This window comes from Polaribacter sp. OB-PA-B3, from assembly GCF_054589375.1.
In genome coordinates this window covers 115,344-346,029 of record NZ_BAAIIX010000002.1, presented here as the reverse complement: position 1 = coordinate 346,029, position 230,686 = coordinate 115,344, and the positions used below count along the sequence as shown (strand labels likewise).

The 230,686-nt window shown below is 29.0% G+C and carries 228 protein-coding genes and 3 tRNA genes (2 of these 231 only partly in view); 127 read left to right on the top strand and 104 right to left on the bottom strand.

What is annotated here, in order from left to right; genetic code table 11:
- Window positions 1-1,653, top strand: the 3' portion of a protein-coding gene (locus ACYPV9_RS05290; protein ID WP_459742120.1) for a RecQ family ATP-dependent DNA helicase. Its footprint begins 531 nt before the window's first position; only the last 1,653 of its 2,184 coding nucleotides appear in the window; its start codon lies off the left edge, out of view; its stop codon occupies window positions 1,651-1,653.
- Between the two features lie 64 nt (window positions 1,654-1,717).
- Here ACYPV9_RS05290 and ACYPV9_RS05285 read toward each other — a convergent pair whose 3' ends face one another.
- Both ACYPV9_RS05285 and ACYPV9_RS05280 read right to left on the bottom strand, forming a co-directional pair.
- Window positions 1,718-2,395, bottom strand: a complete 678-nt coding sequence (locus tag ACYPV9_RS05285) for a ZIP family metal transporter (protein ID WP_459742118.1) — start codon at window positions 2,393-2,395, stop codon at window positions 1,718-1,720.
- Window positions 2,392-3,117 carry a class I SAM-dependent DNA methyltransferase gene (locus ACYPV9_RS05280; RefSeq protein ID WP_299060236.1) on the bottom strand — a complete coding sequence of 242 codons (726 nt, stop codon included), beginning with the start codon at window positions 3,115-3,117 and terminating at the stop codon, window positions 2,392-2,394. Before ACYPV9_RS05280 ends, ACYPV9_RS05285 begins: the two co-directional genes overlap by 4 nt.
- A 186-nt stretch (window positions 3,118-3,303) precedes the next feature.
- Between ACYPV9_RS05280 and ACYPV9_RS05275 the strand changes: the two genes are divergently transcribed.
- From ACYPV9_RS05275 to ACYPV9_RS05180, 20 genes are all read left to right on the top strand, one after another.
- Entirely contained in the window at window positions 3,304-4,485 is a 1,182-nt protein-coding gene (locus tag ACYPV9_RS05275) for a THUMP domain-containing class I SAM-dependent RNA methyltransferase (protein WP_459742115.1), read from the top strand.
- A gap of 209 nt (window positions 4,486-4,694) precedes the next feature.
- Window positions 4,695-7,136 carry a replication restart helicase PriA gene (gene priA, locus ACYPV9_RS05270; protein ID WP_459742113.1) on the top strand — a complete coding sequence of 814 codons (2,442 nt, stop codon included), beginning with the start codon at window positions 4,695-4,697 and terminating at the stop codon, window positions 7,134-7,136.
- A gap of 36 nt (window positions 7,137-7,172) precedes the next feature.
- A complete protein-coding gene (mqo, locus tag ACYPV9_RS05265) occupies window positions 7,173-8,648 on the top strand; it encodes a malate dehydrogenase (quinone) (protein WP_459742111.1) in 1,476 nt (491 codons plus the stop codon).
- Window positions 8,649-8,774: 126 nt separating this feature from the next.
- A complete protein-coding gene (locus tag ACYPV9_RS05260; RefSeq protein WP_459742109.1) occupies window positions 8,775-9,335 on the top strand; it encodes an RNA polymerase sigma factor in 561 nt (186 codons plus the stop codon).
- Complete coding sequence (locus tag ACYPV9_RS05255; RefSeq protein WP_459742107.1) at window positions 9,322-10,125, top strand: hypothetical protein; 804 nt, start codon at window positions 9,322-9,324, stop codon at window positions 10,123-10,125. The genes ACYPV9_RS05260 and ACYPV9_RS05255 overlap by 14 nt, the downstream gene beginning before the upstream one ends.
- Window positions 10,126-10,159: 34 nt before the next feature.
- Window positions 10,160-11,281 carry a hypothetical protein gene (locus tag ACYPV9_RS05250; RefSeq protein WP_459742106.1) on the top strand — a complete coding sequence of 374 codons (1,122 nt, stop codon included), beginning with the start codon at window positions 10,160-10,162 and terminating at the stop codon, window positions 11,279-11,281.
- A 217-nt stretch (window positions 11,282-11,498) separates the two neighbouring features.
- Window positions 11,499-12,590, top strand: coding sequence for an alanine dehydrogenase (gene ald, locus ACYPV9_RS05245; RefSeq protein ID WP_459742104.1), 1,092 nt, complete (start codon window positions 11,499-11,501; stop codon window positions 12,588-12,590).
- A gap of 101 nt (window positions 12,591-12,691) precedes the next feature.
- Window positions 12,692-13,033 carry a 30S ribosomal protein S6 gene (rpsF, locus tag ACYPV9_RS05240; protein ID WP_077809346.1) on the top strand — a complete coding sequence of 114 codons (342 nt, stop codon included), beginning with the start codon at window positions 12,692-12,694 and terminating at the stop codon, window positions 13,031-13,033.
- Between the two features lie 3 nt (window positions 13,034-13,036).
- Window positions 13,037-13,333 (top strand): 30S ribosomal protein S18, encoded by a 297-nt coding sequence (gene rpsR / locus ACYPV9_RS05235; RefSeq protein ID WP_077809345.1) that lies wholly within the window; start codon window positions 13,037-13,039, stop codon window positions 13,331-13,333.
- Between the two features lie 15 nt (window positions 13,334-13,348).
- On the top strand, window positions 13,349-13,795 hold the full coding sequence (gene rplI / locus ACYPV9_RS05230) for a 50S ribosomal protein L9 (RefSeq protein WP_299060274.1): 447 nt from the start codon (window positions 13,349-13,351) through the stop codon (window positions 13,793-13,795).
- A gap of 97 nt (window positions 13,796-13,892) precedes the next feature.
- Window positions 13,893-17,018: a TonB-dependent receptor gene (locus ACYPV9_RS05225; RefSeq protein WP_459742101.1), complete on the top strand. Its 3,126-nt coding sequence runs from the start codon at window positions 13,893-13,895 to the stop codon at window positions 17,016-17,018.
- Between the two features lie 63 nt (window positions 17,019-17,081).
- Window positions 17,082-17,549 (top strand): DUF6495 family protein, encoded by a 468-nt coding sequence (locus tag ACYPV9_RS05220; RefSeq protein ID WP_459742099.1) that lies wholly within the window; start codon window positions 17,082-17,084, stop codon window positions 17,547-17,549.
- A gap of 125 nt (window positions 17,550-17,674) precedes the next feature.
- Window positions 17,675-18,088 carry a response regulator gene (locus ACYPV9_RS05215; RefSeq protein ID WP_077809342.1) on the top strand — a complete coding sequence of 138 codons (414 nt, stop codon included), beginning with the start codon at window positions 17,675-17,677 and terminating at the stop codon, window positions 18,086-18,088.
- A gap of 2 nt (window positions 18,089-18,090) precedes the next feature.
- Window positions 18,091-18,630 (top strand): heme NO-binding domain-containing protein, encoded by a 540-nt coding sequence (locus tag ACYPV9_RS05210; protein ID WP_299060283.1) that lies wholly within the window; start codon window positions 18,091-18,093, stop codon window positions 18,628-18,630.
- Entirely contained in the window at window positions 18,630-20,615 is a 1,986-nt protein-coding gene (locus tag ACYPV9_RS05205; RefSeq protein WP_459742097.1) for a PAS domain-containing sensor histidine kinase, read from the top strand. Before ACYPV9_RS05210 ends, ACYPV9_RS05205 begins: the two co-directional genes overlap by 1 nt.
- Window position 20,616: 1 nt before the next feature.
- Entirely contained in the window at window positions 20,617-21,762 is a 1,146-nt protein-coding gene (locus ACYPV9_RS05200; protein WP_299060286.1) for an FIST signal transduction protein, read from the top strand.
- Window positions 21,762-22,805 carry a sensor histidine kinase gene (locus tag ACYPV9_RS05195; RefSeq protein WP_459742094.1) on the top strand — a complete coding sequence of 348 codons (1,044 nt, stop codon included), beginning with the start codon at window positions 21,762-21,764 and terminating at the stop codon, window positions 22,803-22,805. The genes ACYPV9_RS05200 and ACYPV9_RS05195 overlap by 1 nt, the downstream gene beginning before the upstream one ends.
- A 2-nt stretch (window positions 22,806-22,807) precedes the next feature.
- A complete protein-coding gene (locus ACYPV9_RS05190; protein WP_299060291.1) occupies window positions 22,808-23,125 on the top strand; it encodes an Hpt domain-containing protein in 318 nt (105 codons plus the stop codon).
- 5 nt (window positions 23,126-23,130) lie between these two features.
- The gene (locus tag ACYPV9_RS05185) at window positions 23,131-23,850 is read left to right on the top strand and encodes a LytR/AlgR family response regulator transcription factor (RefSeq protein ID WP_459742091.1); all 720 of its coding nucleotides are present in this window, start codon (window positions 23,131-23,133) and stop codon (window positions 23,848-23,850) included.
- A gap of 110 nt (window positions 23,851-23,960) precedes the next feature.
- Entirely contained in the window at window positions 23,961-25,604 is a 1,644-nt protein-coding gene (locus ACYPV9_RS05180; RefSeq protein WP_459742089.1) for a T9SS type A sorting domain-containing protein, read from the top strand.
- Window positions 25,605-25,658: 54 nt separating this feature from the next.
- Here the strand turns inward: ACYPV9_RS05180 and ACYPV9_RS05175 are convergent, their stop codons facing one another.
- Complete coding sequence (locus ACYPV9_RS05175) at window positions 25,659-27,665, bottom strand: tetratricopeptide repeat protein (protein ID WP_459742087.1); 2,007 nt, start codon at window positions 27,663-27,665, stop codon at window positions 25,659-25,661.
- Between the two features lie 205 nt (window positions 27,666-27,870).
- On the opposite strand from ACYPV9_RS05175, the gene ACYPV9_RS05170 reads away from it, so the two are divergent.
- The 3 genes from ACYPV9_RS05170 (at window position 27,871) to ACYPV9_RS05160 (ending at window position 30,716) form a co-directional block, all read left to right on the top strand.
- Window positions 27,871-28,143, top strand: a complete 273-nt coding sequence (locus ACYPV9_RS05170; protein WP_299060300.1) for a hypothetical protein — start codon at window positions 27,871-27,873, stop codon at window positions 28,141-28,143.
- Window positions 28,144-28,157: 14 nt separating this feature from the next.
- Window positions 28,158-29,426 (top strand): oligosaccharide flippase family protein, encoded by a 1,269-nt coding sequence (locus ACYPV9_RS05165; protein ID WP_459742085.1) that lies wholly within the window; start codon window positions 28,158-28,160, stop codon window positions 29,424-29,426.
- 108 nt (window positions 29,427-29,534) lie between these two features.
- Window positions 29,535-30,716: a glycosyltransferase gene (locus ACYPV9_RS05160; RefSeq protein ID WP_459742083.1), complete on the top strand. Its 1,182-nt coding sequence runs from the start codon at window positions 29,535-29,537 to the stop codon at window positions 30,714-30,716.
- A 2-nt stretch (window positions 30,717-30,718) separates the two neighbouring features.
- Here the strand turns inward: ACYPV9_RS05160 and ACYPV9_RS05155 are convergent, their stop codons facing one another.
- From ACYPV9_RS05155 to ACYPV9_RS05145, 3 genes are read right to left on the bottom strand one after another with little or no spacing between them, the layout of a single operon-like run.
- On the bottom strand, window positions 30,719-32,233 hold the full coding sequence (locus ACYPV9_RS05155) for a glycoside hydrolase 5 family protein (RefSeq protein ID WP_299060306.1): 1,515 nt from the start codon (window positions 32,231-32,233) through the stop codon (window positions 30,719-30,721).
- Window positions 32,227-33,441: a hypothetical protein gene (locus ACYPV9_RS05150; RefSeq protein ID WP_459742080.1), complete on the bottom strand. Its 1,215-nt coding sequence runs from the start codon at window positions 33,439-33,441 to the stop codon at window positions 32,227-32,229. Before ACYPV9_RS05150 ends, ACYPV9_RS05155 begins: the two co-directional genes overlap by 7 nt.
- The gene (locus ACYPV9_RS05145; RefSeq protein WP_459742078.1) at window positions 33,441-36,530 is read right to left on the bottom strand and encodes a hypothetical protein; all 3,090 of its coding nucleotides are present in this window, start codon (window positions 36,528-36,530) and stop codon (window positions 33,441-33,443) included. Before ACYPV9_RS05145 ends, ACYPV9_RS05150 begins: the two co-directional genes overlap by 1 nt.
- Window positions 36,531-36,703: 173 nt before the next feature.
- Here ACYPV9_RS05145 and ACYPV9_RS05140 point away from each other — a divergent pair, with 173 nt between their 5' ends.
- The 3 genes from ACYPV9_RS05140 to manA all read left to right on the top strand — a co-directional run bounded on the left by ACYPV9_RS05140 (window position 36,704) and on the right by manA (window position 39,555).
- Window positions 36,704-37,843, top strand: coding sequence for a response regulator (locus ACYPV9_RS05140; RefSeq protein ID WP_299060315.1), 1,140 nt, complete (start codon window positions 36,704-36,706; stop codon window positions 37,841-37,843).
- 64 nt (window positions 37,844-37,907) lie between these two features.
- On the top strand, window positions 37,908-38,318 hold the full coding sequence (locus ACYPV9_RS05135; RefSeq protein ID WP_299060318.1) for a hypothetical protein: 411 nt from the start codon (window positions 37,908-37,910) through the stop codon (window positions 38,316-38,318).
- Window positions 38,319-38,343: 25 nt separating this feature from the next.
- A complete protein-coding gene (gene manA / locus ACYPV9_RS05130; protein WP_459742075.1) occupies window positions 38,344-39,555 on the top strand; it encodes a mannose-6-phosphate isomerase, class I in 1,212 nt (403 codons plus the stop codon).
- 1 nt (window position 39,556) lies between these two features.
- Here manA and ACYPV9_RS05125 read toward each other — a convergent pair whose 3' ends face one another.
- Window positions 39,557-40,237, bottom strand: coding sequence for an SIR2 family NAD-dependent protein deacylase (locus tag ACYPV9_RS05125; RefSeq protein ID WP_459742071.1), 681 nt, complete (start codon window positions 40,235-40,237; stop codon window positions 39,557-39,559).
- A 70-nt stretch (window positions 40,238-40,307) separates the two neighbouring features.
- On the opposite strand from ACYPV9_RS05125, the gene ACYPV9_RS05120 reads away from it, so the two are divergent.
- The gene (locus ACYPV9_RS05120) at window positions 40,308-40,979 is read left to right on the top strand and encodes a TrmH family RNA methyltransferase (protein WP_299060327.1); all 672 of its coding nucleotides are present in this window, start codon (window positions 40,308-40,310) and stop codon (window positions 40,977-40,979) included.
- Window positions 40,979-41,569: a YdeI/OmpD-associated family protein gene (locus tag ACYPV9_RS05115; RefSeq protein WP_459742069.1), complete on the top strand. Its 591-nt coding sequence runs from the start codon at window positions 40,979-40,981 to the stop codon at window positions 41,567-41,569. The genes ACYPV9_RS05120 and ACYPV9_RS05115 overlap by 1 nt, the downstream gene beginning before the upstream one ends.
- Before the next feature lie 3 nt (window positions 41,570-41,572).
- Here ACYPV9_RS05115 and ACYPV9_RS05110 read toward each other — a convergent pair whose 3' ends face one another.
- From ACYPV9_RS05110 to porX, 4 genes are all read right to left on the bottom strand, one after another.
- Window positions 41,573-41,941, bottom strand: coding sequence for a DUF4258 domain-containing protein (locus ACYPV9_RS05110; protein WP_459742067.1), 369 nt, complete (start codon window positions 41,939-41,941; stop codon window positions 41,573-41,575).
- Between the two features lie 94 nt (window positions 41,942-42,035).
- Window positions 42,036-43,232 carry an alanine dehydrogenase gene (locus ACYPV9_RS05105; protein ID WP_459742065.1) on the bottom strand — a complete coding sequence of 399 codons (1,197 nt, stop codon included), beginning with the start codon at window positions 43,230-43,232 and terminating at the stop codon, window positions 42,036-42,038.
- A 6-nt stretch (window positions 43,233-43,238) separates the two neighbouring features.
- Entirely contained in the window at window positions 43,239-43,646 is a 408-nt protein-coding gene (gene tsaE / locus ACYPV9_RS05100) for a tRNA (adenosine(37)-N6)-threonylcarbamoyltransferase complex ATPase subunit type 1 TsaE (RefSeq protein WP_459742063.1), read from the bottom strand.
- A gap of 73 nt (window positions 43,647-43,719) precedes the next feature.
- The gene (gene porX, locus ACYPV9_RS05095; protein WP_299060340.1) at window positions 43,720-45,264 is read right to left on the bottom strand and encodes a T9SS response regulator signal transducer PorX; all 1,545 of its coding nucleotides are present in this window, start codon (window positions 45,262-45,264) and stop codon (window positions 43,720-43,722) included.
- Between the two features lie 194 nt (window positions 45,265-45,458).
- Between porX and ACYPV9_RS05090 the strand changes: the two genes are divergently transcribed.
- From ACYPV9_RS05090 to ACYPV9_RS05045, 10 genes are all read left to right on the top strand, one after another.
- The gene (locus ACYPV9_RS05090; RefSeq protein ID WP_299060345.1) at window positions 45,459-46,682 is read left to right on the top strand and encodes an HD domain-containing protein; all 1,224 of its coding nucleotides are present in this window, start codon (window positions 45,459-45,461) and stop codon (window positions 46,680-46,682) included.
- 45 nt (window positions 46,683-46,727) lie between these two features.
- Window positions 46,728-47,762 carry a UDP-3-O-(3-hydroxymyristoyl)glucosamine N-acyltransferase gene (gene lpxD, locus ACYPV9_RS05085; RefSeq protein WP_299060348.1) on the top strand — a complete coding sequence of 345 codons (1,035 nt, stop codon included), beginning with the start codon at window positions 46,728-46,730 and terminating at the stop codon, window positions 47,760-47,762.
- Window positions 47,762-49,153 carry a bifunctional UDP-3-O-[3-hydroxymyristoyl] N-acetylglucosamine deacetylase/3-hydroxyacyl-ACP dehydratase gene (locus ACYPV9_RS05080; RefSeq protein WP_299060352.1) on the top strand — a complete coding sequence of 464 codons (1,392 nt, stop codon included), beginning with the start codon at window positions 47,762-47,764 and terminating at the stop codon, window positions 49,151-49,153. The genes lpxD and ACYPV9_RS05080 overlap by 1 nt, the downstream gene beginning before the upstream one ends.
- Before the next feature lies 1 nt (window position 49,154).
- The gene (gene lpxA, locus ACYPV9_RS05075; protein WP_077809315.1) at window positions 49,155-49,940 is read left to right on the top strand and encodes an acyl-ACP--UDP-N-acetylglucosamine O-acyltransferase; all 786 of its coding nucleotides are present in this window, start codon (window positions 49,155-49,157) and stop codon (window positions 49,938-49,940) included.
- Between the two features lie 51 nt (window positions 49,941-49,991).
- Entirely contained in the window at window positions 49,992-50,558 is a 567-nt protein-coding gene (gene efp / locus ACYPV9_RS05070; RefSeq protein ID WP_299060360.1) for an elongation factor P, read from the top strand.
- 2 nt (window positions 50,559-50,560) lie between these two features.
- Entirely contained in the window at window positions 50,561-51,487 is a 927-nt protein-coding gene (locus tag ACYPV9_RS05065) for a UDP-3-O-(3-hydroxymyristoyl)glucosamine N-acyltransferase (RefSeq protein ID WP_459742058.1), read from the top strand.
- A gap of 62 nt (window positions 51,488-51,549) precedes the next feature.
- Window positions 51,550-52,422: a succinate--CoA ligase subunit alpha gene (sucD, locus tag ACYPV9_RS05060; RefSeq protein WP_299060366.1), complete on the top strand. Its 873-nt coding sequence runs from the start codon at window positions 51,550-51,552 to the stop codon at window positions 52,420-52,422.
- Window positions 52,423-52,525: 103 nt separating this feature from the next.
- Window positions 52,526-53,272 (top strand): 3-oxoacyl-[acyl-carrier-protein] reductase, encoded by a 747-nt coding sequence (gene fabG / locus ACYPV9_RS05055; RefSeq protein ID WP_299060369.1) that lies wholly within the window; start codon window positions 52,526-52,528, stop codon window positions 53,270-53,272.
- Window positions 53,273-53,635: 363 nt separating this feature from the next.
- A complete protein-coding gene (locus ACYPV9_RS05050) occupies window positions 53,636-55,399 on the top strand; it encodes a VWA domain-containing protein (RefSeq protein WP_459742055.1) in 1,764 nt (587 codons plus the stop codon).
- Window positions 55,400-55,469: 70 nt separating this feature from the next.
- Complete coding sequence (locus ACYPV9_RS05045) at window positions 55,470-56,300, top strand: prohibitin family protein (RefSeq protein WP_077809310.1); 831 nt, start codon at window positions 55,470-55,472, stop codon at window positions 56,298-56,300.
- Between the two features lie 289 nt (window positions 56,301-56,589).
- Here the strand turns inward: ACYPV9_RS05045 and ACYPV9_RS05040 are convergent, their stop codons facing one another.
- From ACYPV9_RS05040 to ACYPV9_RS05030, 3 genes are all read right to left on the bottom strand, one after another.
- Window positions 56,590-57,396, bottom strand: a complete 807-nt coding sequence (locus ACYPV9_RS05040) for a carboxypeptidase-like regulatory domain-containing protein (protein ID WP_299060374.1) — start codon at window positions 57,394-57,396, stop codon at window positions 56,590-56,592.
- A gap of 73 nt (window positions 57,397-57,469) precedes the next feature.
- A tRNA-Leu gene (locus tag ACYPV9_RS05035) sits at window positions 57,470-57,553 on the bottom strand.
- Window positions 57,554-57,600: 47 nt separating this feature from the next.
- Window positions 57,601-57,673: transfer RNA gene (locus tag ACYPV9_RS05030), tRNA-Lys, on the bottom strand.
- Between the two features lie 96 nt (window positions 57,674-57,769).
- Between ACYPV9_RS05030 and ACYPV9_RS05025 the strand changes: the two genes are divergently transcribed.
- Window positions 57,770-58,285 carry a shikimate kinase gene (locus ACYPV9_RS05025; protein ID WP_299060376.1) on the top strand — a complete coding sequence of 172 codons (516 nt, stop codon included), beginning with the start codon at window positions 57,770-57,772 and terminating at the stop codon, window positions 58,283-58,285.
- On the opposite strand, the gene ACYPV9_RS05020 is transcribed toward ACYPV9_RS05025, so the two are convergent.
- Together ACYPV9_RS05020 and ACYPV9_RS05015 are read right to left on the bottom strand one after the other, a co-directional pair.
- Complete coding sequence (locus ACYPV9_RS05020) at window positions 58,277-58,780, bottom strand: phosphoribosyltransferase domain-containing protein (RefSeq protein WP_299060378.1); 504 nt, start codon at window positions 58,778-58,780, stop codon at window positions 58,277-58,279. The genes ACYPV9_RS05025 and ACYPV9_RS05020 overlap by 9 nt on opposite strands.
- Entirely contained in the window at window positions 58,780-59,157 is a 378-nt protein-coding gene (locus tag ACYPV9_RS05015) for an RNA-binding S4 domain-containing protein (RefSeq protein WP_299060380.1), read from the bottom strand. Before ACYPV9_RS05015 ends, ACYPV9_RS05020 begins: the two co-directional genes overlap by 1 nt.
- 79 nt (window positions 59,158-59,236) lie before the next feature.
- On the opposite strand from ACYPV9_RS05015, the gene ACYPV9_RS05010 reads away from it, so the two are divergent.
- A complete protein-coding gene (locus ACYPV9_RS05010) occupies window positions 59,237-60,043 on the top strand; it encodes an FKBP-type peptidyl-prolyl cis-trans isomerase (protein WP_459742051.1) in 807 nt (268 codons plus the stop codon).
- A gap of 232 nt (window positions 60,044-60,275) precedes the next feature.
- On the opposite strand, the gene ACYPV9_RS05005 is transcribed toward ACYPV9_RS05010, so the two are convergent.
- The 3 genes from ACYPV9_RS05005 to ACYPV9_RS04995 form a co-directional block, all read right to left on the bottom strand.
- Complete coding sequence (locus ACYPV9_RS05005; RefSeq protein ID WP_077809304.1) at window positions 60,276-60,869, bottom strand: porin family protein; 594 nt, start codon at window positions 60,867-60,869, stop codon at window positions 60,276-60,278.
- 37 nt (window positions 60,870-60,906) lie between these two features.
- Window positions 60,907-61,860, bottom strand: a complete 954-nt coding sequence (locus ACYPV9_RS05000; RefSeq protein WP_459742048.1) for a transketolase family protein — start codon at window positions 61,858-61,860, stop codon at window positions 60,907-60,909.
- 145 nt (window positions 61,861-62,005) lie between these two features.
- Window positions 62,006-62,584 carry a Maf-like protein gene (locus ACYPV9_RS04995; protein ID WP_459742046.1) on the bottom strand — a complete coding sequence of 193 codons (579 nt, stop codon included), beginning with the start codon at window positions 62,582-62,584 and terminating at the stop codon, window positions 62,006-62,008.
- Between the two features lie 165 nt (window positions 62,585-62,749).
- On the opposite strand from ACYPV9_RS04995, the gene hpf reads away from it, so the two are divergent.
- The 7 genes from hpf to ACYPV9_RS04960 all read left to right on the top strand — a co-directional run bounded on the left by hpf (window position 62,750) and on the right by ACYPV9_RS04960 (window position 70,069).
- On the top strand, window positions 62,750-63,052 hold the full coding sequence (gene hpf / locus ACYPV9_RS04990; protein WP_299060390.1) for a ribosome hibernation-promoting factor, HPF/YfiA family: 303 nt from the start codon (window positions 62,750-62,752) through the stop codon (window positions 63,050-63,052).
- A 34-nt stretch (window positions 63,053-63,086) separates the two neighbouring features.
- The gene (locus tag ACYPV9_RS04985) at window positions 63,087-64,208 is read left to right on the top strand and encodes an alkene reductase (protein WP_459742044.1); all 1,122 of its coding nucleotides are present in this window, start codon (window positions 63,087-63,089) and stop codon (window positions 64,206-64,208) included.
- A gap of 11 nt (window positions 64,209-64,219) precedes the next feature.
- A complete protein-coding gene (locus ACYPV9_RS04980; protein WP_459742042.1) occupies window positions 64,220-64,729 on the top strand; it encodes a redoxin domain-containing protein in 510 nt (169 codons plus the stop codon).
- Window positions 64,730-64,799: 70 nt separating this feature from the next.
- Window positions 64,800-65,660, top strand: a complete 861-nt coding sequence (locus ACYPV9_RS04975) for a YihY/virulence factor BrkB family protein (protein WP_299060397.1) — start codon at window positions 64,800-64,802, stop codon at window positions 65,658-65,660.
- Window positions 65,661-65,758: 98 nt separating this feature from the next.
- Window positions 65,759-67,069 carry a DEAD/DEAH box helicase gene (locus tag ACYPV9_RS04970; protein WP_459742039.1) on the top strand — a complete coding sequence of 437 codons (1,311 nt, stop codon included), beginning with the start codon at window positions 65,759-65,761 and terminating at the stop codon, window positions 67,067-67,069.
- A gap of 114 nt (window positions 67,070-67,183) precedes the next feature.
- Window positions 67,184-68,515: a DEAD/DEAH box helicase gene (locus ACYPV9_RS04965; RefSeq protein ID WP_459742037.1), complete on the top strand. Its 1,332-nt coding sequence runs from the start codon at window positions 67,184-67,186 to the stop codon at window positions 68,513-68,515.
- A 15-nt stretch (window positions 68,516-68,530) separates the two neighbouring features.
- Complete coding sequence (locus tag ACYPV9_RS04960; protein ID WP_299060403.1) at window positions 68,531-70,069, top strand: SDR family NAD(P)-dependent oxidoreductase; 1,539 nt, start codon at window positions 68,531-68,533, stop codon at window positions 70,067-70,069.
- A 70-nt stretch (window positions 70,070-70,139) separates the two neighbouring features.
- Here the strand turns inward: ACYPV9_RS04960 and ACYPV9_RS04955 are convergent, their stop codons facing one another.
- The 9 genes from ACYPV9_RS04955 to ACYPV9_RS04915 all read right to left on the bottom strand — a co-directional run bounded on the left by ACYPV9_RS04955 (window position 70,140) and on the right by ACYPV9_RS04915 (window position 79,419).
- On the bottom strand, window positions 70,140-71,882 hold the full coding sequence (locus ACYPV9_RS04955) for a M14 family metallopeptidase (RefSeq protein WP_299060405.1): 1,743 nt from the start codon (window positions 71,880-71,882) through the stop codon (window positions 70,140-70,142).
- A gap of 16 nt (window positions 71,883-71,898) precedes the next feature.
- Window positions 71,899-73,524, bottom strand: a complete 1,626-nt coding sequence (locus ACYPV9_RS04950) for a M14 family metallopeptidase (RefSeq protein ID WP_459742035.1) — start codon at window positions 73,522-73,524, stop codon at window positions 71,899-71,901.
- Window positions 73,525-73,707: 183 nt separating this feature from the next.
- Window positions 73,708-74,448, bottom strand: a complete 741-nt coding sequence (locus tag ACYPV9_RS04945; protein ID WP_299060409.1) for an acyl-CoA desaturase — start codon at window positions 74,446-74,448, stop codon at window positions 73,708-73,710.
- Window positions 74,449-74,514: 66 nt separating this feature from the next.
- Window positions 74,515-75,084, bottom strand: a complete 570-nt coding sequence (locus ACYPV9_RS04940) for a Crp/Fnr family transcriptional regulator (protein WP_459742033.1) — start codon at window positions 75,082-75,084, stop codon at window positions 74,515-74,517.
- Between the two features lie 75 nt (window positions 75,085-75,159).
- Complete coding sequence (locus tag ACYPV9_RS04935; RefSeq protein ID WP_459742030.1) at window positions 75,160-76,068, bottom strand: EamA family transporter; 909 nt, start codon at window positions 76,066-76,068, stop codon at window positions 75,160-75,162.
- Window positions 76,069-76,165: 97 nt separating this feature from the next.
- Entirely contained in the window at window positions 76,166-76,969 is an 804-nt protein-coding gene (locus ACYPV9_RS04930; RefSeq protein WP_299060414.1) for a type 1 glutamine amidotransferase domain-containing protein, read from the bottom strand.
- A 7-nt stretch (window positions 76,970-76,976) separates the two neighbouring features.
- Window positions 76,977-78,134: an iron-containing alcohol dehydrogenase gene (locus ACYPV9_RS04925; RefSeq protein WP_459742028.1), complete on the bottom strand. Its 1,158-nt coding sequence runs from the start codon at window positions 78,132-78,134 to the stop codon at window positions 76,977-76,979.
- Window positions 78,135-78,176: 42 nt separating this feature from the next.
- Complete coding sequence (locus ACYPV9_RS04920) at window positions 78,177-78,809, bottom strand: nitroreductase family protein (protein WP_459742026.1); 633 nt, start codon at window positions 78,807-78,809, stop codon at window positions 78,177-78,179.
- Between the two features lie 25 nt (window positions 78,810-78,834).
- The gene (locus ACYPV9_RS04915; RefSeq protein WP_299060422.1) at window positions 78,835-79,419 is read right to left on the bottom strand and encodes a TetR/AcrR family transcriptional regulator; all 585 of its coding nucleotides are present in this window, start codon (window positions 79,417-79,419) and stop codon (window positions 78,835-78,837) included.
- Window positions 79,420-79,609: 190 nt separating this feature from the next.
- Here ACYPV9_RS04915 and ACYPV9_RS04910 point away from each other — a divergent pair, with 190 nt between their 5' ends.
- On the top strand, window positions 79,610-81,697 hold the full coding sequence (locus ACYPV9_RS04910; protein ID WP_459742023.1) for a flavin monoamine oxidase family protein: 2,088 nt from the start codon (window positions 79,610-79,612) through the stop codon (window positions 81,695-81,697).
- Here ACYPV9_RS04910 and ACYPV9_RS04905 read toward each other — a convergent pair.
- From ACYPV9_RS04905 to ACYPV9_RS04895, 3 genes are all read right to left on the bottom strand, one after another.
- Window positions 81,694-82,311, bottom strand: a complete 618-nt coding sequence (locus ACYPV9_RS04905; protein WP_299060428.1) for a DEAD/DEAH box helicase — start codon at window positions 82,309-82,311, stop codon at window positions 81,694-81,696. The two genes, ACYPV9_RS04910 and ACYPV9_RS04905, sit on opposite strands and share 4 nt — an antisense overlap.
- 103 nt (window positions 82,312-82,414) lie before the next feature.
- Entirely contained in the window at window positions 82,415-84,400 is a 1,986-nt protein-coding gene (locus tag ACYPV9_RS04900; protein ID WP_459742020.1) for a sensor histidine kinase, read from the bottom strand.
- Window positions 84,401-84,476: 76 nt separating this feature from the next.
- Window positions 84,477-84,857: a Fur family transcriptional regulator gene (locus tag ACYPV9_RS04895; protein ID WP_299060432.1), complete on the bottom strand. Its 381-nt coding sequence runs from the start codon at window positions 84,855-84,857 to the stop codon at window positions 84,477-84,479.
- An 82-nt stretch (window positions 84,858-84,939) separates the two neighbouring features.
- Between ACYPV9_RS04895 and ACYPV9_RS04890 the strand changes: the two genes are divergently transcribed.
- The 8 genes from ACYPV9_RS04890 (at window position 84,940) to ACYPV9_RS04855 (ending at window position 90,454) form a co-directional block, all read left to right on the top strand.
- Window positions 84,940-85,341 (top strand): MerC domain-containing protein, encoded by a 402-nt coding sequence (locus ACYPV9_RS04890; protein WP_299060434.1) that lies wholly within the window; start codon window positions 84,940-84,942, stop codon window positions 85,339-85,341.
- A complete protein-coding gene (gene folE, locus ACYPV9_RS04885) occupies window positions 85,334-85,999 on the top strand; it encodes a GTP cyclohydrolase I FolE (RefSeq protein WP_459742018.1) in 666 nt (221 codons plus the stop codon). Before ACYPV9_RS04890 ends, folE begins: the two co-directional genes overlap by 8 nt.
- Window positions 85,999-86,277 (top strand): hypothetical protein, encoded by a 279-nt coding sequence (locus ACYPV9_RS04880; protein ID WP_459742016.1) that lies wholly within the window; start codon window positions 85,999-86,001, stop codon window positions 86,275-86,277. The genes folE and ACYPV9_RS04880 overlap by 1 nt, the downstream gene beginning before the upstream one ends.
- Window positions 86,278-86,334: 57 nt before the next feature.
- Window positions 86,335-86,475, top strand: coding sequence for a hypothetical protein (locus ACYPV9_RS04875; protein ID WP_459742014.1), 141 nt, complete (start codon window positions 86,335-86,337; stop codon window positions 86,473-86,475).
- Complete coding sequence (locus tag ACYPV9_RS04870) at window positions 86,475-86,972, top strand: hypothetical protein (RefSeq protein ID WP_459742012.1); 498 nt, start codon at window positions 86,475-86,477, stop codon at window positions 86,970-86,972. Before ACYPV9_RS04875 ends, ACYPV9_RS04870 begins: the two co-directional genes overlap by 1 nt.
- 32 nt (window positions 86,973-87,004) lie before the next feature.
- Window positions 87,005-88,681 carry a PhoX family protein gene (locus tag ACYPV9_RS04865; protein WP_459742011.1) on the top strand — a complete coding sequence of 559 codons (1,677 nt, stop codon included), beginning with the start codon at window positions 87,005-87,007 and terminating at the stop codon, window positions 88,679-88,681.
- A gap of 112 nt (window positions 88,682-88,793) precedes the next feature.
- Window positions 88,794-89,537: a 5'-nucleotidase C-terminal domain-containing protein gene (locus ACYPV9_RS04860; RefSeq protein WP_459742009.1), complete on the top strand. Its 744-nt coding sequence runs from the start codon at window positions 88,794-88,796 to the stop codon at window positions 89,535-89,537.
- A gap of 2 nt (window positions 89,538-89,539) precedes the next feature.
- On the top strand, window positions 89,540-90,454 hold the full coding sequence (locus tag ACYPV9_RS04855) for a bifunctional metallophosphatase/5'-nucleotidase (RefSeq protein ID WP_299060451.1): 915 nt from the start codon (window positions 89,540-89,542) through the stop codon (window positions 90,452-90,454).
- Between the two features lie 48 nt (window positions 90,455-90,502).
- Here the strand turns inward: ACYPV9_RS04855 and ACYPV9_RS04850 are convergent, their stop codons facing one another.
- The gene (locus ACYPV9_RS04850) at window positions 90,503-91,348 is read right to left on the bottom strand and encodes an AraC family transcriptional regulator (RefSeq protein ID WP_459742006.1); all 846 of its coding nucleotides are present in this window, start codon (window positions 91,346-91,348) and stop codon (window positions 90,503-90,505) included.
- 145 nt (window positions 91,349-91,493) lie between these two features.
- Here ACYPV9_RS04850 and ACYPV9_RS04845 point away from each other — a divergent pair, with 145 nt between their 5' ends.
- The 7 genes from ACYPV9_RS04845 to ACYPV9_RS04815 all read left to right on the top strand — a co-directional run bounded on the left by ACYPV9_RS04845 (window position 91,494) and on the right by ACYPV9_RS04815 (window position 98,937).
- Complete coding sequence (locus ACYPV9_RS04845; RefSeq protein ID WP_459742004.1) at window positions 91,494-92,459, top strand: dihydrodipicolinate synthase family protein; 966 nt, start codon at window positions 91,494-91,496, stop codon at window positions 92,457-92,459.
- A gap of 192 nt (window positions 92,460-92,651) precedes the next feature.
- On the top strand, window positions 92,652-94,229 hold the full coding sequence (locus ACYPV9_RS04840) for an aldehyde dehydrogenase (NADP(+)) (protein WP_299060461.1): 1,578 nt from the start codon (window positions 92,652-92,654) through the stop codon (window positions 94,227-94,229).
- A gap of 3 nt (window positions 94,230-94,232) precedes the next feature.
- Window positions 94,233-95,243, top strand: a complete 1,011-nt coding sequence (locus ACYPV9_RS04835) for a 4-hydroxyproline epimerase (RefSeq protein WP_459742002.1) — start codon at window positions 94,233-94,235, stop codon at window positions 95,241-95,243.
- 95 nt (window positions 95,244-95,338) lie between these two features.
- Window positions 95,339-96,586 (top strand): NAD(P)/FAD-dependent oxidoreductase, encoded by a 1,248-nt coding sequence (locus tag ACYPV9_RS04830; protein ID WP_299060466.1) that lies wholly within the window; start codon window positions 95,339-95,341, stop codon window positions 96,584-96,586.
- A 303-nt stretch (window positions 96,587-96,889) separates the two neighbouring features.
- A tRNA-Tyr gene (locus ACYPV9_RS04825) sits at window positions 96,890-96,971 on the top strand.
- Window positions 96,972-97,378: 407 nt separating this feature from the next.
- Window positions 97,379-98,248, top strand: coding sequence for a glycerophosphodiester phosphodiesterase family protein (locus ACYPV9_RS04820; protein WP_459742000.1), 870 nt, complete (start codon window positions 97,379-97,381; stop codon window positions 98,246-98,248).
- A gap of 434 nt (window positions 98,249-98,682) precedes the next feature.
- A complete protein-coding gene (locus ACYPV9_RS04815) occupies window positions 98,683-98,937 on the top strand; it encodes a helix-turn-helix domain-containing protein (RefSeq protein WP_299060470.1) in 255 nt (84 codons plus the stop codon).
- Between the two features lie 142 nt (window positions 98,938-99,079).
- On the opposite strand, the gene ACYPV9_RS04810 is transcribed toward ACYPV9_RS04815, so the two are convergent.
- From ACYPV9_RS04810 to ACYPV9_RS04720, 19 genes are all read right to left on the bottom strand, one after another.
- Window positions 99,080-99,721, bottom strand: coding sequence for a DUF6266 family protein (locus tag ACYPV9_RS04810; RefSeq protein WP_299060472.1), 642 nt, complete (start codon window positions 99,719-99,721; stop codon window positions 99,080-99,082).
- A gap of 664 nt (window positions 99,722-100,385) precedes the next feature.
- Window positions 100,386-101,033, bottom strand: coding sequence for a hypothetical protein (locus ACYPV9_RS04805; protein WP_299060475.1), 648 nt, complete (start codon window positions 101,031-101,033; stop codon window positions 100,386-100,388).
- Between the two features lie 147 nt (window positions 101,034-101,180).
- Window positions 101,181-101,684 (bottom strand): hypothetical protein, encoded by a 504-nt coding sequence (locus ACYPV9_RS04800; RefSeq protein ID WP_459741997.1) that lies wholly within the window; start codon window positions 101,682-101,684, stop codon window positions 101,181-101,183.
- A 374-nt stretch (window positions 101,685-102,058) separates the two neighbouring features.
- Window positions 102,059-102,919: an HAEPLYID family protein gene (locus tag ACYPV9_RS04795; RefSeq protein ID WP_105072293.1), complete on the bottom strand. Its 861-nt coding sequence runs from the start codon at window positions 102,917-102,919 to the stop codon at window positions 102,059-102,061.
- A 78-nt stretch (window positions 102,920-102,997) separates the two neighbouring features.
- A complete protein-coding gene (locus ACYPV9_RS04790) occupies window positions 102,998-103,333 on the bottom strand; it encodes a hypothetical protein (protein ID WP_459741994.1) in 336 nt (111 codons plus the stop codon).
- 338 nt (window positions 103,334-103,671) lie between these two features.
- Window positions 103,672-104,214 (bottom strand): hypothetical protein, encoded by a 543-nt coding sequence (locus ACYPV9_RS04785; protein ID WP_459741992.1) that lies wholly within the window; start codon window positions 104,212-104,214, stop codon window positions 103,672-103,674.
- Window positions 104,215-104,406: 192 nt separating this feature from the next.
- A complete protein-coding gene (locus ACYPV9_RS04780; protein WP_459741990.1) occupies window positions 104,407-105,090 on the bottom strand; it encodes a hypothetical protein in 684 nt (227 codons plus the stop codon).
- Window positions 105,091-105,248: 158 nt separating this feature from the next.
- Window positions 105,249-105,707 carry a hypothetical protein gene (locus ACYPV9_RS04775; protein WP_459741988.1) on the bottom strand — a complete coding sequence of 153 codons (459 nt, stop codon included), beginning with the start codon at window positions 105,705-105,707 and terminating at the stop codon, window positions 105,249-105,251.
- A 146-nt stretch (window positions 105,708-105,853) separates the two neighbouring features.
- Entirely contained in the window at window positions 105,854-106,567 is a 714-nt protein-coding gene (locus tag ACYPV9_RS04770; protein ID WP_459741986.1) for a carboxypeptidase-like regulatory domain-containing protein, read from the bottom strand.
- 46 nt (window positions 106,568-106,613) lie between these two features.
- Entirely contained in the window at window positions 106,614-107,465 is an 852-nt protein-coding gene (locus ACYPV9_RS04765; protein WP_459742633.1) for an IS3 family transposase, read from the bottom strand.
- On the bottom strand, window positions 107,465-107,836 hold the full coding sequence (locus ACYPV9_RS04760) for a transposase (protein ID WP_459741984.1): 372 nt from the start codon (window positions 107,834-107,836) through the stop codon (window positions 107,465-107,467). The genes ACYPV9_RS04765 and ACYPV9_RS04760 overlap by 1 nt, the downstream gene beginning before the upstream one ends.
- Window positions 107,837-108,047: 211 nt before the next feature.
- A complete protein-coding gene (locus ACYPV9_RS04755; protein ID WP_459741982.1) occupies window positions 108,048-108,446 on the bottom strand; it encodes a hypothetical protein in 399 nt (132 codons plus the stop codon).
- A gap of 201 nt (window positions 108,447-108,647) precedes the next feature.
- On the bottom strand, window positions 108,648-109,205 hold the full coding sequence (locus ACYPV9_RS04750; RefSeq protein WP_459741980.1) for a hypothetical protein: 558 nt from the start codon (window positions 109,203-109,205) through the stop codon (window positions 108,648-108,650).
- Window positions 109,206-109,608: 403 nt separating this feature from the next.
- On the bottom strand, window positions 109,609-110,073 hold the full coding sequence (locus ACYPV9_RS04745) for a PEGA domain-containing protein (RefSeq protein ID WP_299060541.1): 465 nt from the start codon (window positions 110,071-110,073) through the stop codon (window positions 109,609-109,611).
- 357 nt (window positions 110,074-110,430) lie between these two features.
- Window positions 110,431-110,949, bottom strand: a complete 519-nt coding sequence (locus ACYPV9_RS04740; protein ID WP_459741977.1) for a hypothetical protein — start codon at window positions 110,947-110,949, stop codon at window positions 110,431-110,433.
- Between the two features lie 4 nt (window positions 110,950-110,953).
- Window positions 110,954-111,865, bottom strand: a complete 912-nt coding sequence (locus tag ACYPV9_RS04735) for a helix-turn-helix domain-containing protein (protein WP_459741974.1) — start codon at window positions 111,863-111,865, stop codon at window positions 110,954-110,956.
- Window positions 111,866-111,874: 9 nt separating this feature from the next.
- The gene (locus tag ACYPV9_RS04730; RefSeq protein ID WP_459741972.1) at window positions 111,875-112,825 is read right to left on the bottom strand and encodes an SDR family NAD(P)-dependent oxidoreductase; all 951 of its coding nucleotides are present in this window, start codon (window positions 112,823-112,825) and stop codon (window positions 111,875-111,877) included.
- A gap of 242 nt (window positions 112,826-113,067) precedes the next feature.
- On the bottom strand, window positions 113,068-114,537 hold the full coding sequence (locus tag ACYPV9_RS04725) for a serine hydrolase domain-containing protein (protein WP_459741970.1): 1,470 nt from the start codon (window positions 114,535-114,537) through the stop codon (window positions 113,068-113,070).
- A gap of 224 nt (window positions 114,538-114,761) precedes the next feature.
- Window positions 114,762-115,574, bottom strand: coding sequence for an RDD family protein (locus tag ACYPV9_RS04720; RefSeq protein WP_299060552.1), 813 nt, complete (start codon window positions 115,572-115,574; stop codon window positions 114,762-114,764).
- Between the two features lie 22 nt (window positions 115,575-115,596).
- Here ACYPV9_RS04720 and ACYPV9_RS04715 point away from each other — a divergent pair, with 22 nt between their 5' ends.
- The 9 genes from ACYPV9_RS04715 to ACYPV9_RS04675 all read left to right on the top strand — a co-directional run bounded on the left by ACYPV9_RS04715 (window position 115,597) and on the right by ACYPV9_RS04675 (window position 123,432).
- Window positions 115,597-116,562, top strand: coding sequence for a stage II sporulation protein M (locus ACYPV9_RS04715; RefSeq protein WP_459741967.1), 966 nt, complete (start codon window positions 115,597-115,599; stop codon window positions 116,560-116,562).
- Entirely contained in the window at window positions 116,562-117,263 is a 702-nt protein-coding gene (locus ACYPV9_RS04710; protein WP_459741966.1) for a hypothetical protein, read from the top strand. Before ACYPV9_RS04715 ends, ACYPV9_RS04710 begins: the two co-directional genes overlap by 1 nt.
- Window positions 117,264-118,475: a hypothetical protein gene (locus ACYPV9_RS04705; RefSeq protein ID WP_459741963.1), complete on the top strand. Its 1,212-nt coding sequence runs from the start codon at window positions 117,264-117,266 to the stop codon at window positions 118,473-118,475.
- Between the two features lie 2 nt (window positions 118,476-118,477).
- The gene (locus tag ACYPV9_RS04700) at window positions 118,478-119,497 is read left to right on the top strand and encodes an AAA family ATPase (RefSeq protein ID WP_459741962.1); all 1,020 of its coding nucleotides are present in this window, start codon (window positions 118,478-118,480) and stop codon (window positions 119,495-119,497) included.
- Window positions 119,498-119,517: 20 nt separating this feature from the next.
- Complete coding sequence (locus tag ACYPV9_RS04695) at window positions 119,518-120,852, top strand: DUF58 domain-containing protein (protein WP_459741960.1); 1,335 nt, start codon at window positions 119,518-119,520, stop codon at window positions 120,850-120,852.
- A gap of 28 nt (window positions 120,853-120,880) precedes the next feature.
- Window positions 120,881-121,279 carry a DUF805 domain-containing protein gene (locus tag ACYPV9_RS04690; protein ID WP_299060570.1) on the top strand — a complete coding sequence of 133 codons (399 nt, stop codon included), beginning with the start codon at window positions 120,881-120,883 and terminating at the stop codon, window positions 121,277-121,279.
- 13 nt (window positions 121,280-121,292) lie between these two features.
- Window positions 121,293-121,727: a DUF805 domain-containing protein gene (locus ACYPV9_RS04685; protein ID WP_459741957.1), complete on the top strand. Its 435-nt coding sequence runs from the start codon at window positions 121,293-121,295 to the stop codon at window positions 121,725-121,727.
- Window positions 121,728-121,748: 21 nt separating this feature from the next.
- Window positions 121,749-122,120, top strand: coding sequence for a DUF805 domain-containing protein (locus ACYPV9_RS04680; protein WP_299060575.1), 372 nt, complete (start codon window positions 121,749-121,751; stop codon window positions 122,118-122,120).
- Window positions 122,121-122,229: 109 nt separating this feature from the next.
- Window positions 122,230-123,432, top strand: coding sequence for a multidrug effflux MFS transporter (locus ACYPV9_RS04675; RefSeq protein WP_459741955.1), 1,203 nt, complete (start codon window positions 122,230-122,232; stop codon window positions 123,430-123,432).
- A 3-nt stretch (window positions 123,433-123,435) separates the two neighbouring features.
- Here ACYPV9_RS04675 and ACYPV9_RS04670 read toward each other — a convergent pair whose 3' ends face one another.
- On the bottom strand, window positions 123,436-123,981 hold the full coding sequence (locus ACYPV9_RS04670; RefSeq protein ID WP_459741954.1) for a DUF4251 domain-containing protein: 546 nt from the start codon (window positions 123,979-123,981) through the stop codon (window positions 123,436-123,438).
- A 109-nt stretch (window positions 123,982-124,090) separates the two neighbouring features.
- On the opposite strand from ACYPV9_RS04670, the gene ACYPV9_RS04665 reads away from it, so the two are divergent.
- Entirely contained in the window at window positions 124,091-124,798 is a 708-nt protein-coding gene (locus ACYPV9_RS04665) for an RluA family pseudouridine synthase (protein WP_299060584.1), read from the top strand.
- Window positions 124,799-124,963: 165 nt separating this feature from the next.
- On the opposite strand, the gene ACYPV9_RS04660 is transcribed toward ACYPV9_RS04665, so the two are convergent.
- From ACYPV9_RS04660 to ACYPV9_RS04640, 5 genes are all read right to left on the bottom strand, one after another.
- Complete coding sequence (locus tag ACYPV9_RS04660; protein WP_459741951.1) at window positions 124,964-125,149, bottom strand: CPXCG motif-containing cysteine-rich protein; 186 nt, start codon at window positions 125,147-125,149, stop codon at window positions 124,964-124,966.
- Complete coding sequence (locus ACYPV9_RS04655; RefSeq protein ID WP_459741949.1) at window positions 125,149-126,153, bottom strand: NADP-dependent oxidoreductase; 1,005 nt, start codon at window positions 126,151-126,153, stop codon at window positions 125,149-125,151. Before ACYPV9_RS04655 ends, ACYPV9_RS04660 begins: the two co-directional genes overlap by 1 nt.
- A 34-nt stretch (window positions 126,154-126,187) precedes the next feature.
- Window positions 126,188-128,176 carry an alpha-ketoacid dehydrogenase subunit alpha/beta gene (locus ACYPV9_RS04650; protein WP_459741947.1) on the bottom strand — a complete coding sequence of 663 codons (1,989 nt, stop codon included), beginning with the start codon at window positions 128,174-128,176 and terminating at the stop codon, window positions 126,188-126,190.
- Between the two features lie 113 nt (window positions 128,177-128,289).
- Window positions 128,290-128,769 carry an Lrp/AsnC family transcriptional regulator gene (locus ACYPV9_RS04645; RefSeq protein WP_077809232.1) on the bottom strand — a complete coding sequence of 160 codons (480 nt, stop codon included), beginning with the start codon at window positions 128,767-128,769 and terminating at the stop codon, window positions 128,290-128,292.
- A gap of 85 nt (window positions 128,770-128,854) precedes the next feature.
- Window positions 128,855-129,904: a M14 family zinc carboxypeptidase gene (locus ACYPV9_RS04640; RefSeq protein WP_299060600.1), complete on the bottom strand. Its 1,050-nt coding sequence runs from the start codon at window positions 129,902-129,904 to the stop codon at window positions 128,855-128,857.
- A 347-nt stretch (window positions 129,905-130,251) separates the two neighbouring features.
- On the opposite strand from ACYPV9_RS04640, the gene ACYPV9_RS04635 reads away from it, so the two are divergent.
- From ACYPV9_RS04635 to ACYPV9_RS04625, 3 genes are all read left to right on the top strand, one after another.
- The gene (locus ACYPV9_RS04635) at window positions 130,252-130,650 is read left to right on the top strand and encodes a helix-turn-helix domain-containing protein (protein WP_459741944.1); all 399 of its coding nucleotides are present in this window, start codon (window positions 130,252-130,254) and stop codon (window positions 130,648-130,650) included.
- A 77-nt stretch (window positions 130,651-130,727) separates the two neighbouring features.
- Window positions 130,728-131,507 carry a HipA family kinase gene (locus ACYPV9_RS04630; protein WP_459741942.1) on the top strand — a complete coding sequence of 260 codons (780 nt, stop codon included), beginning with the start codon at window positions 130,728-130,730 and terminating at the stop codon, window positions 131,505-131,507.
- Window positions 131,497-131,880: a DUF3037 domain-containing protein gene (locus ACYPV9_RS04625; RefSeq protein ID WP_459741940.1), complete on the top strand. Its 384-nt coding sequence runs from the start codon at window positions 131,497-131,499 to the stop codon at window positions 131,878-131,880. The genes ACYPV9_RS04630 and ACYPV9_RS04625 overlap by 11 nt, the downstream gene beginning before the upstream one ends.
- A 343-nt stretch (window positions 131,881-132,223) precedes the next feature.
- On the opposite strand, the gene ACYPV9_RS04620 is transcribed toward ACYPV9_RS04625, so the two are convergent.
- Window positions 132,224-134,077 (bottom strand): B12-binding domain-containing radical SAM protein, encoded by a 1,854-nt coding sequence (locus ACYPV9_RS04620; protein ID WP_459741938.1) that lies wholly within the window; start codon window positions 134,075-134,077, stop codon window positions 132,224-132,226.
- Window positions 134,078-134,190: 113 nt separating this feature from the next.
- On the opposite strand from ACYPV9_RS04620, the gene ACYPV9_RS04615 reads away from it, so the two are divergent.
- Window positions 134,191-134,313 carry a hypothetical protein gene (locus tag ACYPV9_RS04615; RefSeq protein ID WP_459741936.1) on the top strand — a complete coding sequence of 41 codons (123 nt, stop codon included), beginning with the start codon at window positions 134,191-134,193 and terminating at the stop codon, window positions 134,311-134,313.
- 201 nt (window positions 134,314-134,514) lie between these two features.
- On the top strand, window positions 134,515-135,240 hold the full coding sequence (locus ACYPV9_RS04610) for a tRNA-uridine aminocarboxypropyltransferase (protein ID WP_459741934.1): 726 nt from the start codon (window positions 134,515-134,517) through the stop codon (window positions 135,238-135,240).
- 32 nt (window positions 135,241-135,272) lie between these two features.
- Here the strand turns inward: ACYPV9_RS04610 and ACYPV9_RS04605 are convergent, their stop codons facing one another.
- The 6 genes from ACYPV9_RS04605 to ACYPV9_RS04580 form a co-directional block, all read right to left on the bottom strand.
- Window positions 135,273-136,052, bottom strand: coding sequence for a M90 family metallopeptidase (locus ACYPV9_RS04605; protein ID WP_459741933.1), 780 nt, complete (start codon window positions 136,050-136,052; stop codon window positions 135,273-135,275).
- 23 nt (window positions 136,053-136,075) lie between these two features.
- Complete coding sequence (locus tag ACYPV9_RS04600) at window positions 136,076-138,517, bottom strand: M1 family aminopeptidase (RefSeq protein ID WP_459741931.1); 2,442 nt, start codon at window positions 138,515-138,517, stop codon at window positions 136,076-136,078.
- Between the two features lie 151 nt (window positions 138,518-138,668).
- Window positions 138,669-139,211 carry a DUF4252 domain-containing protein gene (locus ACYPV9_RS04595; protein ID WP_459741929.1) on the bottom strand — a complete coding sequence of 181 codons (543 nt, stop codon included), beginning with the start codon at window positions 139,209-139,211 and terminating at the stop codon, window positions 138,669-138,671.
- A gap of 61 nt (window positions 139,212-139,272) precedes the next feature.
- Window positions 139,273-139,782 carry a DUF4252 domain-containing protein gene (locus ACYPV9_RS04590; protein WP_459741927.1) on the bottom strand — a complete coding sequence of 170 codons (510 nt, stop codon included), beginning with the start codon at window positions 139,780-139,782 and terminating at the stop codon, window positions 139,273-139,275.
- 37 nt (window positions 139,783-139,819) lie between these two features.
- Window positions 139,820-140,254: a hypothetical protein gene (locus tag ACYPV9_RS04585; RefSeq protein WP_077809220.1), complete on the bottom strand. Its 435-nt coding sequence runs from the start codon at window positions 140,252-140,254 to the stop codon at window positions 139,820-139,822.
- On the bottom strand, window positions 140,241-140,750 hold the full coding sequence (locus ACYPV9_RS04580; RefSeq protein ID WP_299060626.1) for an RNA polymerase sigma factor: 510 nt from the start codon (window positions 140,748-140,750) through the stop codon (window positions 140,241-140,243). Before ACYPV9_RS04580 ends, ACYPV9_RS04585 begins: the two co-directional genes overlap by 14 nt.
- A gap of 167 nt (window positions 140,751-140,917) precedes the next feature.
- Between ACYPV9_RS04580 and ACYPV9_RS04575 the strand changes: the two genes are divergently transcribed.
- Both ACYPV9_RS04575 and ACYPV9_RS04570 read left to right on the top strand, forming a co-directional pair.
- Window positions 140,918-142,375 carry a S41 family peptidase gene (locus ACYPV9_RS04575; protein WP_459741923.1) on the top strand — a complete coding sequence of 486 codons (1,458 nt, stop codon included), beginning with the start codon at window positions 140,918-140,920 and terminating at the stop codon, window positions 142,373-142,375.
- Between the two features lies 1 nt (window position 142,376).
- A complete protein-coding gene (locus ACYPV9_RS04570) occupies window positions 142,377-143,870 on the top strand; it encodes a S41 family peptidase (RefSeq protein WP_459741920.1) in 1,494 nt (497 codons plus the stop codon).
- Between the two features lie 38 nt (window positions 143,871-143,908).
- Here the strand turns inward: ACYPV9_RS04570 and ACYPV9_RS04565 are convergent, their stop codons facing one another.
- Window positions 143,909-144,877, bottom strand: a complete 969-nt coding sequence (locus ACYPV9_RS04565; protein WP_077809216.1) for a patatin-like phospholipase family protein — start codon at window positions 144,875-144,877, stop codon at window positions 143,909-143,911.
- 45 nt (window positions 144,878-144,922) lie between these two features.
- On the opposite strand from ACYPV9_RS04565, the gene ACYPV9_RS04560 reads away from it, so the two are divergent.
- The 3 genes from ACYPV9_RS04560 to pepT are packed head-to-tail and all read left to right on the top strand — an operon-like array spanning window position 144,923 to window position 147,767.
- Window positions 144,923-145,963 carry a WD40/YVTN/BNR-like repeat-containing protein gene (locus tag ACYPV9_RS04560; protein ID WP_459741918.1) on the top strand — a complete coding sequence of 347 codons (1,041 nt, stop codon included), beginning with the start codon at window positions 144,923-144,925 and terminating at the stop codon, window positions 145,961-145,963.
- The gene (locus tag ACYPV9_RS04555; RefSeq protein ID WP_459741916.1) at window positions 145,953-146,525 is read left to right on the top strand and encodes a hypothetical protein; all 573 of its coding nucleotides are present in this window, start codon (window positions 145,953-145,955) and stop codon (window positions 146,523-146,525) included. The genes ACYPV9_RS04560 and ACYPV9_RS04555 overlap by 11 nt, the downstream gene beginning before the upstream one ends.
- Window positions 146,526-147,767 (top strand): peptidase T, encoded by a 1,242-nt coding sequence (pepT, locus tag ACYPV9_RS04550; protein ID WP_459741914.1) that lies wholly within the window; start codon window positions 146,526-146,528, stop codon window positions 147,765-147,767.
- A gap of 140 nt (window positions 147,768-147,907) precedes the next feature.
- Here pepT and ACYPV9_RS04545 read toward each other — a convergent pair whose 3' ends face one another.
- Window positions 147,908-148,447 (bottom strand): 1-acyl-sn-glycerol-3-phosphate acyltransferase, encoded by a 540-nt coding sequence (locus ACYPV9_RS04545; RefSeq protein ID WP_459741913.1) that lies wholly within the window; start codon window positions 148,445-148,447, stop codon window positions 147,908-147,910.
- A 93-nt stretch (window positions 148,448-148,540) separates the two neighbouring features.
- Between ACYPV9_RS04545 and ACYPV9_RS04540 the strand changes: the two genes are divergently transcribed.
- The 3 genes from ACYPV9_RS04540 to ACYPV9_RS04530 all read left to right on the top strand — a co-directional run bounded on the left by ACYPV9_RS04540 (window position 148,541) and on the right by ACYPV9_RS04530 (window position 150,515).
- Window positions 148,541-149,881 carry a DNA recombination protein RmuC gene (locus tag ACYPV9_RS04540; RefSeq protein ID WP_459742631.1) on the top strand — a complete coding sequence of 447 codons (1,341 nt, stop codon included), beginning with the start codon at window positions 148,541-148,543 and terminating at the stop codon, window positions 149,879-149,881.
- 97 nt (window positions 149,882-149,978) lie between these two features.
- Complete coding sequence (locus tag ACYPV9_RS04535) at window positions 149,979-150,218, top strand: hypothetical protein (protein ID WP_459741912.1); 240 nt, start codon at window positions 149,979-149,981, stop codon at window positions 150,216-150,218.
- A 111-nt stretch (window positions 150,219-150,329) separates the two neighbouring features.
- Window positions 150,330-150,515 (top strand): CsbD family protein, encoded by a 186-nt coding sequence (locus tag ACYPV9_RS04530; protein ID WP_459741910.1) that lies wholly within the window; start codon window positions 150,330-150,332, stop codon window positions 150,513-150,515.
- A gap of 80 nt (window positions 150,516-150,595) precedes the next feature.
- Here ACYPV9_RS04530 and glyA read toward each other — a convergent pair whose 3' ends face one another.
- Window positions 150,596-151,870, bottom strand: a complete 1,275-nt coding sequence (gene glyA, locus ACYPV9_RS04525; protein ID WP_459741908.1) for a serine hydroxymethyltransferase — start codon at window positions 151,868-151,870, stop codon at window positions 150,596-150,598.
- A gap of 198 nt (window positions 151,871-152,068) precedes the next feature.
- Here glyA and fahA point away from each other — a divergent pair, with 198 nt between their 5' ends.
- From fahA to ACYPV9_RS04510, 3 genes are all read left to right on the top strand, one after another.
- Complete coding sequence (gene fahA / locus ACYPV9_RS04520; RefSeq protein ID WP_459741906.1) at window positions 152,069-153,346, top strand: fumarylacetoacetase; 1,278 nt, start codon at window positions 152,069-152,071, stop codon at window positions 153,344-153,346.
- 129 nt (window positions 153,347-153,475) lie between these two features.
- The gene (locus ACYPV9_RS04515; RefSeq protein ID WP_459741905.1) at window positions 153,476-155,728 is read left to right on the top strand and encodes an FUSC family protein; all 2,253 of its coding nucleotides are present in this window, start codon (window positions 153,476-153,478) and stop codon (window positions 155,726-155,728) included.
- A 114-nt stretch (window positions 155,729-155,842) separates the two neighbouring features.
- A complete protein-coding gene (locus ACYPV9_RS04510) occupies window positions 155,843-157,366 on the top strand; it encodes a carbon-nitrogen hydrolase family protein (protein ID WP_299060662.1) in 1,524 nt (507 codons plus the stop codon).
- Between the two features lie 54 nt (window positions 157,367-157,420).
- On the opposite strand, the gene ACYPV9_RS04505 is transcribed toward ACYPV9_RS04510, so the two are convergent.
- From ACYPV9_RS04505 to ytxJ, 6 genes are all read right to left on the bottom strand, one after another.
- Window positions 157,421-157,699, bottom strand: a complete 279-nt coding sequence (locus ACYPV9_RS04505; RefSeq protein ID WP_459741902.1) for a hypothetical protein — start codon at window positions 157,697-157,699, stop codon at window positions 157,421-157,423.
- Window positions 157,700-157,704: 5 nt separating this feature from the next.
- The gene (locus ACYPV9_RS04500) at window positions 157,705-158,682 is read right to left on the bottom strand and encodes a deoxyhypusine synthase family protein (protein WP_299060668.1); all 978 of its coding nucleotides are present in this window, start codon (window positions 158,680-158,682) and stop codon (window positions 157,705-157,707) included.
- The gene (gene speB, locus ACYPV9_RS04495) at window positions 158,672-159,616 is read right to left on the bottom strand and encodes an agmatinase (RefSeq protein ID WP_299060671.1); all 945 of its coding nucleotides are present in this window, start codon (window positions 159,614-159,616) and stop codon (window positions 158,672-158,674) included. The genes ACYPV9_RS04500 and speB overlap by 11 nt, the downstream gene beginning before the upstream one ends.
- Before the next feature lie 47 nt (window positions 159,617-159,663).
- A complete protein-coding gene (locus ACYPV9_RS04490) occupies window positions 159,664-161,055 on the bottom strand; it encodes an arginine decarboxylase (protein WP_299060674.1) in 1,392 nt (463 codons plus the stop codon).
- 483 nt (window positions 161,056-161,538) lie between these two features.
- Window positions 161,539-163,089, bottom strand: coding sequence for a DEAD/DEAH box helicase (locus ACYPV9_RS04485; protein ID WP_299060677.1), 1,551 nt, complete (start codon window positions 163,087-163,089; stop codon window positions 161,539-161,541).
- Between the two features lie 60 nt (window positions 163,090-163,149).
- Window positions 163,150-163,551, bottom strand: a complete 402-nt coding sequence (gene ytxJ, locus ACYPV9_RS04480; protein WP_299060680.1) for a bacillithiol system redox-active protein YtxJ — start codon at window positions 163,549-163,551, stop codon at window positions 163,150-163,152.
- A 163-nt stretch (window positions 163,552-163,714) separates the two neighbouring features.
- Here ytxJ and clpB point away from each other — a divergent pair, with 163 nt between their 5' ends.
- On the top strand, window positions 163,715-166,324 hold the full coding sequence (gene clpB / locus ACYPV9_RS04475) for an ATP-dependent chaperone ClpB (protein ID WP_459741897.1): 2,610 nt from the start codon (window positions 163,715-163,717) through the stop codon (window positions 166,322-166,324).
- Between the two features lie 92 nt (window positions 166,325-166,416).
- Window positions 166,417-166,914, top strand: coding sequence for a SixA phosphatase family protein (locus tag ACYPV9_RS04470; protein ID WP_299060686.1), 498 nt, complete (start codon window positions 166,417-166,419; stop codon window positions 166,912-166,914).
- A gap of 80 nt (window positions 166,915-166,994) precedes the next feature.
- Here the strand turns inward: ACYPV9_RS04470 and ACYPV9_RS04465 are convergent, their stop codons facing one another.
- Window positions 166,995-167,738: a DUF6503 family protein gene (locus ACYPV9_RS04465; RefSeq protein ID WP_459741895.1), complete on the bottom strand. Its 744-nt coding sequence runs from the start codon at window positions 167,736-167,738 to the stop codon at window positions 166,995-166,997.
- A 101-nt stretch (window positions 167,739-167,839) separates the two neighbouring features.
- On the opposite strand from ACYPV9_RS04465, the gene smpB reads away from it, so the two are divergent.
- Window positions 167,840-168,304, top strand: coding sequence for an SsrA-binding protein SmpB (gene smpB, locus ACYPV9_RS04460; protein ID WP_077809196.1), 465 nt, complete (start codon window positions 167,840-167,842; stop codon window positions 168,302-168,304).
- Window positions 168,305-168,348: 44 nt separating this feature from the next.
- Window positions 168,349-169,203, top strand: coding sequence for a geranylgeranylglycerol-phosphate geranylgeranyltransferase (locus tag ACYPV9_RS04455; protein WP_459741893.1), 855 nt, complete (start codon window positions 168,349-168,351; stop codon window positions 169,201-169,203).
- On the opposite strand, the gene ACYPV9_RS04450 is transcribed toward ACYPV9_RS04455, so the two are convergent.
- Window positions 169,193-170,116, bottom strand: a complete 924-nt coding sequence (locus tag ACYPV9_RS04450) for an EamA family transporter (RefSeq protein WP_459741891.1) — start codon at window positions 170,114-170,116, stop codon at window positions 169,193-169,195. The two genes, ACYPV9_RS04455 and ACYPV9_RS04450, sit on opposite strands and share 11 nt — an antisense overlap.
- Before the next feature lie 180 nt (window positions 170,117-170,296).
- Between ACYPV9_RS04450 and ACYPV9_RS04445 the strand changes: the two genes are divergently transcribed.
- The 3 genes from ACYPV9_RS04445 (at window position 170,297) to ACYPV9_RS04435 (ending at window position 172,760) form a co-directional block, all read left to right on the top strand.
- Window positions 170,297-170,926 (top strand): TMEM175 family protein, encoded by a 630-nt coding sequence (locus ACYPV9_RS04445; RefSeq protein WP_459741889.1) that lies wholly within the window; start codon window positions 170,297-170,299, stop codon window positions 170,924-170,926.
- Window positions 170,907-171,716, top strand: coding sequence for a LytTR family DNA-binding domain-containing protein (locus ACYPV9_RS04440; protein WP_299060702.1), 810 nt, complete (start codon window positions 170,907-170,909; stop codon window positions 171,714-171,716). Before ACYPV9_RS04445 ends, ACYPV9_RS04440 begins: the two co-directional genes overlap by 20 nt.
- A 93-nt stretch (window positions 171,717-171,809) precedes the next feature.
- Window positions 171,810-172,760: a DUF5694 domain-containing protein gene (locus tag ACYPV9_RS04435; RefSeq protein WP_459741885.1), complete on the top strand. Its 951-nt coding sequence runs from the start codon at window positions 171,810-171,812 to the stop codon at window positions 172,758-172,760.
- A 114-nt stretch (window positions 172,761-172,874) separates the two neighbouring features.
- Here ACYPV9_RS04435 and yiaA read toward each other — a convergent pair whose 3' ends face one another.
- On the bottom strand, window positions 172,875-173,363 hold the full coding sequence (yiaA, locus tag ACYPV9_RS04430; protein WP_299060709.1) for an inner membrane protein YiaA: 489 nt from the start codon (window positions 173,361-173,363) through the stop codon (window positions 172,875-172,877).
- Between the two features lie 151 nt (window positions 173,364-173,514).
- On the opposite strand from yiaA, the gene ACYPV9_RS04425 reads away from it, so the two are divergent.
- Both ACYPV9_RS04425 and ACYPV9_RS04420 read left to right on the top strand, forming a co-directional pair.
- Entirely contained in the window at window positions 173,515-175,011 is a 1,497-nt protein-coding gene (locus ACYPV9_RS04425) for a hypothetical protein (protein WP_459741883.1), read from the top strand.
- Between the two features lie 75 nt (window positions 175,012-175,086).
- The gene (locus ACYPV9_RS04420; RefSeq protein WP_459741881.1) at window positions 175,087-175,584 is read left to right on the top strand and encodes a hypothetical protein; all 498 of its coding nucleotides are present in this window, start codon (window positions 175,087-175,089) and stop codon (window positions 175,582-175,584) included.
- A gap of 3 nt (window positions 175,585-175,587) precedes the next feature.
- Here ACYPV9_RS04420 and hisIE read toward each other — a convergent pair whose 3' ends face one another.
- The 11 genes from hisIE to ACYPV9_RS04365 all read right to left on the bottom strand — a co-directional run bounded on the left by hisIE (window position 175,588) and on the right by ACYPV9_RS04365 (window position 187,841).
- A complete protein-coding gene (gene hisIE / locus ACYPV9_RS04415) occupies window positions 175,588-176,187 on the bottom strand; it encodes a bifunctional phosphoribosyl-AMP cyclohydrolase/phosphoribosyl-ATP diphosphatase HisIE (RefSeq protein ID WP_459741879.1) in 600 nt (199 codons plus the stop codon).
- A 2-nt stretch (window positions 176,188-176,189) separates the two neighbouring features.
- Entirely contained in the window at window positions 176,190-176,945 is a 756-nt protein-coding gene (gene hisF, locus ACYPV9_RS04410) for an imidazole glycerol phosphate synthase subunit HisF (protein WP_299060720.1), read from the bottom strand.
- Window position 176,946: 1 nt separating this feature from the next.
- Entirely contained in the window at window positions 176,947-177,684 is a 738-nt protein-coding gene (hisA, locus tag ACYPV9_RS04405; RefSeq protein ID WP_299060723.1) for a 1-(5-phosphoribosyl)-5-[(5-phosphoribosylamino)methylideneamino]imidazole-4-carboxamide isomerase, read from the bottom strand.
- A gap of 71 nt (window positions 177,685-177,755) precedes the next feature.
- Window positions 177,756-178,337, bottom strand: coding sequence for an imidazole glycerol phosphate synthase subunit HisH (gene hisH / locus ACYPV9_RS04400; protein WP_459741876.1), 582 nt, complete (start codon window positions 178,335-178,337; stop codon window positions 177,756-177,758).
- Window positions 178,338-178,391: 54 nt separating this feature from the next.
- The gene (gene hisB, locus ACYPV9_RS04395) at window positions 178,392-179,531 is read right to left on the bottom strand and encodes a bifunctional histidinol-phosphatase/imidazoleglycerol-phosphate dehydratase HisB (RefSeq protein WP_459741874.1); all 1,140 of its coding nucleotides are present in this window, start codon (window positions 179,529-179,531) and stop codon (window positions 178,392-178,394) included.
- A 39-nt stretch (window positions 179,532-179,570) separates the two neighbouring features.
- The gene (gene hisC / locus ACYPV9_RS04390; RefSeq protein WP_459741872.1) at window positions 179,571-180,626 is read right to left on the bottom strand and encodes a histidinol-phosphate transaminase; all 1,056 of its coding nucleotides are present in this window, start codon (window positions 180,624-180,626) and stop codon (window positions 179,571-179,573) included.
- A 37-nt stretch (window positions 180,627-180,663) separates the two neighbouring features.
- Window positions 180,664-181,944, bottom strand: coding sequence for a histidinol dehydrogenase (gene hisD, locus ACYPV9_RS04385; protein WP_459741870.1), 1,281 nt, complete (start codon window positions 181,942-181,944; stop codon window positions 180,664-180,666).
- A gap of 152 nt (window positions 181,945-182,096) precedes the next feature.
- Window positions 182,097-182,954 carry an ATP phosphoribosyltransferase gene (gene hisG / locus ACYPV9_RS04380; RefSeq protein WP_459741868.1) on the bottom strand — a complete coding sequence of 286 codons (858 nt, stop codon included), beginning with the start codon at window positions 182,952-182,954 and terminating at the stop codon, window positions 182,097-182,099.
- A 336-nt stretch (window positions 182,955-183,290) separates the two neighbouring features.
- On the bottom strand, window positions 183,291-184,538 hold the full coding sequence (locus tag ACYPV9_RS04375; RefSeq protein ID WP_299060735.1) for an aminotransferase class I/II-fold pyridoxal phosphate-dependent enzyme: 1,248 nt from the start codon (window positions 184,536-184,538) through the stop codon (window positions 183,291-183,293).
- 87 nt (window positions 184,539-184,625) lie between these two features.
- Entirely contained in the window at window positions 184,626-185,624 is a 999-nt protein-coding gene (locus ACYPV9_RS04370; RefSeq protein ID WP_299060738.1) for a PLP-dependent cysteine synthase family protein, read from the bottom strand.
- Window positions 185,625-185,738: 114 nt separating this feature from the next.
- Window positions 185,739-187,841 (bottom strand): S9 family peptidase, encoded by a 2,103-nt coding sequence (locus tag ACYPV9_RS04365; protein ID WP_459741865.1) that lies wholly within the window; start codon window positions 187,839-187,841, stop codon window positions 185,739-185,741.
- 134 nt (window positions 187,842-187,975) lie between these two features.
- Between ACYPV9_RS04365 and ACYPV9_RS04360 the strand changes: the two genes are divergently transcribed.
- Both ACYPV9_RS04360 and ACYPV9_RS04355 read left to right on the top strand, forming a co-directional pair.
- Window positions 187,976-188,299 (top strand): YbaB/EbfC family nucleoid-associated protein, encoded by a 324-nt coding sequence (locus ACYPV9_RS04360; RefSeq protein WP_079738743.1) that lies wholly within the window; start codon window positions 187,976-187,978, stop codon window positions 188,297-188,299.
- Between the two features lie 119 nt (window positions 188,300-188,418).
- A complete protein-coding gene (locus ACYPV9_RS04355; protein ID WP_459741863.1) occupies window positions 188,419-191,016 on the top strand; it encodes an AsmA family protein in 2,598 nt (865 codons plus the stop codon).
- Window positions 191,017-191,056: 40 nt separating this feature from the next.
- Here the strand turns inward: ACYPV9_RS04355 and ACYPV9_RS04350 are convergent, their stop codons facing one another.
- Window positions 191,057-191,500 (bottom strand): hypothetical protein, encoded by a 444-nt coding sequence (locus ACYPV9_RS04350; RefSeq protein ID WP_299060753.1) that lies wholly within the window; start codon window positions 191,498-191,500, stop codon window positions 191,057-191,059.
- A 114-nt stretch (window positions 191,501-191,614) separates the two neighbouring features.
- On the bottom strand, window positions 191,615-192,889 hold the full coding sequence (gene rocD, locus ACYPV9_RS04345) for an ornithine--oxo-acid transaminase (protein ID WP_299060756.1): 1,275 nt from the start codon (window positions 192,887-192,889) through the stop codon (window positions 191,615-191,617).
- 335 nt (window positions 192,890-193,224) lie between these two features.
- Between rocD and rlmD the strand changes: the two genes are divergently transcribed.
- The 10 genes from rlmD (at window position 193,225) to ACYPV9_RS04295 (ending at window position 200,534) form a co-directional block, all read left to right on the top strand.
- Entirely contained in the window at window positions 193,225-194,676 is a 1,452-nt protein-coding gene (gene rlmD / locus ACYPV9_RS04340) for a 23S rRNA (uracil(1939)-C(5))-methyltransferase RlmD (RefSeq protein WP_459741861.1), read from the top strand.
- 81 nt (window positions 194,677-194,757) lie between these two features.
- Window positions 194,758-195,054, top strand: a complete 297-nt coding sequence (locus ACYPV9_RS04335) for a 4a-hydroxytetrahydrobiopterin dehydratase (protein WP_299060761.1) — start codon at window positions 194,758-194,760, stop codon at window positions 195,052-195,054.
- Between the two features lie 31 nt (window positions 195,055-195,085).
- On the top strand, window positions 195,086-195,577 hold the full coding sequence (locus ACYPV9_RS04330) for a DUF6452 family protein (RefSeq protein ID WP_459741858.1): 492 nt from the start codon (window positions 195,086-195,088) through the stop codon (window positions 195,575-195,577).
- A complete protein-coding gene (locus ACYPV9_RS04325) occupies window positions 195,558-196,277 on the top strand; it encodes a DUF6048 family protein (RefSeq protein ID WP_299060767.1) in 720 nt (239 codons plus the stop codon). Before ACYPV9_RS04330 ends, ACYPV9_RS04325 begins: the two co-directional genes overlap by 20 nt.
- A gap of 65 nt (window positions 196,278-196,342) precedes the next feature.
- On the top strand, window positions 196,343-197,290 hold the full coding sequence (locus ACYPV9_RS04320; protein WP_299060770.1) for an isopenicillin N synthase family dioxygenase: 948 nt from the start codon (window positions 196,343-196,345) through the stop codon (window positions 197,288-197,290).
- Window positions 197,291-197,364: 74 nt separating this feature from the next.
- Window positions 197,365-197,688, top strand: coding sequence for a translation initiation factor (locus tag ACYPV9_RS04315; RefSeq protein ID WP_299060772.1), 324 nt, complete (start codon window positions 197,365-197,367; stop codon window positions 197,686-197,688).
- Between the two features lie 11 nt (window positions 197,689-197,699).
- On the top strand, window positions 197,700-198,644 hold the full coding sequence (locus tag ACYPV9_RS04310; protein ID WP_459741855.1) for a DUF1835 domain-containing protein: 945 nt from the start codon (window positions 197,700-197,702) through the stop codon (window positions 198,642-198,644).
- Window position 198,645: 1 nt separating this feature from the next.
- On the top strand, window positions 198,646-199,515 hold the full coding sequence (locus tag ACYPV9_RS04305; RefSeq protein ID WP_299060778.1) for a nucleoside phosphorylase: 870 nt from the start codon (window positions 198,646-198,648) through the stop codon (window positions 199,513-199,515).
- On the top strand, window positions 199,515-200,375 hold the full coding sequence (locus tag ACYPV9_RS04300) for a substrate-binding domain-containing protein (RefSeq protein ID WP_459741853.1): 861 nt from the start codon (window positions 199,515-199,517) through the stop codon (window positions 200,373-200,375). The genes ACYPV9_RS04305 and ACYPV9_RS04300 overlap by 1 nt, the downstream gene beginning before the upstream one ends.
- A gap of 18 nt (window positions 200,376-200,393) precedes the next feature.
- Window positions 200,394-200,534, top strand: a complete 141-nt coding sequence (locus tag ACYPV9_RS04295) for a hypothetical protein (RefSeq protein WP_299060784.1) — start codon at window positions 200,394-200,396, stop codon at window positions 200,532-200,534.
- 90 nt (window positions 200,535-200,624) lie between these two features.
- Here ACYPV9_RS04295 and ACYPV9_RS04290 read toward each other — a convergent pair whose 3' ends face one another.
- Window positions 200,625-201,221, bottom strand: coding sequence for an NAD(P)H-dependent oxidoreductase (locus ACYPV9_RS04290; RefSeq protein ID WP_459741850.1), 597 nt, complete (start codon window positions 201,219-201,221; stop codon window positions 200,625-200,627).
- A 194-nt stretch (window positions 201,222-201,415) separates the two neighbouring features.
- On the opposite strand from ACYPV9_RS04290, the gene ACYPV9_RS04285 reads away from it, so the two are divergent.
- The 4 genes from ACYPV9_RS04285 (at window position 201,416) to ACYPV9_RS04270 (ending at window position 204,352) form a co-directional block, all read left to right on the top strand.
- The gene (locus ACYPV9_RS04285; RefSeq protein ID WP_459741847.1) at window positions 201,416-201,556 is read left to right on the top strand and encodes a LysR family transcriptional regulator; all 141 of its coding nucleotides are present in this window, start codon (window positions 201,416-201,418) and stop codon (window positions 201,554-201,556) included.
- 69 nt (window positions 201,557-201,625) lie between these two features.
- Window positions 201,626-202,024 (top strand): hypothetical protein, encoded by a 399-nt coding sequence (locus ACYPV9_RS04280; protein ID WP_459741845.1) that lies wholly within the window; start codon window positions 201,626-201,628, stop codon window positions 202,022-202,024.
- Between the two features lie 432 nt (window positions 202,025-202,456).
- On the top strand, window positions 202,457-203,335 hold the full coding sequence (locus ACYPV9_RS04275) for a UDP-2,3-diacylglucosamine diphosphatase (RefSeq protein ID WP_299060793.1): 879 nt from the start codon (window positions 202,457-202,459) through the stop codon (window positions 203,333-203,335).
- A 3-nt stretch (window positions 203,336-203,338) separates the two neighbouring features.
- Complete coding sequence (locus ACYPV9_RS04270; protein ID WP_459741844.1) at window positions 203,339-204,352, top strand: glycosyltransferase family protein; 1,014 nt, start codon at window positions 203,339-203,341, stop codon at window positions 204,350-204,352.
- Here the strand turns inward: ACYPV9_RS04270 and ung are convergent.
- The gene (gene ung, locus ACYPV9_RS04265) at window positions 204,336-204,998 is read right to left on the bottom strand and encodes a uracil-DNA glycosylase (RefSeq protein ID WP_459741841.1); all 663 of its coding nucleotides are present in this window, start codon (window positions 204,996-204,998) and stop codon (window positions 204,336-204,338) included. The genes ACYPV9_RS04270 and ung overlap by 17 nt on opposite strands.
- Window positions 204,999-205,034: 36 nt before the next feature.
- On the opposite strand from ung, the gene ACYPV9_RS04260 reads away from it, so the two are divergent.
- From ACYPV9_RS04260 to ACYPV9_RS04240, 5 genes are all read left to right on the top strand, one after another.
- On the top strand, window positions 205,035-207,242 hold the full coding sequence (locus ACYPV9_RS04260) for an endonuclease MutS2 (protein ID WP_459741839.1): 2,208 nt from the start codon (window positions 205,035-205,037) through the stop codon (window positions 207,240-207,242).
- Between the two features lie 180 nt (window positions 207,243-207,422).
- The gene (locus tag ACYPV9_RS04255; RefSeq protein WP_459741837.1) at window positions 207,423-210,320 is read left to right on the top strand and encodes an FAD-binding and (Fe-S)-binding domain-containing protein; all 2,898 of its coding nucleotides are present in this window, start codon (window positions 207,423-207,425) and stop codon (window positions 210,318-210,320) included.
- A gap of 31 nt (window positions 210,321-210,351) precedes the next feature.
- Window positions 210,352-211,575 (top strand): MFS transporter, encoded by a 1,224-nt coding sequence (locus tag ACYPV9_RS04250; protein ID WP_459741835.1) that lies wholly within the window; start codon window positions 210,352-210,354, stop codon window positions 211,573-211,575.
- Window positions 211,568-212,572, top strand: coding sequence for an aldo/keto reductase (locus ACYPV9_RS04245; RefSeq protein ID WP_459741833.1), 1,005 nt, complete (start codon window positions 211,568-211,570; stop codon window positions 212,570-212,572). The genes ACYPV9_RS04250 and ACYPV9_RS04245 overlap by 8 nt, the downstream gene beginning before the upstream one ends.
- Window positions 212,573-212,734: 162 nt before the next feature.
- Complete coding sequence (locus tag ACYPV9_RS04240; protein WP_299060806.1) at window positions 212,735-213,184, top strand: hypothetical protein; 450 nt, start codon at window positions 212,735-212,737, stop codon at window positions 213,182-213,184.
- A 3-nt stretch (window positions 213,185-213,187) separates the two neighbouring features.
- On the opposite strand, the gene ACYPV9_RS04235 is transcribed toward ACYPV9_RS04240, so the two are convergent.
- Window positions 213,188-214,003 (bottom strand): lysophospholipid acyltransferase family protein, encoded by an 816-nt coding sequence (locus ACYPV9_RS04235; RefSeq protein ID WP_299060809.1) that lies wholly within the window; start codon window positions 214,001-214,003, stop codon window positions 213,188-213,190.
- Window positions 214,004-214,060: 57 nt separating this feature from the next.
- The gene (locus ACYPV9_RS04230) at window positions 214,061-214,690 is read right to left on the bottom strand and encodes an NUDIX hydrolase (protein ID WP_459741830.1); all 630 of its coding nucleotides are present in this window, start codon (window positions 214,688-214,690) and stop codon (window positions 214,061-214,063) included.
- Window positions 214,691-214,773: 83 nt separating this feature from the next.
- On the opposite strand from ACYPV9_RS04230, the gene ACYPV9_RS04225 reads away from it, so the two are divergent.
- The gene (locus ACYPV9_RS04225) at window positions 214,774-215,040 is read left to right on the top strand and encodes a hypothetical protein (RefSeq protein WP_459741828.1); all 267 of its coding nucleotides are present in this window, start codon (window positions 214,774-214,776) and stop codon (window positions 215,038-215,040) included.
- On the opposite strand, the gene ACYPV9_RS04220 is transcribed toward ACYPV9_RS04225, so the two are convergent.
- The 7 genes from ACYPV9_RS04220 to ACYPV9_RS04190 all read right to left on the bottom strand — a co-directional run bounded on the left by ACYPV9_RS04220 (window position 215,037) and on the right by ACYPV9_RS04190 (window position 220,496).
- Window positions 215,037-215,348 carry a DUF6787 family protein gene (locus tag ACYPV9_RS04220; RefSeq protein WP_459741826.1) on the bottom strand — a complete coding sequence of 104 codons (312 nt, stop codon included), beginning with the start codon at window positions 215,346-215,348 and terminating at the stop codon, window positions 215,037-215,039. The two genes, ACYPV9_RS04225 and ACYPV9_RS04220, sit on opposite strands and share 4 nt — an antisense overlap.
- An 8-nt stretch (window positions 215,349-215,356) precedes the next feature.
- On the bottom strand, window positions 215,357-216,190 hold the full coding sequence (lgt, locus tag ACYPV9_RS04215) for a prolipoprotein diacylglyceryl transferase (RefSeq protein WP_299060819.1): 834 nt from the start codon (window positions 216,188-216,190) through the stop codon (window positions 215,357-215,359).
- A gap of 61 nt (window positions 216,191-216,251) precedes the next feature.
- Window positions 216,252-216,485: a membrane protein insertion efficiency factor YidD gene (gene yidD, locus ACYPV9_RS04210; protein WP_299060821.1), complete on the bottom strand. Its 234-nt coding sequence runs from the start codon at window positions 216,483-216,485 to the stop codon at window positions 216,252-216,254.
- A gap of 42 nt (window positions 216,486-216,527) precedes the next feature.
- Complete coding sequence (cysS, locus tag ACYPV9_RS04205) at window positions 216,528-218,006, bottom strand: cysteine--tRNA ligase (protein ID WP_299060824.1); 1,479 nt, start codon at window positions 218,004-218,006, stop codon at window positions 216,528-216,530.
- Window positions 218,007-218,106: 100 nt separating this feature from the next.
- Window positions 218,107-219,486, bottom strand: coding sequence for a hypothetical protein (locus tag ACYPV9_RS04200; RefSeq protein WP_459741824.1), 1,380 nt, complete (start codon window positions 219,484-219,486; stop codon window positions 218,107-218,109).
- Window positions 219,467-220,024, bottom strand: a complete 558-nt coding sequence (locus tag ACYPV9_RS04195; RefSeq protein ID WP_299060829.1) for a hypothetical protein — start codon at window positions 220,022-220,024, stop codon at window positions 219,467-219,469. Before ACYPV9_RS04195 ends, ACYPV9_RS04200 begins: the two co-directional genes overlap by 20 nt.
- Window positions 220,008-220,496, bottom strand: a complete 489-nt coding sequence (locus tag ACYPV9_RS04190; RefSeq protein ID WP_459741823.1) for an RNA polymerase sigma factor — start codon at window positions 220,494-220,496, stop codon at window positions 220,008-220,010. The genes ACYPV9_RS04195 and ACYPV9_RS04190 overlap by 17 nt, the downstream gene beginning before the upstream one ends.
- Window positions 220,497-220,656: 160 nt before the next feature.
- On the opposite strand from ACYPV9_RS04190, the gene meaB reads away from it, so the two are divergent.
- Together meaB and ACYPV9_RS04180 are read left to right on the top strand one after the other, a co-directional pair.
- A complete protein-coding gene (meaB, locus tag ACYPV9_RS04185) occupies window positions 220,657-221,724 on the top strand; it encodes a methylmalonyl Co-A mutase-associated GTPase MeaB (RefSeq protein ID WP_459741821.1) in 1,068 nt (355 codons plus the stop codon).
- 11 nt (window positions 221,725-221,735) lie between these two features.
- The gene (locus tag ACYPV9_RS04180; protein ID WP_459741819.1) at window positions 221,736-222,245 is read left to right on the top strand and encodes a DUF3124 domain-containing protein; all 510 of its coding nucleotides are present in this window, start codon (window positions 221,736-221,738) and stop codon (window positions 222,243-222,245) included.
- Window positions 222,246-222,344: 99 nt separating this feature from the next.
- Here the strand turns inward: ACYPV9_RS04180 and ACYPV9_RS04175 are convergent, their stop codons facing one another.
- The 4 genes from ACYPV9_RS04175 to ACYPV9_RS04160 all read right to left on the bottom strand — a co-directional run bounded on the left by ACYPV9_RS04175 (window position 222,345) and on the right by ACYPV9_RS04160 (window position 227,260).
- Window positions 222,345-224,570 carry a TonB-dependent receptor gene (locus ACYPV9_RS04175; protein WP_459741817.1) on the bottom strand — a complete coding sequence of 742 codons (2,226 nt, stop codon included), beginning with the start codon at window positions 224,568-224,570 and terminating at the stop codon, window positions 222,345-222,347.
- Window positions 224,571-224,590: 20 nt separating this feature from the next.
- Window positions 224,591-225,886 carry a cell surface protein gene (locus ACYPV9_RS04170; protein WP_459741815.1) on the bottom strand — a complete coding sequence of 432 codons (1,296 nt, stop codon included), beginning with the start codon at window positions 225,884-225,886 and terminating at the stop codon, window positions 224,591-224,593.
- A gap of 130 nt (window positions 225,887-226,016) precedes the next feature.
- Entirely contained in the window at window positions 226,017-226,577 is a 561-nt protein-coding gene (locus ACYPV9_RS04165) for a DUF4331 family protein (RefSeq protein WP_299060842.1), read from the bottom strand.
- Between the two features lie 26 nt (window positions 226,578-226,603).
- Window positions 226,604-227,260 (bottom strand): DUF4331 family protein, encoded by a 657-nt coding sequence (locus ACYPV9_RS04160; RefSeq protein ID WP_459741811.1) that lies wholly within the window; start codon window positions 227,258-227,260, stop codon window positions 226,604-226,606.
- Between the two features lie 189 nt (window positions 227,261-227,449).
- On the opposite strand from ACYPV9_RS04160, the gene ACYPV9_RS04155 reads away from it, so the two are divergent.
- The 4 genes from ACYPV9_RS04155 to ACYPV9_RS04140 all read left to right on the top strand — a co-directional run.
- Window positions 227,450-228,274: an ion transporter gene (locus ACYPV9_RS04155; RefSeq protein ID WP_459741809.1), complete on the top strand. Its 825-nt coding sequence runs from the start codon at window positions 227,450-227,452 to the stop codon at window positions 228,272-228,274.
- Window positions 228,275-229,186 carry a tRNA (adenosine(37)-N6)-dimethylallyltransferase MiaA gene (miaA, locus tag ACYPV9_RS04150; RefSeq protein WP_459741807.1) on the top strand — a complete coding sequence of 304 codons (912 nt, stop codon included), beginning with the start codon at window positions 228,275-228,277 and terminating at the stop codon, window positions 229,184-229,186.
- Window positions 229,187-230,455 carry a DUF2254 domain-containing protein gene (locus tag ACYPV9_RS04145; protein WP_459741805.1) on the top strand — a complete coding sequence of 423 codons (1,269 nt, stop codon included), beginning with the start codon at window positions 229,187-229,189 and terminating at the stop codon, window positions 230,453-230,455.
- 75 nt (window positions 230,456-230,530) lie between these two features.
- On the top strand, window positions 230,531-230,686 hold the beginning of the coding sequence (locus tag ACYPV9_RS04140) for an OmpH/Skp family outer membrane protein (RefSeq protein WP_299060857.1). The gene runs 363 nt beyond the window's last position; 156 of the gene's 519 nt are visible here — the first part of the coding sequence; it begins with the start codon at window positions 230,531-230,533; its stop codon lies beyond the right edge, outside the window.

The following is a 230,686-nucleotide window of genomic DNA, read 5'->3' as shown; positions in this document are numbered from 1 at the left end:
ACAGAAAAAGTACAAGAAGACATTTTAAAAACATTAGGTATAACAGATGCTAATAGATTTAAAGCATCTTTTAATAGACCTAATTTATTTTACGAGGTTAGACCTAAAACTAAAGAAGTAGAAAAAGATATTATCCGTTTTGTAAAACAAAGAATTGGTAAATCTGGTATTATATATTGTTTAAGTAGAAAAAAGGTTGAAGAAGTTGCCCAAATACTGCAAGTTAATGGTTTAAATGCTGTTCCTTACCATGCCGGCTTAGATGCAAAAACAAGAGCAAAACATCAAGATATGTTTTTGATGGAAGATTGTGATATTGTAGTTGCTACCATAGCTTTTGGTATGGGAATTGACAAACCAGATGTTAGATTTGTAATACATCACGACATTCCTAAAAGTTTAGAAAGTTATTATCAAGAAACTGGTAGAGCAGGTAGAGATGATGGCGAAGGTTATTGTTTGGCTTTTTACTCTTACAAAGACATAGAAAAGTTAGAAAAATTTATGTCTAGTAAACCAGTAGCAGAACAAGAAATTGGTCATGCTTTATTACAAGAGGTTGTAGGTTATGCAGAAACTTCTATGAATAGGCGTAAATATTTATTACATTATTTTGGTGAAGATTTTGATGAAATAAACGGCGAAGGAGCCGACATGGATGATAATTCTCGAAATCCGAAGAAAAAACACGAAGCAAAAGAAGATGTAATTAAACTGTTATCTGTTGTTAAAAATACAATGCAAAAATATAAATCTAAAGAAGTTGTAAATACTTTAATAGGTAAAGAAAATGCATTATTAACTTCTCATAAAACACATTTACAACCATTTTTCGGAATAGGAAAAGAGAAAAATGCGGCTTATTGGATGGCTTTGGTTAGACAAGTTTTAGTTGTAAATTTTATAAAAAAAGAAATAGAACAGTACGGAGTCGTAAAATTAACTAAAGAAGGAGAAAGATTTTTAAAGAAACCTGTTTCTTTTATGATGACAGAAGATCATTCTTATTCTGAAGAAAATGACAATACTATAATTACCAATGCTAAATCTGCAGGAGCTGCAACAGATGCTACTTTGGTTAAACTCTTAAAAGATTTACGTAAAAAGGTAGCAAACAAACAAGGTGTTCCTCCATTTGCTGTTTTTCAAGACCCATCTTTAGATGATATGGCTCTAAAATATCCTATTAATTTAGAAGAACTTTCTACGGTTCATGGTGTAGGAGAAGGTAAGGCTAGGAAATTTGGTAAAGAATTTGTTGCATTAATTTCTAATTATGTTACCGAAAACGAAATTTTAAGACCAGACGATTTAATTGTAAAAAGTACAGGTACAAATTCTGGAATAAAATTATATATTATTCAGAATACAGACAGAAAACTGCCTTTAGAAGACATTTCGAAATCAAAAGGTTTAGAAATGACAGAACTAATCAAAGAAATGGAAGCTATTATTTTTTCTGGGACAAAACTAGATATTAATTATGCTTTAGATGATGTTTTAGATGAAGATCAACAAGAAGAAATTTATGATTACTTCATGGAAGCAGAAACTGATAAAATTCAAGAAGCTTTAGATGAGTTTGATGGTGATTATGATGAAGATGAATTACGTTTAATGCGCATCAAATTTATAAATGAAGTAGGAAATTAATCAATTTTAAGATTATATACTTAAAGTCTATTTTAAAGAATTATTTTTTTAAAATAGACTTTTTTTATAAAGTAAAAATAGTGAGTAAAATACCTAAAAGTATAGCTGTAAACTTTTGGATGTTAAACTTATGATTTTCTGAACTTTCAAATAAAATTATAGTTGAAATATGTAAAAATATTCCGATTATTAAAGCGATAATTTCCGCATAATAGTCTGTAAAAAAATCTATTTTATTTCCTATTAAAACTCCTAACGGACTCATCAATCCAAAGAAAAACAGAAAACCGAAAATTGTTTTTTTATTGTATTTTGTATTTACTAAAAAAGTGGTAAGTACAATAGCAATTGGTATTTTGTGCACTACAATAGCCCATAACAAATTATCATCTGAATGATTTATTGGTAAACCTTCAGAAAATGCATGCAAACATAAACTTAGAAATAATAAGGTTGGAAACTTTTTTCCGTCTGTATGAATGTGAATATGACCATGTTCTGCACCTTTAGAAAAAGATTCTAAAATCGATTGTAAAATGATTCCGAAAAGGATGATAATTCCTATTTTTTTAGGATTTGTAGTGGTTTCGTAAACCTCTGGTAATAAATGTAATATTGTGACAGACAATAAATAAGAACCGCTAAAAGCTAGTAGTAAACGAACTAGTTTATTACTTGGTTTTATTACAAAAACTAATAAAGAGCCAATTAATACAGAAGATATTAATAAGATATTAATCATTTTGCAACAATAATTAATCTATTAGAATTGTTTTCATTAAAACTATTTAAGTTATAATCTCCAAAGGTTTCTGCAATTTTAAAACCAACGGCATCAAGATAAGAAGTCATTTTTTCTAAATCTAAAAATTTTACTCTTTCTGTATAAGCGTGATTTTTACCATCAGCAACAAAAGAAATATGCTTTAAAATAAATCCATCTACAATTTCTCTTTTAATATCAAAAGTAATGCCTTCTATGGTTTTAGTTTCTTGTGTAACTAAATTGGCTTTCACTTTATTTGCATTTAAAAAATCAAAGACAAAAAGTCCGTTTTTAGTTAGTGCATTTTTAATGTTTTTAAGAATTAAAATATCTTGTTTATCGTCATCAAAATAACCAAAACTTGTAAAAAGATTAAAAATGGCATTGTACTTATTTTCTAAAGCAATACGCATATCATGAACTTTAAAGTTTAAAGTGTCGTTTTCAAACTTTTTAGCGTAATTAATACTGTTTTTAGATAAATCTGCTCCGGTTACATTGTAACCTAAAGAATTTAAATACACAGCATGTCTACCTTTACCGCACGGCATATCTAAAACATTACTTTTTTTATCTATGTTTAAATAAGTAGTAATATTTTTAATAAATAGTTGTGCTTCAGAATTATTTCTATCCTTGTAAAGAATGTGGTAATACTTTGTATTAAACCAATCTGTAAACCAGTCTTTTGTTTTCATAAGTGCTTTGAGTCTGTAAAAGTAACTAAAACTTACATTCTGTAAAATGAAATTTTAACAAACTATTTTAATTCACTAATAAAAGCCTGTTAGTCGATTCTGTAATTTAATTATAATTTAAAACTTCCGTAATCTAATAACATCATTCTAACAATTAAATGTATTTTTGCATACAATTTTACAAGTATGAATAAAGATTTTAAAATGACAGCAACAACACTTTTTGGTTTAGAAGGTGTGTTGGCAGACGAACTTAAAAAATTAGGAGCGCAAGATGTTAAAGAAGCAGTAAGAAGTGTTTCTTTTAGAGGAGATAAAGGTTTTATGTACAAAGCAAATATTGCTTTAAGAACAGCTGTTAGAATTTTAAAGCCTATAAAAACTTGTAAAATCTATGATGAAGAAGATTTATATGAAGCAATTCAGAAAATAAAATGGGAAAACTATTTAGACGCCGATGGTACGTTTGCTATTGGTGCAGTTGTAAATTCTAAAAATTTTACATCGAACTCTCATTATATATCTTTAAAATCTAAAGATGCAATTGCAGATTATTTTCGTCATAAATATCATAAAAGACCAAATGTAGATTTAAAATATCCAGATGTTAAAGTTCACGTTCACATTCAGAAAGATTGGTTAACAGTTTCTTTAGATTCTTCTGGAGATTCTTTACATAAAAGAGGATACAGAACAGCTACAAATATTGCACCAATTAATGAAGTTTTAGCTGCCGGAATGGTATTGTTATCTGGTTATACAGGCGATGAAAACTTTATAGACCCAATGTGTGGTTCTGGTACAATTTTAATAGAAGCAGCCATGATTGCCAATAACATTCCTGCAAATATTAATAGAAAGTTATTTGCTTTTGAACATTGGAAAGATTACGATGAAGATTTGTATTTTACCATTCAAGATTCTTTATTAAAGAAAATTAGATCTTCTCACTTTAAAATAATGGGGTTTGATAAAGCGCCATCTGCAGTGCAAAAAGCAAAAGCAAATATAGAAAGTGCTAATTTAGATGAGTTTATTGGTGTACACCACGTAAACTTTTTTAACTCAACAAAAGAAGTTTTTGGTAACACAACAATTCTATTCAATCCGCCATATGGCGAAAGATTAAACATCGATACAGAAGAGTTTTATAAAAAAATTGGCGATACTTTAAAACACAATTATCCTGGTTCTACGGCTTGGTTAATTACTTCTGATACAGATGCTTTAAAATGTGTAGGATTAAGAACTTCTAAAAGAATCGCGCTTAAAAACGGAGATTTAGATTGTAAATTTGTGAAATACGAATTGTATGAAGGAACGCGTAAATTTAAAGAACGCAAACAAGAAGACACTTCTGAAGATTAATTTTTAGAAGCTATTTCCTGCTTTTCGCACTCGCTTTTTTTTCGTTTCTCAAAAAAGAGCTCAAACAAATGCTACAATCAGGGCTAAACATATTAAACAGTAAAATTTAGAATTAAAAAAAGGAATTGCTTTCTTATTTTAGTTCTATTTTTTATTAGTTTTGATTCTGTTGTACAAATTAAACTTTTAATTAGCGAACTCTAGATTCTATGCATTTTATAGACGTTATTTTACCAATTCCTATTCAGAAAACATTTACCTACTTTGTAACAAAAGAAGAAGCAGCGTTTTTAAAAAAAGGAATGCGAGTTGCGGTATCGTTTGGTAAAACAAAAATGTATACAGGTTTGGTATTTAATATTCATAACAACGCACCAACGTTGTATGAAGCCAAAGAAATTCATCAAATATTAGACGATACGCCTATTGTAAATGAATTACAATTGCGACATTGGCAATGGATTGCTAATTATTATATGTGTTCTTTAGGAGATGTCTATAGAGCATCTTTACCATCTGCTTTTCTATTAGAAAGTGAAACAATACTTTTTAAAAATGAAACATTTACAGATGAATCTATTTTAACAGATGATGAATTTTTAATTTTCGAAGCGCTACAACATCAATCTCAATTAACAATACATCAAGTAGTTGCTATTCTTGGTAAAAAGAAAGTAATGCCCATTGTAAATTCTTTAATAAAAAAATCTGCAATTTATGTTAAAGAAGAAATTTACGAGCAATACAAACCTAAATTAGTAAAATATGTACGATTAAATGCTGCATACAATTCAGATTTAGCTTTAAATAATTTGTTAGAAGAATTGTCTAGAGCAAAAAAACAGCGAGAAGCTGTTTTAACTTTCTTTCAATTATCAACATCTAAAAAACCTATAAAAGCAAAAGATTTGGAAGAATCTGCAAATGCTTCTTCATCAATATTAAAATCTTTGGTTGATAAAAACATCTTCGAGTTTTACCATATTCAAACAGATAGAGTTCAGTTTAAAGGAGACACAAACGATTTAAAAGTTTTAAATGAATTTCAAGAAACAGCACTTTCTGAAATTAAAGAAACCTTTAAAGAAAAAGACGTTACACTTTTGCATGGTGTTACAAGTTCTGGTAAAACTGAAGTTTATACAAAATTGATTCAAGAAGTTTTAGATCAAGGTAAACAGGTTTTATTTTTGTTACCTGAAATTGCACTAACAACTCAAATTATTACACGTTTACAATTTTATTTTGGTGAACAAATTTCTGTATTTCATTCTAAATATTCTATAAACGAAAGGGTAGAAGTTTGGAATAATGTTTTAGAAAACAAACCAAAAGCTAGAATTGTATTAGGCGCTAGATCTTCTGTGTTTTTACCTTTTTCTAATTTAGGATTAATTGTAGTAGATGAAGAACACGAAACTTCTTACAAACAATTCGAACCTTCACCAAGATACAATGCTAGAGATGCTGCTATTGTTTTAGCTAAAATACATAAAGCAAAAATATTATTAGGCTCTGCAACACCATCTTTAGAATCTTATTTTAATGCTACTGAAAAAAAGTATGGCTTTGTTTCTTTAAATAGACGTCATGGTAATGTACAGTTACCAAAAATCGAACTTATTGATGTTAAAACAAAGCATAAGAAAAAGGAAATGACAGGTCATTTTTCTGATAGAATGCTTTTATTGATTAAAGAGGCACTAAAAGAAAAAGAACAAGTTATTTTATTTCAAAATAGAAGAGGCTATTCACCAGTTGTAGAATGTAAAACTTGTGGAGTATCACCAGAATGCCCAAATTGCGATGTTACTTTAACATATCATAAATTTAAACACGAATTACGTTGCCATTACTGTAATTATCAGAGAGCAATGCCAAATAGTTGTGGTGCTTGTGGTAGCAATACTTTAGACACAAAAGGTTTTGGTACAGAACAAATAGAATTAGAGTTAAAAGAACTTTTTCCAGACTATAAAATCGGTAGAATGGATTTAGATACAACACGAGGTAAATACGGTTATCAAAAAATTATTGGAGCATTTGAAGCCAAAGAAATAGACATATTAGTTGGTACTCAAATGCTTTCTAAAGGTTTAGATTTTGAAAATGTATCTTTAGTAGGAATATTAAATGCAGATACCATGCTAAACTTTCCTGATTTTAGAGCACACGAGCGCGCATACGATATGATGGTACAAGTTTCTGGTAGAGCAGGAAGAAGTAAAAAACAAGGAAATGTAGCCATTCAAACCTATAATCCTTATCATCAAATATTACAACAAGTTTCTACTACAAGTTATTCAGAAATGTATAAAGAACAATTGCAAGAACGTTGGCAGTATAAATATCCACCATATTACAGACTTATAAAAATAACCCTAAAACATAAAGATTATACTAAAGTAGATTTGGGTGTTAACTGGCTGTTTAAAGCATTGCATACTTCTTTTGGCGAAAATGTTTTAGGACCAACTGCTCCCGCAGTTTCAAGAATTAGAAATCAATACATTAAAAATATTGTAATAAAGATTCCACCAAAACAAAACTTAACAAATACTAAAAATCAGATTACTAAAATTAGAAATACTTTTGAAGCTGTAAAAGACTTTAGACCAATCCGTTTTATTATTGATGTGGATGCTTACTAGAAAATAAAAAGTTTATAAATTCTTAAAAAATACTTTATGAAATTGAAAAAAGATTACGATTTAATCTGTGTTGGTGGTGGAATTATGAGTGCTACTTTAGCATTAATTACTAAACTTTTAGATCCTAAGAAAGAAATTTTAATTTTAGAAAGATTAGACAAAGTTGCTCAAGAAAGTTCTGCTGCTTGGAATAATGCAGGAACAGGTCATTCTGCTTTGTGTGAATTAAATTATTGTCCGGAAAATGAAGATGGATCAATTTCAATTAAAAAGGCCGTCGATATTTGTACGCAATACGAAACTTCCAAACAATTTTGGTCGTATTTAATTAAGGAAGGATACTTAAAAAACCCTGAAGACTTTATTGCATCAGTTAAACATCATAGTTGGGTTTTAGGAAAAGAAAATGCCAATTATTTAGAAAAAAGATTCAAGGCTTTTAAAGAACATTTTATGTTCAATTCTATTGAATTTACAAGAGAAAAAGTAAAAATGGAGGAATGGTTTCCTTTAATTGCTAAAAGTAGAAATAAAAATGAAATAATGGCAGCCTCTAGAATTGACAGAGGTACAGAAATGAATTACGGAGTTTTAACTGAAAAACTATTTTCGATTTTAGAAAAAGAATTTGATACACCAGTTCATTGTAATATGGAAGTATTAGATATTGACCCTGATACAGATTTAGATTGGACTGTTGAAATAAAAAATTTAAAGACAAAAAAAGTACATCAATTAGAAGCTGAACATGTTTTTATTGGAGCAGGAGGAGGAAGTTTATTATTATTACAAAAAGTAGAAATTGACGAAAAAGAAGGTTATGGTGGTTTTCCTGTAAGTGGTGAATGGTTGGTTTGTAATAATGAAGAAATCATTAAACAGCATAACGCAAAAGTTTATAGTAAAGCTGGTATCGGAGACCCGCCAATGTCTACACCACATTTAGATACACGTTATATTGATGGAAAACGTCAATTAATGTTTGGTCCTTTTGCTGGTTTTAGTCCTAAATTTTTAAAAGAAGGTTCTAATTTAGATTTATTTAAATCTATTCAGTTTGATAATATACCTTCTATGTTTGGTGCTTTTTGGCATAATTTACCATTAACTCAATATTTAATAGAGCAAGTGTTAATGAGTAAAGAGGATAGAATGGATTCTTTACGAAAGTTTGTAAAAGATGCAAAAGATGAAGATTGGGAAGTTGTAAAAGCAGGCCAAAGAGTTCAAATTATTAAAAAAGATGAATTTAAAGGTGGTAAATTACAATTTGGTACAGAAGTGATTTCTAGTAAAGATGGAAGTATTACATGTTTATTAGGCGCTTCTCCTGGAGCTTCAACGGCAACATCAATTATGTTAGAAGTTATTAAAAAAGCTTTTCCTGAATTAATAGAATCCGAAGAAAGTAAAGAAAAATTAAAAAATATTGTTCCATTTTATAATTCAGAAATTACTGAAGAATTATTTTTTAAAGAACTTAAAAATAGTAAATTATCTTTAAATCTTTAAAGGGTTTTTTACTATCAAACAAAGTCTTCATAATTTTTTTGAAGACTTTTTTTAATTTAGAGACAACCTTTTTAAAACATCTGTAGTCTATATATTTGTAAGGCAGTTAAAAACACAAAGAGAGGCTTGAAAATTATAACATTGCATAACAAACAAAAATCGTTAATTAAAAAAGCGATTGATAACAACAGAGAAGCGCAACAAAAATTGTTTGAGCAGCATTCGCCTAAAATGTTGGGAGTTTGTAGGCAATATGTAAAAGATTTGCATCATGCAGAGGATTTAATGTTACAAGGTTTTTTAAAGGTTTTTACAAACTTAGAAAAGTTTAAGCATGAAGGTAGTTTTGAAGGTTGGATTCGGAGAATAATGGTGAATACGTGCATCTCTTATCTCAGAAAAAAGAACCTGGTAGATTTATCTGATGAAGATTTTGTGTTTAACGATGCAGCCACAGAAAGTTTAGAAAACACTTCTGTAGAAGATATTCAAAAATTAATAGACAAATTACCAGACGGTTATAAAATGGTATTTAATCTATTTGCTATAGAAGGTTACAAACATTCTGAAATTGCTAAAAAATTAGATATATCAGAAAATACATCAAAATCGCAATTGTTTAAAGCACGTAAATTATTGCAAGAAAATTATTATAAAATGAATAAAACAATTCATGAAAACAAATAAGTTAGACAACAACATAAAAGAGAAGTTCGCAAATAGAACTCTTGAGCCATCGGTTTCTGCTTGGGAACGTTTGTCTATAAAATTAGATGAACAACCAAAGCAAAAAAAGAAAGGTTGGTTTTTTTATATAGGCTATGCTGCAAGTATTTTAGTAATTATTTCTATGGGATTTTTCATTTTTTCTAAAGATGAAATCATCATTAAAAACGAATCAATTATAGTAGAAGAAGTGTTAGATACTGTAAATATTATTAAAAATATTGAAAATCATTTTAATGAAGTTCCGGTAGAAAAAGCAATCGTAAAAAACGAACAGTCAATAGAAGAAAAAATAAAAAAGGGTGATAATAACATTCCTATCAAAAAAAATAATAGTACTAAAATTGTTCAGTCAACTATTAAAAATAATAAAAAGACAGAACCATCATTAGTAAATAAAACAACAAGAACAGTACCAAATGTAATTGCTAAAAATGAAGTAAACCCTGGTTCTAACTTTAATAAAGAAAAATTTAGTATTACAGTAAATGCAGATGACTTGTTAAATTCAGTAACCAATAAAAGCAGTAAAGTAGAATCGTATTACGCAAATAATAATATTAGTGAAGAAGAACTTTTAAAAGCGATTAAATCTGAGCTCATAAAATCTGATTTAAAAGTGAATCCAGAAACTATATTGGCAGAAGTAGAACGTAGTATTAATAATGATGTTTTTGAAAATAATTTCTTAAAATCTTTAAAGAAAAAAATATCTAACATTGCTACTGCGATTGCTAGTCGAAACAATTAAATAAAAAAAGACAAACCTGATAAAACAATTTATAATGAAAAAAATTACAATCATATTACTCTTAATGTTGTCGATAACAACATTTGGTCAAGAAAAAAGAACTTTTGAAAAAGAAGTAAGAAAAATCTCAAAAAAAATAGAACAAATTACAAAAAATCAAAAAGATTCTTTAAAAGCAAAAGTTCTTGTTATTGATAAAAAGTTAGAAAAAGGAGAAATTACAAAGGAGATAGCTGATAATTTAAAGAAAGAAGCAGCTAAGTATCATGCTAAACAAATTGAAGAGCAGGTTAGTAAGCAAGAACAATTATTACAGGTACTTGTTCAAGAAAAAACGAATGGAAAAATTATTAGTACAGATGATAAAGATTTTAGAGATGATGATGTAAATACTTTTAAAGTAGGTAACAAAACTTTTCGTTTTACAGTTAATAGCAAAGACGTTAATGACGAAAATGATTTAGACCGAGAAAGAAAAGAGAAGAGATGGAGAAGAGACGGAAAGAATAATAGAAGAACAACAAGTCAATTTGTATTTGCTTTAGGTGTAAATAATGTTTTAGAAGATCATAAATTTGGTTCTTTAAGCGATTCTGAATACAAGTTTTGGCAATCTCACTTTTATGAAATAGGTTTTACATGGAAAACTAGATTAACAAAAGAAGCTTCGCAAGTTTACTTTAAATATGGTCTTTCTTTTCTTTGGAATAATTTAAGGTTAGACAACAATCAATCTCACGTTAAAAACGGAGATAGAACAGATATCGAAGTATTTTCTAATAATTTAATTGAAAGTAGATTACGCCATGTTCAAATGAATATTCCTATGCATTTTGAATGGGATTTTTCTAAGAACAAAAAATACAAAGATGGTTTTGTTTATGATAGAACAAATAGAGGTTTAAGAGCAGGTTTAGGTGGTTTTGTAGGTGTTAAATTAGGTACAAGACAATACTTAGAATATGAAGATGATAGAAATGTTAAAGTGCAAGAAATTCAGTTTAACAATTATAACATGAACACAATAAACTATGGTTTAAGTGCTTTTATTGGATATAGATCTACAAGTTTATATGTAAAATATGATTTAAATCCTTTATTTAAAAATACTGAGACAAGAAATATTTCGATGGGTCTTCGTTTAGATTTAAACTAAGCAATACTAAAATTAGAATTAAAAATTAAAAAGTCAACACACTTGTGTTGGCTTTTTTTATCAATTTACTGATTAATTAATCATATATTATTAAAAATAATTAAAAAAAGCGATTAAAATATTAATATTACAAAAATTATGTAATGTTAATTTTTAGTTTAAATCATAAAAAAAATCAAACTAAATTTACTCGCTTAAAATATCTAAATTAAGCAAAATGATAGTTGGAATTCCTAAAGAAATTAAGAACAACGAAAGTAGAGTAGGTATGACACCTGCTGGTGTTTTTGAACTTACAAAAAGAAATCATTCAGTTTTTGTGCAATCTACAGCAGGAGAAGGAAGTGGTTTTTTTGATAAAGATTATCTAGAAGTTGGTGCTACAGTTCTAGAAACTATAGAAGAAGTTTACAGTAAAAGTGAAATGATTGTAAAGGTTAAAGAACCTATTCCATCAGAATATCCTTTAATTAAAGAGAACCAAATTGTCTTTACTTATTTTCATTTTGCCTCTAGCGAACCTTTAACGTTGGCTATGATTAAAAGCAAAGCTATTTGTATTGCTTATGAAACAGTAGAAGATAATGATGGTACATTACCACTTTTAACACCAATGTCTGAAGTTGCCGGAAGAATGGCAATACAACAAGGTGCTAAATATTTAGAAAAGCCAATTAAAGGACGTGGTATTTTATTAGGCGGAGTTCCGGGAGTTAAACCTGGTAAGGTTTTAATTTTAGGTGCAGGCGTTGTTGGTGTGCAAGCTGCAAAAATGGCAGCAGGTTTAGGAGCACATGTTACTATTATGGATATTAACATGAAAAGATTACGTTATGTAAATGATGTTTTACCAAATCATGTAACCACCGCTTTTTCTAGCGAATATAGCATTAGACAATTAATTAAAACTCATGATCTAATAGTTGGTGGTGTCTTAGTTAAAGGAGGAAAAGCACCTAAATTAATTACAAAAGACATGTTAAAAGAAATGAGACCAGGTACAGTTATTGTAGATGTTGCTGTAGATCAAGGCGGTTGTTTTGAAACTACAAAAGCCACAACGCATGAAGATCCTACATATATTATTGATGATGTTGTACATTATTGTGTAGCAAATATGCCAGGTGCTGTGCCATATACATCTACAATGGCATTAACAAATGTAACTTTACCATTTGTTTTAAACCTAGCCAATAAAGGTTGGGAAAAAGCTTGCGCAGAAGACAAAAACTTATCTAAAGGTTTAAATATTATTAAGGGTGAAGTCGTTTACAAAGAAATAAACGAAGCATTTAACCTTAAAATTTAAACTAAAAAAGCTTGCTAATAAACATTTTAATTTTATTACTGTTAATAATTAAAAAGTTACTATATTTGCACCCTTAAAAATAAACAATAAATATTTAATTTATGAATCATTACGAAACTGTTTTCATTTTGAATCCCGTTTTATCTGATACTCAGATAAAGGAAACAGTACAAAAGTTTAATGACTATTTGGTTTCTAGAGGTGCCGAAATGATTTCTAAAGAAGATTGGGGCTTAAAAAAATTAGCGTATCCAATCCAAAAAAAGAAAAGTGGTTTTTATCACTTATTCGAGTACAAAGTAGCTGGAGAAGAAATTGCTGCATTTGAGTTAGAATTTAGAAGAGATGATAGCGTTATGCGTTACCTTTCTGTTAAATTAGACAAACATGCTGCGGCTTGGGCTAAAGTTAGAACTGAACGTGTTAAATCTAGTAAAAAATAAGAAATGGCATCAATAGAACAACAAGCAAAAGGTGGTAAATCTGCTGACGTTAGATATTTAACGCCATTAGATATAGATACTAAAAAAGAAGCAAAATACTGTAGATTTAAAAAGAAAGGTATCAAGTATATCGATTATAAAGATGCAGATTTCTTAATGTATTTAGTAAACGAACAAGGTAAAATTTTACCAAGACGTTTAACAGGAACTTCATTAAAGTATCAACGTAAAGTTGCACAAGCAATTAAAAGAGCGCGTCATTTAGCGTTAATGCCTTACGTTGGAGATTTGTTAAAATAATAAAGAAGTAGAGACATGGAATTGATATTAAGACAAGACGTAGAAAATTTAGGATTTAAAGACGATATTGTATCTGTAAAGAACGGTTACGGTAGAAACTTTTTAATCCCTACAGGACAAGCAGTTTTAGCTACTTCATCTGCAAAGAAAGTTTTAGCAGAGAATTTAAAACAAAGAGCTTTTAAAGAAGCTAAATTAGTTGAAGATGCAAATGCAATTGCAGAAACAATTAAAGGATATGAAATTAAAATTGCATCTAAAGTTGGTTCTGGAGACAAGTTATTTGGATCTGTAAACAACATAGATTTAGCTGCAGCTATAGCAAAAGCTGGTACAGATATTGATAAGAAATTTATCAAAGTTACTGGTGGTAATGTTAAAAGATTAGGGAAATACGAAGCTGCTGTAAGATTACATAGAGCAGTTGTTGCTGATATTACTTTTGAAGTAGTAGCAGAGTAACTTAAATGTTAACACATTGTTAAAAAAAAGCATCTACTTTTTAAGTAGATGCTTTTTATTTGTTTTATTTTTGAGAGGTAAACTCAAATTATACAAAATGAAGCAAAAATTTATTTTAGTGCTTTCTTTATTTTTATTTGCTGTAATTAGCGTAAACGCTCAAGTTACTTCATCAAAAATTAAGGGAATTGTAACAGATGTTACAGGAGAACCATTATTTGGCGCATCCATATCGGTATTACACGTGCCAACAGGAACTTTAACTGGCACAACAGCTCAAGACAATGGTAGGTATACCGTATTAAACTTAAGAGTAGGTGGTCCTTACAAAATAACATTTAGTTATTTAGGATTTAAATCTCAAGAAGTTAATGACGTTTATTTACTATTAGGAAAAACTACTAACATTGATGGTAAGTTAGCAGAAGAAGGGCAATCATTAGATGAAATAGTTATTTCTTCATCAAAAAACAAAACTTTTAATAGCGATAGAACAGGTGCACAAACAAGTGTTTCTGCAATGCAATTAAAAACATTACCAACAATTTCTAGATCTACAGCAGATTTTACACGTTTAGAGCCTTCGGCTAGTGGAAATTCTTTTGGAGGTAGAAATGATCAATTTAATAACTTCTCTTTAGACGGAGCAATTTTTAACAATCCATTCGGTTTAGATGCACCAACCCCAGGAGGACAAACAGGTGCACAACCAATTTCTTTAGATGCAATAGATCAGGTTTCTGTATCTACAGCGCCTTATGATGTAACTTTATCTGGTTTTACAGGAGCTTCTGTAAATGCAGTAACAAAAAGTGGTACTAATGAATTTACAGGTACTGTGTATGGTTTTTATAGAAATGAAGATTTAACAGGTAGTAAAGTTAATGGTCAAGATATTTTTGTGCCAGAATTAACTCAGAATCAATATGGTGTTAGTATTGGTGGACCAATAGTGAAAAATAAATTATTCTTTTTTGCAAATTTTGAAAAAGATGAACGTGTTGATTTAGGCCAGAACTGGTTGCCAAACAGAGGTTCTGGTTTAATAAATGAATCTAGAGTTTTAGAACAAGATTTAATCAATGTTAAAAATGCTCTTGCTGGTATTGGTTACGATACTGGTAGTTATGAAGGTTTTACACACGACACAGAGTCTACTAAAGGAATTTTTAAATTAGATTGGAACGTAAATGAAAACAATAGAGTTGCTTTTATTTATAATTTCTTAAATGCCTCTAAAGATAAACCTGCGCATCCAACTGCAATTAATAGACGTGGACCAGATTTTAACACTTTACAGTTTCAAAACTCAGGTTATAGAATCAATAATAAATTAAATTCTTTTCAATTTGAATTGAATTCTAATTTAGCAGAAAATACTACAAATAAGTTACAATTAGGATATTCTCATTTTGAAGATTCAAGAGATCCTTTTTCTGCTCCGGCACCAGTAATCAATATTTATAAAAATGGTTCGCCATATATTATAGCTGGTCATGAACCTTTTTCTATTAACAATAGATTAGATCAAAAAGTATTTCAATTAACTAATAACATGAACTTTTTTCAAGGAGACCATACCTATACAGTTGGTTTTTCTTTTGAAAAATTTATGTTTAAAAACTCGTTTAACTTAAAAGGTTATGGTTTTGATGTATTTGGAAATGTTGATATTGATAATTTTGATGCAAATAATTATGCCAACGCATTAGCAAATGCTCAAACTACTTTTAATACTAAAAATAATTTAGGAGAAGGAGTAGATGGTGGATGGAATTTAGCTGAAATGAACTTTGGTCAATTAGCTTTTTATGTTCAAGATGAATGGGAAGTGAATAACAATTTTAAACTTACATACGGTATAAGATTCGATAAACCATTATTTTTTAACACATCAGAATTAGCTCAAAAATTTATTGATACAGAAAATTCTGAATGGTTTGTACCAGGAATTGAATATACAGATCCAGAGACAGGAAATCCTTATGTATTTGATTCTACAGAAATGCCGTCTAACCAATGGTTAATTTCGCCAAGAGTTGGTTTTAATTGGGATGCTAAAGGAGATTCTAGTTTACAAATTAGAGGAGGAACTGGTTTATTTACTGGCCGTTTACCATTTGTGTGGATCGGAAACCAGGTAAGTGGTTCTGATGTATTCTTTTATCAGGTTGTAGACCCAGATTTTAAATTTCCGCAAGTTTGGAGAACAAATATTGGTATTGATAAACGTTTAGAAAACGGAGTTGTGTTAACTACGGATATTTCTTACACGAAAGATATTAACGGGGTTCATGTACAGAACTGGGGATTAAAAACACCTTCAGGCACTTTAAGTGGTGTAGATAATAGACCTGTTTATTTAGCAGGAGATCATGCAACTTCTTTCTTAGGAAATGCAAACGCATACACGTTAACTAACTCAAACAAAGGTAGAATTTGGAATGCTTCTTTTAAAGCTCAAAAAACTTTTGATAACGGTTTATATACAACAATTGCGTATAATTATTTAAATGCAAAAGATGTAAACTCTATTGAAGCAGAAATTACAGGTGATGCATTTGCATTTAATCCAGCATTAAATAATGTAAATGACGAACAATTAAGTTATTCTAAATACGGTGATACGCATCGTATTGTTGGTGTAGCTAGTAAAAAATGGACGTACGGAAATGACAAATGGTCTACTACTTTATCTGCATTTTTCGAATATGCTCAAGGTGGAAGATTTAACTATACTTATGGTGGAGATATTAACGGAGATGGTGCAGCCGGAAACGATTTAATTTATATTCCTACAACTAATGAAGTTGCACAAATGCAATTCTCTGGAGCAGGACAAGCTACTGCTTTTGAAAACTATATTCAACAAGATGATTATTTAAACGGTAGAAGAGGAGCATATGCAGAAAGATACGGAGCATTGGCACCATGGAGAGGAAAATGGGATATCAAATTATTGCAAGATTTAAATATAAATGTTGGTAACGGTAAAACAAATACTGTTCAATTTAGTGTAGATATTTTAAACTTTGGTAATTTACTAAACTCTAAATGGGGTTTAATTCAGCAACCAAACAGTGTACAGCCAATTGGTGTTAGTTTTGATAACGCTGGTAACCCAGTTTACACTTTTGATGAAAACCAACAAACTACTTTTGGTTACTCGTCTTCATTATTATCAAGATGGCAGGCTCAAATTGGTTTGCGTTATATTTTCTAAATCAATTTAGAATTAAGATATTTGAACCGCCCAATTATGGGCGGTTTTTTTATATATAATGTTATGAAATATAGACAACTTACAAAAGAACAGTTTGAAAGTTTACATGAAGAATTTGCTCGATTTTTAGCTTCGCAAAGTATAGATGTTAAAGAATGGAATCAAATTAAAAAAGAAAAACCAAAAGTTGCAGAAGAAGAAATGAACATTTTTTCTGATATTGTATGGGATGATGTTTTAACAAAAACAAAATTTGTAGAGCACTGTTCTAAAACTTCTGTAAACCTTTTTAAATGTAATGAAAAAGAAATAAAAAGAATTGCAATAAAAATAAATTGGGATATTAATTTATTAGAGCAAGAAGGATTTGAGTGGTTAATGAAAAACCCTTTAGACAATTCTATAGATATTTTTACGGGAAATAAAGCATATAACTCTGAGAGAAATACAGAAATATTTGACCTTATTGAAAAAGGAGCAACCATATCTAAAGGAGAGATTTTTAATTATTTTGAGCAAATTATCGCATAGAAAATTTTTATTACCATTCATCTATACTTTTTTGTATCTTGTCTACAGTTAAATTTGTTTAACCTACAATATAAGTTAACAACTCTTTATTAAACTATTTTTGTTTAAAACAAGGTAAATTAATCATGGGTAAACAAATTAATATACTGTTAATAGAGGATAATTTAATCGAAATAATGAAAATGAAAAGAACCATTTCATTATTAGAATTAACTCACAATATTACAGTTGCAAAAAACGGAGAAGAGGCATTAGAAATTTTAGAAGATAAAAGTAAATTTCCTGATTTAATTTTATTAGATTTAAACATGCCAAAATTAAGTGGGATAGAATTTCTTACAATATTGAAAGGTAATGATGAAATTAAACATATTCCGACAGTAATTTTAACTACTTCAGATAATCAAAAAGATTTAGAAGAATGTTATAGTATAGGTGTTTCTGGATACATGCTAAAACCTTTAAAATATGACGATTATGTTAAAAAAATTGAAACTGTACTAAATTATTGGAGCATTAATGAATTAAAAAAATATTAGTTATGAAAGGTATTGTTTTTACTGAATTCTTAGATTTAGTTGAAGAAAAGTTTGGTATTGAAATGGTTGATAAAATTATTTCGCAATCAACATTAGAATCAGAAGGTATTTATACGTCTATTGGTACGTATAGTTTTTCTGAGATGTTACAACTACTAAAACACTTGAGTGAAAACACTAATATATCTATTGATAATTTATTATTAGTTTACGCAGAACACTTTTTTAGTGTTATAGAAAATAGTTACCCAGGTTTATTGGCAACCTATAAAGATCCCATAGAAATGATTTCTTCAATAGAAGATCATATTCATATAGAAGTTAGAAAAATTTACCCAGATGCAGAGCTCCCTACTTTTATTGTAGAAGAGAAAACTGAAGATTCTTTAGTTTTAATTTATAAATCTAGTAGAGCTATGCATCATTTTGGTCTTGGTTTAATGAATAAGACATTCGAACACTTTAATTCTACAGCAACTATTGTTTTAGAAAAAATAAAGGAAGATGGCACGGTGGTTAAATTTCTTATTAATAAAAATTAATGAGCCAAGAAAAAATTGACATATTAGAAAGAGCTCTCAAAAGAGAGAAATCTGCAAGAAAAGCTGCAGAAAAAATCCTGGAAGATAAATCTAGAGATTTATATTTTGTATCTGAAAAGTTAAAGGATACCAACACAAAATTAGAAACATTATTAGATGAAAAATCTACACAATTAGAAGGTGTTTTCGAAAATATTGTAGATGCATTTGTTGTAATGGATCTCAGTGGAAAAGTCGTTAAGTTTAATGAACCTGCAATACATCTTTTTGGTTATGACATTAATAATGAAACCTTAAACGTTAAAGATTTAGTTTATAAAGAAGATATGGAATATGCAATATCTTCTTTTTTTGATTTATTAACCAAAGGTTTTTTTAAAAATTACCAATCTAGAATTTATACAAAGTCTAAGGAAATAAAATGGGTGCAGATTAATGCTAGTATCATTTATAATAAAGAAAAACAGCCTATTGGTGCCCAAGGTATTGTAAGAGATATTACAGAAAAAAGAGCTGCAGATGAGAAGTTGTTAGAGTCTAAAAATAGACTGTCTGCTTTGGTATTAAATTTAAACAGTGGTATAATTTTAGAAGATGAAAACAGAAAAATCTCTCTAACAAATAATAAATTTTGCCAACTTTTTAAGCTAGAAGAGAGTCCAGAAGATTTATATGGTAGAAATAGTGATTGGGCTTTAGAAGAAATAAAAACACTATTTAAAAAACCCGATGAATTTGAAAGTCGAATCATTGAAATAGTTACTAACAAAACTGCTGTTTTTGGAGACCATTTAGAATTGAAAGATGGAACTGTTTTAGAAAGAAATTATATGCCAATTATAGTTTCTGGAAATCTAAATGGGTTTTTATGGACATTTAGAGATATAACTTTAGAGAAAAACTATAGTTTAAGTCTAGAAGCTCAAAAAGCAAAGTATAGCAATATTATTGCTAACATGAATCTTGGCTTAATAGAAATAAATACTAAAAATGAGATTTTGATGGTAAATCAAAGTTTTATTGAAATGTCTGGTTATTCTAAAGAAGAATTAATTGGAAAAAAAGGAAATGAATATTTTCCATTAACAGATTTAGACGCAGAAAGATTAAAGATTCAAAGAAATAAAAGACTTAAAGGAGAGTCTGATTCTTATGAATTAAAGGTTAAAACTAAATCTGGTGAAATTAGACATTGGTTAGTAAGTGGCGCGCCAAATTACAATCTTTCTGGTGAAATTGTAGGTTCTATAGGAATCAATTTAGACATTACAGAATTTAAAAAATTAGAACTTCAAAAAGAAAAAATATTAAAAGAGTTAGAAAAAAGAAATGAAGAGTTGCATGAATATGCACATATTGTTTCCCATGATTTAAAATCTCCGCTAAGAAGTATAGACGCTTTGGTTTCTTGGATTAAAGCAGATAATGAAGGGAAATTTGATGAAATGACTCTCGAAAATTTTAATCTAATTAATACTACACTAGAAACAATGGAAAAATTAATTTCTAATGTTTTAGAGTATTCTAGTGCAGGATCTAATACAACTTCTCTTGATGATGTAGATTTAAATACTACTATTTCTGATTTAAAGAGCTTTTTATATGTTCCAGAAAACATATCTATTAACGTTCTTAATACTTTACCAATTATAAAAGGAGATAAAACTAAATTTCAACAATTATTCCAAAATTTTATTAGTAATGCTATTAAATTCTGTGATAAAGAAGTTGGTTTGATTGAGATTGAATATCAAGATAAAAATACTTTTCACCAGTTTTCTATTAAAGATAATGGTATTGGTATTGAGAAGAAATATCATGAGAAAATTTTTCAAGTATTTCATTCATTAAACAAAAGAAAAGATTCTACAGGAATAGGTTTATCAATTGTAAAGAAAATAATCGATTTACATGAAGGTGACATTTGGTTAGAGAGTGAACCAAATGTGGGTACAACTTTTTTCTTCACACTAAAAAAGAACTAAAATGAAAACGGTACAATTAAAAAAAAGAAAAAATTCTGATTGGAAATACTTATCAGAAAAGATTATTTTAAAAGAACCATTAGTACTTGTTTTCGGTAATCGTTTTTTATTAGAAGATGATAATATTTACGAAGAAATTAAAGGTATTTTTAATGACGGACATATTGTTTTCGGCTCTTCTTGTGGTGATATTTCTTCTGATTCTATAGATGAGGATAGTATAACAATTACAGCAATTGAGTTTGAAAAAAGCTCTTTTGTTATAAAAACTTCAAATACATCACAAAATAGAGTTGGTAAACAATATGATAGTTTTACCGCTGGAAAAGAACTTATTAGTAAATTTAATACAAACGGTTTAAAACATGTATTTGTGGTTTCTGAAGGTAGTTTTACTAACGGAAGTCAATTTGCAACTGGTATGAACGCCGCTACAGACGATAATCTTTTAATTACAGGTGCTTTGTGTGGTGATGACGCAAGATTTCAAAAAACAATAGCTTCTTACAACGAAAATCCTAAAGTAGGTGAATTTGTAGCCATTGGTTTATACGGAGAATCTTTAGAAGTAACTTTTTCTATTAATGGTGGTTGGACACCTTTTGGACCAGAAAGAACTGTAACAAAATCTAAAGGAAATATATTATATGAGTTAGATAACTTGCCAGCATTGGATTTATATAAAAAATATTTAGGTGAAAAATCTAAAGAATTACCAAGTGCGGCATTGTTATATCCTTTAAATGTAAAATCAGAAAAAGAGAAAAATTCTATTGTTAGAACAATTTTAAATATTAATGAAGAAGACAATTCGATGATTTTAGCTGGCGATATTTTTGAAAATTCAAAAGTACAGCTAATGATGACAAATGTTGATAATATTGTGAACGCAGCAGAAAAAGCTGCCATAAATGCATCCGAATTTAGAAAAAACAAAGCAGAGTTAGCTATATTGGTAAGCTGTATTGGTAGAAAGTTAGTTTTAGACCAAAGAGTAGAAGAGGAAGTAGAAGAAGTTATAGAAGTTGTGGGAGATGGTACAACTGTTACAGGTTTATATTCTTACGGAGAAATTGCTCCCTTTGTAGGTGAGAATAGTTGCCAGTTACATAATCAAACAATGACGGTAACTTTAATAAGCGAATAATGAATTCTCTTTTAAAAAGACAAATAAGAAAATATCTACCTAAAGAATTTCAATCTAATGAAAGTTTGGATTTATTTTTAGACGCTATAAATAAATCATACAATACATCCGAAGAACAATTTGGTATGTTACAAAGAGCAACAACTATAAGTTCTGAAGAGTTGTTTGATGTTAATAGTAGATTAAAAGAAGAAACAAATTCTCAAAAAAAGGTAATTGAAAAATTAGAAGGTGTAATAGATCAATTACAATCGTATAATTTATTAGGTGATAGGCCAGAAGAAAATACAGACTCTTTAACGCTTGTAGATTTTATTGATAATCAAACAAAAGAAATTATTAAGATAAATAATCAAAGAGAAGCTCTTTTAAAAGATTTAGAATTACAAAATCAAGAGCTAAACGATTATGCACAAATGGTTTCACACGATTTAAAATCTCCATTACAAAGTATAGAAACTCTTGCAACTTGGCTGCAAGAAGATTATAAAACAGCTTTAGAACCTTACGGAATTGAAAATTTACAACTAATTAGAAATAATGTCCTTAAAATGGATAACTTAGTTAGTGGTATTTTAGAATATTCTACTATTAGAAGAATTGAAGAAGAATTTTACCTTGTAAATCTAAATGATATTGTAGATAAATTAAAAAACAATTTTTCATCAACAGAAAATATTAAAATTTCTATTAAAAACACTTTGCCTACTATTAATGGTGATAAGTTTAGATTAGAAAAATTATTTTATCATTTATTAGATAATGCTATAAAATACAATAATAAGGAAGTAAAAATAATAGAAATAGGTTTTAAGGAAGATGAAAACCACTGGAATTTCTTTATAACAGATAACGGAATAGGAATAAAAGAACGTTATTTTGAAAAGGTTTTTGAAACTTTTCAAAAATTAGACAATGAAAATAATTCTACTGGATTAGGATTACCAATTGTTAAAAAAATTATTGATATTTACAACGGAAAAATATGGATAGAATCCATAGAAAATAAAGAAACTACATTTTATTTTACAATAAAAAAATAAATATGGAAAAACCAAATTTAGATTATATAAATCAATTAGCTAGAGGAGACGAATCTATAAAAAAAGAACTAATAGATGTAATTAAGTCTGAGTTTCCTGATGAGCTAAAAGACTACCATGATAGTTTAAAAATTGGAGAATTTAAAAAAATAGAAGAAAACGTACATCGTATTAAACATAAAATTAGTATTTTGGGACTTGAGAAAAGTTACGAAACTGCTAATAAATTCGAACACAATCTTCGAGAATTAAACAATAATGGTCAAGAAGACTTCGAAAAAATACTTAAAGCAATTTCAGAATATATAGAAACTCTGTAAGTTTTATGAATTGTATTATTATTGATGATGAAAAAATGGCTAGAACCATTTTAAAAACTTTATGTAATGAAGTTAAAGAAATAAATGTTCTAGAAGATTTTCCGAGTGCTATACATGCTATTAAATATTTAAATGAAAATTCTGTTGATTTAATTTTCTTAGATATTCATATGCCAGATTTTAATGGTTTAGATTTCATTAAAAGTATTAAAAATCCGCCTAAAATAATACTTACAACTTCAGATCCTCAGTTTGCTATAGAGGCTTTTGAATATGATTTTATTGTCGATTATTTGCTAAAACCTCTAGAGTTAGAACGATTTAAAAAATCGATAGATAAAGCAAGAATAAAGGCTTTAACAACTTCAGTAATCACTTCAAATAATCAACCAGAATCTTCTAACAAAGATACTGTAAATGATTTTTATGTAAACATTGATAGAAGATTGATAAAAATAGACTTACCTAGTGTTTATTTAATTGAGGCTAAAGGAGATTATATTAAAATTAAAACAGAAAATAAAGATTATACTGTACATTCTACCTTAAAAAAGATAGAAGAGAAGCTACCCGATTCTTTATTTCTTAAAATTCATAGATCTTATATTATTAATATTAAAAAAATTATTGATATAGAAGATAACAGTGTTCTAATTAAGAAAGATGTGGTTCCTGTTAGTAGATCTAAAAGACCAGAATTAATGAAAAGGTTAGATTTACTATAATCTTTTAACTAAATTAACTTCACATTTCGTCTATAGTTAAGATGTAAATATCGAATAATTTCTGTCGAAATTCTTCTTATACTTATTTTTATGATGTAAAATTCTATGTCATGAAAAAAATAGCGCTAATTTTAATTTCTACAGCAATAACATCTTTTAGTGCACAAAATAATAAGAGTATAGTAAATATTACATCTAAAGAAGCACAATTACTTTCACAAACAATTTCGTTAGTAGATTTTTTGCCAAAAACAGGTGCTCTTAAAACAGAAACCGTAAAAGTTTCTAATCTTAAAGATACATTAATAATCAAAAATGCAAGTGAAATATTTGCAGCAGAATACTATCAAAATAACAAGAAAGTTTCTGCAGTTTTAGCAACAAAAACAGAAGGAAGTATATACGATCATTCGAAAGTTATTATTGATAGATTAAATAATACAACTTTAGAAAATATTAGATTTATAGAAATTGGAAATCATAAAATTATTAGTTCTAAAATAAAGAGAGCTAACGGTGAACTTAAATATAATTTGAGTTTTTCTATAAAAGAAAATACTCTTGAAAACGAATTATTTAGTTTTTGGAGTATAGACCAATACCCGAAAGGTAATTATCAAAATTTTCAAATATGGGGAAATTCTTATTTACAAGTAGTATCTATTGCCAATTTTATAATAGATAAACACACTATGTTAAAAGGGTTGAAATGTGTAAAAAAAGAAAATACATTACCTAATGTATTTGTTAAATCTGGTTCTTATGAAAACGGATTATTAAAATTAAATATTATAAACAAGACCAAAGAATCATCTGTAATTTTTGATGGTAATCTTGCTGCAACAGAAGTTTCTAAGCATAAAAACATGTCTTACAAATTTGCTTTATCTGGTAATTATAATGAAGTAATATATATAGAAACAGGTGCTATATTTGATATTGGTTTTTCTTTAAAAACTAATAATTCTATACAAAAAGATGTTTTATACTTAGCTGACGGACCTTGGGGTTTGGATTATTTAAATGAATATGCAACTATTAATAGCTTCAAAATTAATGCTGTAGAAAAAGGAAATTCTGATGAAGCTTATGAAGTTGAAAGAAATACATCAGCCATCGGAGAAGTTAAAGGAAATGTAAATCTATTTAGGCATCTTTTACCCGGAAATAAAACTCTAGACGCAAAAAATTATAATATTTTAAATTTCAAATCAAAAAATAATAAACCTATAGAACTTGTAATAATGCAGGCAGATGAAAGGTCTTGGGAAAACAGGTTACGTTATACAATACCAGCAACATCAGAATTAAGAACTTTTAATATACCATTTTATAAATTTAAAGACGCTTATGGTAATTCTGCTGAAATATCTAATATTAAAACCATTGTATTTTCTATAATAGGAGATTACACAAACTTTGTGCCTTTTAATTTAGAAGTCAATAACTTGTCTTTTACTTCAGAAACAGTTTTAAATACAAAAAATTATGTTTCTAATTTAGATGTTAAAATATATAATTACCCAAATCCGTTTTCTAGTAGTACAACCATAAAATTAGCTTCTAGCTCTTCTTTTATAAATTTACAAGTTTATGATTCTTTAGGTAGAGTAGTAGATGCTAAAAAAATAGATACAGATTATACACATTTAAAAGCAACATATAGAGCGCCAAATTTAAGAAATGGTGTTTATAAATATTTATTAAAGGATGAAAAAGGTAAAACCTTTTCTGGTAATTTTTTAATAAATTGAAATTAAAAGCACATCGTGGGGAAATAGTAAAGGTAAAAGTTAATTCTTTTGCCTTTACTTTTTATAAATCGGTTTTTTTAGAAAAATCCATTTAAATCTTAAGCCAAATTCTGTATAAGTAAAACCTGTTGAACCTGCTGTTGCTACAGCAGAAGCAATATTACTTTGTAAACCATAGATATTTATCAAAGCACGGTCAGAAAACTTGTATCCTAATTTCGTGTCGATTCTATAGGTACTTAAACTATCATCATCTTCAATATATTGCAAACCAGTTGCTGCTGTTAAACCATAAAACCATTCTTTCTTCTTAGCTGCAGTTTCATCTTTTATCAAGTTTATAAATAATTCTACAGCATTAAATTTACTTGGACTAAAATAGTTGCCTCTTTTTTCTTTGAAAGAAATATTTTGATAATTAACACCAGCTTTTACAGAAGGTTTTGAAAAAATATTATAATACAAAGATGTAAATAACAAATTTCTCGAATTTTCGTCGCTTTGCCAAGTGTAATAATATTGAGTAAACCAACCTAAGTTAAAATTGGTGTTTAAACTATAATTTACAATAATATTATTCTGTACAATTTGATCATTTAATAAAGCTGCATTAAAATTCTGAATGTCTCTTTTATAACCTACCTCTAAATTTTGTAGTTTAAAAGGTTTTATATTTAAAGAAATATCAGTTAGTAATTGCGTGTAACTTTCTTGTTCTGATTCTGATTTTGTAGCACCAAAATTAGCTTTTAAAGTTAAGTTATTTAAAATTTGATAAGAAGCTCCAAATAATAAATTATTAGTAGTTGCTTCTATAGCTGTTATTTTATTTTTTGTTGTTCTGTAATTATAGTTTGCTAATAACTTAAATTTAGTAGAAAAAGGGATTTCAGTTTTAAAATCAAATGCATTCGCATTATTATTTCCATTATCGTAAGAGTAGGAATATTTAGTTTCTAAATGTGGTGTAAAACTCAAATCTAATTGCTTTATAAAGTTTTTAGCATCTTTTTGATTGTCATAAAAACTTAGCGTATTTTCTGCACTTTTATATGCTTTTTTATAGTAGCCAGAAGCTTTTAAGGCATTAGCCTTACCTAGATTTCCATCAAAAGAAGCGCTATCTTTTTGTAAAATTGAATTATAATCGGCTATACTTTTCTTAAAATCACTTTTGTAAATATTTAAAGTTGCTCTAAGTGATAAAATCCAATTCTCTGGAGTAGGATTGTTTTCTAATAATTTTTGAATTTCATTTTCTGCAGCAGCATATTTTTTATTCCAAATTAATGCCTGAATATATCTTTCTATTGTTTGATTTTTTAATGTTTTTGATGTATTATCTTTGATACTTTTTAACGATTTCTGACTAATTTTTAACGCAGTTTTATCATCTTCTGCTAAATGATATGATAATGCAATACCATTTAAAGAAGTTAATTCATCTGCCGGATTTTCTCCAATAATTTTATAAGTTTCTTTAGCTTTATCAGTTTGGTTAGAAATCAAATATAAGTTCGCAAGATTTAACAAAGTTTCTTTGTCATTTTTAAAAGCAATTAGGTTTTCTTTTAATAAAGCTTCTGCTTTTTTATATTCTTGTGTTTTTACTTTAGAACTAGATAAACCTAATCTCATATATTTTTTTGAAACCAACGCATTATTATTACCCGGAGAAACAGTTAAAGCTTTATCAACATTAATTAATGCGTTCTCATATTCTTTTAAGTTAGATAACGTGTTTGCATAGCCCAATAAAGCAGCAAAACTCTTATCGTTTTCTTGTAATAATTTTTGATAATACACCTTTGCATCGTTGTAATTTTTGCTCCATAATAAAGATTCTGCATAATTTAATTTAACTTCAAAATCTGTAGGATAATTTTTTAATAAATCAGTAAAAATACTAACTGCTTTAGCTGAATTTCCATTTAAACCAACAGCGCGTCCATAACACAATCTTGCTGTTTTATTTGTTGGGTAATCTTTTAAAACTTCTTTAAAAAACACTTCTGCTTCTTTATATTTCCCGGTTTCTAAATAGGTGAAACCTTCTTTCATATTTTGGCCAAAGCTACCAAAGCTAAAAAATAATAGACAAAAAAGCGTAGTAAAAATGTATTTCATATTAATCTTATTTCATTTGTAATTTAAAGAATAAGAATATTCTTTTTAACGGTATAAAGTTGTAATTCAACGATTAAATCTACTCAATTTAATAGAACTAAAGGATATTTACATCATTATTAACATAAAAATAAAGATTATGCCATTAGAAATTTCAAAAAAAGACAATAAATTTTATTTAAACGGAAAAATTAATTCTGAAACTGTTCCTTTTTTGATTTCGTATTTTAATGCTGTAACTTCTAGCGAAGTTGTTATTAATATTAATGATATTAAAGAAATTGATAAAGTAGGTTTAACTACAATTTATAACTTTATAGATAAGTCTCATATAAACAATATGTTATTTTCGGTTGAAGGTTATGGTTGTAAAGAAATTTATGACTATTTTCAGGAAATGAAAATCGCTTAAAAGAAAACCAAACTATGCAAGCATTAATTCGATTTGTAAAAAAAGGTATAAAACCAGAACAGATATTTATGTTAAGTGTTTTACTGGTAAACGGTGGCAATTACTTATACAATTTGGTGTTAGGTAGGGTTTTAGGACCAGAAAAATTTGCAGATGCAGCAATCTTAATTACCTTTCTTCTTGTATTGTCTTTTGTTGCCATGACCTTTCAATTAGTAACAGCAAAGTTTTCGGTATTATTTAAAGATTCAGTTTTTAGTGGTTTTATCTCTAAAATTTATAAAAATGCACTATTTACAGGTGTTTTTCTAGCAATTTTAATAGTTGTATTATCTATACAATTACAAGGTTTTTTTAGAACTACATCTTCTACAATGTTTGTTATTTTTGGTATCGGCGTTCCGTTTTATTTTTTGATGAGTGTAAATAGAGGTGTTTTTCAAGGAAAACAAGAATTAAAATCTTTGTCTATTACATATCAATCTGAAATGATAAGTAGACTGTTATTAACATTTACGTTATTGTATTTGTTAGATATTGATTCTTCTCTAATAATTGCTATTGGTATATTTTTCTCTTTCATTTTCGGACTTTTACCTTTTAGAACAAGTAATTTTTCTTTATCTAAAAAGTTTGTTTTAGATACTGCCAATAAAAAATTAGTTAAAAACTTTTTTATCATAACTGCATTTTATGAGCTTACGCAGATTATTATAAATAATAGTGACATATTATTAGTAAAACATTATTTTGAGTCTTATGAAGCTGGTTTATACGCTTCTTTGGCTTTAATTGGTAGAGTAGTATACTTTATTGCGTGGATGTTTGTAATGTTGCTTTTACCAACTGTTGTACAATTAAAGAAAGAAGGTAAAGATACTTTGCCAATTCTTTTAAAATACGTTGTATACATTGCTGTAATCGCTTCAACAATTGTTGTAAGTTGCTTTTTCTTTCCCGAAGAAATTATAAAAATATTATTTGGTAGCGAATATCTTTCAATTTCGAATCTATTATGGAAATATGCATCTGCCACAGGTATTTTTGCAATTTCTAACATCTTTGCATATTATTATTTATCTTTAGACAAGTATGTTCCGGTAGTGTTGTCTGGTATTTTCGGAATGTTACAAATTGTTTTAGTTATACTTTTTCATGAATCTTTAGAGCAAGTTGTGCATGTTCAAATCATAGCAATGGTCTTATTACTATTTGTTCAATTAAGCTTTTTCTTTTTTAAAGATTCGGTTAAGTCTAACAAAAACAAAGAAATAACAAAATAATAATATCTAAGTTAATTTTACAATTATCTACAGATAACTGTATTTCAACGTAGTTATTAAAAAATTACAAGAAAAAGAAAGAAATTTGTACTATTAAAAAGAAAGAATATGAAATTAGCAATTGTAACCGCTTATCCGCCAAGTAAAGTAACTTTAAACGAGTATGCATATCATTTAGTTAAAAGTTTTAGACTTAAAGAAGAAATTACAGAATTAATTCTTTTAACAGATGTTACTCATGATGAAAAGGATTTAGATTTTGATGAAGAAGGTTGTAAAATAACAGTAAAAGAATGTTGGAAATTTAATAGTTATACTAATGTAATAAATGTAACAAAAGCAATTAACCAAACAAAACCAGATGCTATTTTATATAATTTACAATTTATGAAGTTTGGTGATAAAAAAGTTGCAGCTGCGCTTGGGTTAACTTTACCTTGGGTTTGTAAAATAAAAAAAATACCAACTATTGTTCTACTTCATAATATTCTAGAGCAAGTAGATTTAGAAAGTGCAGGATTCACTTCAAATAAAATTGCGCAAAAAGTTTATAATTTTATTGGAACTTCTTTAACAAAATTAATCTTAAAAGCAGATTTAGTAGCTGTAACTATGGATAAATATGTAGTTACTCTTAAAAATAAATACAAGAAAGATTCTGTTAAAATGATTCCTCATGGAACTTTTGAAATTCCAGAAAACCCTTCACAAGAATTACCCGAAGGACCAATGAAAATAATGACTTTTGGTAAGTTTGGAACTTATAAAAAAGTAGAATCTATGATTGAGGCAGTAGAAATTGTAAGAAGTCAAACAGGTTTAGATTTAGAAATTGTTATTGCAGGAACAGACAACCCTAACGTACCAGGTTACTTAGATAGCGTAAAAAAGAAATATCAAAATGTGCCACAACTTACTTTTACAGGCTATGTAGAAGAAGTAGAAGTAGCTCCTTTATTTTTAGAAAGTGCAGTAGTTGTTTTTCCGTATACATCTACAACGGGTAGCTCTGGTGTTTTACACCAAGCCGGAAGTTACGGTAGAGCAGTGGTAATGCCTAATTTAGGTGATTTAGCAACCCTAATTATAGATGAAGGTTACAGAGGCGAGTTTTTTGAACCAGATAGTGTACCAAGTTTAGTAAAAGCTATCAAAGCAATTGTTACTAACGATGAGCATAGAAAAGAATTAGGTGAAACAAATTATGAAGCAGCAACCGCTTTTCCGATGGAAAGAATTACGGATATTTATTTAGAAGAATTTAAAAAAATTATTGATGCAAAAAAATAGTTTTAATTAGCAATATGTTTGTACGAAAGTTTCTTTTCGCCTAAACTATTTATAAAACCAAATTTTTTCTGCGGATTCGTTCGCCAAGGTAATCTACCTAAAACCTCTTTAGGTACATTGTCAAAATCATATAAAGTCCATGACATAAAAGAAATATTATTCTTTGTCAGGACTTTTTGCATTTCTGCGTAATAATTTGCCTGTTTTTCTTCAGAACTAGCAAAAGGTCTCCAAATTCCACTATAAGAAGATAATCCAAATTCTTGCAAGACGATAGGTTTGTTTGGTATTTTATGCTTTAAATCGATAAAATCACTTTCAAATTTCTCCTTATCTTCATAATAATGAAATGAAATAATATCTAATTTATCCTTTAATATTGTAGCACTTTCTGTGTTAGACCAACCAACTGTTACAGGATGAGCTTTATCGATATCTTTAATTAAATCTATCATAAAATTTAACCAACCAATTACATTATCTTTTCCTCTAGAATCAAAATCTAAATTTGGTTCATTTTTTATATCCCAAGCTAATAGCGCTTCATGATCTTTTATTGCTGATACAATTTTTTCTGCATGCCTATGATTTAAAGTCCAATCTAAAACGTCATAATTACCGTAAAAATCAAACAAAGTAACAACTGCTTTTAAATTATTTTTTTTAGCAGTATCTAATACCTCTTTTAATTTTAGAATTTTATTATAATCTACATTTGCTTTCCCAAAATCTTCATACTGAACAAATATCCTTATCGTATTTAAACCAGCATTATTAATAATCTTAAAATCATTATCAATAATAGAAATATCATAATCTTCACCAAACATATCCCAAGGTGTTGCTTGAGGATAATAGTTGATTCCTTTTATATTATTGTAAGCTAATGTTGCTTTTAATGTTTGTGGTTTATATGGTTTAGAATTTTCCTTAACCATATGTCTAATTCGCCAAAAACCGTCTTCTAATAATAAAATATATCTATAAGTATTAACTTCTGTAGTTTCTAAAATTAACAGATTGTCTTTAAAAACTTTTTTATATTCTAATGCATCTGTATCTGTTAAAACTAATAACTGCCCATCTTCACTAAAAAATTCGATATCTAAATTGTGCTTTAATGTTGTAGACTCTACTGTAATATTATTTTTCTTATTGTAATCTAAAATACTATATATATTTGTTCTTGCACTTTCTGTAAAATAATCTTCTATACCAACTCTTGTATTTGTTTTGTATGCAATATGTTTTACGTACCAAGCATCTAAATAGTCGTTTTCTACAGATTTTACTTTTTGATCACTTATTTTTCTACCTTCGTTTCCATCATCCTTCCAAGTAACTTTTGGTAAATATTGATCTATTTTTTTTACCTCTGTATGTAACATTTTACTTCTATCGGCACCAGTATTTAAGAAGCTATATAAAGAACTTACTAGAAATAATAGTACACCAATTATAATTACGTATGTAAGCATTAAAACGCCTCTAATAATTTTTCTATTAGTTTTTACCATACTTTTAAGCTGTTAAATTCTTTTTCTATACCAGCAGTTTTTATCATAAAATCATAAACTCCATCCTCAAAAATATTGGGGTTTAAATTATATTCTACAAAACCAGCTTTAGATTCTTTAAATATAGTTTCTATCAATTTTTTATCTTTATAAATAAACAGTTTTACAATTAAACCGTCTGGTATAATTTGCCCCATAAAACTCTCTAAAGGACCTATTTTTATAGTTCTATTGTTATCATTAAAGTCTACAGTATAATCATCTATTACTTTCTTAAATTTAAGATTTAAAACGTTGCTTTCAGAAATTCCGATAGCATATGCTTTCACGCTCCAATTTTCTTCAAAATCTGGATGAATAATTTTTGCATGCGCAACACCATTTATAGTGGTACCTGTAGTTTTTAAAATGTTTCCTTTTTTATTTGTAATGTAAAATTCTATAAAACTACCATCTATAATTACATTATTAAGACGATCTTTTATAACTGATGTATAAAATGTTGTTATTTGATTTCCGTCAGCATAATCATGATTCCTTTTTACATAAATTTTAAAATTTGTAGCAATTGCAGGCATAATATTTACATCAAATTCCTTTGAATTTAAACCGTAAGATTCCGATGAAATAATCATTCTACCACTTTTTAAAGGAGAATAAATATTTTTGTACCCTATTAATTTATCTGTAAAAACAGGAGTACTTCTTTCTGATTTTAAGAACTGACTTTTTACGTCAACTTTACTATTATCTTTTATAGGATTGTCTAAAATATCTGTTGGTATTACAACTAACATTGTGTAATCTATTGCGCCTGCGTCTATACTTGGCGGGCCTAAATACGTTTCTATGGTTTTGGGCTGTTGCAAAGGATTTACAAATAAACTACCAGAAATATTTGTTTTTAAACCAGTAGTTTTCCATGTTAAAAGACCTCTTTTTTTTGATAAAAATTTAGGAATTTTAAAAGTTACTTTATCTTCATTTATCTCTGGATAAATTATTGAAGAACCATAACTATTAGAACAATAAATATTAAAACGAACATCTGATTTTACAATAAACTCTAACCGAATATCTTCAGAAACACTAAATTCTTTCTGTGTTGTTAACAAAGAAATATTGCCAACGAAATTAGTTTCTTGTGCTTGTGTGCAAAGAATTAAAAAATAAATAATTAGTAATGTTATCTGTTGTTTTTTCTGCATTATTTAGGATTACCGATATACATATTTAATTCTATTCTAACATAACTAAACAAAGAATGTTCTACTTTTTGTAGTTTTTCAAATGTATGATTTTCAATTCTTTTAGGTATTATTTTAAAAGCAATATCTTCATTTGGTAAACCATTTACAAAACAAAAACTCATATTATCACTTATCGTTTTTATGGTTGGATTTTCGGGTATTTGATAATTAAATGGCAATTTTCTTTCTTGTCTTATTCCTTCTTTTAAAAATAAATTATCAACCCAAATCATTTCTTTATCTTCATTATAAAATGTAATTATTAACTGCGGAATTGTAATTTCTTGAATTCCGCTATTAAATAAGGTTCCGCTAATATTATTTCTAGTTATTTCTACATCACTCAATACAATATCTTTAAACAAATCAGAATTTGAAGTGTTTCCAGCCGCTTGTAAATTAAATTTTGTTGGTTGTTCACTTAATTCAATTGGTGTAAATTCATCAGGATTAAATGTTTTAGGTATAGAATCTTTTGTTTTAGACCACGCAATTCCTTCAAAATTTATTCTGAAAGCACTTATTTCTTTTGGCATTAATTTATGCTTTAAAATGTGTTTAGCGTTATAGGTTGCAAGCTCTTTATTATCGTCGTTATATAAAGTTCCTTTTAAAACTACATCTGCAGGCACATTATCTATATTTTGTACCTCGCCAATTATAGAATATCGTTTATTAAACTTAATTAATTTTGCAGAAACAATTTCTAAAACAGGTTGTTTTAAAACATCTTCATGATGTGTTTGTTCTGTAGTTATTCTTCTTCGCCCTTGATTAAAATAACCCGTTACATTTTTAGAATACAATTGATCTGGAGGTAAATCTATCGACTTTTTAGTTGCTTTTATATACCATTTTCCTTTTCTCTTGACAGCTGTTCTGTATTCTAATTTTGATAATTTTTCTAATGGCGTAATCCATTTGGTTTCAACTTTTAATGTGGCTAAACTGTCAGTTTCTTTTATAACATCAGCAGTAATTGCATCTAATTTTGCATACGAACTTAACAAACCATCTGTTACAGAAATTTCTAGAAGATATTGCGCTCTAGACATATCTCCCTTAGGATCTATATACCCATAACTTTTATTTAATTCTTTAAAGTCAATTGCATCATAATATGCTTTTACAACATTTTCTGGAGATCTTTGTGTATCATTTTTAATGTAAAACATGTAACATGCATATGAAATAACAATAATTAAAATTATAGCCCAAATATGCAACGATTTTAAAACCAAACTAGAGAATTTGGTATAATTATTCTGAAATTTAAAATAAGCTGGTTTTGGTTTTATCCTTGTTTTTAAACTATTTACAAATAAAGATTGTACATTAAACATAAATGCAATGAGCACAGTTAAAAAAGGTATTGTACCCCAAATAATTTTTACCCAAGCGGGTACATCTTCTTTTGGCAAAATTGATGAAACTGGCGGTACATTTAACTTTTCCCAAACCATAATTCCGTTTTCTAACTGAGATAAACGTTGCCATCCGCAGAAAAATAAAACCGGATCATAAAATTTATCATTAGAAAAAATATACTTTAAATTGTATTTTTCTGGGGTTGTTAAAAATTGTTGCAAAGAACCAATACCGGCAACACCTTTAAATTTCGAATTTTCTAAACGCTCTATTGGTCTTGTTGTTAGCTCTGGTAAACGTCTTGCAGAATGATAGTTTCCGTCTACACTCATTGCATTTGTTTGCGCTGCTAACCAAGCCATTTGATCGCCAAACCCTAAAGTTAAATAACGCCAATGATCATGAGAATCTTGACTCAAAAAATTTACAATAGGCAGCATTTTAATTTTCTGTGGTTGAGAAGGCCTAAAATATCCTAAACTCATTGTAAAAATTACAATAGCAACATACATAGATGCTAAAATACCACCAATTAAACGATGGTAAACAGCGCCAAACTTTCGCTGTATTAATTCTTTTAAATCGCCTTCTACAAAGCGATATATAAACTCTCCAAAAATAGGAATTGACATTATAGAACCCCAAAGTGTAAACCTATCTAATGTTAAAATATTAAAGGCTGTCTCGCCTAAAATCATTTTAGGTATAGGAGTAGTACCACCAGTTCCTAGTATAACTAACATTGTAAAAGACAAACCAAAAAACAAATACCTTTTACTATAATATCTGTAAAAAATGTAAGGTAAAATAAATAGTAATAATCCCCACGGAATTGTAAAAAACACCAAACCAGAAGAAGTAACATCTATAAAACTATCTCTAGAACCATGCGGAATAGGCACTTGAGTAATTGGATTTTTCTTAGAGTTTAACCAATAAGGAAAAATACAGAAAACAATTAAAAATAATGCAGACAACCCAAAAGCCATATTTTTTTTTAACTGCTTAAAAAAGGTTTTAATAAACAAGGAAAACTTAACCTCTTTGTAAGAATCTACTTCCTCTCGGGCTACATCCATAATTACAGTTCCAATTAAAGGAAAAATAAAAAACAACATTCCGAAAATTGGAGTAACGTGATGTGAGGTTACTGTTACAGAAATTAAAGAAAGTGATGTAAAAAAGAATTTATATTTACCTGTTTTTAACCACAAATAAATTTCTGGTAACGCATGCATTAATATAGAAACCCCAACTATACTTGGTAATTGGCCAAAAATATGCAATGTCTCTACAAATGATGATGAGAATACAGCTAAAATAGAAGCATACCCTGCAACAGTTCTATTAGATGTTATTAATAAAGAATACCTGTAAGAACCAGTTACAAATAAAATAATTGCAATTATTGCTACAGTAAATAAACCAAACTTTAAGCCACCAATTAAAGACAAAGCGCCAATGGTTTGATGTACTAATGGCGGATAACTTTGCACCGTAAAACCAGTATACCATTTATAATTCCATGGTTCGAACCAACCATTTGCATAATGGTCAGCAAAAAACAAGTGAATTAAAGCATCATAAGTGGTCTCTAGAGTAAAGAAAATAGAAGAGCCATGAAAAACAATGGCAAGTAATATTGCGGTAATTAAATATTTATTCGATTTCTCTTTCATTAACTATTTATAATCTATAACAATGTAAATATAAAAATTTTTAAGGTTAGTTTTTTTTTATTTAACTTTACTAACAAACCATTCATCTAAAGTAATTTACCTTTAGTGTCAAATTAAAAAAAATAAAAGATATCAAAAGTACATTTGTGTAACCGATTTAAAAAAACTTAACTATGAAAATACTTGCTATTGATGATCAGAAATTAGTTCTAATTCCTTTAGAAAATAGATTAAAAGAAATAGGATATGAAGTAATTACAGAAACTGATGGTCATAAAGGAATTGAGATATTTAATTCTTTTCAGCCAGACTTGGTTATTGTAGATATTAACATGCCAACAATTTCTGGTTTAGAAATAGTAAAACATATTAGAAATTCTAATAAACCTAAAACAGCAATCATGATTCTTTCTGGTAATACAGATGATGAAATGATTACAGAAGGTTTTGAGCTTGGTGTTAATGATTATATGAAAAAGCCGCTAAGTTTAACAGAAGTTTGTTTAAGAGCTAAGAATTTAATAGGAGTACCAGAAAACAACAATCCTAAGAAAACGTTTAAAAATACAATTATTCAAGAAAGATGCGTTGGAGTTGTAATTCCTTGCTATAATGAAGAAAAAAGACTTTTTAGTACCGAATTTACAGATTATATTAAAAAGCATTCTGGGTATCATTTATGTTTTGTAAATGATGGTAGTACAGACAAAACTTTAGAAGTTTTAAATGAACTTAGAAAAGGTAGAGAAGACTTTATAACCGTTTATGACTGTGAAAAAAACGGAGGTAAAGCAGAGGCTGTAAGACAAGGTATGTTATATATGGCCAAACAAGAAGATTTAGATTATATTGGTTTTTTAGATGCTGATTTATCAACAGATTTATCTGATTTTGATGATTTAGTGAAAACTATAGAAAACTCGAATTACAAAATAGTTAGCGGATCTAGAATTAGTAGAATGGGGGCAAACATTACGAAAGAATCTGCAAGAAAAATTATTAGTTTAACTATTAACTACATAATTAGAAATATTCTAAAAATGGATTTTAAAGACACACAATGTGGTGCCAAAATATTTCATAAAGATGTTATAGACATTTCTTTTGGCGAAAAGTTTGTGACTCAATGGATTTTTGATGTAGAAATTTTTAGAAGAATAACATTACACTTTGGATTAGATAAAGCGAAAGAAATTCTTTGTGAACAACCTTTAAAAAGATGGATTCATGCTGATGGGTCTAAACTTTCTATGAAAGATTCTGTTAAAATAGTTGGGCAATTAGCGCAAATAAAATGGCATTATAGAAAATAAATAGTACAAATTAAGTAGAGAAAGAGTAGGGACTTTCTCATAAAAAATTAAATTTTAATTAATTATGAGAAATGGTTTAGTTATCGTTTTTGATGAAAAATCAAAAATTGATAAAGAGGTTCTACAAAAACCTTGTTTTAATAAAAAAATAAAAATTTGCCTTGTTAAGAATGGAAATGTGCAAAATATATTAGATTTGCTTTATAATTTTAAAGAACAATCTGATTGTGATATTTCTATATTAGATTTAAAAAAGCAAAAAAAAGAAATACTTGCTATAAAAGCTGGTGCTAGGTATTTATCCAATGATGAAGAGTTAGGTTTAATTTTATATTCTAAAAATATTTCTTTTTTAAAACAAAAAATCTTTAAAAAGATTTCAAAATTGAAGATTAAAGATTTTCTAAAAAATGAAACAGACAAAAGGGTTTTGTTTAGAAAAATTTATGATTTACAACAAGTTGTAAACTGTTAATAACAGTAAATATTTGATATTAAAAATGAGAAAAATTTTCAAATTAAAAGGTAAAATTCAAAACTATGATTGGGGAGGTAAAAGTTATATTCCTAATTTAGTTTCAGAAGATATCAAAGAAAATAATACTTATGCAGAATACTGGATGGGAGCTCATGTAAAGGCTCCATCAGAAGTTATAAGAGAGAAAGAAAATATCTTATTAGATAAATTTATTGAAAAAAATTTAATTGATACTTTAGGTGCGAATGTAACCTCTAAATTCGGAAAATTACCATTTCTTTTTAAAGTATTAGATGTAAACAATATGCTTTCAATTCAGGTTCATCCTTCAGTAGAAGCCGCTATTAAAGGTTTTAATTTAGAAGAAAGTAAAGGAATTCCATTAACTGCCAAAAATAGAAATTACAAAGACAAAAACCATAAACCAGAAATAATGGTTGCTCTAAGTGATTTTTGGTTATTACACGGTTTTCTAGAAAGAAAAAAACTTATAAAAAATTTAGAACAAACTAAAGAACTAAAATTCTTAAAAGAAATATTCTTAGATAAAGGTTACGTTGGTTTATATAAAGAAGTAATGAATTACTCTCAAAAAGAGGTAAATAATATTTTACAACCTTTAGTTGATAGAATTCTACCAAAATATGCAAATAATGAATTAGAAAAAGCTTCTCCTGCTTATTGGGCAGCAAAATCTATTGATGGTAAAACTAATAAAGATATAGATAAAGGTATTTTTTCTATCTACTTTTTTAATATTTTAAATGTTTCTAAAGGTGAAGCAGTTTTTCAAGATGCAGGTGTGCCACACGCATATTTAGAAGGAAAGAATATTGAGCTAATGGCGAATTCAGATAATGTATTAAGAGCAGGTTTAACATCTAAACATATCGATGTTAATGAACTTATTAAGAATACAAAATTTGAAGAAACCATTCCAGAAATACTAAAAGGAAATTTAAATTTAGAAAACGGCGAAACAGTATTTAAAACAAAGGCTATAGATTTCGAATTAAGTAAAATTTCTTTAAACGATACTATTACTTATAATAAAACTTCAACTTCAATAGAAATTTTAATTGCTTTAGAAGGAAGTGCTACAATAAAAGATAATTCTTTTAGCTTAGCATTAAATAAAGGAGAGTGCGTTTTAATAAATGCAAACACAAATTATAAAATTGAAACAAATAGTAATATTGAGATTTATAAAGCAAGTGTTCCAGAGGTTAACTAAACTATTTTAATAAACTCAATAATTTATCGGTTCCAGAACTGGCAACATCTTCAATAATTTCTAAATTTTTAAAGTTTTTGTTTGATACAGTTGGTTTAGGATCTATAAAATAGATTGGTGTATCTAATCTTACAAAATCTATCAAACTAGCAGCTGGATAAACTTGCATAGAAGTGCCGATAATTACTAAAATATCTGCTTTTTCTACAATTTTAATAGCAGTTTCTAACAATGGTACCATTTCTCCGAACCAAACAATATGAGGCCTTAATTGACTTTTTTTAGAACATAAATCACCAAGATTTAAATCTTTTTTCCATTTAATAACATCATTTTCGTTTAAAGAACTTCTTACTTTTAACAATTCGCCATGAAGATGTAAAACATCAGAACTACCAGCTCTTTCATGTAAATCATCTACGTTTTGTGTTACAATATTTACATTAAAATATTGTTCTAATTTCACTAAATTAAGGTGTGCTTTGTTGGGTAAAACTTCTAATAATTGTCTTCTTCTTTTATTATAGAAATCTAAAACTAATTCAGGGTTTTCATTAAATCCTTTAGGTGAGGCAACCTCCATTATGTTATGACCTTCCCATAAACCATTAGCATCTCTAAATGTTTTAATACCACTTTCTGCAGAAATACCAGCACCCGTTAATACAACCAAATTTTTCAATAGTATAGAATTTTATAATTTTTAACAATAGTTATTGAAACCTAAAAATAATAATTTTAAGTTTGTAATTATGATTGACGATAAATTATTACAATATTTCGAAACTTTTTTAACTGAAAAAAGAAAGTTATTATTTAAAAAAGTTTTGGAAGAAAGAACTCGCCATTTTACCGTTGTTTTAGAAGATATTTATCAGCCTCATAATGCCAGTGCAGTTGTGAGAACTTGTGATATTTTTGGAATTCAAGATATTCATACTATAGAAAATAAATATAACAATAGTGTTTCTAGGCATGTTGCTAAAGGTTCTCAAAAATGGTTAAATCAGTATAGATATAGAAACGATGGAGATAACACAAAAACTTGTCTAAACAACTTAAAAGAAGAAGGATATCAAATTATTGCTACAACTCCACACAACGATTCTTGTTTATTGCATGATTTTGACATTACAAAAAAATCTGCATTTGTTTTTGGAGTAGAGGCTGAAGGTGTTTCTGATTATGTTATGGATACTGCTGATGGTTTTTTAAAAATACCCATGGTTGGTTTTACAGAAAGTTTAAATATATCTGTAGCCGCGGCAATTATTTTACAAGATGTTACTACCAAACTTAGAAATTCTAATTTAGATTGGAAGTTGAGTGAAGAAGAGAAACATAAAATTTATTTCGATTGGGTAAAGAAAACCATTAAAAATGTAGATAAAATAGAAGAACATTATAACTTAAATGTTAAATAATGAACGCAAATGTTACTTCTTATATAAACGATAAAACAAATTGGAAAAAAGAATTAGAAATAATAAGAATAATTCTTTTAAAACTACCTTTAAATGAAGAGATAAAGTGGGGTATTCCGGCTTACATTTATAAAGGTAAAAACATCTTAGGGTTTGCTGCTTTTAAAAACTATTGCGGAATTTGGTTTCATAATGGTGTGTTTTTAAAAGATGAAAAAAAATTACTGATAAATGCTCAGGAAAACAAAACAAAAGCAATGCGACAAATGAGGTTTTACAATTTAGAGGAAATTCAACCAAAAATAATAGAAAATTATGTTTTAGAAGCAATAGCAAATTCAGAAGCTGGTAAAGAAATTAAGCCTAAAAGAAATGCAAAGCCTTTAATAGTGCCAGAAATATTAATTTCGGTATTATCTGAAGATAAAGAATTAAAAGAAAAATTCAATAATTTTACTATCGCTAAGAGAAGAGAATTTTGCGAACATATTTCATCAGCAAAAAAAGAGGCCACTAAACAAAGTAGATTAGACAAAATTATTCCGTTAATTTTAACCGGAAAAGGTTTACACGAAAAATATAAAAAATAAGATTTAGTTAATTACAACCTTTTGTATAGTTGAAGTAGAATCACATCTTTTAACTAATAAGCTAACTTTTTCTAATTCATTTTTACCAGTAACATAGTATTCAGCACATGGTTTTTGTCTTGGTTTACCTTTACCAAAATCTACATCGCCATTTTCTAAAATTGTAGAAATTTTAAGTGTATCAATATCAAATTTTAGCATCGCATTTTTAGCTTCATCAGAAAAAAGACGCTTTTTAATTCTGATTGTTTTTAATGTTCTAGCATCCATACCATAATCGAAACTAGCATTTTTCTTTTGCCAGAAAAAATATACACCAATAGAACCTAAAGTTAATCCAACTAAATAATAAAAAATTCTTTTTGCTAACATGCTAAAATTTTTGAAATGCAAATTTAGTTTTTTTGTATGTATTTATTCAAATTGATGCACTTTATTTTAAGAGAATAAAATGTCATTAAAAAGATTACATTATTAAAAGGTTGATGTCTCTAAAAGGTAAATCAAACCAATCTGCAACTGTTTTGTTAGTTAAAATTCCGTGATAAAAATACATGCCATTTCTTAAGCTTTTATCAAACCTAGCTGTATTTTCAAAACCTCCTTCTTCTGCAATATTTAATAAATAAGGCGTAAAGATATTACTGATAGACACAGAAGCTGTTCTTGCATATCTTGCAGGAATATTTGGTACACAATAGTGTATAACGCCATGTCTTACAAATGTTGGTGTTTGATGCGTTGTAACATTAGAAGTTTCAAAACAACCACCTCTATCAATACTTACGTCTACAATCACGGAGCCTTCTTTCATTTTTTCTACCATATCTTCTGTGGCACAAATTGGTGATCTGCTTTTGCCTCGAATTGCACCAATTGCAACATCGCATCGCATTAAAGCTTTAGAAACAGATTTTGGTTGTAGCGTTGATGTATAAATAGGAGAATTTAAACAATCTTGTAACTTTCTTAATTTACTAATAGAGTTATCAAAAACTTTAACTCTAGCACCCAAACCAATTGCAGTTCTTGCAGCGTATTCTCCTACAGTTCCTGCACCAAAAATAACAACACTTGTTGGTGGTACACCACCAATATTACCAAATAACAAACCGTTACCTTTATTAACACCACTCATTAATTCACCAGCAATTAAAATTGAAGCTGTACCTGCAATTTCACTTAACGATTTTACAATAGGATAAGAATCATGCTCATCCTTTATATAATCGAAAGCAATGGCTGTAATTTTCTTTTTTGCTAAACATTCAAAATATTTTTTTGACTGTGTTTTTAATTGAAGTGAAGAAATTAAAATAGCTTGTGGATTGATGTATGCGATTTCATTTTCTGTTGGTGGTGCAACTTTTAAAATAATATTACATTTAAATGCTTCTTCTACGTTGTAAGAAATTTTAGCACCAGCATCAGAATATTCTTTGTCTGTAAAATTTGCGCCGTCGCCAGCACCGGTTTCAATAACAATTCTATGTCCGTTTGCTGTTAAAGCGCCAACAGCGTCTGGCGTTAAACAAACTCGTTTTTCGCTTAAATAGGCTTCTTTTGGCAAACCTATAAAAAGTTCTCCTTTTTGTTTTTTAATTTCTAATTTTTCTTCTTGAGGAATTAATTCTTCTTTACTAAACGGAGAAAATGAACTCATAGTTGGTTATTTTAGTTGAATGTTGCGTTGCCCATTTTCTAAAATTGATAAATGAATTTCAACGGCATCTAAAGGTAATAAATTTTCGACATTCTGTGGCCATTCTATAAGACACCAAGTATTGTTGTATAAGTAATCTTCAATACCCATATCTAGTGCCTCTTCTTCATCTGTAATTCTATAAAAATCAAAGTGAAAAACTTTTTCTCCTTTTGACGTTTGATATTCATTAACCAACGAAAAAGTAGGAGAGGAGATATTATCTTCTACAGATAATACTTTACAAATTTGTTTGATAAGTGTTGTTTTTCCTGCGCCCATTTCCCCGTAAAACAACAAGGTTTTATGAGCTGCAACTTTTATCAATTCGGTTGCAATTTCAGATAAATTATCTAAGGAATAATCTTTATTCATTTCACAAAAATAATAAAACTGATAGGTTTTTAAAGTCTATCAGTTTATTTTAATTCTATTATTTAAATTTATATTATTTAGGGCTATAAACTGCACATGGAATAATAACTTCTTCTAAAGAAACACCACCGTGTTGGTATGTGTTTTTAAAGTATTTTACAAAGTGATTAAAGTTGTTTGGGTAAGCAAAAAATAAATCTTCTTTAGCAAATATAAAAGGAGCATTCATAGCTACAGTGGGTAAAAAGATATCTTTAGGGTTTCTTACTGCATACACGTCTTTATCCTCGTAAGTAAGACTTCTACCAGTTTTGTACCTTAAGTTAGAACTTATATTTTTATCGCCAACAACTTTTGTTGGATGTTTACAATTTATTGTACCATGATCTGTAGTAATTATTAATTTTTGTCCTAAGGCTTGTGCTTTTTGTATAATTTCGAATAACGGAGAATTTTTAAACCAACTTAAGGTTAATGATCTGTAAGCTTTATCATCACCAGCCAATTCTTTAATAACTTCCATTTCTGTTTTAGAATGCGATAGAATATCAACAAAATTATAAACCACTGCAGTTAAGTCGTTTTGCTTTGTACCATTATAATTGTCGGCTAACTCTTTACCACTTTTTAAGGTAGAAATTTTATAATATTCATGCTTAATATTTAAACTCAAACGCTTAATTTGTGCTGATAAAAACTCATTTTCAAATAAATTCATTCCACCTTCATCTGTATCGTTTTTCCAAAATTCTGGATGCCTTTTCTCCATTTCTGAAGGCATTAAACCAGAAAAAATTGCATTTCTAGCGTATTGAGTAGCTGTAGGTAAAATAGAAAAGTAACTATATTCTTCGTCTTTTTTATAATGATTGTTAATTAAAGGCTCTAGAATTCTGTATTGATCGTAACGCAAATTATCAATTACAACCCAAAGTACGCTTTGTTCTTTTTTAAGTTCTGGCACTACATAATCTTTAAACAACGTGTGCGAAAAAGTTGGCTTATCATTTCCTGTTAAAAAATCTTCATAATTTTTTTTAATAAATTTAAAAAACTGTGAATTAGCTTCTTGTTTCTGGCTTTCTAAAATACCAAGCATTCCTGGGTCGCTTATATTTTCTAGCTCTAACTCCCAATGAATTAATTTTTTATACAATTCAATCCATTCCTCGTAAGAGTTTACCATGGCCAAATCCATAGATATTTTTCTAAACTCTTGTTGATAGTTAGATGTAGTTTTCTCGCTAATTAATCTAGAATGATCTAAGTTTTTCTTTAAACTTAATAATATCTGATTCGGATTTACGGGTTTAATTAAATAATCGGCAATTTTAGATCCAATGGCTTCTTCCATTATATATTCCTCTTCACTCTTGGTAATCATAACCACAGGTAAATTTGCCTTTTTTTGTTTAATTTCTGCAAGCGTTTCTAAACCTGTTAAACCTGGCATATTTTCATCTAAAAAAACAATATCAAAATTCTCTTCATCAACTAAATTGATAGCATCTGCACCATTTGTGCAAGTAGAAACTTTATATTCTTTACGTTCTAAAAATAAAATATGTGGTTTTAATAATTCAATTTCATCATCTACCCATAGAATTTGTATGCTCATATATTTCTTTTTATTCTTTAACGATAAATTTAAGTAAATGTTACTTCTATAATGCATGTTAAATGATAAAATATTGCCAATTTTAAAATAAATAGACAAATTGTAATTTCAACTAAAAGAAATATAGTTTTTTTCGTAATTATCTCATCAGAAATATTGTATTTTGCATTAATTGATAGAAAATTTTAGTCCTTTTGAAGAAAAAAAAACCAAATAAACTTAAAATATTAAACGATCCTATTTACGGATTTATACAAATTCCTAATTCTTTAATTTTTGATATTATAGAACATCCTTATTTTCAAAGATTAAGAAGAATTACCCAAATGGGATTTTCTAACTTGGTATATCCTGGTGCAAATCACACACGTTTTCACCATGCTGTGGGTTGTATGCATTTAATGCAAAAAGCTATTAGAGTTCTTCGTTTTAAACAAGTAGAAATTTCTAAGGATGAAGAAACGGCACTTTGTATTGCTATTTTATTGCATGATATTGGTCACGGAGCATTTTCTCATGCTTTAGAACACAGTATAGTAAGTGGCATTAGTCACGAAGAAATTTCTTTAAAATTCATGAAGAAATTAAACGAAGAGTTTAAAGGGAAATTATCTTTAGCAATTGAAATTTTTGAAGGTAAAAATTCACGTAAATTTTTATGCCAACTAATTTCTAGTCAGTTAGATATAGATCGATTAGATTATTTAAAAAGAGATAGTTTTTACACAGGAGTTACAGAAGGTAATATATCTTCAGACAGACTAATTGCCATGATGAATGTTAAAAATGATGAATTAGTTATAGAACATAAAGGTATTTATTCTGTAGAAAAATTTTTAATTGCCAGAAGATTAATGTATTGGCAAGTTTATTTACATAAAACAGGTTTAGTTGCCGAAAATATTTTGGTTAATATTTTAAAAAGAGCTAAAGAACTGGCAGAAAAAGGAGTAGAATTATATGCAAGTTCTTCTTTAAAATACTTTTTATACAACCCAATATCATCAGACAACTTTACTTTAGAAACCTTAGAGATGTTTTCTAAATTAGATGATTACGATGTATTGTCTGCTATTAAAGAATGGGTAAACCATGATGATAAAGTTTTATCTCTCTTAGCTAAAATGATTGTAAATAGAAAGTTATTGCGAGTAGAAATTCAACAAGGAATTTTTAATGAATCGTACCTAAAAAAGAAAAAGGAAAAGGCTATTAAAAAATTAGGTATTACAGAAGATGAAGTTAATTATTTCGTATTTCATCAAGAAATAAGTAATCAAGCATACAATCTTAAAACACCAATTTATATTTTAAATAAAAAAGGAAAACTAAAAGATATTGCAAAAGCATCAGATCAATTAAACCTACAAGCTTTAACATTACCGGTAGTAAAACATTTTATTTGTTATCCAAAATAAACATAGATTAGAGTAAACGGTATAATTTTTATATTTTTGCGTTTGATGAAATTTAAAGCACAACAAATAGCAGATATATTAGAAGGTGATGTCGTAGGTAATCCTGATGAAGAAGTTTCTAAATTATCTAAGATTGAAGAAGGTGAAAAAGGTTCTTTAACTTTTTTATCAAATCCTAAATATAATTCATTTATATATACTACTAATGCTTCTGTAGCTATAGTTAATAAAAGTTTTATACCAGAAAAAGAAATTACTACTACCTTAATAAAGGTGGATGATGCATACAAATCGTTTTCTAAATTATTAGAATTTTACAATGAAGTAAAAAATAATAAATTAGGGAGAGAACAACCTCACTTTATTTCAGAATCTTCTTCAATAGGAGAAAATGAATATATCGGAGCTTTTGCATACATTGGTGAAAATGTAAAAATTGGTAACAATGTTAAGATTTATCCGAATTCTTATATAGGAGACAATACAGTTATCGGAAATAATTCAACAATATTTGCAGGAGTTAAAATTTACTCTGATACAGTTATTGGTAATAATTGTAAAATTCATTCTGGAGCAATAATAGCTGCAGATGGTTTTGGTTTTGCTCCTGATGAAAAAGGAGAATATAATGCTATACCACAAATAGGTAACGTAATTATTGAAGATAATGTAGACATTGGTGCTGCTACAACAATAGATAGAGCAACATTAGGTTCTACAATTATTAGAAAAGGAGTTAAATTAGACAATCAAATACAAGTTGCACACAACGTAGAAATTGGTAAAAACACAGTGATTGCCTCGCAAACAGGTATTGCAGGCTCAACCAAAATAGGTGAATCTTGTATGATTGGAGGACAAGTGGGTGTTGCTGGTCATATTAAAATTGGTAATAATGTAAAGGTGTTAGCACAAGCCGGGGTAACCAAAAGTTTAAAAGACAATGCATTTGTAAATGGAACACCAGCATTTAAATTTAATGATTATAATAAAAGTTATGTTCATTTTAAAAATTTACCAAAAATAGTAGCAAACATCAATCAATTAGAAGAAGAATTGAAGACTCAAACAAAAAAATAATGAGTAAGAAACAAAAAACAATACAAAAAGAAATTAGTTTATCTGGTGTAGGTTTACACACAGGTAATACGGTTACAATGACAATGAAACCTGCACCAACTAATCATGGTTTTGCTTTTAAGAGAGTAGATTTAGAGGGTGAGCCTATTATTGCGGCAAAAGCAGAATATGTTATAAACACGCAAAGAGGTACTAATTTAGAAAAAAATGGTGTTCAAATTCAAACATCAGAACACGTTTTAGCTGCAGCAGTTGGTTTAGATATTGATAACTTATTAATAGAAATAGATGCTTCTGAGCCTCCTATTATGGATGGTTCTTCAAAATTCTTTATAGAAGCTTTAGAAAAAGCTGGTATACAAGAACAAGATGCAGACATAGAAGAGTATGTTGTTAAAGAGATCATTTCTTACAAAGATGAAGCTACTGGAAGTGAAATTATTTTAATGCCTTCGGATGAGTACCAAGTAACTACAATGGTAGATTTTGGAACTAAAATTTTAGGAACTCAAAATGCTACTTTAGATAAAATTGCAGACTTTAAAGAAGAAATTGCAGATGCAAGAACCTTTAGTTTCTTACACGAAATTGAAATGTTACTTGAAAATGATTTAATTAAAGGTGGCGATCTTAATAATGCTATTGTATATGTTGATAAAGAATTATCAGAAAGTACAATGCAAAAATTAAAAAAGGCATTTAATAAAGAAGACATTGCTGTTAAATCTAACGGAATTTTAGATAATTTAACGCTTCACTGGGCAAATGAAGCCGCTAGACATAAATTATTAGATGTTATTGGAGATTTAGCTTTAGTTGGTACAAGAATTAAAGGTAAAGTTATAGCAAATAAGCCTGGTCATTTAATCAATACTTTGTTTGCCAAAAAATTAGCTAAAATTATTAAAGCAGAAAAAAGAAACAATGTTCCTTCTTTTGATTTAAACTTACCACCGTTATTAGATATTCATCAAATAATGGATATTTTACCTCATAGACCACCATTTTTGTTAATTGATAGAATTTTAGAATTAACAGATACGCATGTTGTTGGTATGAAAAATGTTACAATGAATGAAAACTTCTTTGTTGGGCATTTTCCAGGAGCACCAGTAATGCCAGGAGTTTTACAAGTAGAAGCAATGGCACAATGTGGTGGGGTTTTAGTTTTAAATACAGTACCAGATCCAGAAAATTACTTAACCTATTTTATGAAGATGGATAAGGTAAAGTTCAAACAAAAAGTATTACCTGGAGATACAGTAATCTTTAAATGCGAATTAATTACGCCTATTAGAAGAGGAATTTGCCATATGCAAGCGTACGCTTATGCAAACGGAAAATTAGTTGCTGAAGCAGAATTGATGGCGCAAATTTCAAAAATTAAGTAATATGAATCAACCATTAGCATACGTTCATCCACAGGCAAAAATTGCTAGAAATGTGGTAATAGAACCATTTACAACAATACATAATAACGTTACAATAGGTTCTGGTACATGGATTGGTTCTAACGTAACTATTATGGAAGGTGCTATTATCGGTAAAAACTGTAGAATTTTTCCTGGCGCAGTAATTTCTGCAATTCCTCAAGATCTTAAATTTGATGACGAAGAAACTACTGTAGAAATAGGTGATAATGTAACAATTAGAGAATGCGTTACTATTAACAGAGGAACATCCGATAGAATGAAAACTAAAATTGGAGATAATTGTTTAATTATGGCTTATTGTCATATTGCTCATGATTCTTTTGTTGGTAATAACTGTATTTTTTCTAATAATTCTACACTTGCAGGTCATGTAACCATCGGTGATAATGTAGTTTTAGCAGGTATGGTTGCAGTACATCAATTTGCATCTGTGGGTAATCATGCGTTTGTAACTGGTGGATCTTTAGTTAGAAAAGATGTACCTCCTTATGTAAAAGCGGCAAGAGAGCCTCTATCATATGTAGGAATAAATTCAGTTGGTTTAAGAAGACGAGGATATACAACTGAAAAAATTAGAGAAATTCAGAATATTTATAGAATCTTATTTCAAAAAAATTATAATTATACACAAGCTATAGATATAATTGAAGCAGAAATGGAAGCTACTCCAGAAAGAGATGAAATAATTCAATTTATAAAAGATTCTCACAGAGGAATTATGAAAGGATACTTCAATTCTAACTAAAAAGTTAAGAATTGATATTAATGATAAAAAATATAAAATAAAAACGAAATAATGGCAACAACATCAGATATTAGAAACGGTTTATGCATTAAGTATAACAACGACATTTATAAAATTATAGAATTTTTACATGTAAAACCAGGGAAAGGTCCTGCTTTTGTAAGAACTAAATTAAAAAGTGTTACTAACGGTAAAGTTGTAGATAATACATTCCCTGCAGGAAGAAAGATTGATGATGTACGTGTAGAAACGCACAAATTTCAGTATTTATATAATGAAGGTGAAACATATCACTTTATGAATGAACAAGATTATTCTCAAATTCAACTTCAAAAATCTGCATTAGACAGTCCCGATTTAATGAAAGAGGGAGAGATTGTTACAATTATTATCAATTCTGAAGATGATATGCCATTATCTGTAGATATGCCTGCAAGTGTTATTTTAGAAGTTACTCATACAGAGCCAGGTGTTAAAGGAAATACAGCTACAAATGCAACGAAACCTGCAACTGTAGAAAGTGGTGCTACAGTAAATGTACCTTTGTTTATAAATGAAGGAGACAAAATTAAAGTAGAAACTACTAAAGGAACTTACCAAGAACGAATTAAAGAATAGCCTTGAAATTCAAAAAATCTCAAACACTCCAACAAATTGCATCTTTAATAGATGCAAAATTTGTTGGAGATAAAAATTTTGAAATACTAGGTATCAATGAAATTCATGTTGTAGAACAAGGAGATATCGTTTTTGTAGATCATCCAAAGTATTACGATAAAGCATTAAATTCTGCAGCTACTACCATTTTAATTAATAAAGAAGTAGCGTGTCCTGAAGGTAAAGCCTTACTTATTTCTGACGATCCTTTTAGAGATTTTAATAAAATAACTAAAAAATTTAATCCATTTATAGCTTCTAAAGTTAGTATTTCTGAAACTGCAACAATAGGATCTGACACTATTATTCAACCAAATGTATTTATTGGAAATCTTGTTAAAATAGGTAAGAATTGTGTAATTCATCCAAATGTTACCATTTACGATAATACGGTTATTGGAAATAATGTTACTATTCACGCTAATACAGTTTTAGGTGCAGATGCTTTTTATTATAAGAATAGACCAGAAGGATTTGATAAATTGATTTCTGGTGGAAAAGTTGTAATTAAAGATAATGTAGATCTCGGTGCTTCTTGTACCATAGATAAAGGAGTTACTGGTAATACAACGATTGGTGAAGGAACAAAAATAGACAATCAAGTTCATGTTGGCCATGATACTTTAATTGGCAAAAAGTGTTTAATAGCATCACAAACTGGTATTGCAGGTTGTGTTATTATTGAAGATGAAGTAACTATTTGGGGACAAGTTGGAACAAATAGTGGTATCACTATAGGTAAAGGTGCAGTAATACTAGGACAAACTGGAGTAACAAAATCTGTCCCAGGTGGAAAAAGTTATTTTGGTACACCAATATCTGAGTCAAGAGAAAAACTAAAAGAATTAGCAGAAATTAAACGATTTTTAAAAGATAGAAAGAATTCTTAATTTTCTTTTTTTTAAAGTTTCAAAAAGTTATTTTTGCGTAACAAAAATTAAATAGCAAACCAATGAGTGTTTTAGTAAATAAAAATTCAAAAATTATTGTTCAAGGTTTTACAGGTAGTGAAGGTACTTTTCACGCTGGTCAAATGATTGATTATGGAACCAATGTTGTTGGAGGTGTAACTCCAGGTAAAGGAGGTCAAGAACACTTAGGAAAACCCGTATTTAATACAGTTGTAGAATCTGTAGAAAAAGTAGGAGCTGATACATCTATTATTTTTGTACCACCAGCTTTTGCTGCTGATGCAATTATGGAATCTGCTGACGCAGGAATTAAAGTAATAATTTGTATTACAGAAGGAATTCCTACAGCAGACATGGTAAAAGTTAAAGCTTATATAGACAATAAAGACTGTACATTAGTTGGTCCTAATTGTCCTGGTGTAATTACGCCAGATGAAGCTAAAGTTGGTATTATGCCAGGTTTTATCTTTAAAAAAGGTAGAGTAGGTATTGTATCTAAATCAGGTACTTTAACCTATGAAGCTGCTGACCAAGTTGTAAAGCAAGGATTTGGTATTACTACTGCAATTGGTATTGGTGGAGATCCAATTATTGGAACGACAACAAAAGAAGCTGTTGAGTTATTAATGAACGATGATGAAACAGAAGCAATTGTAATGATTGGAGAAATTGGTGGTAATTTAGAAGCAGAAGCTGCGCAATGGATTAAAGCTGATGGTAACAGAAAGCCAGTTGTTGGATTTATTGCAGGACAAACTGCACCAGCAGGAAGAACAATGGGGCACGCAGGTGCTATAGTTGGTGGTGCTGATGATACTGCACAAGCAAAAATGAAAATTTTAGCAGAAAATGGAGTTCACGTTGTGAGTTCACCTGCTAAAATAGGAGAAATGGTTGCAAAAGTTTTAAACTAGTTTTAAAATTAATCAATATAAAAATTCCCGTTTTTACGGGAATTTCTTTTTTATAGTTCAAAAACTTTGATAATGATAAGTTTAAAAAGATAAATTGAAAATCATGAAATTATTAGAAAATAAATCAGCAATAATTACTGGCGCAACGAGAGGAATTGGTCGTGGTATTGCAATAGAATTCGCAAAACAAGGCGCAAATGTAGCTTTTACTTATAGCTCTTCTATAGATGCAGCAAATGCATTAGAAGAAGAACTAAAATCTTATGGCGTATCTGCAAAAGGATACCAATCGAATGCCGCAAATTTTGATGCAGCACAAGAATTAGCCAAAGAAGTTCATAAAGAATTTGGTGCTATTGATATTTTGGTAAACAACGCGGGGATAACAAAAGATAATTTGTTGATGCGAATTTCTGAAGATGATTTTGACAAAGTAATTGAAGTTAATTTAAAATCTGTTTTTAATTTAACTAAGGCAGTTATTAGACCAATGATGAAACAAAGATCTGGTTCTATTATAAATATGAGTTCTGTTGTTGGTTTAAAAGGAAATGCTGGTCAAGCTAATTATGCAGCTTCTAAAGCTGGTATAGTAGGTTTCTCTAAGTCTGTAGCCTTAGAATTAGGTTCTAGAAACATTAGAAGTAATGTAATTGCACCTGGTTTTATAGAAACAGAAATGACCGCTAAATTAGATGAAGCAACGGTTCAATCTTGGCGAGACGGAATTCCTTTAAAAAGAGGAGGTCAACCAATAGATATCGCAAATGCATGTGTATTTTTAGCTTCTGATATGAGTACTTATATTACAGGACAAACATTATCTGTAGATGGCGGAATGCTAACATAATTTATATTATATAAAATAAATTAAACCTGTAACAATTTTAACGTTACAGGTTTTCTTTTTTAAAATAGTTATTTATATCTTTCACTAAAATAGTTTTAATTGCAAACAACAACCATAATTTACATCATTTTAGCTCTATTAGTAAGTATTGTTATTTCATATTTTCAATATTTTTACAATAATAAAAGCAAGCCCAAAGTAAATATTCTTCTTTTTTCATTAAAAAGTATTTCAATTTTTATTTTATTACTACTATTAATAAATCCTAAGATAAATACTAAAACATATAAAAATGAAAATCCAAAACTTTCAATTTTAGTCGATAACTCTAAATCAATACTTTATTTTAAGGATAATAACAATTTGAAAAGTATTTTAAGTAAGTTGAAATCTGATGAAAAACTACAAAGTAAATTTAAAATTGAAACCTTTCTATTTGATAAAAGACTAAAAGTATCTGATTCTTTAAATTTTAAAGGTAATGAAACAAATATTTACCAGTCTTTAAAATCAATAAACCAATTAACTAAAAAAGAAAATGCACCAATAATTGTATTATCAGACGGAAACCAAACAATTGGTAATGATTATGAGTTTATCAACTCTAAACAAAAAATTTATCCGGTAGTATTTGGGGATACAACTAAGTATAGAGATTTAAAAATTAGTCAGGTTAATGTAAATAAATATAGTTATATAAAAAACAAATTTCCTGTAGAAGTAATTTTAAATTATGATGGGCAAGAAAATGTCAACTCAATATTTAAAATTTATAGCAATGGTAAAATTCTATTCTCAAAGAAAATAAAATTCACCAAAAACAATAATTCAAAAATTATTACTACAAATTTAACTTCTATAAAAGAAGGAATCAATTATTATACTGCATCTCTAGATAAAATTGAAAACGAAAAAAACATTAGAAATAATAGAAAAAACTTTTCGGTTGAAGTTATAGACGAACAATCTAAAGTACTTATTTTATCCTCTATAAAACATCCAGATATTGGTGTATTAAAAAAAGCCATTGAAAGTAATAAACAAAGAAGTGTAACGCTAGAATATAATATTAATAAAAAAATTCAATTTAATGACTTTCAATTAATTATATTATACAACTTAAATAATCAGTTTAAAAACACTATTTCTAAGATAAAAGCTAATAATTTCAATTTTTTATTGATTAATGGTTTAAATTCTGATTGGAATTTTATCAACAATCAACAATTTGGGTTTTCTAAAAAAGCAATTAATCAAACTGAAAATTACGCACCAGTTTTAAATAATTCTTTTTTAACTTTTCTGCAAAAAGATATTGGTTTTAATGAAATGCCACCTCTAGTTGATAAGTTTGGCGAAATTACTTTTTCTAAAGATTATCAAAGTTTATTATTTCAAAATATTAACGGATTAAATACAGAACAACCACTAATTTCATTTTTGGAAGAGAATAATCAAAAAATTGGAGTAATTTTTGGAGAAGGTTTATGGAAATGGAGAGCATCTAATTATCTACTAAATAATTCGTTTACAGAATTCGATCAATTTATAGGAAACATTGTACAATACTTATCATCTCAAAAGAAAAGAGCGCGTTTAGCTGTAAATTCAGAGAACTTATACCCATCAAATTCATTAGTTAATATAACAGCATTTTATACAGATAAAAATTATAAATTTGATGCTAGAGCAGCTTTAGAAATTATAATAACTAATAAAAATACCAAGAAAACAACAAAATTACCTTTCTCTTTAATCAATAACTCATATCAAGTTTCTTTTGAAGATCTTGAATCTGGTGATTATACTTACGTAGTTTCTGTGTTAGGACAAAAGGTTACCAAATATGGTAGTTTTAAAATAACTGATTTTGAGGTTGAAGAACAATTTACTCGTGCAAACGTAGAAAAATTACAAAAGCTAGCTAATAAAACAGGAGGGAAGCTATATCATAAAAATAACCATCAACAGTTAATAAATGACTTGTTAAATGACTCTTCTTACTTCACAACTCAAAAATCTATTGTAAAAGAACAAAATTTAATCAATTGGAAATGGATTCTTTTCTTAGTTGCAATTTTATTTACATCAGAATGGTTTATTAGAAAATATTTCGGTAAAATTTAATTCTATCTTATAGATTGTGTTTCCTAAAGTTATATTGTAAATTTGACTTTAAATTTAATCAATAAAACAAATGGCAAATAATCAAATGGACATAAAGTTTCCAAAAGGTGGAGTATTTTTCGTAATTCTTGCAGTTGCTGCATTAATTTTATTTTCAAAATCTACAGTTACAATTGGTCCTGGTGAAGGAGGTGTAATTTTTGAAACTTTAGGAGACGGTATTAATACTGAAAAAACTTACGGTGAAGGATTTCATATTGTGGCGCCTTGGAACAAAATGATTGTTAGAAAAGTGCGTCAGCAATCTATTTCTGATGAAATGAATGTACTTTCTGTAAACGGACTAGAAGTTAAAGTAAACGGAACTATTTGGTATGAGCCAGAATTTTCTAATTTAGGTAATCTAATTAAAACAAAAGGAGAAGATTACGAAAGAGAATTATTAGACCCAGCAATTAATGCTGCTGCGAGAAGTGTTGTAGGAAGATATACGCCAGAGCAATTATATTCTAGTAAAAGAGACGTAATAGAACAAGAAATTTTAGATGAAGTTAAAAACGTTTTAAAAGACCAATATTTAATTGTAAAAAGAGTTTTAGTTGAAGATGTAAAATTACCTACAACGATTAGAACTGCAATTGAAACAAAATTAAAACAAGAACAAGAATCTTTAGAATACGAATTTAGATTAGCAAAAGCTAAAAAAGAGGCAGAAAGACAAAAAATTGATGCAGAGGGTAAAGCAGTTGCTAATAAAATTTTAAGTGCTTCTTTAACAGATAAAATTCTTCAAGAAAAAGGAATTGAAGCAACTTTAGAATTATCTAAATCTAGCAATAGTAAAGTTGTATTGATTGGTGCAGGAAAATCTGGAATGCCAATTATATTAGGTAATCAATAATAATATTTCAAAAAAAGTGAAAAAAAATCCAGCTAAATGCTGGATTTTTTTTGCTTATATATTTCTTGTTACTATTAAAATACTGTTAAAGGAAATTAAAAATGTAACAAATATTAAAATACGGCGTCTTAATAATATAGATTAGGTTTAAAGTTTTCGGGTAACTATAAATTTAATCGTAATAATAGATTTTAAAAAATAACTAAGCCATAAAAGCTTAGTTTGTAATTAGTTTTTAATAGTTGATTAAGGTCAGAAATCATTGGTTTCTGGCCTTTTTCATTTAAAACTAATTCTTTTTATCAGGGATTTTATTACGCTCTATTTTTCCCTTTTTTAAAGCCTTATAGTTTTCATAACAATCTAAAACGGCTTCAATCATTTGCAAATCGGATGCTTTTTTAATAAAATACTCAGAATAATTACAATCGGTTAATAATTCGGATAATTCTTGTCTATCCATATCTAAATATTCCATCATAACTTCTCTATCAAACTTACCAGCCAACATTTTACGTAAATCGTCTTCTTTTTTCAATTTCTGAAGCTTTCGAAGCTGTTTTGGTTTTTTTCCGAATAAATTATATAGAAAATCTACTGGTTGAAACAATGCCGCAACAGGAGATGAGAAATTTTTAGCTTGTGGTTTACCTACTTCATAGGTTTGCTGTAAACCATTAATATGTATTCTTGTAAATCTATCTTTTGGCACTTGCTTTACATCAATTTCTAAAACGCCAATTAATTTTGTTGAACGAATTACAACTTCTTTTACATTTTCTGCTTTTTCATAAAGTGCAATTTCTAACTCGTTTCCTTTTAGTAAATCGTTTGTAACTTTTAATTTTATAGATGTATACCCCAAATAAGAAACTAAAATAGTATCATTAACCTTTGTTGGTAATTCGAAAAAACCTTTATCATTTGTAATGGTACCATTAACGGTATTAAGATTTAAAACATGGGCGGCACTTAAAACCTTTTTATTTTCGGCATGTATAATTTGCCCTTTTAAAACTTTAGTACGTAAAGTATCTGCTTGAGAGAATGTGCTTAAAGAGGCTAAAAAGCACAAGATTATAATCAGTTTTTGCATAAGAACAAAATTAATGATAATCCGTTATACTTTGGTTAATTATTTGTGAAAGAAGTTAATTTATATCAAATTGTGCGCACGAGAAGATTCGAACTTCCACTTTCTTACGAAAACAACCCCCTCAAGGTTGCGCGTCTACCAATTTCGCCACGTGCGCAAATTAATATAAAATAAAAAAGTTAAGCTTGCGCTTAACTTTTTTTGTGACCGGGCTGGGGCTCGAACCCAGGACCCTCTCCTTAAAAGGGAGATGCTCTACCAACTGAGCTACCAGGTCTTTTTCTTAAATCGGTTGCAAATATACTATCAATCATTGGAATTATTAGCATAAAAATGATTTTTTTTTATCGATATTTGTAAAAAAATAAAAATAATGAAAATTATACTGTTAGGATACATGGCTTCTGGAAAATCAACTATTGGTAAAGAGGCTTCTAAAAAGCTGAATACTAATTTTATAGATTTGGATGATTATATATCTAACAGAGAAAAAATGACGATTTCAGAAATCTTTAAAAATAAAGGAGAAATCTATTTTAGATTAAAAGAAAACAAATATTTAAAAGAAATTTTAAATTCTGATGAAGATTTTATACTTTCTTTAGGAGGAGGAACACCTTGTTATGCCGGTAATATGGATTTAATAAAAGCAAGTACTGCAAAATCTATTTACATAAAAGCAAGTATTAAAACTTTGGTAGAGCGTCTTAAAAATGAAAAAAACACAAGACCTCTTGTAGCGGAATTAAATGATGATAAATTATCTGAATACGTAGCAAAACATCTATTTGAAAGACGTTATTTTTATGAGCAAGCTAGTAAAACTATTAACACTGATAACTTAACAAGCAAAGAAGTTGTTACAGAAATTGAAAAATTTTTAGACTAAATAAGCTACAGCACCATTATCATTAAACTCTACCTGTACATGCTCTTTAATAGAGGTTGATAAAGAAATTCCTTTGAAATCTGCTTTTACTGGATATTTTTTATGGTTTCTGTTAACTAATACAGCTGTTTTAAACCTTTTTAGTGGAACTTCTAAAAAATGTTTAATACCATAAATTAAAGTAGTACCAGAGTTTAAAACATCATCAACTAAAACCAAGGGTTTGTTTTTGTATTCTTCTATAGAAATAGATGTTGTTACCGGTAATAAGGGTTTCTTTTTATTTATATTTACTTCGCAAAGAATCACTTTTAATGAAGAAATTTCTTCTAAAATAGAGGCTATTTTTTTTGAAAAAACAAATCCGTTTCCTATTATTCCGGCAATAATAACTTCATTTTCAGAACTATTGCTTTCATAAATCTGATAAGCAATTCTTCTAATTTTTTGATTAATCTGAGTGTTGTCTAAAATAATACTGTTTTCTGCAATCATTAATCTTCTATTGTATAATCTTGATAATTATCTAAATCTCTTCTGTCTTTTTTGGTTGGTCTACCAATACCTTTTTTTCTGTAATAGTCTTTGGCAAATTTTAAAAGTTCTGTTTTTTCAAATTCCTCTTTTGGTGTAACATCCTTTCTATATTGATCTACCAATTTTGCGCCAACTCTACTTTCTGGTAAATTTAAAACTTTTATTTGATAATTTATCTGATTTTTACGAACTACAATTAATTCATTACCAAAAACTTCTTTAGAAGGTTTTATACTTTTACCATCTATCTTAACTTGCCCTTTTTTACATGCTGTTGTAGCAATACTTCTTGTTTTAAAAACTCGAATACACCACAAATATTTATCAATTCTCATAAAATAAGTTAAAATATAATTTTTGTCTTTTTACAAAGGTATAAAAATGGTAAATTGCAGGCTTAAATTTTTAAGTTAAATGAATAAAATAAAAAATATTTTCTTAATTCTTTTATTAGGAGTAGTTGTAATGTATTCTTGTGATGATGATAATAATGGATTTTTTAATCCGTTTGCAGACATTAATTACGAAGAATTAGCAATAAAAGATAACGATTCTATAGTGAAATTTTTAAAGAATAATTATTATGACAATGATTTAGATTCTGTAAAAACACTAGTAAGTGGTAAAACTTCTTTATTTGAAGATACAGATAAATTAAAGTCTTTTAAGATTACAGAAAATGATATCGAACATACTTTATATGTTTATACAATAGAACAAGGTCAACCTTCACCAGTAAAAAGTAATCCTACTGTAATGGATTCTGTTTATGTAAAATATTCTGGTCAGGCTTTTGCAAATACAGAATTATTAACTTCTAATTTTGATAGAAATGACTCTGGAGCATGGTTAACTTTAAATGCTGTTATTGATGGTTGGAAATATGGTTTCACTAATTTTTTAGGAGGTGAGCTAAAAAAAGATACTAATGGCGGTACATTTAACGGGCCAATTACATATTTAAATACAGGTAAAGGAATTTTATTTATTCCTTCTGGATTAGCTTATTCTTCAATTGACACTAATAATTATACAAGTAGTTTAGTAGACACAAATTTGATGTTTTACATTGAGTTATTAGATATCGTAGAAGATACAGATCATGACAATGATGGTATACCTTCTATTGATGAAGATGCAGATGGTGATGGAGATCCTACAAACGATTTTAGCGATAATAGCAATCCTGCTTTACCAGATTATTTAAATCCTAATGTATAGTTAGATTTTTTACAATATTTAAAAAAGCTCTTGATTTCTCAAGAGCTTTTTTTGTACAATTTAAACTGAATTTTAATAGTTATAAATTAGTTTAGAGTAAAGATAGAGTAATCTTAATTTTGAATTTATAAAGCTCTATAAAAACACAATACAACCAACTATTTTCAAAATAGTTCTAACCAAAAAAAAGTCCTTGTAAATACAAGGACTTTTTAATATTGATTGAAATATATTATAGTTTTAAAGATAAACCAAAAATAATTTGATCTGTTCTATTATCTACAGTTACGTTAGCAAAATTAGCTTCTGTTTTAGATAAACCTCTTTCCCAACGCACATCAATACCAATTCTACCTAACTCTATACCAGCTCCCATTTGCAAACCAACAGAAAACTTATCAAACTCATCTGTAGTTAATCCAGAAAAGCTAAAATCATCTTCTATTATATATTGAAAAGAAGGACCAATAAAAACATTGGCAACACCTAAAAATTTCTTTCCTAATAAAACAGGAACGTCTAATTTCTTGTATTCATATTCTGAAGTAGCGTCATTAGTATCTGTGTATTCGTTTTTTACTTGTGTAAACACTAGTTCTGGTCTTATGTATAAACCAATTAAAGGTAATTTACCACGAAACCATAAACCTGCATGATAACCAGATCTAGATTCGCCACCTCTAATAACATCGTTTCCTGTTGATGAGAAAGTTGCATCACCGTTATTATTATAGTTTATACCTCCTTTTAAACCGAAATCGATTTGTGCATTTGAAGTTTGACTAAAAGCAAAAGCCAAACACATCATTAAAATTACTTTTTTCATGTTTTTTAGATTTATAGTTTGTTAATGTTAAACGAAATTATTTTCTAGAAATTACTTTTTTAACAGCTTTTACAACTGCAGTAGCATCTAAACCATATTTTGCCATTAATTGTTCTGGTGTTCCAGATTCTCCGAATGTATCATCCGTAGCAACAAATTCTTGCGGAGTAGGAGCATTTAAGGCTAAAGTTCTAGAAACACTTTCACCTAAACCACCTAATTTATTATGTTCTTCTGCAGTAACAATACAACCAGTTTTAGCAACAGATTTTAAAATAATATCTTCATCTAAAGGCTTAATTGTATGAATATTTATAACTTCTGCAGAGATACCTTGTGCTTCTAATTGTTCTGCTGCTTGCAAAGATTCCCAAACTAAATGCCCAGTTGCAACAATTGTTACATCTGTACCTTCAGTTAATTGAACTCCTTTACCAATTTCAAATTTTTGATCTGTTGGCATAAACACAGGTACTTTTGGTCTACCAAAACGTAAATAAACTGGCCCGTCCAAATCTGCAATTGCAATTGTTGCAGCTTTTGTTTGATTATAGTCACAAGTATTTATAACTGTCATGCCTGGTAACATTTTCATCAAACCAATATCTTCTAAAATTTGGTGTGTAGCACCATCTTCACCTAAAGTAACACCTGCATGAGATGCACAAATTTTTACATTTTTACCAGAATATGCAACAGACTGACGAATTTGATCATAAACTCTACCTGTAGAAAAGTTTGCAAATGTACCTGTAAAAGGTATTTTACCTCCAATAGTTAAACCAGCAGCAATTCCAATCATATTTGCTTCTGCTATACCTATTTGAAAAAACCTTTCTGGGTTTTCTTTTATAAATTGATCCATTTTTAAAGAACCAATTAAATCTGCACATAAAGCAACCACATTTGGGTTTGTTCTTCCTAACTCTGTTAATCCGTCACCAAAACCTGAACGTGTATCTTTTTTTTCTGTGTACGTGTATTTTTTCATTATTAAGTTGTAAAAATTGTTGTGTTGTAAATTTTGGTAAAAATAAACTTTTATTTGTCTTTAAGAAAAGAAAACGAAGATTAGAATTCGTTCTTTTTAACATAATTCACTTAAAACTCTAAATTGTGTAAATTCAGCATAAAAATTAAAGCTTCATTAACTCACTATATAGTTTTTGTACTGGCAAACCAACCACATTAAAATAGCTACCTTCAATTTTTTCAATACCTATAAAACCAATCCATTCTTGTATGCCATAACTACCAGCTTTGTCAAACGGTTTGTAATTTTTGATGTAATAATTTATTTCATCAGAAGTTAAATTCTTAAAAGTAACTTTAGTAATATCATTAAAAATCTTTTGAAAACTATTTGTTTTTAAAGAAACCGACGTTATGACTTTATGTTCTTTCCCAGACAAATTACTTAACATTTTAAATGCGTCATCTTTATCCTTTGGCTTACCTAACGCTGTATTTTCTAACCAAACAATGGTATCTGAGGTAACTAATAAATCGTTATTATTTAAATTATGAAAAGCTTTAGACTTTAAGTCTGCTAAATAGTCGGTTATTTCTTCTGCTACTAATTCCTTCGGATAAATCTCTTCAACAGACTTTAATTTCACAGAAAAATCTATTTCTAAGTCTTTAAAGAACTGTTGTCTTCTAGGTGAACCAGAAGCAAGTATAACATTGTATTTTGATAATTTTTGTTGAATCATGTGCTTAATTTAAAACAAATTTAATACTATTTATACATTTTGATAATATGTAAACAGTTTTTTGATATGAGTTCAAATTAGAATCTTAAAGACAACTTTTGCGTTTTGAGTATTGTTAATTTTACATCAGAAAATTTAATTAATAATTAAAAAATGTAAGAGATTATGACTATAAATTTTGAATACCACGATGTAGAAGCAAGTGAAAGACTAGAAGAATTTACTACGGAAAAGTTAGCACACTTATACAAAAAATTTAATATGATTGTTAGAGCAGATGTGTTCTTTAAAACAGAAAACACTAGTTCTGATGAAACTGGTATGATATGCAACATTCGTTTAAGTGTACCTGGTCCAAGGTTATTTGCAGAAGCCACTAACAGTAATTTTATGAATTCTATATCAGAGTCTATTAAAGAACTAGACAAACAATTAACTAAAAAGAAAGGTAAAATGGCTACTTATTAAAAGACCCATTAAAAATTTCAAAAATATTAGAATTATGAAAAAATCATATTTATTACAAAACTTTAATAATATTACAGATTTACCTTTAAACAACAGAGTTGTAATGGCGCCTATGACCAGAAGTAGAGCAGATAACGACCAAAATGTTGCAACTAAAGATTTACAAGGTTTGTACTATAAACAAAGAGCATCCGCAGGTTTAATAATTACAGAAGGATCACAAGTTTCTAAGCAAGCTGTAGGTTATATAAATACTCCTGGAATGTATAGTGAAGCACAGACAGAAGGTTGGAAAAAAGTAACAGAAGAAGTGCACAAAGAAGGCGGTAAAATATTTATTCAGTTATGGCATGTTGGTAGAATTTCTCATCCAGATTTTCATAACGGAGCATTACCATTGGCACCTTCTGCAGTAAACGCAAACGTGCAAGTTTTTACTCCGGAAGGAGAAAAAGACACCGTAACACCTAAAGAAATGTCTTTAGAAGATATCAATCAAACTATTTTAGACTTTAAAAATGCAGCTAAAAATGCAATGTCTGCTGGTTTTGATGGTGTAGAAATACATTCTTCTAACGGTTATTTATTTCATCAGTTTTTTAATGAGGAATCTAATATTAGAACAGATGAATACGGTGGAAACGTTGAAAACAGAACTCGGTTTTTCTTTGAAGTTTTAGATGCAGTTAAAGAAGTTGTACCTGAGAGTAGGATTGGAGTACGATTTAATCCGTCTTTACACGGAATTTTCGGAATGAAAGTTACAGAGAACTCGATTCCTACTTTCGAATACCTTTTATCAGAATTAAACGATTATAATTTGGCATATGTTCATTTATCAGAACCTTTTACAGATGTTTCTGATGTACCACATGCAGTTACAAACATAGCAAAACATTTTAGACCAATTTATAATGGAACTTTAATGATTAATGCCGGTTTTGATGAAAAATCAGGAAATAAAATAATAGAAGATGGTTATGCCGATTTAGTAGCTTTTGGTAAACTATTTATTTCTAATCCAGATTTGGTTGAACGTTTTGAACAAGATGTAGATTTAGCAGATTGGGACAAAGATACTTTTTACACAACTGGTAAAGAGGGATATATAGATTATGAAAAAGCTACTGTAGATGTAAGTGGAATTAAAAAATAAATTTTAAAAAGATGATTAAACCAAGAGAAGTAGTACCAAATTTAACTATCAATTTAGTTAACGATACAAAATGGAATTTACAAGATCAGAAACCAGAAAACTTTACTTTAATATTTGTGTATAGAGGAAAACATTGTCCTGTATGTAAAAAACAATTAGAACAAGTAGAGAAAAAAATAGACGACTTTAAAGAACGAGGCGTTAATTTAATTGCAATTAGTGCGAATACAGAAGAAGTTGCAAAAGAGACGTATAAAGAATGGGAAATAGAAAATTTACCGATTGGATATGATTTTTCTATTGAAGAAGCTAGAAAATGGGGATTATTTATTTCTAACGGAATTAGCGATAAAGAACCGAGGCAGTTTATAGAACCAGGTTTATTTTTAATTGATAAAGAACATAAAATGTATTGGCAATCTATACAATCGATGCCGTTTGGAAGACCTAATTTAAAAGATGTTTTAGGCGGAATTGATTATATTCTAAAAGAAGGATATCCTGCTAGAGGAGAAGATTAATTATATTTAAAACTTCCAATATCTATAAAATGATATTGGAAGTTTTTATATTGCAGTAAATAAGATTAATGTGCATTTAAAAAGACTTCTTAAAGATTTACCGAGTCTGTTAAAAAAAACAGGCAATAATTGGCTTGAAAGTGAACCCTTTGAGCTAAGTGCCATAGTTGCTTATTATGCAATATTATCATTACCTGCTTTATTAGTGATAATTTTAAATTTAGTTGGTAATGTTTGGGGTAAAGAAATTGTACAAGGAGAATTATTAGATGAAATCACCAAAGCTGTTGGAGTACAAACTGCAGAATCTATAAGGTTAATGATGCTTGATAGAGGAGACGAAAGTGTTTCTATTTTTACAACCATTATTGGTTTTGGAACATTATTTTATGGTGCAACTGGTGTTTTTTATCAATTGCAATCTGCATTCGATAAAATCTGGAAAACTCCTGAAAACAAAAAAGAAAACGGTTTTATAAAAATGATTTTTAGCCGAATTAAAAGTTTTGGTTTCATATTAATCATTGGTTTTTTATTACTGATAAGTTTTGTGCTGACGGCTTTAATTAGCACTTTTAATAAAAGAATTGAAAAATTTTTACCAGAAAGTTTATTCGAACATGTCTACATAATAGATTTTATAATCTCGGTTATTTTTATCTACGCACTTTTTGCAGCAATGTTTAAATATTTACCAACTATTAATGTAAAATGGCGAGCTGTTAAAGTTGGTGCTGCAGCAACGGCAATACTTTTTGTAATTGGTAAATTCTTAATGGCTTGGTATTTTAATGAAATGGAACCTGGTTCAACCTACGGTGCTGCTGGTTCTGTTATTTTAATTATGCTTTGGGTATCATATTCTAGTTTAATTCTTTTTTTTGGTGCGCATTTCACCAAAGTTTACTCAGATACTTATTTTATAAAATAAACTTCATATTTGTAAATAAGATTATTTGCAGAATTATACATTTTACGTAAGAAGTCTAACTATCTTTGTTGCCTATTTAAATTAAGAAAACAGCAGTAATGGCAAATCATATTAAAGATCAAGAGGAAATTTTACAAAAACTGAACATCAATCAGTTAAATCCGATGCAAGAGGAAGCTATTGCTACAATCAAAAAAAATACAAATACCATCTTATTATCTCCTACAGGAACCGGTAAAACCTTAGCGTTTGCATTACCACTACTAAATTTATTAGATCCAGAAATAGAAGAAATTCAAGCATTAGTATTAGTTCCTTCAAGAGAATTGGCAATACAAATAGAACAAGTTATTCGTTCTATGGGATCTGGATATAAAGTAAATGCAGTTTATGGCGGAAGACCAATGTCTAAAGATAAAATTGAATTAAAGCATTTACCATCAATCTTAATAGGAACTCCAGGTAGAATTTCCGACCATTTTGCAAACGAACGTTTTTCAAAATCATATATTAAAACTTTAGTTTTAGATGAATTTGATAAGTCTTTAGAAGTAGGTTTCGAATATGAAATGAGAGGCGTTATTAATCAATTAACAGCTTTAAATAAAAGAATCTTAACTTCTGCAACACAAGGTGTTGAAATTCCTGATTTTGTAAGAATGGATAAACCAAATACGGTAAATTATCTTAAGGCCACAACTTCTAAACTTCAAATTAAAACAGTAGTTTCTCCTGCAAAAAATAAGCAAAATACTCTTTTGCACTTATTAAATCATTTAGGCAATCAGCAAGGAATAATTTTCTGTAATCTAAAAGACAGCATTAATAGTGTTAGTAATTTTCTAGAAAGCAAAAATATTAAACATGGTTGTTTTAGCGGTGGTATGGAACAAAAAGATAGAGAAAGATCTTTAATAAAATTTAGAAATGGTACCAATCAATTACTAATTGCTACAGATTTGGCGGCTAGAGGAATTGATGTACCTGAAATGAAATTTATCATTCATTACGAATTACCAAATGCTGTTGAAGAATTTACACACAGAAATGGTAGAACAGCTAGGGTTTCTGCAAAAGGTACCGCTTACGTTTTAAAATGGAAAGAAGAAAGAGTACCAGATTTTATTAAAAATATTGAAATAGCAAACATATCTAAACAAGCAGAAAGAAAAGCTGTGTTTTGGGAAACTCTATTTATTTCTGGAGGAAGAAAGGATAAAATTTCTAAAGGTGATATTGCTGGTTTATTTATTAAACAAGGTAAATTATCTAAAGACCAACTTGGTGTTATAGAACTAAAACAAGATTGTGCTTTTGTAGCTGTACCAGCTAGTTTAGCTACTAGTTTAGTAGAAAAATTAAACAATTCTCGTTTAAAAAAGAAGAAAGTTAGAATTTACGAAGTATAATCTTATCTAATTTCTAAATTGATATTAATTGTATCAAAATTAAAAGTAAAGAAACCTAACAACAGCAATTATATAAACTAAAAACAGTAGTACATTTGCATAAAATATTTTTTTATGTTAAAACAGTTTTCCGATTTAGGAATTAATAGTGAATTACAAAAAGGTTTAATAGATTTAGAAATCTCTAAGCCTACAGAAATTCAAGAAAAAGTGATTCCTATTGCTTTAAATAATAATGAAGACATTGTTGCTTTAGCAAAAACAGGAACTGGTAAAACAGCTGCTTTTGGTTTGCCTTTATTACAATTAATAGATACTGATAACTCAAACATACAAGCAGTAATATTAGCACCTACAAGAGAATTAGGCCAGCAAATTGCTTCTAATTTAGAATCTTACGCAAAATTTTGTCCAGAAATTTCTATAGCTACTATTTGTGGAGGAATACCCATAAAACCACAGATAGAACGTTTAAAAAAAACAACTCAAATTGTAGTTGCAACTCCTGGTAGACTTGCAGATCTTGTTAAAAGAGAAGCTATTAACATAAAAAACATTTCGTACTTCATTTTAGATGAAGCAGATGAAATGGTTAGTGCTTTAAAAGAAGGTTTAGACCATATTATTAAAGAAATTCCTAAAAAAAGGAGAACTTTTCTTTTTACAGCTACAATGCCAGGTTCTATAAGACAAATGGTAAATAATTACATGTCTAAAAATGTTGTACAAATTGAAGCGAATATGGCTACAATTGGGCATCAAGGAATTAATCATAAGTATGTAGTTGTAGAACCGATTGAAAAATTAGAAGTTTTACTTCATTTTTTAAATTCTAAATCAGGTAAAAGAGGTATAATTTTTTGTAAAACGAAAGCAGCAGTAAACAAATTAGCTAAAAAATTAGCAATAAATAAATTTTCTTCTGGTGCATTACACGGTAGTTTAACGCAAGGGATTAGAGATCGAATAATGGATCAATTTAGAGAAGGCTATATTGATACATTAATTGCTACAGATTTAGCTGCCCGTGGTATAGATGTTAAAGATTTAGCATATGTTGTAAATTATCATTTACCAGATACTTATGATGCTTATGTACACAGAAGTGGTAGAACGGCTAGGGCAGGAGCAAGCGGATTATCGTTATCGATCATTCAAAAAGAAGAAGAAGAAGATATTACAGATTTTGAAAGAGAATTAGATATTAGATTCGAAACTTTGAAAAAAGCAGATGCTAAAAGTATCGAAGAAAATAATGCTTTAGTTTGGGCTAATAAAATTTTTAAAACAAAACCTAATCGTTCTGTAGATGAAGATTTTAAAGCTCAAATTAAAACCATCTTTCACCACTTAACTAAAGATGAATTGGTTGATAAAATTTTAGCAAACTATTTAGCCAATACAAAAAACAGTGCATCAGAAACCGTAAAAAATAAGAGAAAATAATAGTTTTAGTATTTTATGAGCAAAGAAATTAAAGAGAATAAAGAAGTTGCTGTTTGTATAGAAACTATTCAGAATTTATTAAAAGACACAAATCAACTTTTCGAATTACCAGAAGCACAAAGAATTGCTCTTTTTAAGGTTGCTGGTGAATTGTCTAGACCAAATAGAGACGAATTTCAGCGTAGAAGAAAAGATGCCAAAAAAGCTGCAAAACGTAAAAAAATAGAAAGTGATAAACATGCTAGAAAATCTACCGGAATAAGATCTGCTAGAGAAGCAGCATTATTTGTTGCACCTAAACTATTGGGTGCAGCTCAAATAGAAAAAGACACACCAGAATTAGAGTCACCAAGAAACTGTTATGTATGTAAAACAGTGTATACCAAATTGCACCATTTTTACGACACAATGTGCACCGAATGTGGCGATTTAAATTATGCTAAACGTTTTCAAACTACAGATTTAAAAGGGCAAGTTGCCGTTATTACAGGTTCTCGTTTAAAAATTGGATATCATATTACTTTAATGTGTTTACGTTCTGGTGCAACAGTTGTGGCTACAACACGTTTTCCTGCAGATTCTGCAATTCGTTTTTCTAAAGAAGAAGATTATAAAGATTGGAGCCATCGTTTACATATTCATGGCTTAGATTTGAGACACATACCGAGTGTAGAAATTTTTTGCAACTACATAGAACAGAAATACGATCGTTTAGATATTTTAATTAATAATGCGGCTCAAACCGTAAGAAGACCTTCTGGTTTTTATTTTCATTTAATGGAAAATGAAAAAAAGCCTGTAAATCAATTACCAAAATTAGCACAAACATTGCTAAAAGACCATGAGGCTTGTTTAGCAGAATTGTCTAGTTTAAGTGTTTCAACTTCTAAAACAAGTAAAAATAATGTATTACCAGTTACTTGGCATGGTCCAGAACCAGGAATTGGTTTAAGAAATTCTGCCGAATTATCTCAAATTCCGTATAGTTTTGATAATTCTTTACAAGCAGCAGAAGTTTTTCCTGAAGGTAAATTAGATGCAGATTTACAACAAGTAGATTTAAGAAAAACCAATAGTTGGCGTTTAAGATTGGGTGAGATTGAAACAACCGAAATGGTAGAAGTACAGTTGGTAAATGCTGTAGCTCCTTTTGTTTTATGTAACCGTTTATCATCTTTAATGATGAAAGAAAATACGGGTAAAAAACATATTATTAATGTTACGGCAATGGAAGGGAAGTTCCATCGATTTAAAAAAGAAGATAGACATCCGCATACAAATATGGCTAAAGCCGCATTAAACATGCTAACACACACTTCTGCATCTACATTTGCAAAATCCGGTATTTACATGAACGCGGTAGATACAGGTTGGGTTACAGATGAAGATCCGGCAGAATTATCAAAAAAGAAAACAGAAATTCACGATTTTCAACCACCTTTAGACATTGTAGATGGTGCTGCAAGAGTTATGGATCCCTTAATTGACGGAATAAATACCGGTAAACATTGGTGTGGTAAATTTTTAAAAGATTATTTCCCAATCGATTGGTAATAATTTAAACTCCAAACATAAAAAAAGCCCATCTTAAAAGATGGGCTTTTTAAATTTATAAAAATAAACTTTACTTATTTGATTTACTTAGTAAACCTCCTTTTGCACTGTCTACCGTAATTGTAAATTTAGAATTGCCTTTAACTATCCATCGAACTTTAACAACACCGTTACCAGGAATATTTCTTACCCTTAATTTAGCCGGATTTACTTTTTGCTCTTCGGTTACATTAAAATCTTCATTAGTAACCAACATACCTGCAATAACATTAACACCAGAAATAGATATATAATCTGGTCTAGTGATATTGTATTTTAAATCTTGACTAGCATGCGTTGGCATCAATCTATCATTTTTAATTGTAGCGGTTATTTCTTTTAAACCACCACTCATTTTCTTTTCAGAAATATTAGAAATAGATAAATTAGGCATATGTTGTGCATGGTAAAACGTAAATGCCATATTTCTGTGTGCTTCTTCTTCTAACATAAAACCTGGTGTTGCTCTTCCAAAATTCTTTTTAAAACCACCTACTTCTATTTTTCCGTATGTTGGATGATCAAACTCTTTCCATGGCGTAAAAGCGTCTCCCATTAATAACTCTTTATCAAAATCATAAGTTTGATTTCTGTCTCTTCCTTGTTTTTTATAATAGGCAAAAGAGGTGAAAATTTCATTTGTAAATGTGTAAATTCCTCTACTACCATAAAACCAATCTAATTCGCCACCAAATACAGAATAAAGATCTTTATATACAGTTAAATATCGATAACCAGGTAACATTTTTTCTCCTTTTTTTCCAATAGCATCATAAATTCTGATGTCTTGTCTATTATATGTTGCCAAATCTTCTTGTGCACCAGGACCTCTTAAAATCATTCCGCCAGAATTATGAAAACTTTGCGCGCCTGCTATATTAGGATGCGCTAAAACAAAATCTGCAACAGCTCTAGTTTCTGGTAACGAAAAAGGATGTTTGTATGCACCACGCTGAATATAATCTGGTTGCCATTTCCAACCCCAATCTCTGTTTGGATCGTAATAACCATGTGTATCTTCATTTATTCTTCCGTCACCATCATTATCAATACCTTCGTTACCTAAATATTCGTAACGTTGTGTTGTTACAACATCATCTGGTCCAATTGCAATCATTTTTCTTGGGTCTAAAGGATCTACAATATAATTGCCATCATCACTTTTTCTTCTCATTCTGGTAATAGATCCATCACCATCAATATCATCATATCCATCTTCATCAAACTTACCGTCTCTATCATCATCTAAAGGAATCATACCAGATCTTGGACTACTTCCGGTATTTGCTTCTTTCATAAAATCGTTTCTTGCATCAGGATTTATAGTTGGTACTATGTAAAAAATACGATCATTTAGCATATTGGTTATATACTCGTTTTCGTTAAAATTTTCTGTTAGGTACCAAGCAGTGTATATACTTATTTCTCCTCCTTGAATTTCATTTGAATGAATGTTTCCGTCTAAATAAAAACCAGGTTTTCTATCTGCTTTTCCTTGTTTATAGTTTGTAATTGCTAACATCCAAATATCTTTGCCCAAAGCAGACTTACCAATTGATTGTCTTTTTACTAAATTAGGATGTGCATCAGCAATTTTTTTACTTAAAGCAGCTAAACCTTCTGATGTATAATATCTATTAAAAGAAATTTGAACTTTTGGATTATGAGGCGATCCTGCTGCTCTAAAAACTTCTGAACTATTTTGTGCACCAATTGCTAATGGAAATAAAAATAATAGCAACAATGATTTTAATATATTTCTATTGAATTTCATCTTTTCTAATTTTTATTTATTTCAATTTTATTGTTGCAGAATCTACACCTGTATGCGACGTTCCTGCTTCTAATGTTACGCTACCATTTCCTTTTATTAACCAAGAAAATTTTACAGAACTGTCACCATCAATACTATTTAATAATGTAATTTCTTTTCCGCTAATAATTTCTTGATTCTTGTTTAAACCTATGGCAACTTTAATTTTTCTTAACCATCTAGATCTTTTTCCCATTTCTGTATGTGTTGGTAACAAACCGGTATTGTGTACGTCTACAGAAATTCTTGTAATACCGTTTCCTACAGCTTCTGATGTTAAATTTTGAAGTCTAATATTAGGTTGCATTTTTGCCAATTCTATAATAAAATCTGTGTGCTTTTTACTAATATCTGCCACCATTTTGTATGGCGGATTTAACATTTTATAAGGAGCAATGCCACCAACTTCTACTTTTTTATTAGGAAAATCTGGGTGAGAAACCATTGTCCAATCTACAAAGGCATTTTTAATATTTTCTTTTTCTGCCCATCTTAAATAATTAACAACTTTATTTTTTGATGCTTTTTTAGCAGAATCTTTTACTTGAGGTACCCACCAACCAGGTGTTGATAATGCTAGTTTACCAAAATGAAAGTAAGACCACTGAAAAAAATCGCCACCTTTTCCTTTAGAGATTGGTGCATCTTTAGCTTTAATAATTTTGTTATACTTATCAGACAAGAATTTATTTAACGCTGCATCTTGTTTTAAAACACTAGTTACAACTCGTTTTTTTGCACCAGATGCATTATATTTTAAAGGCGTTGATAAATTGTTTTCTGGGCCTAAGGTAACAATGGCAAAAATATTCCATCGATCGTAAAGAAAAGAAAGTAAATCTCTATTTTCTTTTTCAGAAACTGGATGTTCTCCAGCACCAGGCGTAAAGTATTGGTAATTGTAGCTAAAATTTTTGTTAAATAAAATTCCGCCTTTACCATCTTCATTAAAAAGACCATCTTTATCATTGTCAATTCCCTCACTAAACAATTTATAAGTTCCCTTTTCGCCTTTATTAATATCTGCTTTTACTAGAATTCTCTCATCATCTTTTAATTTTGTGTAATCACCAGTAATATCTTCTACACGCATCATGGTTATCAAACCATCATTATTTAAATCATCAAAAGAATCTTCATTAACAGCACCATCTCTATCATCATCTGTCTTTTTAGCATTACCATTTTTATAATGTTTTAAAGAAGAAAAATAGTTTTCTGTAGCATTAGGGCTCATGTTAGGAAAAATGTAAAAAGTAGTTTTCTCTAAAATATTTGCATGATTTTTTAGAATATTATCAGCAATATTTATAGCCATTTCTGGGCCTAAAATATGAGAACCATCTACACCACTTACAATTGCAATTGCAGGTTTATTTTCTGCTTTTCCTTTAGATAAAGTTAATGCCCAAATCTTATGACCACCAATTGTAGTTGTTAGTTCTTCTAATTTAGCATTAGTAGCATTCGATTTTTGAAGTGATTTGATTTTTTGAGTAAGTTTACTGTAATTACTATAATCGGATTGTGCCGAAATTTGTAACGTAGTAAAACAAATTGTCATCCCTATAAAAAAGAGAGATGCTCGTTTTTTATTAAACATAATTGTTAAGTTTGGTTAATTTAAATAATTATGTTTAAATATATTGTTTTCTATATATAATGCATTCTTTAATGTCCTTTAGACCAAAATATTAAGGATTGTTTAACAGATTTTAACATTTCTAAGCTAAAAAGTGGTAATTCTACTAAAAAACAGAAATTCTGTTATTATGTTGAAGAAGGTTTATTTTTTTATTGAAACAGGTTTTAGCTTTATAAAACCAAAAAAGTCTAAAACTTTAATAATTTGATAGGTTACATCAATTTCGTGCCATTTTACCCCAAAATTTGCACTACTTGCGTGTTTATGATGATTGTTGTGATATCCTTCTCCCATCATTAAAAAATCAAAAGGAAATAGATTTTTACTCGTATTAGTCATTTTGTAATTTACATACCCATAAATATGACCAAACCAGTTGATAATAACTCCGTGAATTGGTGCCATTAAAAGTGCAATTGGTAATAAAAACCATTGCCATAAAGCAGTTGTAAAATAAGCAAAAAATAAAATGTAAAAAGCAATCCAAAGTAATCTAGAAAAACGAGAACTTGCAAAGCTATCAAAGCTTTTCCATTGTGGTACGTTCTTAGTAAACTTACTATCTACTGGTATTTTTTGTTGATTTATTTGCTGATAAATTGTTTTTGTTTTCCACATCATTGCAAATAAATTAGAATCGTAAGAAGGCGAGTGTGGATCTTTTTCTGTATCTGTATACGCATGATGCATACGATGCATAATACCATACCCATACGCACTTAAATAACTAGAACCTTGAAAAAACCAAGTTAAAATAAACGTAACACGCTCCATGGTTTTAGACATTGTAAAAACCTGATGTGCAGCATAACGATGTAAAAAGAAAGATTGAAAAAATAAGCCTCCGTACCAAAGAATTATTACAAATAAAACTATAATCATTTATGTTTTTTTGCAAAGATAAATTGATATCAAAAGCAAAACAATGAACCCAAATCAATAAAAATTTTATACTCTTTTTCTTATTCTACTTAGTGCTTGCGCAGTAACACCAATATAAGAACTAATATACTTTAATGGTATAACTTTTAACAATTCTGGTCTTTCTTTAAATAGTTGTAAATAACGTTCTTCTGCTGTTAAGTTTAGCAAATTTTGTTCTCTTTTAGATTTTATTAAAAAAAGTCTTTCCGCTGTTAATCGTCCTATTAAATTACCAATTTGTGTAGTTTTATAAACTTCTTGCAAATCTTTATACGTAATGCTTAAAATTGTAGTTTTTGTAAGCGTTTGTAATTGATATAACGAAGGTCTTTGTGTTAAAAAAGAATCATAAGCGCTTATAAACTGGTTTTCGAAACTAAAACCAAATGTAATTTCTTTCTCTGGATTTTCTTTAGGAATAAATAATCTGACAACACCAGATTCTATAAAAGAAATATGATTTTCTATTTCGTTGATTTTTAAAAAAGTGGTTTTTTTCGGAATTACTCTTCGCTGTAATTTAGATGTAAAGAAGTTCCAATCCTTCTCAGAAATGTCTGCGATTTGATTGATATATTCTTTTATTTGATCCACTTTTAAAAACCCTTAAAATTCTTTACAAATATAGGGTTCTTCCTCTTAAAAAGAGTAGAGTAGGTGTTATAAATTTTAAAATCCGGTAGTATACAATATCAAGAAAACACCAATCATAATACCTGCTAAAGGCACTAATTTTTTACGTTTATTTTTTTCTTTAAATATAATACCTCCAATAACTACCGCAATAATTAACTGACTTCTTTTAATTGCAGATAAAAGCATAATTAAAGCTTCTGGATCTTGCAATGCTTTAAAATAAAAATAATCTGCGGCTTGTAGTAAAATACCAACACCAATAATTGTATATCTAAATTTAAACGCTTTTCTTTTTTCTGAATATGGAAACCAAGTTATTGTTAAAATTAATAATAAGATAAGTACCGTATAAAAACAAAACCAGAATTGTAATGTCTGCGGATTTAACATCAAACTCTGAATTAAAAACTTATCATACAAACCACTCGAAGCGCCTAAGAAAGTAGCACCAATAATAGCAAATATCCATTTGTTCTTTTTAAAAATAATTCCTTCTTTTTTACCAACTCTAGAATAAAGAATTACAGAAAATATGATTAAGAAAAAGCCAATCCACTGTAAAAAAGTAGGTTGTTCATTGTAAATTAAAATGGCGCCTATAAACGTAAAAAAAGGTCCAGCAGATCTAATAGGTGCAACAATTGTTATTGGTAAAAATTTTAATGCTTGATATGCCAATACCCATGAAGCGGCCATAATCATTGATTTTATAAAAATAAAACCATGAGTTTTTAAAGGAATTGAAGTGATATAAAAACCAATTTCTTTTGTGTAATCTGGATAAAAGATTGACATAATATAAAATGGTAAAAGCACTAAAAAACCAGAAGCTATTGTACCAAATAGAACCGGAAAAACCTCATTACCTTGTACTGCATGTTTTTTACATAAATTATGTAATCCTAAAAAAAGTGCAGCCAATAAACCTAAATACATCCACATGGCGCGAAGATAGTTTTTTGAACTATTTTATTGAAAATAATTGCATAAAAAAAGGTTGCCGATAAACGACAACCTTCATTTTTTATTTTAGTTTAAATTATTTTAAACTTTCTAATAATTTTTCTGCTACTAACTCAGAAGAAGCAGGATTTTGACCCGTAATTAAATTACCGTCTTGAATTGCATAAGCAGCCCAATCTTCTTTCTTAGAGTAGATACCGCCATTTGCACTTAACATATCTTCAACTAAAAATGGTACAACTGCAGTTAACCCAACAGCATCTTCTTCTGTATTTGTAAAACCAGTTACTTTTTTACCTTTTACTAGTGGCTCTCCATCAGTTCCTTTTACGCTTTTTAAAGCAGCAGGAGCGTGACATACAAAAGCTACTGGTTTATTTTGTACATTAAACTTTTCAATTAAAGCAATTGAAGTTGTATCATTTGCTAAATCCCACAATGGTCCGTGACCACCAGGATAAAATACAGCATCAAAATCATCTGCATTCATATCAGACAACTTTTTAGTGTTTGCTATTTTAGCTTTTGCTTCTTCATCTTTGTTAAATCTATCTGTATCTTCTGTTGCTGCATCTGGTGCATCACTACTTGGATCTATAGGTGCAGCGCCTCCATTTGGTGTTGCAATTGTAATTGTAGCTCCTTTATCTAATAATGTGTAATATGGGTTTGCAAATTCCTCTACCCAAAATCCTGTTTTTTTTCCTGTATCTCCTAATTTATCATGAGATGTTAATACAAATAATACGTTCATATTTTTATTTATTTTAGTTTCTATTTTTGCCTCAGAATTTTCTTCTAAAGACTTCTTTTTATCATTTTTACAACCTAAAGTTGTAACAATTGTTAGCGTTAAAGCAATCGTTTTTATAAATTTCATTATCTATTTAATAAGCCATTCTTACAATTTTCTTCGCGTCTTCTGGCAATAAAGCTTGACGTTCTCCTAATTTCCAACCACGCTCTGTAAAACGTTTTTCTACTTCTTCGGCAGTTCCTTCAAAATTATCTGTATAATCAGATAGTTTTGTATCGATTCCTAATTCTTGAAAAAAGGCTTCTGTTTTTGCTATTGCTTCATATGCTTTATCATCAATACTTCCTTCAGTAATATTCCAAACACGTTCACCATATTGCGCTAATTTTTCTTTTTTAGCTTCAAAATTATATTTGTAATGACTTGGTGTTATTACTGCTAAAGTTCTTGCGTGATCAATACCAAATAATGCTGTTAATTCATGGCCCATCATATGAATTGCCCAATCTCCAGGAACTCCTTTTTGTATCAAACCGTTTAGTGCCATTGTACAACTCCACATAAAATTAGATGCAGCTTGGTAGTCTGTAGGATCTTTTAAAACCTTTGGTGCAACTTCAACTAATGTTTGTAAGATACTTTCTGCGAATCTATCTTGTAACAATGCTCCAACAGAATATGTCATATACTGCTCTAAAACGTGTGTAAAAGCATCGGTTAAACCATTAGCTAATTGACGTTGAGGAATCGATGTGATTACTTGAGGATCTAATATTGAAAAAACAGGAAATAAGCCAGGACCACCCATAGCTAATTTTTCTTTTGTTTCTTCTCTCGTAATTACGGCTCCAGAATTCATTTCAGAACCCGTTGCCGGTAGTGTTAAAACAGTACCAAAAGGCATTCCCTTTTCTGTTCTAATATTTTTAGTTAAAATATCCCAAGGTGTATCGCCATCATAAACCGCTGCTGCAGATAAAAATTTAGTACCATCTATTACAGAACCGCCACCAACAGCTAATAAATAGGTGATTTTCTCGTCTTTAATAACTTTTAAAGCATCCATTAATGTTGCATATTCTGGATTTGCAGGAATTCCCCCAAATTCGATTACATCAACATTAGCTAAAGCAGTTTTTACTTGCTCATAGATTCCGTTTTTCTTAATACTTCCGCCACCATAAAGTAATAATACTTTAGCGTCTGCAGGAATTTCTTCTTTAATATTCTTTATTGTATCCTTTCCAAAAATAATTTTAGTAGGATTTTTAAAATCAAAATTGTTCATTGTTTTCTTTTATAGTGTTAATAATTAGTACTGATGACAGAATTACTCTATCACAGTTACTAAATCTTCCATAGGTTTTCTAACTTTAACTAAGTTCACCAACCAATCTTCATCTTCTTTTCTATAACCTAAAGGCAATAAAACGGCACTTTTTAAACCTTTTTCTTTTAAGTTTAAAATTTCATCTACTGCAGCAGGGTCAAATCCTTCTAATGGTGTTGCATCTACACCTTCATAAGCAGCAGCAATAATTGCGTGTGCAAAAGCAATGTACGCCTGTTTTGCAGCATGATTAAAGTTTTCGTCTGCATCTTTTTGCGGATAAGAACTTAATAACATTTGTCTGTAATTTTCCCAACCTTCGTTTTTAAAACCACGAATCTCGTTGGTTAAATCGAACATATAGTTAATTCTTTCTTCTGTGTAAGTATCCCATGCAGCAAAAATTAAAAGGTGAGAACAGTCTGTAATTACAGATTGATTCCAAGCAATAGGTCTAATTTTTTCTTTAATTTCTTGATTTTTTACAACAATAATTTCAAAAGGTTGTAAACCACTTGATGTTGCAGCTAATCTAGAAGCTTCTAAAATTCGTTCTATTTTATCTTCTGATACTTTTTCACCGTTCATTGCTTTAGCAGCGTATCTCCAATTTAATTTATCTAATAATTCCATTTTATTCTAATTTATATGTATTTATTTATTTGATCACTTTTATACTGTTCCATGCAGATTCGTAGGCTTCATCTAAATGCGTTTCATTTAAAGTAAATGAACCTCTTTTTTGAGAAATCATTAAAAATGACAACGGATTAATAGCATACGCATACAACAAATAATCTGACATTGGTTTTATGATATTTTGTTTTTTTCCTTTTTCCCATAAGTCGAGTAGAGGTTGTAAGTGTTTAATACCTTCAATTCTACTTGGTTCATCAATCATTGGTGTATTATCACATTGCGCTAAGAACATTGCATTCTCACATTCTTTTAATTTAAATTCTGCGATTTTGTGCCATATCAGTTTAAATCCTTCTTCCACAGACATATCTGCATTATAATTTTCGAAAGCATAAGCCGTGTATTTTGCTTTTACTTCTATATAAGTTTTGTTAACCAAATCTTGTTTATTCTCAAAATATAAGTAGATCGTTGCAGGAGAAACTTTAGCCATTTTAGCTATTTTACTCATAGGTGTTGCATGAAAACCATTATTATTAACCAACTCTATAGTTGCTTTAATTAAGGCATTTCTTTTGTCTATGCTTTTTTGAAGTTTTACCATTGTTTTCTAATTATGATGCAAATATAATAAAAAAATGAATGTTCATTCTTTTTTTTAACAAAACTTAACAAAATTTTTTAATCAACTGAATACTAAACCTTAACAACCAATTTAATAATCAGGTATTTATACGCTTAAAGTAAATTTGGATAATAAATAAGTTTGTACAACTAAACTTTAATATACAATTATGAGTTATTTACCTTTTAGACCAAATGCAAACCCAGTAGAAATAGATAATACTAAAGAAACTTCTGTTAGAAATGCTTTTTCAGAGTTTTTAATAGAAAATTATGGAGATGATTATCTAAACACTATCCAAAAACACAGAGATAGAGAAAGAGCAGATTATTTTAAAGAACATATAAATTCAGATAAGGAAGATACACCTATTGTTGGCATTATTGGTGGCGGTTTTGCAGGTTTATACTCCGGATTAATTCTTCAATCTTTAAATATCGAATTCGAAATATTTGAAAGTTCTGAAAGAGTTGGCGGTAGAATAGATACTTGGTATTCTACAAAATATAATGCAAAAGACAAAAACCAAGCTGGTTTGTATGGTGAAGTAGGAGGTATGAGAATTCCGCAGTTTTCTAACGACATGTTACCAGTACAGCAACTTGCTTTATCTGTAAATGCAGTTCTAAAAAGAAACAACTTAGAAGACAGCATTTTAATTTGGAGAAAATTCTATTACAATTCACCAGTACAAAGATTGCGTTACAACAACATGCAGAAACCTATTTTAGCAGAAGACTCAAATTTAAATGCTTTAAATTTTGGTGTAGATAAAGGTGGAGATATTCCAATGGTTTGGGTAACAGAAACAACTCTAGATTCCGAAACTTTTTTACCAATTAATAAAATTTTAGATAAAGTGAATGAGCCCTTTATTACTGCTATAAACCAATCTTTTTCGAAAGGGTTTAAAAAGTTAATGAAATTTGATAACTTTTCTATGTGGGCTTATCTTACTAATGTATTTACACTTGGCGATTTAGGAGAATATTACAACCCAGAAATGGGTGCAAAAACAGAGCATTTACCTTATAATATTGCCAGCTATTTAGAAACCTTAAATGTTGGTACAGGTATGTATTCGGTATCTTTTGTAGAAATTATATTGGCTAGTTACGATTGGGATGGTAGTAAAAATTCGTACGATGCAACCGACCAAAATATTTATATGATTACCATGGATAAAGGGATGCAACATTTTCCTGACGCCTGTAAAACAGTGTTAAATTTAGATAAAGGTATTTTACCAGAAGACGGAAGTAGAGCACAAGAACTAATTGGTATGAAACCTGGTTTAAATGGTAAGAAAGGGTATTCTCCAGAAAATTTAACAAAAGCTGCAAAACCACCAAAAACTGTTCCGGCTGCAAATGCCTCTAAACCAACAAAAGGATCAACATCTAAAAAGAAAGAAAGAGTTCATTTAGAACATAGAGTTACACATATAAATTATGATGAAAATTTATATGAAGGTCATGGCGGAATTAAAATGACAGTTCGCAATCAAGGTAAAAATATCGAAAAAAAGTATCCGTATGTAATTACAACTTTACCAAACGGAGCCTATTTAAACGGAGATTTGAAAGAAAATTTCTTTGATAATTTATCTTTTTCTAAAGCAAGAGCTATTAGAGAATGTAATTATATGCCGTCTTTTAAAGCTTTTATTACTTTTAAAAAACAATTTTGGGCAACTTTAGGTGAAAGGCAAGATAAAGGTTTAGGTGTTGCAGTGTCAGACAAATCTAACAGACAAATTGTATATCCTTCTTATGGATATGATGCAGAAGGTGGTGTTTTACAAATTTATTGTTGGGCGCAAGATGCCGAAAGAATAGGCGCTCTTTCTGATGAAGAAAGAGTAAACGAATGTTTAAAAGGAATACAGTACTTGTATCCAGAAGTAGATATTTACGAACATTTTGCAGGTTATAAACCAGAGGAAACTACAAAAACTTGGTTTTGGGATAATCATGCCAACGGAGGCGCTTTTGCCCTTTTTAAACCTGGCCAATTTAAAAGCTTATATCCAACCTTATTAACACCAGAATTTAAGGGTTCATTGCATTTTGCAGGAGAATGTTGTTCTGTGCATCATGGTTGGATTGTTGGTGCTTTAGATTCTGCTTACAACGCAGTTTTAAACATTTTGAAACAAGCTGGCGCACATGATAAAATTAAGCAAATGGAAACTACCTGGGGACAATTATCATCACCAGATATTGCATTAACTAAAAAGAAACAACAATTGGTTTAAACAGCAATTGTTCTAGAATACTCCATAAAATTAGCTTCAAAACGTTTTAACGTAGCATCTAATTTTTCTGCATAAATAACAAATTGGCATTTATGAATGCTTTGCGTAATAGAAATTACATCTGTGTATGGTGATTTTTGAGACAAAAAAGAAGCATCATCAATACTTAAAATTTTTACTTGTGTTGTATTTAATCCTTCTAGTAACAATAATTTATTTACAATTTTAGGTGTTGAAATAAGAATGTCTATTCCTTCAAAAATTTCAGATTTTAAAAGGTCTATATGTTCTTTTTCATCACCAAAATAAACTCTTAAAGTTGTATGTCTTGTGTATAATAAAAAGGCATTGTATAATTCTAATGCTTTTTCGTTGTTTTCTACTAAAACGATTGCCCTTGGTGCATCCCCATCTTCTTCACACTTTAATTTATGTAAAGTTGTAAGTATTAAAGTTGTTGTTTTACCACTATTTTCTGAAGCTGTACAATATAAATTTGCACCACTTTTAATTGCAGGAATTGCCACTTTTTGAAACTCTGTTGGAACCGAAATTTCGAAAGAAGTTAATTTCTCTTTTAAGTGATTGTGTAATTTTTTAAAAGGCTTTTCCATTTAAAATACTATTTAAATACAGTTATATAAAGTAAGGGCAAATATACAATTTAATTAATGTCGCTTAACAATTAAATGTGTTAGTTAGCTATAATTTCATTTGTTAAACTTTCCAAGTAAAACCGATTGTTAAACCTTTTCCTTTATTAGAGTTTAAAGTTATTTCTCCGTTATTTTGGTTGATAATTTTTTTAACAATTGCCAAACCAATACCTGTACTTTCTACATCTTCATTAATTTTTAATTGACTAAAGATTTTAAAAATTTTATCGTGGTATTTTTCTTCAATACCGGGTCCATTATCTGTAATGCTAAACAAATATCCTTCAGTAATCTTTTCGACATTAATTTTTATAATGGCTTTTTCTTTATCGTTATGTTTAATTGCATTACTAATTAAATTTTGAAAAACATGACTTAATTCGGTTTCATTTGCATAGATTTCTAAATCTTTATCAGGAAAAAGAATACTACTTTTATTTTGATAATCTACAACGCTAGAAACCTTTGCTAATAATTTATGTAAACTAAAAGAAGCTTTAACCTTATTACCTTTAGCAGCTTTAGAATACGCTAATAAACCATTAATTAATGATTCCATTTTGCTAACAACATCCTTTAACAGTTTTAAATGATACTTGGTATTATCATCTAAATTGTCTTTTAAATCTTCTTCGATAAAAGAAGCCAAAGAATAAACAGAAACTAATGGCGATTTTAAATCATGGGAAACAATATGATTAAAATCATCTAACTCTGTATTGTAATTTTCTAACAACTTTAAATTTTCTTCTAATTGTAAATTTGCTTCAGATAATTTTTCTGATTGTAAAGAAATTTCTTTTTTCTGACTTACAGCCAACTCTTTAGCTACTTCTAATTGTTTAAATGAAATCGAAAAACGATTCATTAAAAGCATAGATAATAGTAAAAACGCTACGATATAACCAAAATTTACAAAAATAATGGCAAATTCATTTTCATCAATAAAGAAAAATATATGAATTATAAAAATAACAGACCCTAATAACATACTAATTAACAACAAAATAGACTCTGACTTTCTAATAAATATTACATTTATAATTACAAATGCTACATAGATTAAATTTAAAATCATTAAAACTAAAAATGGCATCAACAGATTTGTAAAATAGGGTGCAGGTAAAATAATTGCTAAACTTGTAAGCGTCCAAAAACTAATTTTTATAACTTTTGCATAAATTGAATGTCTAAATTTTTTAAAAATATCATTAAAAAATAAACTTGCTGCCGAACCACCAATAAATAAAGAAATATATTCTATTCTTGTTAAAAGCAACCAATTAACCGTTTTAAAAAGATGTGTAAATGGTGCATAACGATCACTTAATGCCATATATGACAACGCAATACACATAATTGCAAAATGTAGAACAGCTTGATCTTTGTTCCAATACCATATGTAAAAAAACAAGAAAAATATTCCAATAAACCCAAGGCAACCAATAAAAATCATATCGGCAACTACCCGTTTTATTTTTTTGTCTATTAATTGTTTACTTGGTGCAATAATTAAAGGTTCTGTAATACCGCCTTTACTATGATAAAAATTTGCTACTTGTATAATTATTTCAAATGTAGTTTCGTTTGTATTTAAAGGTACTATTTGCGAAAATCTTCGATGTAACGTTTTATCTCTAGAAACACCAACAATTCCAATTTCTGAAATTAATTCTCCATTAATCCAAAGTTTAGAAGCAGCGTAAATTTTAGGAATGTATAAAGATAAAGTAGTTTTATTATTAGCAATTGTAACCGTTTTCTTATAAGTTGCAAAACCTAAAGAAGGTAAGTTTTCTTGATTATTTAGAGAAAAACTTGTCCAATTCTGTAAAGATATTTGCTTGTAAGCATCAGCAGATTTTATACTTTCTGGTGTTAAAAGTTGATTCCAATAAAAGTTCCAATCCGTTTCTAAAACAATTTTATCATTTGATTTTAAAATACTAGAATCTTTAACAAATTCAATGTTATTATTTACTTTTTGAAAACCATAAAGATTTATAAACGTACTTAAAAATATAAAAATAAAGCTTACTAACTTCAAATGTAAAATGTTTGTTAAGCTTGCAAAATACAACAAACATTTTGTTTACATTTTAAATATTTAAAATTTCTAAAATCTAAGCACAGCAAACCTCACATTTACCTTGAATTAATAATTGAGAAAATTCAATTTGTCTATTCGGTATGTTTGGTAAAACAACATTTGTAGAAATACAATCTACTTTTCCGCAACTTAAACATTGAAAATGAGGATGCATGTCTGTATGTTTAGATGAAGAACAACCATTACATTTTGCATACCATTTTAAACCATCTTTCCCTAAAAAAGAATGTAAAACTCCGTCATCTTCTAACTTATCTAACACTCTGTAAATAGTTGTTTTATTTATAGTATTACCTAAACCATCTATTAGCTTTTTTGCAGAAATTGCCACTTCATTTTTATTAAATTCATTTAATAAAATTTCTACAGTTTTAGTTTTTCTAATTATTCCCATAAAACAAATATAACGCAACTTAGTTGCAATAACAAATAATATTTCTACATTTGCAACTGAGTTGTATTAACAAAGAAATGAAATGATATTATTAAAAAAACAATCTGACCTATTAGGCACATATGCTAGTTCATTATGCCTAGTTCACTGTATCGCAACACCGTTGCTTTTTATCGGTCAAACTAAAATATTTAAATATCCTGATAATTTTTCTTCACTTTGGAAATCTTTAGATTATCTATTTTTAACTATTTCTTTTTTAGCTGTTTATTGGACAGCTAAATCAACAGATTTGCAGAAAATTAAGCCATTGTTATGGATGAGTTGGTTGGGTTTATTTACTGTAATAATTAATGAAAAATTAGAATTAATGCCAATACCAGAATTTGTAATTTATTTTCCAACTTTGGTTTTGGTATTTCTACACCTTTATAATAGAAAACATTGTAAATGTAAAACAGATAAATGCTGTATTAATGAATAATAAAAATCAAATTGAGATTATAGGAAATAACCATTTCTCTTCAAACATAAAAACACCATTACGCGAAGATGCTTTTGTAAAAACCGATGAAGAAAAGATAGAAAACATTTCATATCATTTTAAAAAAATAATGGAAGAAATTGGTTTAGATTTAATGGATGATAGTTTATCTGGAACTCCTTATCGTGTTGCAAAAATGTACGTTAAAGAACTCTTTTACGGATTAAATCCTGCCAACAAACCTAAAATATCAACCTTCGATAATAAATACGCGTATAAAAAAATGCTTGTAGAGCAAAACATTACTATAGATTCTGCATGCGAGCATCATTTTTTACCAATTATAGGTTATGCTAATGTTGCTTACATACCAAAAAGCAAAGTAATTGGTTTATCTAAAATAAATCGATTGGTAGATTATTACGCAAGAAGGCCACAAGTTCAAGAAAGGTTAGTATTACAAATTCTAAACGATTTACAAGAAATTTTAGACACAGAAGATGTAATTGTGTCTGTAACAGCCAAACATTTATGTGTATCATCTAGAGGCATAAAAGATCAAAATAGTTATACAACTACTTTAGAATATGGCGGAAAATTTGCCAATTCTGAAACGCGAAATGAATTTTTAAAAATAATTACTCAACAAAAATTATAATGATGATATCAAAAAAAGAAGTATTAAAAGCTCAAGATAATTGGGGTAGTGGAGTTGTAAAAATTGGATCTTTAAAAAATGATAGAACAGAATGTGAAGCCTTTACTAATAGTTTTTTAAACGATTTATATTCTTTTAAAAACGGACCCGTTTTATTTAAACCTACAAAATGCAAAATAGAACAATTTAGACCAACAAAAGAAAAAGCTCTTTCTTATTTTATTGCTGGCGAAAACCGTGCTTGTGAAGAAGATAATGGTTTTGCAATACAACCATGAACAAATGTTCGTTTTGAAAATACAAACTTAATTTTAGAAGAAAAGCGTGCCATTGCAATGGGTAATTATTTTTTTACTGATTTAAATGGTGATGAAGCTAAAGTAGAATATACTTTTGGTTACAAGTTAATTGATGGTAAATTAAAAATTGATGTACATCATTCTTCTTTTCCTTATAAAATGAATGCAGTAACATAATGCAAAAATGTCTTTTTCTTGTATGTCCTACAGATTGTCTAGAGCGTGTAATTAATAAAACGTATAACAACAACCATTATTTTTATACATCTTTAGGCAACTCTGTTCGATTTAATAAAGAAAACCTAGAAGCTATTAAAAAGTTAGTACTAAAAAATAAATTGAAAAAAATATTTTTTGTTTTATCTAATGAAAACAATATTATTTCTGATGCTATAGAAAAGCAAAACTTTATTACTACAAGAGGTTTAAACACATTATATTCAGAAATAAAAAAACAAAAGAACAATTCTAAAATGTGTTCTTTTAGAGGTATAAATCAAAGTTTGCTTTTATCTTATTATTTAAATTTAAAAATAAAAGAATTAAAAACAAAACTAGAAAAAATTGGCGTTAAATCAGTAAAAATTAATGGTAAAATTTATCATAATTTAGAACATAAATTTAAAAATATTTATCCGGATTTAATCTGCTTAAAAAAATATAATTTTAATTAAAACATTGGTTAAAAAGTTTTATACATAATAATATGCATTATAACAGAAGAAAATTTATTTCATTTGTAGGAAAACTAAGTATAGGTGCTGTTATAGCACCACAATTCTTAACTAGTTGCGGTAATCTTACAACACCTACAAAAAATTTTAAAGACATTTCTAAAAAACGATTAAAAGAATTAAGTAAATTAACTTTAAAAGGAATTAACCCTTCTAAAAAAGACGATTTATTATTAGCCAAAGGACTAAATTATCATTCTGTAATAAAATGGGGAGACAAAATTAATGCTAAAGATACCTTCGGATTTAATAATGACTTTACTTGTTTTATACCTCTAGACGACAACAATCCTAAAGATGGCTTGCTGTGGGTAAATCACGAATATGTAAACCCTTTATTTGTATCAAATTATAATAAATATAACACTATTGCTAAAACCAAAGCGCAAGTTGACAAAGAAATGTACAACGTTGGCGGTACTATTGTTAGAATTAAAGAAGAAAACGGCATCTGGAATGTAGTACAAAATGATGCATATAATAGACGTATTACCGCAAAAACACCTATAGCATTAAATTGGGATTTTCCCATTAAAGGAAAAACAAGCGTAATAGGAACCAATAGTAATTGTTCTGGCGGAATAACTCCGTGGAAAACCTTTATAACTTGCGAAGAAAATTATGATGGTTTCTGGGGGGAAACCAAATATGATGAGTTTAATAAACCATCTCACGTACCAAGTTATAACCAATGGGAAAACCATTATGATTATCCGCCAGAACATTATGGTTGGGTTGTAGAAGTAAATCCAAAAGATGGTTCAGCTCAAAAACATATAGCACTTGGTAGATTTGCCCATGAATGTTGTACTTTATTTGAATTAGAAGACAAACGTGTGGTAGCATATACTGCAGATGATAGAAATGATGAGCATTTGTATAAATTTATATCTTCGAAACCCGGTTCTTTAAAAGAAGGTACTTTATATGTAGCCAATACTATAAAAGGAGAATGGTTAGCATTAGATTGGGATAATCAACCTTTGTTAAAAAGTAAATTTAAAGATCAAACAGAAGTATTAATTAGAGCAAGAGAAGCTTCAAAAATTTTAGGAGCTACCCCTTTAAATAGACCAGAAGATATAGAAATAGACCCTATTTCTGGTAATATTTTTATTACGTTAACCAATAATAAACCTAAAGGTGATTACCATGGTTCCATATTAAAAATAGAAGAAAAAAACAATGCTTTTGATGCCTTAAACTTCAAAGCATCTACGTATTTGGTAGGAGGAGAAGAAAACGGTTTTTCTTGCCCAGACAATTTAGCTTTTGATATGTCTGGTAATTTATGGATTACCTCTGATATGTCTGGTAGTTCAATGAACAAAGCGGGTAAACCATATCTTTCTTTTAAAAATAATAGTCTTTTTGTAATACCAAGACTTGGTAAAGATGCAGGCAAAGTAATTAGAGTAGCATCGGCACCAACAGATGCAGAACTAACAGGACCTTGGTTTTCTCCCGACGGAAAAACCTTGTTTTTAAGTGTTCAACATCCCGGAGAACAAACAAAAGACTTAAAAAATCCAACTAGTAAATGGCCTTTTGACAAAGACAATATACCAAAACCAACCGTTGTTGCTATAAAAGGAGATCTAATTGAAAAAATGAATCGACTTCATCAAATAGAGAATTTCAATAAGTGATTTAAGTGTTTATTATTTCTATTTTTTTTAACATAAACATTTTGATAATTGTATTTTAAATATTAATTAAATAGTATAATTTTAGATTTTTAAAATAACCAACACTACTCAAATGAAATTTATCAATTTAATATGTTTATTTCTGTTGCTTACAGCTTGTAAAAAGACAGAAAATAACCTTACAAAAATTACTGCTAAAAATATTGCGATTGATAGTACCATAGCATCATCAGCAAAAATTGATAGTATTATAGCACCATATTCTAGAAAAATGATTGGTGAAATGGAAAAAGTATTGAGTTATGCTCCTTATAATTTTACTAAAAAAAGCGAAAACAGACAAAGCAATCTAGGTAATTTAATGGCAGATATGTGCTATGAGATGGCAAACGCTATTTTTAAAGATAAAACAGGCTCAGAAATTGATTTTTCAATGTTTAACAACGGCGGTTTACGTGCTATAATTTCTAAAGGAAATGTAACACAAGAAGATGCTTTTAATTTAATGCCTTTCGAAAACGAATTGGTTGTAGTACAACTATCTGGTGCTAAAATTGAAGAATTAGTAACGTATTTTATAGATTCTAAAAGTGCACATCCTTTATCTAAAGAAGTTGCATTACACATCAAAAAAGATGCTTATAGCTTACAAATTAAAGGGCAAAATTTTGATAAAAATAAAACCTATAATGTTTTAACATCAGATTATTTACAAGGTGGTGGAGATCGTATGAACTTCTTTAAAAACCCTATTCAACTTACTAAAATTGATTATAAGGTTAGAGATGCAATTATCCATTATTTTCAACAAACAGATACCATAAAAGCCACTATAGATAACCGTGTAACTTTATAATTATGAAAAGAAGAAACTTTATAAAACAATTAGGCGGTGCAGCTGCATTATCCATGGTAGATAGTTTGGCGATTCCTTTAATATCTGGTAATACACAAAGACAAATAACTATTTTACACACCAACGATACACATAGCCATATAGAGCCTTTTGATGCTGATCACAGCAGAAACCCAAATAGAGGAGGAGTGGCAAGAAGAGCAACCATTATAGAAAAAATTAGACAAGAAAATAAAAACACGTTGCTTTTAGATGCAGGTGATATTTTTCAAGGTACACCCTATTTTAATTATTTTGGTGGCGAGCTAGAGTTTAAGCTTATGAGTATGTTAAAATATGATGTGGCAACCATTGGAAATCATGATTTTGACAATTCTATAGAAGGTTTATACAAACAATTGCCCAATGCTAAATTCGATTTTGTGTCTGCAAATTACGATTTTAAAAATACCGTTTTAGATACGCATGTAAAACCTTATAAAGTTATTGTAAAAGATGATATTAAAATAGGAATCTTTGGTTTAGGTATTGAGCTTGAAGGATTGGTAGGCAAAAAAATGTACAAAGAAACTGGCTATTTAGATCCTATAGAAATTACACAAGACATTACTAAAAGGCTTAAAAACGAAGAAAACTGCGATTTGATTATCTGTTTATCTCATTTAGGATACTATTATAAAAATAATCCGAATAAAATTTCTGATTTAAACTTAGCAAAAGCAACCAAAGACATCGATTTAATTATTGGCGGACATACACATACCTTTTTACCAAAACCAACAATAGTTAAAAATTTAGATGATAAAAACATATTAGTAAATCAGGTTGGTGCTTATGGTATTAATCTTGGCCGAATAGATTTCTATTTTGACGAAAACAAAAATAAATCTGCTAACGGCACCACAATTTTGGTATAGTACCTAAAAAATTGCTTTTAGTATTTGTAACTTTTATATCTTTAATATTTATAGTGTTGTCTTTCTAAATGTATTGGGAGACATATGCTTTAACATTTTAAATTGCCTGTTAAAATTAGAGATATTATTAAACCCAGATTTAAAAGCAATTTCGTTAATAGATAAATCTTTATCCGTATTTAATAATTTACAAGCATTTTCTATCCGTAACTCTATCAAAAAACTACCAAAAGTTTTATTGGTTCGTTTTTTAAAATATTTACAAAAAGCATTTTTTGTCATGTTAGCAACACTTGCAACATCGTCTAAAGTTATTTTTTGATAAGCATTTTCTAATGTAAAATCAAATACATCCCGCATCCTTTTCCCTTCAATATCAGAATATTTTTTATGATAAACAAACGTTGAAAGAGGTGTTGATTTTGCTTTAGAAAAAACCTTTAGTATTTTTAAAAACAAAATAAATCGTTCTAATTTAGAGGCATCTTTTAGTTTTAGAAAGTTTTTTATAATATTTTTTTTATTGGTTTTAATCTCTAAACCTGGTAAAGTTTTAGATAAAAAATGTTTTATTTCTGTTAATTCATTCAATTTAAAAAAAGCATCTCCAAAAGATGCTTCTGTAAAAAATAAACTCAACATTTTAGAGGTCTCATTTGTATTTTTATCACTTTTAAATGCATGTGGTAAATTACTTCCAATAATAAAAATATCATTTTCAGAATAGCTAGAAACTTTATCTCCAACTAATAAAGTGCCTTTCCCTTTTTTAATATAACTAATTTGAATTTCGTCATGTTGATGTAATTTGTCATAAAATACAACCTCTATATCCTCTTGGTAAATTAGCGCATTGTTTTCTGGTTTCGGAATTTTAAAGGGTAAAACTTTCATTTTCAATAGTTGTATTCTAATCTAAAATTATTCAATAATACAAAATTATACCTTATTAAGGATAATATAGTATCTAAAGTGAGTAATTTAATCTTATTTAAGTGTTTGTGAACTCTTTAATTTTACATACAATAAAAATAAAATTATGAGTATACAATGGAATGGAGTAATGCCAGCTGTGTTTACATGGTTGAAAGAAACAAAGTCTGGTGCTTTTGAAATAGACTTTGATGCCACACAAAAACGGGCTGCAAGTATTTTAAAAGCGCAAGGAAAAAACGGAAGCAGAATGAGCGGACTTGTTGGTTCTGGTACCTTAGGTGAAAACAGCTACTTAAGTACAAAGCAACGTTTTTCTTTACTTAAATCCCTTTCTATGGTTGCTAAAGAATTCAATGTTCCGTTGATTAGTGGAGCCGCAGCAGCAACTAAAGAAGAACTTGCTAAAATTGTAGAAGGACTTGCTATAGTGGGCGTTGATACCGTTATGGTTATGCCACCAACAACAAAGGCGGTTCCTTCTGAAAAAGAAATGTATGAGTATTATGCCCTTTCTGAAACAACAGCAAAAGAGGTAGGCGTAACAATTATGCCGTACAACAATCCTGATGCAGCAGGTTATCATGCGCTCTCAACAGATCTCTTAAGAAGACTATCTGTGCTTCCTAAAGTTGCTGCTCTTAAAATATCAACAATAGATGTTTCAATCATTGAAACGTTGTTGTTAGAAAACAAAGACTTAAAAATATTGGCGGGTGTAGACACCGTTACTGTATACGCAGGACTTGCAGGAGCCAGTGGTGGTATTACTGGTGTGGGTACTATTTTTCCAAAAGCAAGTATTACGATGCAAGAATATGTTGTAAACGGAGAGTGGGCAGAGGCAATTAAAATTTCGCAGGCTTTAAATTCTTTATCCTATCTAGATGCTCAGCCACTGCTTATGGAATATCTTAAGCTTGCCATGGGAATTCATCATAATGATGTAGATGGAGGACTTCGAACTTATGGTAAGAAATTAACCCAACAGCAAATTAATGATGTGCGTGCAAGATATTTATTAGCAAAAGAAAGACTAGATGTTTTAGGTTTATTAGGTGATTCCTTTTAAAATTAAAAAAAAGAGAGAGCTTCATCTTTATAGTAAACAACATGCAAACCTTATAAAACGTACATGATAATTATAGAGTTTTAATGAGAAAAGGTTGTTCATCTTAAGGTAGTATTTTAATCAAAGCTAGTGCAAAAATAAGGGAACCAGAGAGTTATAAAAATGACAAAAAAATTCAAAAAATAAGTAAAAATGATATCAGGAAAAAACTATATAGGCAACCAATTATCTGCCAACGGAACCAAAACATACAAAACCTTTAATCCGGAATTAAACGCAGAAAATAGCACTGTTTTTACAGAAGCCACAACAAAAGAAATTGATGACGCAGTAAATTTAGCCACAAAAGCCTTTAAAGAATATAGAACCGTTTCTGGAATTAAAAAAGCGGAGTTTTTAAATGCAATTGCAGACGAAATTTTAGCCTTAGATGATCAATTGATAAAAACGTATTGCCTAGAAACAGGTTTGCCAGAAGCCAGAGCAAAAGGAGAAAGAGGCAGAACAATAGGGCAATTGCAAAGTTTTGCTAATTTAGTTGCAGAAGGTTCTTGGGTTGAAGCAACTATAGATACTGCACAACCTAATAGAGCGCCTATGCCAAAATCTGATATCAGAAAAATGTTAATTCCTTTAGGGCCTGTTGTTGTTTTTGGTGCCAGTAATTTTCCTTTGGCTTTTTCTACTGCCGGTGGAGACACGGCTGCAGCTTTAGCTTCTGGTTGTCCGGTTATTGTAAAAGCGCACCCAATGCACACAGGTACAGGAACATTAGTAGCATCTGCAATTATTAAAGCTGCTGAAAAAACAGGAATGCCAAATGGTGTGTTTTCTAATTTAAATGCTAGCGGCATAGAAGTTGGGCAACAATTAGTGGCACACCCCAAAGTAAAAGCTGTTGCTTTTACAGGAAGTATTAAAGGAGGTAGAGCCTTATTAGATTTGGCTTCTAAAAGAGCAGAACCTATTCCTGTTTTTGCTGAAATGGGTAGTATAAATCCGGTTATAATTTTACCAAATGCATTAGAAAATAGACAAGCAGACATTGCTAAAACTTATGCAGGTTCTATTACTTTAGGTACGGGCCAGTTTTGTACAAATCCTGGGTTATTATTAGGTATTAAAAGTGATGCTTTTACAAGTTTTATAAAGAATGTATCAGAAGAGGTATTAAAAATATCTCCGTCTTGTATGCTTCATCCAAATATTAAAAAAGGCTACAATACCAGCAAAGAAAAAGTAGTATCACAAGACAACGTTACTATTACTGCAAACTATACATTAGATGTTCAAAATAATTATGCAGCACAAGCTATTGCTACAGTAACTGGAAAAACATTTTTAGAAAACCCAACCTTACATTTAGAAGTTTTTGGGCCTTTTTCTATGATTGTACAATGTGACAATGCAAAAGAACTAGAAACAGTTATCAGTAGTTTAGAAGGGCAATTAACAGGAACTGTAATTTCTGATGAAAAGGAAGTGGCCAACTACCCAGCAGTAATAGCAGCACTGCAAAACAGAGTAGGTCGTATTATTTTTAACGGTGTCCCAACAGGGGTAGAGGTTTGCGAATCTATGGTTCATGGTGGTCCTTATCCTGCATCTACTGATAGTAGATTTACTGCTGTGGGTATTGGCTCTATTAAACGTTGGGTTCGTCCATTTAGTTATCAAGATTGGCCAAATAATATGTTGCCAAATGAATTAAAAAATGAGAATCCTTCTAATATTTTTAGAGTGGTGGATGGGGTAAGAACTAAAAATTAAAAAATGAGTAAGCATACGTTTGTTTGTATAGATGCGCATACTTGCGGCAACCCTGTTCGAGTTATAAAAAGCGGGGGTCCGGAATTAGTTGGAAAGACCATGAGCGAAAAAAGACTTCATTTCTTAAAAGAATATGATTGGATTAGAAAAGGCTTGATGTTTGAGCCCCGTGGACATGACATGATGAGTGGTAGTATTTTATACCCTCCTCACGATCCAGAAAATGACTTTGCTATTTTATTTATAGAAACCTCTGGTTGCCTACCCATGTGTGGACATGGTACAATTGGTACCATTACAATTGCTATAGAAGAAGGTTTGATACAACCTAAAATTCCAGGAAAAATTAAAATGGAGGCTCCTGCTGGCTTGGTAGAAATTGAATACAAGCAAACCAATAATAAAGTAGCATGGGTAAAACTAACCAATGTAAAAAGCTATTTAGCGGCAGAAGATTTAACCATTGATTGTCCAGAATTAGGAGTGCTTACTTTTGATGTTGCTTATGGCGGAAATTATTATGCCATTATAGATCCGCAAAAAAACTTTTCTGGGGTCCATAATTTTACCGCAAATAAGATTATTCAATATTCTCAAATAATGCGTGATCGCATTCACAAAAAATATGCAAATTTATTTGTGCATCCAGAAAATGAAAATATAAAAAATGTATCGCATTTGTTATGGACTGGTACGCCTTTAGATAGTACCTCTAACGGAAGAAATGCAGTGTTTTATGGTGACAAAGCCATTGACAGAAGTCCTTGCGGAACCGGTACTTCTGCACGTTTAGCACAATTGTATGCCAAAGGAAAATTAAACATAGGAGAAGCATTTGTACACGAAAGTTTTATTGGTAGCAAGTTTATAGGTCGTGTAGAAAAAGAAACACTTTTAGATGGTAAAATGGCTATAATACCAAGCATACAAGGGTGGGCAAAAGTTTTTGGTAAAAATACCATTACCATAGATGATCAAGATGATCCTTATGCACATGGTTTTCAGGTTATTTAATTTGAAAAAGCCCCCTTTTTTCTTTAGAATAGAACGTTTACTTAAAAAAAAACAAACAATATTAAAGTCTTAAAAATAAATTTAAGAGCACAAGAATGAATAAAAATGTATTAATAATTGGCGGAGGCATAATAGGCTTAAGTACGGCTTATTATCTTTTAGAAGAAGGTCATCATGTAACTATTATAGATAAATCTAACTTTTCTAGTGGTGCCTCTTATGTAAATGCTGGCTATATAACCCCTAGCCATTTTATTCCGTTAGCTGCACCGGGTATGATTCAAAAAGGGGTAAAGTGGATGCTGAATCCAACTAGTCCTTTTTACATAAAACCTCGATTAGATGCTGCTTTTTTAAAATGGACTTGGGCATTTAAAAAATCTGCTACGAAAGCTAAAGTAGAAAAAGCAATTCCGGTACTTAAAGACATTAATATTTTAAGTAGAGATTTGTACGAAAGTATAAAAGCATCTAATGCTTTTAACTTTCATTATGAACGTAAAGGATTGTTAATGTGCTATCAATCAGACAAAGTAGGTGAAGCAGAATGGGAGGTAGGCAAACGCGGTATTGAAGAGGGCTTGCATGTAAAAAATTTAACTAAAAAAGAAGTAGCTGTATTAGAACCCAATGCAAATTTAGATATTAAAGGTGCTGTTTATTTTGATTCGGATGCACACATGACACCTACAGATTTTATGCCAGAAATGATTGCCTATTTAAAAACCAAGGGCGTAATATTTTATGCCAATGAAACGGTAAAAGATATTGAAGTTAGCAACGGTACGATTTCTAAAATAAAAACAGACAAACAAGTATTAAAAGCAGATGAGGTGGTGTTAGCTGCCGGAAGTTGGAGCCCTTTATTAACAAAAAAAATAGGGTTAAAAATACCCATTCAAGCTGGTAAAGGATACAGAATTAATGTAAGCAGAGAAACGGGTATTACCATACCTGCCATATTATGCGAAGCCAAAGTAGCAGTAACTCCCATGCAAGGGTTTACGCGCTTTGCGGGTACTATGGAAATTGCAGGAATCAATCATCAAATAAACCCTCTTAGAGTGCAAACCATTGCCAATGCCGCAGCAAAGTATTATGGCAACTTAAAGATTACAGATGCTGAACAAAAAGCAGCAGATTGTGGTTTAAGACCTTGCTCTCCAGACGGTTTACCCTACATAGGTAAATCTTCTAAATGTACCAATTTAACAATTGCAACTGGGCATGCAATGATGGGGTGGAGCTTAGGACCCGTAACAGGAAAATTGGTTTCTGAAATAATTTCACATAAAAAAACTTCTTTAAATTTAAATCCTTTTCATCCCGATAGATTGTTTTAATTTTGTGGTGTGTTGATTTAAAAAGACACTTTTTTTACAGTATCGTAATTATAAATCAATAACAACCAGCCATAAAAAAAGCGTTTAGTATAATGCACAATTATAGACATCACAATATTGGTGTAATACATCTTAAACTGTTGTACTTATTTATAAATGAAAAATTAACTTGAAAAAATTATAAAAATTTTAGGTCGTTTATAAAAACTTTGTATATTCGCACACCTTAACAAAACAAGGTTCTTTTTTTACCATAATGGCTACTATTAAAATAGCCTTACTGGGTCATAAAATTGAACAAAAGGGGAGATACTCAAGCGGCCAACGAGGACGGACTGTAACTCCGTTGACTATGTCTTCGCAGGTTCGAATCCTGCTCTCCCCACAACTTGTTTTTTCTTCTAAACACTTTAAAATCAATACAACTTTTAACTAATATTTTACGATTACCAAACGCTCTTTGCTTTGATAGTAATCTAAGATTTTAGCATTTTTTATAAGATTTTTTACCCACTGTAAAGTCTATAAAATAGTACCTTTTAGACATATAAGGCTATTTTTTAAATTTTAGATTCACAAATAAAAAATAGATATCTTAGGTAAAAAATGAACACCAATTTCATCCTAATTTAACCTATAAGAATTAATTTAAATTTAATAAACAGTTCAATTAAGATAAAATCAAAACAGTATATTTGACTTGTAACAATACAAAAACGCATACATATTATACGTTGCTTTAAATAAAGACTTAAGGTTATTATTTTGTAAGCCGCTGCAAATTATTATAAGATGAAAAAACTAATAATTCCTATTTTACTAATCACATTTCTTTTTATTGGTTGTAAAGAAAAAATTAACCTAGAAAATACTTTACAAACACATTTTAAATATGCAAAAGATAGTGAGATATTAATTAGTGCACATCGCGGAGGAAAAGGATATGCTGGTTATCCTGAAAATTGCTTAGAAACTATGCAATATATTAAAAAACATATTCCTAATGCCTTATTTGAAATTGATGTAGCTAAAAGTAAAGATGGGGTATTACTATTAATGCATGATAATTCGCTAGAACGAACATCAACGGGTTTTGGTAGGGTAGATCAAAACAATTGGGAGGCAATGGCACCATTGCAACTTAAAGATGATTCTAATACCATTGTTGATTTTAAAATTCCTTTGTTTAAGGAAGTATTGGATTGGGCAAAAAGAGAAAATGCGATACTTACTGTAGATATTAAGCGAAGTGTAGACCCAGTAGAGGTGCTACATTTTATAGAAAAAAACAACGCTTTAAACCAATCGGTTATCATTACCTATTCTTTAAAAACGGCTCAAAAGCTCTATAAATTAAATCCGAATGTGATGCTATCTGTAAGCATTAGAAATATGGAGGAATTTAATAGAGCAGCCAATTCTGGTATCACTTGGGCTAATATGGTTGCTTTTACAGGCACAAGACTTTCAGATACTAAATTGTATAACAAATTGCATTCTAAAGGAGTGCAATGCATGCTGGGTACTTTGGGGAACTTAGATAAGAGCGCCGCGGCAAAAGGCGATCATCTATATAGAGAATGGGCAACCCTAGGAATTGATATTTTTGCAACTGACAGACCACTTGAAACTAAAAAAGCACTTAAATCTTATAAAAATTAAGCTCTTTGTTTGAAGTCATATTACTTTATACAAATCAATTCGTTTTATACAAACCAGTTGAAATGTTAAACAATATAATTGTATCATCATATTCTGCATTATCTAACTTTAGTTTTTGATTAAAAGCAAACATAGTTTCAACAGTTTCTTAAAAAAAATTATACTACAATTTTAATACAACATTTTTTTTGCAATAACCTAGAAGGGAAGCATAATACGTGGTATAATAGCATTGTCCTAAAAATTATTTCTTTTAAAATCAGTATTTTATATGGTCTTGTACTTGGGTATCGTTTACAAGCAATTTAACTAACTTTTAATAACCATACGCAACCCCGTATTTATACCTGAAAAACAATACTTATCAAAAAATTAATTATATTTAGGCTAACTTACTCAATTCCAAAAGAGTATGTAATTAAGAAAAAGTAATTATGAAAAAAGAAAAAAAGCAAAAACCTACTGCATTAAACAAGCATTTACAGTACGATGCACAGTTACTAGAAAATGAAGTATGGTTAACTACAGAGCAAGCCATGGCGCATTTAAATGTAAGCCGAAGCACCATGTATCGTTTACGCAAACAGCACAACATACCTAGTTTTAAATTAGGCCATAGTCCCATGTATCCGAAACATTTATTAAATAAATTGTTTATTACCAAGGCATTGGGCAATGTAAAAATATAAATTGATTTTATAGATTTTAAATCGGTTGTTAAAAAAAAACCTGACTTTTAGCCACATAAAACAGGTGTTTACACAAAACTAATAGCTAGTTGCATGCAAACACCTTGTAAACATGTTTTAAATATTACCTCATATAATGTTGTTAGAGTACCGTAACTGATCCCATGTAAGTACTTATAGCCGCATAGTTGGTTGCAGGTTTGCTAAAAGAAGCCCAAATTTCTACATTAAAAGTTGCCATAAAATTGGGTAGTGTTACAATGGCTGTGGTAGCGCTTCTATCAGCTACAGTTGTATTGGTATAAAACAAATTTAAATCGGGTGCATATACCACAACCATTAAGGTATCGGTTGCAGTAGCTTTACCTTGTCCGCTATTGTCTTGCCAACTAAAGTTTAAGGTTTGGTCTGCTGCTGCTGCCACTGCACCACCATCTATCCCTCTTAAATCTCCTTTGCTTATCAATACTTTTGGATAATCCATTACGGCACCTCGTGGTGTATTTATCACTGCGTTTTTAAGATGGTAAGAGGTTGCCAAATTAGCGCGCGATCTATCACCTTGGGCACTGCCAAAATAACTATTCAAAATTTCTACAATCGGACTTAAAAACCCAATTACAGTTTTAAACTTTTGGCGTTGTTCTACTTGTTTTTCTGTTGCTGTATAATTACCACGTTGTGGTAAACTACGCATTACGTTTTTACCCCTCCATCTAGAGCCTACTACGTTACCTACTTTTCCAGAAAATCCGCCTAAGATGCCTTTTTCAAATGTTGCCATAATACTTTTTTTTTATGATTAATAGATGCCAAACATACAGGCTAAAACACATAACTACAAGCACTTGACCACTACTGACACGTATTGACACAAACTGACCGTTTGTAAACGCTTTTGATTCTTAATGACCCCATTTAACTTGCATAGACACCCTATGATACAGTTTGACACCTACTGACACATATATGCTATTTTTATAGTGTTTTATTCGAGTTTGCTTCGGGGTTTGTTCGGGAGCGGGTAGTGGCTATTTTTAAAAAATGGACTTTTTAAAGAGAAAACTGCTTGCAGAGTGGGGTAATGGTGCCAACATTTTGTTTACATATACTAAGTGCACCTATTATATTAAGATGCTAGACGCTTGGTAAGGCACTTTTATGAAATCGAATTTACTAGCATCTTTAGCAACTTACTTGTAGTATTTTATACAGCCGAATGGTGTATGTGGTTTGAAAAAATAAATATATAAAGTCAACAAAAAGTAAATCTGTAGAATGTTGTTTTATATTGCTAAACGGTCTCGGCTATGAGTAGTTGCGTGGTTTAGCGATTAACTTTACAGGTACACTCCAAGTTGGAAATTACATAGGAATTTCCATAGTAGGCGAGAACAAGCAATTACTCATAACCATTGTTGGCAGTAGTGTTTTTAATTGAATTAAGTTCATTTTTCGATATTCAGCTTCTTCTTATAAAATTTGGTTGAAAAAAATATCAATATAGTTCCAATTATTGTAGGCATAATAAAATTTAGAGTTGTATTTCCAAATAAATCTTGGATAGATACAAAAGCTGTTGTAGCTGCTATAAACGAAATAAACATTCTTGTAAAATGTTCAAAATACCAGTCTAATTGTCCGTAAATCTGTTTTTTTAATGGTTTGAGCAAAACATACTTAAAAATATCTTGAACTGTGACAAAAGTAAATATACCTCCAAATACTGAGAAAATAATCCAATACGATTCGGACCCTTTTATAAATAGATTAATTGCATAACCAAGCATTACTATCGCTAAAAGTCCTCCGAATATAAATGTAGATTTTTCAAAAATTGTAATTCCGCTGTTTTTCAGTTTTCCTATTCTTGAACCGGTCAATGCAAAATAAAACCCAAAGATTCCGACAATTGTAATTAAAACCCCACCTAGATAAGCCCCAGATATAAGAACAACTAACCAAGAATATAAATATACATTCCCTAGAATTTTATGAATTTTTCCACCTTTCTTTAGAAATATTTGTAATAGCCCAGAGATAAAAATTATTATTCCTGTAATTGTGTGTGTCAGTAAAATCGATTCTCTATCCATTTCTATGTACTTATAAATTCAGGTGTTTTTACACATTACTGCCATCGGTTTTGTATATGATACGTTGCGTGGTTTAGCGTAAATTTAGCAAATAAAAACTGAATAAAAAATCCGCAAGGATTTTCGTAAATAGGCTAGAACTAGCCATTAATTATATGTGCTGTTGGGTTTAGTACTATATTCAATTCCGATTAATTCATATAATTCAGCCATTCCAGAAAGTTTTTCTTCTGATATTTTTATTTCCATAGGAAAAGTGTTTTGTAGAAGTTTGGTCAAATTAATTACAGAATGGATAGGTAATTCAATTCGGTCAGTCACATACATTTTATAAATAGTATTACCTAAATCGCTTTCTGTGTCTTTTTTAATCAGAGTCAATTTGTAACACTCGAATCCTTTTATTTCTTTTCTATCTTTTCTATTTTTAATTATTTCGTATTCGTGGTTATTATCAAATAAGTCATATTTTTTGTAATTCACAGATTTTGATTTGTCGTAATAACTTAAAATTCCACTATTTTTTTGAATCATAAAGTAATCGCCAATTATTTTACCTTTTTGTTTGGTATAACGCCAAATAGAGTCATTTTGAATTTCCACATAAATTTCCGTTTCAGATGTTTGAGGTAGAAAATCAGTCATTTTCATTTCTTTGAGTTTTTATTCATCAAAGAATCTTCTCCATTAGGTTTGTAAGTTGCATCATTTAGAGAATTCGTTTTTGATTCCAAATTCGATATTCCACTTTGGGAAGAAACCATAGATTTTTTGAAAACAAACTTTGTAGGTTTAGAATTGTTTTCTTTCAGTTTTTTTGTTGATGAGCAACCAACTAAAAATAGAAATATTAAAATGTAGTTAGTCTGTTTCATTTGTATTAAACCCAACGGTTAGTATATGAAAAGTAGCGGGTTTTAAACACTAGCTTTTCGGAAAAGCAATATACTTAAATTAAAGGTAATAGCGGTTCAGGTTTGTACCTAAACCGCTATTTTTTATATACATTGTTGGTATCCGTATTTTTATTTATGCTTATGTTTCGGCTCCCAAATGAGTCTTACGAAAGAACTAAACCTTTCATTTTCTCTACTTACAGGAATTCCTGCTACAATTCCAACCAATAAGTTGTCGGCTATTCCTAAACGCATTTGTGGTCGTATTGTCATATCAAAGTCGCTATTGTCAATAGTTTTGTTAAATTCAATACCTATAAAATTTCTTGTGCCTGTAATCATATAATGAAAACTTGTGTTGATATCATAAGTCGTATGAAATTCATTGGTAATGAAATTCTGTTCAATCATTGGACCTGTATATATCAATGAATGAAAATTGTTACCCCAACGTTTTGCAACAACAAAAAACGGATTATAGATATTTCCTTTAATGAAAGGACTTCCAAAGTTTCTGAAATCCGACAATTCAAACTCGTTGATATATCCAATTGCCATTGATGTTGCCATTGGCTCACTAACAAAAAAAGACCATTGAGTAGCTATTTTAATGCTATTTAATCTATTTGAAGGTATTGAATCTCGACTTACACCACTTTGTGGGGAATAAAAAGTGAATGGTAGTTCAACTTCAAATCCTAATCTGTTGATAGGTGCCCATTCATATTCAATTAGAGCTTCATAAGCATCAAATTTTAAGTTATCTGTTAAGCCTAAACCAACGTTCCACTCTTTTTCTCCTTTTCTTGCCCCTAAATCTCGAATTAAGTCAATATAGAGTGGTTCAGCGTGTAGAACTTTGTCAGGTTCTTTATGGTCTTCTACTTGTTGGATATAAATACTGTCCTTTTCAGTCTTTGTAATTTGTGCAATTGAATATGTTGAAGATGCCAATAGTATTATTAGCACTAATAATTTTTTTAAATTCATTTTGATTTGTTTTTTAAGCATTAAGAAATATTCCCACTACTATTAAATAGGTGAGAATTAGTAAAATTGTAAAACAAATCAAATCTTGGGTGGTGGACTGTCTATTTTATTGAAGCCTTTTGATAATCGAGCTGCAAAATCAGGATAAAGTTTTTTTCTTTCGTCAATTAGGCTTTGTTCGAATTTATCTGCCTGAATAACGTGCACTAAAAAGTCTATTTTAATATTTTTCTGCTTGTTGTGGTCTTCGGTGTCGTGGTCATCGTATTCTTTAATAGCATCTTCATAACCCAGTACTTTTTCAAGAATTAATTCAATAATACTTTCTTGGTCATTGAATGATAAATCTTCAGGAATATGTTCAGGGTTTGGGTCTGCAGAATCAACACTTATGTTGAGAAGATATAAACCCATTAGTCCACAAAGGATTTTCGTAAATACGCTATTTCTTATTCGACTTAACACAGTTCAAAAGTAATGTTTTTTAGTCGGTTTTCATATATGGCTACCCACTAGTTATATGAAATCAAATATATTGTATTTTGATTTTATTTACTGGTATAACAGCACTTTTTTATTATTTAATAATTAACATAATAGTAGAGCTTATAAATAGAAACAGCCATCTACTTTGGTACTATAGTCTAAAAATAATTAAAGTCTTTGCCAAGTATTTCTCTTATCGTTTAATTACGTTTGGCTTGTATTCGGTTTTTCTTTCAAATTATAGCCAACGAGTTAACATTTCGATTTTATGATGGACTTATTACTAATTTAATTTGTAAAACAGGTGTTGCTTGTGTGATGTCAATAAATCTGATAGCGCCTTGATCCCAAATGCTTTCAATGATATACTTTTTATCTGCAGTTAACACCCAATTTTCTGGACTAGATAAGAATATAGATGGTTTAGAGAGAAAGGTGTTTTTTGAAATTTCATATTCAGGATTGCCCGTTAGGGAGCATACAATAAGCATTTTATCATCCGAAATGTTATCAAAAAATTCTTTTATGGATGTTATCTTTAAAAAATCATCTTTTTTTCCTTTTTCTGTACAAATAGCTTCTATATCATTTACATCAATTTGAAAATCACCGTGACTTCCGTGATAGCCATCTTTGTTTCGAACTTGTATGTTTTCATGTATCCAATTGCTATACCTATAATCATAAAATACGTTGAATTGAAAATTATGCTTTTGAAGATAATTCAGTTCAGAGTTGATTCTATCACGTACCTTTTTTAAACGGATTTCTTTTTGAAGTAAAATACGCTTTTGCTTTAAGGACTCCACTTTATTATGATCCATATTAAATTTTAATTAAAATTCACCATCTTAAGTTATTAAATTCAAGCAAACGAGTTTAAATATTAGTTGCATGGTTAAGCAACTAATTTAGCAAATACAAACCAAATAGAGAATCTACAAGGATTTATGTAAGTAGGCGAGTACTAGCAATGAAATATACACGGTATTGTGCACTGTTTATTTATTATTCTCAGTTTTTAGGATTTGAATTATTTTTTCAAACATAATATTTTTAATTTCTGTATCTGATAAGTTTAAACCAATTTCATTTGTAATCTCTTGCAGTTGTTTTCTAGTCAAATAATCTCCTAAACTCCCAATATTTCTATTCGCATTTTTTTGTCTAATATTTTCTGTATCTATAAACAAAATCTTTTTCTTCTCCCCATTTTCATCCTTCCAATTTTTGTTCCATTTACTAGATTCTCCTATTAAAACTCCAGCTAAACCTCCACCATAGTTATTGCTTGATGATTTTAAAATGTTAGGAGAGTTTTTGTCAATAATTATAGCACAATATTTCCCTTCGATGTCAAGTTTTCCAAAATAGTTCCAATGATTGACATCTCCAGAGTATCCTAAATTGAAATATTTATTTCCATTATATTCTATTATCCAAGCTGACATTCCTCTCTTTATTTTTATACCAGTATTTAAATCAAATACACCTTTAATTTTAATATGCTGGTTACTTCTTTCTTTAATTAAAATACCAGCTTCAACACTTTTGTTTGAGATATAATCTTCAGTTGTTTCATACAGTTTTGCTGGTTCTAATGTATGTAGTTCAGTTGAAGGGATTTTTTGGATTCCGCAAGAAGTTGTAATTAGTATTGTTAATAGTATAATAGTTTTTTTCATAGTACAAGGTTTTAATAGTGCACAACGTGTTTGCTTATGATTACGTTGCGTGTTTAAACTACTAATTTAGCAAATACAAACCGAATAGAGAATCCGTAAGGATTTATGCAAGTAGGTGAGTACTAGCCATTAATTATACAGGGTGCTGCAGGTAGTTTTTAATCCCAATTTTCTTTCAAGCGATATACTTTTCCAGATTCCTCTAATTCATCATCTAAATTATCGTCATATTGGAAATTTTGAACTTGCCATTTATCTTTTGGCTTGTAAAACACAAATGTAAATCTAACAGGTTGTCTGTCATATTTAATCATATAACTCACTAGTTTATAACTTTCTCCAACGCTTTTTTCTATAATCTTTTCGTAGCCATAATAATCCCCAACTAATCCAAGAAAACTGGTTAATTGAGTTTTCAGATTTTCAATTCCGTCTTTATTTCGGTCCAACATCCATTTGTTAGTTCTGAAAGCAAAATCTACAGCTTTTAGAGGTGACTTTTCATATGTTTTAAAAAATTCCGTTGTGATTTCTTCTGGCGTTGTTTGTGCTTTCAAAATATTTGTCGACAAAACAGTCAAAATTATAAAGGCATAAAGTTTAATTTTTCTATTCATTTAGTTTGTTTTTACATTACACGCAACGTTGTTGTATATGGTTTGTTGCGAGTTTTAAGCAGTGAATTTAGTAAATAAAACACAAACGGTGAAAATCCGAAGGATTTTCCAAGTGAGCTAAGAACAGTAATTAATTGTACCCAGTGTTAGTGGTAGTTTTTCTTTTCCTTTTTTCTAAATAAGTTGCCAATTCGTCTAAAAATATTTTGTTTTTTGATGATTACTACTTCTCCAAGTAAAACTTCATCTTCTATCATTTTCACTTTAATAAATTCTGTTTTTTCATTTATTTTAATTTCTTCTCTTTCAAATCCAAGATAGGACGCTAGCATTATTGGTTCTTTTTTAAAATCTTTCTTGTGAATATTAATCGAAAAATTCCCATCATAATCAGTTTCTGTTTTATATAGAAGTTTTTTAAAATGAATAGATACACCAGGTAAACCTTCATTTTTATCAGATATATTTCCTTTTATTTGTATTGAATCTGTTTGTTTCTCGTTTTTTTTAAGTTCCTTATTTTTCAATATAGAACTTTCAAACTTATTAATTTCGGATATTTTATTTTGACTAAATGTAGGTGTAGATAATGACAAAAAAGTCGAAACTCCTAAAAGAATTCCTGCTTTTGAATATTTAGTGTTTTGCAATGATAAAATATCTTGATCTAATTGTTCTGGCTTAAATTTTCCACAAAGCTTTTTATTACTATCTAAAATTTTTGCAAGATTATAATTAGACGTGTTTGTAAAATCAAAAATTTCCTTTTTGCAGTTTGAACAAAATGCACCTTTTTCTGTTGGAGTCATTTCACTCCATTTTTCATTACAAGGTTTTGGTATTTTAATTTCGTATCTCATTTTTTCAATGTCTAGTCCTGAAATATGGCTACAGGTTAAAATTGAATTAAGCTGATAATTTATATACCATATTTGGTGTTTTATAGTCTAAAGATAAGTGTAATCTTATTTCGTTGTATAAATTAATTGCATTTTTTGCGGCTCTCTTAGCGTGAGCCACGTTATTAAAGGTTTGGTCGAGATAAAATTCATCTTTTAAGATCCCATTTACACGTTCAGCCATTGCGTTTTCGTAACAATGATTTTCTTCGGTCATACTAATATCTATTTTCTTTCTTTTTAATATTTGAGTATATACATTACTGCAATATTGTATTCCTCTGTCTGAATGATGAATAAGTTGTTTAATTTTTTTAGCTTGATAAATTGCCTTATTAAGTGCTCTGACACATCCTTTTAGTTCTAAGCTGTCACTAAGATCATACCCAACTATTTTTCTAGAATGCATATCAGTTATTAAAGCCAGGTAACAGAAGCCTTTTACGGTTCTAATATAAGTTATGTCACTAACCCATACTTGGTTAGTTCTATTCACTTCTAAGTCTTTAATAATGTTCTTATATTTATAAAAACGATGATATGAGTTAGTTGTTCTCGCACTAGTTTTCTTTCTAAGTGTTAGCATTTGGTGTTTTCTAAGAATATTAAAAAGAGTATCTCTACCAACTTTAATATTGGCTTTAGTAAAATCTATATCTAAGGATTTAATAAGTTTACGGACGCCTTCTCTAGGAAGGGATTTGCGTCTTTTTCTAACGATATTTATAATTTGTTGTTCTAGTTTTAAACGTTTATCAGCTCTAGATTTGTATTTGTAATACGCATTACGCTTAAGTCCAAAACAATGAGTTATAGTCGTTAAAGAAGCAAATCCCTTAGCTTTTTCTTTAGCTTTTATTAAGGCTTTATACTTAGCTTTTTTTTTAGCTCATTAACTGACTTGTAGCCTAGATCTTCTGCAGCTACTTCTAGATAAGAATCTTGTACCATAGCATCTAAATCCTTTTTAAGCAGTAGTTTTTTAAGCTGTTCAATCTCTTTTTGAAGTGCTTTAATTCTCGATATTTCGTCTTTTGTTTCCACTTTTACTCTGGTGTTCATTAAGTCTTTACGATTATACTTTTTAATCCACACATTTACTGTTGTAGGTGCAATTGAGTAGAGTTTACAAAGTTCGCTCTTTGTGTGTTTCCCGATTGTAAGTTCGGCTAAAATTTTTAATTTAAAAGGTTCACTGTAACGTCTAATTACTTTGTCATTTCTATACATAATGTTTAAAATTATGTAGCCTTATTTCAGGACGGGTCACAATTGCGACTAACGTTAGAGTATATGGTTTGTTGCTTGGTTTCAACAACTAATTTAGTAAATAATTACCTACCGAGAAAGTACGCGAGGATTTATGTAAGTAGGCGAGTACTAGCAATAAAATATACACGCTGTTGTATGTAGTTTTTAATTTTCTTTTTAGAACAAATAATCAACAACCACATAGTCCATAAACTTTATAAATCTGTTTATTTCCTTTTTTATCAACTAGAACTAATTCCGCATTATATGTTGTACTCTCATAACCTTCATCAATCTGAATTTTATTTTGAATGTAAGCAGTATAGTTCTCATTCTTGTATTTGTCTTCTTCTGGTTTGAGAAAAACAATTTTGCTATCAATTGAAATTAAACAGTTGTCTTCAAAGTCATCAAAGTATATATATTTTTCCGAATCATATTCCTTTTTAGAGTTAGAGAAAAGACAAGAACATCCATATAATGACTCTGGTATTTCAGATAAATCAAATGTAGTAATGTCAATTTTATCTTTTTGATTATTACAACTCAAAGCAATTAAAAAAGTGAGGATTAGAGAAAAGTATTTCATTATTTTTATAATTAAGTTTGCGGCGTTGTTAGATTACGCACAACGTGTTTGTATAAGCTTAGTTGCGTGTTTTAAGCACTGAATTTACTAAATTAATCACGAACGGCGAAATTCCGAAGGAATTTCCCAAGTGAGCCAAAACCAGCAATTAAGTTTATACGGTGTTGTGGTGTCGTTTTTTTATTTCCTAAATATTATTCGTTAACAATTAATTTTATAAGTTGTTGTAGTTCGCTTTTTTCTCCAATTTTTAAATTCCATTTTCACGATAACTTCTTGAATTCCGTGTATTTTTTCTTTAAAATTGAATTCTGTTTTATAAACAATTCCATATTTTTCATAGAATTCATCTATTTCATTTTTCTCATATTCTGAATTATATAATTCCGTTCTGAATTTATTAAGTTTATTATAACCTACTGCTAAAAATGTAACTCCTGTACTTATAATTCCATATGAATAGTATAGAGTATAAACACTATGAAAGTTTTCTCGAACAAAGAAATTTCCTCCAATTATTAAAAAAAAACCAATTATTATAATAAAGTAAAAACTCAAATGAACTGATTTTTTCTTTTTTCTTATTCTCTCTAATTCAAGATTGGTTCTTTCTAATTTTTCCTGAAACTTGTTATTCAAGTTAATTTTTGGACAAATATTCTTAAATTCAGGTTTTTTACTTGTTAATCTACAAGTCAATCCATTTTCAAGATTTGTGATTTCATTCTCACATAAATTACAATGTTTTGAATAATTCATCTTTTATTTTTCAGGTCGATTGTGTTTTTTTTGATTTCGGCTCTTAAATGCACCACAACTAGTTATATACAATCAAATATATTGTATTTTGATTTTATTTACTGGTATAACAAAACTTTTTTATTATTTAATAATTAACATAATAGTAGAGCTCTCAAATAGAAACAGCCATCTACTTTAGTACTAGCGTCTAAAAATAACTAAATTCTCAAGCCAAGTATTTCTCTTATCGTTTATTTACGTTTGGCTTGTATTCTGTTCTTATTTCAAACTACACTCAACGTATTAACCTACAGCTTATTAAATAGTTTAAACTTCTTGTTTAGTAAATAAAAAGTCCTCACAAATCTTCGAAATAGGTGAGGACTTAGCAATAAATTATATAAGATGTTATGGTTAGTTTTTATTCTTTTAAAACGATTATTGTCTCAATAACCTTATTTTTTTCGTCAACGTTAACTTTTGTAATATTTCCATTTTTCATATAATTCATAAAAGCCGTTTTTTTAGAGTTTTCTAAAGTAACTTTCACATATTTTGTATCAACTCTTTTTAAAGAACCTGTTAATGCATCAACTCCCCAGCCAATAATACTAAAACCATTTAGAATACTAACAAGATTAAATTTACTGTCCATAACAACTACTTTTTCTTTATAATTGTCTAATTTAAAATCAATTCTATCTTCCGCTTTAACTTTCAATTGAATTGGTGTTTGTCCCTTTTCAAATCCATTAACAAAAATTTTTGCTCCTGGAGGATCAGTTTCAAACATTACTTTTCTTTTTGAACCAGTAAAAATTGATGCGCAACTTGTAGTTAGCATTATTGTCATTGCCATTGCAATAATTGATAATTTTTTTTTCATTATTTTAATATCTAATTAAATTTACCTACTTCTATTTATAGTCTTTGTTCAGTTTAATTCCGACTTTTTAGTATAATTTATTACTATACAAATGAGATAATTTTTAATTAGATAGTATTACGGGTTTCCTCATTCTAACTTAAATATTATATAAGTTACTTGTTATCAAAAAGGTAAAATTAAAATTTATTGAGTCAACCAATTTCAAGAATATTCATTCTTTCAAATTTTTGTCAACCTGTTAACATAAGGTTTGTTAAGTAGTTTAAACTTCTTATTTAGAAAATAAAAAGTCCTCACAAATTTTCGAAAATAGGTGAGGACTTAGCAATAAATTATAAACGGTGTTGTGTGTAGTTATTTTTTAACTTCATTTTCAATATTCACTAATTTCAACTCTTTATGGTAGGCATCAATTCTTGCATAGGCAGTTCCGTCAACTAATAAAATAACTATTAGCATAGCCATCGTTGTGATGCTAATTGCACGCCAAGTGGGTGTATTTATAAACATAATAGACAAAGCAGCTACAATGATTATAATAGGAATAGCCTTAAATACGATTGTTTTATATTCTTTTAAAGTGCTTTCAGCTCTTAAAATCTCTGATTCTACAAATACCTTAGCATCTTTATTATAAGCAGTTTCAAATTGTGTAATCCTTGTTTTATTGGTAAAAAACAATCCAAGTCCTATGGTTAACAGAAGAACACCTGCTACCAAAGTAGGAATTATGTACGCTCGCGCCATTTCCGTTTTTCCTAACTGCCAAAAACCTAAACTTGCTGCCATAAACACAAGGCCAAAAAGAATGAAAAATGGGGTAGAAAATAGTTCGGCTTTTGCCCAATCTGTTGCTGTTTTTAATATATCCATAATTTTAATTCAATTTATATTTATCTCTGTATTCCGTTGGACTTATACCTTCTTTCTTTTTAAATAATCTTGAAAAATATTGTGGGTATTCGAACCCCAACTCATAAGCTACTTCCGAAATACTCTTGTTCGGTTTTAATAAAGTATTCTTTGCTTCATCGATTAAACGCAAGTGCAAATGCTCGGTAGTTGTTTTTCCTGTTTCTTTTTTAAGTGTATCACTTAAATAGCGTTGAGAAACAGACATTTTATTAGCTATTTCTTCTATGTTTGGAATCCCTTTTTCTTGTAGTAGGCCTAATTCAAAATATTCAGACAATTGTAGATTAAATCGCTCTAATAAGTTATTTGATATTTCTTTTCTATTCAAAAACTGTCTTTCATAAAATCGATTGGCATACTTAAGAAGCGTACTTAATTGAGAAATGATAATTTCTTTGCTAAATTCATCTTGGTTGTTCTGGTATTCTATTTCAATATTTTCTACTATCGATTCTATTTGCTTTTCTTCTTTTGGCGAAAGATGTAATGCTTCATTTACTGAATAGGAAAAGAAACCATATTTTTTTATTTGTTGTGCTAGTTCTGTTCCTTTTAAAAAATCTTCGTGAAAGTTTATAGAAAAGCCTTTTCGTTCAAAAACCACGCTACTATCCCATTGTAAAATTTGCCTTGGTGCAATAAAAATTAAAGCGCCATTGGTAAAATCATATTTTGTTCGTCCGTAGTTTAAGTCGCCTTTTACAAATTTCTTTAAGCTAATAGAATAGCAATCGTTTGTAATTGGTGGCGAACTTTCTCTTGGACAAGGTAAATGGCCATCGCCTTTTGAGTTAAAAACACTCAACATAGGGTGTTCAGGTCTTGGTAGTTCTAAATAATCGAGATAAGTCGATAATGTTTTAAAGTGCTCCATCATACAAATTTATATATTCCATTGTACACCTGTTTCTTTTTCTGAAAGTTCCCATAATTTTTTAGCTACAACTTTATTTTTGGCGTGTGATTCTAATGGGTGTGCTCCAACAGGACCAATCCAATTATTTCTTCCTGTTGGACCATAAAAACTACTTTGATCTAAATTAAGTTCTGTGGCACACATCAATTGCGGGTAAGCGCCTTTTTCAGCTGATTGTGTTAATGGTGATAATTTCATGAGATTAAAGATAAATTTCATCATAAAACTACCACTTGAATTTATTAAGTTGGTTCTTGAAGAACCAGGATGACAAGCGTAAGCTTTAACAGCTGTTTTCCCAGCTTCTTTTAATCGATCTTGTAATTCGTAAATAGACATGATCTGCGCTAGTTTACTTTGGCTGTATGCATTGTTAGGTGTGTAATCTTTGTCCCAATTCAAATCATCAAATTTGATGGTTTTAATTCCCATATCATATCCCATACTACCTACAGTTACAATTCGACCTTTAGATTTTTCAATAAGCGGGAACAATAGTGCTTGAAGTGTAAAATTCCCATAATAATTTGTTCCCATTTGACTTTCCCAACCATCTGTTGTTAGTGTCTGTTTAGGAACTTGAGCAATTGCGGCATTGCAAATAAGTGCATCGATTTGAGAAACTGCTTTGATAACCTTTTCAGTAGCTTTTTTTACAGAGTTTTGTTTGGATAAGTCCATTTGAATGTTAATTACATCAATATCGTTACCCAATTCTTGTTTCAATAAACCAATGGTGTCTTCTGCTTTTTTAAGATTCCTATTAAGAATTACAACTTTTGCTTCTTTTGATAGCAATATTTTTGCTGCTTCAAATCCTGTTCCGCTTGTAGTTCCTGTTATAACGTATGTTTTACCATTTAAGTTTTCAATTCTGTCTGGTGTCCAACCTTTTTTACCAAATTGATTTGTATTCATTTTTTCTATTTTTAAGAATGAAATTATAAGACAAAGGTCGGGTAGTGCTAGTCTTAATTTCTTATACAAATTTTCAAATGTTGGATACTTTTTGGTTTGTGTGCTAATTACAAACAGCGTTGTAGTACATTTTGTTAATTTAAACACCTAATTTAATAAAAAATTACTGACTAATAAAGTCTGCAATAATTTTTAAAAGTAGAGTAGAAGCGAGTAATTAACTTTGTACCATGTTGACATTGCTATTGATTGTTATTGTTTATCTGAATCTCTACATTCATATTGTCTCTAGTTAAAATTACAGCGTTTGGTTTATCATTTTTTATGTTGAATGTTAAGAAATTTGGATAATCTATGATTTTAAACATGCCATTTTTTAAGTAAATCATTTCACTATCTTTTTGTCCTTTAAAATATTCAAATAAACGAGATTCTACATAAAGTCGGTTATTCCTTTCTACAATTTTGGTAGGCACACCTAATCCGTAAAGAAAGTCTTCGTAATTTCCTTTCAGATTTTCTTTTAATTCTTTTGGAATTTCTTGCGTTTCTACATTTGGTAATACCTTCTTCCAGTTTAAAAGAGTTAAGAGATTTTTTCGAGTTTCGTCAATAACCGGAAAACGATTTGGTTTTTCTCCATTTGCAAGATAAACAAAACCATTACCATCTGTTGTTGTTGCAAAAATATCACCACCAACTCCGGTATTAGAACCATTGCACATAAACCAATCGTAGTTATCAAAACCACAAGACCTTTGCCATCCATAACTCCAACCTCCAACGGCATTTTTTAAGGCTGTAACTTCAATTACATTTTTGGCCACCTTATGCGAAATTACTTTGTTATCTCTATTTCGTAAGGCATTTTGTATTTCTATGGTTAGTTTAGCTAAATCTGTTGGTGTTGACCAACATCCTGAGGGTGCAACTTGAGGTGTTATTGGCAAACCTGTTTTTATAACCTTATTGTTCTTATCGTGAACAAGAGCTACATTGGTTAAAAATCCTTTTTGGTTGGGCTGAATCATTGTTGTGTTTTTTAAGTTGAGAGGTGAGAAGATGTATTCATCTGCAAGTTCTGCAATAGACTTTTTTAAAGTGTCTTCTAATGCCATTTGAACAATAACATAACCGCCACCGCTATAAGACCAACTTGTTCCTGGTGTAAATAAAAACTCGATTTCTTTGTCATATCGTGGTAATTCACCCAAAAGACTTTGTTTTATTGTTGGAATTGTATCACCTTCGTAAAAGTCTGCAAAACCGTGTTGGCTTGTTCCAGCTGTGTGATTTAACAATTGTTTCCAAGTCGGATTTTTGATTTTAGTAAATTCACTTTTAGGTAAATGCCAACGTTTAAGATAGTTGTCTATGGGTTCATCTAAATCAATTAACCCTTTTTCATCTAAAATAAAACATAAAAGCGCTGTTATTGGTTTTGAAATAGATGCCGTAGAAAACGCTGTATTTCGGTCTATTTTTTCATCAGAATTTGTTGATTTAAGTCCGAATTGGTTCGAATAAACGATCTCATAATTTTCAAATACAACAAGACTAAATCCTGCAAGTTTATGGCTTTCTAATTGTTTATCAATATTTAGACTATCTGTAAGAAAGCTATAATCTTTTTGTTTCGTAAATTTATTTTTATTTGATTGACAACTTAAAATGATTGTTGTAAAAAGTAGGAAATAAATAATATTTTTCATCGGTTGTTTATTTTGAGACGATTCAGCTAAGGTTGTGTTACATAAAGCGGATCAAAATTATTGCCAATAAACATTGTAAAAGCATAAAAACAATATATAGATATTTATACGTAAATAGCCTAAATAATGGATATTCATGAATTACTATATATATGTTATATAATTTATATTATGTTAAATAGAATATTTTGAACCATACTTCTATTGTAATTATAAAAGCTGTTTTACATATTTTGTGTGTAGAAATTGTAATCTTTTAAAACAACGGATATAAATTCACTATCACTTTTGTGTATAGATTTAATCTGAGTAACTTCAATAATTTTACTTCGAAGTTTTATCAACGTTTTATAGTCATTAAATTTTATGGCAGTTCTAAAAGTATTTTTAATGATTCGAGCATCATTATCAGACAATTTAATAACGTTCGGATATGTTGGCACATATGTATCAGCTAATTCTTCTAAAATGGTTTCAGAAAATTTAACTTCATCCTTTAAATAAATTACAACGGTATTTGCAATAATATCTCCAAATCGTTGATTTTTAGGCGTAAATAGTATCAATAACAATCCAACTAATTTACCCACTAAAAATGTCAATCCTAAAAGATAATCAGCATCATCTATAGTAATAGATTGTATGTATACGGCTAAAAGTATAAACAAATTAAAATCAATAATTCGTAAAAACCAACGCATTATATAATCGGAAACCGAAGGTTTAAAACCATCTACATTTATTACTTTAACATGTAATAGCTTCTTACCTAGTGTTTGTCCGTCCATTAAAATTTCTGAATATAATGTGTAAAAAGTTACCGGAATTAGCACTAAAATTCCGACAGCTTGCACCGTCCAAGTATCACCAGAAAAAGTTTCTTCTACAGCTTGAAAATCAAATACATAATACACAAAATAGATGTATGCAAACTTAAGTATATTGTCAAATAAAAATGCCAATAAACGTTGCCCAACGTTGGCTACCGTAAAATCTATATTTATATTTTGTGCGGTTTTTATTTGGAGTGTTTTCATGCAATGGTTAAATTCGCTCTTAATGAGAGAGGTCGCTTTTATAAAGCAAAATAAAGAAAAATGGCTCGAATTTGAACAAGTTATTTCAAATAAAACGAAAAAAAGTCCAGATGACATTGCCAACTTGCATATAAAAATCATGAATGATTTGGTATATGCGCAAACGTATTACCCAAAAAGCAAGGTTACCACTTATCTTAATAAATTAGCAAAAAGTAGCTTCGACAAAGTTTACCATTCTAAAAGGAGAGATCAGAATATATTTTTATATTTCTTTTTTGATAAAGTACCACTTCTCTCCTATCAATACAGAAAATTCATTTATTTATCATTTGCTTTTTTCTTTATCTGCTTTTTTATCGGTTTACTTTCAACTTTTAATGATGATAGTTTTGCTAGACAAGTATTAAGTGATGAATATATAGATCAAACGCTAGAAAATATAGAAAGTGGCGATGCCATGGCTATTTATAAAGGAGGTAGCAATTGGGGTACATTTATAGGTATTTATAATAATAACCAAAGAGTTGGCCTAAATATGTTTCTTTCTGGATTATTTCTTGGAATTGGAACCGGTTATTATGTTGTGATGAACGGAATTATGGTTGCTGTATTTCAGGCATTCTTTTACCAACAAAATAGTTTTTTTGATAGTATTAAAGGAATCTGGATTCATGGAACTTATGAAATCTTCGGTATGATTATCGAAGCCGCAACAGGTTACATTATTGGCGCAAGTATCTTGTTTCCGGGAACTTTAAAAAGGTTCGAATCTTTTAAAATAGGCGTAAGAAATGCTTTTTACATCTTTTTAAGTACCATACCATTTACAGTTATGGCGGCTTTTTTAGAAGGATACGTTACAAGGTATTCTAATATAATGCCAACATTATTCTGCTTTGCAATTATTCTATTTTGTTTAGCGACAATTAGTTACTACTATTTAATTTTGCCTTTTAAAGTGGCTAGAAAACATCAATTAAGATAATGAAAAAAGTTATTTTATTAGTGATGATTTTTACAAGCTTTATTGTAAAAGCCCAACAAGAAAAGCTTGATAGTATTGTAAAATACAAAGACACAACTAAATATAGTAAAAGTATTGAATACAGTACTTTAAGGACTTTTTCTGATAGTTTAAACACAAAATATAATGGTAAAGATTTTACGTATACAGAAGAAAAGGAAAAGAAAAAATCAAATGCAGATTTAAGTTTTTTAACTAGTATTGCCTCTTTTTTAAAAGTAATTTTTCCTTTTTTGTTGGGCGGAATTGTAATTTTTATCATCTTAAAAGTGGCTCTTGGTTCTAAAATTGGTTTTTTCAATTTTAAGAAAGCCCCGAAAAAAACTGCTGAGAAACTAATTTATGAAGAAGAAGATATTAATGAGCTAGATTTAAATACCCTATTAGAAGAAGCCATACAATCTGAAAATTACAAATTGGCTATTCGTTTCTATTTTTTGAAAACCTTAAAAGTACTTTCTACCAAAAAGCTAATTAATTATCATAAAGACAAAACAAATTCAGAATACAAATTTGAACTTAAAAAAGGTGCAGTTAGAAATCAATTTTCTTATTTAACCTATGTTTATAGCTACGTTTGGTATGGCGATTTTGCTGTATCAAAAGAAGAGTTTTATACATTGCAAACTAAGTATGAATCATTTATAAATAACATTTCTTAAATGATAAACCTTAAAAACATATTTAGAATTTTCTTACTTGTTACCTTAATTATAATTACAGGTTGTACAAAAACCAATTGGGATGAAAATTATAGAGAAAAAGAAAAAAGTCCGTTTGGAAATTATATAATTTCAAAAGAAGCACCTAATTTATTTCCAGATACGGATGTGACGATTCTTAAAGAAAATTTTTACGACGCATCAATTTTTTCTTTTGATGGAGATACAATCAATAAAAAAAATTATGTTTTAATAAAAAATGCCGCTTTTAAACAAACCAAAGAAGGCACAAAATCTTTGTTAGAGTTTGTTTCTAAGGGAAATTCTGCATTTATTTCTTTACATTATTTTAATGCTGATTTTAAAGAAGCCTTAGAATTTAGCATTAATAATTTAGACAAAAATACTTTTGGAAATGAAAACTTAAAAAAATTAAAAGGAGAATTTTACCTAAAACACCCAGATTTTGGTAAAAAACCATATCTGTATTCTAGAAATATTAAAAGAAATTATTTTTTACAATACAACGAAGGTAAAACAATGGTTTTAGGCACAACAAAGATAGATGGCGAAGAAGTACCAAATTTTATTAAAATCTATCATGGTAAAGGTGCTTTTTACTTACACACAAATCCAATTGTATTTACAAATTATTACTTATTAAAAGGCAAAACAACTTATGTTGCCAACCTTCTCTCCTATTTACCAAATAATCCGGTTTTATGGGACGAACATATTAAATCGAGCGAATATTCTCAAAATCCAGACGATAAACCATCCATTTTTAATTATTTTTTAAAACATCCAACGCTTACCTGGTTTTTATATATATCAATAATTGGTTTGCTCCTTTTTATGCTATTCAATGCACGAAGAAAACAAAGAGCAGTACCCGTAATAAAACCTATAAAAAATACAACTGTAGCTTTTACACAAACAATTTCTAATTTGTATTTAAGTGAGGAAGATCATAAGAATTTAGTTGATAAAAAAATTACTTTTTTCTTAGAAAAAGTCCGTTCTAAATACTTAATAGATACCGCAAATTTAAATGCTGATTTTATTAAGAAATTAGCAGCAAAATCGGGTAACGAACATCAAAAAACAAAATATTTAATACATACAATTATCACTTTAAATAAAAAGACAGAATGTTCTAAAGAACAATTAATTGTATTGCATAAAATGATAGAAAATTTCTTAAAAAAATAACTATGAATTCTTTAAATACAGAGCCAAATAACATCCCTGAAGAAACGAATAAAATCGAGTTTAAAAACAGGTTAGATGTAAGCGAATTACAAGAAAACGTTTTCAAAATTAAAGAGCAATTACAAAAAGTAATTGTGGGTCAAAAAGACATGTTAGAATTGTTAATTGTTGCATTATTATCCGACGGACACGTATTAATTGAAGGCGTTCCTGGTGTTGCAAAAACCATAACTGCCAAACTTTTATCTAAAACTATTGCTGCAGATTTTAGTAGAATTCAGTTTACGCCAGATTTAATGCCTTCGGATATTTTAGGAACATCAGTATACAATCTTCAAACTTCGGAATTTGAATTTAAAAAAGGACCTATTTTTTCGAACATGATTCTTATTGATGAAATTAATAGAGCGCCTGCAAAAACACAAGCTGCTTTATTTGAAGTTATGGAAGAAAAACAAGTAACTATTGATGGTACAACCTATAAAATGGAAGAACCTTTTATGGTTTTAGCAACGCAAAACCCTATAGAACAAGAAGGTACGTATAGATTACCCGAAGCTCAATTAGACCGTTTTTTATTCAAAATAAATGTAGCATATCCAAATGCTGAAGAAGAATTTGAGATCATATTAAAAGAACAAGCTTTAAATAATACCACAAAATCTAGTAAAATAGAAACTGTTATTTCTGCTTCTAAAATTAAAGAATTTAGAAATTTGGTAAACCAAATTGCAATAGAAGAAAATTTATTAAAATACATTGCTAATATTGTTGTAAACACCAGATCTAATTCTTTTTTATATTTAGGCGCTTCGCCAAGAGCAAGTATTGCAATTTTAAACGCGTCTAAAGCCTTTGCAGCTATTGATGGTAGAGATTTTGTTACCCCAGAAGACATTAAAAAAGCTACAATACCAGTATTACAGCACAGAGTTATTGTAACACCAGAAAGAGAAATGGAAGGTTTAGGCAGCAAGCAAATTATTGCGCAAATTATAGAAGCAGTAGAAATACCAAGATAATTTAAAGAGAAAATCAAACCTTGAAAAACTTTTACAATTCACTCTTTTTAAACAATAGATTATTCTATTTATTAGGTATAATTGCAGCACTTTTTGTTGTTGGTTTTTTTGTACCAATATTTTTCGAAATTTCTAAAGTACTTTTATTTATACTTTTTATGGTTTCTTTAATCGATATAATACTTTTGTATAAGTTAAAAAAGGGTATCGAATTTTCAAGAAATTTACCAGAAAGGTTATCTAACGGAGATGTAAATACAATTCGTTTGAACTTTACCAATACTTATGGTTTTAAAGTAATTCTGAATATTATAGAAGAATTACCATATCAGTTTCAAAAAAGAGATGCCAATTTTAATTTAAAGATTGATTCAGATAAGGATAAAGTTCTTCTTTATGATTTAAAACCAAATCAAAGAGGAGTTTATAACTTCGGAAAAACAAATGTTTATACAAATACTCCGTTACAATTAGTAACCAGAAAATATGTTTTAGGAGAAGAAAAAATACTAAAATGTTATCCTTCTTTCTTGAAATTGAAAGAATTTGATTTTAAAGCTTTCACAAACAATAGTTTATCCTACGGCACAAAAAAAGTGAGAAGAATTGGTCATTCTTTAGAATTTGAACAAATTAAAGAATACGTTTCTGGAGACGACATAAGAACTTTAAATTGGAAAGCTACAGCAAAAAGCAACCAATTGATGGTCAATCAGTATGTAGAAGAAAAATCGCAACCCGTATATGCAATAATCGATAAAGGTCGTGCAATGCAAATGCAATTCAATCAGCTTTCCTTATTAGATTACGCTATAAACGCTACACTTGCAATTAGCAATATCGTTTTAAGAAAACAAGACAAAGCCGGAATGTTATCTTTTTCTAAGAAACTAGAAGATTGGATTGTTGCTGAAAAGAGAAATTCTCAAATGAATTTGATTTCTGAGTCTCTATACAATCTTAAAACTGATTTTTCTGAATCTGATTTCAGTACATTATACGCAGTTATAAAAAGAAAAATTACGCACAGAAGTTTATTAATTATCTATACAAATTTCGAAACTATGGATGGTTTAAACAGACAACTTCCCTATTTGCGTGCTTTAGCTAAAAATCATTTGGTATTAATTATATTCTTTAAAAACACCGAATTACAATCTTTAATCAATACAGACACAGATAATATACAAGATGTTTACGACAGTATTATTGCAGAAAAGTTTATGTACGAAAAGATTAGAATTGTAAATGAGTTAAAGAAATACGGAATTCAATCTGTCTTAACATCACCCGAAAACTTAACCGGAGATGTTATTAATAAATATCTTGAATTAAAATCTAGAGGATTGTTTTAAAAAAACTATTTTCGCAAAAAAAAAAGCAATGAATTACTATACCTACTGCATAAGAAATTATGCGAATTTTTCTGGTCGTGCTAGAAGAAAAGAATATTGGATTTTTCTTCTTTGCAACCTTATTATATTTACAATACTTGGGTTTATTGCAGAACTTATTAATACATACACTTTAACTAACGAAGGTTTTTTATTAATAGGTATTTATGGCTTATTTATTATAACGCCACATTTAGCTTGTGCGGTTAGAAGATTACATGATATAAACAAATCTGGCACTTATTGGTTTGTTCGATTTATTCCGTTAATAGGACCTATTTGGCTCTTAATCTTATTCTTAGAAAATAGTTGGGAAGGACAAAATAAATACGGAATGAATCCGAAGAAAATGGATACATCTGAATTAGAAAATATAGGAAAAGAATAAAAATAAATAAACTATGGATTGGTATTTAAAAGTATTAAAAGATTATTTTAAATTTTCTGGCAGAGCAAGAAGAAAAGAATATTGGATGTTCTTTTTATTTCATTATTTGTTTTTAGGACTTTTACTGTTTCTATTTATATATTCTAATAATAGTTTGTCTATAATTGACGAACAGTACTCAGATAAAGAAACAAACTTTATTTTTCTTCAAATATTGGTGGTTTATGCAATAGCCACTTTTATTCCTTCACTAGCTGTAAGTTCAAGAAGAATGCACGATTTAGGTAAAAGTGGTGCATGGTTTTTTATCAATTTAATACCATACATTGGTGGTTTTTGGTTTTTGATATTAACTTGTATGGAAGGCGAAAATAAAGTGAACAAATACGGAGAAAACCCGAAAGGAATAAATAATAACAGAGAAATAGATTTTATAGGAAGAGAATAAGTTTAATTAAAAATAAAAAAAATGAATTGGTATTTAAAAGTTTTAAAGCAGTATGCAGATTTTAAAGGAAGAGCAAGAAGAAAAGAGTATTGGATGTTTGTATTAATAAATGCAATAATATCATTTACAATTAAATTTATAATGCAAGGCACATTAGTTTCACCTGAAACATCGCTTATTGAAACCATATATTCTGTTGCAGTATTTTTACCTTCTTTAGCTGTTGGTGTTAGAAGGATGCACGATGCTGGTAAAAGTGGTTGGTTTTTATTGATTCCTTTTTACAACTTGTATTTAGCTTGTACTGATAGTGAAAATGGTGAAAATAAATGGGGACCAAACCCAAAAGGTTTAGGAAATAGTAATGAAATAGATTTTATTGGAAATGAATAATTTCTTTTAATTTTAAATAAAAAAAGGACTGCTATTCTGCAGTCCTTTTTTTTTATTTATAAAACGAATATTTACAAAAATATAAAAGTGAATAAACTACTTTTGCCCAATGGAAATTAGACAAAAATCTGAAATAGAATTTATTATTGTAATGGCTTCTTTAATGTCTTTGGTGGCATTAGCTATAGACGCATTATTACCTGCAATAACAGATATTGGTTTATCTATTAATGTGACAGATTCTCAAAACAATCAGTTATTAATTACCATGATTTTTTTAGGTTTAGGTTTTGGACAGTTAATTTCGGGCCCGTTATCGGATAGTTTTGGTAGAAAACCTGTAATTTATGTAGGTTTTATTGTGTTTGCTTTTGCAAGCTTGGTGTGTATTTTTTCTGAAAATTTAGAAATGATGATCTTAGGAAGAATTCTACAAGGTATTGGTCTTTCTGCTCCTAGAACTATAAGTATAGCAATGGTTAGAGATCGTTTTAGCGGTAATTATATGGCTAAAGTAATGTCTTTTGTTGTGGTTATATTTATTTTAGTTCCGGTGGTTGCGCCTGCTATTGGTAAAATAATGCTAGATTCTTACGGATGGAAATCTATTTTCTACAGCCAATTATTTTTTGGTTTATTTGTGATGCTATGGCTTTGGAAAAGGCAACCGGAAACTTTAAAGGTAGCAAACAGAAAAAAATTTAAATTATCTTTATTTGTTTCGGGTACAAAAGAATTTATAAAACATAAAAACGCTGTAATTTTTACCTTATTCTCTGGTTTTATTACTGGCTCTTTTATGGTTTATTTAAGTGCAAGTCAGCAAATATTCGAAAAACAATACCATTTAAAAGAAGAGTTTCCTTTTATTTTTGCAGGTTTGGCAATTAGTATTGGTATTGCAACATTCTTAAACGGAACTTTAGTTGTAAGGTTAGGTATGTTTAAATTGGTTAAAATTTTTACAGTATTATTTACAATTATACCAATTATCTACATGTTGCTATTTTATGGTGAAAGCAACCCAAGTATTTATGTATTGATAACGTTTTTTGCGATACAATTTTTTGCAATTGGCTTTTTATTCGGAAACACGCGTGCTTTAGCTATGGAACCTATTGGTCATATTGCTGGTATTGGTGCAGCAATCAACGGTTTTTTCTCTACCATAATGGCAGTTCCTATTGCCACATATATTGGTGGCTTTTTAGATAAAACTGCTTTACCTTTATTTATAGGTTTTTTTATCTGCGGATTAATTGCTCTTTGCTTAATACAGTACTTAAATGTTGCTAATAAAAAAGTAGATTAAACATTACTCATTATTGTTTTCGGTAAGTACTTTCCAATTACCATTGTAATAAATTGTAGATCTATGACTGCTATTTACATTTAAACTGCAATTACCATTTGGGTATAAAGTTAGTGTAGCATTGTAACCTTCATCTTTTGCATTTAAAGTGTATTTTAAAATATAAGCACCTTTCTTATTATCGAAATATTTTTTTTCTGCCTGTGGCTTGCCATCAAATTTAATTCCAGCATCTGCATTATAACCTCTAGACAATTGTTGCTGACCGTAAAAAGGCAAATCTACATGAACACCATCATTTTTAATTCTGAAAAAATTAGCATTTCCAGATAAATTAATATTATTGGTAGAACTTCCAGGTGGTAATAAATTTTCTAATCCTCTTACATTATTATTTAATCCCATTGGTTGCGCCCAATCAAAAATTGCTTCTATATTTTTACTAGCTATTATTTCTTTTAAATTATTAATTTCTGCTTGTGTAGCTGTACTTTTCAAACCAGAACAACCAAAGCAAAAAACCAATAAACTTACCAATACTACTCTCATAATTAAATATTTTATTGATTATTAGGTATCTAAATTTACAAAAAAGGAATTTAAATTCGTTTAAAGATATCACAAATTAAGTGGTATTTTTGAAATTTAAATAAGAGAAATGAGTGTACATATTATTTTTGAAGATGCATACATCTTATGCGTTAGTAAACCTAACAATGTTGTAGTTCATCATGCGCATCATTCTAGAAATGTTGCAGATGAAGATTCTCTATTGCAATTAATTGAAGCGTTAAAAGGAATAAAAACGTACCCTATACATCGTTTAGACAGAAAAACATCTGGTATTATTTTATTAGCAAAAGAAAAGCAATACGTTTCTAAGTTTCAAGAATTGTTTACTAATAATCAAATTGAAAAAACATATTACGGTTTGGTTAGAGGTTTTGCACCCGAAGAAAAAATAATAGATTCGCCAGTAAAAGGGCGTGATGCCAATGTACACAAAGATGCATTAACAATTTTAAAAACCTTAGAAAAGGTAACACTAGAAATTCCTGTAAAACCTTACGATTCTTCTCGTTATAGTTTAATTGAAATGAAACCTAAAACAGGTAGAATGCATCAATTAAGAATTCATACCAATAAAATTAGCAATCCGTTAATTGGCGACCCAAAATATGGCGATAAAAACCACAATATAATGTTTGAAAACAACTTTGGTTGGTGCAAAATGTTTTTACACGCTGGTAAATTAGAATTTAAGCATCCTTTTTCTGAAGAATTTTTAAGTTTGAAAGCAGTATTTCCTGAAGATTGGACAAGTGCTTTTGAAAAGTTTTCATGGAAAAATCCGTTAACAAATTAGGCACTTCATAAGCTATAGAAATATTGTTTCTAAAATTTCTTAGCCCTGATAGAGCGGTTTGTTTGAGCTCTTTTTAGATTGTTTTCATAAAAGGATATTTTTATGAAAACAATCTAGCGAAGCGAAAAAAAGCGAGTAGCGAAAGCAGGAAATAGCTTCTAAAAATTATTGTTCTATATTTTGTGCATTAAATGCTATTAATTCTCCTGCCTCAAAAATTGGTGTAACTTCTATAGGATTACAACAAACCTCACAATCTTCTATGTAGGTTTGCTGATGTACACTTGCATCTAAAATCATCGATACTTCTTCCCAACAATATGGGCATTGAAAAAAATGCTCTTGCTCCACTACTCTTTAACTTTTAAAACTAATTTTCCGTTTTTATTACCTGTAAAAAGTCGATTATAGGTTTCTTGAAAGTTTTCGATTCCGTTGTAAATATCTTCTTTAGATTTTAATTTTCCTTCTTGCAACCAGCCACTCATTTCTTTTACAGCTTTACCAAAATCTTTGGTATAATCCATTACCATAAGGCCTTGCATTGTAGAACGTGTTACTAATAATGATAGATAATTACTAGGACCTTGTACTTTACTTTTGTTGTTGTACTGAGAAATAGCCCCACAAATAACAACTTTTGCGTGCATTCTTAATTTACTTAAAGCTGCATCTAAAATTACGCCACCAACGTTATCGAAAAAGACATCGATACCTTTAGGACATTTCTTTTTTAAAGCAGAGTAAATATTCTCGTTTTTGTAATCTATAGCATCATCAAAACCCAACTCGTTAACAATATAGTCGCATTTTTCTTTTCCACCGGCAATACCAATTACTGTACAACCTTTTATTTTAGCTATTTGCCCAACAATGGCACCAACTGCTCCTGCAGCACCAGATACCAAAACGATATCTCCTTGTTTTACTTTTCCTACTTCTAAAATACCAAAGTATGCTGTCATTCCGGGCATACCTAAAGTACCCAAATACATTGGCATAGAAGCCAAACTTTCGTCTAATTTAAACCAACCATCTCCGTTTGTAATAGAATATTGTTGCACGCCACCCCAACTTGTTACACAATCTCCAACCTCAAATTTTGCGTTGTTATTTGTTTTAATAACTTTACCAATAGCACCTGCACGCATAACGTGATCTAGAGCTACGGGCGGAATGTATGATTTAGAATCATTCATCCAACCACGCATTGCTGGGTCTAATGATATATAATGATGTTCTATTAAAATTTCTCCGTCTTGTAATTCCGGAATTTCATTCTTTTCTAATTGCCAAGTATTTTCATCTGGATAACCTTTTGGTCTATTTTTAAGTATAACTTGTTTGTTAATCATGAATACTAATTTTTAACTTTAAAAATACTAATTTTTAATAATTTAAAAGCACTTCGATGGCTTTATCTAATCTACTTTTTCCTAAATACTGATTTTCTAATTCGGCTTGAAATGGTATTGGAGTTTCTAAACTTGCAATTCTAGCAACCGGTGCGTCTAAATATTCGAAACAGTTTTCGCTTATTAATGCAGAAATATCACTTGCCAAACCACCAAACATAGAATCTTCTTGTACAATAATTGCTTTACCTGTTTTTTTTACAGAACTATAAATTGTGTCAACATCTAAAGGCTGTAAGGTTCTTAAATCGATTACATCTATATTTTCTATTTGTTGCTTTTCTAAAGACTCTAAAACCCAATGTATTGCAGCACCATAGCTAATAATTGTTAATGCTTCACCTTGTTTAATTAAAGCTGCTTTACCAATTTCTGTGGTATAACTATTTGTTGATACTTCTTGATAAACAGATCTATACAAAGCTTTGTGCTCGAAAAACATTACAGGATTTGGATTCTCTATTGCCGAGGCCAATAACCCTTTTGCATCTGAAGGAAAAGCCGGATAAACAACTATTAAACCAGGTGTTTTGGTAAACCAAGCCTCGTTTGTTTGGCTATGAAATGGTCCTGCATTAACACCTGCACCACAAGGCATTCTAACTACAATATCTGCTTTTTGTTGCCATCGATAATGTGATTTTGCTAATAAATTTACTATAGGATTAAATCCTGATGATACAAAATCTGCAAATTGCATTTCCATAACAGCTTTAAATCCGTTAACAGATAAACCGTAAGCAGCAGAAACAATTGCAGACTCGCAAATAGGTGTATTTCTTACACGTTCTTTACCAAATTTCTCTAAAAATCCATCGGTAATTTTAAAAACACCGCCATAATCTGCAACATCTTGTCCCATGATAATCAAATTATCATTTTTTTCCATAGACTGCTCCAGTCCTTCAGAGATTGCATCAATAAATCTTATTTTTTTCTTATCGATAGACGGTACTATTTCCTTATAACTATAGTCTTTATATACATCTTTTAACTCGTCTTCTAAATTTGGTACAATTTCTTTCTCATTAAACGCTTTATCTAAGTTTGTTTTTATTTCTGATGTAATTTCCGCACGAAAAGATGCATCTAACACTTCTGTAAGAACACCTTCAGCTAATAAAAACTCTTTATAGTTTTCTAACGGATCTTTATTTGCCCATGTATCTAATAAATTTTGTGGCACATATTTGGTTCCGCTAGCTTCTTCGTGCCCACGCATTCTAAAGGTTTTAAACTCTAACAATACTGGTCTTGGTTTTTTTCGAATGCTTTCTGCTATTTCAGATACTTTTGCATACACCTCTAATATGTTATTGCCATCGATAATATAACTTTCTATACCATAACCAATGCCTTTATCGGCAATATGAGTACATTTAAATTGTTCTGATGTTGGCGTAGATAAACCATACCCATTATTTTCTACACAAAATAAAACCGGTAAATCCCATACAGAAGCAACATTTAAGGCCTCGTGAAAATCTCCTTCACTTGTACCGCCTTCTCCTGTAAAAACTGCACAGACTTTGCCGTTTTGCTTTATTTTATTTGCCAGCGCAATACCATCTGCAACACCTAATTGTGGCCCAAGATGAGATATCATACCAACAATATTAAATTCTTGTGTCCCAAAATGAAAACTTCTATCTCTACCTTTAGTAAAACCATTTAATTTACCTTGCCATTGCGAAAAAAGTCTGTATAACGGAATTTTACGTGTTGTAAACACTCCTAAATTTCTGTGCATTGGTAAAATGTATTCGTCATCATACAATGCAGTAGCTACACCAACTGCAATGGCCTCTTGCCCAATGCCAGAAAACCATTTAGATATTTTACCCTGACGCAAAAGAATTAGCATTTTTTCTTCTATCAATCTAGGTAACAACATTCCTTTATATAAATGTAAAAGTTGTTCTTTCGCTATAGAATTTGCGATAAATTTAATTTTACTTGCCATACGTTGTATATTTCATAACATTAACAAACATAAACAATCAAAAGTAAAATCCACAAAAAAATCCTTATCATTTTAATGATAAGGATTTTTAAATATTGTTAAGTAAAATACTACTACAATTCTTTAAAAATTGCGTGCATCATTCTCTTTTTATCGTTTATACTTTCTTCTAAAGCAATCATAGTTTCTGTTCTATTAACTCCAGGAACATCGTCTATTTGATATATAATGTCTTTCGCATCATTTGTTCCTTTTGCTCTAACTTTACAGAAAATATTATATTTACCTGCTGTAACGTAAGCAACAGTAACATTAGGTATGTTTCTTAAATTTTCTATAACGCTTTGTGTCATAGATGTTTTCTCTAAATATACACCAACATGCGCTATAAAAGAATAGCCCATTTTTTCGTAGTTAAGTGTTAAAGTAGAACCTTGAATAATACCTTCATCCTCCATCTTTTTTACACGAACGTGAATGGTTCCTGCAGACACTAATAATTGTTTTGCAATATCTGTAAATGGTGTTCTAGCATTTTCTATTAAAATGTCTAAGATTTGATGATCTATTTCGTCTAAAATAAATTTTTTCATAATTTGTATATTATTCAATTATAATCGCAAATTTATAAATTTAATTTAAGAGAACAATGAAAAAAATGAGAAATATCTAATATTTTTAGCTTTCGAAAACGATTTCGTGGTGTCCAATTTTGCCTTTTAAGCTTTTTTCTTCAATTTTTACCAATGTTGAAACTAACTCATCATCAACAATTTGATCTTTATATTGATAGGCAATATCCTTCTTTTTATCAGAAAATCTATGAATTACATCATAAAAGTCTTTTGCATTGTTTGGAATATTAAAGTAGTCTTTATATTCACTAAAATCGGTGGTAACGGCGATATGATACAATCCTTGTAAAATAGCATAAAAAGTATATTCTCTAGAAACTTCTCTTACATAATCATCTGGATAATGCCCAGATTCTATCAATATAGTATTGTAACCTAACTTTTGAAAGTTATCTCCGGTAGCTGTTGGATAAAACTCATCTGTATATCTACCAATATAATCAGGAATCATTTTTTGTAAAACGGCATTCATAGCCACAATTACATTCATGGTTTCTTTTCTACCATCTGTTAACGCCCTTGTTACTTCTTCTGAAGGTGCTAAAAATGATATTGTTGCAGGATTCTTTGTATCTTCTACATTAAAAATAGTTCTTTGGTCGTGTAGATTAAAGCAAAACTGCGGATTAAAATCTTCTAAAACCGCTCTTAAGAGCTTACTTTCTTTTGCAATTCGATCTACTGCGTCTCTATTAAGGTCTATATTATTACCATTTACTCTTGTATATACTTCTGCACCGTCTGGATTTAACATAGGTATAAAAACCAATGTACATGCTTCTAAAATCGTTTGTAATTGCGTGTTGTTAGTATTTAAGAAGCAATTAAATAAATCAAATAAAGCTTTGGTACCTGTACTTTCATTTCCGTGCATTTGAGACCATAGCAATATTTTCTTATTTCCAGTACCAATTTTTAATTGATAAATGGACGTTCCTTTTTCTGATGTCCCTATTTCTTGCACAAGAAATTTTGATTCATATTTCTGAAACAAATTTTCTATGTCTTTAAAACGAATCCATTTTCCAGAAATAGAAGTTTCTTTTTGTTCTTTAAAAATGGTTTTCAAAAAATCTATTGCTAACAAGCTCATAATTATTGGTTGTAAAATCTTTGTAAAAATAAAGCAATCACATTTGTAATCAAACTAAAATGTTACAATTGTAAATCACCCAAATGTTACAATTGTAAACCTGATGATTTGTTTACAAAGTTACTTTTGTAAACAATCTTTTTCTTTTTTAACTTAGAAAGCTACTCGATTAAATATCAATATAATAATTTCTTATATTAAAAAAATAAACAATTGAATTTGAGTTAATTACAAGACTCAATTAAAGTTAAACTTCACATATAAAAACACATAATACAACTAGAAATAAATTTACCTTTGTGGTTACAATAATATACTTTACATTTGTAAAACAACAAGTTGTTACAATGATAAACACTGCCAATTTTACAAGTAAACTAAAAAAAGTAATGGAACATCATCAACTTTCGGCATCTACGTTTGCGGATAAAGTTGGTGTGCAACGCTCTAGCATCTCTCACATATTATCGGGTAGGAATAAACCTAGTTTAGATTTTATATTAAAAGTAACATCAGAATTTAACGACGTAGATATTAATTGGCTCTTAAAAGATGAAGGTGTTTTTCCTAAAAATGCAGTTCATAAAATTAAACAGCATACGCCTTCTTCTTCTTCTTCTTCTTCTTCTTCTTCTTCTTCTTCTGCTCCTACTTTATTTTCTTCAGAAAAAAATAACAACGGAAAAAATATTCAACGAATTGTTGTTTTTTATGATGATGGTACTTTTGAAGAATATCAAAAATAATTTTACGTTTACTTTTCGTTTTAAACAAAAAACTAATTTTTACAGCAAAATTATATAAATAGTATATTTTAGTACTTATGAATAAAATTGATATAAGAACAGTAAATGTTGTTCAGTATTTACAACCTTTAAGAGAAGGTGGTTCTTTACCTGCAATTGTAAAAGCAGATGATGGTTTTTTATACGTTTTAAAATTTAGAGGAGCTGGACAAGGTACCAAAGCTTTAATTTCTGAATTTATTGGTGGTGAGCTTGCTAGAGCTTTAAACTTGAAAGTGCCAGAACTAGTATTTATGAATTTGGATGATTCTTTTGCTAAAACAGAACCCGATGAAGAAATACAAGATTTATTAAAATTTAGTGTGGGTTTAAATTTAGGACTTCATTTTTTGTCTAGCGCAATTACCTATGATCCTTTGGTTTCTACAGTTGATGCTTTTACGGCATCTAAAGTTGTATTATTAGATAGTTTGATAAGTAATATCGATAGAACAACAAAAAACACAAACTTACTACATTGGAATAATGAACTTTGGGTAATTGACAATGGTGCTAGTTTTTACTTTCATCATAATTGGAGCACTTGGCAAAATCATTTATCAAGAACGTTTCCGTTAATTAAAGACCATGTACTTTTAGCAAAAGCAACAAAATTAAAAGAAGCTGCTCTAGAAATTAAAAAAGAAATAAACGAATCTATAATAATGGAAATAGTTTCTACAATTCCGGAAGATTGGCTAAAAAATGAAGGTGAAGTTTTAAAACCTAACGAAATAAGAAATGCATATATTACTTTTTTAAACGCAAAATTAAATATGTTAGATTCATTAGTAAAAGAAGCAGAAGATGCAAGATAGATTTACATTTGAATACGCAATCATACGAGTTGTACCTAAAGTAGAACGCGAAGAGTTTTTTAACGTGGGTGTAATTCTATTTTCTAAAAGAAAAAAGTTTTTAGGAATTAAATACCACATCAATCCAAACAAATTAAAAGCACTTGCCCCTGAAATTGATATTGATTTTTTAAACAAATATTTAGCAGCTTGGGTGCAAATTTGTGAAGGCAATAAAGCAGGAGGGAAAATTGGTGAATTTGAAATTGCAGATAGATTTAGATGGCTTGCAGCTTGTAGAAGTACCATTATACAAAGCTCTAAAACGCATCCTGGTTTATGTGAAAATCCAGAAGATTCTTTAAATGATATTTTTAAGAAATTTGTAATGTAAGTTATAACAGCTTAAAACCCTGCTTAAATAATTATTGATTTAACGATGCCTCAATTTCAAAAGCAACTTGCATCAGGATTAAGCTTCACAATTATCTAATATTTTTGATAAAAAAATCTAGAATATATTTTTGTCTTAACCGCATCAAAAATAACCTACTACCGTACAAAACTTTTACTAAAACCTGTTAGCGCATTTACTTTTACAATTAAGAACTATTTTTTGATTCTTAACCTAACTAACAAACAAGTCTAGCCCTGATTGTAGCGTTTGTTTGAGCTCTTTTTTCTTTTTCAGAAAAAAAGCGAGTGCGAAAAGCAGGAAATAGCTTCTAAAAAAATGTTTATAAATGGCCAGCTATTAAATTATTTTTGACTGTAACTTCTGGGACTTTAAAATTGAAATATTTTGACAACGGAATTTCGAAACCTTTGTGATTTAAATAATTATTTAATGCAATATTTAATCCTTCGCTATAAAGATGATGCTCTGCTCCTGTTGGGTCTTCGTGAAATAAATCGTTTTCTGCAAAGCCTTCAAACTTTGGTCCTGTAATTTTAATTTTAAATTCTTCAGGATTTTTACCTACCGGACTATGACTGGTACATGCAAATTGATGCCAAAAAGCAGATTGGATACAATTGTTATAAAATAATTGTCTTACAACTTCTAAAGAATCGATGGTTTCTTGTGCTGTTTCTGTAGGAAAACCAAACATCAAATAAGCATGAACCATTATATTTTGATCGGAAAACGCTTTAGTTACTCTGGCTACTTGGCCAATGTCTACTCCTTTTTTCATTTTTGCTAACAACCTATCAGATGCAACTTCTAAACCACCAGTTACTGCAATACAACCAGATTTTGATAAAAGAGCACACAGTTCTGGCGTAAAAGTTTTTTCGAATCTAATATTTGTCCACCAAGTTATAAATACTTTTCGTTCTAATAACTTATTAGCCAGTGCTCTTAACATTTTTGGTGGTGCTGCTTCGTCTACAAAATGAAAACCTGTAATACCTGTTTCTGTAATTATCTTTTCAATTTTGTTTACCAAATCGTCTGCAGTTGTATTTTGATAATTACCGATATAATCTAAAGTAACATCACAAAATGAGCATTGTTTCCAATAACAACCATGCGAAATAGTTAACTTATTCCATTTACCATCAGACCACATTCTATGCATCGGAATCATAACATCTAAAAAAGACAGATATTTTGCTGTTGGTAACCCAACATAACTTGGTGCTGGTAAATTTTTATGATGAAAAATTGTATTCGGAATTTTATCTGCATAAATCACTTTATTATCTCTACAAATAAAGGTTCTTTCTAAAGACTCCTCTCCTATTTTATTTTCTAAATACTCTGTAATTCTTAATAACGGCCCTTCACCATCATCTAAAGTTATGAAATCTACGTAATTAAAAATACGTGTGTCTGTTAATCGCCTAAGCTCTGTATTGCAATATCCGCCACCAAAAGCAACCTTAATTGTTGGGTAGTTTTCTTTGATAAATTGCGCACATCTTAGTGCCGAAAATAAGTTACCCGGAAACGGAATGGTAAAACAAACCAAATTATAAGCATCTTGCTGCAATTGTTCTTCTAACAAATACAACATTTCGTCTTCTATTAAAGTGGTTTCATATTGCAAACATTCTTCTAGCGTATTAAAACTAGATGCTGCTCTACCAATTTGTTCTGCATAACGGGTAAATGAAAAAAACTCGTCTACGTTAGTATTTATAAAATCGCCCAATTCTTCTACAAATAAGGTGGCAATGTGTTTTGCTTTGTCTAAAATACCTAGTTTACCAAATTCTACAGATAAATCTTTATTTAGTTTGATACGCCTGTGCCCATGTGGTAAAAAATCTTTGTGTACAATTTGATAAGCTGCAGTAACTTCTTGTAAACGTAAATAATTCATTACAGTATCTACTTTATCTATATATGCTTCTCTTTGTTGCCAAACTAAAGGCAATGACATATTACCAAGCATTTCTGCTTGTTTAAAAATTGCATCTATAAATTCTTTTGTAAAAACACTTGTAAATAACTCGATACTTAAATCTAGTTGCTTTGTTTTAACACCTTTAGAATCTAAAAAACCTTTAATATATGCCGTAGCAGGATAAGCAGTATTTAACTGTGTAAATGGCGGAGTAATTAAAAGCGCGTTCGTAGACATCTAATTTATTAAAGTGCAAAGATACTACCTCGATTATAATTACTGTTTAAATTTTTAATGCTTTTTCTTAAGGTTGGTTTTCTAGCAAAAACAGATATTTATACTAGAATTCTGTGCAAAATAAAAACAACTTAATTTTAAAGAGAAACCCTAACCTTCAAGAAATTAAAAATGAAACCCTAAAACTATCAGATCCTGAAGTTACCAAGAAAAAAGCCGTTTTTGCATATCATTAAGCTCTGACATAGAAATGAAACTAACTTGTTTCATAATAAATAATTCTTAATGTATCGTTATATTTTAAAATTGAAAAGAGAAATTTTCTATGGATGATAGCCTCCTTTTTTCTCTGATATATTTCTGAATTAAAAAGTAGTAGTTTTGCAAACTAAATTTTTAGAACTCACATATCAAAAGCATTTAATCAAAAATTTATTTTGCACGAAGAAAGTCATAATTATAGAATACAATGTTACAAATGCATGAGACCAAACAGCACTTGTATTTGTAAACACATCCGCTCTTTTAAGACAAAAACTCGTTTTGTCATTTTAATGCATCCAAAAGAATATAAAAAAGAAAAAAACGGAACGGGAATTATGACAAAACTTCAATTAAATAATGCAGAAATAGTTGTTGGTGTAGACTTTACCAACAATAAGCGAATTAATAACATAATTGCCAATAAAGAAAATTCTTCTTTCCTGTTATACCCCGGTAAAGAGAGTTTTAATTTATCTACCAGAAAAAAAACAGAAATAGAAAGTCTTTTACTTAAAAATCCTCATATTTTTATTCTGGATGGTACTTGGCCTTGTGCAAGAAAAATGCTTAAACTTAGTAAAAACTTACAGAAATTAAGTAGAATAAGTTTTGATAACAAAATAAAGTCTAAATTTATTATCAAACAACAGCCAGAATCACTTTGTCTTAGCACTATAGAGTCTGTTTTTACAGTTTTAAATTTACTTAAAAAAGCAGAAATTGAGGATTGTGACACTTCTAATTTTCTAGTTCCTTTTGAAAAAATGATTGCACATCAACTTGATTATTTATTAAACCCAAAAAGTAAAAATTATCTTCCGGAAGCTAGTAAGATTATAACTCCTAAAAATAGTTACAAAAAAGAAACACAAAGAAGTATTATTTACGAGCAAGAGTAATTTATTTTACTAAATATATTTTTTAGCTCTTTTTAAACTTTAAAAAAACAAGACGCTAACATCTTATATAAATCTGGGTGTTTTCTTTGCATTAGCTTAGGTCTTTCAAAAAAATACTCTCCGGCAACGGCTAAAAATTCAATTTCAGAGGTACCTCCATAATTCCTAATATCAGAATCATCATTATTAATTTCTTCGATTTTTTTATGAATTAGCTGTAAATAAGGTATTGTATATTGCTTATCTAGCAAAACTTCTGGAATACCATCAATAACACCATCCGATTTATCGATAAGATGAATAAACTCATGAATTGCTGTATTTCCTTTATCCGTTTTATTATGAAAACCATGATGTAGTGCTTTTCTTGATAAAATCATTTGATTTTCAAACCTACCTGTACCAACTAAACCACCTATATTTCTGTGTGTTACCTTAGCGTCAAACTGTAAATTATCATCAAAATAATCTGGATAAATTAATACCGTTGTTAAATTTGTATAATGCCAAGAAGAAAATCTAAATACCGGAATTACAGCACTGGCAGCAACTAACAATGTATCTAATTCTTCTATTTTAAACTTGATAGCTCTAATATGAACGGTTGCTAAAAAGCGTGACATTTTTTCTCGAAAAAGTTGTTGTTCTTTTTCTGTTAGCTTTTGATAAAATAAAACGTTATCTCTTAAAATATTGTGCCAATGATTGGGCACAAATACTTTTTCTTCGGATTTAATAACTCTTTTTTTATTACTTATTATAGTAAAAATTAAAAGTATGAGTAATAAAGAGATTGCAATAATATAAAGCATTCAACTATTTTTTATAAAAAATATTATAAGAGTCCAGTCATTGCCTCTTTTACAATAGCAATATTTCTATCTTTATTTGTATTTGTAGATTTTTCTTGCTCTTGTATTATTGATCTCATTAAGTTGATTACCACTTTATCGAAACTAAACTTTTTATATTGATTCCCTTTGGCTACCATGTCTTCTACTAAATTTTGAATTGCCAACATATTGTTACTTTTAGAAATCATTTTAAAAGCTTTTTCATACATAACTTTTGTTGGGCCTTGGCCAGATAAAAACATACCAGAGACAACACTTTTTGCAATAAATGGCAATTCTGTTTCATCTTTAGACTCAATAAATATTTGGGTTAACGGTGTTGCCAATATTTTACGAACATCGTCTGGTAATTCTTTCGATTTTTTTAAAGCCAAATCTTTATCTATGTAATACATCGCAACTAAAGATTTCCCCAAAACTGCATACGATTCACTTTGCAAACCTTTAGTAAAAATAGATTTTAATTCTGGGTCTGTTAATTTCCCTAAAGTTTCTATAGCTGCGGCTTTAACCAATGTTTTTGAATCATTATTTGCTAATTGCATAATTTTTCGAATGGCATCTTTCTTAGAGAATTTATTAATTAAATCGATATTCTCTAAAGCCAATACTCTAATTTTATATGATGAATCATCTAATGCCGCAACAACAGCGTTAAACGCAACCTTGTCATCTTGTTTTTTAGCAACTTCTAAAAGTGCTTCTCTTCGATGCATAAAATGTGTCGCATTTTTTAACTGAAAAATATAATCACTTAAAACTTTATTTTCATTAAATTCTGCTAGTAAAACACCATCAGAATTTATCTGAATTAAATCTGGCATTGTGTTAAAAGGAAATGTAAATGATGCTTCATTTTTTTCTACAAAAACAGTTTCTCTTCTGCGTTTAGAACCTTCAAAAATATCTAATGTTAAAGGAAACTGAAAGCTTTCTGACTGCAATTGTAAAACGTTTACTGTTACAGTTTTTCTTAACTTATTATAATCATAAGAAACATCTATTTTTGGATGATTTGCACCAAAATACCATTGATTAAAAAACCAGTTTAAATCTTTACCCGTTACTTTCTCGAATACTAAACGCAATTGATGTGCCTCTGCTGCCTTATATTTATAGTCATTTAAATACGTTTTTAAGCTTTCGAAAAACGCTTTGTCTCCAACATAATTTCTAAGCATGTGCAAAATAGCGCCACCTTTGTTATAGCTTACCAAATCGAACATATCTTCTTTGTCTAAATAATTAAAACGTACCAAATCTTTATCAGACTCCTGACCTTCTAAATATAAACTAACATTAGAATGCATGTACATTTCTGCTGCTTCTTGTCCGTATTTGTATTCTTGCCACAAGTACTCACTGTAATTAGCAAAAGACTCGTTAAGCGTTAAATTAGCCCAACTTTCTGTTGTTACTAAATCGCCAAACCAGTGATGAAAAAGTTCATGAGCTATGGTGTTTTCGTGTGTGTTTTCGTCGATTAATTGCCCAGGAGTTTGATATGCTTGTTCGCCATGTACTACTGCTGTTGTGTTTTCCATTGCACCAGAAACATAATCTCTTACAACCATTTGACTATATTTATTCCAAGGATAAGCAACGCCTAATTTTCCTGAAAAGAATTGCATCATTTCTGGTGTATTACCAAAGATGTCTTTGGCGTATTTTGCATATTCTTTTTCTACATAATAATTTACCGGAATATTGTTATAAGAATCTTTTACTATTTCGAACTCACCAACACCCATAAAAAACAAATAAGGCGCGTGCTTTTGATCCATTTTCCAATAATCTGTTCTTAAATTGCCATTATTTGTTTGACTTACAAGTGCTCCGTTAGATAAAGTAACATATTTATTAGGAACTGTAATGTAAATTTCTTGAGTAGTTTTTTGATTAGGAGCATCAATTGTTGGAAACCAACAACTGCTTCCTTCTGTTTCACCTTGTGTCCAAATTTGGGTTGGCTTATTTTTATCAGCACCATCAGCATTTATAAAATACAAACCTTTTGCACTAGTAATTGCCGCACTACCTTTTTCTTTAACTTTTTCTGGTCTTGCGATATATTTTAAATAAATCGTAAATTTTTCTTCTTTCGTATATTTTTTTGGAAGTTTAATTACAATTTGAGCATCATCATAATCGTAATTTAATTGCGTTCCGTTAAGAGAAATTTCGTCAAACAACATTGCTTTTGCATCAAGTGTAAAAACATTTGTGGCATAAAAATGAGGTTTTGCAGTAACCCAAGCTTCTCCGTTTAATTCTTTTTTATCAAAATTAAAATTAACTTTTAGTTTTGTATGAATTAAATTGTGTGTTTTTTCTCTTTCTGCCCTATAAATGGCAGTATTTTGCGAGAAACTTATGGTGCTTATTGAAAGAAATGCAAATAAAATCCAAATTTTAATCTTCATAAATAATATATTCTTCTAAACTTCAAAAATACTAAATATGAAGATAGAACGTGTTAATGAGCAGTTAAATTCAAAAAACGTACCAAAGGCTGCATAAAAAAACCTCAATTTCTTTCGAAATTGAGGTTTTTTTATAAGTTTAAAATGCTATTTATTTGTTAAACATCTTAGAAAACTGTTTTAAAGAAGCGCTGTCTCCGTCTACATTTACGCTATTTAGCATATCAATTATCTTTGAAGGGTTCATATTTTCTCCTAATAATCTTGCTACACCTACTCCGGCTTCTTTACCGTATCCAAAAGCGATAACTTCGTCTATAGAATTTGTATCACCAGAATAGTATACTTTTACATTCATTCCTTTTGCCTTCATAGACATTAGGCTTTTGTAAGTATCGTTATTAGTAAATATCTTTTTTAATTTTCCTTTTTCAGTTTCATAAGCAACAGAATTATCTGCAGTTTTAGGTAAAAAAGCTATGTTAATTTTTTTGATACTTTTCATGGTTTCTTTTACATCATCAGAAACATCAGAATTTGCAGTTAATAAAGAACTTACTGGTAAATCGCCCGTATAAAAATCTTCTTTACCGCTGGTATCTACTAAATAACTTTGTAATGATTTATCGTTTTTACATGAACTTGTAAAAACTAGCACAAAAAGTAAGGAAAGTATGGTTGTTAATTTTTTCATTGATTTTAGTTTTAAAAGGTACAATCTAATTTTTAGCAAACTAGATTGTACATATTTTATATTATTTGTTTGCAAAAGTATCTGCTAGATCAGACATTTTATTAATATCTATGTTACCTGTTAAAGAAACAATAACTGCTTCTGACATGCCATTCGTCTTTTTATCGATACCTTTAATAAACATTAAAACTTCATTTACAAAATCTTTGTTTTTAGATGCTTTTACATAAATCTTAACTCTAGAATCGTCTTCTTTTATTCGCATTAACTGTGTTAAGTTTTGTTTTTTAATAGAAGCATTTACCATACTTTCCATTTTATTTGCAATAGCCTTGTCTTCTGTAGAAAACATTTTAAATTCTTTTAATTCTTGTATCATTTGAAACACTTTCATCTCATCGCTATCTTTAAATTTTTCTGAATTAAATTTAGACAGTATTTCAAATGCGTCTTTGGTAACAACTACCATATCTACTTCTTTTATATCTTCTAAAGAATCATATAAAGACTGCGCATTGCTTAACATAGGTGTTACTACAAATGCTATTAATAATAATATTTTTTTCATCATTTCTTGTTTTACTTGGTTTTACTAATATTTACTTGGTTTATCTTAAAATCTTTTTTACTGAATTATCATAAGTATGTAAAGTTGCAACTGCTTGTTCTCCTTTTTTTAAGTTTTTAGACAATAATTTTAGTCCTTTACTTACTTCTGCATAAATTTTTTCGGCTTCTTTTCTTTCTTGATATTCACTGTATTGCTGTTTACCAACAAATACACTAAATAATAAGACTACAGATGCTGCAACAGACAACCATTTAAAGTTTTTCTTTTTAGATTTTTTAGTTTCTAACTTAATGGTTTTTGTATACGTTTCATCTTTCGACACAGAAAAGTAGGTAAACATATAAGCATACTCTTGCAAATGTTGTGCTACATCACCTTCTTTAAAATAGTTTCTTAAGGTTGCCTCTTCTTGCAAAGTAGTTTCTGCGTTTTCGTACTTTTCTATTAATTTTTCTATGTTAGCTAACTCCATAGTTGTGTTTTTTAATTAATTGTTCTCTAATTGTTTTTCTTGCTCTAGATAATGCCACTCTTACAGCGGTTGGTTTCATATCTACCATTTTACAAATCTCATCAAAATCATATTGTTCTATATCTCTTAACTGAATAATAATTTTTTGTTGTTCTGGCAACCTTTCTATCAATTGGTGCACTTGGTTTACACTGTCTTGATGTTCTAGTTTTTTATCTAAAGACGTTTCTTTCTCTTTATAATTACTATGTACTAATGTTAAATTACTTGCTTGTTTAGATTTTAGTCTATCATAACAATAATTTTTTGTCATTGTCATTGCAAATGCTTCTACATTTTTATAACCAGCTATTTTATCCTTACTACGCCACAACTTAAAAATAAGCTCTTGTGTAGCATCTTCGGCTTCTTCTGTAGATACCAATAATCTTTTGGCTAATCTAAAGACCTTATCCTTAAAGGGTAAAACAACTTTTAAAAAGTCTGATTGGTTCATTTTAATTTGGTTGATTAGTAGTAAACCACTTAATTAAACTTATTTTATTATTGGGTTTACAATACTACGACGAGCAACAATATATTTTGTTACACAAGAATTTAAAAATAATACTATTTCTATTTATATTGCGTTAGATTATTAAAACAATTCTTATTTTTTTATAAATGAAAAACCTCTTAAAACTCTTTTATTTTAGCACAATTACTTTATTATTTATCAATTGTTCTAAAGAATATCAATTACCCGAAAATTTAGTTGTACACGATTTTGTTTGGAAAGGTTTAAATGCATATTACTTACATCAAGATCAAATTGCTGATTTATCTGACAGACGCTTTAACTCAGACCAACAATTAAATGCTTATTTAAGTGGTTTTACAGATTACAACACACTTTTTTCTAGTTTACTATTAAATACAGATACAAAATCTAAACTTGTTGAAGATTTAACAAATTTAGATATGGATATACCTAGGTCTGCATTTGTAAACGGAATGGAATTTGGTATCATTGCACAACCAAACACTACTACAAATACTGTTATTGGTTATATAACGCATATTTTGCCAAATTCAAACGCAGCAACAAAAAACTTAAAAAGAGGTGAGTTTTTTAACGCTGTAAACAACATTATATTAACAGAAGATAATTATTTCGATTTATTAATAAATGGAGATACATCTTATACTTTAAATATGGTAGAATTTGATGGAACTACTGTTACACCAAATGCCAAAACCGTTGCTTTAGAAAAAGAGAATTACGATTACGATACCACATTTTTAGAGAAAACTTTTAGTATAGGTTCAAACAATATTGGTTATTTAATGTATAACAACAACCTATCTAAATTATCAATTAACAATTTAAATAACACTTTCTTAAGTTTTAAAAATCAAAATATTAACGAATTAGTTTTAGATTTAAGATATAATATTTCTGGTGGTAGTTTTGCTAAGAATATTACAAATTTGGCAACCATAATTACCGGACAATTTACAGATGAAATTTTTATAAAAGAAGAATGGAATTCGAAAGCACAACCTTGGTTTTTAGAAAATCAACCAGATTCTTTAATTACTAAATTCCCTGCTAAGCTTAATACTACAACAGATTTTAATAGTTTAAACCTAACAGATATTTATATAATTTTAAATGGAAACAACTTTTCTGGCTCTTCTGCAATAGAATTATTAATAAACAGCCTAAACCCATATATAAATGTTCATATTATAGGCACAAATACAAGTGGTAACAATACAGGTTCTATAACTTTATACAATTCTCAAGACTATGATATCGAACTAAAAAACGAAACCCATACAGTAGCTTTACAACCAGTGGTGTTAAGTTTTTACAATAAAGACGACCAAACCTATAACGAGGGGTTTACACCAACAATTGCAACTTGTCCAAATGAAGATATTTTAAATCTAGGTGTTATAGGTGAAAGATCAGAACCTATTTTAGATAAAGTATTAGAATATATTTCAACAGGAAATCTTGGTACAAATGTTACCTGTAATCCTAATAATTTTATGTATTTATTTAACTCATTAGATTTGCAAAGAGAATTTGATAATGGTGTATTTATTAAACAAGATTTACCTAACACATATTAATATGAAAAAATATTTTTTAACAAGTTTACTATCCTTATTAGTTTTAACTGCATCGTGTAGCAAAGAAGAAGTCAACAATCAAATTCCAGAAGAAGTTGAACAATTTATTGTTACCACAGATGATGAAATAAATTATTTTATTTGGAAAGGATTAAACTTGTATTATTTATGGCAAGAAGATGTGCCTGATTTAGCTGATAACAGATTCAATAATTTTGAAGGTTTATACACTCATTTTAGACAATATGACTCTCCAGAAGCTACTTTTAATAGTTTATTAAGTGATCCAGGAGTTGTAGATCGTTTTTCTTGGATTGTTGATGATTATGTTGCTTTAGAAAACTCTTTTCAGGGAATTAATTTAAGTACTGGTCTAGATTTTGGTTTAGTAAGAGATGTAAACAGTGCCACAAAAATATTTGGCTACGTAAGATATGTAATTCCAAACTCTAGTGCTGCAACAGCTGGTATAACAAGAGGTTCTTATTTTAGTACTGTAAACGGAATTCAATTAACAGATTCCAATTTTAGAGATTTGTTATTTAATGATGATGCATCGATAACATTAGGTTTTGCAGATTATAATGAAGGTAGCCCTGTAGCTAATAACAGTACTGCTGTTCTTGAAAAAACAGAAGTGCAAGAAAACCCAATAGCAGTTTCTAAAGTAATTACAGATGGAAATCAAAAAATTGGTTACTTAATGTACAATCAATTTGCTAGCAGTTACGACCAAGATTTAAATGCAGTGTTTGCAAATTTTAAAGCAGAAGCTATTAATGACTTAATTATAGATTTAAGATATAATGGTGGTGGATCTACTAACACTGCAGGGTATTTAGGTAGCATGGTAACTGGTCAATTTATAGGAGAAGTATATTCTAAAGAAGTATGGAATAACAAAGTTCTAAGCGCATTTTCTTCAGATAATTTTACGAATAATTTCCCTACAAAAATTACAAAAACAGATGCAAATGATAATATTGTTGTTGATGAGGCTATAAATAGTTTAAACCTATCTAGAGTATATTTTATAGTTTCTGGTAGTTCTGCATCTGCATCAGAATTAGTTATAAATGCTTTAGATGCATACATAGATGTAAAAATTGTTGGTACAACAACTGTTGGTAAACAAGTAGGTTCTATTACTTTATATGATTCTGATAATTTATTTAGAAGTGGAGACAATTTAAATACAGATCACACATATGCAATGCAGCCATTAGTTTTAGAAATTACCAATAAAGATGGTAAAAACTATCCTAACGGAATTATACCTGGAACAAATTTTACAGGTATTAATTTAAGTGAAAATATTGGCAACTTAGGTGTTTTAGGTGAAAGATCAGACCCTTTATTAGATAGAACTTTAGAATATATTTCTACAGGCGCTAAATCATCAGCAAAAACAAAAGATTTTATTAAAACCGAAGAAATATTTAATTCTAAATTGGCTACACCAGCAAAGAATAATATGTATTCCGAATTAAAATAATAAATTAAAAATCCAGCTTAATTGCTGGATTTTTTTTGCTAAATATTTAAATTTTCTGCTTCTTCAGCAGAATCTTCCATTTCTTGGTCTGTAAGAATATCTGGTCTAAATTCACTCATCTTCTCTTCTTCTTTAGATTTAGCATAATTAAATCCAGATTTCCACCATTTTTTCATTAACTTTTTATCAAAAACCAAAGAGTTCGTAGTTAAAACCGTTGGGGTATAATATAAGTTAAGTTTAATATCTTTATTTGAAGCAGCTAATTTACCAATGGTAATATTATGCCTTTCTACGTGTACCAGCATAAAATCCATAACATCAAATAATAAAGAAAACGGGTTTTTTGCAGGCAATCTATTAATTTGAGTAACCTCTGTTTCTAAAATAATAGCATCAATTTCTGTGGCTCCTCTTAAAATTGCTTCTCTGATTGGTATTAAAGAACCAAAGCCACCATCTGCGTACTGACAATGATTTTTTTCTAATAAACTCATAAAAGGAACATAATTGCAAGAACCCCAAATCCAATCGCAAAAATCTTCATAACTACAATCGTTAATCGATTTATATTCTATTTGGTTCGCGGTTAAATTAGAAACAGTCACAACAACTTCTTTATTTGCAGCTCTAATTTTAACGTACATTTCTTTAGTAACATTTTTCTTAATTAAAGACCTTAAATTTTTACTTTCTCCAAAGGTTTTTCTACCATTTAAAAAATTCCAAAATGTATTTAAGTGATTGATGCTAATTACTTTTTCACCTGCAACTTTTCTAATTTTAAAAGGATTGTTACTAAAAATAGTTTCTTGATTAACATTGGTATACAACTCTTTAAGTTCATCTAACATATCCATAGCTAAATGAGATACCATTAAACTTCCTGTAGAGGTACCTAAAAACAAATCGTATTTTTTGTTCTCATGTTTCATTAAGTACTGCGCAACACCTCCTGCAAATGCTCCTTTACTTCCTCCACCAGAAATTACCAATGCTTTTTTCATTATCAATTATGATTTGATTACTTTAGTCGTATAAAAATATCAAAAATGAGAAGAATATTCGGTATTATTTTAATTTTACTTTTTTTAATCTCTTGTAAGCAAGAGTATCAGCCAAGAAATCTAAGCTCTATTTCTATAGAAGAATATAAAATTGATGATACTAGTATAAGAGCAATTCAAGTTATAGACTCTACAACAGTTGTTTATGCTGGCTCTAACGGAACCATAGGAACCACTATAGATAACGGAGAAAATTGGTCTATTCTAAATATAAAATATCAAGATTCTATAATTCCAAATTTTAGAAGTTTAGCTTTTAATGGTTCTGATTATTTTGCATTATCTATTGCCAATCCTGCATTGCTATATAAAATTTCTGATATGGAAGCAACTTTACAATACGTAGAAGAAGATACTAAAGTTTTTTATGATGCGATTGCTTTTTTTGATGATAATAAACACGGTATCGCGGTTGGTGATCCTACAGAAAATTGTGCTTCCATTTTAATTACTGATGATGGCGGAGAAACTTGGCATAAAATTCCGTGTGAAAATTTACCTGAAATAGAAGAAGGCGAAGCTTTTTTTGCGGCAAGTAACACCAATATTAAAACGGTTGGTAGCACTGTTTATATTGCTTCTGGTGGTAAAAAATCTAGAATTTTAAAGTCTAATAACTTCGGAAAAACATGGCAAATATTTGAAACACCGATAATACAAGGTAACGGACCACAAGGAATGTATTCTATTGATTTTTATGATAATAATAACGGAATTGCAATTGGAGGAGATTATTCAAAACCATTAGAAAATAAGGCAAACAAGGCAATTACTTCAGATGGTGGTAAAACTTGGACTTTAATTGCAGATTCTAAAAACCCTAATTATAAAAGTTGCATTCAATTTGTGCCAAATACTAACGGAAAAGAAGTTTTTGCTGTTGGTAAAACCGGAATTTCTTACTCTAAAGATGGCGGATTGACTTGGAAAAAAGTGTCTGATGAGAATTATTATACCATTCAATTTATAAATAAAAATACTGCTTGGTTAGGTGGTGCTAATAAAATTGGAAAACTTGAATTATAAATTAATTTTAAGAAGCATATTTATCTTAGGAACTTCGCTCCTATTATTCAATTGTAATAATACATCAGACTTAAAACAAAACCTTAGTTGTAATGAGATTTATTTTAACAATTTAAAAGAATTTTCGGATGCTAAAAATAACTTTAAAATAAGTTTACCTAACAACTGGAAAACAAGCACTTTTACAGACAATTATCAATCTTCTATTTATACAGCAGACACAACAAAACAGCTTACAAAGAGCTTGCTTTTAGATGTAAATTTTATCAATAATTCCATACAAATAGATGATATTTTTAAACTAAAAATAGAGCACGAAAACCTTACAAATAAACTAATTCAAAAAAAACAAAAAGAAATTATTTTTTTAAATAGAAAAAGTTATTACGTAATTTCTATTGGTAAAAAACAAAAATTTAAATACAAATCTTTACAAGTATTTGTACCTTTAAATAAAAGTAGTTCTTTGGCTATTAAAGCAGAAATTTATGGCGATTCTTTGGTAGAAAAAAGAATATGTAAAGCTTTAACTTTAATAGACAAAATTAAAATTGAACAGTAAATGATTGATAAAAAACATATTACAGATAGATTTATAAAGTATGTAACTATAGATACAGAATCTGACCCAAATAACCCAGCTTTTCCGAGTACAGAAAAACAATGGGATTTAGCTAAGGTTTTGGTAGAAGATTTAAAAAAAATAGGAATGCAAGATGTAGATTTAGATGAAAATTGCTACATCATGGCAACTTTACCAAGTAATATAGAACATAGAGTACCTACAATTGGTTTTGTAGCTCATATTGATACAAGTCCAGATTTTACAGGTAAAAACGTAAAACCACAAATAGTAGAAAATTACCAAGGAAATGATATTCTTTTAAATGAAGAAAAAAAAATCGTTTTATCTCCAGATTATTTTGAAGATTTACTACAATATAAAGGTCAAACCATAATTACTACAGACGGTACAACTTTATTGGGTGCCGACGATAAAGCAGGTGTAACAGAAATTGTTACTGCCATGGAATATCTAATTAAACATCCAGAAATTAAGCACGGTAAAATTAGAATTTGCTTTACCCCAGATGAAGAAGTTGGTAAAGGAGCACACAAATTTGATGTAAATAAATTTGACGCAGAATGGGCTTACACCATGGATGGAAGTCAAATTGGAGAACTAGAATTTGAAAATTTTAATGCTGCAAGTGCAAAAGTTACTATTACTGGTAAAATTGTTCATCCCGGTTATGCAAAGGGAAAAATGATAAATTCGCTAAAAATTGCGAATGATTTTATGGCTGCTATTCCGCAAGAAGAAGTACCAGAAAAAACAACCGATTATGAAGGTTTTTTTCATTTACATGACATGTCTGGTAATGTTGAAAAAACAGTTTTAGAATATATTATTAGAGATCATGATTTAGATTTATTTGAAAAAAGGAAATATTTAATGCAAAAAATTGCTTTTGATTTTAATGAAAGATTGGGACAAGATTTAATTGAAGTTTCTATAGAAAATCAATATTTTAATATGCGAGAAAAAATTGTACCCGTAATGCATATTGTAGATTTGGTTGAAGAGGTAATGAAAGATCTAAAAATTACACCCATTATAAAACCGATAAGAGGTGGTACAGATGGCTCTCAATTATCATACAAAGGATTACCATGCCCAAATATTTTTGCTGGCGGTCATAATTTTCACGGAAGATACGAATATATTCCTGTAGAATCTATGGTAAAAGCTACTGAAGTAATTATTGGAATAGCAGAAAAAGTTGTAGAAAAAAATACATAAAAAAAAGTCTCTAGTTACCTAGAGACTTATATCATAGCATATGCTATAAAGTAAATTTTTAATAATAAAGCCCCTAATCTCTATTAAAAACTATTTACTAATACAAACTTAGTGAATTTTATTTACTAAAACTACATTCTTTAAAATAATTCAGGGTTTTTCCCCTTAATATTCTTAAAAAAACTCTTAAAATTATCAAAATCCTTCTCTAAATGGTCCGTTGGGTAATAAGGTTCAGAAATTTTAACTGTCTTATTTTCAAAATCTAACGTTGCCATAACTATCGGTACATTTGCTCCTTTTGCAATATAATAGAATCCTGTTTTCCATTTTTCTACTTTTTTACGAGTTCCTTCAGGTGAAATTCCTAATCTAAATTCTTCTTTAGAATCAAAAATTTTAATGACTGCATCAACCATATTATTACTTTTAGATCTATCTACCGGAGTACCACCTAGAATTCTAAAAAAATAACCAAACGGCCATTTAAAAAGTGAGCTTTTCCCTATAAAATGAATCATCATTCCTTGACTCATTCTTGTTAAAATTGCTATAGGAAAATCTACCCAGCTAGTATGTGGTGCTGCAATTACAATATATTTTTTTGGCTCTTTCGGAAAACCATTTTCAATTTTCCAACCCAAAATAGTATGTAAAATAAATTTAGATAATGTTTTCAAATAGCTCTAATAAGTTAATTGTTTACAAAAACCTAAAGTAAAGGTTTTTTGTTCTTTTTATAAATGATAAATTTAAGGACTTAATTCGACATGATGACAGAAATAATCATATACTTAATAATTGCAGTGTTTTTTTTAATTATTGGCTTTTTTATTGGAAAATTAATTTCAAAAATTAATTTTGAGAAAGAAAAATCTATATTAGAAAAAGAAAATGCTATGTTAGAAGAAAGATCTATTAGGTTATCTCAATCTAAAGAAACTTTAGAAAATAACTTTATAGAAAATCAGCAAGAATTAAAAAATAATCAACAAGAAAAAGAAAGACTTATCACTATAACGTCAAAACAAGAATCTGAAATTGATAATTTGCAACAAAAATTAGCAGAAAACAAAGGAGAAATTGAGAATTTACAGCAGAAATTTACAAAAGAATTTGAAAATTTAGCGAATAAAATTTTAGATGAAAAATCGAATAAATTTACGGTTCAGAATAAAGAGAATATTCAAAATATATTAAATCCTCTACAAGAAAAAATTAAAGGATTTGAAGATAAGGTTGAAAAAACTCATAAAGAAAGCATTGATTATCATGCAGCTTTACGTCAGCAAATTCTAGGCTTAAAAGAGCTAAACCTTCAAATGAGTAAAGAAACCATCAACCTAACAAAAGCCTTAAAAGGAGATAATAAAGTTCAAGGTAATTGGGGGGAGCTTGTTTTAGAACGAGTTTTAGAAAAATCTGGCTTAGAAAAAGATCGAGAATATTTTGTTCAGCAAAGCTTTACCAATGATGATGGAAAAAGGGTTTTACCCGATGTTGTTATACATTTACCTAATAATAAAAAAATGATTATTGACTCTAAAGTTTCTTTAGTAGCTTATGAACAACACGTAAATGAAGAAGACGAAAATTTAAAACAAACTTTCTTAAACGAACATGTAAACTCTTTAAAAAGACACATTTCGCAATTAAGTGATAAAAAATACGAAGACTTGTATAAAATCGAATCTCCAGATTTTGTATTGCTTTTTATTCCTATAGAACCCGCTTTTGCAATAGCTTTAAATGAAGACACACATTTATATAATAAAGCTTTCGACAAAAATATTGTTATTGTTACACCTTCTACCCTTTTAGCTACTTTACGTACAATAGATACTATGTGGAATAATGAAAAACAACAACGAAATGCACTTGAAATAGCGAGACAAGCCGGAGCTTTATATGATAAATTTGAAGGTCTATTAAATGATTTAATTGGCATTGGTAAAAAAATTGATGACAGTAAAAAGGAATATTCTAATGCCATGAACAAATTAGTAGATGGTAGAGGAAACCTTATTAAAAGTGTACAGAAATTAAAAGAAATGGGCGCTAAAGCCAAAAAATCTATTCCAAAGAATTTATTAGAACGCTCTAAAGAAATCTAATTTTATTTCTTTTGAGTTACTATTTAATCTTTATTAGTTAATGTATCTGTTCTAATAAAATTAATTTTGAGGTACTATAACTTAAAACAAAAATAGTATGTCAAATAAAGAAAGACCAAGTGCCGAAAATGTAACAAAAGGAAACTCTGGAGATGTTCATGAAAGAGGTTTACATCCTTTAAAAGGAACTGTAAAAAAAGGATATAAAGATACTGATAGCAATAAAGATAGATTGAAAGGAGAAGATAAAGATAAACTAAAAGATCAAGTTCATAGTGCTACTGATGACAATGATAAGGTAGCTGATAAAATTCAAAATTCTGAAAAAGACAACTAACATTTCATATGAGTTATTCTTTTAATTGATACCGGCAATAAACTGTATATAAACTCTTTAAGTTTGTACTAATATTAACCAATACTAGAAATAGTATATAAAACAGATATTATGAATACAGATACAAATGAAGGTAAGTTGAAACAAATAAAAGGTGAATTTAAAGAAGAATTTGGTAATATTACCAATGATAAATCTACCGAAACAGAAGGTAAATTTGATAAACTGGTTGGTCAAATTCAAGAAAAATACGGTGAAACTCGTGAAAAAATAGAAAAAGAAGTTAAAAGTTGGTAAAACCTCCTTTTAAATAGAAAACATAAAAAAAGCATCAAGAAGTTATTCTTGATGCTTTTTTTATAAATATTAAAAGAAAATTACATTACAAATAATCTTCTTGCGCTCATCATATCAGAAACACGTTCACCTATATCATGCAAAGCCTCTTCATTATCTGCATTATTTATAGCTTCATCTATAAAATCTACAACAGCTTTCATGTCTTCTACTTTTAAACCTCTTGTTGTAATTGCTGGTGTACCAACTCTAATACCAGAAGTTACAAAAGGAGATTTATCATCAAAAGGAACCATGTTCTTATTAACTGTTATATCTGCTTTACCTAAAGCTATTTCTGCATCTTTACCAGAAATATTTTTATTACGTAAATCTATTAACATACAATGGTTATCTGTACCACCAGAAATAATATTATACCCTTTAGCTACAAATTCTTTAGCCATTGCTGCAGCATTTTCTTTAACTTGAATTTGATATTCTAAAAACTCATCTGTTAATGCCTCGCCAAAAGCAACCGCTTTTGCAGCAATAACATGCTCTAAAGGCCCACCTTGATTACCTGGAAAAACAGCAGAGTTTAATAAAGTAGACATTTTTTTAGGTTTTCCACTTTTTAAAGTTTCACCAAAAGGATTGTCAAAATCTTTACCAATCATTATCATTCCACCTCGTGGTCCACGTAAAGTTTTATGAGTTGTTGTAGTAACAATATGACAATGTGGTAATGGATCGTTTAAAATTCCTTTAGCAATTAAACCTGCCGGATGAGAAATATCTGCCATTAAAATTGCCCCAACACTATCTGCAATTTCTCTAAAACGTTTAAAATCGATATCTCTAGAATATGCAGAAGCACCAGCAATTATAAGTTTTGGTTGTTCTTTAGTAGCTACTTCTTGAATTTTATCATAATTTAAAACTCCCGTTTCTTCATCTACCCCGTAAAATGTTGGGTTGTATAATTTACCAGAGAAATTTACAGAAGAACCATGAGTTAAATGTCCACCGTGCGATAAATCGAAACCTAAAATAGTATCACCAGGTTTTAAACAAGCAGCAAAAACTGCTGTGTTTGCTTGAGAACCAGAATGCGGCTGCACATTTACATATTCTGCACCAAATAATTCTTTTGCTCTATCAATTGCTATTTGCTCTACAATATCAACTATTTCACAACCGCCATAATATCTCTTTCCAGGATATCCTTCAGCATATTTATTCGTTAAAATAGAACCTTGAGCTTGCATAACTTGATCGCTTACAAAGTTTTCTGAAGCGATTAATTCCAAACCATTTAATTGTCTTTCTTTTTCTTCCTGAATAAGGTCAAAAATTTGATTGTCTAATTGCATTGTAATTGTTTTGAATAAGTATCAAATGTAACAAAAAACATAATCCTATTAAATAACTTTTTCGTATATTTTTAAAGAACTTATCAAGATTTATACAATTCAAAAAAAAGCATTGTTAAAAATAAGTTATTCGTTAAATTTCATTTTAAAGATGAGAAAAAATTGCATAAATTTGAACAAAATAAAGATTTTTATAAGATGATCATAACAGCAAATAATCCGAATAGAAAATCATGGTTAAAGGTAGAAGAAGATTCAGATTTTCCGATACAAAATATACCATTTGGGGTTTTTATTACAAGAGATGATATTATTACAATAGGTAGTAGAATTGGCGATTTTGCTATTGATCTAGGCGCTTTACACCAATTAGGATATTTTGAAGGAATACCATTAACCGATGATATCTTTTTACAAGATAATTTAAATGATTTTATTGCAGATGGTAGAAAAACTTGGCGTTTGGTAAGAAATAAAATTGCAGAAATTTTTGATGTAACCAATGGAAATTTAAGAGATAATGCAAACCATAAAGATAAAATTATCTTTAGGATGGATGAAGTTGAAATGCTTTTACCTGTTTCTGTAGGAGATTATACAGATTTTTACGCAAGTAAAGAGCACGCAACAAACGTTGGTTCTTTATTTAGAGATCCAGAAAATGCATTATTACCAAACTGGCTTCACATTCCTATTGGTTACCATGGTAGAAGTTCTTCTATAGTACCTTCTGGTACACCAATTAGAAGGCCTTTGGGGCAAACAAGACCTGCAGAAGGCAGTAAAACTCCTGGTTTTGGGCCATCTAAGTTATTAGATTTTGAATTAGAAATGGCATTTATTACTACGGATGCAAATGTGCTTGGAGATAGAATTCCTATCGAAGAAGCAGAAGAATATATTTTTGGTTTAGTTCAATTTAATGATTGGTCTGCAAGAGATATTCAAGCTTGGGAATATGTACCGTTAGGACCTTTCTTAGGAAAGAATTTTGCGTCTACAATTTCTCCTTGGATTGTAACATTAGATGCCTTAGAGCCTTTTAGAACAGATAATCCAAAACAAGTTCACGAGCCTTTACCTTATTTAAAACAAGAAGGAAAAGGAAGTTATGATATTAATTTGCAAGTTGCTATTCTGCCAGAAAATGGTGAAGAAACAATTGTGGCAAATTCTAATTTTAAATATATGTACTGGACAATGGCACAGCAATTAGCACATCACACTGTTAATGGTTGTCCTGTAGAAGCTGGCGACATGATGGGATCTGGTACAATTTCTGGACCAACAAAAGATAGTTTTGGTTCTATGTTAGAATTAACATGGCGCGGACAAAACCCAATTACTTTAAAAGATGGTACTACACGTAAATTTATAAACGATCACGATACAGTTATTATGCGTGCACATTGTAAAAATGACACCATAAGAATTGGTTTTGGAGAATGTATTGGTAAGGTTTTACCCGCCAAATAAATAACATTTATATTTAGAAACAAAACCTCATTTTTAAGTTAAAAAATGAGGTTTGTTTTTCAATATTAAATACAAGCGCTTAGTTAGAAGATTTTACTATCTTATAAACATAACAATCAATCATAAATCTTGAAAGAGAAATTAAAACAATTAGAGTTATTTTTAAAAAGTTCTGATTTTAATAGAGGAATTAGAATTGGTGTTGCAATCGCAATACCATTTGCTCTACTCTACTTTTTAGGTTATTTCAAATACGCTCCTGCAATTGCGGTTGGTACATTTTTAAATTCACCTAGTGATATTCCTGGAAGTATTAAAAGAAAAGTTAATGCCATTTTAATAAGTATTGTATTATCAATGTTAATAACGGCAGCAATATTATTTGCTAAACCGTTTTTAGTTGTTTTAATTTTAGTTATTACAATTATTTCATTTACAATTTCATTACTATCTGTTTATGGTTTTAGAGCTTCATTAGTTTCTTTTTCTGGTTTGTTAGCTATGGTTATTGCATTCGCAATTCAAAAGGAAACCGCACAAGAAATAATGATGCATCTTGGTTTAATGTCTTTTGGCGGATTATGGTATTTAGTGGTTTCTTATGTTTTTCAAAAATTAGTTCCTAAAAAAGATCAAAATCAATTATTATCTGATTCTTTATTACTAATTGGAAAATATTTAAAATTAAGAGCAAAACTTCTCACAAAGAAAACAAAAAGAGACGAGTTACTTAAAAAAACATTTGTTCTTCAGAATCAAATTAACGAAAAACACGAAACTTTAAGAGAAGCACTACTAACAGCAAGAAAACGCTCTGGGAGATCTAGATATGAAGAGAAACAACTTCTTATTTTTGTTTCATCTATTAAGATTTTTGAATTAATAGAAGCAAAACATTTAGATTATAAAATGATTGATTCGATTTTTGGCGAACATAAATCATTTTTAAAAGCATCTAAAAAACTAAACAAAATTATGGGTAACCATCTGATAGTTTTATCAGAATTACTAATTCAGAACGAAAAAATACCTAATAAAGATGTTTTATTAAAAGCACTTTCAAAAACAAATGAAACAATAACAGCATATATAGAAACCATAAAGTTACCAGAAGCCAGAGAAGGCGCTTTAGTTTTAAAGAATTTATACGATTACCAAGAACAACTTTTAGAAGAAATTCGAATAATTAGACGTGTAATGGCTAATGTACACGATGCTTCAAAAATTTCATTAAAAAGAGAAAGTTCTAGTCAATTTTTAACATTACAAGAATACCGTTTTAATGTATTATTGCAGAATTTAAGCTTAAAATCAACAATTTTTAGACATTCTGTAAGATTAACATTTGCCTTGGTATTTGGTTATCTATTCGGTTATTTTTTAGAAATACAAAACACTTATTGGATTTTACTAACAATTATTGTGATTATGCGACCAAGCTACGGCTTAACTCGTTTAAGAACAAAGGATAGAATTATAGGAACCTTAATTGGTGCCGCAATTGCTTTAAGTATTGTTTCTTTAACTCAAAACATTGTAGTCTATAGTATTTTAGCATTCTCTTCATTAATTTTTGCTGTTTCATTATTGCAACAGAACTATAAATCGGCTGCCGCTTTAGTAACTATAAGTATTGTATTTGTGTATTCGTTAATGAATCCGAATGCATATGAAGTAATACAATACAGAGTTTTAGACACCATTATCGGTGCAATAATTGCGATTGTTTCTAATTATTTAATACTTCCAACTTGGGAAATCAATAATCAGAAACAAATTTTAATAAATGCGCTTAAAATGAATAAAAACTATCTTTTAGCAACCCAAGAATTATATAAAGACCCAAATATTAACAAATTGTCTTATAATTTGGCAAGAAAAGAGGCATTTTTAGCAATTAGTAATTTAAACGCTTCGTTTCAAAGATTAACTCAAGACCCTAAATCGAAACAAAAAGAATTTGAATTGGTTTATGAAATAGTAACTATTAACCAAACTATGGTTTCTGCAATTGCTTCTATTGGTAACTTTATAATTAACCATAAAACTACACCAGCCTCTAAAGAATTTGATATTTTAATTGATAAAATTAACAGCTCTTTACAAATAGCTTGTACCAATTTACAAGCTAAAACCAGTAAATCTAAAATAGCAGAAGAAATTGTAGAAAAAGCAGAAAATAAACTTTTAAATGCCTATCAAAAATTATCTAATTTAAGAGACGAAAGTATTGAGAAAGGAAATAAAGAAATAGATGAAAAAACTTTACATGCTTTACAAGAAGCCTATCTAATTTCTAACCATATGGTGTGGTTAAAATCTCTTTCTGATAGTTTAAAAAAAGCTACAGACAAATACAAAAAAACAATTTTAGACACTTAATTAACCTACTAAAAAACAGTTAAATAAATTCTTATTATTTATTAAAACAAATTCTTTTTTTATCTAATTTTGTTTTCAGAAAATGGTCTATTTTAAAAAACCATTATATTAAAAATGATACAAAATATAGAGAATATTGAGCTTCATTATTTAACATTAAATGACTACAAACAGTTAAAAGAAGCAATGATAGAAGCATATGCAAGTATGCCAGATTCTTATTGGAAAGAAGATCAAATTAAAGCCTTAATTGATAAATTTCCTGAAGGACAAGTAGTAATTAAAATTAACGGAGAACTTGCCGGTTGTGCATTATCTATAATTTTAGATTACGATAGTTTTGATGACCAACACACTTATAAAGAAATTACAGGTGCATTTACATTTAATACGCACAACAAAAACGGAGATGTTTTATACGGTATCGACGTATTTATTAAATCTGAATATAGAGGTTTGCGTTTGGGCAGAAGATTGTATGATTATAGAAAAGAATTAACCGAAAAATTAAACTTAAGAGGTATTGCTTTTGGAGGAAGAATTCCTAATTATCACAAGTTTTCAAACAAATTGTCGCCCAAAGAATATATAGAGAAAGTAAAACGTAAAGAAATTCATGACCCAGTATTAAACTTTCAAATTTCTAATGATTTTCATCCTTCTAAAATTTTAAAAGGATATTTAGAAGGTGATGAAAATTCTGGTGAATTTGCAGTACTCTTAGAATGGGACAATATTTATTACGAGAAAAAATCAAAAAAAGCAGCAAGTAACAAAAAAGTTGTTCGTTTGGGTTTAATACAATGGCAAATGCGTTTGTATAAAGATTTAGAAGAATTAATGCAACAAGCAGAATATTTTGTTGATGCCGTTTCTGCCTACCGATCTGACTTTGCGCTGTTTCCAGAATTTTTTAATGCACCGTTAATGGCGGCTAATAATCACTTACCAGAATCGCAAGCCATTAGAGAATTAGCAAAATTCACGCCTCAAATTGTTCAGAAATTTTCTGAATTAGCAATTAGCTACAACATTAATATTATTACTGGTAGTATGCCAGAAATTAAAGATGGCTTGTTGTATAATGTTGGTTATATCTGTAAAAGAGATGGCTCATCAGACCGCTATGAAAAATTACATGTTACGCCAGATGAAGCAAAAGTTTGGGGAATGCAAGGCGGAAATGAGTTAAAAACTTTTGATACAGATTGTGGTAAAATTGGTATTTTAATTTGTTACGATTCTGAGTTTCCAGAATTAAGTAGATTATTGGCAGATGAAGGAATGGATATTTTATTTATTCCGTTTTTAACAGATACACAAAATGGATATTCTAGAGTACGTCATTGTGCACAAGCAAGAGCTATAGAAAATGAATGTTATGTTGCTATTGCTGGGAGTGTTGGTAATTTACCAAAAGTAAATAATATGGATATTCAATACGCTCAATCTATGGTTTTTACACCTTGTGATTTTTCTTTTCCTGCAAACGGAATAAAAGCAGAAGCAACAACAAATACAGAAATGATTTTAATTGCTGATGTTGATTTAGATTTATTAAAAGATTTGAATAAGTTTGGTTCTGTTAGAAACTTAAAAGACAGAAGAAAAGATATTTTTGAGTTGCGCAAGAAATAACAAAAGGTATATAAATTAAAAGAGCTCCTAACTAAGGAGCTCTTTTTGTTTTAATTATATTCCACCTTCTAAATCTTCTAGATTTAGATCTTCATCTTCATCAAAAGAATCCTCATCTTCTGCATAGTCTTCCATAGTTTGCTCTAATTTAGAACTTATTTTTACTAAATAAATAGTAGTTTCTGTTCTAACTTCTACAGCTTTTATATTTTCTCCTTTTGCATTTTTGAAGGAAATAATATCTGAATAATCATATCCATCAGGATATTTTTCTACCAACATATCTAAAATGTCTGTAGTAAGTTTTGCATAGTCTACAATTACTCTGTTCATAATAATTACATTTCTAATAAATAAGCAAATATTAAAGGCGCAACAATTGTTGCGTCACTTTCTATGATAAACTTTGGTGTATTTATATCTAATTTACCCCAAGTAATTTTTTCATTTGGTACAGCACCAGAATAAGAACCATAACTTGTTGTAGAGTCAGAAATCTGACAGAAATAACTCCAAAACGGTGTATCAGTTCTTTCCATATCTTGGTATAACATTGGCACAACACAAATTGGAAAATCTCCTGCGATCCCTCCTCCTATTTGAAAGAAACCAATTCCGTTATTAGAATTTTCTGTATACCAATCAGCAAGAAATGTCATATATTCTATTCCAGATTTTACTGTAGACGCTTTCAACTCTCCTTTCATTACATAAGATGCAAAAATGTTTCCCATAGTAGAATCTTCCCAACCAGGACAAATAATTGGCAAGTTTTTTTCCGCAGCTGCATACATCCAAGAGTCTTTAATATCAATTTCATAATACTGTTCTAATACACCAGAAAGTAATAATTTATACATAAATTCATGTGGTAAAAAACGTTCTCCATTCGCTTCGGCATCTTTCCAAATTTTTACAATATGTTCTTGTATCCTTCTAAAAGCTTCTTCTTCTGGTATACAAGTATCTGTAACTCTGTTTAAACCTTTTTCTAATAAATCCCACTCGTCTTGTGGTGTTAAATCTCTGTAATTAGGAACTCTTTTATAATGCGAATGCGCAACTAAATTCATTACATCTTCTTCTAAATTGGCTCCGGTACAAGAAATAATATGTACTTTATCTTGACGAATCATTTCTGCAAAAATCTTACCCAATTCTGCTGTACTCATTGCTCCAGCTAAAGAAACTAACATCTTATTTCCTTTATTTAACTGATCTTCATACCCTTTTGCAGCATCTACTAAAGAAGCTGCATTAAAATGTAAAAAATATTTTTCTATAAATTCTGAAATTGGTTTTTGATTAGTATTCATCTTCATCATTTTTAAATTTAGCTAATTTACTAAAAGAGTTTTCTTTTCTATCTTCTTCACCATTATCGTAAGTATCTTCATTAGATGCAAACTTGTAACTTAACATTTTGTAGAATAATTTTGCCGCTAAAAAGTCTGATGATTTTTCATCTTTATTAGGACATAATTCTACCATATCAAAACCAACAACATTTTTTTGTTCAAATACAGATTTTAAAAACTCTAAGGTTTCATAGTAAAACAAACCACCAGGTTCTGGCGTACCAGTAGATGGCATAATTGAAGGATCTAAGGCATCTAAATCGAATGTAATAAACACATTTGTACTTAATTGATCTATAACATCGTCCATCCAATCTTCATTTACAGCCATATCATGTGCAAAGAAAACCTTATCTAAATTCATATTTCTTTTTTCAGAAATATCCATACTTCTAATACCAACTTGTACCAAATTTGTATTTTGATTTGCTTCATAAACTGCACAAGCGTGGTTGCAAGTAGAACCTTCATATTCTTTACGCAAATCTGCATGCGCATCGATATGTAATACTGTTAAATCGTTAAAACATTCGTTAAAAGCTCTAATTGTACCGATAGATATAGAATGCTCACCTCCAAAAACAGTAACAAACTTATTTCTATTAATGTATTTTTTAGTTATTTGATGTACTTCTTCTACCATTGCTTCTGGCGAAGAATTTTCTGTTACAGCCTCTGCAAGAAAAACACCTTCTTTATAAACTTCAGAATCTGTTTCAATATCATACAACTCCATGTTTTCAGAAGCATCTAAAAAGGCTTGTGGGCCCTTATCTGCTCCTTTTTGCCATGTACTTGTTCCGTCATAAGGAACAGGAATAATTACAATTTTTGATGTTGATAGGTTTCCAAATTCTTGTGGAATTCCTGCATAAGTTTTATTTGTATTCATTTTATAAGTTGTGTTTAATAACACTATATTTTATTTAATTTTTTGTTTTAATATCCTAAAATTGAAAGTAGTTCACTACTTTTCTGTTGTTCTTTAAAAATTTCGAAAGTTAAATTACCTTCTTCATCTCTATCGATTAACAGATGTTTTGGATGCGGAATTAAGCAGTGTTGCAAACCACCAAAACCACCTATAGATTCTTGATATGCACCTGTGTTAAAAAAACCAATGTATAACGGATTATTCTTCTCGTAAACTGGTAAATAAATTCCGTTTATATGTTGTTCAGAATTGTAATAATCATCGCTATCACAAGTTAAACCACCTAATAAAACACGTTCATATTGCTTATTCCATTTGTTAATTGGTAGCATAATAAATCTTTTATTAATAGCCCAAGAATCTGGTAAAGTTGTTATAAAAGAAGAGTTTATCATGTTCCAACGCTCTCTATCATTTTGTTTCTTCTGATATAAAATTTCATAAATAGCAGCACCAGATTCACCCACAGTAAAACTTCCAAACTCTGTAAAAATGTTTGGTACATCTACACCAGCTTCTTCACAAGCCAATTTAATTTGATTAATAATTTCATCTATCATATACTCGTAATCATAATCAAATGCCAAAGAGTTTTTTATGGGAAAACCACCACCAATATTTAAACTATCTAAAGAAGGACATACTTTTTTTAGGTTGATATAAACGTTTAAACATTTCATCAACTCATTCCAATAATACGCATTATCTTTTATACCTGTATTGATAAAAAAATGTAACATTTTTAAATCTACTTGTGTATTATTGGCTATTTCTCTTTCATAAAATGAAACTATATTTTTATAGCCAATACCTAATCTAGATGTGTAAAATTCAAATTTTGGTTCTTCTTCTGATGCGATTCTAATACCAACTTTAAAAGGTTTCTCTGTCTCTTTTTGTAACAATGGTAATTCTTCAAAATTATCTATAATAGGGATCACATTTTTATGTCCAGAATTAATTAAGTCAGCAATATTCTTAATGTATTGATCTCTTTTAAATCCATTACAAATAACAAACGTATTGTCTTTTATTTTACCCTCTTTTTTTAAATTGTTTACAATATCAATATCGAATGCAGAAGATGTTTCAATATGAATATCATTTTTTAAAGCCTCGTTTAAAATATGTTTAAAATGAGAGCTTTTTGTACAATAACTATAAAAATATTTACCTTTATAATTATGTTTTTCAATGCTATTTTTAAACCAATCTTTCGCTTTATTTATGTTTTCAGAAATTTTTGGTAAATATGTAAATTTTAACGGAGCCCCGTATTTAGCAGTTAATTCCATTAAATTTATTCCGTGCCAGAATAATTTATTGTTTTCAGTTTTAAATTCTTCTTGTGGAAAATCGAACGTTTGCTCGATTAAATCTTTATATTTTGTGTTCACTTTTGTTTTTAAATTAATTATACGATAAACCTCTCTGAACTAAAACCTTTTTAAGTTTTAGAATAGATATTATAACCTTTTAAAAAAGGGTTTATCACTGTAATATTTGCAAGTAAACTACATGCAACTTAGAAAAAAGTTGCAATTCTTGAAGAATCGAAAATGGAGATACCTTAATTTTTTCGTTGCATTTCCAAAATGCGATATAATTTTCATTCTCCGTTAGAAAATTATTTCCGAAATAAGAAAAACTAAACATTTTACTTAAATAAGTTAATCAAAAGTATATTTTTTTTTAATACAAAAAACAAAATTGAAAAAAAAAATATTTTTTTTTAAAACACTGTTTTTCTTCTTATAAATGAAGGATTTTTTAATTTCTATATTAATAAAAAAAGCTATTTACAATTAAAAAATTTATATTTTAATCTCTAAAAAAAGTCTAAGGCAAAAAAAAACTCTGAATTAACAGAGTTTTTAAATTTATTCTTCAATTGGCGGATGGCCATGTATTTTTTCGTAATCTTCGTCAAAATTAGCACGTAAATATGCATTTAGTTTCTTTCTATAATCATCTTTTAGCCAGGTTACAAAATTGTGTGTACTTTTAGATATACACTTAGCATATCTATTTATTCTATCATCAATTTCTTCACCAATCATTTTAGCTAAAATTAAAGCATCAAAAACATCCTCACTATTTTCTATACACATTTTAGCATGGTGTACTATAGATTTTTCTAAAACTCTTTTAGATGATTCGCCGGCTTTTATAGTATCTATGTATACTTTTTTCATATCGAAATAAGTATCTGTAGATTTAGCAAATTCCTTTTTAATATCTGCCGGAAGTTCGTATTTAAAAGTACTTTCAATCTCTTCATCAGAAAGTATAGAGTCTAGATAGTAGTCTGGTGCTCTAAACATTTTTTGCCAATCTAAATCTGCACCCCAAGGGCCAAATCTATGAAAATTATTACCTAAGTCTATAACATCAAATGTTTTTTTATCTCCTAATATACGAGATCCACGACCTATCATTTGGTAATATAAAGTAAGAGATTTTGTTGCTCTATTTAAAATAATAGCTTCTATACTCGGCTCATCAAAACCTGTAGTTAAAATACTTACAGAGGTTATAATAGCATTAGGTGTTTTATGAAACCATTTTAAAATTAGTTCTCTTTCTTTTTTTGTATTGGTATTATCTAAATGTGCAATAGGATAACCCGCTTTTTTAAATGCATGAAATACTTGTATCGAAGTATTAATACCATTATTAAAAATAAGCGTTTTTTTACCTTTTGCTGTTTCTTCGTAAGCACTTACTAATTTAGTTAGCATATCTGTATTCATATACAAATCTTCAGAAGATTTTACAGTATAATCTCCGTTAGCACCAACTTCTAATGAAGTTAAACCAACATTATAAGAATACATATTTGCTTGTGCTAAATAACCGCTTTCTATTAAATGATGAATTGGTTCTCCGACAAATAATTCTTGATAATTCTCATACATCGGTAATTTTGTATTAGAACTTAAAGGTGTAGCTGTAACACCCAATATAAAAGAATCATTAAAAAATTTAAAGATTTTTGTAAATGAATTATAGTGAGCCTCATCTACAATTACCAAACCAATATCCGATATATCTAATTTATCATCTGTAAGTCTATTTTTAAGAGTTTCGACCATAGCAACGAAACAATTAAAATCATTTTGATCATCTAATTTGGCTGTAGAATTAATAATTTTATTGTCCACACCAAACTCGTTAAGCATTTTAGATGTTTGTTTACTTAATTCTATTCTGTGTGTTAAAACTAATACCTTCTTCTCAAATTTCTCTATGTAACGTCTAACAATTTCAGAAAAAATTACAGTTTTACCACCTCCCGTAGGCAATTGATATAACAAATGATAATCTTTAGGTGCTGTTTCAAATCGATTAAAAATCTCTTTTAAAGCATCTTTTTGATAACCGTATAATTCTTTACCTACCTTTACTTGTGAAGTGTTTATTTCTGCCAAAAGTTTAAAAATTTTAAGCTACAAAAGTAAGACTTAAAATAGGTTTTTCCCAAATTTAAGCTATATAAATCTCGATAAGTTTGTTTGAGTGATGTCATAATGTGATGCATTATGCACAGAAACGCCATTTCTTACAACTATTAATTGTGGAGATTGGTGCATAATTTGAAACTTATACCCTACTTCATCAGATATATTTCTATAACTTAATAAATCTAAATAGTATACTTTTAAATTCTGATGTTCTTCAGAAAAAAGATTTTCAAATTGTTTAATTACCATGCTGCTAATACCGCACCTTGTAGAGTGTTTAAAAATTAAAACAGCCTCTGTATTAGATTCTTTCTCTATGGTTTCTAATTGATCTAAAGTGTTTAAAGGAATCCAATTTAAATATGACTTTTTTTCTTTTTTTGATTTTTTATCACTATTTCCTCCAAATACGTTGTTAAATATACCCATTTACTTGTTTTTTTACTTTGTCGAGACAAATATAAGAAACTTTCACCAGTCAAAAAGTCAGTTGAAACAAGTGATTTACAGACATTTTGACTTGTTTACAGTTAAAAAATCTAATGGTATTAAAATTGCTTTAGTCTAATCAAAAAAAACAAAAAAATAGAAAATGAATTTTAATAACTATACAACAAAATCGCAAGAGACCATTCAAATGGCGCAGCAAATTGCGCAAGGTTTTGGTCATAACCAAATAGAAAACGAACATATTTTTAAAGCATTAACACAAGTAGATGAAAATGTTTTACCTTTTCTATTAAAAAAATTAAATATAAATACAGCAATTTTAGAGCAAGTAATAGATAAACAGTTAGAAAGCTTACCTAAAGTTTCTGGTGCAGAATTAATGCTTTCTAGAGAAGCTAGTAAAAGTTTAAACGAAGCGTCTATTATTGCTAAAAACATGAAAGATGATTACGTTTCTATTGAACATTTAATTTTAGCAATCTTTAAATCGAAAAGTAATATTGCACAAGTTTTAAAAGACCAAGGTGTAAGCGAAAAAGATTTAAAAGCTGCAATAGACGAGTTAAGAAAAGGAGAAAGAGTAACATCTCAATCTCAAGAAGAAACGTATAATTCTTTGAATAAATTTGCTAAAAATTTAAATCAATTAGCCCAAGATGGTAAATTAGATCCGGTAATTGGTAGAGATGAAGAAATTAGACGTTTACTACAAATTTTATCTCGTAGAACTAAAAACAACCCTATACTAGTCGGAGAACCAGGAACCGGTAAAACGGCTATTGCAGAAGGGTTAGCACATAGAATTGTAGATGGAGATGTACCAGAAAATCTTAAAGATAAATTAATTTTTTCTTTAGATATGGGCGCATTGATTGCTGGTGCAAAATATAAAGGTGAATTTGAAGAACGCCTAAAAGCCGTTATCAAAGAAGTTACAACTTCTGATGGAGATATTGTTTTATTTATTGATGAAATTCATACGCTAGTTGGCGCAGGTGGCGGACAAGGTGCTATGGATGCAGCTAACATTTTAAAACCTGCTTTGGCTCGTGGCGAACTGCGTGCAATTGGTGCAACTACGTTAGATGAATACCAAAAATACTTTGAAAAGGATAAAGCACTAGAAAGACGTTTTCAAAAAGTTCAAGTAAACGAGCCAGATACAGAAAGTGCAATTTCTATTTTACGAGGAATTAAAGAAAAGTATGAAACACACCATAAAGTTCGCATTAAAGACGAAGCTATTATTGGGGCTGTAGAATTATCTCAAAGATACATTACCAATAGATTTTTACCAGACAAAGCAATCGATTTGATGGATGAAGCTGCGTCTAAATTACGTATGGAAATCAATTCTAAACCAGAAGAATTAGATGTTTTAGATAGAAAAGTAATGCAGTTAGAAATTGAAATTGAAGCCATTAAAAGAGAAAAAGATGAAGTTAAGTTAAAATCTTTACGTTCTGATTTAGCAAACCTAAAAGAAGAACGTAATGAAATTAATGCAAAATGGAAATCAGAAAAAGAGGTTGTAGATAATATTCAAAACGCAAAATTAGAAATAGAAAACTTTAAATTAGAGGCAGAAAAAGCAGAACGAGAAGGTAATTATGGTTTAGTTGCAGAGTTACGCTATGGTAAAATTAAACAAGCTCAAGAAAATTTAGAGGTTTTACAAAAAACATTGCAAGAAAATCAAACTGAAAACTCTTTAATAAAAGAAGAAGTTACTTTAGATGATATTGCAGAAGTTGTAGCAAAATGGACAGGTGTTCCGGTTACAAAAATGATTCAATCAGAAAGAGAAAAATTATTAAAACTAGAACAGCAATTACACAAAAGAGTTGTGGGTCAAGAAGAAGCTATTATTGCCGTTTCTGATGCTGTTAGAAGATCTAGAGCAGGTTTGCAAAACCCTAATAAACCAATTGGAAGCTTCTTATTTTTAGGAACAACAGGTGTTGGTAAAACAGAATTGGCAAAAGCATTAGCAGAGTATCTTTTTGACGATGAAAATGCAATGACTCGTATAGATATGAGTGAGTATCAAGAAAAACATTCTGTAAGTAGATTGGTTGGTGCACCTCCTGGTTATGTAGGTTATGATGAAGGTGGGCAATTAACAGAAGCGGTTAGAAGAAGACCTTATTCTGTTGTACTTTTAGATGAAATCGAAAAAGCGCATCCAGATACTTTTAATATTTTATTACAAGTTTTAGATGAAGGTAGATTAACGGATAATAAAGGACGTGTTGCAGATTTTAAAAACACAATAATTATAATGACCTCTAATATGGGTAGTCATATAATTCAAGAGAAATTTAGTGACCCAAAAGCAGATTTAGAAGCTGTTACAGAATTGGCCAAAATTGAAGTTTTAGGTCTTCTAAAACAATCTGTTAGACCAGAGTTTCTTAACAGAATTGACGATGTAATAATGTTTACACCACTTAAACAATCGGATATTTTTGAGATTGTTAAGCTTCAAATTGAAAGTTTAAAGAAAATGATTGGAAAACAAGAAATAACTTTAGATGCTACAGATGAAGCTATCAATTATTTGGCTAAAAAAGGATATCAGCCAGAATTTGGTGCAAGACCTGTGAAAAGAGTAATTCAGAAAGAAGTTTTAAATCAACTTTCTAAAGAAATCTTATCAGGAAAAATTACAACAGACAGTATTATACTTTTAGATTCTTTTGATGAAAAATTAGTTTTTAGAAATCAATCTGATTTGGTTGAAGAACTATAGTTTTGTTAGGTTAATTAGTTGAATAGTAGAAAGCGGTACTTTATTTAGTATCGCTTTTTTTTTATTTATATTCGTGCAATAAATCTACTATCATGAAAAAATATATTTTAGCATTTGGCTTAATTTTTAGTTTATTAACTTCTTGCAGCTCTAAAGAAACTACAACGTATTATTTAATTCGTCATGCAGAAAAAGACAGAACAGAAAGTACTAATAAAAATCCAGATTTAAATGAAAATGGTTTAAAAAGAGCTGAAAAATGGGCTGAATATTTTGAAAATATCGATTTAGATGCCGTGTATTCTACAAATTATAATAGAACACAACAAACAGCAAAACCAACTGCTAAGAGTAAAAATTTAAATATTATAAGTTACAATCCTGGTAAAATGTACGACTCTATATTTAAAGCCAATACCATAGGTAAATCAGTTTTAATTGTTGGTCATAGCAACACAACACCTGTATTTGCAAACAAAATTTTAGGTGAAAAAAAATATGAAAGTATGAATGATAATGACAATGCCAGTTTATTTATTGTTACCATTGCAGGAAGTAACAAAACAAGTAAAGTTATAAAAGTAAATTAGAAAAGTATATTTTCTAACATCATGAGAAAGATTTATAATTAGATAGCTACCTAACCATAAATCTTTTTCTATTTTAAAAACTATTTAAGTAGTTTAACTTCAATGTTTTCTAAAATAATTTCTGATACTTTTATAAGCTCATTTTTTTCGAAAGCTCTATCAATATTTATAAGAGCAATTTCTTTATTTAGCGGTTTGTAGTTTTCAAAATCTACAAAACGGATACCATTTTTATTACATTGTTCTTTTAAGGCTCTAAAACGTTTACCGCCACCATTTGTATGGTAAGCATATGCTAAGTAATAAATTAAAAAATCTTCTTTACCAACCCAATAAATAAATACATCTTCGAAATCTTCTCCTCCTCCATCTTTAGAAAATGTAATCTCAACTTTATAATACTCTTTTCCCTTAATAGTAACAGATGATAATAGTTTTTTATTAACTGCTTTGTCATTTAAACCAAATGGTAAAACAGAAAAATAATGTACCGAGTTTACTGCATTAGAAATAACATTTGCTATAGAATCGTTTGTTTTAACTAATTTACCGTTAACAAAACGCTTAAATCCATTATTAGAAAGTACATCTTCTATAGTCTCATTCTCAGAATTATTGCTGAATCTAAATAATTTAAAATCTCCATTTTGGCGAACTGCAGCATATTCCTTATCTCTAAATTTAAAGCCAATTTTAGAGTTTTTAACTTTATCTGCGCCAGAAAAAGCAATTGTTTTATCTATAATATCTTGCACACTTAACTCTTTTTTAGCAGGTTTACAAGAAATTACAATTAGTAAAAAAAGCAATACTATTTTTTTCATTTTATGATGATATTAGTTCTAGAATAGAATTCAAAATTACGTTTCTTTCCCGAATGTAAAAATGTATCTTTGTTAAAAATTTATAAACAAAAAATCAGTCTATGGCTGTACAGAAAAAAATAAACATACAGAATAAAAAAGCGAGATTCGAATTTGAAATTTTAGATAAATTTGTGGCCGGAATTCAATTAACGGGTACAGAAATTAAATCTATACGACTAAGTCAAGCAAGAATTACAGAGAGTTTTTGCGAGTTTAATGATCGTGGAGAATTGTTTATTGTAAATATGTACATACAAGAATATATGTTTGGACATCATTTTAACCATAAACCAAAAAGTGAACGTAGATTATTATTAAATAAACGAGAACTAAGAAGTTTAAAAAAAGATGTTGAAGCAAAAGGAAATACAATTGTGCCTTTAAGATTGTTTATTAATGATAGAGGCTTTGCAAAACTAGAAATTGCTCTGGCAAAAGGAAAACAAATTCACGATAAGAGAAATACGCTTAAAGACAGAGATAATAAAAGAGACTTAGCCAGAATTAAAAAGAATTTTAATTAAAAATGCCTGTTTTCTTAAAACTAATTCGTTACAAAAACCTCTTAATGGTTTTACTAACAATGGTTTTAACTAAATATGCATTATTAGAATCTTATTTTACAAATACTTTATTAACTCATTTTAATTTTATCATTTTAACAACTGCTGTTCTATTAATTACCGCAAGCGGATATATTATTAATGATATTTTTGATATTGAAACTGACAAAATAAATAAACCAAATAAATCATTTTTAAACAAAGAATTTTCAATTAAAAAAGCTTGGTCTCTATACATTCTACTAAGTATTTTTGGTTTAATACTTGGTATTTTTGTTTCCTTCGTAATGGAAATACCTTTAAATTCGATATATTTTATAGCAACTTCAATAATCTTGTTTTTCTATTCTAAATATTTTAAAAAAATCGCTTTAATCGGCAATCTTATTGTAAGTTGCTTATGTGCTTTAGTGATTTTTTTAGTTTATGAATTCGAATTTATAGGCACAAATTTAGAAAGTAATTCAAAAATTTCTTCTGATTTTATAATTGCTATGTATTTAGTTTTTTCCTTAACCATAACATTTATAAGAGAGATTATAAAGGATATTGAAGATGTAAACGGAGATTTAAAGATAAAAGCAAGTACATTGCCTATTCTTATAGGAAGAAAAAGAACTGCAAGAATTGCTTTTTTTATCAGCTCTATAATGTTATTTTATACGTTAATCATCTTACAATCAACAAAAAACACCCCCTTTTTCTTTTGGTATGTTTTATTATTTATTTGCTTACCACTGCTCTATTTATTATACAAAATTTGGTTTGCAAGAACTAAAAAAAACTACGGTAGCATAAGTAAAATACTAAAATTTATTATGTTTTTCGGAATTTTATCGATGCTTTTGTTTAGGTTTTAGATGTATCTGTAACATTTTTTACTTTTCTTTTTCTTGATGTAATAAAATAAACTCCAGATAATAAAACTACAGATGCAATTATAGATTGTATAGTAAGTTCTTCGTCTAAAAAATACCACCCTAAAACTAAAGCTACAATAGGATTTACATAAGCAGAAGTTGCTACTTTTTCTGTAGAAACTACTTTTAATAAATAATTAAAAGCTGTAAAAGCAATAATACTACCAAAAACAATCAACATTAATACAGAAAACTGAACTTCTATTGCCCAATTTAAAGGTGAAGACATTGTTTCATTAAATGAAAAACTCATTAATAACAATAATAAACCGGCAAATAGCATTTGGTATCCTGTTGTTACAAAAAAGTTTTTGGGTAAATCTGCTTTAGAAACAAAAACACCACCATAAGCCCAACTTAACACACAAGTAAGAATCATAAAAATTCCCAGTAAACTTCCTTCTGAAGTTGTAATAGATTTCTGACTAACTAGCAAATACATACCTATAATACCTAAACCAACACCAATTACAGATTGTCTCTGCATAGGTTTTCTATCAATCAATCTTAATAAAATTAATACAAATAAGGGTTGTGTTGCTGCTAATAAAGCTGCAAAACCACTATCAACATAGTTTAAAGCCCAAACAAACACCCCGTTACCATACACCAAAAAAAAGAAGCCAGAAACAGCACAGTTAATTAATTGTTTTTTAGATATTTTTAAGTTTAACTTTAAAATTTTAGAAATTATAAGTATTAAAATTGCAGAAATCAAAAACCTTACAGAAGCCATATAAAAAGCAGGTATAGCTGTTACCGCAATTTTATTGAATAAATAAGTAGAGCCCCAAACAATATAAATTGTAAAAAAAGAGAGAACTATTAATAATTTAGAATTTTTTAAAAACATCTATTTAAATTTGATAACGAAAATACTATTATTAAAAATAAACTTTATGTAATTTTTAGTGAGTTTTTACAAACAGTCTAAAACATATCAGTTTTTATTTTATAAAACCTTAATTCTAAAAATATTTTTAACAAAGTTTTAGAAACAGTATATTTGAAATTACATTTTTATTTAAAGTAAATGAAAGGGGAAAATTTTGATAAACAACGTGTAATAAGCTTTAGTGATGCTGTTTTCTCTATTGCAATCACCCTTCTAGTGCTAGACATTGTAGCACCAACTTATAAAGAGTTAAAAGCAGGTGACACTTTACAAATTCTAGAAAATAGAATTCCAAGTTTTATTGGTCTAATAGTTAGTTTTATTGTAATATCTTTATATTGGGTAGCACATATGAGAATTATGCAATATGTTTCCACAATAAACAAAAGGATATTAAGATACAATACTTTCCTTTTATTTTTTATTGTGCTTCTTCCTTTTTCGACAGCCTTTTATGTTAGGGGCTTTATGTTAAAAGGCCCATTTGCTTTTTACTGTTTTAACTTATCTGCAATTGGCTTTTTTAATTATTTGCTTAACATTTACATCCCTAAAAAAGAAAATGGTTTAACTGGCATAACCCCAATTTTAGCTAAATACTTTAAATACAGGTCTTTAATTGCATTTATTGTTTGGGTTTTGGCAGGATTATTTGCTTTTTTACTTCCAATGTTTGCTAGATTTTTATTCTTATTTATTTTTATATTAGAAGCTATCTTGGTTAAGATTTACAAAAAAAAACTAATTAGTGAAAAAACTATTTTATAGAAAATATCCTTTTGATCCATCAATAAAAAACCATTGTATAGTTGCTTTTGGTTTGGCTGTTTGGGTGTTTATATTCTTGTTTTACACAGAACCTTTTGATGTTAATCAATTTAAAGATGATGAAATGCCAATTTACATGTCTTTATATGGAATTTTGACAGGAACTTGTTATTTGGTATTTATACCAATACAAAAGATTCTTTTAAAAAAATATAAAGAAAATTGGTATGTTATATCTGAAATATTATTTCTATTAATTTATGTTATAGTAAGTATTATAGCTGCAAGGTTATTTTATTTATATGCAGTTGTACCCGGAGAACCATACCCTTATACATTTGATTATCATTTAAGAGCAATTTTAATACCTGCTTTTTTAACAATTTTACCAATTGTTATTTTTGGAAGATTTGCGTTTGGAAAATATAGAAATAAAAAAACGGAAGCAAAAAAAATTGAAATCAAAGGCGAAGGGAATTACGAAGGCTTGCGTTTACTTTTTAATGATGTAATTTGTATACAATCATCAGACAACTATATAGAGGTTTTTTATTTAAACGGTTCTATTTTAAAGAAGACTTTAATTAGAAATAAACTATCTGCGATTGCAAATGAGTTTCCCGAATTATTAAGAACTCATCGTTCTTTTTTAATAAATCCTTATCACTTTTTACAATGGAAAACAGAAAAAAGTAAACTATTTATTCTATTATTTCACCACATAAAAGTTCCCGTTTCTAAAACGTATCAAAATAGTGTAAAAAGCACTTTAAATTCTACCACAGAATAGCTACATTTCGCCCCAAACACTTGTTATTATTGAGTTTTTTATTAATTAGTTTCTAGTTTTGTATCAGAAAGTTTAATCAATTAAAACATCATTATGAAAACTAGAATTACAATAATAATCGTATTTATTTTATCAATTTTTAATTTATCTAGTCAAGAATATCAACAAGAAATTTTAATTGTTGGCACAATGCACACGGTACCTAAAATTGTAAAAAATAGCTACAAACCTATGCTACGATTTGCAAAAAAATACAAACCAGAAGCAATTTTTGTAGAATCGCCAATGGCCAATGATTCTATTTCTTGGAAATATTTAAAAAATGGTTGGTCTAAAGGATATCAAAAATTTTATAAATTATCAGATTCATTACAAAAGACTTTTAATTATAACGACAAAAAATTTAACGCTACCATTCGAAAAGATTTTTCTAGTATGAATGATCGTGATTTAGATTACCTTATTAAATCATTTATTTACAAAAGAGATAATGGAAACTACGAATTATACACCTATTTAAAAAAATATGGTGTAAATGGATCTAAAAAACCAACAAGACATGAAGATGGAGATTTGACGTATAAATTAGCAATAGCTATGAACCATAAAAAAGTGATTAATATGGATGATCAACAAACCAATAAAGAATACCATTTAGCTTGGAATAAATGTAGTAAAGAAGGTGTTAAAAATGGAAATAACACAGCAAATTCTAAATTGTATAAAAAGAGCTATAATAGCGCCATTTTACCTGCTATTTTTAGAAAATTAGGAAAACATACAAATAAAAGAAAATCATTGCAACAATTGCATGATATGGCTTCATTTTCTTATGTTATTAAAGACACTGAAGGCTGTAAAGAAGGAAGAAAGTATTTTGACGAAAGAAATATGAGAATGGCTAAAAACATTGCAGAACAAATTTTAGCTTCTAAAAAAACAAAAAATATTATTATTGTTGGTGCAGCACATGTAATAGGTCTAGAAAAAGAATTTATAAAAAACTATCCTAACCTTAAAGTAATTCTAATGAATGAGTATTAAACTTTCTATTTTTACTTTTAATTGAAAAACGCTCACAATATTTTCGTGAGCGTTTATTTTTTAAACCTCATAAGCTTAAACTTATGAGGTTGTGGTTTAAGAATCATTATCAAACTAACTATTATCTTCTTCAGTTATAGTTTTGATAAAATCAAGATCTCGGGTGTTTTTTTGAACAGTAATTGCACCAAATAAACTTAATAAGTACGATATAGCATAAAATCCTTTTTCACTTAAAAGTAAATCAGCATTTCTCAATCCAATTATTAGTAACAATAAAGATGCAATTACAACAACCCAACTAATAGCATAATACATTTCGCTTACTTTTATATCTTCTGCTTTATCTCTTACAGCTTTTTGTAAAGAAATTACAGCATAAATTCCCATTAAAAGAATGGCAAAATAAAATCCTTTTTCATTTAACTGCATGGTCGCATTCCATAAACCAATACAATATGAAAGTAACCCAATAATTACAATACCCCAAGTTGCACCAACATAAGCAGATGTTGGTTTCTGGTTTAAATCATTTCTTAATTTGTTCTTTGGTCTTTTTTTCTTATTTTCTTCTTTTGATGAAACTGTTGTTTGATAATTCATACTTTTTAGTTTAATTATTATAAATCCAAATTTGCAACAGTTCTAACCCTCCAAGAATTCATTTTTAAAATATTACTGACGATTAAAAATTAAAAAAAAGACAAAATAATTATAAAATAATTAAATTTACATATATTTAACTGACGATATAATGATAAATTTAAAAGAAATATTAGAAACTTTTACGAAAGAAAATCGGAAAGAATTTATTTTATATTTAGAGAAAAAGAACAAAAGGAAAGGTGTAAAAAACATTCAGTTAGTTCGTCTTTTATTGTCAGATAACTTTTCTTCTACAGAGATTTCTTTGAAACTATATGGTAAACAAAATAAAGTAGCATTACATGCTTTAAGAAAAAGATTATTTAAGTCTTTGATTGATTTTACAGCAAATCTAAGTATGAGAGAAGAAAATTCAATAGATATACAATTGATTAAATACATTCTTTCTGCAAGAAATTTCCTTAAAAAAGGGCAAATTAAAGTTGGATACCAAATTTTAGACAAAACTGAAAATATTGCTAACGAACATCAACTTTTTACAATTTTAAACGAAATCTATCACACTAAAATTGAATATGCTCATTTAAATAAAACTTTAAATTTTGATAATCTTATTTCAACTTTTAATGACAATCAAAAGCAGTTATTTATAGAAGACAATATTAATATTGCCTGTGGTAAAATTAGAATTTCATTAGCCAAATATCAACAGCAAAAATCAAAAGAAGATATCAAAGCACTGATTGAAAATATTTTGAAAGAACAAAATATTATAATTTCAGATTCCTTATCATTCAAGTCTTTATATCAAATAATTCAAATTACTAGCATTTCTACAGCGCAAAAATTTGATTACTGGAACATTGAAAAATTTCTGGTAGATACTTATTCTATCATTAAGCATCACAAATCTAAAGACAAACAACTTTACTATCATATAGAAGTGTTATATCTTATTGCAAATGTTCTTTTTAGAAGCAAAAAGTTTACAGAATCTAAGAAGTATTTAAAGTTAATGTATTTTTATATGAATGAAAAAAAGCAAAAATATTATTCCGATTTTGCTCCAAATTATCATTTATTATTGAGTTTAAATTATAACTATAATAATCAACAAGAAAAAGCTATAGAGCTTTTAGAACCATATATTACTAAGAAAAATATAAGTCTTGTTTCTCAATTAGACATTTTACTTTCTCTTATAGTTTATTATTATCAAAGCGACTCTTTACAAAAAGCTAAAAATTTGCTGGCTAGTTTATATCATACAGATAATTGGTATATAGATCAAGCAGGAATTGTCTGGACAATTAAAAAAAATCTTATAGAAATTTTGCTTCATATTGATTTAGGAAATATTGATTTGGTAGATTCTAGACTTATAAGTTTTAAAAGAAATTATTCTAAGCACTTATCGGCAATAAACCAAGAAAGAGTAATTTCTTATTTAAAGTTAATTGAAATCTATTATAAAAACCCAGAAATAGCTACAACTATAGAATTTTACAATAGAGTAGAAAAATCATTTAATTGGATAGATAGAAAAAATGAAGATATTTTCTTAATGAGTTTTTACGCTTGGTTAAAAGCAAAAATGACTACACAAAATATTTATTTTGTTACTTTAAACTTGATAAATAATTAACTTATTTCCTTATAAAATGTTACATATGTACTCTTGGCATAATAGTTGGTTAAAATCACTTTAAAATCAACAATTATGAAAAACATTTATGTATTCCTTTCTATTTTTACCTCATTATTATTGTTTAATTGCAGTAAAGAGAACGAAGAAATAGATTTTAAATATACTACATCAGATTTAAAAAAAATTAATAATGATGATTCGAAAACCTGGATAGTAGATAAGTTTTATTTAAACTTTGAAAATGAAATACTAAGTGAATTTAATGATTGTTATTTAGATGATTCGTTTACTTTTTATCATAATAAAGAACAGGCTGAAACCAATTTAGGTAGCAAATCTTGCTTTTTCAAAAAACCTACAGAACAATATGCCACTTTATCTTTAAAGTTTTATCAAGAAACGGGTAAAATATTCCTAAACGTTTCTAGAGGAGAAAGTTTAGACAATAATTTTAAAACCCGTTTATTTATATTAGAATTAAAAGAATTATCAGAAACAAGAATGCTTTTTGCATCAGGTGATGATCCTAGTAATTATGGTAAAACAATTATTTTTACTGTTAATAAGTAAAGTTTATTTCTGTCTTTTTATTAACTCTGCTTCAATATCTTTTAAAGTAAAACCTTTAGCTTGTAATAACATTAAGTAATGAAACATTAAATCTGCAGATTCATATAAAAACAACTCATCATTGTTGTCCATTGCCTCGATAACGGTTTCTACTGCCTCCTCACCTACTTTTTGTGCAACTTTGTTAATTCCTTTAGAAAACAAACTTGCAACGTAAGATTTTTTGGTGTCTTTATTTTCAACTCTTTCTGTAATCACATTTTCTAAAGTAGAAAAGAAACCATAATTAGAGTTATTTTCTTCTTTCCAACAAGTATCTGTTCCTGTATGACAAGTTGGTCCGTTTGGGTTTACTTGAATAAGAAGTGTATCATTATCACAATCTAGCTTTATATCAACTAGATTTAAAGTATTTCCACTCTCTTCTCCTTTAGTCCACAAACGATTTTTAGTTCTAGAAAAAAAAGTGACTAACTTAGTTTCTTGTGTTTTATTAAAAGCCTCTTCATTCATGTAACCCAACATCAACACATTTTTTGTTGTTGCATCCTGAATGATAGCAGGTACTAATCCGTCATTATTTTTATTGAAATCTATATTCATACTTAAAGTCTTACCGAAATATTTTGTTTTTTTAACTCTTCTTTTAACTCTATAATTGGTATTTCACCAAAATGAAAAACACTAGCTGCTAAAGCCGCATCTGATTTTCCTTTAGTAAAAGTATCTGCAAAATGCTGAATAGAACCAGCACCACCAGATGCAATAATTGGTATATTTAATGTTTCTGATAAATATGCCAAAGCTTCGTTTGCAAAACCGGCTTTTGTACCATCATGGTCCATAGAAGTAAATAATATTTCACCAGCACCACGTTTTTCTACTTCTTTTGCCCAATCAAAAAGTTTGATATCGGTAGGAATTGTTCCGCCTGCCAAATGCACAAACCATTCGCCATCTATTTGTTTTGCATCAATAGCCACAACTACACATTGACTACCAAATTTATCTGCTAATTCGTTGATTAAATCTGGTCTTTTTACTGCAGAAGAGTTTATAGAAACTTTATCTGCACCACATTTTAATAATTTATCTACATGCTCTACAGAAGAAATTCCGCCACCAACTGTAAACGGTATATTTACTTGTTCAGCTACTTTTAAAACCATATCTAATGTGGTTCCTCTATTCTCTAAAGTAGCTGCAATATCTAAAAACACCAATTCATCTGCTCCTAATTCTGCATATTGTTTTGCTAAAACTACAGGATCTCCTGCATCTATTAAATTTACAAAATTAACACCTTTTACAGTTCTTCCGTTTTTAATATCTAAACAAGGCACTATTCTTTTTGTTAGCATTTTATTGACTGATTATAAAATTCTCTAATTGTTTTAAACTTATTTTATTCTCGTAAATCGCTTTTCCTATGATTACACCCTCACAACCATTTTCTGCCAACTTTGGCAATTCATCAAAAGATGAAATTCCGCCAGATGCAATTAATTTTAAAGGGTTTATATCATGTAATATTTGCTCATACATTTCAAAACTTGGTCCTTGTAGCATTCCATCTTTAGAAATATCTGTACAAATTACATACTGAATTCCTTTTTGCTGATAATCAGAAATAAACGGAATTAATTCTAAAGAACTTTCTTCTTGCCAACCATTTGTAGCTATTTTTCCTCCTGAATTATCAGGATAAAAATCGGCACCTAAAATTATTTTTTCTGATCCATATTTGGCAATCCAGCTTTCAAAAATTTCTTTATTTTTAACAGCAATACTTCCTCCTGTAATTTGATTTGCGCCAGAATTAAAAGCAATTTCTAAATCTTTGTCAGATTTTAAACCACCACCGAAATCAATTTTTAAATTCGTTTTAGAAGCAATATGTTCTAATACTTTATAATTGATAATTTCACTCGCTTTTGCTCCATCTAAATCTACAACATGTAAATATTCGATTCCTGCAGCTTCAAATTCTTTAGCAACTTCTAAAGGATTTTCATTATAAATTTTCTTTGTATCGTAATCTCCTTTTGTTAAACGAACACATTTTCCGTCTATAATATCTATGGCTGGTATTATTCTCATTATTTTAACTTTTGGCTTTTGGCTTTTGGCTTTTAGCGAACTGCTAAATGCAAATAGCAAAAGGCATAATTTTATAAATTTAGAAAGTTTTTTAAAATTTGTTCACCTGCTTTTGATGACTTCTCTGGATGAAACTGTACTCCGTAAAAATTATCTTTTTGTAAAGCTGATGCGTATTCTAATTCGTAATCTGTAGTTGCTATTGCTTCTTTACAGTTTTCTGCATAAAAACTATGTACCAAATACATAAACTCTTTTTCTTTAATCCCTGTAAATAAATCTGAATTTAGATTATAAATTACATTCCATCCCATCTGTGGGACTTTTACAACATTAGAAAACTTTTTAACATCGACATCAAAAATTCCTAAACCTTGCGTATTTCCTTCTTCAGATGAATTACACATTAATTGCATACCTAAACAAATTCCTAATACAGGTTGTTTTAAAGTAGGAATCACTTTATCTAAACCACTTTCTTTTAACATTTTCATTGCAGAACTTGCTTCTCCTACTCCCGGGAAAATAACTTTATCAGCAGCTTTTATTTCATCAATATTATTAGATAAAATAGCATCTACACCTAAACGCTTAAAAGCAAACTGAATACTTTTAATATTTCCTGCTCCGTAATTTATAATTACTACTTTCATTTTTTAACTTTTAGCTTTTGGCTATTAGCAAAATACTAACAGCTATAAGCAATTTTACAACACTCCTTTTGTTGATGGTAAAAACATTTTGTTCGCATCTCTTTTTACAGCCATTTTCATTGCTTTTGCAAAAGCTTTAAAAATTCCTTCTATTTTATGATGCTCATTATCTCCTTCTGCCTTTATATTTAAGTTACATTTTGCGCCATCTGTAAACGATTTAAACAAATGTAAAAACATTTCTGTTGGCATGTCACCAATCATTTCTCGTTTAAAATCGGCTTCCCAAACTAACCAAGGTCTTCCTCCAAAATCTACAGCTGCTTGCGCTAAACAATCATCCATTGGTAAACAGAATCCGTAACGTTCTATGCCTAATTTATTTCCAAGGGCTTTATGAAATAATTCACCTAAAGCAATCATTGTATCTTCTATGGTATGATGCTCATCTACTTCTAAATCGCCATCTACTTTCACCGTTAAATCCATAGCACCGTGACGCCCAATCTGATCTAACATATGATCAAAAAACTTAACACCAGTATCAATATTATTCTTACCAGAACCGTCTAAATTTAGTTTGATATAAATCTTAGTTTCGTTGGTATTTCTAGTAATTTCTGATACTCGATCTTCTAATTTTAAGAACTCATAAATCTCTTTCCAGTCTGTAGAAGTTAACGCAATACAATCTAAAATTTCTTGTTTTGAAGTTTCAATTTCATCGGCACCTAATTCTGGATTTTCAGATAAAAAGATTCCTTTTGCCCCAAGATTTTTTGCTAATTCCATATCTGTGATTCTATCACCTAAAACAAAAGAATTTTCTAAGTCATAATCTTCAGAAAAATATTTAGTTAGCAAACCTGTTCTTGGTTTTCTTGTTTCTGCATTTTCATGCGGAAAGGTTTTGTCTATACAAACTTCAGAGAAAACAACGCCTTCTTTTTCGAAAGCAGAAATCACCTTGTTTTGTGCGGGCCAAAAGGTATCTTCAGGAAAAGATTCTGTACCCAAACCATCTTGATTGGTTACCATAACCAACTCAAAATCTAATTCTTCGGCAATTCTTGCCATGTATCTAAAAACCTTAGGATAATATTCTAACTTTTCTAAACTATCTAATTGATAATCTACTGGCGGTTCTAAAACTAACGTTCCGTCTCGGTCTATAAATAGTACTTTTTTACTCATTTTAATATATTTTATCGAATTCTAAAACTCAGAATTACTTTACACAAGAGATTTTAAAGCTCTTAATAATTTTTGATTTTCTTCGCAAACACCAACACTAATTCTTAAACAGTTTTGGCATAGTGGCTGTGTTGTTCTATTTCTAATAACTACCCCTAATTCTATTAATTGATTGTATCTTTTTGTGGCATTATCTACTTTTATCAATAAAAAATTACCATCAGAAGGATACACTTTTTCAATAAAATCTACACAACATTCTAATTCTTTCTTTAAACGATCTCGCTCACTTTTTAATTGGGATATTTCATTATTAATTTCATCCATTTTTTGCAAACGACTTATGGCTCTTTGTTGTGTTAATTCGTTTACGTTATAGGGAGGTTTAATAGTGTTTAAAATGTTAATGATTTCTGTTGATGCATAACAAATACCTAAACGAATTCCGGCTAAACCATATGCTTTAGAAAGTGTTTGAGTTACTATTAAATTAGGATACTTTTGTAAACTTTGCAACCAGCTTTCATCTTCAGAGAAATCTATATAAGCTTCATCTAAAACAACTAAACCTTTAAATTTTAGTAATAATTCTTTAACCGCAGGCACTGTAAAACTGTTACCTGTTGGATTATTTGGTGAACATAAAAATAAAATTTTACTATTCTTATCTGCCGTTTTTAATATTTGTGAAACTTTTGGTTGAAAATTATCATCTAATAAAACTTCTCTATTTTCTATAGCGTTGATATTAGCTAACACATTATACATACCATATGTTGGTGGTAATGTTATGATATTGTCTTTATTAGGTTCGCAAAATGCTCTAAAAATTAAATCTAAAACCTCATCACTTCCATTTCCTAACAAGATATTTTCTTTTGAGACATCTTTAATAGTAGCCAATAAATCTTTTACTGAATTTTGTTGAGGATCTGGATATCTATTTACACCATTTTCGAAAGGATTTTCATTTGCATCTAAAAAAATCATTTCTGTTGTAGCAACATCTTTATACTCATCTCTTGCAGAAGAGTATGGTTTAATTCCTTTGATGTTATCTCTAACTAAATCACTAATAATTTTACTTGTTTTCATACCAAAATAACTCTAAAAAAGAGCAACATTATTTATTTTACAAATCTTTTAAACGAATAGAAACTGCATTTTTATGCGCTTGTAAACCTTCTGCTTCTGCCATTAATTCTATTGCATTACCAATAGTTTTTATTCCTTCTTTAGAAATTTTCTGAAAAGTAATACTTTTTGTAAAACTATCTAAATTTACACCAGAATACGATTTAGAAAAGCCATTTGTTGGCAATGTATGATTTGTACCTGATGCATAATCGCCAGCACTTTCTGGTGTATAATTTCCTATAAAAACAGAACCTGCATTTTCTATGTTATCAACATAAAAGTCATTATCGTTAGTACAAACAATAAAATGCTCTGGTCCGTATTCATTAATTAATTCTAATGCAATTTTATCGTTTTCAACATAAATTGATTTCGAATTTGCAATGGCTTTCGATGCAATTTCTTTTCTTGGTAATTGCTCTAATTGACTTGCTACTTCTTTAGAAACCTCTGCTATTAATTTTTCTGATGTGGAAACTAAAATAACCTGACTATCTACACCATGTTCTGCCTGACTTAATAAATCTGAAGCCACATAACTTGCATTAGCTGTATCATCTGCTACTACTAACAATTCACTTGGTCCTGCTGGCATATCTATGGCAACACCAAACTTTGTAGAAAGTTGTTTTGCAACTGTAACAAATTGATTTCCTGGTCCGAAAATTTTATAAACTTGCGGTATTGTTGCTGTACCAAAAGTTAAGCCCGCAATTGCTTGAATTCCGCCAACTTTTATAATTTTAGTTACTCCACATAAATTTGCTGCAAATAAAATTGCCGGATTTATTTTACCTTCTTTATTTGGCGGAGAACATAAAACTATTTCTTTACAACCGGCAATTTGTGCCGGAATAGCTAACATTAACACTGTAGAAAATAATGGTGCTGTGCCTCCAGGAATGTATAAACCTACTTTTTGAATGGCTCTTTTTTCTTGCCAACAAGAAACTCCGTTTGCTGTTTCTACTGTAACTTTATCTGTTTTTTGAGCTTTATGAAAATTTGTAATATTTGTCTTAGCTAATTGTATTGCTTCTTTTAAGTCTGAAGAAACTAATGTAATTGCTTCTTCTATTTCACTCGAAGAAACCAATGTTTTATCTAAAGAAACACCATCAAACTTAGTTGTGTATTTATTAACAGCTGTATCTCCGTTTTTTTGTACATCTAAAAAAACTTCATTTACAATGCCTTCAATATCATCAACGGTTTTTGTTGGTCTTTCTAAAATTTTATTCCAATCTTTTTTTGATGGATTATTAATGATTTTCATAATTTATTGTCTCTTATAAATTTGCTATCGCGTTAGGGATTGCAGCAATTGTTTGAGCTCTTTTTTCTTTTTCTGAAAAAAAGCGAGTGCGAAAAGCCCGTTAAAACGCCCAAAAAAACATTTTTATTTATTTTTTAAATACTGAAACGAGTTTAAAGCACCATTTTTTCGATCGGACAAACTAAAATTCCTTCTGCACCGTTGGCCTTAAGTTCGTCTATAATTTCCCAAAACTCATTTTTATTGATAACTGTGTGTACAGAACTCCAACCTTTTTCTGCTAAAGGTAATACTGTAGGACTTCTCATACCTGGTAATAAACTTAAAATATTTTCTAATTTATCATTAGGTGCGTTTAACAATACATATTTAGAATTTCTACCTTTTAATACAGATTGAATTCTAAACTGAATTTTATTTAAAATTGCCTTTCTTTCTTCTGAAATTTTTGGTGAAACTGCTAAAACTGCTTCAGATTTTAAAAGTACTTCAATTTCTTTTAAACCGTTTTTAAACAATGTACTTCCACTAGATACGATATCACAAATTCCGTCTGCTAAACCAATGTTTGGTGCAATTTCTACAGAACCATTAATTTGGTGTAATTGAGCATCGATATTTTGCGCTTTTAAAAACTTTTTTACTGTTTCTGGATATGATGTTGCTATTCTTTTACCTGCTAAATCTTTTAAAGAGTTTGCATTAGAATCTTTTGGTACAGCAATAGAAACTTTACATTTAGAAAAACCTAAACGCTCTACAAATTCTATATCACTTCCTTTTTCTATTAATACGTTTTCGCCAATAATAGCTGCATCTACAACACCATCTTTTAGGTATTGAGGAATATCGCCATTTCTTAAATAAAACACTTCTACTGGAAAATCTCTAGCTGCTGCTTTTAATTGATCTTTACCATTATCGATAGAAATACCGATGTCTTTTAAGATTCTCATTGAATCTTCGTTTAATCTTCCTGATTTTTGTACTGCTATTCTTAAATTACTCATTTTGTTTTATTTGATGTTTGAACAAATACGGTTTTAAAATGAAAAAACCCGCTTGATTTGCTCAAACGGGTTTATAAATATCTTGATTTTATTCAATACACTTTTAGATCGCTTGATTGCAATTGTAAAAATGATGATGATGTGATTGAATAAAATTCATGTTCTTTTTTTATATATGCAAATATTCTAAATTTATTTTTAATTAAACAAACTATATCTGTAAAATTTTAATTAAAGTTGAATATTTATCAAAATTTAGATTTTTGTTGAAATTTTAAGCAAAAAAAAAATGCAACACTAAAATATGCTGCATTTTTAAAATATTTCTAAAAAATATTATGCCATTTGGGCTGCTATTTTTTTGTAAGTACCGTTTTCTAATTTTTCTCTAATTGCAGAAAAAGCAGTAATTGTTTCGTCGATATCTTCTTGTGTATGAGTTGCAGTTGGTATTAACCTTAAAATAATTAAACCTTTTGGTATAACAGGATATACAACAATAGAACAGAAAATTCCGTGATTTTCTCTTAAATCGTTTACCATTGCCATCGCCTCAGGAATATCTCCTTTTAAGAATACAGGCGTAATACACGTTTGTGTTGTTCCTAAATCGAAACCAGCATTTCTTAGACCAGATTGTAACGCATTTGTGTTTTCCCACAATTTAGTTTTTAATTCTGGCATTGTTCTAATCATATCTAAACGTTTTAAAGCACCTTTAACCATAGCCATTGGTAAAGATTTTGCAAACATTTGAGATCGTAAATTGTACTGTAAATATTGTATTACATCTGCATCACCAGCTAAGAATGCGCCAATACCTGCCATAGATTTTGCAAAAGTTGCAAAGTAAACATCAATATCATCTTGTACACCTTGTTCAAAACCAGTACCTCTACCGTCTTTACCTAAGGTACCAAAACCATGAGCATCATCAACTAAAAGCCTAAAGTTATATTCTTTTTTAAATGCAACTATTTCTTTTAAACGACCTTGCTCTCCTCTCATTCCGAAAACACCTTCAGAAATTACAAGAATTCCTCCTCCGGTTTTTTCTGCCATTTTAGCGGCACGTTTAATGTTTTTCTCGAAACTTACCATATCGTTATGACGATACACAAAACGTTTACCAGAATGCAAACGTACACCATCGATAATACAAGCGTGCGTATCCATATCATAAACAATAATATCGTTTTTAGTAACCAATGCGTCTATTGCAGACATAATACCTTGGTAACCAAAATTTAATAAATATGCTTTTTCTTTATCAACAAACTCTGCACATTCTCTTTCTAATTGCTCATGTAAAGGCGTGTGACCAGACATCATTCTAGCACCCATTGGGTAAGCCATACCATGTTCTAATGCAGCTTCTCCATCAACTTTTAATATTTCTGGGTGATTTGCTAAACCTAAATAATCATTAATACTCCAAGTAACTACTTTTTTTCCGTTGAAAGACATTCTATTAGAAATTGGTCCTTCTAGCTTTGGAAAAACATAATATCCTTCTGCTTTATCTGCCCATTTACCTAGCGGGCCTTTATCTTTTACAATTCTATCAAATAAATCTGTCGTCATTTTGTCTTCTGTTTTTTGAAGTTTGCAAAGTTAACAATTTTTAACAGTTTATACAATTAAGCTAAAAAGAGAAGAAAAAGAAAGTTTTTAGTCTAAAAATCCTTGATTTTGCATCCAAGAATCATTATAAATTTTATTTAAATATCTAGAGCCGTGATCTGGAAAAATTACTACAACAAAGCTATCTTTGTCAAAAAAATTCATAGCATTATATTGCTTGGTAGCCTGCATTACAGCACCACTTGTATAACCACAAAACAAACCCTCTTGTTTTACAATATCTCTTGCTGCAAATGCAGCTTCTTTGTCTGAAACCTTTTCGTAGACATCTATAACATCAAAATCTGTAGCTGTAGGAATTAACGTTTTTCCTAATCCTTCTATTTTATATGGTTTGATCTCATTTGCATCAAATTCACCTGTTTCATGAAACTTTTTTAAAACAGAACCTATTGCATCTACTCCAAGAATTTTTATATTCGGATTTTGTTCTTTTAAATATTTACCTGTTCCAGAAATAGTTCCACCCGTTCCGCTTGCGGCTACAAGATGCGTAATTCTACCTTCTGTTTGTTTCCAAATTTCTGGTCCTGTAGATCTATAATGTGCTTCAATATTTAACTCGTTAAAATATTGATTAATGTATACAGAATTTTTAGTTTTTTTATGAATTGTTTTGGCTACTTCGTAATAAGATCTAGGATCATCTGCAGCAACATTTGCCGGACAAACATGTACCTCTGCTCCCATTGTTTTTAACAAATCAATCTTATCTTGTGAAGACTTATCACTAACTGCCAAAATACATTTGTATCCTTTTACAATACTAATCATTGCTAAACTAAACCCAGTATTACCCGAAGTTGTTTCTACAATTGTAGCTCCTTTTTTAAGAATACCTTTCTTTTCCGCATCATTAATAATATGTAATGCAATTCTGTCTTTTGAAGAATGACCAGGATTAAAAGCTTCTACCTTAGCAAAAAAATTACCTTTAAAATTCTTTGTGATGTTACGAAGTTTAATTAATGGTGTTTCTCCTACTAATTCTAAAATACTATTATTAATTGCGCTGTTCTTTGCCATTCTACATACATAAATAAAACATCATTATTATTTTAATAATGATGTTTGATAGTCCTTTTACCGTTTGCAAAAGTACATTTTCGATTTGAAATATAAAATTGAATTAAAATTAAATTATTCGATGTTAATTTTATCTTCTAACGCCAACAAAAACGAGTAATCTTTTGCTGTTTCCTTTAAAGAATCAAAACGACCAGATGCACCTCCATGGCCTGCTTCCATATTTGTTCTTAGCAACAATATATTATTATCAGTTTTTAATTCTCTTAATTTTGCAACCCATTTTGCAGGTTCCCAGTATTGAACTTGAGAATCATGAAAACCAGTAGTTACTAAAATATTTGGATAATCTTGTGCTTTGACTTGATCGTATGGTGAATACGATTTTATATAATCGTAATATTTTTTGTCGTTAGGATTTCCCCACTCGTCATATTCACCTGTTGTTAAAGGTATAGATTCATCCATCATTGTAGAAATAACATCTACAAAAGGAACTGCTGCTATGATTCCGTTGTATAATTCTGGATTCATATTTACAATTGCACCCATTAATAATCCGCCAGCAGAACCACCCATTGCATATAAATGTGCTGCAGAAGTGTAATTATTTTCTATTAAAAATTTAGAACAATCTATAAAATCTGTAAACGTATTTTTTTTATTTAACATTTTACCATCTTCATACCAGTTTCTACCCAAATATTCACTACCACGAATATGTGCCAATGCATACACAAAACCTCTATCTAACAGGCTTAATCTAGTCGAAGAAAATCCGTCTGAAACTGTATAACCATAAGACCCGTAAGCATATTGTAACAATGGTGTGTTTTTATTTAAAACAGTGTCTTTATGATATACTAAGGAAACTGCTACTTTTTTACCATCTCTAGCAGTAACCCAAACACGTTCACTTTTATAATTTTCTTTTTTGAATTTCCCTCCTAATATTTCTTGTTCCTTTTTTATTTCTTTCGATTTATTTTTCATGTTAAAATCGATAATAGATGCAGGTGTTGTCATCGAAGTATAAGAATATCGTATCACATCTGTATCAAAATCTGGATTTGCATAAACACCTACCGAATAAGTTTCTTCTGTAAATGGTAAAAAGTAATCTTCTACATTATCCCAACGCTTAATTCTGATTCTATTTAAACCATTTGTGCGTTCTTCTAAAACTAAATACTCTTTAAAAATAGAGAAATCTTCTAACAGGGTATCTTCTCTATGCGGAATTACATCTACCCAATTTTTTTTTTCTGTTTTAGTTACAGGCGTTTTCATCAACTTAAAATTAGTTGCATCATCCTTATTTGTTAATAAATAAAAATGATCTTCAAAATGAGAAACGCTGTATTCTAAATCTCGTTCTCTAGCCTGTAGCATTGTAAATTTACCTGTAGGATTATCTGCGTCTAAAAATTGTGCTTCTGTAGAAACTGTGCTGCTAGAACCAATTATAATATATTTGTCTGATTTAGATTTTGTAACGTACGCATTAAAAGTTTCGTCTTTTTCATGGTAAACTTCTACATCTTCAGAAGTTGGTGTACCTAATACGTGTCTGTAAATTTTTTCACTTCTTAATGTATGCGGATTCTTTTTGGTATAAAAAATTGTCTTATTATCATTTGCCCAAACAGAAGCTCCTGTGGTGTTTTCTATAATATCTTTATAAATTTCACCCGTTTCTAAGTTTTTTATCCTCAAAAAATACTGTCTTCTACTAACGGTATCTGTAGCAAAAATTACCAATTTATTATCCAAAGAAACATTTAAACCACCTAATTGAAAATAGTCAAAATCTTTAGCTAATTCATTTACATTAAATAATATTTGCTCTTCTGCGTCTAAATTACCTTTTTTTCTACTAAAAATAGGATATTGCATTCCTTTTTCAAAACGGGTTATATAAAAATAACCATTACTTTTATAAGGCACAGAAGAATCATCTTCTTTAATTCTGCCTTTCATTTCTTCAAACAAGTTCTCTTCGAAATTTCTTGAAGAAGCTGTAACTTTATCGTGATAAATATTTTCTTCCTCTAGGTAATTTATAACTTTGGTAGTATGCTTATCTCTAACTTCAGATAGTTTTTGAGCATCAGACAAACGCATCCAAAAATAATTATCTATTCTAACATCGCCATGCTTTTCTAAGGTTGTTATTTCTTTATCTGCAACGGGTGCTTTTATATCTATATTTTTCATTACTTCATTTTTTTAAAGCAGTTGCAAAAATAAGATTATTAAAGCGAGTTTACCGTAAATATTTTCTCAATTTTAGACTCTATTTTTCTATTATGAATTCGTAAATTTGTAACCTAATTTTAAATTAAAAAAAGATGTTTGGAGATATTTCTGGAATGATGAATAAGCTAAAAGAAGCGCAACAAGAAGTAGAAAAAACAAAAACAAGATTAAATTCTGTTTTAATTGATGAAGTAACGGCAGACAAAAAAATTCAAGTAACACTTACAGCTAATAGAGAAATTAAAGCAATTACAATAGATCCTTCTTTACTCTCTGATGCCGAAGAATTAGAAGATTATTTAATCTTAACTTTAAATAAAGCGATTGCAAAGGCTTCTAAAATTAACGAAGACGAAATGGCTGCTGCAGCAAAAACTAATATGCCAAATATACCAGGTATGGATATGTTTAAATAACAACATACGTTCATTAATAAAAAATTAACTCAATTGAGTTACTTTTAACAGTATATAAAGTAAAATACCTCTTTTAAAAGAGGTATTTTTGTATGTATTAATTTATAATAATACTTATTATGATGAAAAATAAAAACCAAACTTCTCTTGGTAAAAAAATATTAAAATGGGTTGCAGTTACAATGCTAGTTGTATTAATTGCTTTAATATCTGTTCCGTTTTTATTTAAAGATAAAATTGTACAAATGGTTTCTAACACCATTAACAATAACGTAAATGCAACTGTAAGTTTTCAAGATACAAATTTAAGTCTTTTAAGAAATTTTCCTTTAGCCAGTTTAAAAGTAAACGATATCAATATTACTAATAAAGCACCATTTTTAGGTGATACTCTATTTAATGCCAAAGAGCTTAACTTAAATTTAAAAATTACAGAGCTTTTTAAAAGCGCATCAGAAACATTAGAAATTAATAGTATTTCTGCAAATAACGCTGCAATAAATATTATACTTAACAAAGATAACGTTGGTAATTACGACATCGCTAAAAAATCAGAAAACAATGCAAACAACAATAGCAGCTCTCTTTCTTTAGCTATAAAAGAATATGAATTACAAGATGTAGATTTTAGTTATTTTGATGAAAATACTAAAATTAAATTGGCAGTAGACAGTATTTATCATACTGGTAAAGGTAATTTTGCCCAAGATATTTTAGATTTGGATACAGAAACTACAGCTAAAGTTTCTTTAGAAATGGATAATGTAAATTATTTAAATAAAGTAAATGTAAAGCTAAACGCTATTTTAGGCATCGATTTAAAAAACTTAAAATATTCTTTTAAAGAAAACACAGGTTACATTAATCAATTACCATTAGAGTTCGATGGTTTTATACAACTTGTAGAAGAAAATCAATTATATGATATCACTTTTAAAACACCTACATCTTCTTTTAAAAACCTTTTAGCATTAATGCCTAAACAATATGCAGGCAATTTAAATACCATTAAAACTGAAGGTAATTTTGATTTAAAAGGTATTGTTAAAGGTAACTTATCAGACACTACAATTCCTACTTTAGACATATCATTTGTATCTAAAAATGCAATGTTTAAATACGCAGATTTACCTAAATCTGTAGACAATATTTATTTAGATGCCAATATTATTAATAAAACAGGTCTAACAAAAGACACTTACATTGCAATTAATAACACTTCTTTTAAAATAGATAAAGATGTATTTAATGCAACTGGTAAAATTGCAAATATTACAGACAATCCAACGGTAAATCTAAAAGCGAAAGGAACAATTAATTTAGATAATATTAGTAAAGTGTATCCGGTAGCTTTAGAAAATGAATTAGAAGGTATTTTAACTGCGGATGTTACTACTAATTTTGATATGAATTCTATAGAAAAAGGTAATTACCAAAACATAAGAAATAATGGAAACGTTTCTGTTTCTAATTTTAAATATTCTGGTGAAGATGTTGCAAATCCTTTTATTATTAATAAAACTTCTGTTAAGTTTAATACTAATACAATTACACTAGAAGAATTTAATGCAAAAACTGGAAGTTCTGATTTAGCGGTAAAAGGAAATCTAGAGAATTTCTACGGATTTTTGTTTAAAGATCAAAAGCTAAAAGGAAGTTTTAATCTAAACTCAACTAAGTTTAAAGTTGATGATTTTCTTACAAAATCTGATGAAACTACAACTACCAGCACTAGTAATAAGTTAAAAATACCTGCTTTTTTAGACATTACTTTAAATGCAAACGCAAATACAGTTATTTACGATGATATTAATTTAGAAAAAGTTTCTGGTAAAATTTTAATTAAAGATGAAACCGTTAGTTTAAAAAACTTAAAAACTAGTGTTTTTGGAGGAAATATTGGTTTTGATGGAGAAGTTTCTACAAAAGGAACAACTTCTAAATTTAATATGGATTTAAACTTAAACGAATTAAATATTGCCGATTCTTTTAGCAAATTGGAAATGCTAAAAGCTATTGCACCTATTGCAAAATCTGTAGAAGGTAAAATTAATTCTAAAATAAAAGTTTCTGGTAATTTAGGTGAAGATATGACGCCTCAATTAAAATCTATTTCTGGTGATTTATTAGGACAATTATTAAATACAAAACTAAAAGCTAGCAACTCTAAAGTATTAAGTTTATTAGGTTCTAAAGTAGATTTTTTAGATGTAAATAAATTAAACTTAAACGATGTAAGCGCTTTATTTACATTTAATAATGGTGAAGTTAGCGTAAAACCATTCAATCTTAAATACAAAGATGTTACAATAAATGTTGGTGGTTCTCATGGTTTTGACAATTCTATGAATTATAATATTACTTTTGATGTACCTGTAAAATATTTAGGAACTTCGGTAACAAATGCTATTGCAAAGCTTACACCTAAAGACGCAGCAGAAGTTAAAAGCATTCCGGTAAACGCAACTTTAACGGGTAGTTTTTCTAGCCCTAATTTTTCATCAAACATTAAAAGTGCAACAGAAAATTTAGTGAAGAGTTTGGTAGAAAAACAAAAGCAGAGTTTAATTAATCAAGGTAAAGACAAATTAAAAGATTTATTATCTGGTTCTGATAAAAAAGATTCAACAGCAACCACAGATAAAACAAAAGATAAAATTAAAAATGTTTTAGGCGGACTTTTTAATAAGAAAAAAGATACTACCAAAAATAATTAATAAAAAAAACGGAAGTTAATAACTTCCGTTTTTTTTATTATTATAAAGCACTTGTCATCCCTAGAACACCTACTATAATTCCTAAGAAATATATAGATATCAAGATAATTGTTAAAACACCAATAAATTTATAATGCGACTTTAGCATTTCGAAGGCTTTTGCCAAAACTTCATCATCTTTAGAAATTAAAGCTTTTTTCATTTTTACAGAAAAGTTATATAAATAATAAACTGGTATAATGTAAATTAATGCAAAAACAATATAAGTTATTGTTATAATTAAGCCCATGTCTACAGGTGCAGGTTGCGCAGCAGGAAAATTATTGTACATAGAGCCTATAAAAAAGCTTCCAAAAATCATTAAACCAATTAAAATAAAACCTAGAATAGATAAAAATTTACACCAACTTGCTGTTTCTTTTAGAAACTTTCTAGCGGAATTTGTTAAAGTTAATTGTTCTAATTCTGTAATTGCATTTTGCATATTAAAGTATGTGTTAAGTTAGAAAGAATCAAAAATAATGAAATTATAATTTGATAAAAAAAGAAAGCCACAAAAATAAATTTGTGGCTTTTTATAGTATTGGTAAACTAAGTTTTAAAACTCAGAAATTGTTTTCTTAATAATCGAAATACAATCCATTAATTCTTCTTCTGTCATTACTAAAGGTGGTGCAAAACGAATAATATTACCATGTGTTGGTTTTGCCAACAAACCATTGTCTCTTAATTTAATACAAATATCCCAAGCAGTAGAGCTATCTTCAGAATCGTTAATTAAAATTGCATTTAACAATCCTTTTCCTCTAACAGATTCTACTAAGTGATTATTTTTACAAAACTCTGTTAACTCTGCTCTAAATATCTTTCCTAATTTATCAGCATTAATTGCTAATTTTTCATCAGTAACAACCTCTAATGCTGCCATTGCAACTGCTGCTGCAATAGGGTTTCCACCAAAAGTAGATCCATGGTTTCCTGGTCTAATTACACTCATTACGCTGTCATTTGCTAAAACAGCAGAAACAGGATAAGCCCCACCACTTAAAGCTTTACCTAAAATTAAAACATCTGGTTTCACCTCTGGTGTGCCAGAACAATTCTTCTCTGGACAAGAACAGTTACCACAAGTAGCTAATAATCTACCTGTTCTTGCAATACCAGTTTGTACTTCATCAGCAATAAATAATACATTATGATCTGCACACATTTTTTTTGCTGCGGCTAAATAACCATCAGAAGGCACATAAACACCTGCTTCACCTTGAATAGGTTCAACTAAAAAAGCGGCAATATTATTACTACTTTCTAAGGTTTCTTGCAATTGTTGTAAATTATCATATTCTATTTTATGAAAACCTTTTGTATAAGGACCAAAGTTTTTTCTGGCAACCGGATCGTTAGAAAAAGAAATAATTGTAGTAGTTCTACCATGAAAATTGTTCTCGCAAACTATTATTTCTGCTTTATTTTCATCAATTCCTTTAACTTCATACGCCCATTTCCTGGCAATTTTTAAAGCAGTTTCTACAGCCTCTGCACCAGTATTCATTGGTAAAAGTTTATCAAAACCAAAATATTCTGTTGCAAATTTCTCGTATCTACCAAGCATGTCATTATAAAAAGCTCTAGAAGTTAAGCTTAATGTTTTTGCTTGATTTGTCATTGCATCTACAATTTTTGGATGACAATGCCCTTGGTTAACTGCAGAATATGCAGACAAGAAATCGTAATATTTTTTACCTTCAACATCCCAAACATAAACACCTTCTCCTCTACTTAATACTACCGGAAGTGGATGATAATTGTGTGCACCATGTTTGTTCTCTAATTCTATCGCTTCTTGCGACGTAAGTTTGTCTAAAACAGCCATTTTTATTGTTTTAAGTTTATAAAATAACCATTCCTATTCTACCTTTATCCTTCTGAAAAATTATCAGAAATTCAGCGTGGGAAAGAAATCATCCCCGAAGTTTCACAAAAGTAGTAAAATAAACCTTTTAAATACAAAATTTTTGGGCGTTACCTAAAGGTCGCGCTTTCCACTAAATCTTTTTGTGAAAAACAAAAAGGATACCGTTTCAATCGCTAACGCGTATTGCAAACCTATAAAGTTTTGTAATTTATAATTAATTAAAAGAATTCGTAGCAATAACAAGTACACTAATCAATATCTTTTACTAATTTTGCAGACCAAAATATTTTAAAATGCCACGTAGAGAACGAAACAAGTTTGTAAAGAAAAATCAGGTTTTAGAATTAAAAATTGAAGATTATGCTTTTGGCGGAAAAGGAATTGCAAGAATCCATTCCGAAGAAGGTAGTTTCGTGATTTTTGTTCCTAATACTTTACCTGGTCAGTTGGTAAAAGCACAGATAAGTAAGTCTAGTAAAAAATATGCAGAAGCAAAATTAATAGACGTTTTAGAACCATCGGAAGATGAAGTTGCTGTTCCGTACCAAGATATTCCTGGTGCACCTTACATTCAATTACCTATAGATTTACAGCATAAATACAAACAAGAAAGTACACTTTCTCTATTTAAAAGAATTGGTAAAGTAGAAAATATAGAAGATTTATTCGACGAATTTGTAAAATCGCCAAACGTGTTTCATTATAGAAATAAAATGGAATATGGTTTTTCTGCAATTGGTTACGATAGAGTTCATAAAACAGACAAAGACGAATTTACACTTGGTTTTAAAAGACGCGGTGTTTGGTGGATGGGAGACAATTTAGAGAAAGACTCTGGTTTATTTGACAAGCAATTAGAAGACAATCTAAAAAACATTAGAGAATATTGTAAAGCAACAGGTTTAGAACCTTGGCATGGTCCTAGAAAAACTGGTTTTTTTAGATATTTTGTAGTAAGAAAGTCTTTTAAAACAGACGAGTTATTATGTAATTTAGTAACTACATCACCAGAATTAGAAAATTTTGATTTAGATAAATTTGCAAACTTTTTAAAAGATATTTTCGGAGATCGTTTAGCTGGTTTATTGCATACAATTAACGATGAAACTGGTGATAGAACAATTGCAACTGCAGGCAAATTAGATCTTGTGTATGGTAAAGATAAAATTGTAGAAGAATTATTAGGGTTAAATTTCGAGATTAGCATGAAAAGCTTTTTTCAAACAAACCCAAAATGTGCAGAAAAATTATATTCTAAAGTTGTAGAGTACGTTTTAGAAGATAAAGACAAAGTAGACAACACTGTTGTAATGGATTTATTTTGTGGTACAGGAACCATTGGACAAATTGTAGCTTCTAAAAGCGAAAACGCTAAAATTGTTGGTGTAGATATTGTTGCTTCTGCCATAGAAGATGCAAAGAAAAACGCCAAAAGAAACAATATCGAAGGTTTACAATTTTATGCCGCAGATGTTGGAAAGTTTTTAATTGCACATCCAGAATATCAAAATAAAATTAAAACTATTATTTTAGATCCTGCAAGAGCTGGTATTGCACCAAAAACGCTTAAAAAAATTATCAATCTAAATGCAGACAGAATGGTGTATGTTTCTTGTAATCCGGCAACACAAGCAAGAGACACAGAGTTATTAAGAGAAGCGGGTTATGTTATTAAAAAAATTAGTTTGGTAGATCAATTTCCGCATACAAGTCATATAGAGACAGTAGTTTTATTCGAAAAATAATAAACTTGTTTTAACATCTTTTTAATTCACTTTAAATACATAAAGTTTATATTTAAACGAATTAATTTAAATTATACAAAAATGAAAAAATTAACAGAATTCGAAATTTCTAAAAAACTAGAAAAATTAGTCGATTGGGAGTATTATGATAATGCTTTACATACAGACTTTGAATTTGATAATTTTAAAGATTGTATGTCTGCAATGAATAGAATTGCTTTTGAATGTGAAGCCCTTAATCATCACCCAGAATGGACAAACATTTATAATACTCTAGACATAAAGTTAACAACACACGATGAAGATGGGGTAACAGAATTAGATTTTAAATTAGCTACAGCAATTAATAAAATTGTAGAAGTTGAAGAAGAAGACTAATCTGTAAAATTAAATTAAAACATTTATCTAGATGATAAAAAAACTGATTCCTTTTTTATTGATTACAATCGCTATTTTTTCTGCTTGTGAAAAAGACGATTTTTGTTTACAAAACCCGGTAACACCTAAGTTAATCATAACTTTTTATGACGAAACAAACAGAGAAACCTCTAAAAATGTACAGAGATTATCTGTTTGGTCTGGCACAAAGGATACCATTGCACAATATACAAGTGTAACACAAGATAGCATTGCAATACCTTTAAATTCTTTAACAGAAGAAACAGTTTATTCATTTAAAAAAAATGCAACAGACGGTTCTACTGCGACTAATGAAATTGCAACTTTTACTATTAAATATAACACAGAACAAGAATTCGTTTCTAGATCTTGTGGTTTTAAAGTTATCTTTAACAACGTATCTTTTTCATCAGAAAATAATACATGGATAACTGATTTTACACCAGCAACAATTACGAATTTAAATGACCAAACTACAGCACATGTTCAGATATTTCATTAGTTTTTGTTTTGTATTTAATTTTATAACGGGATATTCTCAAGAGCAAAAAGAGAATCAGAATATAGATATAGTTACAGATTCTATTGTTTATAAAACAAATTACGGACTGCGTTTAGGTGTTGATATTAGCAAACCTATAAAAGGTACTATTGATGGCGCTTATAGTGGCTTTGAAATAGTTGGAGATTATCGACTTAAAAAGAATTTTTATTTAGCCGCAGAAGCTGGTTTCGAAGAGGAAACTTCAAACGAAGATTATTTAAATACAACTTCTAAAGGAAGTTATGTACGTTTAGGATTTAATTACAATGCTTATAAAAATTGGTTAGATATGAATAACGAAATTTTTGTAGGTTACAGATACGGTTTTAGCTTATTTGAGCAAACACTTAACAATTATACACCCAATGTTTCTGATGCAGAAAATGGGAATTATTTTCCGGCTGAATTAAATACGAATGCTTTAACAAGTTCAGGTTTAAACGCACATTGGTCTGAACTTATGTTGGGTATAAAAGCAGAAACTTTTAATAATTTTTACATCGGCTTTAGTGTTTCTTACAAAATAATGATGAGTGTTAAAGATCCAGACGGAGTAAAAGCATTATTTTCTCCTGGTTTTAACAGAATTTTCGAAAGTAATACAGGTTTTGGTTTTAACTATACCTTAAGTTACTTAATCCCTTTTTCAAAAAAATAAGAACACTTTATCAATTACTGAATTTTTAGTAACTTTATAGGCTGTTTTTAAAAAAAACTACAAAGATGAACAAAATACCAAGTGTAAACTTAGCTGATTTTTTATCTGATGATAAAAGTAGAAAGCAAAAATTTATAGACGAAATTGGTCACGCTTATGAAAACATAGGTTTTGTGGCTTTAAAAGGTCATTTTTTAGATGATAAATTAGTGAGTGATTTATATGAAGAAATTAAAAATTTTTTCGAATTACCTGTTGCTACTAAAGAGAAATATGAAATTCCTGGAATTGGAGGACAAAGAGGATATGTCTCTTTTGGAAAAGAATCTGCTAAAGGAAAAAAAGAAGGAGATTTAAAAGAATTTTGGCATTTTGGTCAATATGTAGAAGATGATCCAGAAAGAGCAAAAGAATATCCAGAAAATGTTGTTGTAGAAGAGTTGCCAAAGTTTAATGAAGTTGGTAAAGAAACCTATAAAATGTTAGAAAAAACGGCAAAATACGTTTTGCGTTCTTTAGCATTGCATTTAGGTTTAGAGGAAACATATTTTGATAATTTTATCAAAAACGGAAACAGTATTCTAAGACCAATTCATTACCCACCAATCGAAACAGAACCTAAAGGTGCAGAAAGAGCTGCAGCACACGGAGACATTAATTTAATTACGCTATTAATGGGTGCACAAGGTAAAGGTTTACAAGTGCAAAATCATAAAGGCGAATGGATTGATGCTATGGCAGAACCAGATGAATTAATGATTAATGTTGGTGATATGTTGTCTAGACACAGTAACAACAAACTTAAATCTACAATTCATAGAGTTACAAATCCACCAAAAGAAATGTGGGGAACTTCTAGATATTCCATTCCGTTTTTTATGCATCCAATATCAGAAATGAAACTAGATGTTTTAGAAAATTGTGTTGATGAAAACAACCCAAAACAATTCGAAGATATAACTGCAGGAGAGTTTTTAGATCAACGTTTAAGAGAATTAGGTTTAAAAAAATAATCTTTAAATCAAAAGCGTAATTTAAAATTAAATTACGCTTTTGTGTTTTAAAATATACATATCAAATTATTAAAATGGATTTAAAAGATCAATTAAAAAACCTTTTTCCAGAGCATAAAGAAACCGAAGAACCAAAAAAGGAGAAATCTAATATTTGGTTACAAGATGACCCTATAATTTGTAAATACGAGAAAAGAAAAGGCAAGCCAATTACAATTTTAGAAGGTTATAATGGGGCTACTTCAGATTTTAAAATTTTAGCAAAAGAGATAAAAACAAAATTATCTGTTGGCGGAAGCTTTAAAGATGACAAAATTATAATTCAAGGAGATTATAGAGATAGAATTATGACCATGCTTAAAGACAAAGGTTTTAAAGTAAAAAGAGTTGGCGGTTAATTAAATAATAAATGTTAAACACAACTTTACATATAACTAACGGAGATTGTACTACAAACTACCTAAAAAAACTTCAAGTAAAAGGTAAAATTATAACTTGGAGAGAAATGTTATGTGAAGGTAAAACGTTAACAGATGTTGGTAGCGAAAAATTTTGGAATACAAGATTTAACTTTCTTAATAATAGCTACAATGTTTCTAAAGAAATGTTTATCAATTTAACTTTAAAAGAATACAGAAGCCTTTGCAACACAAAAAACACAAAGGAAATTGTTTTATGGTTTGAACATGATTTATTTTGTCAAGTTAATATGTTGGCTGTTATTTCTTGGTTAAAAAAACATAGAAAAGGTTATGCTATTTTTTTAGTTTGTAGCAGTAAAATTAAAGGTTCTGATAAAATGTTTTCGCTTACAGATTTATCTGAAAATCAAATTTTAGAACACTACAAAAATAAAATTGAATTAACAGAAGATGATATTGAATATGCAGATTATATTTGGCAATTGTATTGTTCTGTTAGCCCGCTACGCTTAGAAACAGTTCTTAAATTTAAACAAAATGTAGCCTTTAAATATTTGGTATCTGCTTTAGAGATTCATTTAAAAAGATTTCCGTCTGTAGAAAATGGTTTAAATATTACTGAAAATTTTATTTTAGAAACTGTAAAAAACCAAACATTATCATCTAAAAAACAGTTGATTAATAAATTATTAGAATTGCAAGAATTTTTTGGGTTTGGCGACAATCAATATAAAACAGCAATCGAAAAACTTAACAATGCATTTTATTCTTTTAATCCTACCAAACTCTCTAAAAAAGGAAAAGAACTACTAGTTAATGAAACGAATTTTTACAGCGTATTACGTTCTGATAATTCGTATCTTGGCGGTTCTAAAAAATATAGTTTTTTGTACAGCAATGCTTCAAAAAAACTACTACAAATAACAACTTAGAATGAGTATACAGCAATCGGAATTAATTTTAAATGCAGATGGAAGCATATATCATCTGAATTTAAAACCAGAAAATATAGCGAACGATATTATTTTTGTTGGCGATCAAGATAGAGTAGATAAAATTACAGATAGATTCGATTCAATAGAATTTACAACACAAAAAAGAGAATTTAAAACAACTACAGGTGTTTATAAAGGCAAAAGATTGTCTGTAATTTCTACAGGTATTGGACCAGATAACATTGATATTGTATTAAATGAACTAGATGCGTTGGTAAACATCGATTTAAATACAAGAAAACCTAAAGACAATTTAACAGCTTTAAATATTGTTAGAATTGGTACTTCTGGTTCTTTGCAAAAAGATATTCCTGTAGATTCATTTTTAATGAGTTCTTTCGGTTTAGATTTAAACGGAATGCTTCACTCCTATCAAATTGATAAAATTTCTAATGCCGATATTGAAAATGCGTTTGTAAAACATACAAATTGGAGCACAAAAAAATCAAATCCGTTATTAGTAAAAAACAGCAGTTCTCTAGAAGAAAAATTATCTTCGGATAAAATTTTTAAAGGAATTACCGCTACCGCAGGTGGTTTTTACGGACCACAAGGTAGAGTTTTACGTTTACCTTTGCAAGATGAGAAAATTAACAGTAAAATAGATTCTTTTAATTTTAATGGTAATAGAATTACAAATTTAGAAATGGAAACTTCGGCAATTTACGGCTTATCAAAATTGTTAGGTCATAATGCCATTTCTATGAATGCGATTATTGCAAATAGAGCAAACGGAACATTTAGTGAAGATTACAAAAAAGTTGTAGAAGATTTAATAGAATATTCGCTTAACAAATTAGCTGAATAATGACAAATTTAAAAGTTGGTGGTGTACCAGAGCACTTTAATTATCCTTGGTATTTAACACTTAAAAATAAAGAATACACAAAAGAGAACATCAATCTTAGATGGCAAGATTTTCCAGGAGGAACTGGAGCCATGTGCAAAGCGTTACGTGCAGGAGAAGTTGACATTGCAATTGTTTTAACAGAAGGGATTATTAAGGATATTGCAGCCGGTAATCCTTCTAAAATAGTTCAAACATTTGTAGAAACTCCGTTAATTTGGGGAATTCATGTTGCAAAAGATTCTAAATTTAAAAAAATTGAAGATTTAGAACACGCAACTATTGCAATTAGTAGATACGGTTCTGGTTCTCATTTAATGGCAATTGTAAATGCTTTTAATCAAGGTTGGAATGTTGAAAATCTTAAATTTAAAGTGATTGGAAATTTACAAGGAGGTATTGATGCACTAACAAATGGTGACGCAGATTATTTTATGTGGGAACACTTTACTACAAAACCTTTGGTAGACAATGGTACTTTTAGAAGAGTAGATAATTGCCCAACACCTTGGCCATGTTTTGTTGTGGCTGTAAGAAACGAAGTTTTAGAAAACAATGCTAGCGAAGTAAAAAAGGTTTTAGATATTATAAATGCTCAAACTACTAATTTCAAAGAAATTGAAGATATCGATAAGATTTTAGCAAAAAGATACGAGCAAAAGCTAGAAGACATCCAGAAATGGTTAAAAATAACTGAGTGGAATGACGGAAAACCAATTACCAAAAATTTAATTACAAGAATTCAAAATAAAATGGTAAGCTTTAACGTTATAGAAGAGAAGAAAAACTCTAAAGAGTTCGTGAAAAATATGTACATTTAAATATTAAAATTTTAAAAAATGAAAAAAATAGTATTTGTTGCAATTTGTATAATAGGCTTCACATGTTTTTCTTCTTGTAGAAGTACTTCTAAACCTTGTGGTTTAGCAGATAGTATAACAACAAACCAAACGACATTAAAACAGATAAATATTTTATAATTTATTTGTTTCTTAATTCCAAATTCAATGAATCCGCTTTTTACAGCGGATTTTTTGTTACAATTTATCAAGATATTTGATATAACAATACTATAATTGCGCAATTAAATTTCTAAGAAATACATTATAGTTCTCTAATTCTAAGGGAACATCAGCATTTTTTTCCATATCATGAAAGTGATGTGTTGCTAACAACTTCATGCCAGTAAAAGCATTCATTTTATGAAAGCCAAACATTGGGCCTTCATCTACATTTTTCTGATTAAAAAATTCGTTTTCAAGTGTAAATGCAGTTTTAGGAGCGTTCCAACTAGTTGTAAGTATATATTGTTTACCATGCATTAAACCACCTGTACCATAGTTTATATTTGGGTTTTTCCTGCTTCTACCATCACTTGTATAAATTCCATTTTGATGTCCTTCTGTAAAAACTTTATCAATATACTTTTTAAAACCAAACGGAATTTGAAACCACCAAATTGGGGTATGATATATCACGATATCTGCCCACTTAAATTTTTCAACCTCACTTTTAACATCATAATTCTCCCCTACTTGAGTAAATTTAACTTCAAAACCTTCTAGTGTATCAAAATGTGAAATTGTAGTTTTAAAAAGTGTATCATTAAATCTTCCTCCAGAATGTGCAAATGGATGACTTCCATTTATAATAAATATATTTTTCATGTTTAAAATTTTATCCGAAGCAAAATTAAAACTACATGTACTATTGTAAAAATAATACAAATTATATCTTTGTATTAAAATTATAATAGTTATGGTGAATTTAGAATGGTACAGAACTTTTAAAGAAATAATATGAAAACGGAACTTTAACCAAAGCTTCTGTAGCACTTTACGCCTCTCAACCCGGTGTTAGTGTGCATTTAAATGCATTAGAAGCCTATGTGGGTAAAAAACTGTTTGAACGTACTTCTAGAAAAATGATACCAACAGAAGATGGAAAGTTTTTGTATGAATATATTATAGAATCGCTAACAAAATTAGAAGTAGCAGAGTAACATTTTAAAAAAACAACTCAAGAAAAAAATCCGTCTTTAAACATAGGAATGTGTTCTGAAATGTTTCAATTGATTCTAGAACCCGAAATCAAAAAATTAAACTTTAATCTGGTTGCTAGATTTGGTGCGCATACAGATTTAATAAAAGATTTAAATAATGGTATTTTAGATTTAGTAATAACTCCTAAAAAACAAGTTGAAAAAAAATCATTGGTAGAGTATATTCCTTTTTCTAAAGAAAGAATTGTATTAATTGCAGGAATTAAAACAGATACTTCAATAATAAAAAGCCACATTAATTCTAAAAATTTAAAAAAAATAGAAGAAGAATTACTTAAAAATTTATGGTACAGCTCGTCAAACGAATTGAACATTTTAGACGCTTTTGGTTTGAAAACTTTAATAAGAAACCAAGTTTTAAACCCAATTATATTTTACCTAATATTACTTCTATTATTAGATGTTTAAAAAATGGTAATGGACTTGCATTAGTTCCTGATTTTTTATGCGAAGAACAAATTTTAAAAAAGGAAATAAAATTAGTTTGGAAAGGAAAAATTAAAACTGAAAACACCTTATATTTTGCATTAAGAACAGATTTAAAATATAAAAAAGAATTAGATGTTATTAGAAAAATTTTTACATCAAAATTAAAATAATTACCTAATATTAAAAGTATTACACTTAACAAATACGTTACAATTAATAAACTTTTTAATAAGAATTAACTTACTTTTTTTTCATTATTAATTTACTATTACAAAACATTGTGTCTGTATGTTTGATAAACTATTTACAGAATGCGTTTGTGTACATTTTATTTAACCTTACATAACAACAAGTATACTTTAAATACTTTATGTAAACATAAAATAACTTCTCAACATTTACCTCATTAAGATGAAAAAAAACAAAAAACGTAAGTTAGACTATGTTGTAATTTCTGATGTGCATTTGGGCACTTACGGTTGTAAAGCTGCAGAATTATTAAATTATTTAAAATCTATAGAGCCAAAAGTTTTAATACTTAACGGAGACATTATAGATATTTGGCAATTTAACAAACGTTATTTTCCAAAATCTCACATGAATGTAATTAAACACATTACTGGGCTACTTTCTAAGGGCACAGAAGTGTATTATATTACCGGCAATCATGACGAAATGCTTAGAAAATTTAAAGGTTTTCAATTAGGAAATTTTAAAATTTTGAACAAACTTGTCTTAGATATTGATAATAAAAAAACATGGATTTTTCATGGTGATGTTTTTGATGTAACCATGAAACACTCTAAATGGTTGGCAAAATTAGGCGGTAAAGGTTACGATTTACTTATTTTGATTAACACCTTTATAAATTGGATTAGTAAATTATTTGGTTACGGAAAACTATCCTTATCAAAAAAAATTAAAAACAGTGTAAAAAGTGCTGTAAAATTCATCAATCATTTCGAAGAAACCGCTTCTGATATTGCAATTGACAACAACTACGATTATGTTGTGTGCGGACACATACATCAACCAGAAATAAGAGAAATTTCTAACGCAAAAGGAAAAACAACTTACTTAAATTCTGGCGATTGGATAGAAAATTTAACGGCATTAGAATATAAGAAAAAGCAATGGACTTTATACGAATATAATAAAGATGATTATTTGAAAAATAATACTCTAAAGTTATCTAAAAAAGAATTGAAAGCATTAAAAAAACAAGATTCTCAAAACTTTATTTTTAATGAATTTTTAAAGGAATTTGACATAAAAAAACCGGTAAAATAATTTATGAAGATATTATACGCTATACAAGGTACAGGAAACGGGCATTTAACAAGAGCAAAAGAAATTATACCAATTTTACAACAAAAAGGAGATTTAGATATATTATTAAGTGGTAACGAAAATAATATTCCGTTGGGTTATGATGTAAAATACAATTTAAAAGGTCTAAACTTTACTTTTGGTAAAAATGGCGGAATCGACTTTATAGCGAGTTATAAAAAAATGAACCTTTATAGATTTTATAAAGAAATAAAAAACTTACCAGTAAAAGAATATGATTTAATTATAAATGATTTTGAGCCAGTTTCTGCTTGGGCTGCTAGGTTAAATAATGTAAACATCATTTCTTTAAGTCATCAAAACGCGGTGCTAGACTCTGCTTCACCAAAAATAGGTAAATTTAAAATTGAAAAACTAATTTTAAAATATTATGCACCTTCTAAAGTTCGATTTGGTTTTCATTTTAACAGTTATAGTTCAGCAATATTTTTGCCAATTATCAGAAAAAAAATAAGACACAAAACGGTAAAAAACAAAGGGCATTTTACAGTCTATTTACCTTCTTATCATCATGATAAAATAGCAAAAATACTTTCTAAAATTCCGATTGTAAAATGGCATATTTTTTCTAAGGATACTACAAAGTTAATCTTCGAGAAAAATATTACCATATTTCCTGTTAACGAATTTGATTTTATAAAAAGTATGGCAAGTTCTAGCGGCGTTTTATGTGGCGCTGGATTCGAAACACCTTCTGAAGCCTTATTTTTAAAGAAAAGGTTAATGGTTATTCCAATGAAAAATCAATATGAACAACAATGCAACGCACTTGCACTAAAAAAAATGGGCGTTTACACAATAAAAAAACTGAGTAAAAAACAGGTGCCTAAAATTGCAAAATGGATTCGCTCTGAAAATATTATAGAAGTAAATTATGCAGATACAACAGAAGATCTTTTAGAAGCTCTTTTATTGCCATATTATAAATCTTCTTCTTTACCTACCATTTTATCGTAGTCTTCTGTAATTTTTGAAGAATTTTATTGGTTTTAGAGAAATGTTTAGAACCAAACCAACCTCTCCATGCACCTAAAGGAGAAGGATGCGGCGCTGTAAGAATTGTATGTTTTTTTACATCAATTAATTTAGATTTACTTTCAGCGAATTTACCCCAAAGTAAAAAAACTACATTTTCTTTTTCATTAGAAATTTGTTTAATTACAGCATCAGTAAAAGTTTCCCATCCTTTTTTCTGATGACTTCCGGCTTCGTGCGCTCTAACTGTTAACGTTGCATTTAACAACAAAACTCCTTGTCTTGCCCATTTTTCTAGATTCCCACTTTCTGGAATTTCTTGATGTAAATCCGTAGAAATCTCTTTAAAAATATTTTTTAATGAAGGCGGATGTTTCATATTATCTTTTACCGAGAAACACAAACCATTTGCTTGGTTATTATCATGGTAAGGATCTTGACCAATAATTACAACCTTTAAATCATCGAAAGTGCAATAATCAAAAGCAGCAAAAATATCTTCTTCTTTAGGAAAACATTGATTATTCTTATATTCTTCATCAACAAAATTCATCAACTCTTTAAAATAAGGTTTATCAAATTCATTTTGTAAAATATTTTTCCAGCTATCGGCTATTTTTAGTTGCATTGTTTCTTATTTTTGTAGTATATCAAAACTACAAATTTGAGAACTAATATATCAGAAAAAACATTACAAGATTTAGAATTTGCAACCGTTTTACAGCATGTTTCAGAACATTGTATTAGTGGTTTAGGTAAAGAAAAAGTTTTTAACACGACACCTATAGAAAGTAGAAAGCAATTGTTTAGAGAATTGCATTTGGTAAACGAATACTTATCTTCTTTTGAGAGTGAAAACAGAGTACCAAATCATGGTTTTGATAATGTTACCGAAAGTGTAAAACGTTTGGCAATAGAAAACAGTTTTATAGAAACAGAAGCTTTTTTAAAAATTGCAACGACTTCTTTAACGGTAAACGAGCTTATTAAGTTTTTTAAGAAATTTAAAGTTCAGTTTCCTACCTTTTTCGAACTTTCTCAAAAAATAGAATTTACTACTTATGTAGATGATGAAATAAAAAAAATCATTGATATTTCTGGTGAAGTAAAAAACAATGCTTCTGCCACATTAAAACAAATTAGAAGAGATATTAATAATATTAGAGGTAAAATTGGTGCAAGTTTTTCTAGTGCTTTATCAAAAGCAATTTCCGCAGGTTATTTAGATGACATTAAAGAAACTATTGTAGACAATCAGCGAGTTTTGGCTGTTTCTGCAATGCACAGAAGAAAAGTTGCTGGTAGTTTGTTAGGTGCTTCTAAATCTGGTAATATTGTATACATTGCACCACAAGCAACTTTAGCCTATAGTAGAGAATTTCAGAATTTAGTGTACGAAGAAAAGCAAGAAGTAATTAAAATATTGCGTGCTTTGGCAGAAACTATTCGTCCGTTTACGCCACTTTTAGAAGAGTATTTAGAATTTCTAGTACATACAGATGCTGTTGGTGCTAAGGCGAAATATTCTAGAGAAATGAATGCTGTTTTACCTAAAATTACTAAAGAAAAAAGGATTTATTTTAAAAACGCTTATCATCCTATTTTATGGAAAAAAAATAATGCGCAAAACTTAGAAACAATTTCTCAGTCTATAGAATTGAATGAAAAACAGCAAATTATTGTAATTTCTGGACCAAATGCAGGTGGAAAAAGTATCACTCTAAAAACAATAGGTTTACTGCAATTAATGTTGCAGAGCGGTTTGTTAATTCCGGTTGATGAAAGAAGTCAAACCTATATTTTTGATACAATTTTAACTGATATTGGAGATAATCAATCTATAGAAAATCAATTAAGTACTTATAGTTATCGTTTAAAAAATATGCGCTATTTTTTAAGAAAATGTAACGAAAATACGTTGTTTTTAATTGATGAATTTGGAACGGGTTCTGATCCAGAATTGGGTGGTGCATTAGCCGAAATTTTCTTGGAAGAATTTTATAATAAAAAAGCATTTGGTATTATTACAACACACTATTCTAACTTAAAAGTTTTAGCCAACGAATTAGACAATGTTACCAATGCAAATATGCAGTTTAACGAGAGAACCTTAGAACCATTATACAAATTATTTGTAGGACAAGCTGGTAGTTCTTTTACTTTTGAAGTTGCCCAGAAAAACGGAATTCCATTTAGTTTAATTAATAAAGCTAAAAAAAGAGTAGAAACTGAAAAAGTTAGATTAGATAAAACAATTTCTAAACTTCAAAAAGAACGCAGTAGATTGCAAAGAACTTCTGATAATCTTGAAAAGCAAAAGTCTAAAGGACAAGAACATTTGGATAGTTTACAAGAAAAAGAAGATAAAATTCAGTCTAAACTAGCTGGTTTTCAAGAGTTATATGACAATAACCAAAGAATGCTATCTCTTGGTAGAAAAATTAACGAGTTTCTAAACAAATACTTTCAAAATAATAATAAAAAGGAATTAAATACGAGCTTTAATAAATGGGTTGCAGACGAAAAAGTTAAGTATGCAAAGAAAAATCCGACAAAGCCTAAAACCAAATCTCAAAAACAAAAAGCCAAAGTTGTCGAAAAACAAATGCAAGAGGTTATTAAAAAGGTAGAAAAAGAAGTATTAAAAAAGGTTGTTGAAGTTAGAAAAGAGAAAAAAATAGAAGAAATTAAAATAGCAAAAGAAAAGGCTTCTTACAATTACAAAATTAATGATCGAGTTAGGATAATAGACTCTAATTCTGTAGGAACAATTGATAAAATTGATAAGAAAAATGTTACTATTAATTATGGTATATTCACTACAAAAACAACTTTAAATAAAATTGAACTTGTAGAAAAAGCTAAAAAATAGAAACTTCAAAATTTAAAATACTAGAATTAGGCATAAAAAATTAATATAAATTTCAATTCAGTAATAATTTAAAGTCTTTTTTATAAAATTAATAAAAATATACAAACCACATACCTATTCTGTAATTATCATTATTTTATTCAGATATTTGTTTTAACAACACCTATTTAAAAAAGTAAAATGATTCAAAATACTGTTTTAAAACAACTTCATAATTCACTTTCTGGAGACCTCTTATTCGACAACTTACATAAAACATTATATGCTACAGATGCTTCTGTTTATCGAAAAATACCTTTAGCAGTTGCTTTTCCTAAAGATAATAAAGATTTAAAAACATTAATTGAGTTTGCAAAAAATAACAACACCACTTTAATACCAAGAACTGCAGGTACATCTCTTGCAGGCCAATGCGTTGGCGATGGTATAGTTGTAGATGTTTCTAAACATTTTACAAAAATAATTTCTTTTAATGCGGTAAATAAAACCGTAAAACTTCAACCTGGTGTTGTTAGAGATTCTTTAAATGTATATTTAAAAGAATTTGGAGTTTTTTTTGGGCCAAATACTTCTACGTCTAATCGTTGCATGATTGGCGGAATGGTTGGTAACAATTCATCTGGAAGCACTTCTATAAAATATGGGGTAACTAGAGATAAAGTTTTAGAAATTGAAGCGATTTTAAGTGATGGAAGTTCAGCTACTTTTAAAGAAATTACTTCTGATGAATTTCTTAAAAAAATTAAAGAAAATACCCAAGAAGGTAAAATATATAGAGCTATTTATTCTGAATTATCTCAAATTGAAAATCAGAAAGAAATAAAAAAAGAATTTCCGAAAGTAACAATTCACAGAAGAAACACAGGTTATGCGGTTGATGAATTTTTATCTTCAGATTTATTTGGCGGAACAGAATCTACCATAAATGTTGCAAAATTTTTAAGTGGTAGCGAGGGCACATTGGCTTTTTCTACATCTATTACACTACAATTAGATGATTTACCACCAACTAAAAGTATAATGGTTTGTACACACTTTAAAAGTATAAACGAAAGTTTAATTGCCACTGTTAGGGCAATTAATCATAATTTATACAATTGCGAACTTATGGATAAAACCATATTAGATTGTACTAAAAACAATAGAGATTTAGCAAAAAATCGATTCTTTTTAAAAGGAGATCCAGAAGCAGTTTTAATGTTAGAAGTTTCGGCTAATTCTATCGATGAAGCAGAAATTTTAGCCGATAATTTAATTAAAGATTTAGAAAATAATAATTTAGGTTATCATCATCCTAAAGTTTATGGTAAAGATATCGCTAAAGTTCATTATTTAAGAAAAGCAGGTTTAGGTGCTTTAGGTAATATGATTGGAGATATGAAAGCAGTTGCATGTATAGAAGATACAGCGGTTGCTCTAGAAGATTTGCCAAATTATATAGAAGAATTCACCGAAATAATGTCTAAATACAAGCAAAAAGCAGTGTATTATGCACATGCTGGCGCTGGTGAATTGCATTTAAGACCAATATTAAATTTAAAAAAGAAAGCAGATGTTGTTTTATTTAGAAAAATAACTACTGAAACTGCAGAATTGGTTAAGAAATACAAAGGTTCTTTTAGTGGCGAACATGGAGACGGAATTGTACGTGCAGAGTTCATTCCGTTAATGATTGGTGAAAGAAATTATCAGTTATTAAGAAGAATTAAAAAAGCTTTCGATCCAGATAATATTTTTAACAAAGGTAAAATTACAGATGCTTTTTCTATGGATGAGAATTTGCGTTATGAAATTGACCGAGTTGAACCCGAAATTGAAACAATTCAAGATTTTTCTGATAGTGAAGGAATTTTAAAATTAGCAGAAAAATGTAATGGATCTGGTGATTGTAGAAAACCTGTAGAAGCAGGCGGAACTATGTGCCCTAGTTATAGAGCTACAAAAGATGAAAAAGATACTACACGTGCAAGAGCAAATACTTTACGTGAATTTTTAACAAATTCTAAAGAATCTAACAAGTTCAATCATAAAGAGTTAAAAGAAGTGTTTGATTTGTGTTTAAGCTGTAAAGCTTGTGCATCAGAATGCCCAAGTAATGTTGATATTGCTACAATGAAAGCAGAATTCTTATATCAATATCAAGAAACAAATGGTTATTCTTTTAGAAGTAAATTATTTGCAGAAAATGTAAAATACAATAAATTAGGTAGTATTGTACCTAGTTTAACAAATGCTATTTTAAATACACCGTTTGCAAAAGCCGCCATGGGTGTTGCTAAAGAAAGAACAGTACCCAAATTAGCAAAATCAACTTTAAAAAAATGGTTTAAAAAACAACCGATTACAAAACATAAAAAAACAGTTTATTTATTTTGTGATGAGTTTACTAACTTTTATGATGTAGAAATTGGTAAAGATGCTTATCACCTTTTAGATAAACTTGGTTATAATTTAAAAATTGTTAATCATGAGGAATCTGGAAGAAGTTATATTTCTAAAGGTTTTTTAAAGCAAGCTAAAAATATTTGCAATTTAAATGTTGCTATTTTTAAAGATATTATTACAGAGAAAACACCATTAATTGGTATAGAACCTTCTGCTATTTTAACTTTTAGAGATGAATATGTTCGTTTAGCAGATGACAAAAAATCCGCAGAAAAAATAGCTAAAAATGTATTTACTTTTGAAGAGTTTTTAGCAAAGGAATTAGAAAACAAAAATTTTGACATCAATTTATTTACCAAAGAAACTAAAGTTTTAAAAATTCATGGGCATTGTCATCAGAAAGCATTGTCTGGTACACATGCAAGTTTTCAAATTTTAAATATTCCTAAGAATTATACCGTAACAATTATAAATTCTGGTTGTTGTGGTATGGCGGGTTCTTTTGGTTATGAAAAAGAGCATTACAATATTTCTATGCAAGTAGGCGAAGACACATTATTTCCTAAAATTAGAAACACACCTAAAGAAACAGAAATTGTAGCGGCGGGTACAAGTTGCAGACATCAAATTTACGACGGTACAAAACGAATTGCCAAACACCCAATAACAATTCTAAAAGAAGCATTATCTTAGTAGAATGCAAAACAAAAATAAAATAGCTTCTATGCTAACGCTTATAATTGCAGGCGAAGCTATTTTTTTACTTCCGTTTATTTTGATGCGTGTTTTTAAACCGATAATTAGAGACGCCTTTCTTATTTCTGATGCTCAAATTGGTGAAGCTCAAGCACTGTATGGTATTACAGCAGTTTTGTCTTATTTTATTGGAGGCTTTGTAGCAGATAAATGGCAAGCAAGAAATTTACTTACTCTATCATTAATTTTAACTGCTTTTGGCGGATTTTGGATGATGATAATTCCGTCTATCTCAAGTTTAAAAATGTTATATGCATTTTGGGGTATTTCTACAATATTATTATTCTGGTCATCCCTAATAAAAGCAACAAGACAATGGGGAAATAAAAATAATCAAGGTTTATCATTTGGTTTGTTAGATGGTGGTAGAGGTTTTTTTGCAGCTACAATAGCTCTGTTTGGAGCCAGTATTCTTACTTACTTTTTTCCTAAAAAGGCGATTGAAATTAGCCAAAAAACTAAAGTAGAAACTTTACAATACATAATTGGTGCAATTACCTGTATAGTTTTTTTTATTGCCTTTTTAGTATGGAAATTCTTACCAAAAGATGATGTTAAAAACCTCAAAAATCAAGCTAAATTCAATTTTAAAGAAGCTTTTTTGTTACTAAAACAAATAAAAATAATTTATCATTCACTTATTATTTTTTGTGCATATTGTGCTTATAAGCTTACAGGGGTTTATGGTACTTATGCAAAAGATGTATGGAATTTCAGTTTGCAAGAAGCTACATACTTTGCTGTTTTTATTCAGTATTTAAGACCACTAGCAGCAATTTCAATTGGTTATGTTGCTGATAAATACATTCCGTCTAAAATTATATTACCTAGTTTTATCATCTTAATTTTTTGTTCTTTATTATTAGGCTCTGGTATTTTTACAAACCAAATTATAGCTTTTTCATTTGCAAGTTTTATACTAATGGCCTTTGGTACATATGCATTAAGGGGGTTGTATTTTGCAATTATAGAAGAGACCAACACACCTATACAGTTTACAGGTACTTTAGTTGGAATTATATCTGTTGTTGGTTTTACACCAGATATATTTATGTCATTATTTAATGGTTATATGTTGGGAGAAAACCCTACAATAAATGAGTATGAAAATTTATTTTTAACGTTTACAATAATTCCTGCTATAGGCTTAATTGCAGCTTTCGGATTTAGAAAATCTATACAAAATGAGTAAAAAACAAAAGTACACACCTTCTAAAGAGAGGTATGAGAAAATGAATTATAGAAGAACTGGAGATAGCGGATTATTACTTCCGGAAATTTCTTTAGGTCTATGGCATAATTTTGGAGAAAATGACAATTTTAAAAATGCAAGAAATTTAATTAAATGTGCATTCGATAACGGAATTACTCATTTTGATTTGGCTAATAATTATGGACCACCATACGGTTCTGCTGAAACAACTTTTGGAAAAATTCTTAAAAAAGATTTTAAAAACTATAGAGATGAAATGATTATTTCATCAAAAGCAGGTTATGATATGTGGGAAGGACCTTATGGGAATAATGGTTCTAAAAAATATTTAATTTCAAGTTTAGATCAAAGTTTACAGCGATTAAGTCTTAATTATGTTGATATATTTTATCATCACAAACCAGATTATAATACGCCTTTAGAAGAAACAATGGGCGCCTTAGATTTGATGGTTAAACAAGGTAAAGCTCTATATGTTGGCTTATCTAATTACAAACCAAAAGAAGCAAAAGAAGCATTTAAAATTTTAAAAGAATTAGGTACACCTTGTTTAATACATCAACCTCGCTATAGTTTGTTTGATCGTTGGGTAGAAGATGGCTTGTTAAATTTATTAGAAGAATCTAAAGTTGGTGCCATTTGTTTTTCTCCGTTAGCACAAGGTATGCTAACTAATAAATACATTAATGGTTTACCAAAAGATTCTAGAGCAATAAAAGATGGCAGATATTTAAAAACAGACATGGTTTTAGAAAATTTACCAAAAATTAAAGCATTGAATGAAATTGCAATAAATAGAAATCAAAATTTAGCACAAATGGCAATTTCTTGGATTTTGAAAGATGAAAGAATTACCTCTGTATTAATTGGAGCAAGTAAAACTGATCAAATATTAGATAGTTTAAAAGCTTTAGAAAACATTATTTTTGATAATGAAGAGCTTCAAAAAATTGATAAAATTTTAAAAATGAATTAAATTTAATATCAATTCAAAAATAATAGTACCTTTATCAACTATTTTAGTAAAAAAAATATGATTCTGAAAAAGAAAACCCCCATCCTATTTTTAGCTATATTTATAGCTAGTTGTTCAATTTTAAAAGCACAAAACTCTGTAAATCTTTCTTTACATCAAGATATGAAACTCCTTATTTGGGGAGATGAACTTGGTAACCGAGCAGGAACTTTAAATTATAATTTTAGATTAAAACATGAAACCCAAGACAAAAAATACGGTTATTTTATGTACGGTTTAGAGTTTGAACAAGCTCTTTTAGATGATATTTATACTCGATTTGGCGCATTTGGTGGTTTTTCTTTTATGGAAGTTTTAGATGATTATAATTTTCATGTAACCCCAAGTATTGGCGCTGGTATTATCAACCGAACAGGTAAAAACTTGTTTAGCTTATCTGCTGGTTTGCAATTTGAATACTTTTTAGGAGACCGATTTAGATTAAGTGTATTAAATCAAATAACTCAGAGAACAGATTTAGAATATTTATATGACGATTTAAAATACCGTTATAGTTTCTTTATCGGTTTTGAATACACTTTATTCGAATTAAAAAGAAAAAGAAGGCCTTAATTTTTAAGACCAAAACTCTCTTTGTTTATTTAACTCTTCTTCTTCTTTAGTTAATTGTTCTATCTGGTCTACAGTTAAAACTTTTAAAAATGAAGGGTGTTGTTCAATCGCATATTCAATTTTTGTTACTATTTCTGCAACCGTTTCATTATCGTAATCAATATCTAAAGGCTCTTTAATAACCATAGATTGTAAAACATTTCGCTTTTTTATAGACAATCCTTTTTTATCAAAAGATCGTCTAAAACCATCAATAACAATAGGTACAACTACTGGTTTACAAGTTTTAATAATATGTGCGGTTCCTCTTCTAATTGGTTTAAAAGGGGTTGTTGTACCTTGTGGAAATGTAATAACCCAACCATCTTTAATAGCTTTCTGTATATTAGAAATATCAGAGTTTTTAACTTGTCTATTAACATTTTTACCTGCACTTCGCCAAGTTCTATCAATAGAAACAGAACCAGCATACGCAAATAATTTAGGTAAAATACCAGATTTCATGGTTTCTCCGGCAGCAACAAAATAAATATTTAACTTGGGATTCCAGATATAACCAACATTTTTAATAGAATCGTCTCTACCTTTTAATGCAGCATTAAAAACATGAAACATTGCAGCAACATCAGCAAAATATGTTTGATGATTAGAGATAAACAAAACATTTTTATCTGGTAAATTTCTTAATATTTCAGAACCTTCAATTTGCAAATTATTAAATTTACGATATCTTCCATGAGAAATTACACCAAAAATTCTAATAATCATTTTTTTTAAAAACAAAATATGACCAAAAGGATTTCTTTTAAATAAAGGCATTACAGTTTAATTTTTAATACTTGGTTAGCTACAAATTTACAAAACAATTTACAAACCTTATTGTTTTAAAAGTTCTTTAATTTCTGATAACATCATCGCTGTTGCGCCCCAAACAACATAACCATTTAGTTTAAAGCAAGGTACATCTGCATTTTTCATGTACGAGGTAGTTAAATTAACCGTTTTTAATGATGCATCATTTAATAAATCTTCTAATAAAACCTCTATTGTAGTTGCTACTTCGTAATTTGTTATAAATTTTGGTCTTTCTGATAGATAACCAATAAAAGGAGTTGCTAAAAAATTACTTGGCGGAATATAAACATCTGTAAGCTCTCTTATAATTTTTACAGATTCTGTTTTTATACCAATTTCTTCATTAGCTTCTCTTATTGCTGTAGCTCGTAAATCTTTATCAGAGGTGTCAATTTTACCTCCCGGAAAACTTATTTGTGCAGAATGGGTACCTTTATAACTAGCTCTTTCTGTTAAAATAAATGTAGTTTCTTTATCTTTATTTGGATAAAATAATGCCAATACAGCGGCTCTTTTGGGATTACTAGCTTTAATTTTATCTGCATCATATCTTAATCTAAGTTCTGGTGCCAATTTAAATTGTGCATCTAAACCACCTAATTTACTAATTTTAAAAGAGTTTATGTTTGATTTAAATTGATTAAATTTCACTTTAAAATAGATTTTATAGTTAAACTATTGCCTTTTAAATATAATAATATTTTTTTGGCAAGAATTTTGAATAGATATTGAATATGAATAATAAATACAAAAAATTAATAGCAAGTATTGCTTTAGATGCTTTCGGCTTAATACCAGTACCTTTTTTAGATTTTCTTTGGGCGCCAATATCTGGTTATATAATGACAAAAATGTATAAAGGTAAAGAAGGTAAAGTTGCAGGTATTGTTTCTTTTTTAGAGGAAATATTACCTTTAGATATTATACCAACTTTTACAATTATGTGGGTTTATAGCTACATCATAAATAAGAGAAAAAATGAAGAAGTAATAGAAAACTAATCTTCATTTTTAAATAAAAAGCCTAAACCTAATCTACTTAAAAACTTCTTTTCGAAAGCCCAAAAGAATTTAAATTGTCCAAAAAGCCAACCTACAATTGGTAACGTTAATTGATAAACCGGAAAAATAAGCAATATTCTTAATGGCCAATAAATAAAACCAGAAATGGTTTCTTTATCTAAACCAATAAATTCTGTTATGGGTTTTGCCACCCAAGCAGCAAAAGAACCATTGATAGCAAAAACAATAAAAATTGCAACTACAGACCAGTTACTTTCAATATTCCAACGTTTTTTTAATTTCTCCATAAAAATAATTAAGCTTTAGTTTTAGATTTTCTAAACATTAGCCAAACACCTATTAAAACCAAAGGTATACTTAAAACTTGCCCTGTATTTAACGGACTAAATATCCACTCTTCTCCTCTTTGCTGAACTTGAGGTTCTTTTAAAAACTCTATTATAAATCTTAAAGACCATAAAACAACCATAAACAAACCAAATAAAAATCCTGTTTGTTGTTTTTTATCAGTTTTCCAGTATAAATACCACATCACAAAAAATAATGCCAAATAACTAAAAGCTTCATATAATTGCGTTGGATGTCTTGGTGCAGTTTCTCCTGCTGCTTTAAAAATTACTCCAAAATTACTACCTGTTTCTTTACCGTAAATCTCTGAATTAAAAAAGTTACCAAAACGAATAAAAAATCCTGCCAAAGCAACCATTATTGCCAATCTATCTAAAATAAACAACCAAGGTTTTTGTAGGTGCTTTTTAGCATAAAAATACATCGCGATTGGAATACCAATAGCAGCACCATGACTTGCAAAACCTGTAAATCCGGTAAACTTCCATCCTTCTGCAGATTTTTTAAATGGTAAAAATATTTCTAATAAGTTATGCTGATAATAATCCCAACTGTAAAAGAAAACATCTCCTAAACGCATTCCTATTAGCATCGATAGAAAAACATACATAAACAATGGATCCATTTTTTCTACAGGAATTTTATCTTCGATATATATTTTTTTCATAAAACGTAAGCCTAGTAAAAATGCTGCTACAAACATTAAACTATACCAACGAACTGTAAAAAAACCTAAATCTATTCCTATAGACGGGTTCCATTCTATTGCTAAAAAACTCATATTTTTATTTTTTCTAAGTGCGAAAGTAATAAAGCAATCGCTGTTTTAAATAAATTAATTGTTATTCTTTCTTTTCTGGCACTGGATCATAACCACTACCGCCCCAAGGATGGCAACTAAATATTCTTTTTATAGCTAACCAACCACCAGAAAACAAGCCATGTCTTTGCAACGCTTCTATTGTATAATGAGAGCATGTAGGACTATATCTACATGTTGCTGGTGTAAACGGAGAAATAGCCGTTTGATAAAAACGGACTAAAAGAATAAATGGATATGAAAGGATTTTTTTCAATATTAATTTTTAAAAAGCGCTTTAATTTTTCAAACCAAAAATTTAATTTAAACTAAAAGTTGTACCGTCTTTACCGTCTTTTAATTGAATTCCTAATGCAATTAATTCATCTCTAATTTGGTCTGACAACGCCCAATCTTTATTTTCTCTTGCTTCTTTTCTTAATTTTATAAGCAACTCAACAACGCCATTAATTTTTTCTGAACTGTCTTGTGAATTTTCATTCATCAATCCTAAAACATCAAAAACAAATGCATTTAATGTATTTTTAAATTCTTCTAAATCATCCGCAGTTAAACTTGCGTTGCTTTCTTTAATTTGATTGATTAGTTTTACAGCTTCAAATAAATGAGAAATTAAAATTGGTGTATTAAAATCATCATTCATAGCTGCGTAACAATCTTTTTTCCATGCTTCAACATTAAAAGTAGATTCATTTTTAGCTTCAATTTTTTCTAAAAAAGTAACTGCTTCCATTAATTTAGCATGCCCTTTTTCTGAGGCTTCTAAAGCTTCACCAGAGAAATCTAAAATACTTCTGTAATTGGCTTGCATGTTAAAGAATCGAACAACACTTGCAGAAAATGCTTTTGGTAGAATATCGTTTTCTCCTGATAAAATTTCATTTGGAAGAATAAAATTACCGGTAGATTTAGACATTCTTTGGCTATTTAGTAAAAGCATATTTGTGTGCATCCAATAATTAACTGGGGTTACACCACTACATGTTTGAGATTGTGCAATTTCGCATTCGTGATGCGGGAATTTTAAATCCATTCCGCCACCATGAATGTCAAAATTTTCTCCCAAATATTTAGTACTCATTACAGAGCATTCTAAATGCCAACCAGGAAAACCATCCGACCAAGGAGAAGGCCAACGCATAATATGTTTTTCATCTGCTTTTTTCCAAAGTGCAAAATCTTGTGGATTTTTCTTGTCTGATTGTCCGTCTAAAGTTCTTGTATTATTTAATAAGTCTTCTACTTTTCTACCAGATAAGATTCCGTAATTTTCTTTTTTATTGTATTCATGTACATCAAAATACACAGAACCATTTACCTCGTATGCAAATCCTTTTTCTATGATTTCTTTAATCATTTCTATTTGCTCTACAATATGCCCTGTTGCAGTTGGCTCTATACTTGGTGGTAAAAAGTTGTAATTTTTTAAAACATCATGAAAATCTACCGTGTAACGTTGTACAACTTCCATAGGTTCTATTTGTTCTAAACGTGCTTTTACAGCAATTTTATCTTCACCTTCGTCTGCATCATTTTCTAAATGACCTGCATCGGTTATGTTACGCACATAACGTACTTTATAACCTAAGTGCAATAAATATCTATACACCACATCAAAAAACATAAATGTTCTTACGTTACCTAAATGGGCATTGCTATATACAGTTGGCCCACAAACGTACATGCCTACGTATCCTTCTGTTATCGATTTAAAATCCTCTTTCTTTTTGGTAAGAGAATTGTATACTTTCAATTGATTTTCTTTGTAGAGTTCCATTAAAAAAAGTGACTAATTACAGCGGATAAAGATAGGCACTTTATTAAGAATAGAGAAATGGAATTTGAGTGAAGTTTACCTAATTGTGCGTAAAATAATTTTACTTGATTGTAATAGAACTAAATTGCCCGTTTACTTTTAATACATTTTTAGGTGTTACATCATTTTTAAAGTATTTTACTCTTTCATTTTGCAAATTTACTTTATTTACCTGGTATTTGTATTTAGAATGCACATTACCAAAGTTTAAAACTGCTTCTGAGTTACTTAAATCTAAAACAAACTCTTCAAAATTTACATCAAAACCTTTAATAGTAATTTCGCCAAACTTATCTGTTACTGCTACTTTTTTATTGATTTTATCGATTTCTAATTTCGAAAAATTATTAAAAATATTAGTATTTGTAACCGATGCTATTTTTGCATCGGTTACATTATTCAAAAACAAAGTACAAGCGTTTAAACTGTTTATATTTACTGGTGAAGAATCAATATTTAGCTTACCTCCTATTAAATTATTTGCATTGAAAGTGCCATATTTTAAGCTACCAGAAGCAACCGAATTTGGTAAATCTACTTTACAGTGGCGAGTATTTAGTTTAAAAGTAGCCGCTTTTGGCACTTTAATTTCTATCGTTTTCTTAATTTTTACATTTTTACCTTTTATTTCTTTTTCATCCGCATTAAAATTGAAATTAAAATTCATGTTTTTTAAACTTTCTTGTGCTTTTAACAAACCTTTCTTAATCTGCTCTTTATCAATATTTTTAATTTGCAATTTCGCCTCATTTAAAGCTTCTTTTAGCTTTTGCTTATCGATGTTTTTTAAATGATTTTTAGAATTTCTTAATTCAGCTCTAATTCTTTTTCCAGAATTATTAAGTTCTTCTTCGATTTCTTTAAATCGTTTTGTTTTTTTGAATTCTTCCCATTCTTTTTTAGATTTAATAATAATATGTTCATTATCATTATGATATTCGAAAGTGTATTTATTTTCTTTAATCATTTTCTTTTCAATATCTTCTAAAGAATCAAAGTCAAAATCGAAATCCATTTCTGGAATTTCTATATCTTCAATTTCTGGTATATTAATATCAGCAATATTAATTTCTGGTATATTGATATCAAAATCCATATTTTCAAAAAACACAATATTATTTAGTCCCATAGATTTACCCGAACTAGAAACAACACTTACTTTTTTCTTGTTTCCTAGCGCTTCAAAATTCCATTTTTTAAAGTATTCTTCTGCTTTTTCTTTAGAAATTCCTTCCACTTCTATGGTAGCAGTTACAGAAACTTCATTTTTATTCCAGGTTGTTACGTTTATAATAGAATTAGACGCATTAATATCTAATTGCACATCTTTATTTACGGTAAAAGTTTCTGTATATTTTTTATCGAATTTTTGCGCATAAATATTACCAAGTAATAGAAAGGCAACTAAAAAACTGAATGTATTATATAATTTGATTTTCATTTTGTGTTTTGTTTAAATTTTTAAGTTGTTTTAATTGCTTTTTCAAGCGTTGTAACAGCTGTAATCGTAATTTCAAATTACTTATTAATGCATTTATTGTAACATCATTAACCCCTTTTGTATTGAGCTCTTGGGTTAATAATTTGTATTCTTTTGTTAATTCGGATATTTTAGATAAATAATCATCTATAACCTCTTTATTTTCTTCTGTTAATTCTAATTGACTAATTTCTAAATTAATACTGCTTTTGTAATATTTTTCTATGGTTTCAAATTCTGGAGAAATGCTACCCAAACTTATTTCTTTTGTATCTGTTTCTATTTTATTTATAGATTTTGATGGATAAAATTGAACACAGATACTAATTAATAAAGCTACTGTTGCAGCAATACTTAGCCATTTATAATTAATTTTAGTTTTCTTTTTACCGTGTAATTCTTTTTCTAATAAAGCTTCAAATTTATTAGTATGATTTGCAGATAATGCAATCTTTTCTTCTTTATATTTCTTTATAGAATCTCTAATATCTTGCGGCATACATCGTGTTTTTTAGTTTTTCTTTTAATACTTTTTTTCCTCTTAATAATTGCGTTCTAGAAGTGTTTTCAGTAATATTTAATATTTCAGAAATTTCTTGATGATCGTAACCTTCTAATAAATAAAGCGTTAAAACCAGTCTATACTTTTCTTTTAATTCGTTAATATTATCAACAATTTCGTCTACCGAAATAGAATCTTCTACGTGCCAATCTTCTTCTTCAACCTTGGTAATAACATCATCATTAATGGCAATTAATTCTAATTTATTTTTCTTTAATAAATCTATACTTTGATTAATTACAATCCTTTTTAACCAAGCGCCAAAAGCTACTTCATTTTTATAATTATTAATATTTTTAAAAGCCTTAATAAAAGCGTCTTGCATTACATCTTCTGCTAAAAATCTATCTTTAACATATCTATTTGCCACTATAAACATGGCGTTGCAATATAAATTATACAACTGCATTTGTGACTTTGCACAATTGTTTTTGCATTTATTAATTATGGGTTGATGTAATTGTTTGGTTGATGTCATTACTACTTTCTTACTCTAAAGACGATACATTTTTTAAAGTGTTGCAAAATTTGTAATTAATTATCTTTAAATTTACATATTATCTTAAACAATGAATAAAAATTCTTCTGCTTTACATGAAAAAGATGGTATTTCTCCTCCAGAAACTACTAGTAAATCTTCTGCTGAAAAAATTAAGCTAAATAGAGCAAAACAAAATTCTGTTAGTGAGTTTGTTGCTAAAATTTTAGAAGGAAATATTACTTTTTTAAGTAAAGCAATCACTTTAGTTGAAAGTACTAATTCTAAACATCAAGAAAAGGCAAACCAAATCTTAGAAAAATGTTTGCCGCATGCTAATAAATCTATAAGAATTGGTATAACTGGTGTTCCTGGTGTTGGTAAAAGTACATTTATAGAGTCTTACGGTAAATACCTTACTTCTAAAGGAAACAAAGTTGCTGTTTTGGCAGTAGACCCAAGTAGTTCTGTAAATAAAGGCTCAATTTTAGGCGACAAAACAAGAATGGAACAACTTGTTACAGATAAAAATGCTTTTATTAGGCCATCACCTTCAGGCACATCTTTAGGCGGTGTTGCTCAAAAAACTAGAGAAAGCATTATTTTATGTGAAGCTGCTGGTTATGATACAATTATTATAGAAACTGTTGGTGTTGGGCAATCGGAAACTGTTGTACATTCTATGGTAGATTTCTTTTTATTACTGAAATTAGCTGGTGCCGGAGATGAATTACAAGGTATAAAAAGAGGAATTATCGAAATGGCAGATGCTATCGTTATCAATAAAGCAGACGGAGAAAATGAAAGAAATACAAAAATTGCGAAAGTAGAATTTAATAGAGCTTTGCATCTATATCCTTTAAAAGAAAGTACATGGCAACCAAAAGTTTTAACCGCAAGTGCACTTCATAATAAAGGAATCGATGAAATTAATCAAATGATTTTAGAATATATTTCTTTAACAAAAGATAATAAGTATTTCTCTAAAAAAAGAAATGAACAAAATAAATATTGGTTGTTATCTACTATCGATCAGCAATTAAAAGCAAATTTTTATAATAAACCAGAAGTTAAAAATGCCTTACAAAACGAAATTAATAATTTAGAAAATGGTATTACTACACCTTTTAATGCCGCAAAAAAATTATTGAACTTATAAAGCTCATTATTATGAACAAATACTACATATTATTTACACTGATTTTATCTTTAACAAGTTGTACTCAAAAAAAAGAATTGAGCTCTATAAATCCAGAAAACTGGACAAAGAGAGCAATCAACATTTCTATTAAAGACTCACTAGAATATGGTAAATCTTATTTATCTATTTATTCTCAAATCTATAGTTTATCTCAGCACAAAAAGCATAATTTAACTGCAATGGTAAGTTTAAGAAATACAAGCGATAAAGATTCGATATATATTTTAAGTGCTAAATATTATGATACACATGGCAAAACGATAAGAACTTATTTTGATTATCCTATTTATTTAGCGCCAATGGAAACTACCGAAATTATTATTGATGAAATAGATGTAACTGGTGGTACAGGTTCTAATTTTTTATTTGAATGGAAATTACCTAAAAATAGTTCTGAACCACTTTTTGAAGGCATCATGACTTCTACAATGGGGCAACAAGGATTGTCTTTTACAACACATGCAAAAAGAATTGAATAATGATTTGTAATTTAAAATGCCTGTTACTATAAAAGCAACAGGCATTTATCCAACTAAAATCAACCAAAACAAACATGGTCAAAATCTTAACATCATTTTTTAGAAAGTATACGTAATACTTGCTTTTGCAAAAAATGGTGTACCAGGTGTAAAATGAATTTCTTCAACAGAATTTTGTTCATTTTGTAATCTAGATTCTGTAGCAAATTGAGTTTCATTCCATGCTACATCAAAAATATTTTCGATTGCCAAACCTAATGTTATATCTTTCATCTTGTAGTTTACATTAAAATCTGCTACAAAATAACCTTCTGCAACAATAGAATTATCTTCTGTTGCTGGTCTATCATCGATATATCTATATTGAAATCCTCCAGAAAAATTACCTAAATTATTAACAGATAATCCACCTACCGCGGTAAAATCTGGCGCTAAAGGAATGTAATCTTCTCCTGATATATTTTCTAAACTTCTTGCTTTAGTAAAAGTTACATCTGTATTAAAATATAACCAATCTGTAAATTGATATCTTACTCCTAAATCTAAACCATAACGCTCAGACTCTCCTGATGGCTCTACAATACCGGCATCACCAACGTATACAAATTCTTCTTCTGATAATAAATACCAAACAGCGGTATTAATTACCATGTTTTTTGTTGGTTTCCAAATATTACCAAAGTCTAAGCCGTAAGCTTTTGGTAAAACTTTGTCGGCATTTTGTTGTAAAACAACTCTTGTATCATTACTATGAAACCCAATACCCGATTTTAAAAACCATTGTAAATTATCATTTTGAGAATACAAGAAATTCAATTTTGGTGTAACGATTGCTTTGTTTTTTGTTAACGTATTATAATTCGTTTGCAAAGCATCGTTGTAAATAAATTTAAAATAATCTAATCGAACCGCTGGAGAAATTTTAAATTTCCCTATTTCAAATTCTGAATTAAAAAATGCATACATATTTGTTTGTCTTACATCACCCAACTGAATTCTATCGATAACTTCTTGTCTATTTTTTGTATGAGATAATTCTATATCATTAATAATATCATAACGTAAACCTGCACCTTTTGTAAATTTTGCCTCAACGTCTCCAAATAATTTATTAGAAATTATTTGTGCATTTGCTCCAAAAATATCTCTATTTTCAAATTGTCTAATCTGATCTCCGTTTACAGGATCTTCTAAAAAGAACGTAAAATTAGAAAATAGCTCAAAATTATATTTAGAATAGAAAACGTTCGATTTTAAAATAGATTCTTCTGATAATGTTTTATTTAACTCAACATTAAAATTTGTTCTAGATGTTGTACCGCCTTCGGTATCATCTATTGCACCAAAACGAGTAATATTACCATTGTTAACTTCTCTTTCTGGTATTTGACCAGATGCATCCCAAGTACTTGTAAAATGAGAAGCGGTTACGCTAACTCTGTCTTTACCGTTTAAAAATGTATTGTATTTACCAAATAAATTTAATCTGCTAAAATTCTGCGGAGATTCAAACGGACCATCCGTAGCAATATATTCTACAGCAACATATGCGTCATCTCTTTTACTGCCTTCTAAAAGATCAAACATTCCTAAAAAACGTTGCGAGTTAAACTGCCCTACTTCTAAAGAAACCATACTATTTTGTATACTATTCTTAGTCGAAAAATTAACATAACCTGCAGTGTTAAAATCACCTTGTTTTGCATAATAAGGACCTTTACCAAAATCTATTTTCTGAATTGTTTCTGGTATTACAAAGTGTAAATCACTATAACCTTGGCCATGTGCATGCGAAACCATATTTATTGGCATACCATCTACAGAAAGCGTAATATCTGTACCATGATCAATATCAAAACCACGTAAAAATATTTGTTCTGCTTTTCCGCCACCGGCATGTTGACCAATGATTAAACCTGGTACTTTTCTTAAAATTTCTTGTGAATTGTTAACAGGATTAACTTCTAAGTCTATTTTAGAGATTGTTTGTAAAGCATTAATTTCTTTTCTTAAAACCAACTCTTCTAATTGAAATATTTTAGTTTTTAATACAACTCTAAAATCATTAAAATTTTGGGCATTTAAAACAACTTCTTGTTTCTGAAATCCTAAAATTCCTATCTGAATTGTATCACCAATATTGGTATTTAATACTTTAAAATTTCCGTTTAAATCTGAATGTGTATGCGCATTAGAGCTAACATTAAACACATATGCATTTTCTATAGGATTATTATAAGTGTCTATAATTTTCCCTTTTAATTCTTGAGCATTTGTATGTAGACAAGTTGCAAGAAAAATAAATACGAATAGTAAATTTCTCATTTTTATATTTTTTTGCAAACTTATATATTTAAAATATCTTTTTCTGCTAAAGGTCCCAATTCATAGATACTTTCTACCAATTCTTCTTTTAACATGATAGCTTCCTGCAATTTACCATTTGCTTTTAAAATATAAGCGGCATGTAATAGTGCTTCTGGCTCGTAAGTTTTATTTAAAACAAACTTTTCTGTAATTTCTAAAGCCTTTTCTATTTGTCCGTTTTTAAAGTAAGACCACGCTAGTAAATCGTAAGATTGAGCGGTAGGTCTTTCTGATACTTCTTGAGCTGCAATATTTAAAGCTTTCGATTTTTGATCTTTATTTTCTGCGTACAATAAAACATCATATTTATTGTACATAACACCGTAATTAGAGTTTGATACTTGAGTGATGTACTTTTCAATTTGTCGGTTTTTTTCTACTGAATTTTCCATAAAATCTAAAATTTCTGCTTTTAATAAGTGGTAATCTGGGGATTTGTTTTCTTGAGTTACTGTTTCTAAAATTCTTAAAGCTTCTTTAGGATTACGCTCATAAGAATATACAATCCATGCAATTCCTTTTTTTGCGTAACTATCTTTAGGGTTTAGTTCTAAAGCTTTTAAATAAGCATTATAAGAGTCTTTTATTCTACCTGCATGACCATAATAATCTGCTAGGTTTGTATAATTCCACTGAATTAAAGTTTTGTTATTCGAAGATTTTGCAATCTCTAAAGAAGCTTCTAAATATGCTATTGCCTTATCTAAATTACCAAGATGATCGTTGTATTTAGAAAGTCTTATTAAGTAATCGAAACTTTTAAAATTTTTAACTTTAGATAAGTAGTTTTCTGTTTCTTTAAGGTTACCCAACTCTAGATTAACATCAATCAGCATAAACTGAGTTTGTTGAAGCTTTTCCCCGTTTTTTTCTGCTTTTTTTAATAAAAGCAACGCTTCCTTAAATCTGTGTTGAGAAATATAGTTTCTTGCTAAACTTCTTAAATAACCAGCGTTATTATAAAATGTTTTTTCATTCGCTATACTTAAATTTTTTTCTGCACTTTTTAAAGATTCAATCTCGCCTGTTAACTTAAACATTGCATTATTTGCTGATGCCAATTTTACGTAATAAGGATATTGATCTGGAGTTTTTTCTAACTTTTGAGACCAAAAATTAGAATCTGATAGTATGTTTTCTAAAGAATTATTTTCTGTAGCTTTTAAATAGGCATTATAATCTTTAGCGTTTGTTATTTGTTTGTCTGTTGAATTAATGCAACTCGTTGCGATTGAAAAAGTTACAAATAATAAAATTAGTTGGATATATTTCATTGTTTGTATTTTATGTTAGTTAAAAATATTTAATGAATCATTGGAATAACACATTAAAATATTAGAGAATTATTTTTTTTAAAGAATGACACATGCTCCCTTAAACATGTGTCATTTCTATAAACTTCTACTACCAAGGAGAAGCTAAATATGGAAAACTTGTTAAAAAGTCTTTGTCATTTGCATCTACATTATCATTTGATAAAGTTGGATTTTCCATAAAATCCTCTCCACCAAAAATCAATAATAATTCAACAGTAATTACATCGTCTGCTAAAGCTCTACCTGTTAAAACATTTGTACCGTCATAAAAAGTAGTTGTACCGTCTAAAGAAACATTTAAAACATCTGTTGCTAATAAACCTGTAAAAGCAGCAGCGTCTAAACCTAAAGCATTTGTGTCTCCATCATTTGCATACGCAGGACTTAAGCCTTTTAAATTTGCTTCAAACATAGATTGAAACTTTGCATTTTGTTCTGACGGAATTGTATTATTAAATTCATCTTTTTTATCAGTAGAAACAAAAACAGTATTTACTGCTGGTCTACCCATTTGGTCTTTTTGCATAAATGTTCCAGAAAAATCTGTTTCAATTACTGCAACTGTATCATTATCGTTATTACTACAACTTACTAACACTAAAGAAAACATTAATAAAGCTGCTGTATATTTTATAAAATTAAATTTCATGATATTCGTTTTTTAAGGTTTGTTAATTATTGTTTTACTTTAGCTTCTACCCAAGTATTTATTGTACCAGAAGTACCAACCATACTTTTAGGAACTTCTACAACTATAGAAAGTACATTTGAACCTGCAAAAGTATCTGCTCCTGGATTATTAAAACCTGGTGCAGTTCCGCCAACAACTTCTCCATATCTGGCAAAATCCATAAAGAAAGGATCATCTCTTGGACCTGCAAACATTTTCATTCCTGCACTATTTTCTGCAATAATTGCTGATGAACCATAGGCCGTAATATCTACTTCTCCTTTTACAGAAGACATAGTAGCAATATCACTAGTTAATCCGGTAGAAGAAGGTGCTACAGGACCAAAGAAATACATTTTACCATCTCTAGGAATTGCCTGAATTACTAAATCTTCTACAGCATCGCCATCTGTATCAATATTAAATTCTACCAAAACATTTTCGTCAAAAGATGTCGTTGAAGTTGCTGAAGGACTAAGAAGCCCTTGCACATTTGCTACGAATACTAAATTGTTTGTGTTTTCTCCTTGAAAAGCATAAAAGTCTGTAATATCTGCAGACGTTCCTTGGGCAGCAGGCGCATCGATATGATCTGCCGCTACTGTAATTAAACCAATAATTGCAACAATTACGGTTCCTATTAAAATTTTACTTTTTTTCATTGTGTGAGTTTTTAGTTAATATTTAATTGAATCTCACACTACTTACGAGGTAAATAGCCATACGGTTTTTTTATTTGCAACTTTTTTTCATATTTTTTCTAACCCCTATAAACACTGATAAATATAGTTGTAAAAATTTTTAAAACATGGTAAATAATCGTAGTATTGTATTAGAAAATTATAATTATTTTGAACGAAAACGAAAAAAAATCTTTTTGGAAAGAAAAACTTCATGAAATTATTTATGAAGCAGATACAAAAGAAGGAAAGCTTTTTGACGTTGTATTACTTATTGCTATAATTGCTAGTATTTTATTGGTAATGTTAGAAAGTATAGAGAGTTTCGATAATGAATATCATTATTTTTTAAACATTGGCGAATGGATTATTACAGTTTTCTTTACTATAGAATATATCATTAGAATTATATCCATAAGAAAGCCTTTAAAATACATTTTTAGCTTTTATGGGATTATTGATTTGTTATCTACAATACCTAAATATTTATCTTATATATTGATAGGTTCGCAAAGTCTAGTAGCTTTAAGAGCTTTAAGATTGCTAAGAGTTTTTAGAATTTTAAAATTAGCAAGATACATTGGCGCTTCAAACAAATTATTATTAGCATTAAAATCTAGTAGAGCAAAAATTGCAGTCTTTTTATTTTTCGTATTAATTGTTTGTATAATTTTAGGAACAGTTATGTATATGATAGAAGGTGCCGAAAATGGATTTACAAACATTCCTAAAAGTATATATTGGGCAATTGTAACTTTAACTACAGTAGGTTTTGGAGATATTGCACCACAAACACCATTAGGGCAATTAATTGCAAGTGTAATTATGATTCTAGGATATTCTATTATTGCAATACCAACCGGAATTGTTAGTTCTGAAATGACAAAAACAGATGAAGAAATAGACACAAACACACAATCTTGTCCTACATGTTTAAAAGAAAAGCATAAAAAAAACGCAACATTTTGTTACAATTGCGGTAGCATTTTAAATTAGATGAATACATTCAAAAATACTTTGATAACAATTGTTGGTCCTACCGCAATTGGTAAAACTGCTTTAAGTATTAAACTTGCTAAAGCATATAACGCTAGTATAATTTCTTGCGATTCTAGACAATTTTATAAAGAAATGACCATTGGTACTGCTGTACCAGAACCAGAAGAATTAGCGGCAGCACAACATTATTTTATACAAGATAGAAGTATTTTTGACACTTATAATGTTGGTGAATTCGAAAGAGATGCTTTACAAAAATTAGAACATTTGTTTGAAGAAAATTCTGTACAAATAATGGTTGGTGGTAGCGGTTTGTACGTAGATGCTGTATTAAAAGGATTGGATTATTTTCCGGAAGTAGATGCTAAAATTAGAGAAAAATTAACTTTACAATTAGAATCTGAAGGAATTGAGGTTTTACAAAAACAATTAAAAGAATTAGATATTGCTACTTATAATTCTATTGAAATTGAAAATCCGCATAGAATAATGAGAGCTTTAGAAATTTGTATTGGAACAGGAACACCTTATTCTACTTTTAAAAATAAACCCAAAAAACCTAGAAATTTTAATATTATTAAAATAGGTTTAAATGCAGAAAGAGAATTAATTTATAATAGAATTAATTTAAGAGTAGACCTTATGATAAAAAATGGTTTAATTGAAGAAGCCAAAAAACTATTTGAGTTTAAATATTTAAACGCTTTACAAACAGTTGGTTACAGAGAACTTTTTAATTATTTTGAAGGAAATTTCACCAAAAATTTTGCAATATCAGAAATTAAGAAAAACACCAGAAGGTTTGCAAAAAGGCAACTAACATGGTTTAAAAGAGATACCGAAACCATGTGGTTTGATTATTTAACAGACCTTAGTGTTATTAAAAATAAAATTGATGCAAAAATTTAAATGAAAGATAAGATTTTTACATTTTTAAATAGGGTTTATAATTTAAAAAATAAAATAGCCTTCTACCCTTCTATTATTGCATTGGGCGGTGTTCTTTTTGCTTATTTAATGATGTTTTTAGAAAATCTTGGAATTTCTGATTATTTTCAAAAAATTTTACCAGAATTAGTAGTTAATGATGAAGATACTGCAAGAACCATTCTTTCTACTTTTATTGCAGGTTTAACATCAATAATGGTTTTTAGCTTTTCTATGGTGATGATATTACTTAACCAAGCGTCTAGTAATTTTTCTCCGAGATTATTACCTGGTCTAATTTCTAACAGAAGGCATCAAATTGTTTTGGGTTGCTACTTATTTACCATTATTTACTGTATTTTAATTCTAGTTTTTATAGAACCAAATGGTAAAGATTATCAGTTACCTGGCTTTTCGGTAATACTATCTATTGTATTTATGATAAACTCTCTTGGCGCTTTTATCTATTTTATCCATTCGATTTCACAAGAAATTCAGATAAACAATATTTTGCTTAAAATTTTTAGAAAGGCTGAAAAAAGTTTAAAAAAGTTAATCGAAATTGAAAAAGAAATTGAAAGTCAAACAGATACAAAAAACTGGATAGAATATAAGACAAAAAAATCAGGTTATTTTAAAACTGTTTCAACAGATATTTTGGTTGATATGGCGTGTGAAAATAAATTTGAACTTGAAATTTTATCTAACCAAGGCTCTTATTGTGCAGAAGAAGATATATTATTTAAAGCCAACATCGAATTAAATAAAGAAATTTTAGAAAAGATATATGATAATTTCGAATTTTCTAAAGGCGAGTTAATTGATAATAATTATCTTTTGGCATTCAAACAAATTACAGAAGTTGCGGTAAAATCAATGTCTCCAGGAATTAACGATCCTGGTACAGCAATAAATGCTATCGATTATTTATCAGAATTACTTTCACTTAGAGCCCAACTTACCAATTTAGAAATTAAAAGGAAAAATGATAAAGATGCAGTAATAATTAATACTTTAAATTTTAAAGATTTAATTTACAATATTATGGCTCCTTTAAGAACATATTGTTCTCATGATATAATTATAGTTAAAAAATTACTTATTACTTTATTAAGAACAAAAAACAAAACTAGCATTAAATCTTACAAAACAATACTTTCTTCTGAAATAGAATTGTTAATTACAGATGCCAAAATAAATATTAATAACAAAGAAGATTTAAAAAAATTAGACAGTTTTTTAAATAAATAATTTAAGTTTTATTTAAAACTCTTACACTTAGATAAATAATAATCTTTTATACATTTGTATTCCTAAAATTAAATTATGAAGTTAAAAATTACATTATTGTTTATTGCTTTTATAAGCACAATTTCTTTTGCCCAAACAAAAGTTGGTACAATCGATAGCGATTACATTATTAGCCTGATGCCAGAAAATAAAGTTATTTTAAAAATGGCTCAAAAATATGGTGCTAAACTA

What these genes read in the sequence shown, in the direction of transcription:
- ACYPV9_RS05285 (WP_459742118.1), bottom strand. Translation starts at nt 2,395, where the DNA reads ATGATTAATATCTTATTAATATCTTCTGTATTAATTGGCTCTTTATTA.
- ACYPV9_RS05280 (WP_299060236.1), bottom strand. Translation starts at nt 3,117, where the DNA reads ATGAAAACAAAAGACTGGTTTACAGATTGGTTTAATACAAAGTATTAC.
- ACYPV9_RS05275 (WP_459742115.1), top strand. Translation starts at nt 3,304, where the DNA reads ATGAATAAAGATTTTAAAATGACAGCAACAACACTTTTTGGTTTAGAA.
- priA (WP_459742113.1), top strand. Translation starts at nt 4,695, where the DNA reads ATGCATTTTATAGACGTTATTTTACCAATTCCTATTCAGAAAACATTT.
- mqo (WP_459742111.1), top strand. Translation starts at nt 7,173, where the DNA reads ATGAAATTGAAAAAAGATTACGATTTAATCTGTGTTGGTGGTGGAATT.
- ACYPV9_RS05255 (WP_459742107.1), top strand. Translation starts at nt 9,322, where the DNA reads ATGAAAACAAATAAGTTAGACAACAACATAAAAGAGAAGTTCGCAAAT.
- ACYPV9_RS05250 (WP_459742106.1), top strand. Translation starts at nt 10,160, where the DNA reads ATGAAAAAAATTACAATCATATTACTCTTAATGTTGTCGATAACAACA.
- ald (WP_459742104.1), top strand. Translation starts at nt 11,499, where the DNA reads ATGATAGTTGGAATTCCTAAAGAAATTAAGAACAACGAAAGTAGAGTA.
- rpsF (WP_077809346.1), top strand. Translation starts at nt 12,692, where the DNA reads ATGAATCATTACGAAACTGTTTTCATTTTGAATCCCGTTTTATCTGAT.
- rpsR (WP_077809345.1), top strand. Translation starts at nt 13,037, where the DNA reads ATGGCATCAATAGAACAACAAGCAAAAGGTGGTAAATCTGCTGACGTT.
- rplI (WP_299060274.1), top strand. Translation starts at nt 13,349, where the DNA reads ATGGAATTGATATTAAGACAAGACGTAGAAAATTTAGGATTTAAAGAC.
- ACYPV9_RS05225 (WP_459742101.1), top strand. Translation starts at nt 13,893, where the DNA reads ATGAAGCAAAAATTTATTTTAGTGCTTTCTTTATTTTTATTTGCTGTA.
- ACYPV9_RS05220 (WP_459742099.1), top strand. Translation starts at nt 17,082, where the DNA reads ATGAAATATAGACAACTTACAAAAGAACAGTTTGAAAGTTTACATGAA.
- ACYPV9_RS05215 (WP_077809342.1), top strand. Translation starts at nt 17,675, where the DNA reads ATGGGTAAACAAATTAATATACTGTTAATAGAGGATAATTTAATCGAA.
- ACYPV9_RS05210 (WP_299060283.1), top strand. Translation starts at nt 18,091, where the DNA reads ATGAAAGGTATTGTTTTTACTGAATTCTTAGATTTAGTTGAAGAAAAG.
- ACYPV9_RS05205 (WP_459742097.1), top strand. Translation starts at nt 18,630, where the DNA reads ATGAGCCAAGAAAAAATTGACATATTAGAAAGAGCTCTCAAAAGAGAG.
- ACYPV9_RS05200 (WP_299060286.1), top strand. Translation starts at nt 20,617, where the DNA reads ATGAAAACGGTACAATTAAAAAAAAGAAAAAATTCTGATTGGAAATAC.
- ACYPV9_RS05195 (WP_459742094.1), top strand. Translation starts at nt 21,762, where the DNA reads ATGAATTCTCTTTTAAAAAGACAAATAAGAAAATATCTACCTAAAGAA.
- ACYPV9_RS05190 (WP_299060291.1), top strand. Translation starts at nt 22,808, where the DNA reads ATGGAAAAACCAAATTTAGATTATATAAATCAATTAGCTAGAGGAGAC.
- ACYPV9_RS05185 (WP_459742091.1), top strand. Translation starts at nt 23,131, where the DNA reads ATGAATTGTATTATTATTGATGATGAAAAAATGGCTAGAACCATTTTA.
- ACYPV9_RS05180 (WP_459742089.1), top strand. Translation starts at nt 23,961, where the DNA reads ATGAAAAAAATAGCGCTAATTTTAATTTCTACAGCAATAACATCTTTT.
- ACYPV9_RS05175 (WP_459742087.1), bottom strand. Translation starts at nt 27,665, where the DNA reads ATGAAAGAAGGTTTCACCTATTTAGAAACCGGGAAATATAAAGAAGCA.
- ACYPV9_RS05170 (WP_299060300.1), top strand. Translation starts at nt 27,871, where the DNA reads ATGCCATTAGAAATTTCAAAAAAAGACAATAAATTTTATTTAAACGGA.
- ACYPV9_RS05165 (WP_459742085.1), top strand. Translation starts at nt 28,158, where the DNA reads ATGCAAGCATTAATTCGATTTGTAAAAAAAGGTATAAAACCAGAACAG.
- ACYPV9_RS05160 (WP_459742083.1), top strand. Translation starts at nt 29,535, where the DNA reads ATGAAATTAGCAATTGTAACCGCTTATCCGCCAAGTAAAGTAACTTTA.
- ACYPV9_RS05155 (WP_299060306.1), bottom strand. Translation starts at nt 32,233, where the DNA reads ATGGTAAAAACTAATAGAAAAATTATTAGAGGCGTTTTAATGCTTACA.
- ACYPV9_RS05150 (WP_459742080.1), bottom strand. Translation starts at nt 33,441, where the DNA reads ATGCAGAAAAAACAACAGATAACATTACTAATTATTTATTTTTTAATT.
- ACYPV9_RS05145 (WP_459742078.1), bottom strand. Translation starts at nt 36,530, where the DNA reads ATGAAAGAGAAATCGAATAAATATTTAATTACCGCAATATTACTTGCC.
- ACYPV9_RS05140 (WP_299060315.1), top strand. Translation starts at nt 36,704, where the DNA reads ATGAAAATACTTGCTATTGATGATCAGAAATTAGTTCTAATTCCTTTA.
- ACYPV9_RS05135 (WP_299060318.1), top strand. Translation starts at nt 37,908, where the DNA reads ATGAGAAATGGTTTAGTTATCGTTTTTGATGAAAAATCAAAAATTGAT.
- manA (WP_459742075.1), top strand. Translation starts at nt 38,344, where the DNA reads ATGAGAAAAATTTTCAAATTAAAAGGTAAAATTCAAAACTATGATTGG.
- ACYPV9_RS05120 (WP_299060327.1), top strand. Translation starts at nt 40,308, where the DNA reads ATGATTGACGATAAATTATTACAATATTTCGAAACTTTTTTAACTGAA.
- ACYPV9_RS05115 (WP_459742069.1), top strand. Translation starts at nt 40,979, where the DNA reads ATGAACGCAAATGTTACTTCTTATATAAACGATAAAACAAATTGGAAA.
- ACYPV9_RS05110 (WP_459742067.1), bottom strand. Translation starts at nt 41,941, where the DNA reads ATGTTAGCAAAAAGAATTTTTTATTATTTAGTTGGATTAACTTTAGGT.
- ACYPV9_RS05105 (WP_459742065.1), bottom strand. Translation starts at nt 43,232, where the DNA reads ATGAGTTCATTTTCTCCGTTTAGTAAAGAAGAATTAATTCCTCAAGAA.
- tsaE (WP_459742063.1), bottom strand. Translation starts at nt 43,646, where the DNA reads ATGAATAAAGATTATTCCTTAGATAATTTATCTGAAATTGCAACCGAA.
- porX (WP_299060340.1), bottom strand. Translation starts at nt 45,264, where the DNA reads ATGAGCATACAAATTCTATGGGTAGATGATGAAATTGAATTATTAAAA.
- lpxD (WP_299060348.1), top strand. Translation starts at nt 46,728, where the DNA reads ATGAAATTTAAAGCACAACAAATAGCAGATATATTAGAAGGTGATGTC.
- ACYPV9_RS05080 (WP_299060352.1), top strand. Translation starts at nt 47,762, where the DNA reads ATGAGTAAGAAACAAAAAACAATACAAAAAGAAATTAGTTTATCTGGT.
- lpxA (WP_077809315.1), top strand. Translation starts at nt 49,155, where the DNA reads ATGAATCAACCATTAGCATACGTTCATCCACAGGCAAAAATTGCTAGA.
- efp (WP_299060360.1), top strand. Translation starts at nt 49,992, where the DNA reads ATGGCAACAACATCAGATATTAGAAACGGTTTATGCATTAAGTATAAC.
- sucD (WP_299060366.1), top strand. Translation starts at nt 51,550, where the DNA reads ATGAGTGTTTTAGTAAATAAAAATTCAAAAATTATTGTTCAAGGTTTT.
- fabG (WP_299060369.1), top strand. Translation starts at nt 52,526, where the DNA reads ATGAAATTATTAGAAAATAAATCAGCAATAATTACTGGCGCAACGAGA.
- ACYPV9_RS05045 (WP_077809310.1), top strand. Translation starts at nt 55,470, where the DNA reads ATGGCAAATAATCAAATGGACATAAAGTTTCCAAAAGGTGGAGTATTT.
- ACYPV9_RS05040 (WP_299060374.1), bottom strand. Translation starts at nt 57,396, where the DNA reads ATGCAAAAACTGATTATAATCTTGTGCTTTTTAGCCTCTTTAAGCACA.
- ACYPV9_RS05025 (WP_299060376.1), top strand. Translation starts at nt 57,770, where the DNA reads ATGAAAATTATACTGTTAGGATACATGGCTTCTGGAAAATCAACTATT.
- ACYPV9_RS05020 (WP_299060378.1), bottom strand. Translation starts at nt 58,780, where the DNA reads ATGATTGCAGAAAACAGTATTATTTTAGACAACACTCAGATTAATCAA.
- ACYPV9_RS05015 (WP_299060380.1), bottom strand. Translation starts at nt 59,157, where the DNA reads ATGAGAATTGATAAATATTTGTGGTGTATTCGAGTTTTTAAAACAAGA.
- ACYPV9_RS05010 (WP_459742051.1), top strand. Translation starts at nt 59,237, where the DNA reads ATGAATAAAATAAAAAATATTTTCTTAATTCTTTTATTAGGAGTAGTT.
- ACYPV9_RS05005 (WP_077809304.1), bottom strand. Translation starts at nt 60,869, where the DNA reads ATGAAAAAAGTAATTTTAATGATGTGTTTGGCTTTTGCTTTTAGTCAA.
- ACYPV9_RS05000 (WP_459742048.1), bottom strand. Translation starts at nt 61,860, where the DNA reads ATGAAAAAATACACGTACACAGAAAAAAAAGATACACGTTCAGGTTTT.
- ACYPV9_RS04995 (WP_459742046.1), bottom strand. Translation starts at nt 62,584, where the DNA reads ATGATTCAACAAAAATTATCAAAATACAATGTTATACTTGCTTCTGGT.
- hpf (WP_299060390.1), top strand. Translation starts at nt 62,750, where the DNA reads ATGACTATAAATTTTGAATACCACGATGTAGAAGCAAGTGAAAGACTA.
- ACYPV9_RS04985 (WP_459742044.1), top strand. Translation starts at nt 63,087, where the DNA reads ATGAAAAAATCATATTTATTACAAAACTTTAATAATATTACAGATTTA.
- ACYPV9_RS04980 (WP_459742042.1), top strand. Translation starts at nt 64,220, where the DNA reads ATGATTAAACCAAGAGAAGTAGTACCAAATTTAACTATCAATTTAGTT.
- ACYPV9_RS04970 (WP_459742039.1), top strand. Translation starts at nt 65,759, where the DNA reads ATGGCAAATCATATTAAAGATCAAGAGGAAATTTTACAAAAACTGAAC.
- ACYPV9_RS04965 (WP_459742037.1), top strand. Translation starts at nt 67,184, where the DNA reads ATGTTAAAACAGTTTTCCGATTTAGGAATTAATAGTGAATTACAAAAA.
- ACYPV9_RS04960 (WP_299060403.1), top strand. Translation starts at nt 68,531, where the DNA reads ATGAGCAAAGAAATTAAAGAGAATAAAGAAGTTGCTGTTTGTATAGAA.
- ACYPV9_RS04955 (WP_299060405.1), bottom strand. Translation starts at nt 71,882, where the DNA reads ATGAAATTCAATAGAAATATATTAAAATCATTGTTGCTATTATTTTTA.
- ACYPV9_RS04950 (WP_459742035.1), bottom strand. Translation starts at nt 73,524, where the DNA reads ATGTTTAATAAAAAACGAGCATCTCTCTTTTTTATAGGGATGACAATT.
- ACYPV9_RS04945 (WP_299060409.1), bottom strand. Translation starts at nt 74,448, where the DNA reads ATGATTATAGTTTTATTTGTAATAATTCTTTGGTACGGAGGCTTATTT.
- ACYPV9_RS04935 (WP_459742030.1), bottom strand. Translation starts at nt 76,068, where the DNA reads ATGTGGATGTATTTAGGTTTATTGGCTGCACTTTTTTTAGGATTACAT.
- ACYPV9_RS04930 (WP_299060414.1), bottom strand. Translation starts at nt 76,969, where the DNA reads ATGAAATTTATAAAAACGATTGCTTTAACGCTAACAATTGTTACAACT.
- ACYPV9_RS04925 (WP_459742028.1), bottom strand. Translation starts at nt 78,134, where the DNA reads ATGAACAATTTTGATTTTAAAAATCCTACTAAAATTATTTTTGGAAAG.
- ACYPV9_RS04920 (WP_459742026.1), bottom strand. Translation starts at nt 78,809, where the DNA reads ATGGAATTATTAGATAAATTAAATTGGAGATACGCTGCTAAAGCAATG.
- ACYPV9_RS04915 (WP_299060422.1), bottom strand. Translation starts at nt 79,419, where the DNA reads ATGGTAAAACTTCAAAAAAGCATAGACAAAAGAAATGCCTTAATTAAA.
- ACYPV9_RS04910 (WP_459742023.1), top strand. Translation starts at nt 79,610, where the DNA reads ATGAGTTATTTACCTTTTAGACCAAATGCAAACCCAGTAGAAATAGAT.
- ACYPV9_RS04905 (WP_299060428.1), bottom strand. Translation starts at nt 82,311, where the DNA reads ATGGAAAAGCCTTTTAAAAAATTACACAATCACTTAAAAGAGAAATTA.
- ACYPV9_RS04895 (WP_299060432.1), bottom strand. Translation starts at nt 84,857, where the DNA reads ATGGGAATAATTAGAAAAACTAAAACTGTAGAAATTTTATTAAATGAA.
- ACYPV9_RS04890 (WP_299060434.1), top strand. Translation starts at nt 84,940, where the DNA reads ATGATATTATTAAAAAAACAATCTGACCTATTAGGCACATATGCTAGT.
- folE (WP_459742018.1), top strand. Translation starts at nt 85,334, where the DNA reads ATGAATAATAAAAATCAAATTGAGATTATAGGAAATAACCATTTCTCT.
- ACYPV9_RS04880 (WP_459742016.1), top strand. Translation starts at nt 85,999, where the DNA reads ATGATGATATCAAAAAAAGAAGTATTAAAAGCTCAAGATAATTGGGGT.
- ACYPV9_RS04875 (WP_459742014.1), top strand. Translation starts at nt 86,335, where the DNA reads ATGGGTAATTATTTTTTTACTGATTTAAATGGTGATGAAGCTAAAGTA.
- ACYPV9_RS04870 (WP_459742012.1), top strand. Translation starts at nt 86,475, where the DNA reads ATGCAAAAATGTCTTTTTCTTGTATGTCCTACAGATTGTCTAGAGCGT.
- ACYPV9_RS04865 (WP_459742011.1), top strand. Translation starts at nt 87,005, where the DNA reads ATGCATTATAACAGAAGAAAATTTATTTCATTTGTAGGAAAACTAAGT.
- ACYPV9_RS04860 (WP_459742009.1), top strand. Translation starts at nt 88,794, where the DNA reads ATGAAATTTATCAATTTAATATGTTTATTTCTGTTGCTTACAGCTTGT.
- ACYPV9_RS04855 (WP_299060451.1), top strand. Translation starts at nt 89,540, where the DNA reads ATGAAAAGAAGAAACTTTATAAAACAATTAGGCGGTGCAGCTGCATTA.
- ACYPV9_RS04850 (WP_459742006.1), bottom strand. Translation starts at nt 91,348, where the DNA reads ATGAAAGTTTTACCCTTTAAAATTCCGAAACCAGAAAACAATGCGCTA.
- ACYPV9_RS04845 (WP_459742004.1), top strand. Translation starts at nt 91,494, where the DNA reads ATGAGTATACAATGGAATGGAGTAATGCCAGCTGTGTTTACATGGTTG.
- ACYPV9_RS04840 (WP_299060461.1), top strand. Translation starts at nt 92,652, where the DNA reads ATGATATCAGGAAAAAACTATATAGGCAACCAATTATCTGCCAACGGA.
- ACYPV9_RS04835 (WP_459742002.1), top strand. Translation starts at nt 94,233, where the DNA reads ATGAGTAAGCATACGTTTGTTTGTATAGATGCGCATACTTGCGGCAAC.
- ACYPV9_RS04830 (WP_299060466.1), top strand. Translation starts at nt 95,339, where the DNA reads ATGAATAAAAATGTATTAATAATTGGCGGAGGCATAATAGGCTTAAGT.
- ACYPV9_RS04820 (WP_459742000.1), top strand. Translation starts at nt 97,379, where the DNA reads ATGAAAAAACTAATAATTCCTATTTTACTAATCACATTTCTTTTTATT.
- ACYPV9_RS04815 (WP_299060470.1), top strand. Translation starts at nt 98,683, where the DNA reads ATGAAAAAAGAAAAAAAGCAAAAACCTACTGCATTAAACAAGCATTTA.
- ACYPV9_RS04810 (WP_299060472.1), bottom strand. Translation starts at nt 99,721, where the DNA reads ATGGCAACATTTGAAAAAGGCATCTTAGGCGGATTTTCTGGAAAAGTA.
- ACYPV9_RS04805 (WP_299060475.1), bottom strand. Translation starts at nt 101,033, where the DNA reads ATGGATAGAGAATCGATTTTACTGACACACACAATTACAGGAATAATA.
- ACYPV9_RS04800 (WP_459741997.1), bottom strand. Translation starts at nt 101,684, where the DNA reads ATGAAAATGACTGATTTTCTACCTCAAACATCTGAAACGGAAATTTAT.
- ACYPV9_RS04795 (WP_105072293.1), bottom strand. Translation starts at nt 102,919, where the DNA reads ATGAATTTAAAAAAATTATTAGTGCTAATAATACTATTGGCATCTTCA.
- ACYPV9_RS04790 (WP_459741994.1), bottom strand. Translation starts at nt 103,333, where the DNA reads ATGGGTTTATATCTTCTCAACATAAGTGTTGATTCTGCAGACCCAAAC.
- ACYPV9_RS04780 (WP_459741990.1), bottom strand. Translation starts at nt 105,090, where the DNA reads ATGAAAAAAACTATTATACTATTAACAATACTAATTACAACTTCTTGC.
- ACYPV9_RS04775 (WP_459741988.1), bottom strand. Translation starts at nt 105,707, where the DNA reads ATGAATAGAAAAATTAAACTTTATGCCTTTATAATTTTGACTGTTTTG.
- ACYPV9_RS04770 (WP_459741986.1), bottom strand. Translation starts at nt 106,567, where the DNA reads ATGAGATACGAAATTAAAATACCAAAACCTTGTAATGAAAAATGGAGT.
- ACYPV9_RS04760 (WP_459741984.1), bottom strand. Translation starts at nt 107,836, where the DNA reads ATGTATAGAAATGACAAAGTAATTAGACGTTACAGTGAACCTTTTAAA.
- ACYPV9_RS04755 (WP_459741982.1), bottom strand. Translation starts at nt 108,446, where the DNA reads ATGAAATACTTTTCTCTAATCCTCACTTTTTTAATTGCTTTGAGTTGT.
- ACYPV9_RS04750 (WP_459741980.1), bottom strand. Translation starts at nt 109,205, where the DNA reads ATGAATTATTCAAAACATTGTAATTTATGTGAGAATGAAATCACAAAT.
- ACYPV9_RS04745 (WP_299060541.1), bottom strand. Translation starts at nt 110,073, where the DNA reads ATGAAAAAAAAATTATCAATTATTGCAATGGCAATGACAATAATGCTA.
- ACYPV9_RS04740 (WP_459741977.1), bottom strand. Translation starts at nt 110,949, where the DNA reads ATGGATATATTAAAAACAGCAACAGATTGGGCAAAAGCCGAACTATTT.
- ACYPV9_RS04735 (WP_459741974.1), bottom strand. Translation starts at nt 111,865, where the DNA reads ATGGAGCACTTTAAAACATTATCGACTTATCTCGATTATTTAGAACTA.
- ACYPV9_RS04730 (WP_459741972.1), bottom strand. Translation starts at nt 112,825, where the DNA reads ATGAATACAAATCAATTTGGTAAAAAAGGTTGGACACCAGACAGAATT.
- ACYPV9_RS04725 (WP_459741970.1), bottom strand. Translation starts at nt 114,537, where the DNA reads ATGAAAAATATTATTTATTTCCTACTTTTTACAACAATCATTTTAAGT.
- ACYPV9_RS04720 (WP_299060552.1), bottom strand. Translation starts at nt 115,574, where the DNA reads ATGAAAACACTCCAAATAAAAACCGCACAAAATATAAATATAGATTTT.
- ACYPV9_RS04715 (WP_459741967.1), top strand. Translation starts at nt 115,597, where the DNA reads ATGAGAGAGGTCGCTTTTATAAAGCAAAATAAAGAAAAATGGCTCGAA.
- ACYPV9_RS04710 (WP_459741966.1), top strand. Translation starts at nt 116,562, where the DNA reads ATGAAAAAAGTTATTTTATTAGTGATGATTTTTACAAGCTTTATTGTA.
- ACYPV9_RS04705 (WP_459741963.1), top strand. Translation starts at nt 117,264, where the DNA reads ATGATAAACCTTAAAAACATATTTAGAATTTTCTTACTTGTTACCTTA.
- ACYPV9_RS04700 (WP_459741962.1), top strand. Translation starts at nt 118,478, where the DNA reads ATGAATTCTTTAAATACAGAGCCAAATAACATCCCTGAAGAAACGAAT.
- ACYPV9_RS04690 (WP_299060570.1), top strand. Translation starts at nt 120,881, where the DNA reads ATGAATTACTATACCTACTGCATAAGAAATTATGCGAATTTTTCTGGT.
- ACYPV9_RS04685 (WP_459741957.1), top strand. Translation starts at nt 121,293, where the DNA reads ATGGATTGGTATTTAAAAGTATTAAAAGATTATTTTAAATTTTCTGGC.
- ACYPV9_RS04680 (WP_299060575.1), top strand. Translation starts at nt 121,749, where the DNA reads ATGAATTGGTATTTAAAAGTTTTAAAGCAGTATGCAGATTTTAAAGGA.
- ACYPV9_RS04675 (WP_459741955.1), top strand. Translation starts at nt 122,230, where the DNA reads ATGGAAATTAGACAAAAATCTGAAATAGAATTTATTATTGTAATGGCT.
- ACYPV9_RS04670 (WP_459741954.1), bottom strand. Translation starts at nt 123,981, where the DNA reads ATGAGAGTAGTATTGGTAAGTTTATTGGTTTTTTGCTTTGGTTGTTCT.
- ACYPV9_RS04665 (WP_299060584.1), top strand. Translation starts at nt 124,091, where the DNA reads ATGAGTGTACATATTATTTTTGAAGATGCATACATCTTATGCGTTAGT.
- ACYPV9_RS04655 (WP_459741949.1), bottom strand. Translation starts at nt 126,153, where the DNA reads ATGATTAACAAACAAGTTATACTTAAAAATAGACCAAAAGGTTATCCA.
- ACYPV9_RS04650 (WP_459741947.1), bottom strand. Translation starts at nt 128,176, where the DNA reads ATGGCAAGTAAAATTAAATTTATCGCAAATTCTATAGCGAAAGAACAA.
- ACYPV9_RS04645 (WP_077809232.1), bottom strand. Translation starts at nt 128,769, where the DNA reads ATGAAAAAATTTATTTTAGACGAAATAGATCATCAAATCTTAGACATT.
- ACYPV9_RS04640 (WP_299060600.1), bottom strand. Translation starts at nt 129,904, where the DNA reads ATGAGCTTGTTAGCAATAGATTTTTTGAAAACCATTTTTAAAGAACAA.
- ACYPV9_RS04635 (WP_459741944.1), top strand. Translation starts at nt 130,252, where the DNA reads ATGATAAACACTGCCAATTTTACAAGTAAACTAAAAAAAGTAATGGAA.
- ACYPV9_RS04630 (WP_459741942.1), top strand. Translation starts at nt 130,728, where the DNA reads ATGAATAAAATTGATATAAGAACAGTAAATGTTGTTCAGTATTTACAA.
- ACYPV9_RS04625 (WP_459741940.1), top strand. Translation starts at nt 131,497, where the DNA reads ATGCAAGATAGATTTACATTTGAATACGCAATCATACGAGTTGTACCT.
- ACYPV9_RS04620 (WP_459741938.1), bottom strand. Translation starts at nt 134,077, where the DNA reads ATGTCTACGAACGCGCTTTTAATTACTCCGCCATTTACACAGTTAAAT.
- ACYPV9_RS04605 (WP_459741933.1), bottom strand. Translation starts at nt 136,052, where the DNA reads ATGCTTTATATTATTGCAATCTCTTTATTACTCATACTTTTAATTTTT.
- ACYPV9_RS04600 (WP_459741931.1), bottom strand. Translation starts at nt 138,517, where the DNA reads ATGAAGATTAAAATTTGGATTTTATTTGCATTTCTTTCAATAAGCACC.
- ACYPV9_RS04595 (WP_459741929.1), bottom strand. Translation starts at nt 139,211, where the DNA reads ATGAAAAAATTAACAACCATACTTTCCTTACTTTTTGTGCTAGTTTTT.
- ACYPV9_RS04590 (WP_459741927.1), bottom strand. Translation starts at nt 139,782, where the DNA reads ATGATGAAAAAAATATTATTATTAATAGCATTTGTAGTAACACCTATG.
- ACYPV9_RS04585 (WP_077809220.1), bottom strand. Translation starts at nt 140,254, where the DNA reads ATGGAGTTAGCTAACATAGAAAAATTAATAGAAAAGTACGAAAACGCA.
- ACYPV9_RS04580 (WP_299060626.1), bottom strand. Translation starts at nt 140,750, where the DNA reads ATGAACCAATCAGACTTTTTAAAAGTTGTTTTACCCTTTAAGGATAAG.
- ACYPV9_RS04575 (WP_459741923.1), top strand. Translation starts at nt 140,918, where the DNA reads ATGAAAAACCTCTTAAAACTCTTTTATTTTAGCACAATTACTTTATTA.
- ACYPV9_RS04570 (WP_459741920.1), top strand. Translation starts at nt 142,377, where the DNA reads ATGAAAAAATATTTTTTAACAAGTTTACTATCCTTATTAGTTTTAACT.
- ACYPV9_RS04565 (WP_077809216.1), bottom strand. Translation starts at nt 144,877, where the DNA reads ATGAAAAAAGCATTGGTAATTTCTGGTGGAGGAAGTAAAGGAGCATTT.
- ACYPV9_RS04560 (WP_459741918.1), top strand. Translation starts at nt 144,923, where the DNA reads ATGAGAAGAATATTCGGTATTATTTTAATTTTACTTTTTTTAATCTCT.
- pepT (WP_459741914.1), top strand. Translation starts at nt 146,526, where the DNA reads ATGATTGATAAAAAACATATTACAGATAGATTTATAAAGTATGTAACT.
- ACYPV9_RS04540 (WP_459742631.1), top strand. Translation starts at nt 148,541, where the DNA reads ATGACAGAAATAATCATATACTTAATAATTGCAGTGTTTTTTTTAATT.
- ACYPV9_RS04535 (WP_459741912.1), top strand. Translation starts at nt 149,979, where the DNA reads ATGTCAAATAAAGAAAGACCAAGTGCCGAAAATGTAACAAAAGGAAAC.
- ACYPV9_RS04530 (WP_459741910.1), top strand. Translation starts at nt 150,330, where the DNA reads ATGAATACAGATACAAATGAAGGTAAGTTGAAACAAATAAAAGGTGAA.
- glyA (WP_459741908.1), bottom strand. Translation starts at nt 151,870, where the DNA reads ATGCAATTAGACAATCAAATTTTTGACCTTATTCAGGAAGAAAAAGAA.
- fahA (WP_459741906.1), top strand. Translation starts at nt 152,069, where the DNA reads ATGATCATAACAGCAAATAATCCGAATAGAAAATCATGGTTAAAGGTA.
- ACYPV9_RS04510 (WP_299060662.1), top strand. Translation starts at nt 155,843, where the DNA reads ATGATACAAAATATAGAGAATATTGAGCTTCATTATTTAACATTAAAT.
- ACYPV9_RS04505 (WP_459741902.1), bottom strand. Translation starts at nt 157,699, where the DNA reads ATGAACAGAGTAATTGTAGACTATGCAAAACTTACTACAGACATTTTA.
- ACYPV9_RS04500 (WP_299060668.1), bottom strand. Translation starts at nt 158,682, where the DNA reads ATGAATACTAATCAAAAACCAATTTCAGAATTTATAGAAAAATATTTT.
- speB (WP_299060671.1), bottom strand. Translation starts at nt 159,616, where the DNA reads ATGAATACAAATAAAACTTATGCAGGAATTCCACAAGAATTTGGAAAC.
- ytxJ (WP_299060680.1), bottom strand. Translation starts at nt 163,551, where the DNA reads ATGGGTATATTTAACAACGTATTTGGAGGAAATAGTGATAAAAAATCA.
- clpB (WP_459741897.1), top strand. Translation starts at nt 163,715, where the DNA reads ATGAATTTTAATAACTATACAACAAAATCGCAAGAGACCATTCAAATG.
- ACYPV9_RS04470 (WP_299060686.1), top strand. Translation starts at nt 166,417, where the DNA reads ATGAAAAAATATATTTTAGCATTTGGCTTAATTTTTAGTTTATTAACT.
- ACYPV9_RS04465 (WP_459741895.1), bottom strand. Translation starts at nt 167,738, where the DNA reads ATGAAAAAAATAGTATTGCTTTTTTTACTAATTGTAATTTCTTGTAAA.
- smpB (WP_077809196.1), top strand. Translation starts at nt 167,840, where the DNA reads ATGGCTGTACAGAAAAAAATAAACATACAGAATAAAAAAGCGAGATTC.
- ACYPV9_RS04455 (WP_459741893.1), top strand. Translation starts at nt 168,349, where the DNA reads ATGGTTTTACTAACAATGGTTTTAACTAAATATGCATTATTAGAATCT.
- ACYPV9_RS04450 (WP_459741891.1), bottom strand. Translation starts at nt 170,116, where the DNA reads ATGTTTTTAAAAAATTCTAAATTATTAATAGTTCTCTCTTTTTTTACA.
- ACYPV9_RS04445 (WP_459741889.1), top strand. Translation starts at nt 170,297, where the DNA reads ATGAAAGGGGAAAATTTTGATAAACAACGTGTAATAAGCTTTAGTGAT.
- ACYPV9_RS04435 (WP_459741885.1), top strand. Translation starts at nt 171,810, where the DNA reads ATGAAAACTAGAATTACAATAATAATCGTATTTATTTTATCAATTTTT.
- yiaA (WP_299060709.1), bottom strand. Translation starts at nt 173,363, where the DNA reads ATGAATTATCAAACAACAGTTTCATCAAAAGAAGAAAATAAGAAAAAA.
- ACYPV9_RS04425 (WP_459741883.1), top strand. Translation starts at nt 173,515, where the DNA reads ATGATAAATTTAAAAGAAATATTAGAAACTTTTACGAAAGAAAATCGG.
- ACYPV9_RS04420 (WP_459741881.1), top strand. Translation starts at nt 175,087, where the DNA reads ATGAAAAACATTTATGTATTCCTTTCTATTTTTACCTCATTATTATTG.
- hisIE (WP_459741879.1), bottom strand. Translation starts at nt 176,187, where the DNA reads ATGAATATAGATTTCAATAAAAATAATGACGGATTAGTACCTGCTATC.
- hisF (WP_299060720.1), bottom strand. Translation starts at nt 176,945, where the DNA reads ATGCTAACAAAAAGAATAGTGCCTTGTTTAGATATTAAAAACGGAAGA.
- hisA (WP_299060723.1), bottom strand. Translation starts at nt 177,684, where the DNA reads ATGAGAATAATACCAGCCATAGATATTATAGACGGAAAATGTGTTCGT.
- hisH (WP_459741876.1), bottom strand. Translation starts at nt 178,337, where the DNA reads ATGAAAGTAGTAATTATAAATTACGGAGCAGGAAATATTAAAAGTATT.
- hisB (WP_459741874.1), bottom strand. Translation starts at nt 179,531, where the DNA reads ATGAGTAAAAAAGTACTATTTATAGACCGAGACGGAACGTTAGTTTTA.
- hisC (WP_459741872.1), bottom strand. Translation starts at nt 180,626, where the DNA reads ATGAAAACAAGTAAAATTATTAGTGATTTAGTTAGAGATAACATCAAA.
- hisD (WP_459741870.1), bottom strand. Translation starts at nt 181,944, where the DNA reads ATGAAAATCATTAATAATCCATCAAAAAAAGATTGGAATAAAATTTTA.
- hisG (WP_459741868.1), bottom strand. Translation starts at nt 182,954, where the DNA reads ATGAGTAATTTAAGAATAGCAGTACAAAAATCAGGAAGATTAAACGAA.
- ACYPV9_RS04375 (WP_299060735.1), bottom strand. Translation starts at nt 184,538, where the DNA reads ATGACGACAGATTTATTTGATAGAATTGTAAAAGATAAAGGCCCGCTA.
- ACYPV9_RS04370 (WP_299060738.1), bottom strand. Translation starts at nt 185,624, where the DNA reads ATGGCAAAGAACAGCGCAATTAATAATAGTATTTTAGAATTAGTAGGA.
- ACYPV9_RS04365 (WP_459741865.1), bottom strand. Translation starts at nt 187,841, where the DNA reads ATGAAAAATATAGATATAAAAGCACCCGTTGCAGATAAAGAAATAACA.
- ACYPV9_RS04360 (WP_079738743.1), top strand. Translation starts at nt 187,976, where the DNA reads ATGTTTGGAGATATTTCTGGAATGATGAATAAGCTAAAAGAAGCGCAA.
- ACYPV9_RS04355 (WP_459741863.1), top strand. Translation starts at nt 188,419, where the DNA reads ATGATGAAAAATAAAAACCAAACTTCTCTTGGTAAAAAAATATTAAAA.
- ACYPV9_RS04350 (WP_299060753.1), bottom strand. Translation starts at nt 191,500, where the DNA reads ATGCAAAATGCAATTACAGAATTAGAACAATTAACTTTAACAAATTCC.
- rocD (WP_299060756.1), bottom strand. Translation starts at nt 192,889, where the DNA reads ATGGCTGTTTTAGACAAACTTACGTCGCAAGAAGCGATAGAATTAGAG.
- rlmD (WP_459741861.1), top strand. Translation starts at nt 193,225, where the DNA reads ATGCCACGTAGAGAACGAAACAAGTTTGTAAAGAAAAATCAGGTTTTA.
- ACYPV9_RS04335 (WP_299060761.1), top strand. Translation starts at nt 194,758, where the DNA reads ATGAAAAAATTAACAGAATTCGAAATTTCTAAAAAACTAGAAAAATTA.
- ACYPV9_RS04330 (WP_459741858.1), top strand. Translation starts at nt 195,086, where the DNA reads ATGATAAAAAAACTGATTCCTTTTTTATTGATTACAATCGCTATTTTT.
- ACYPV9_RS04325 (WP_299060767.1), top strand. Translation starts at nt 195,558, where the DNA reads ATGTTCAGATATTTCATTAGTTTTTGTTTTGTATTTAATTTTATAACG.
- ACYPV9_RS04320 (WP_299060770.1), top strand. Translation starts at nt 196,343, where the DNA reads ATGAACAAAATACCAAGTGTAAACTTAGCTGATTTTTTATCTGATGAT.
- ACYPV9_RS04315 (WP_299060772.1), top strand. Translation starts at nt 197,365, where the DNA reads ATGGATTTAAAAGATCAATTAAAAAACCTTTTTCCAGAGCATAAAGAA.
- ACYPV9_RS04310 (WP_459741855.1), top strand. Translation starts at nt 197,700, where the DNA reads ATGTTAAACACAACTTTACATATAACTAACGGAGATTGTACTACAAAC.
- ACYPV9_RS04305 (WP_299060778.1), top strand. Translation starts at nt 198,646, where the DNA reads ATGAGTATACAGCAATCGGAATTAATTTTAAATGCAGATGGAAGCATA.
- ACYPV9_RS04300 (WP_459741853.1), top strand. Translation starts at nt 199,515, where the DNA reads ATGACAAATTTAAAAGTTGGTGGTGTACCAGAGCACTTTAATTATCCT.
- ACYPV9_RS04295 (WP_299060784.1), top strand. Translation starts at nt 200,394, where the DNA reads ATGAAAAAAATAGTATTTGTTGCAATTTGTATAATAGGCTTCACATGT.
- ACYPV9_RS04290 (WP_459741850.1), bottom strand. Translation starts at nt 201,221, where the DNA reads ATGAAAAATATATTTATTATAAATGGAAGTCATCCATTTGCACATTCT.
- ACYPV9_RS04275 (WP_299060793.1), top strand. Translation starts at nt 202,457, where the DNA reads ATGAAAAAAAACAAAAAACGTAAGTTAGACTATGTTGTAATTTCTGAT.
- ACYPV9_RS04270 (WP_459741844.1), top strand. Translation starts at nt 203,339, where the DNA reads ATGAAGATATTATACGCTATACAAGGTACAGGAAACGGGCATTTAACA.
- ung (WP_459741841.1), bottom strand. Translation starts at nt 204,998, where the DNA reads ATGCAACTAAAAATAGCCGATAGCTGGAAAAATATTTTACAAAATGAA.
- ACYPV9_RS04255 (WP_459741837.1), top strand. Translation starts at nt 207,423, where the DNA reads ATGATTCAAAATACTGTTTTAAAACAACTTCATAATTCACTTTCTGGA.
- ACYPV9_RS04250 (WP_459741835.1), top strand. Translation starts at nt 210,352, where the DNA reads ATGCTAACGCTTATAATTGCAGGCGAAGCTATTTTTTTACTTCCGTTT.
- ACYPV9_RS04245 (WP_459741833.1), top strand. Translation starts at nt 211,568, where the DNA reads ATGAGTAAAAAACAAAAGTACACACCTTCTAAAGAGAGGTATGAGAAA.
- ACYPV9_RS04240 (WP_299060806.1), top strand. Translation starts at nt 212,735, where the DNA reads ATGAAACTCCTTATTTGGGGAGATGAACTTGGTAACCGAGCAGGAACT.
- ACYPV9_RS04235 (WP_299060809.1), bottom strand. Translation starts at nt 214,003, where the DNA reads ATGCCTTTATTTAAAAGAAATCCTTTTGGTCATATTTTGTTTTTAAAA.
- ACYPV9_RS04225 (WP_459741828.1), top strand. Translation starts at nt 214,774, where the DNA reads ATGAATAATAAATACAAAAAATTAATAGCAAGTATTGCTTTAGATGCT.
- ACYPV9_RS04220 (WP_459741826.1), bottom strand. Translation starts at nt 215,348, where the DNA reads ATGGAGAAATTAAAAAAACGTTGGAATATTGAAAGTAACTGGTCTGTA.
- lgt (WP_299060819.1), bottom strand. Translation starts at nt 216,190, where the DNA reads ATGAGTTTTTTAGCAATAGAATGGAACCCGTCTATAGGAATAGATTTA.
- cysS (WP_299060824.1), bottom strand. Translation starts at nt 218,006, where the DNA reads ATGGAACTCTACAAAGAAAATCAATTGAAAGTATACAATTCTCTTACC.
- ACYPV9_RS04200 (WP_459741824.1), bottom strand. Translation starts at nt 219,486, where the DNA reads ATGAAAATCAAATTATATAATACATTCAGTTTTTTAGTTGCCTTTCTA.
- ACYPV9_RS04195 (WP_299060829.1), bottom strand. Translation starts at nt 220,024, where the DNA reads ATGCCGCAAGATATTAGAGATTCTATAAAGAAATATAAAGAAGAAAAG.
- ACYPV9_RS04190 (WP_459741823.1), bottom strand. Translation starts at nt 220,496, where the DNA reads ATGCAGTTGTATAATTTATATTGCAACGCCATGTTTATAGTGGCAAAT.
- meaB (WP_459741821.1), top strand. Translation starts at nt 220,657, where the DNA reads ATGAATAAAAATTCTTCTGCTTTACATGAAAAAGATGGTATTTCTCCT.
- ACYPV9_RS04180 (WP_459741819.1), top strand. Translation starts at nt 221,736, where the DNA reads ATGAACAAATACTACATATTATTTACACTGATTTTATCTTTAACAAGT.
- ACYPV9_RS04175 (WP_459741817.1), bottom strand. Translation starts at nt 224,570, where the DNA reads ATGAGAAATTTACTATTCGTATTTATTTTTCTTGCAACTTGTCTACAT.
- ACYPV9_RS04170 (WP_459741815.1), bottom strand. Translation starts at nt 225,886, where the DNA reads ATGAAATATATCCAACTAATTTTATTATTTGTAACTTTTTCAATCGCA.
- ACYPV9_RS04165 (WP_299060842.1), bottom strand. Translation starts at nt 226,577, where the DNA reads ATGAAATTTAATTTTATAAAATATACAGCAGCTTTATTAATGTTTTCT.
- ACYPV9_RS04160 (WP_459741811.1), bottom strand. Translation starts at nt 227,260, where the DNA reads ATGAAAAAAAGTAAAATTTTAATAGGAACCGTAATTGTTGCAATTATT.
- miaA (WP_459741807.1), top strand. Translation starts at nt 228,275, where the DNA reads ATGAATACATTCAAAAATACTTTGATAACAATTGTTGGTCCTACCGCA.
- ACYPV9_RS04145 (WP_459741805.1), top strand. Translation starts at nt 229,187, where the DNA reads ATGAAAGATAAGATTTTTACATTTTTAAATAGGGTTTATAATTTAAAA.